At 70.2% G+C, this 225,955-nt stretch carries 203 protein-coding genes, 5 tRNA genes and 2 pseudogenes (1 of these 210 running past the window's edge); 121 read left to right on the plus strand and 89 right to left on the minus strand.

From position 1 onward, the window contains the following. The coding region (locus tag ACZ4EG_RS17615) for an ice-binding family protein (RefSeq protein WP_467791189.1) at window positions 1-819 on the minus strand (819 nt) is incomplete at its 3' end. Between the two features lie 740 nt (window positions 820-1,559). Here ACZ4EG_RS17615 and ACZ4EG_RS17620 point away from each other — a divergent pair. Then, complete coding sequence (locus tag ACZ4EG_RS17620; RefSeq protein ID WP_467791190.1) at window positions 1,560-2,093, plus strand: NUDIX hydrolase; 534 nt, start codon at window positions 1,560-1,562, stop codon at window positions 2,091-2,093. Here the strand turns inward: ACZ4EG_RS17620 and ACZ4EG_RS17625 are convergent. Then, window positions 2,071-3,411, minus strand: coding sequence for a hypothetical protein (locus ACZ4EG_RS17625; RefSeq protein ID WP_467791191.1), 1,341 nt, complete (start codon window positions 3,409-3,411; stop codon window positions 2,071-2,073). The genes ACZ4EG_RS17620 and ACZ4EG_RS17625 overlap by 23 nt on opposite strands. A 124-nt stretch (window positions 3,412-3,535) precedes the next feature. Between ACZ4EG_RS17625 and ACZ4EG_RS17630 the strand changes: the two genes are divergently transcribed. The 5 genes from ACZ4EG_RS17630 (at window position 3,536) to ACZ4EG_RS17650 (ending at window position 7,026) form a co-directional block, all read left to right on the plus strand. Then, complete coding sequence (locus tag ACZ4EG_RS17630) at window positions 3,536-3,766, plus strand: hypothetical protein (RefSeq protein WP_467791192.1); 231 nt, start codon at window positions 3,536-3,538, stop codon at window positions 3,764-3,766. A 253-nt stretch (window positions 3,767-4,019) separates the two neighbouring features. Continuing rightward, on the plus strand, window positions 4,020-4,463 hold the full coding sequence (locus ACZ4EG_RS17635) for a glycine-rich domain-containing protein (protein ID WP_467791193.1): 444 nt from the start codon (window positions 4,020-4,022) through the stop codon (window positions 4,461-4,463). Between the two features lie 70 nt (window positions 4,464-4,533). After that, on the plus strand, window positions 4,534-5,415 hold the full coding sequence (locus tag ACZ4EG_RS17640; protein WP_467791194.1) for a protein kinase domain-containing protein: 882 nt from the start codon (window positions 4,534-4,536) through the stop codon (window positions 5,413-5,415). Window positions 5,416-5,582: 167 nt separating this feature from the next. Next, window positions 5,583-6,449: an amidase domain-containing protein gene (locus ACZ4EG_RS17645; protein WP_467791195.1), complete on the plus strand. Its 867-nt coding sequence runs from the start codon at window positions 5,583-5,585 to the stop codon at window positions 6,447-6,449. A gap of 16 nt (window positions 6,450-6,465) precedes the next feature. Continuing rightward, on the plus strand, window positions 6,466-7,026 hold the full coding sequence (locus tag ACZ4EG_RS17650) for a hypothetical protein (protein ID WP_467791196.1): 561 nt from the start codon (window positions 6,466-6,468) through the stop codon (window positions 7,024-7,026). A gap of 281 nt (window positions 7,027-7,307) precedes the next feature. Here the strand turns inward: ACZ4EG_RS17650 and ACZ4EG_RS17655 are convergent. Continuing rightward, window positions 7,308-7,394: transfer RNA gene (locus ACZ4EG_RS17655), tRNA-Ser, on the minus strand. A gap of 63 nt (window positions 7,395-7,457) precedes the next feature. Then, the gene (locus ACZ4EG_RS17660) at window positions 7,458-8,921 is read right to left on the minus strand and encodes a S1C family serine protease (protein WP_467791197.1); all 1,464 of its coding nucleotides are present in this window, start codon (window positions 8,919-8,921) and stop codon (window positions 7,458-7,460) included. A gap of 288 nt (window positions 8,922-9,209) precedes the next feature. Between ACZ4EG_RS17660 and ACZ4EG_RS17665 the strand changes: the two genes are divergently transcribed. The 3 genes from ACZ4EG_RS17665 to ACZ4EG_RS17675 all read left to right on the plus strand — a co-directional run bounded on the left by ACZ4EG_RS17665 (window position 9,210) and on the right by ACZ4EG_RS17675 (window position 11,983). Further along, window positions 9,210-10,037 carry a glycerophosphodiester phosphodiesterase gene (locus ACZ4EG_RS17665; protein ID WP_453556556.1) on the plus strand — a complete coding sequence of 276 codons (828 nt, stop codon included), beginning with the start codon at window positions 9,210-9,212 and terminating at the stop codon, window positions 10,035-10,037. Between the two features lie 208 nt (window positions 10,038-10,245). Beyond that, window positions 10,246-10,884: an ATP-binding protein gene (locus ACZ4EG_RS17670; RefSeq protein WP_390708559.1), complete on the plus strand. Its 639-nt coding sequence runs from the start codon at window positions 10,246-10,248 to the stop codon at window positions 10,882-10,884. Between the two features lie 133 nt (window positions 10,885-11,017). Continuing rightward, the gene (locus ACZ4EG_RS17675) at window positions 11,018-11,983 is read left to right on the plus strand and encodes a DUF5926 family protein (protein ID WP_453556553.1); all 966 of its coding nucleotides are present in this window, start codon (window positions 11,018-11,020) and stop codon (window positions 11,981-11,983) included. Between the two features lie 244 nt (window positions 11,984-12,227). Here the strand turns inward: ACZ4EG_RS17675 and ACZ4EG_RS17680 are convergent, their stop codons facing one another. Both ACZ4EG_RS17680 and ACZ4EG_RS17685 read right to left on the minus strand, forming a co-directional pair. After that, entirely contained in the window at window positions 12,228-12,782 is a 555-nt protein-coding gene (locus ACZ4EG_RS17680; protein WP_390708412.1) for a hypothetical protein, read from the minus strand. Window positions 12,783-12,838: 56 nt separating this feature from the next. Further along, window positions 12,839-13,504, minus strand: a complete 666-nt coding sequence (locus tag ACZ4EG_RS17685) for a bifunctional DNA primase/polymerase (protein ID WP_453556547.1) — start codon at window positions 13,502-13,504, stop codon at window positions 12,839-12,841. A 612-nt stretch (window positions 13,505-14,116) separates the two neighbouring features. On the opposite strand from ACZ4EG_RS17685, the gene ACZ4EG_RS17690 reads away from it, so the two are divergent. The 4 genes from ACZ4EG_RS17690 to ACZ4EG_RS17705 all read left to right on the plus strand — a co-directional run bounded on the left by ACZ4EG_RS17690 (window position 14,117) and on the right by ACZ4EG_RS17705 (window position 20,291). Next, the gene (locus ACZ4EG_RS17690; protein ID WP_467791198.1) at window positions 14,117-15,526 is read left to right on the plus strand and encodes a PP2C family protein-serine/threonine phosphatase; all 1,410 of its coding nucleotides are present in this window, start codon (window positions 14,117-14,119) and stop codon (window positions 15,524-15,526) included. A gap of 490 nt (window positions 15,527-16,016) precedes the next feature. Then, a complete protein-coding gene (locus tag ACZ4EG_RS17695) occupies window positions 16,017-17,483 on the plus strand; it encodes an aminopeptidase P family protein (RefSeq protein ID WP_467791199.1) in 1,467 nt (488 codons plus the stop codon). Between the two features lie 127 nt (window positions 17,484-17,610). Further along, a complete protein-coding gene (pdxR, locus tag ACZ4EG_RS17700) occupies window positions 17,611-18,987 on the plus strand; it encodes a MocR-like pyridoxine biosynthesis transcription factor PdxR (protein WP_467791200.1) in 1,377 nt (458 codons plus the stop codon). 86 nt (window positions 18,988-19,073) lie between these two features. Beyond that, window positions 19,074-20,291 (plus strand): MFS transporter, encoded by a 1,218-nt coding sequence (locus tag ACZ4EG_RS17705; protein ID WP_467791201.1) that lies wholly within the window; start codon window positions 19,074-19,076, stop codon window positions 20,289-20,291. Here ACZ4EG_RS17705 and ACZ4EG_RS17710 read toward each other — a convergent pair. The 4 genes from ACZ4EG_RS17710 to ACZ4EG_RS17725 form a co-directional block, all read right to left on the minus strand. Next, window positions 20,266-21,099: a triphosphoribosyl-dephospho-CoA synthase gene (locus tag ACZ4EG_RS17710; RefSeq protein WP_467791202.1), complete on the minus strand. Its 834-nt coding sequence runs from the start codon at window positions 21,097-21,099 to the stop codon at window positions 20,266-20,268. The two genes, ACZ4EG_RS17705 and ACZ4EG_RS17710, sit on opposite strands and share 26 nt — an antisense overlap. 6 nt (window positions 21,100-21,105) lie before the next feature. Further along, entirely contained in the window at window positions 21,106-22,068 is a 963-nt protein-coding gene (locus ACZ4EG_RS17715) for an intradiol ring-cleavage dioxygenase (RefSeq protein ID WP_467791203.1), read from the minus strand. Window positions 22,069-22,166: 98 nt separating this feature from the next. After that, entirely contained in the window at window positions 22,167-22,730 is a 564-nt protein-coding gene (locus ACZ4EG_RS17720) for a GNAT family N-acetyltransferase (protein WP_467791204.1), read from the minus strand. Window positions 22,731-22,768: 38 nt separating this feature from the next. Then, complete coding sequence (locus tag ACZ4EG_RS17725; RefSeq protein ID WP_467791205.1) at window positions 22,769-23,215, minus strand: ATP-binding protein; 447 nt, start codon at window positions 23,213-23,215, stop codon at window positions 22,769-22,771. Window positions 23,216-23,437: 222 nt separating this feature from the next. Here ACZ4EG_RS17725 and ACZ4EG_RS17730 point away from each other — a divergent pair, with 222 nt between their 5' ends. The 9 genes from ACZ4EG_RS17730 to ACZ4EG_RS17770 all read left to right on the plus strand — a co-directional run bounded on the left by ACZ4EG_RS17730 (window position 23,438) and on the right by ACZ4EG_RS17770 (window position 33,234). After that, window positions 23,438-24,268: a hypothetical protein gene (locus ACZ4EG_RS17730; RefSeq protein ID WP_467791206.1), complete on the plus strand. Its 831-nt coding sequence runs from the start codon at window positions 23,438-23,440 to the stop codon at window positions 24,266-24,268. A 138-nt stretch (window positions 24,269-24,406) separates the two neighbouring features. Further along, window positions 24,407-25,141: a YcnI family copper-binding membrane protein gene (locus ACZ4EG_RS17735; protein WP_467791207.1), complete on the plus strand. Its 735-nt coding sequence runs from the start codon at window positions 24,407-24,409 to the stop codon at window positions 25,139-25,141. Window positions 25,142-25,235: 94 nt separating this feature from the next. Next, window positions 25,236-25,889: an SCO family protein gene (locus ACZ4EG_RS17740; RefSeq protein WP_467791208.1), complete on the plus strand. Its 654-nt coding sequence runs from the start codon at window positions 25,236-25,238 to the stop codon at window positions 25,887-25,889. After that, the gene (locus ACZ4EG_RS17745) at window positions 25,886-26,338 is read left to right on the plus strand and encodes a copper chaperone PCu(A)C (RefSeq protein ID WP_467791209.1); all 453 of its coding nucleotides are present in this window, start codon (window positions 25,886-25,888) and stop codon (window positions 26,336-26,338) included. Before ACZ4EG_RS17740 ends, ACZ4EG_RS17745 begins: the two co-directional genes overlap by 4 nt. Before the next feature lie 13 nt (window positions 26,339-26,351). After that, window positions 26,352-28,316 carry a copper resistance CopC/CopD family protein gene (locus ACZ4EG_RS17750; RefSeq protein WP_467791210.1) on the plus strand — a complete coding sequence of 655 codons (1,965 nt, stop codon included), beginning with the start codon at window positions 26,352-26,354 and terminating at the stop codon, window positions 28,314-28,316. Between the two features lie 8 nt (window positions 28,317-28,324). Next, window positions 28,325-29,614: an iron uptake transporter deferrochelatase/peroxidase subunit gene (efeB, locus tag ACZ4EG_RS17755; protein WP_467791211.1), complete on the plus strand. Its 1,290-nt coding sequence runs from the start codon at window positions 28,325-28,327 to the stop codon at window positions 29,612-29,614. A 79-nt stretch (window positions 29,615-29,693) separates the two neighbouring features. Further along, complete coding sequence (pheA, locus tag ACZ4EG_RS17760) at window positions 29,694-30,626, plus strand: prephenate dehydratase (RefSeq protein WP_453556507.1); 933 nt, start codon at window positions 29,694-29,696, stop codon at window positions 30,624-30,626. 530 nt (window positions 30,627-31,156) lie between these two features. Next, complete coding sequence (gene serS / locus ACZ4EG_RS17765; protein WP_363299511.1) at window positions 31,157-32,434, plus strand: serine--tRNA ligase; 1,278 nt, start codon at window positions 31,157-31,159, stop codon at window positions 32,432-32,434. Continuing rightward, window positions 32,431-33,234, plus strand: coding sequence for an HAD family hydrolase (locus ACZ4EG_RS17770; protein ID WP_453556501.1), 804 nt, complete (start codon window positions 32,431-32,433; stop codon window positions 33,232-33,234). The genes serS and ACZ4EG_RS17770 overlap by 4 nt, the downstream gene beginning before the upstream one ends. A gap of 253 nt (window positions 33,235-33,487) precedes the next feature. Here the strand turns inward: ACZ4EG_RS17770 and ACZ4EG_RS17775 are convergent. The 6 genes from ACZ4EG_RS17775 to ACZ4EG_RS17800 all read right to left on the minus strand — a co-directional run bounded on the left by ACZ4EG_RS17775 (window position 33,488) and on the right by ACZ4EG_RS17800 (window position 37,675). Next, window positions 33,488-33,574 (minus strand) — tRNA-Ser (locus ACZ4EG_RS17775). Between the two features lie 261 nt (window positions 33,575-33,835). Beyond that, window positions 33,836-34,054, minus strand: coding sequence for an SGM_3592 family protein (locus ACZ4EG_RS17780; protein WP_453556498.1), 219 nt, complete (start codon window positions 34,052-34,054; stop codon window positions 33,836-33,838). 95 nt (window positions 34,055-34,149) lie between these two features. Further along, on the minus strand, window positions 34,150-34,869 hold the full coding sequence (locus ACZ4EG_RS17785) for an ABC transporter permease (protein WP_453556495.1): 720 nt from the start codon (window positions 34,867-34,869) through the stop codon (window positions 34,150-34,152). Between the two features lie 10 nt (window positions 34,870-34,879). Further along, a complete protein-coding gene (locus tag ACZ4EG_RS17790) occupies window positions 34,880-35,791 on the minus strand; it encodes an ABC transporter ATP-binding protein (protein WP_363299507.1) in 912 nt (303 codons plus the stop codon). Then, entirely contained in the window at window positions 35,788-36,696 is a 909-nt protein-coding gene (locus tag ACZ4EG_RS17795; RefSeq protein WP_453556492.1) for an ABC transporter permease subunit, read from the minus strand. Before ACZ4EG_RS17795 ends, ACZ4EG_RS17790 begins: the two co-directional genes overlap by 4 nt. Beyond that, the gene (locus ACZ4EG_RS17800) at window positions 36,686-37,675 is read right to left on the minus strand and encodes an ABC transporter ATP-binding protein (RefSeq protein ID WP_467791374.1); all 990 of its coding nucleotides are present in this window, start codon (window positions 37,673-37,675) and stop codon (window positions 36,686-36,688) included. Before ACZ4EG_RS17800 ends, ACZ4EG_RS17795 begins: the two co-directional genes overlap by 11 nt. A gap of 216 nt (window positions 37,676-37,891) precedes the next feature. On the opposite strand from ACZ4EG_RS17800, the gene ACZ4EG_RS17805 reads away from it, so the two are divergent. The 6 genes from ACZ4EG_RS17805 to ACZ4EG_RS17830 all read left to right on the plus strand — a co-directional run bounded on the left by ACZ4EG_RS17805 (window position 37,892) and on the right by ACZ4EG_RS17830 (window position 44,333). Continuing rightward, window positions 37,892-38,770, plus strand: coding sequence for a M24 family metallopeptidase (locus ACZ4EG_RS17805; RefSeq protein WP_467791212.1), 879 nt, complete (start codon window positions 37,892-37,894; stop codon window positions 38,768-38,770). After that, entirely contained in the window at window positions 38,767-40,524 is a 1,758-nt protein-coding gene (locus tag ACZ4EG_RS17810) for an SDR family oxidoreductase (RefSeq protein ID WP_467791213.1), read from the plus strand. Before ACZ4EG_RS17805 ends, ACZ4EG_RS17810 begins: the two co-directional genes overlap by 4 nt. 165 nt (window positions 40,525-40,689) lie before the next feature. After that, window positions 40,690-41,637 carry a MerR family transcriptional regulator gene (locus tag ACZ4EG_RS17815; protein WP_467791214.1) on the plus strand — a complete coding sequence of 316 codons (948 nt, stop codon included), beginning with the start codon at window positions 40,690-40,692 and terminating at the stop codon, window positions 41,635-41,637. A 136-nt stretch (window positions 41,638-41,773) separates the two neighbouring features. Then, on the plus strand, window positions 41,774-42,322 hold the full coding sequence (locus ACZ4EG_RS17820) for an RNA 2'-phosphotransferase (RefSeq protein WP_453556480.1): 549 nt from the start codon (window positions 41,774-41,776) through the stop codon (window positions 42,320-42,322). A gap of 92 nt (window positions 42,323-42,414) precedes the next feature. Further along, window positions 42,415-43,317: an LLM class flavin-dependent oxidoreductase gene (locus tag ACZ4EG_RS17825; RefSeq protein ID WP_467791215.1), complete on the plus strand. Its 903-nt coding sequence runs from the start codon at window positions 42,415-42,417 to the stop codon at window positions 43,315-43,317. 89 nt (window positions 43,318-43,406) lie between these two features. Continuing rightward, a complete protein-coding gene (locus ACZ4EG_RS17830) occupies window positions 43,407-44,333 on the plus strand; it encodes an HAD-IIB family hydrolase (protein ID WP_467791216.1) in 927 nt (308 codons plus the stop codon). Window positions 44,334-44,404: 71 nt separating this feature from the next. Here ACZ4EG_RS17830 and cydD read toward each other — a convergent pair whose 3' ends face one another. The 3 genes from cydD to ACZ4EG_RS17845 all read right to left on the minus strand — a co-directional run bounded on the left by cydD (window position 44,405) and on the right by ACZ4EG_RS17845 (window position 50,519). Then, window positions 44,405-47,926, minus strand: a complete 3,522-nt coding sequence (gene cydD / locus ACZ4EG_RS17835; protein ID WP_467791217.1) for a thiol reductant ABC exporter subunit CydD — start codon at window positions 47,924-47,926, stop codon at window positions 44,405-44,407. Between the two features lie 61 nt (window positions 47,927-47,987). Further along, window positions 47,988-48,992 carry a cytochrome d ubiquinol oxidase subunit II gene (cydB, locus tag ACZ4EG_RS17840; RefSeq protein WP_390708384.1) on the minus strand — a complete coding sequence of 335 codons (1,005 nt, stop codon included), beginning with the start codon at window positions 48,990-48,992 and terminating at the stop codon, window positions 47,988-47,990. An 18-nt stretch (window positions 48,993-49,010) separates the two neighbouring features. Further along, on the minus strand, window positions 49,011-50,519 hold the full coding sequence (locus ACZ4EG_RS17845; RefSeq protein ID WP_467791218.1) for a cytochrome ubiquinol oxidase subunit I: 1,509 nt from the start codon (window positions 50,517-50,519) through the stop codon (window positions 49,011-49,013). 234 nt (window positions 50,520-50,753) lie between these two features. Between ACZ4EG_RS17845 and ACZ4EG_RS17850 the strand changes: the two are divergent. Next, window positions 50,754-50,957, plus strand: a pseudogene (locus ACZ4EG_RS17850) (cyclophilin-like family protein); the annotation flags it as partial. A 7-nt stretch (window positions 50,958-50,964) separates the two neighbouring features. Here ACZ4EG_RS17850 and hisC read toward each other — a convergent pair. Then, on the minus strand, window positions 50,965-52,044 hold the full coding sequence (hisC, locus tag ACZ4EG_RS17855) for a histidinol-phosphate transaminase (RefSeq protein ID WP_467791219.1): 1,080 nt from the start codon (window positions 52,042-52,044) through the stop codon (window positions 50,965-50,967). A 439-nt stretch (window positions 52,045-52,483) separates the two neighbouring features. Between hisC and ACZ4EG_RS17860 the strand changes: the two genes are divergently transcribed. From ACZ4EG_RS17860 to ACZ4EG_RS17870, 3 genes are all read left to right on the plus strand, one after another. Next, a complete protein-coding gene (locus ACZ4EG_RS17860) occupies window positions 52,484-53,596 on the plus strand; it encodes a LacI family DNA-binding transcriptional regulator (RefSeq protein ID WP_453556462.1) in 1,113 nt (370 codons plus the stop codon). Between the two features lie 430 nt (window positions 53,597-54,026). Further along, window positions 54,027-55,103: a metallophosphoesterase gene (locus ACZ4EG_RS17865; protein WP_467791220.1), complete on the plus strand. Its 1,077-nt coding sequence runs from the start codon at window positions 54,027-54,029 to the stop codon at window positions 55,101-55,103. A gap of 181 nt (window positions 55,104-55,284) precedes the next feature. Then, a complete protein-coding gene (locus ACZ4EG_RS17870; protein ID WP_453556456.1) occupies window positions 55,285-56,154 on the plus strand; it encodes a hypothetical protein in 870 nt (289 codons plus the stop codon). Between the two features lie 61 nt (window positions 56,155-56,215). Here ACZ4EG_RS17870 and thiC read toward each other — a convergent pair whose 3' ends face one another. Continuing rightward, entirely contained in the window at window positions 56,216-58,000 is a 1,785-nt protein-coding gene (thiC, locus tag ACZ4EG_RS17875; protein ID WP_467791221.1) for a phosphomethylpyrimidine synthase ThiC, read from the minus strand. A 244-nt stretch (window positions 58,001-58,244) separates the two neighbouring features. Here thiC and ACZ4EG_RS17880 point away from each other — a divergent pair, with 244 nt between their 5' ends. Continuing rightward, window positions 58,245-59,732, plus strand: coding sequence for a YibE/F family protein (locus tag ACZ4EG_RS17880; protein ID WP_467791222.1), 1,488 nt, complete (start codon window positions 58,245-58,247; stop codon window positions 59,730-59,732). Window positions 59,733-59,845: 113 nt separating this feature from the next. Here the strand turns inward: ACZ4EG_RS17880 and ACZ4EG_RS17885 are convergent, their stop codons facing one another. From ACZ4EG_RS17885 to ACZ4EG_RS17900, 4 genes are all read right to left on the minus strand, one after another. Beyond that, a complete protein-coding gene (locus tag ACZ4EG_RS17885) occupies window positions 59,846-60,283 on the minus strand; it encodes an SsgA family sporulation/cell division regulator (RefSeq protein ID WP_263210561.1) in 438 nt (145 codons plus the stop codon). A 98-nt stretch (window positions 60,284-60,381) separates the two neighbouring features. Further along, window positions 60,382-61,233 carry an IclR family transcriptional regulator gene (locus ACZ4EG_RS17890; protein WP_467791223.1) on the minus strand — a complete coding sequence of 284 codons (852 nt, stop codon included), beginning with the start codon at window positions 61,231-61,233 and terminating at the stop codon, window positions 60,382-60,384. 196 nt (window positions 61,234-61,429) lie between these two features. Continuing rightward, window positions 61,430-61,642 carry a DUF5326 family protein gene (locus tag ACZ4EG_RS17895; RefSeq protein WP_453556445.1) on the minus strand — a complete coding sequence of 71 codons (213 nt, stop codon included), beginning with the start codon at window positions 61,640-61,642 and terminating at the stop codon, window positions 61,430-61,432. 133 nt (window positions 61,643-61,775) lie between these two features. Further along, window positions 61,776-62,093: a cupin domain-containing protein gene (locus ACZ4EG_RS17900; RefSeq protein ID WP_363296105.1), complete on the minus strand. Its 318-nt coding sequence runs from the start codon at window positions 62,091-62,093 to the stop codon at window positions 61,776-61,778. A gap of 59 nt (window positions 62,094-62,152) precedes the next feature. Between ACZ4EG_RS17900 and ACZ4EG_RS17905 the strand changes: the two genes are divergently transcribed. From ACZ4EG_RS17905 to ACZ4EG_RS17930, 6 genes are all read left to right on the plus strand, one after another. Beyond that, window positions 62,153-62,533, plus strand: coding sequence for a phage holin family protein (locus ACZ4EG_RS17905; protein WP_453556442.1), 381 nt, complete (start codon window positions 62,153-62,155; stop codon window positions 62,531-62,533). Window positions 62,534-62,538: 5 nt separating this feature from the next. Continuing rightward, on the plus strand, window positions 62,539-63,030 hold the full coding sequence (locus tag ACZ4EG_RS17910) for a low molecular weight protein-tyrosine-phosphatase (RefSeq protein ID WP_467791224.1): 492 nt from the start codon (window positions 62,539-62,541) through the stop codon (window positions 63,028-63,030). Continuing rightward, the gene (locus ACZ4EG_RS17915) at window positions 63,027-64,175 is read left to right on the plus strand and encodes a cystathionine gamma-lyase (protein ID WP_467791225.1); all 1,149 of its coding nucleotides are present in this window, start codon (window positions 63,027-63,029) and stop codon (window positions 64,173-64,175) included. Before ACZ4EG_RS17910 ends, ACZ4EG_RS17915 begins: the two co-directional genes overlap by 4 nt. Window positions 64,176-64,403: 228 nt before the next feature. Next, the gene (locus ACZ4EG_RS17920) at window positions 64,404-65,309 is read left to right on the plus strand and encodes a LysR family transcriptional regulator (protein WP_467791226.1); all 906 of its coding nucleotides are present in this window, start codon (window positions 64,404-64,406) and stop codon (window positions 65,307-65,309) included. An 88-nt stretch (window positions 65,310-65,397) separates the two neighbouring features. Continuing rightward, window positions 65,398-65,880, plus strand: a complete 483-nt coding sequence (locus ACZ4EG_RS17925; RefSeq protein ID WP_363296110.1) for an NUDIX hydrolase — start codon at window positions 65,398-65,400, stop codon at window positions 65,878-65,880. A 156-nt stretch (window positions 65,881-66,036) separates the two neighbouring features. Beyond that, on the plus strand, window positions 66,037-66,903 hold the full coding sequence (locus ACZ4EG_RS17930) for a GNAT family N-acetyltransferase (protein WP_467791227.1): 867 nt from the start codon (window positions 66,037-66,039) through the stop codon (window positions 66,901-66,903). Window positions 66,904-66,981: 78 nt separating this feature from the next. Here ACZ4EG_RS17930 and ACZ4EG_RS17935 read toward each other — a convergent pair whose 3' ends face one another. Beyond that, the gene (locus tag ACZ4EG_RS17935) at window positions 66,982-67,401 is read right to left on the minus strand and encodes a GlcG/HbpS family heme-binding protein (protein ID WP_390708369.1); all 420 of its coding nucleotides are present in this window, start codon (window positions 67,399-67,401) and stop codon (window positions 66,982-66,984) included. A gap of 53 nt (window positions 67,402-67,454) precedes the next feature. After that, window positions 67,455-68,663, minus strand: coding sequence for an MFS transporter (locus tag ACZ4EG_RS17940; protein WP_467791228.1), 1,209 nt, complete (start codon window positions 68,661-68,663; stop codon window positions 67,455-67,457). A gap of 145 nt (window positions 68,664-68,808) precedes the next feature. Here ACZ4EG_RS17940 and ACZ4EG_RS17945 point away from each other — a divergent pair, with 145 nt between their 5' ends. Together ACZ4EG_RS17945 and ACZ4EG_RS17950 are read left to right on the plus strand one after the other, a co-directional pair. Beyond that, window positions 68,809-69,267, plus strand: coding sequence for a MarR family winged helix-turn-helix transcriptional regulator (locus tag ACZ4EG_RS17945; RefSeq protein WP_390708367.1), 459 nt, complete (start codon window positions 68,809-68,811; stop codon window positions 69,265-69,267). Window positions 69,268-69,276: 9 nt separating this feature from the next. Beyond that, complete coding sequence (locus ACZ4EG_RS17950) at window positions 69,277-69,729, plus strand: GNAT family N-acetyltransferase (RefSeq protein ID WP_390732665.1); 453 nt, start codon at window positions 69,277-69,279, stop codon at window positions 69,727-69,729. A gap of 80 nt (window positions 69,730-69,809) precedes the next feature. Here the strand turns inward: ACZ4EG_RS17950 and ACZ4EG_RS17955 are convergent, their stop codons facing one another. Continuing rightward, window positions 69,810-71,195: a serine hydrolase domain-containing protein gene (locus tag ACZ4EG_RS17955; protein WP_467791229.1), complete on the minus strand. Its 1,386-nt coding sequence runs from the start codon at window positions 71,193-71,195 to the stop codon at window positions 69,810-69,812. 277 nt (window positions 71,196-71,472) lie between these two features. Here ACZ4EG_RS17955 and ACZ4EG_RS17960 point away from each other — a divergent pair, with 277 nt between their 5' ends. Continuing rightward, complete coding sequence (locus ACZ4EG_RS17960; protein ID WP_067385690.1) at window positions 71,473-72,036, plus strand: dihydrofolate reductase family protein; 564 nt, start codon at window positions 71,473-71,475, stop codon at window positions 72,034-72,036. Window positions 72,037-72,060: 24 nt separating this feature from the next. On the opposite strand, the pseudogene ACZ4EG_RS17965 reads toward ACZ4EG_RS17960, so the two are convergent. Together ACZ4EG_RS17965 and dnaB are read right to left on the minus strand one after the other, a co-directional pair. Continuing rightward, window positions 72,061-72,357: pseudogene (locus tag ACZ4EG_RS17965) on the minus strand (TnsA-like heteromeric transposase endonuclease subunit); the annotation flags it as partial. A gap of 235 nt (window positions 72,358-72,592) precedes the next feature. After that, a complete protein-coding gene (gene dnaB / locus ACZ4EG_RS17970; protein WP_453546886.1) occupies window positions 72,593-74,071 on the minus strand; it encodes a replicative DNA helicase in 1,479 nt (492 codons plus the stop codon). 459 nt (window positions 74,072-74,530) lie between these two features. Between dnaB and ACZ4EG_RS17975 the strand changes: the two genes are divergently transcribed. Continuing rightward, entirely contained in the window at window positions 74,531-75,868 is a 1,338-nt protein-coding gene (locus tag ACZ4EG_RS17975) for an MATE family efflux transporter (RefSeq protein WP_467791230.1), read from the plus strand. 113 nt (window positions 75,869-75,981) lie between these two features. Here the strand turns inward: ACZ4EG_RS17975 and rplI are convergent, their stop codons facing one another. From rplI to rpsF, 4 genes are all read right to left on the minus strand, one after another. Then, on the minus strand, window positions 75,982-76,428 hold the full coding sequence (rplI, locus tag ACZ4EG_RS17980; protein WP_263210579.1) for a 50S ribosomal protein L9: 447 nt from the start codon (window positions 76,426-76,428) through the stop codon (window positions 75,982-75,984). Between the two features lie 18 nt (window positions 76,429-76,446). Further along, window positions 76,447-76,683 (minus strand): 30S ribosomal protein S18, encoded by a 237-nt coding sequence (gene rpsR / locus ACZ4EG_RS17985; protein WP_003949403.1) that lies wholly within the window; start codon window positions 76,681-76,683, stop codon window positions 76,447-76,449. 57 nt (window positions 76,684-76,740) lie between these two features. Further along, window positions 76,741-77,328, minus strand: coding sequence for a single-stranded DNA-binding protein (locus ACZ4EG_RS17990; protein ID WP_467791231.1), 588 nt, complete (start codon window positions 77,326-77,328; stop codon window positions 76,741-76,743). 77 nt (window positions 77,329-77,405) lie between these two features. Beyond that, on the minus strand, window positions 77,406-77,696 hold the full coding sequence (gene rpsF / locus ACZ4EG_RS17995) for a 30S ribosomal protein S6 (RefSeq protein ID WP_003956532.1): 291 nt from the start codon (window positions 77,694-77,696) through the stop codon (window positions 77,406-77,408). A 276-nt stretch (window positions 77,697-77,972) separates the two neighbouring features. Here rpsF and ACZ4EG_RS18000 point away from each other — a divergent pair, with 276 nt between their 5' ends. The 3 genes from ACZ4EG_RS18000 to ACZ4EG_RS18010 all read left to right on the plus strand — a co-directional run bounded on the left by ACZ4EG_RS18000 (window position 77,973) and on the right by ACZ4EG_RS18010 (window position 80,690). After that, on the plus strand, window positions 77,973-78,290 hold the full coding sequence (locus ACZ4EG_RS18000) for a hypothetical protein (protein WP_453546894.1): 318 nt from the start codon (window positions 77,973-77,975) through the stop codon (window positions 78,288-78,290). A 181-nt stretch (window positions 78,291-78,471) separates the two neighbouring features. Next, a complete protein-coding gene (femX, locus tag ACZ4EG_RS18005) occupies window positions 78,472-79,593 on the plus strand; it encodes a peptidoglycan bridge formation glycyltransferase FemX (protein ID WP_363296121.1) in 1,122 nt (373 codons plus the stop codon). Between the two features lie 65 nt (window positions 79,594-79,658). Further along, window positions 79,659-80,690: an alanine racemase gene (locus ACZ4EG_RS18010; protein ID WP_453546896.1), complete on the plus strand. Its 1,032-nt coding sequence runs from the start codon at window positions 79,659-79,661 to the stop codon at window positions 80,688-80,690. 100 nt (window positions 80,691-80,790) lie between these two features. Here ACZ4EG_RS18010 and ACZ4EG_RS18015 read toward each other — a convergent pair whose 3' ends face one another. After that, a complete protein-coding gene (locus ACZ4EG_RS18015; RefSeq protein WP_467791232.1) occupies window positions 80,791-82,299 on the minus strand; it encodes a glycosyltransferase family 87 protein in 1,509 nt (502 codons plus the stop codon). A 129-nt stretch (window positions 82,300-82,428) separates the two neighbouring features. Then, a complete protein-coding gene (locus ACZ4EG_RS18020; RefSeq protein ID WP_467791233.1) occupies window positions 82,429-84,681 on the minus strand; it encodes a transglycosylase domain-containing protein in 2,253 nt (750 codons plus the stop codon). Window positions 84,682-85,403: 722 nt separating this feature from the next. Between ACZ4EG_RS18020 and ACZ4EG_RS18025 the strand changes: the two genes are divergently transcribed. The 4 genes from ACZ4EG_RS18025 to ACZ4EG_RS18040 all read left to right on the plus strand — a co-directional run bounded on the left by ACZ4EG_RS18025 (window position 85,404) and on the right by ACZ4EG_RS18040 (window position 89,195). Then, window positions 85,404-86,087: a PadR family transcriptional regulator gene (locus ACZ4EG_RS18025; RefSeq protein WP_453546902.1), complete on the plus strand. Its 684-nt coding sequence runs from the start codon at window positions 85,404-85,406 to the stop codon at window positions 86,085-86,087. A 43-nt stretch (window positions 86,088-86,130) separates the two neighbouring features. Continuing rightward, window positions 86,131-87,213 carry an inositol-3-phosphate synthase gene (locus ACZ4EG_RS18030; RefSeq protein WP_390708355.1) on the plus strand — a complete coding sequence of 361 codons (1,083 nt, stop codon included), beginning with the start codon at window positions 86,131-86,133 and terminating at the stop codon, window positions 87,211-87,213. Window positions 87,214-87,308: 95 nt separating this feature from the next. Next, a complete protein-coding gene (locus tag ACZ4EG_RS18035; protein WP_467791234.1) occupies window positions 87,309-88,571 on the plus strand; it encodes an MFS transporter in 1,263 nt (420 codons plus the stop codon). A gap of 321 nt (window positions 88,572-88,892) precedes the next feature. Further along, window positions 88,893-89,195, plus strand: a complete 303-nt coding sequence (locus ACZ4EG_RS18040) for an LppU/SCO3897 family protein (protein ID WP_467791235.1) — start codon at window positions 88,893-88,895, stop codon at window positions 89,193-89,195. 99 nt (window positions 89,196-89,294) lie between these two features. On the opposite strand, the gene ACZ4EG_RS18045 is transcribed toward ACZ4EG_RS18040, so the two are convergent. Continuing rightward, window positions 89,295-90,737 (minus strand): CCA tRNA nucleotidyltransferase, encoded by a 1,443-nt coding sequence (locus tag ACZ4EG_RS18045; RefSeq protein ID WP_467791236.1) that lies wholly within the window; start codon window positions 90,735-90,737, stop codon window positions 89,295-89,297. Window positions 90,738-90,994: 257 nt separating this feature from the next. On the opposite strand from ACZ4EG_RS18045, the gene ACZ4EG_RS18050 reads away from it, so the two are divergent. From ACZ4EG_RS18050 to trxA, 7 genes are all read left to right on the plus strand, one after another. Next, on the plus strand, window positions 90,995-93,358 hold the full coding sequence (locus ACZ4EG_RS18050) for a DUF6049 family protein (protein ID WP_467791237.1): 2,364 nt from the start codon (window positions 90,995-90,997) through the stop codon (window positions 93,356-93,358). 46 nt (window positions 93,359-93,404) lie between these two features. After that, a complete protein-coding gene (gene murJ / locus ACZ4EG_RS18055) occupies window positions 93,405-95,759 on the plus strand; it encodes a murein biosynthesis integral membrane protein MurJ (protein WP_467791238.1) in 2,355 nt (784 codons plus the stop codon). A gap of 118 nt (window positions 95,760-95,877) precedes the next feature. Continuing rightward, the gene (locus ACZ4EG_RS18060; RefSeq protein ID WP_467791239.1) at window positions 95,878-97,608 is read left to right on the plus strand and encodes a protein kinase family protein; all 1,731 of its coding nucleotides are present in this window, start codon (window positions 95,878-95,880) and stop codon (window positions 97,606-97,608) included. 26 nt (window positions 97,609-97,634) lie between these two features. Beyond that, window positions 97,635-98,360, plus strand: a complete 726-nt coding sequence (sigM, locus tag ACZ4EG_RS18065; protein ID WP_467791240.1) for an RNA polymerase sigma factor SigM — start codon at window positions 97,635-97,637, stop codon at window positions 98,358-98,360. Next, the gene (locus tag ACZ4EG_RS18070) at window positions 98,357-99,265 is read left to right on the plus strand and encodes an anti-sigma factor family protein (protein WP_467791241.1); all 909 of its coding nucleotides are present in this window, start codon (window positions 98,357-98,359) and stop codon (window positions 99,263-99,265) included. Before sigM ends, ACZ4EG_RS18070 begins: the two co-directional genes overlap by 4 nt. Window positions 99,266-99,434: 169 nt before the next feature. Continuing rightward, window positions 99,435-100,403 (plus strand): thioredoxin-disulfide reductase, encoded by a 969-nt coding sequence (gene trxB / locus ACZ4EG_RS18075; protein ID WP_467791242.1) that lies wholly within the window; start codon window positions 99,435-99,437, stop codon window positions 100,401-100,403. A gap of 44 nt (window positions 100,404-100,447) precedes the next feature. After that, on the plus strand, window positions 100,448-100,780 hold the full coding sequence (trxA, locus tag ACZ4EG_RS18080; protein WP_363296136.1) for a thioredoxin: 333 nt from the start codon (window positions 100,448-100,450) through the stop codon (window positions 100,778-100,780). A gap of 94 nt (window positions 100,781-100,874) precedes the next feature. On the opposite strand, the gene ACZ4EG_RS18085 is transcribed toward trxA, so the two are convergent. From ACZ4EG_RS18085 to rpmH, 9 genes are all read right to left on the minus strand, one after another. Continuing rightward, window positions 100,875-101,492, minus strand: coding sequence for a GNAT family N-acetyltransferase (locus tag ACZ4EG_RS18085; protein WP_453546926.1), 618 nt, complete (start codon window positions 101,490-101,492; stop codon window positions 100,875-100,877). Between the two features lie 332 nt (window positions 101,493-101,824). After that, entirely contained in the window at window positions 101,825-102,925 is a 1,101-nt protein-coding gene (locus ACZ4EG_RS18090) for a ParB/RepB/Spo0J family partition protein (RefSeq protein WP_467791243.1), read from the minus strand. Beyond that, complete coding sequence (locus tag ACZ4EG_RS18095; protein WP_363296510.1) at window positions 102,922-103,995, minus strand: ParA family protein; 1,074 nt, start codon at window positions 103,993-103,995, stop codon at window positions 102,922-102,924. Before ACZ4EG_RS18095 ends, ACZ4EG_RS18090 begins: the two co-directional genes overlap by 4 nt. Window positions 103,996-104,260: 265 nt before the next feature. Next, complete coding sequence (gene rsmG, locus ACZ4EG_RS18100) at window positions 104,261-104,977, minus strand: 16S rRNA (guanine(527)-N(7))-methyltransferase RsmG (protein ID WP_390708343.1); 717 nt, start codon at window positions 104,975-104,977, stop codon at window positions 104,261-104,263. A gap of 117 nt (window positions 104,978-105,094) precedes the next feature. Continuing rightward, window positions 105,095-105,607 (minus strand): Jag family protein, encoded by a 513-nt coding sequence (locus ACZ4EG_RS18105; RefSeq protein WP_467791244.1) that lies wholly within the window; start codon window positions 105,605-105,607, stop codon window positions 105,095-105,097. A 15-nt stretch (window positions 105,608-105,622) separates the two neighbouring features. After that, window positions 105,623-106,882, minus strand: coding sequence for a membrane protein insertase YidC (gene yidC, locus ACZ4EG_RS18110; RefSeq protein ID WP_453546932.1), 1,260 nt, complete (start codon window positions 106,880-106,882; stop codon window positions 105,623-105,625). 3 nt (window positions 106,883-106,885) lie between these two features. Next, window positions 106,886-107,251 (minus strand): membrane protein insertion efficiency factor YidD, encoded by a 366-nt coding sequence (gene yidD, locus ACZ4EG_RS18115; RefSeq protein ID WP_263210605.1) that lies wholly within the window; start codon window positions 107,249-107,251, stop codon window positions 106,886-106,888. After that, window positions 107,248-107,619, minus strand: a complete 372-nt coding sequence (gene rnpA / locus ACZ4EG_RS18120; protein WP_363296142.1) for a ribonuclease P protein component — start codon at window positions 107,617-107,619, stop codon at window positions 107,248-107,250. Before rnpA ends, yidD begins: the two co-directional genes overlap by 4 nt. Window positions 107,620-107,640: 21 nt before the next feature. Continuing rightward, complete coding sequence (gene rpmH / locus ACZ4EG_RS18125; RefSeq protein WP_003956500.1) at window positions 107,641-107,778, minus strand: 50S ribosomal protein L34; 138 nt, start codon at window positions 107,776-107,778, stop codon at window positions 107,641-107,643. Window positions 107,779-108,174: 396 nt separating this feature from the next. Between rpmH and dnaA the strand changes: the two genes are divergently transcribed. The 9 genes from dnaA to ACZ4EG_RS18170 all read left to right on the plus strand — a co-directional run bounded on the left by dnaA (window position 108,175) and on the right by ACZ4EG_RS18170 (window position 120,986). Further along, window positions 108,175-110,136: a chromosomal replication initiator protein DnaA gene (gene dnaA, locus ACZ4EG_RS18130; RefSeq protein ID WP_467791245.1), complete on the plus strand. Its 1,962-nt coding sequence runs from the start codon at window positions 108,175-108,177 to the stop codon at window positions 110,134-110,136. Window positions 110,137-110,998: 862 nt separating this feature from the next. Next, window positions 110,999-112,129, plus strand: coding sequence for a DNA polymerase III subunit beta (dnaN, locus tag ACZ4EG_RS18135; RefSeq protein WP_390708339.1), 1,131 nt, complete (start codon window positions 110,999-111,001; stop codon window positions 112,127-112,129). Window positions 112,130-112,292: 163 nt separating this feature from the next. Then, window positions 112,293-113,168: a phosphogluconate dehydrogenase (NAD(+)-dependent, decarboxylating) gene (gnd, locus tag ACZ4EG_RS18140; protein ID WP_467791246.1), complete on the plus strand. Its 876-nt coding sequence runs from the start codon at window positions 112,293-112,295 to the stop codon at window positions 113,166-113,168. 52 nt (window positions 113,169-113,220) lie between these two features. Next, window positions 113,221-114,342 carry a DNA replication/repair protein RecF gene (recF, locus tag ACZ4EG_RS18145; RefSeq protein ID WP_467791247.1) on the plus strand — a complete coding sequence of 374 codons (1,122 nt, stop codon included), beginning with the start codon at window positions 113,221-113,223 and terminating at the stop codon, window positions 114,340-114,342. After that, window positions 114,339-114,881: a DciA family protein gene (locus ACZ4EG_RS18150; RefSeq protein WP_390708336.1), complete on the plus strand. Its 543-nt coding sequence runs from the start codon at window positions 114,339-114,341 to the stop codon at window positions 114,879-114,881. Before recF ends, ACZ4EG_RS18150 begins: the two co-directional genes overlap by 4 nt. Window positions 114,882-115,302: 421 nt before the next feature. Further along, entirely contained in the window at window positions 115,303-117,342 is a 2,040-nt protein-coding gene (gene gyrB, locus ACZ4EG_RS18155) for a DNA topoisomerase (ATP-hydrolyzing) subunit B (RefSeq protein WP_453546940.1), read from the plus strand. A gap of 42 nt (window positions 117,343-117,384) precedes the next feature. Continuing rightward, window positions 117,385-119,979, plus strand: a complete 2,595-nt coding sequence (gene gyrA, locus ACZ4EG_RS18160; protein ID WP_467791248.1) for a DNA gyrase subunit A — start codon at window positions 117,385-117,387, stop codon at window positions 119,977-119,979. A gap of 18 nt (window positions 119,980-119,997) precedes the next feature. Further along, a complete protein-coding gene (locus ACZ4EG_RS18165) occupies window positions 119,998-120,798 on the plus strand; it encodes a DUF3566 domain-containing protein (protein WP_453546944.1) in 801 nt (266 codons plus the stop codon). A 111-nt stretch (window positions 120,799-120,909) separates the two neighbouring features. After that, window positions 120,910-120,986: transfer RNA gene (locus ACZ4EG_RS18170), tRNA-Ile, on the plus strand. A 244-nt stretch (window positions 120,987-121,230) separates the two neighbouring features. Here the strand turns inward: ACZ4EG_RS18170 and ACZ4EG_RS18175 are convergent. Beyond that, window positions 121,231-125,232, minus strand: a complete 4,002-nt coding sequence (locus ACZ4EG_RS18175) for an nSTAND1 domain-containing NTPase (protein ID WP_467791249.1) — start codon at window positions 125,230-125,232, stop codon at window positions 121,231-121,233. 419 nt (window positions 125,233-125,651) lie between these two features. Next, window positions 125,652-126,131 (minus strand): hypothetical protein, encoded by a 480-nt coding sequence (locus tag ACZ4EG_RS18180; RefSeq protein WP_467791250.1) that lies wholly within the window; start codon window positions 126,129-126,131, stop codon window positions 125,652-125,654. Between the two features lie 289 nt (window positions 126,132-126,420). Here ACZ4EG_RS18180 and ACZ4EG_RS18185 point away from each other — a divergent pair, with 289 nt between their 5' ends. Genes ACZ4EG_RS18185 through ACZ4EG_RS18195 form a run of 3 tightly spaced genes read left to right on the plus strand, consistent with a single transcriptional unit; the run spans window position 126,421 to window position 128,782 of the window. After that, the gene (locus ACZ4EG_RS18185) at window positions 126,421-127,632 is read left to right on the plus strand and encodes an amidohydrolase family protein (RefSeq protein ID WP_467791251.1); all 1,212 of its coding nucleotides are present in this window, start codon (window positions 126,421-126,423) and stop codon (window positions 127,630-127,632) included. A gap of 38 nt (window positions 127,633-127,670) precedes the next feature. After that, window positions 127,671-127,865 carry a ferredoxin gene (locus ACZ4EG_RS18190; RefSeq protein ID WP_263210617.1) on the plus strand — a complete coding sequence of 65 codons (195 nt, stop codon included), beginning with the start codon at window positions 127,671-127,673 and terminating at the stop codon, window positions 127,863-127,865. Further along, window positions 127,862-128,782 carry an FkbM family methyltransferase gene (locus tag ACZ4EG_RS18195; protein ID WP_467791252.1) on the plus strand — a complete coding sequence of 307 codons (921 nt, stop codon included), beginning with the start codon at window positions 127,862-127,864 and terminating at the stop codon, window positions 128,780-128,782. Before ACZ4EG_RS18190 ends, ACZ4EG_RS18195 begins: the two co-directional genes overlap by 4 nt. Window positions 128,783-128,876: 94 nt before the next feature. Here ACZ4EG_RS18195 and ACZ4EG_RS18200 read toward each other — a convergent pair whose 3' ends face one another. From ACZ4EG_RS18200 to ACZ4EG_RS18210, 3 genes are all read right to left on the minus strand, one after another. After that, on the minus strand, window positions 128,877-129,632 hold the full coding sequence (locus ACZ4EG_RS18200) for a glycosyltransferase family 2 protein (RefSeq protein WP_467791253.1): 756 nt from the start codon (window positions 129,630-129,632) through the stop codon (window positions 128,877-128,879). Between the two features lie 8 nt (window positions 129,633-129,640). Next, complete coding sequence (locus tag ACZ4EG_RS18205) at window positions 129,641-130,429, minus strand: GntR family transcriptional regulator (protein WP_453546958.1); 789 nt, start codon at window positions 130,427-130,429, stop codon at window positions 129,641-129,643. A 158-nt stretch (window positions 130,430-130,587) separates the two neighbouring features. Further along, entirely contained in the window at window positions 130,588-130,935 is a 348-nt protein-coding gene (locus ACZ4EG_RS18210; RefSeq protein ID WP_467791254.1) for a DUF6344 domain-containing protein, read from the minus strand. Between the two features lie 348 nt (window positions 130,936-131,283). Between ACZ4EG_RS18210 and ACZ4EG_RS18215 the strand changes: the two genes are divergently transcribed. Then, window positions 131,284-131,412, plus strand: coding sequence for a DLW-39 family protein (locus tag ACZ4EG_RS18215; protein ID WP_003999697.1), 129 nt, complete (start codon window positions 131,284-131,286; stop codon window positions 131,410-131,412). Window positions 131,413-131,630: 218 nt separating this feature from the next. Next, window positions 131,631-133,025 carry a hypothetical protein gene (locus ACZ4EG_RS18220; RefSeq protein ID WP_467791255.1) on the plus strand — a complete coding sequence of 465 codons (1,395 nt, stop codon included), beginning with the start codon at window positions 131,631-131,633 and terminating at the stop codon, window positions 133,023-133,025. Here ACZ4EG_RS18220 and ACZ4EG_RS18225 read toward each other — a convergent pair. Both ACZ4EG_RS18225 and ACZ4EG_RS18230 read right to left on the minus strand, forming a co-directional pair. Further along, on the minus strand, window positions 132,989-134,479 hold the full coding sequence (locus ACZ4EG_RS18225; protein WP_467791256.1) for a serine/threonine-protein kinase: 1,491 nt from the start codon (window positions 134,477-134,479) through the stop codon (window positions 132,989-132,991). The two genes, ACZ4EG_RS18220 and ACZ4EG_RS18225, sit on opposite strands and share 37 nt — an antisense overlap. 166 nt (window positions 134,480-134,645) lie before the next feature. Further along, complete coding sequence (locus ACZ4EG_RS18230; RefSeq protein WP_263210626.1) at window positions 134,646-135,194, minus strand: helix-turn-helix domain-containing protein; 549 nt, start codon at window positions 135,192-135,194, stop codon at window positions 134,646-134,648. Between the two features lie 173 nt (window positions 135,195-135,367). On the opposite strand from ACZ4EG_RS18230, the gene ACZ4EG_RS18235 reads away from it, so the two are divergent. Then, window positions 135,368-135,440: transfer RNA gene (locus ACZ4EG_RS18235), tRNA-Ala, on the plus strand. Between the two features lie 154 nt (window positions 135,441-135,594). Here ACZ4EG_RS18235 and ACZ4EG_RS18240 read toward each other — a convergent pair. The 3 genes from ACZ4EG_RS18240 to ACZ4EG_RS18250 form a co-directional block, all read right to left on the minus strand. Next, window positions 135,595-135,999 carry a DUF779 domain-containing protein gene (locus tag ACZ4EG_RS18240; RefSeq protein ID WP_467791257.1) on the minus strand — a complete coding sequence of 135 codons (405 nt, stop codon included), beginning with the start codon at window positions 135,997-135,999 and terminating at the stop codon, window positions 135,595-135,597. Window positions 136,000-136,014: 15 nt separating this feature from the next. Then, a complete protein-coding gene (gene adh / locus ACZ4EG_RS18245) occupies window positions 136,015-137,532 on the minus strand; it encodes an aldehyde dehydrogenase (protein WP_390732688.1) in 1,518 nt (505 codons plus the stop codon). 126 nt (window positions 137,533-137,658) lie between these two features. Then, window positions 137,659-138,900 carry an AfsR/SARP family transcriptional regulator gene (locus ACZ4EG_RS18250; protein WP_467791258.1) on the minus strand — a complete coding sequence of 414 codons (1,242 nt, stop codon included), beginning with the start codon at window positions 138,898-138,900 and terminating at the stop codon, window positions 137,659-137,661. A gap of 225 nt (window positions 138,901-139,125) precedes the next feature. Here ACZ4EG_RS18250 and ACZ4EG_RS18255 point away from each other — a divergent pair, with 225 nt between their 5' ends. Genes ACZ4EG_RS18255 through ACZ4EG_RS18265 form a run of 3 tightly spaced genes read left to right on the plus strand, consistent with a single transcriptional unit; the run spans window position 139,126 to window position 142,443 of the window. Next, window positions 139,126-140,400, plus strand: coding sequence for an iron-containing alcohol dehydrogenase (locus ACZ4EG_RS18255; protein WP_453546971.1), 1,275 nt, complete (start codon window positions 139,126-139,128; stop codon window positions 140,398-140,400). Between the two features lie 10 nt (window positions 140,401-140,410). Beyond that, entirely contained in the window at window positions 140,411-141,781 is a 1,371-nt protein-coding gene (locus ACZ4EG_RS18260) for a MadS family sensor histidine kinase (protein ID WP_467791259.1), read from the plus strand. Next, entirely contained in the window at window positions 141,778-142,443 is a 666-nt protein-coding gene (locus tag ACZ4EG_RS18265; RefSeq protein WP_453546975.1) for a MadR family response regulator transcription factor, read from the plus strand. Before ACZ4EG_RS18260 ends, ACZ4EG_RS18265 begins: the two co-directional genes overlap by 4 nt. A gap of 20 nt (window positions 142,444-142,463) precedes the next feature. Here ACZ4EG_RS18265 and mftM read toward each other — a convergent pair whose 3' ends face one another. The 4 genes from mftM to mdo all read right to left on the minus strand — a co-directional run bounded on the left by mftM (window position 142,464) and on the right by mdo (window position 147,558). Next, the gene (gene mftM / locus ACZ4EG_RS18270) at window positions 142,464-143,390 is read right to left on the minus strand and encodes a mycofactocin oligosaccharide methyltransferase MftM (RefSeq protein ID WP_467791260.1); all 927 of its coding nucleotides are present in this window, start codon (window positions 143,388-143,390) and stop codon (window positions 142,464-142,466) included. Continuing rightward, window positions 143,387-144,922 (minus strand): VWA domain-containing protein, encoded by a 1,536-nt coding sequence (locus tag ACZ4EG_RS18275; protein ID WP_467791261.1) that lies wholly within the window; start codon window positions 144,920-144,922, stop codon window positions 143,387-143,389. Before ACZ4EG_RS18275 ends, mftM begins: the two co-directional genes overlap by 4 nt. 38 nt (window positions 144,923-144,960) lie before the next feature. Beyond that, window positions 144,961-146,157 carry an AAA family ATPase gene (locus tag ACZ4EG_RS18280; protein WP_453546983.1) on the minus strand — a complete coding sequence of 399 codons (1,197 nt, stop codon included), beginning with the start codon at window positions 146,155-146,157 and terminating at the stop codon, window positions 144,961-144,963. A gap of 108 nt (window positions 146,158-146,265) precedes the next feature. Continuing rightward, window positions 146,266-147,558: an NDMA-dependent methanol dehydrogenase gene (gene mdo / locus ACZ4EG_RS18285; protein WP_467791262.1), complete on the minus strand. Its 1,293-nt coding sequence runs from the start codon at window positions 147,556-147,558 to the stop codon at window positions 146,266-146,268. 387 nt (window positions 147,559-147,945) lie between these two features. On the opposite strand from mdo, the gene mftA reads away from it, so the two are divergent. From mftA to ACZ4EG_RS18335, 10 genes are all read left to right on the plus strand, one after another. Then, the gene (gene mftA / locus ACZ4EG_RS18290; protein WP_363296179.1) at window positions 147,946-148,053 is read left to right on the plus strand and encodes a mycofactocin precursor MftA; all 108 of its coding nucleotides are present in this window, start codon (window positions 147,946-147,948) and stop codon (window positions 148,051-148,053) included. A 14-nt stretch (window positions 148,054-148,067) separates the two neighbouring features. Beyond that, window positions 148,068-148,352 carry a mycofactocin biosynthesis chaperone MftB gene (mftB, locus tag ACZ4EG_RS18295; RefSeq protein WP_467791263.1) on the plus strand — a complete coding sequence of 95 codons (285 nt, stop codon included), beginning with the start codon at window positions 148,068-148,070 and terminating at the stop codon, window positions 148,350-148,352. After that, window positions 148,349-149,578 carry a mycofactocin radical SAM maturase gene (gene mftC, locus ACZ4EG_RS18300; RefSeq protein ID WP_467791264.1) on the plus strand — a complete coding sequence of 410 codons (1,230 nt, stop codon included), beginning with the start codon at window positions 148,349-148,351 and terminating at the stop codon, window positions 149,576-149,578. The genes mftB and mftC overlap by 4 nt, the downstream gene beginning before the upstream one ends. Then, the gene (mftD, locus tag ACZ4EG_RS18305) at window positions 149,575-150,747 is read left to right on the plus strand and encodes a pre-mycofactocin synthase MftD (protein ID WP_467791265.1); all 1,173 of its coding nucleotides are present in this window, start codon (window positions 149,575-149,577) and stop codon (window positions 150,745-150,747) included. Before mftC ends, mftD begins: the two co-directional genes overlap by 4 nt. 1 nt (window position 150,748) lies before the next feature. Beyond that, on the plus strand, window positions 150,749-151,522 hold the full coding sequence (gene mftE, locus ACZ4EG_RS18310) for a mycofactocin biosynthesis peptidyl-dipeptidase MftE (RefSeq protein ID WP_467791266.1): 774 nt from the start codon (window positions 150,749-150,751) through the stop codon (window positions 151,520-151,522). Beyond that, a complete protein-coding gene (locus tag ACZ4EG_RS18315) occupies window positions 151,519-152,304 on the plus strand; it encodes a mycofactocin-coupled SDR family oxidoreductase (RefSeq protein WP_467791267.1) in 786 nt (261 codons plus the stop codon). The genes mftE and ACZ4EG_RS18315 overlap by 4 nt, the downstream gene beginning before the upstream one ends. Beyond that, a complete protein-coding gene (gene mftF / locus ACZ4EG_RS18320) occupies window positions 152,301-153,959 on the plus strand; it encodes a mycofactocin biosynthesis glycosyltransferase MftF (protein ID WP_467791268.1) in 1,659 nt (552 codons plus the stop codon). The genes ACZ4EG_RS18315 and mftF overlap by 4 nt, the downstream gene beginning before the upstream one ends. 66 nt (window positions 153,960-154,025) lie before the next feature. Further along, window positions 154,026-155,975 carry an acetate--CoA ligase gene (acs, locus tag ACZ4EG_RS18325; protein WP_467791269.1) on the plus strand — a complete coding sequence of 650 codons (1,950 nt, stop codon included), beginning with the start codon at window positions 154,026-154,028 and terminating at the stop codon, window positions 155,973-155,975. A gap of 7 nt (window positions 155,976-155,982) precedes the next feature. Further along, the gene (locus ACZ4EG_RS18330) at window positions 155,983-156,543 is read left to right on the plus strand and encodes an adenylate kinase (protein ID WP_453547004.1); all 561 of its coding nucleotides are present in this window, start codon (window positions 155,983-155,985) and stop codon (window positions 156,541-156,543) included. A 53-nt stretch (window positions 156,544-156,596) separates the two neighbouring features. Continuing rightward, window positions 156,597-157,652, plus strand: coding sequence for a Ppx/GppA family phosphatase (locus tag ACZ4EG_RS18335; RefSeq protein WP_453547006.1), 1,056 nt, complete (start codon window positions 156,597-156,599; stop codon window positions 157,650-157,652). Between the two features lie 51 nt (window positions 157,653-157,703). On the opposite strand, the gene ACZ4EG_RS18340 is transcribed toward ACZ4EG_RS18335, so the two are convergent. After that, on the minus strand, window positions 157,704-158,396 hold the full coding sequence (locus ACZ4EG_RS18340; RefSeq protein WP_453547009.1) for a DUF5324 family protein: 693 nt from the start codon (window positions 158,394-158,396) through the stop codon (window positions 157,704-157,706). Window positions 158,397-158,729: 333 nt separating this feature from the next. Here ACZ4EG_RS18340 and ACZ4EG_RS18345 point away from each other — a divergent pair, with 333 nt between their 5' ends. Beyond that, window positions 158,730-159,263, plus strand: a complete 534-nt coding sequence (locus ACZ4EG_RS18345; protein ID WP_467791375.1) for a peptidylprolyl isomerase — start codon at window positions 158,730-158,732, stop codon at window positions 159,261-159,263. Window positions 159,264-159,365: 102 nt separating this feature from the next. Next, window positions 159,366-160,253 (plus strand): rhomboid family intramembrane serine protease, encoded by an 888-nt coding sequence (locus tag ACZ4EG_RS18350; protein WP_453547011.1) that lies wholly within the window; start codon window positions 159,366-159,368, stop codon window positions 160,251-160,253. Between the two features lie 259 nt (window positions 160,254-160,512). On the opposite strand, the gene crgA is transcribed toward ACZ4EG_RS18350, so the two are convergent. After that, window positions 160,513-160,767, minus strand: a complete 255-nt coding sequence (gene crgA / locus ACZ4EG_RS18355) for a cell division protein CrgA (protein WP_467791270.1) — start codon at window positions 160,765-160,767, stop codon at window positions 160,513-160,515. A 140-nt stretch (window positions 160,768-160,907) separates the two neighbouring features. On the opposite strand from crgA, the gene ACZ4EG_RS18360 reads away from it, so the two are divergent. The 6 genes from ACZ4EG_RS18360 to ACZ4EG_RS18385 are packed head-to-tail and all read left to right on the plus strand — an operon-like array spanning window position 160,908 to window position 165,063. Continuing rightward, window positions 160,908-161,696 carry a DUF881 domain-containing protein gene (locus tag ACZ4EG_RS18360; RefSeq protein ID WP_467791271.1) on the plus strand — a complete coding sequence of 263 codons (789 nt, stop codon included), beginning with the start codon at window positions 160,908-160,910 and terminating at the stop codon, window positions 161,694-161,696. Between the two features lie 21 nt (window positions 161,697-161,717). After that, window positions 161,718-162,407 (plus strand): class E sortase, encoded by a 690-nt coding sequence (locus tag ACZ4EG_RS18365; protein WP_467791272.1) that lies wholly within the window; start codon window positions 161,718-161,720, stop codon window positions 162,405-162,407. 17 nt (window positions 162,408-162,424) lie between these two features. Further along, window positions 162,425-162,622: a hypothetical protein gene (locus ACZ4EG_RS18370; RefSeq protein ID WP_467791383.1), complete on the plus strand. Its 198-nt coding sequence runs from the start codon at window positions 162,425-162,427 to the stop codon at window positions 162,620-162,622. Beyond that, entirely contained in the window at window positions 162,619-163,257 is a 639-nt protein-coding gene (locus ACZ4EG_RS18375) for an aminodeoxychorismate/anthranilate synthase component II (RefSeq protein WP_467791273.1), read from the plus strand. The genes ACZ4EG_RS18370 and ACZ4EG_RS18375 overlap by 4 nt, the downstream gene beginning before the upstream one ends. Beyond that, entirely contained in the window at window positions 163,254-164,303 is a 1,050-nt protein-coding gene (locus ACZ4EG_RS18380) for a class E sortase (RefSeq protein WP_467791274.1), read from the plus strand. The genes ACZ4EG_RS18375 and ACZ4EG_RS18380 overlap by 4 nt, the downstream gene beginning before the upstream one ends. 13 nt (window positions 164,304-164,316) lie before the next feature. Further along, window positions 164,317-165,063 (plus strand): class E sortase, encoded by a 747-nt coding sequence (locus ACZ4EG_RS18385; protein ID WP_467791275.1) that lies wholly within the window; start codon window positions 164,317-164,319, stop codon window positions 165,061-165,063. A gap of 90 nt (window positions 165,064-165,153) precedes the next feature. Here the strand turns inward: ACZ4EG_RS18385 and pknB are convergent, their stop codons facing one another. The 7 genes from pknB to ACZ4EG_RS18420 form a co-directional block, all read right to left on the minus strand. Continuing rightward, a complete protein-coding gene (pknB, locus tag ACZ4EG_RS18390) occupies window positions 165,154-167,148 on the minus strand; it encodes a Stk1 family PASTA domain-containing Ser/Thr kinase (protein WP_467791276.1) in 1,995 nt (664 codons plus the stop codon). A gap of 177 nt (window positions 167,149-167,325) precedes the next feature. After that, complete coding sequence (locus ACZ4EG_RS18395) at window positions 167,326-168,801, minus strand: peptidoglycan D,D-transpeptidase FtsI family protein (RefSeq protein ID WP_467791277.1); 1,476 nt, start codon at window positions 168,799-168,801, stop codon at window positions 167,326-167,328. Between the two features lie 247 nt (window positions 168,802-169,048). Beyond that, entirely contained in the window at window positions 169,049-169,405 is a 357-nt protein-coding gene (locus tag ACZ4EG_RS18400) for an SH3 domain-containing protein (RefSeq protein ID WP_453547026.1), read from the minus strand. Between the two features lie 109 nt (window positions 169,406-169,514). Further along, window positions 169,515-170,984, minus strand: coding sequence for an FtsW/RodA/SpoVE family cell cycle protein (locus tag ACZ4EG_RS18405; RefSeq protein WP_390732706.1), 1,470 nt, complete (start codon window positions 170,982-170,984; stop codon window positions 169,515-169,517). A gap of 27 nt (window positions 170,985-171,011) precedes the next feature. Further along, window positions 171,012-172,568, minus strand: a complete 1,557-nt coding sequence (locus ACZ4EG_RS18410; RefSeq protein ID WP_467791278.1) for a Stp1/IreP family PP2C-type Ser/Thr phosphatase — start codon at window positions 172,566-172,568, stop codon at window positions 171,012-171,014. Between the two features lie 120 nt (window positions 172,569-172,688). Next, entirely contained in the window at window positions 172,689-173,207 is a 519-nt protein-coding gene (locus ACZ4EG_RS18415; RefSeq protein ID WP_263210673.1) for an FHA domain-containing protein FhaB/FipA, read from the minus strand. Window positions 173,208-173,217: 10 nt separating this feature from the next. After that, window positions 173,218-174,066, minus strand: a complete 849-nt coding sequence (locus ACZ4EG_RS18420) for an FhaA domain-containing protein (RefSeq protein ID WP_467791279.1) — start codon at window positions 174,064-174,066, stop codon at window positions 173,218-173,220. Window positions 174,067-174,429: 363 nt separating this feature from the next. Between ACZ4EG_RS18420 and ACZ4EG_RS18425 the strand changes: the two genes are divergently transcribed. The 4 genes from ACZ4EG_RS18425 to ACZ4EG_RS18440 all read left to right on the plus strand — a co-directional run bounded on the left by ACZ4EG_RS18425 (window position 174,430) and on the right by ACZ4EG_RS18440 (window position 177,510). Next, window positions 174,430-174,513 (plus strand) — tRNA-Leu (locus tag ACZ4EG_RS18425). A 271-nt stretch (window positions 174,514-174,784) separates the two neighbouring features. Then, the gene (locus tag ACZ4EG_RS18430; RefSeq protein WP_467791376.1) at window positions 174,785-176,212 is read left to right on the plus strand and encodes a DUF2252 domain-containing protein; all 1,428 of its coding nucleotides are present in this window, start codon (window positions 174,785-174,787) and stop codon (window positions 176,210-176,212) included. Between the two features lie 96 nt (window positions 176,213-176,308). Beyond that, window positions 176,309-177,121 carry a hypothetical protein gene (locus ACZ4EG_RS18435; RefSeq protein ID WP_453547032.1) on the plus strand — a complete coding sequence of 271 codons (813 nt, stop codon included), beginning with the start codon at window positions 176,309-176,311 and terminating at the stop codon, window positions 177,119-177,121. A gap of 59 nt (window positions 177,122-177,180) precedes the next feature. Continuing rightward, window positions 177,181-177,510 carry a rhodanese-like domain-containing protein gene (locus tag ACZ4EG_RS18440; RefSeq protein WP_467791377.1) on the plus strand — a complete coding sequence of 110 codons (330 nt, stop codon included), beginning with the start codon at window positions 177,181-177,183 and terminating at the stop codon, window positions 177,508-177,510. Between the two features lie 43 nt (window positions 177,511-177,553). Here the strand turns inward: ACZ4EG_RS18440 and ACZ4EG_RS18445 are convergent, their stop codons facing one another. From ACZ4EG_RS18445 to paaA, 6 genes are all read right to left on the minus strand, one after another. Then, on the minus strand, window positions 177,554-178,687 hold the full coding sequence (locus tag ACZ4EG_RS18445; protein ID WP_467791280.1) for an acyl-CoA dehydrogenase family protein: 1,134 nt from the start codon (window positions 178,685-178,687) through the stop codon (window positions 177,554-177,556). A 113-nt stretch (window positions 178,688-178,800) separates the two neighbouring features. Then, window positions 178,801-179,859, minus strand: coding sequence for a 2Fe-2S iron-sulfur cluster-binding protein (locus ACZ4EG_RS18450; RefSeq protein ID WP_467791281.1), 1,059 nt, complete (start codon window positions 179,857-179,859; stop codon window positions 178,801-178,803). Beyond that, entirely contained in the window at window positions 179,859-180,386 is a 528-nt protein-coding gene (paaD, locus tag ACZ4EG_RS18455) for a 1,2-phenylacetyl-CoA epoxidase subunit PaaD (RefSeq protein WP_467791282.1), read from the minus strand. Before paaD ends, ACZ4EG_RS18450 begins: the two co-directional genes overlap by 1 nt. After that, window positions 180,380-181,114, minus strand: coding sequence for a 1,2-phenylacetyl-CoA epoxidase subunit PaaC (gene paaC, locus ACZ4EG_RS18460; protein ID WP_467791283.1), 735 nt, complete (start codon window positions 181,112-181,114; stop codon window positions 180,380-180,382). Before paaC ends, paaD begins: the two co-directional genes overlap by 7 nt. Beyond that, window positions 181,111-181,398, minus strand: coding sequence for a 1,2-phenylacetyl-CoA epoxidase subunit PaaB (gene paaB / locus ACZ4EG_RS18465; protein WP_094218582.1), 288 nt, complete (start codon window positions 181,396-181,398; stop codon window positions 181,111-181,113). Before paaB ends, paaC begins: the two co-directional genes overlap by 4 nt. Beyond that, complete coding sequence (gene paaA / locus ACZ4EG_RS18470; RefSeq protein ID WP_453547042.1) at window positions 181,395-182,417, minus strand: 1,2-phenylacetyl-CoA epoxidase subunit PaaA; 1,023 nt, start codon at window positions 182,415-182,417, stop codon at window positions 181,395-181,397. The genes paaB and paaA overlap by 4 nt, the downstream gene beginning before the upstream one ends. 427 nt (window positions 182,418-182,844) lie before the next feature. Here paaA and ACZ4EG_RS18475 point away from each other — a divergent pair, with 427 nt between their 5' ends. Genes ACZ4EG_RS18475 through ACZ4EG_RS18485 form a run of 3 tightly spaced genes read left to right on the plus strand, consistent with a single transcriptional unit; the run spans window position 182,845 to window position 185,845 of the window. Further along, window positions 182,845-183,888, plus strand: coding sequence for a DUF5819 family protein (locus ACZ4EG_RS18475; RefSeq protein ID WP_467791378.1), 1,044 nt, complete (start codon window positions 182,845-182,847; stop codon window positions 183,886-183,888). Beyond that, the gene (locus ACZ4EG_RS18480) at window positions 183,885-185,093 is read left to right on the plus strand and encodes an HTTM domain-containing protein (protein WP_467791284.1); all 1,209 of its coding nucleotides are present in this window, start codon (window positions 183,885-183,887) and stop codon (window positions 185,091-185,093) included. The genes ACZ4EG_RS18475 and ACZ4EG_RS18480 overlap by 4 nt, the downstream gene beginning before the upstream one ends. Beyond that, window positions 185,090-185,845, plus strand: a complete 756-nt coding sequence (locus ACZ4EG_RS18485; protein WP_467791285.1) for a TrmH family RNA methyltransferase — start codon at window positions 185,090-185,092, stop codon at window positions 185,843-185,845. The genes ACZ4EG_RS18480 and ACZ4EG_RS18485 overlap by 4 nt, the downstream gene beginning before the upstream one ends. A gap of 7 nt (window positions 185,846-185,852) precedes the next feature. Here the strand turns inward: ACZ4EG_RS18485 and paaN are convergent, their stop codons facing one another. Next, complete coding sequence (gene paaN / locus ACZ4EG_RS18490; RefSeq protein ID WP_467791286.1) at window positions 185,853-187,547, minus strand: phenylacetic acid degradation protein PaaN; 1,695 nt, start codon at window positions 187,545-187,547, stop codon at window positions 185,853-185,855. 160 nt (window positions 187,548-187,707) lie between these two features. On the opposite strand from paaN, the gene ACZ4EG_RS18495 reads away from it, so the two are divergent. Both ACZ4EG_RS18495 and ACZ4EG_RS18500 read left to right on the plus strand, forming a co-directional pair. Beyond that, complete coding sequence (locus ACZ4EG_RS18495; protein ID WP_467791287.1) at window positions 187,708-189,222, plus strand: 3-hydroxyacyl-CoA dehydrogenase; 1,515 nt, start codon at window positions 187,708-187,710, stop codon at window positions 189,220-189,222. Then, the gene (locus tag ACZ4EG_RS18500) at window positions 189,219-189,809 is read left to right on the plus strand and encodes a TetR/AcrR family transcriptional regulator (RefSeq protein ID WP_390708276.1); all 591 of its coding nucleotides are present in this window, start codon (window positions 189,219-189,221) and stop codon (window positions 189,807-189,809) included. Before ACZ4EG_RS18495 ends, ACZ4EG_RS18500 begins: the two co-directional genes overlap by 4 nt. A gap of 9 nt (window positions 189,810-189,818) precedes the next feature. On the opposite strand, the gene ACZ4EG_RS18505 is transcribed toward ACZ4EG_RS18500, so the two are convergent. Further along, window positions 189,819-190,319: an Lrp/AsnC family transcriptional regulator gene (locus ACZ4EG_RS18505; RefSeq protein ID WP_453547052.1), complete on the minus strand. Its 501-nt coding sequence runs from the start codon at window positions 190,317-190,319 to the stop codon at window positions 189,819-189,821. A 175-nt stretch (window positions 190,320-190,494) separates the two neighbouring features. On the opposite strand from ACZ4EG_RS18505, the gene pdhA (ACZ4EG_RS18510) reads away from it, so the two are divergent. The 7 genes from pdhA (ACZ4EG_RS18510) to ACZ4EG_RS18540 are packed head-to-tail and all read left to right on the plus strand — an operon-like array spanning window position 190,495 to window position 198,559. Further along, entirely contained in the window at window positions 190,495-191,631 is a 1,137-nt protein-coding gene (pdhA, locus tag ACZ4EG_RS18510) for a pyruvate dehydrogenase (acetyl-transferring) E1 component subunit alpha (protein WP_453547055.1), read from the plus strand. Further along, window positions 191,628-192,632, plus strand: coding sequence for an alpha-ketoacid dehydrogenase subunit beta (locus tag ACZ4EG_RS18515; protein WP_467791288.1), 1,005 nt, complete (start codon window positions 191,628-191,630; stop codon window positions 192,630-192,632). Before pdhA (ACZ4EG_RS18510) ends, ACZ4EG_RS18515 begins: the two co-directional genes overlap by 4 nt. Further along, a complete protein-coding gene (locus ACZ4EG_RS18520) occupies window positions 192,632-194,032 on the plus strand; it encodes a dihydrolipoamide acetyltransferase family protein (RefSeq protein ID WP_467791289.1) in 1,401 nt (466 codons plus the stop codon). Before ACZ4EG_RS18515 ends, ACZ4EG_RS18520 begins: the two co-directional genes overlap by 1 nt. Window positions 194,033-194,092: 60 nt before the next feature. Further along, window positions 194,093-195,067, plus strand: a complete 975-nt coding sequence (locus ACZ4EG_RS18525; RefSeq protein ID WP_467791290.1) for an NTP transferase domain-containing protein — start codon at window positions 194,093-194,095, stop codon at window positions 195,065-195,067. Further along, window positions 195,064-196,437, plus strand: a complete 1,374-nt coding sequence (locus ACZ4EG_RS18530; RefSeq protein ID WP_467791291.1) for a molybdopterin molybdotransferase MoeA — start codon at window positions 195,064-195,066, stop codon at window positions 196,435-196,437. Before ACZ4EG_RS18525 ends, ACZ4EG_RS18530 begins: the two co-directional genes overlap by 4 nt. Continuing rightward, window positions 196,425-197,531 (plus strand): potassium channel family protein, encoded by a 1,107-nt coding sequence (locus tag ACZ4EG_RS18535; protein ID WP_467791292.1) that lies wholly within the window; start codon window positions 196,425-196,427, stop codon window positions 197,529-197,531. Before ACZ4EG_RS18530 ends, ACZ4EG_RS18535 begins: the two co-directional genes overlap by 13 nt. A 47-nt stretch (window positions 197,532-197,578) precedes the next feature. Then, window positions 197,579-198,559: an NAD(P)H-quinone oxidoreductase gene (locus ACZ4EG_RS18540; RefSeq protein ID WP_467791293.1), complete on the plus strand. Its 981-nt coding sequence runs from the start codon at window positions 197,579-197,581 to the stop codon at window positions 198,557-198,559. A gap of 35 nt (window positions 198,560-198,594) precedes the next feature. On the opposite strand, the gene ACZ4EG_RS18545 is transcribed toward ACZ4EG_RS18540, so the two are convergent. Further along, window positions 198,595-199,164: a hypothetical protein gene (locus ACZ4EG_RS18545; protein ID WP_467791294.1), complete on the minus strand. Its 570-nt coding sequence runs from the start codon at window positions 199,162-199,164 to the stop codon at window positions 198,595-198,597. 163 nt (window positions 199,165-199,327) lie between these two features. On the opposite strand from ACZ4EG_RS18545, the gene ACZ4EG_RS18550 reads away from it, so the two are divergent. Further along, window positions 199,328-199,864, plus strand: coding sequence for a bacterial proteasome activator family protein (locus tag ACZ4EG_RS18550; protein WP_453547072.1), 537 nt, complete (start codon window positions 199,328-199,330; stop codon window positions 199,862-199,864). Window positions 199,865-199,951: 87 nt separating this feature from the next. Here ACZ4EG_RS18550 and ACZ4EG_RS18555 read toward each other — a convergent pair whose 3' ends face one another. Continuing rightward, the gene (locus ACZ4EG_RS18555) at window positions 199,952-201,586 is read right to left on the minus strand and encodes a protein kinase domain-containing protein (protein WP_467791295.1); all 1,635 of its coding nucleotides are present in this window, start codon (window positions 201,584-201,586) and stop codon (window positions 199,952-199,954) included. Window positions 201,587-201,929: 343 nt separating this feature from the next. Here ACZ4EG_RS18555 and ACZ4EG_RS18560 point away from each other — a divergent pair, with 343 nt between their 5' ends. Further along, window positions 201,930-203,483: a protein kinase domain-containing protein gene (locus tag ACZ4EG_RS18560; RefSeq protein WP_453547076.1), complete on the plus strand. Its 1,554-nt coding sequence runs from the start codon at window positions 201,930-201,932 to the stop codon at window positions 203,481-203,483. Window positions 203,484-203,575: 92 nt separating this feature from the next. On the opposite strand, the gene ACZ4EG_RS18565 is transcribed toward ACZ4EG_RS18560, so the two are convergent. Beyond that, the gene (locus ACZ4EG_RS18565) at window positions 203,576-204,619 is read right to left on the minus strand and encodes a phosphotransferase (RefSeq protein ID WP_467791296.1); all 1,044 of its coding nucleotides are present in this window, start codon (window positions 204,617-204,619) and stop codon (window positions 203,576-203,578) included. Between the two features lie 492 nt (window positions 204,620-205,111). Here ACZ4EG_RS18565 and pdhA (ACZ4EG_RS18570) point away from each other — a divergent pair, with 492 nt between their 5' ends. From pdhA (ACZ4EG_RS18570) to ACZ4EG_RS18580, 3 genes are read left to right on the plus strand one after another with little or no spacing between them, the layout of a single operon-like run. Beyond that, entirely contained in the window at window positions 205,112-206,302 is a 1,191-nt protein-coding gene (gene pdhA / locus ACZ4EG_RS18570) for a pyruvate dehydrogenase (acetyl-transferring) E1 component subunit alpha (protein ID WP_467791297.1), read from the plus strand. Between the two features lies 1 nt (window position 206,303). Beyond that, window positions 206,304-207,281: an alpha-ketoacid dehydrogenase subunit beta gene (locus ACZ4EG_RS18575; RefSeq protein ID WP_363296231.1), complete on the plus strand. Its 978-nt coding sequence runs from the start codon at window positions 206,304-206,306 to the stop codon at window positions 207,279-207,281. 10 nt (window positions 207,282-207,291) lie between these two features. After that, window positions 207,292-208,698, plus strand: coding sequence for a dihydrolipoamide acetyltransferase family protein (locus ACZ4EG_RS18580; protein WP_467791298.1), 1,407 nt, complete (start codon window positions 207,292-207,294; stop codon window positions 208,696-208,698). A 73-nt stretch (window positions 208,699-208,771) separates the two neighbouring features. On the opposite strand, the gene ACZ4EG_RS18585 is transcribed toward ACZ4EG_RS18580, so the two are convergent. Then, window positions 208,772-209,674, minus strand: a complete 903-nt coding sequence (locus ACZ4EG_RS18585; RefSeq protein ID WP_467791299.1) for a D-alanyl-D-alanine carboxypeptidase family protein — start codon at window positions 209,672-209,674, stop codon at window positions 208,772-208,774. Window positions 209,675-209,864: 190 nt separating this feature from the next. Between ACZ4EG_RS18585 and ACZ4EG_RS18590 the strand changes: the two genes are divergently transcribed. Together ACZ4EG_RS18590 and ACZ4EG_RS18595 are read left to right on the plus strand one after the other, a co-directional pair. Next, on the plus strand, window positions 209,865-210,515 hold the full coding sequence (locus ACZ4EG_RS18590; RefSeq protein WP_453547084.1) for a GntR family transcriptional regulator: 651 nt from the start codon (window positions 209,865-209,867) through the stop codon (window positions 210,513-210,515). After that, the gene (locus ACZ4EG_RS18595; RefSeq protein WP_453547086.1) at window positions 210,512-211,807 is read left to right on the plus strand and encodes an MFS transporter; all 1,296 of its coding nucleotides are present in this window, start codon (window positions 210,512-210,514) and stop codon (window positions 211,805-211,807) included. The genes ACZ4EG_RS18590 and ACZ4EG_RS18595 overlap by 4 nt, the downstream gene beginning before the upstream one ends. A 1-nt stretch (window position 211,808) precedes the next feature. On the opposite strand, the gene ACZ4EG_RS18600 is transcribed toward ACZ4EG_RS18595, so the two are convergent. Continuing rightward, on the minus strand, window positions 211,809-212,600 hold the full coding sequence (locus ACZ4EG_RS18600; RefSeq protein WP_467791300.1) for an SAM-dependent methyltransferase: 792 nt from the start codon (window positions 212,598-212,600) through the stop codon (window positions 211,809-211,811). Between the two features lie 87 nt (window positions 212,601-212,687). Further along, a complete protein-coding gene (locus ACZ4EG_RS18605; RefSeq protein ID WP_467791301.1) occupies window positions 212,688-213,512 on the minus strand; it encodes a maleylpyruvate isomerase family mycothiol-dependent enzyme in 825 nt (274 codons plus the stop codon). Window positions 213,513-213,726: 214 nt separating this feature from the next. Here ACZ4EG_RS18605 and ACZ4EG_RS18610 point away from each other — a divergent pair, with 214 nt between their 5' ends. Then, entirely contained in the window at window positions 213,727-214,527 is an 801-nt protein-coding gene (locus ACZ4EG_RS18610) for a carbon-nitrogen family hydrolase (protein ID WP_467791302.1), read from the plus strand. Between the two features lie 46 nt (window positions 214,528-214,573). Here ACZ4EG_RS18610 and ACZ4EG_RS18615 read toward each other — a convergent pair whose 3' ends face one another. Genes ACZ4EG_RS18615 through ACZ4EG_RS18625 form a run of 3 tightly spaced genes read right to left on the minus strand, consistent with a single transcriptional unit; the run spans window position 214,574 to window position 218,812 of the window. After that, window positions 214,574-217,255 (minus strand): SpoIIE family protein phosphatase, encoded by a 2,682-nt coding sequence (locus ACZ4EG_RS18615; protein ID WP_467791303.1) that lies wholly within the window; start codon window positions 217,253-217,255, stop codon window positions 214,574-214,576. A gap of 43 nt (window positions 217,256-217,298) precedes the next feature. Next, window positions 217,299-217,793 carry an LURP-one-related/scramblase family protein gene (locus ACZ4EG_RS18620; protein WP_467791304.1) on the minus strand — a complete coding sequence of 165 codons (495 nt, stop codon included), beginning with the start codon at window positions 217,791-217,793 and terminating at the stop codon, window positions 217,299-217,301. Between the two features lie 32 nt (window positions 217,794-217,825). Then, window positions 217,826-218,812 carry a helix-turn-helix domain-containing protein gene (locus tag ACZ4EG_RS18625; RefSeq protein WP_453547100.1) on the minus strand — a complete coding sequence of 329 codons (987 nt, stop codon included), beginning with the start codon at window positions 218,810-218,812 and terminating at the stop codon, window positions 217,826-217,828. 52 nt (window positions 218,813-218,864) lie between these two features. Between ACZ4EG_RS18625 and ACZ4EG_RS18630 the strand changes: the two genes are divergently transcribed. The 3 genes from ACZ4EG_RS18630 (at window position 218,865) to ACZ4EG_RS18640 (ending at window position 222,186) form a co-directional block, all read left to right on the plus strand. After that, window positions 218,865-219,260: a cupin domain-containing protein gene (locus ACZ4EG_RS18630; protein WP_453547102.1), complete on the plus strand. Its 396-nt coding sequence runs from the start codon at window positions 218,865-218,867 to the stop codon at window positions 219,258-219,260. 148 nt (window positions 219,261-219,408) lie between these two features. Next, window positions 219,409-220,269: a calcium-binding protein gene (locus ACZ4EG_RS18635; protein WP_467791305.1), complete on the plus strand. Its 861-nt coding sequence runs from the start codon at window positions 219,409-219,411 to the stop codon at window positions 220,267-220,269. Between the two features lie 69 nt (window positions 220,270-220,338). After that, a complete protein-coding gene (locus tag ACZ4EG_RS18640; RefSeq protein ID WP_467791306.1) occupies window positions 220,339-222,186 on the plus strand; it encodes a thioredoxin-like domain-containing protein in 1,848 nt (615 codons plus the stop codon). On the opposite strand, the gene ACZ4EG_RS18645 is transcribed toward ACZ4EG_RS18640, so the two are convergent. The 3 genes from ACZ4EG_RS18645 to ACZ4EG_RS18655 form a co-directional block, all read right to left on the minus strand. Beyond that, window positions 222,174-222,422 carry a DUF6458 family protein gene (locus tag ACZ4EG_RS18645; RefSeq protein WP_467791307.1) on the minus strand — a complete coding sequence of 83 codons (249 nt, stop codon included), beginning with the start codon at window positions 222,420-222,422 and terminating at the stop codon, window positions 222,174-222,176. The two genes, ACZ4EG_RS18640 and ACZ4EG_RS18645, sit on opposite strands and share 13 nt — an antisense overlap. A 90-nt stretch (window positions 222,423-222,512) precedes the next feature. After that, on the minus strand, window positions 222,513-223,811 hold the full coding sequence (locus ACZ4EG_RS18650; protein ID WP_467791308.1) for a M18 family aminopeptidase: 1,299 nt from the start codon (window positions 223,809-223,811) through the stop codon (window positions 222,513-222,515). Window positions 223,812-223,898: 87 nt separating this feature from the next. Next, window positions 223,899-225,725 carry an acyl-CoA dehydrogenase gene (locus ACZ4EG_RS18655; protein ID WP_453547113.1) on the minus strand — a complete coding sequence of 609 codons (1,827 nt, stop codon included), beginning with the start codon at window positions 225,723-225,725 and terminating at the stop codon, window positions 223,899-223,901. Between the two features lie 214 nt (window positions 225,726-225,939). Between ACZ4EG_RS18655 and ACZ4EG_RS18660 the strand changes: the two genes are divergently transcribed. After that, window positions 225,940-225,955, plus strand: partial view of an SseB family protein gene (locus tag ACZ4EG_RS18660; RefSeq protein WP_453547116.1) — the 5' end (the start) only. It continues 455 nt past the right edge of the window; only the first 16 of its 471 coding nucleotides appear in the window; it begins with the start codon at window positions 225,940-225,942; its stop codon lies beyond the right edge, outside the window.

The raw sequence follows: 225,955 nt of genomic DNA on the forward strand, positions 1-225,955 counted from the left end.
AGACCCAGACGGCCCAGCAGGCCCGGACGGCCCAGGAGACCCAGACGGCCCAGCAGGCCCGGACGGCCCAGGAGACCCAGACGGCCCAGCAGGCCCAGAGGGTCCGGGAGGCCCAGAGGGTCCGGGCGGGCCCGTCATACAGACCGCCCTCGTGATCACGTTGCTGTCCAACGTGACCGCACCATTACGCGCCAGCGCCCGACCCTCGACCGCGGCGTTGGTATTCACCGTGACGGACGTCAGGGCCAGGATGTTGCCCTTGAAGAAGGAATTCGTGTCGAGAGTGGCCGAGCTTCCCACCTGCCAGAACACGTTGCAGGCCTGAGCTCCGTTGACCAGCAGGACGTTGCTCGCCGGCGCCGTGATCAGAGTGGAGCCGATCTGGAAGATGAAGACGGCGTTGGGGTCACCCTGGGCGTTGAGAGTGACCGTCCCAGTGAGATTCAGCGACGACGAGGCTTTGTAGACGCCCGGCGTCAGCGTGAGTCCGCCGATGTTGCCCGGGGAGGTCAGGTTGGCGGTCGGTGCTCTGCCGGCCGCATCGTTGTAGGCAATGGTCAGGTCGGACTGGGCCTGAGCGGCGGCAGCATCGGCAACGTGCTGCACTCCGTTCACGATTCCGGGCGGAAAACCCGTCACCGAGGACCCGGGGCTGACTCCCAGGTCGCCATGGATGACCGAGGGGCCCGTATTCGTGACCCCTGAACCGGCCAAGACCGCGTAACTCAAGGCGGTTCCCAACCCCACCGGGGCCTCGGCTGCGCTCGCAAGGTTCGAGATCAAAGTGATCGACATCAGCAGCGCGACCGCAGGCAGCATGACGACAGTCGCTCTGAATCTCAGTTTTCGTCGTCTGCCAGGAGGGGCCGAGGGGGTGGCATCCACTGCCATGGACCAGTCCTTTCTTGTCACCGTTGACCGCAGTCGCCAGGCTTCCGAGCGCCTGAGGCAGCTCGGTCGGGTGGCTGGCGACTGAGCTCACAACACATCTCACATAATCGAGACATTCCGTCACTTACCTGAAGTAATTACCCCTACACGCAAAAGAAGCGCATTGGGGCCGAAAGAGTGTAATGGCGTGGCGGCGGCCCTGCCGACGGAGATGCCCAACGGATTACCCGGACCATCGACTCAGCACGATGTCGACACAACACACCGTCGGCCCTGGGGTCCTGACGATGTGACAGCACCGCTTCATCACGGACTCGTGGGCGTGCGGCTGCCCATGGGCCCAGTGGCGGAAGGTGAGTCCACGGAAAGAGGCGGCGCACCGCGGAGCCCGGGAAGAGACGGGGTGACGCTCTGGCCCCCCATCGAGCCCCTGATCTACGCCGAGCCAGCCATGGGCGCCGGCCCACCGCTCGTCTTCGCCGATGGCCGTGTAGTCGCCAGAACCGCTGACGGTGCGGCCGCGCTTCTCGGTGCGGACTCGCCGCAGGCGAGGCTCCCGCGGCAAGGCACTTGACCTGGCGAGCATTTCGTCACCTTGACGCGAATCTAATGCCCAGCCTCGGCATGGTCTGAGATGCTGGGTCCATCGCGTGAGAGGGGCCGCAAGTATGGAGTGGAAGACCCACGGTGAGCGACAGATCTACACGAACCCCTGGGTGAATCTGTGTCTGGTCGACGTGCAACAGCCCGACGGGCGTAGGTGGGAGTACCACGTCGTCCGGCTTCGGCACCTGGCCGTGGCTGCCGTCGTCAATGACCGTCAAGAGGTTCTGATGATGTGGCGGCACCGCTTCATCACGAACTCCTGGGCCTGGGAGCTGCCCATGGGCCTGGTCGAGGAGGGCGAAACCCCGGAACAGGCGGCGGCCCGCGAAGTCCTGGAAGAGACGGGCTGGAGCCCTGCTTCCATCAAGCCCCTGATCTATGCCGAGCCGGCGAACGGAATCACCGATTCGCAGCACCACGTCTTCCGCGTGGATGGCGCGACGTACGCCGGACCACCCACAGAGAAGAACGAGTCGGACCGCATCGAGTGGATTCCCCTGTCGGAGGTGCGGGGCATGATCGACCGTCAGGAAATCGTGAGCAGTGGATCGCTGGTGGGTCTGCTGTACGTACTCATGGACGAAGCGATCCGCTGACTGGTGGCAGGAGTTCCCGTAGCCGCGCCTCAAAGGCCAGGGCTACGGGCTCCTGCCTGTGTGGTGCCAACTGGTCGTAGAACTCCCTCAGATGGCCCGACACTCGCTCGGAGGCCACTGCCGATGCGGGTTCCAGGGCTCGCGTGGCCGTGTGGCATGCCTGGTCGAGCTTGCCCTGATCCAGCTGCGTCCGCGCCAGCCAGAATGCGTGAAACGCGCGACCTCGCTGGTTGGTGCGGTCCTCCCGCCGCAAAGCATCCGCGATCAAGGGTTCGGCGGTGGCCGCTTCGCCCAGTCGGCCATGGGCGATGCCGGTGTCCACGATGAGCTTCGGCTCGTCGAAGTAGGTCACCCATGACGGGTCTGGGTCACCCGCCCGGATCTGCTCGAAATGGCGGTGTGCTTCGCTGAGGGCCCGGTGAGTGCAGTCCCGATTGCCGAGAGTGGCGTGGGCGAAGGCTTCGCGCATGGACAGCATCGACAGCACGCGTGGGGCGGTCTGCAGGTCTGAGCGGGCCTGGTCCTGGGCGGCGGTCACGAGTGCCAGCGAATCCGCGGGCTTGTCCTGGTAGGTCGCCTGCAAGCTCATACAGGCAAGGACGTTGGCCATGAACTGCCGGTCATCGATTTCCTTGGCCAGTTGCAGGGCTTCGGTGAAGTACGCGCGAGCCTGGTTGTACTGGCGGGCGTCGAAGTAGGTCCAGCCGGTGAGGCGGGCCAACTCGGCCGCGATTCCGTACAGGCCGCGCTGGATGGACAGTGGTCGATTCTCCTTCAGGAGTCCGACGACGTACCGCAGCTGGCCGACGATCGCCGGCCTCAGAGCTTCGCCGCCGTGCTGGTCGTCCCGTCGCCAGTAGTCCTCGATCGAGGAGCGGAAGGCTTCAAGTGTTGCGGGGCTGAGGCTGTTTCGCGTTGCCAAAGCCAGGATGCTGTCTACGTCGGGCCCGGGTAGAGACGCGGGGAACTCCTGTACGAGCTCTGGCACTTGAGGCGCCTCTCGCTCGGTAACGGCGAGAGCCTGAGGCGTCTCCCAGGGGCGGCGGGCAAGCCCAAGCATGTGTCCTGGGATGCGTAAGCCGTCCGCGATGCGCTCGATGACGTCCATGTGGGACAACTGGCGGCGACCAGCGATGACTTCGCCAACTCGGCTAGGCGTTAGGTCGCATCGCCTGGCGATCATCGACGGGTAGATACCTGCCTTGGTCTTCACCAGCCGGAAGACCAGGGCGAAGTCCCGTACCCGACACGCATCGATCATCCCGGGATCGGTGAGCAGCCTGGCAGGCAGTTCCTGCGGCCGGTCGGCGTCGGGCATTGGCAAGCTCCCACACTGCGAGGGCTACGCAACGTCGCTGGTTCTCTACTTACCGCGATGTTACCCAAGTTGGGTAATCAGCCTGACCTTTTGGCGAGGGTCCCCGGATCGCGATCCTCCTTGCATGGCGAGCAATCAGCAGACCAGACCAGGCATCGGTGAACTGGCCAAGGACACCGCTAGTGGACGTATCGGCGTCGTCATGGGTGAGGTCGGCGACCGTGTGCAGATAAGGCCGGTCGGTGGCGGCGTGGAGTGGGATGCCATGCCGGACAACGTGGTGGCGCCGGGTGCGCGGGAGGAACTGAGCGCACGCCTGGCCATCAAGAGCGGCAACCGTCGGGAAGGGCTGTGATGCGCGCCATCGGCCGGTACGCGGGAGTCCTGTTCATCATCATGATCAGCGGGTCGTGCGGCCTGGTGATCGGCATGGCTCTCGGTATCAGCCAGTAGACCGGCCGCCCCGAACGGGTGCCAAGTTCCCCGGCTCCCCCATCCCCGTTCGGGGCCGGCCATCCAAGCCCGCCTCCTGGTCGTCCACGAGCAACGGCTCCGCGACCGATGCGGGCGGCAAGTGCCACGCACCGCCACACACAAGGGGTATTCGCATGACGGCAACAGCGAACGATCAGAAGACCGGTCGCGCGGTGGCTGGTGAGGAGCTGTTCGAGAACCTCGCCCACTTCGTGGTCGTCCACAGCGGGCAATCGCCCGATCGCGCTGAGCGGATCGCGGACCAGGCAGTCGCCTTCGTGGTCACCGCGGCCACCGCGACCGTGCCCATGGTCCCGTCGGACGACGTGGACCTCGGCCTGCACGCGCTCATTCTGCACACGAAGGAGTACGCCGCACTGTGCGAGCGGTACGCGGGCCGCTTCCTGAACCACAACCCGATGCCGGGCGGAGGGGCACGCGACCCGGAGAAGGTTGCCGCCTCGGCCCGGGCCATGAAGGCGGCCAGGTTCATGGTCTTCGACGACCTCTGGACCGTCGACGGCACGAACCTCGCGCAGTGCGACTCGGACTGCGGCCGACCGTACGGTCAGGCGTAGCACACGACAGCAGCGACGCGGCCGGCCTCGTCTCGTGGTCGGCCGCGTTCGCCCGGAAGGAGAAGAGACGTTGTCCGGGTCAACCCCTGAACTGCCGATCGTGGTGCTCGACGCGCTCATGCCCACGGCTCAGCACCTGGTGGTCAACCGTCGGGGCTCCATGGTCTGGGAGGTGGAGAGCCATCGGGGCCACTATGCGGTGAAGCTCGGTTACCCGATCGAGGCCACGGACGGCTGGTCCGCCCAGCCCTGGACCGCGCTCGCGCCTGCGCGCGAGGGTGCCGTGCTGCATCGCCTCGGTTTCCATGATTTCGCGTACGGCGAGTGGGAGCGCGGAACGTGGAACTTCCAGCCGTGGCATGAAGGGCCGGACCTGTACCAGCTGTGGGAGCCCTGCCGTAGGCGTGACTCGACCGTCGAACCGCACATCAGCGTGGCGCTGGACTGCGTCGAGGCGCTGGCCGAACTCCACGCCAAGGACTGGGCTCACGGTGATGTACAGCCCGCCCACTTCATCATCGGACCGGAGCGGACACACCTCATCGATCTCGCCCTGGCCCGGGGCGGACACGTGCCCGAGGGGTACGACTTCCCCTTCCGCGGCTGCCTCGTCCACTACGAGGCGCCGGAGATCGCACGCAGCGTACTCGACACCGGAGAGGCCGAGCCGACGCAGGAAGCCGACATCTACGCACTCGGCGCCTCCCTGCTCATCTCCGCCACGGGCTGGCGCGCGGTTGAGTACCCGGACGACGCTCCGCGCCCCGTCCAGAGAGAGGCCGTGGCGATGGGACGACGTCGGCCCGTGAAGGTACCTGGTGAGCTGGGTGAACTGATCGACGCGATGCTCAGCTACGCCCCTGAGGACCGGCCCACCATCTACGAGGTGGGTAAGACCCTAGCAAGCCCACCTGCGGCTACGAGGCGTCACCCACCTGCTGAGGAGAGGTGACGCCTCAGCCTTTCACCCAGGTGCTCCGGCTCGGCTGCCGCTCGAAACCGGCCAACTGGGAACCTGCGCATCCGTCTCTCCATCCTCATAGTCAACGTGTCCCGAAAGCCGCACCGATCCGACCAACGGGCGGCCGGGACCCATCACAGGGGGAAGGAACCCGACTCTTGCGCAGCAAGCTCGGCCGTACGATCACCGGCGCAGCAGTGCTCGCCCTCACCGCCGCCGGCGCCGTCACAGGAACAGCGCACGCCTCCACAGACGTTCCCGACGCCACTGGAGCCATAACAGAAACAGCGAACGCCTCCATAAGCGCTGCCGACGACGCCTCCACAGACGTTGGCGACAACACCTCCGCAGCGGTTGCCGACTCCGTGTGGACCTCAAGAGGGTGGCCCGCCCCTTCAGCCGATCCGCACCTTCCTGACGCAAACGGCAACATCCCCGCCGACCAGGAGGAGGAGCCGCAGCCGCTCATCAATGAAGGCATCTACGCCCCTGACACCGACCCGGCGTCCACGTCGGCAGAATCGGCAGATTCGGCAGCGGCAGCCGCAGTGATCGACAGCCACGGAACGGCCAACTGGGCGTACAACAACCTGGACACCAGGTGGGAGTACAGGACCGACTGCGCGAACTTCGTCTCGAAGGCTCTGTACCACGGGGGCGGGATGAAGATGCGCCCCGGCGGCCGCAAGGCAGATAACGCTTGGTGGCAGGGTAGGTACGGGTTTGGCAAGAGCTGGAGTTGGACGAGCGCGGACTACCTCCGGCGGCACGTGACCAAGTGGCGGAACGGCGCGATCCAACCGCACGAGTACAACGCCAAGGTGGGGGATCTCGTCTTCTTCAAGTGGAAGAAGGAGAGGGTTTACAACCACGTGGCGATCGTCAACTCCATGGTGCAGGGGCACGCGGGGATCGTGCAGCATGGCCTGAAGAACCAGACCACTCTCAACGAAGTGATCAATCGGTACAGTCACACCTCGAACCCGATCGAGAAGGTCACGATCGTCAGGCCCAAGACCCGCTAATAACAAGGAACGTGAGATGCCCAGGTTGAAGCAGAGCCATGCAGCGGCCGGATGGATGGCAGCAGCAGTGTTGCTGACGTCTGGATGTGCTGTTCTCGACAGCAGCTCTGCTGATGCCAGAGGGCCGGGCGCGTCCTACGAGCAGGCGTACGCCGACCACGAGCCGTTGCACGTGGTCGGCTACCCCTCCACCGGCTCGTTGCTGGTGATGCAAGAGCTCGTGTGGAACATCGCCGACGGCAAGACGGCTGAGCTCCGCAAGCTGGCGACCAGCGACAGCAGCGATGCGGTAGCCCAAAAGACCGCCGAGAACTGGATCAAGGGCTTCGGAGCCGGCGCCCGCGGCAAAGTGACAGGCGATTTCTATGACGACGGTTCAGAACGCCAAGTCGTGGTCCTGTACTTCCATGGCACTCACCAGGTCAAAGAGTTCACCGTTCGGCTCGACGGCGATGCGGGCAAGGAGGACTGGCGGGTTCTGATGAGGTCGACCGATTTCAAGGACGCCACCCAAGCTCCCAGTTGGGCGCCGAAGGAGCCAGGAGGAACCGGCTCCACCATGAAGAACAACAACTGATCGCATGGGCACCCGAGGCCCCCGCCGTCCGGAACGAGCCGGAGGGCGGGGGGCTTTCCCCTTCCCAATTCACGGCGCCCTGCGCCCTCTGGTCCGCAACAGCGCAAACCCTCTGACCATGCGCTGACGTGCTGTTTGTCTCGCAACGCTGGTCCACGCCTGGTCCACCCGCACTGATCCACAACGTGACAGAGCCGGATCAAGGTGAGACAGACCCCATACAGAAGGGGCGCCCCTCATCAAGGGACACCCCTTCTGACCAGCACCTACGCTGGCCTGCGCGGAGGCGGTGGGATTTGAACCCACGGTGACATCGCTGCCACGACGGTTTTCAAGACCGTTCCCTTCGGCCGCTCGGGCACGCCTCCCCGCGTCGGCCGGGATCGGCGACACGGGGACAAGAGTAACCGGTTGGCGCGGGCGCGTGCGGGTCAGTTGTCGCCCGCGCGGGAGCCCAGGGTGAGTTGGACGGTGTGCTCCTGACCACCCCGCTTGTAGGTGATCGTGACCTTGTCGCCGGGCTCATGCGTCCAGATCTCGCCGATCAGGGTCGGGCCGGAGTCGATCACCGAGTCGTCGAGCTTGGTGATGACGTCGCCGGGCTTGAGGCCCGCCTTGTCCGCGGGACCGCCCGACTCGACCGCCGCCGCGCCGCTGGCGCCCGTATCGGTGATCTTCGCGCCCTCCGAGCCCTCCTCCAGGGAGACGGACGCGCCGATCTTCGCGTAGACCGGCTTGCCGGTCTTGATCAGCTGCTGGGCGACGTACTTGGCCTGGTTGATCGGGATGGCGAAGCCGAGGCCGATCGAACCGGACTGGCCGGAGCCGCCCAGACCGCCGCTGCTGCTGGACTGGATCGCGGAGTTGATGCCGATCACCGCGCCGGAGGCATCCAGCAGCGGACCGCCGGAGTTGCCCGGGTTGATCGAGGCGTCGGTCTGCAGGGCGCTCATGTAGGACGCCTTGCTGGTGGCGCTGCCGTCGCTGGAGGCGACCGGGCGGTTCTTGGCACTGATGATGCCGGTCGTCACCGTGTTGGAGAGGCCGAAGGGCGCTCCGATGGCGATCGTCTCGTCGCCGACGGCCACCTTGTCGGAGTCGCCGAGGGCGAGCGGCTTGAGGTCGGACGGGGCGTTCTTGAGCTTGATGACGGCGACGTCGTAGCCCTGGGCGTGGCCGACGACCTCGGCGTCGTACTTCTTGCCGTTGGGGAACGTCGCGGTCAGCTTGCCGCCGTCGACGGCGTCGGCCACCACGTGGTTGTTGGTGACGATGTGGCCCTGGGTGTCGAAGACGAACCCGGTGCCGGTGCCGCCCTCACCGCTGGTGGACTCGGCCTCGATGGTGACCGTGCTCGGCAGGGCCTTGGCGGCGACCGCCGCGATGGTGCCCGGCGAGCGCTTCACCTGCGCGGCGCTGCTGTCCGAGGCGGAGACGGTGGTCGAGCCGGTGTCGTCGTTGTTCCTGGCCAGGGTGTACCCGAGGCCGCCGCCCAGGCCGCCCGCGACCAGCGCGGCCACCAGGACCGCGGCGACCATGCCGCCGCGCCCGTTGCGGGGCTTCGGCGCGGGCTGCTGGTACGACGAGCCCCAGCCGCCGGAACCCGCTCCGGCGCCGCCGTCCGCGTAGGACGGCGATGGGGACGGGGGCGGGGGCGGCCAGGAGCCGTCCGGGGCGGGGCCGGGGCCCTGCGGCCCGTCGGACGGGCCGGCGGGGGCGTGCGCGGCCGGCGCGACGCCCTGCTCCGGGGCGCCCGGAGGCGTCGTCGGGAGTGGAGTGGTGGGTGCGCCCCCGTCGGCTGCGGCTGCCTGCGGGGAAGCAGCGGGAGATGCCACCGGCACGGGAGGTGCGGACGGGGCCGGGGGTACCGCGGTGCCCTCGTTCTCGGTGCTCACAGCTCTTCTCCTAGGTCCACGGCTGTTGTTCTCGGTCGCACTCGGTCACGCTCGTTCACGCTTGTCGACGGTCCGGCGCGATACAGCTGTGCATGTGCTTTTGTCTGTCGTCAGCTTTTCCCACGGGCCGTCAGAGCACCATAAGCGGTGGCTGTGGGTATGGCGTCAACCTTTATATAGGACCTTTACGACAAAAACTCCATTCCATGGCGAGGTCCATGCCGCCGTTCGTCGCACGTACGCGCCCATGGCGCCACGCGTACCCCGCGGTGGTGGCACCATGACGCGGTGACCCACGCACGACAGCACCACATTCAGGTCGTCGCCCACCGAGGAGCCTCCGAGGACGCCCCCGAGCACACCCTCGCCGCCTACCGGAAAGCGATCGAGGACGGTGCCGACGCCCTTGAATGCGACGTCCGGCTGACCGCGGACGGCCACCTCGTCTGCGTCCACGACCGGAGGGTCAACCGGACGTCCAACGGCCGCGGGGCGGTGTCGGCCCTGGAGCTGGCCGAACTCGCCGCCCTGGACTTCGGCTCCTGGAAGAAGCGCGAGGCCTGGCGCGGCCGGGACGAGGAGCCCGACTGGGAGTACCGCCCGGAGGACCACGCGGACACCTCCGTACTCACCCTGGAGCGGCTGCTGGAGCTGGTCGCGGACGCCGGGCGCCGGGTGGAGCTGGCCATCGAGACGAAGCACCCCACGCGCTGGGCGGGACAGGTCGAGGAGCGGCTGCTGCTGCTCCTGAAGCGGTTCGGGCTGGACGCCCCGCCCTCCGCGGCCAAGTCGCCGGTACGGGTCATGAGCTTCTCGGCCCGCTCGCTGCACCGGGTGCGGGCGGCCTCGCCGACCCTTCCGACGGTCTATCTGATGCAGTTCGTCTCACCCCGGCTGCGCGACGGGCGGCTGCCCGCGGGCGTACGGATCGCGGGTCCGTCCATCCGGATCGTGCGCAACCACCCGGCCTACATCGAGCGGCTGAAGCGGGCCGGCCACCAGGTGCACGTGTGGACCGTGAACGAGCCCGAGGACGTCGACCTCTGTGTCGAGCTGGGCATCGACGCCGTCATCACCAACCGCCCGCGCGCGGTGCTGCGCCAGCTCCGCGGCTGATCCACCGCTGACGCACGAGGCGCGCCCGGGCGGTGCGCGGAGGTAAAAGAGCCCTGGTCGAAGTCAAGAGCCCCGTAAGGACCGTTCCGCGACTCTTGACCCGGCCGGTCCGCTGAAGCATCCTCCGTTCTCGGCCACACCAACGAAATCAAGCCACACCATTACAGGGAGTGCACCGGCGCGTTCGCTCCGTGTTCGAACGTTGCGAATGCGTCACCGGACCTGGATTGGCCGGTTTCCGGTACAGGCCAATGGGGCATCCACACCGTGGCGTGGGGCAAAGGAGGTCTCGGGGGTGGCGTTGGTGGTGGCACAGGAGGTGCCCACGTCGTCGAGCATGGCCGTACCCCATGGCCCTGCGGGCGTGGGGGAAGCAAGACACCGGATGCGTGATCAGCTGCGCATGGGTGGCGTATCGGACTCGGTCATCGACGATGCCGTACTGATCCTTTCGGAACTTTTGAGCAATGCGTGCAAACACGGGCGCCCCTTGGGCGACGCCTCGGCCGGGGACGGCGACGTCCGGGCGGCATGGCGCGTGGACCCGCGCGGCCGGCTCGTCGTCGAGGTGACGGACGGCGGCGGCCCCACCCGTCCGGCTCCGGCCACTCCGTCGGTGACCGCGCACGGCGGCCGGGGGCTGAACATCATCACGGCGCTGGCCGACGACTGGGGCGTCAGGGACGACGCCCGGGGCGAGGTCACGGTGTGGGTCGTGGTCCATGAGGACGTGCACGATCCCGACGCGAGACACCGTCGCGACGATTTCGCTACGCGCGTCACGGCTCCCGTGGTCTCCGCGATGCCCGGCCTGGACTTCACGGACGCCTTCGACGACCTGGACTGAAACCGGGACCTGTACTGAACCCGGCGGCGGTTGTCGCCATTCCGGCGCCTTCCCCAGGTCCCCGTCGGTGATGGCGCAAACGGCTAGGCTCCCGCCCGTACGAGACGAGAGCCGTAACCGGGAGACACCCACGATGGCCAAGAAGCGACCCCAGACCAAGGCCAAGCGCCCTCAGCTCACGGACGGTGAGATCCCGGTCGTCGGCGCCCGCGAGCCGTGCCCCTGCGGCAGCGGCCGGCGCTACAAGGCGTGCCACGGCCGGGCCGCCGCGCACGCCGCGACCGAGCTGGTGCACCGCCCCTTCGAAGGCCTGCCGCGCGAGGGCGACTGGGTGGCGCTGCGCGAGCTGGTCCCCGCCGCCACGGTCGAACTGCACCTGAAGGGCGGCCTCCCCGAGGGCGTCCCCTCGGTCACGCTCGCCACGGTGCTGCCGATGGCCTGGCCGGCGCTGCGCCGCGACGACGGCTCGGTCCTGCTGGGCCTGCAGAACGACACGGCGTCCGGTGACATCAGCCGCGATCTGGCCGACACCCTTCAGCGCGCCCTCACCGCCGAACCGGGCACGCCCGTCCAGGGCCGGCGGGCCCCGGCCGAAGGTCCGCGGCTGCAGGACCTGCTCGACCCCGAAGGCGCGTTCGAGCCAGTTGTGCACAGCGGCTTCGAGTTCTGGGTCCCGGACCCGGAGAACGCCACGCCGGAGGTGTCCGCCTCCCTGGAGCGGGCCAACGCCGCGGCCATCCCGACGGCGAAACTGACCGGCGTGGACGCCGCGTACTGGTGCGAGACCCCGGACAAGAACCACCTGCGCTGGGTCATGCCGCATCCTGAGGAGCAGCTTCTGGACGCTCTTGCCCGGCTGCACGCGGCGGGCCGCTCCGGCCTGGGCGAGGGCACCCGGCTGGTCGGTTCCTTCCGTGCCCACGGGCTCACCGTGCCGGTCTGGGACCTGCCGAGCGGTGTCACGGCCGATGACGTGGAGAAGCCGGCCGCCGAGTTCGCCGAGCGCCTCGCCGCCGCCCTGGCCTCGGAGGCCCCGCTCACCCCCGAAGAGCGCCGGGCACGCGGCGGCCTGACCAACCGGCAGGTCACGCTCAGCTGACCCACGGGTCCACCGGGGGCGGCGGCTGACCGACCGGTCAGCCGCTGTCAGGCGGTCACATCAGGTGACTCCTGTCACAACTCCCCGTCGGGACAGGCAAATCGGTGTCCGAATAGCCGAGATCGAATTTGCTAACCGCCGATCTCTTGTTACCGTTCCAATAGCCCGGTTGCTGGTGCATCCCCCGTCGCCAGCAACCGGGCCTTTCCATGCCCGGCGCCGGTGTACGGAACGCAGCTGTCCGTCAACTGCCGTCGGAGGCGGCGTAGTTGCTCCCCGAGCGCAGCAGCAGCGGCCCGCCCGAGCCGCGCTCCGCGAACTCCGCGACGGCCGTGTACGCGTCCAGGCCGCCCCGGGTGTGCTCCCTGGGGGTCTCACAGGTGGCGGGCTCGTCGTCGGCGCCCGCGGCGCAGCGGATCTGCATGGTGCGGTCGCCGGGCCCCATGAGGCTCAGCAGGGAGTCCAGTGCCTTGCCGGTGGCATTGCGGTAGTAGGTGCGCGCCCAGGTGTCCTCGCCCTGGGTCAGGACACAGGTCTGCGCCTCGACACCGTCGGGGGAGGAGACCTCCAGGCCGCAGCGGGTGGCGGTGGCCAGGCCCAGGCCGAGCAGCCGCGGGGAACTGCCGGGGGCGGCGGAGGGGATCTTGGCGTCGTCGTCCGGAGAGGTCCGCACGGTGGCGCGAGCCCCGTCGGCCACCGGCCGCGCGGGGTCGCCCACCTGTCCCGCGGACGCCACGGTCAGCGGCAGTACGACCACGCAGGCCACGACGCCCGCGAGAGCGAGCAGACGAACGTTCATGTACCGGAAGATAACGACCGCGGGCGGGCGGCCTGTCCCGCGCGCGCCCGACACCCCTACAACTCGGGTGCGCTCACACCCGTACGAGTGAGGGCGTCGACCGCCGCGTCCACCACGGCCTCCACATCGGGCACCCAGGGCGAGGCCGAGCCGGGCAGCGGAGCACGCTCCCAGCGGATGGCGCCCAGGCCGGTCTCGGACGGGGGCAGCGCGAGATAACCGCCCTCGCCGTGGAAGCGCAGGGAGCCGGGGACGAAGTCCTTCGCGTACAGCAGCTCGCCCAGCTGTTCCATGGAGTACGGCTTGACGAGCAGCGCCCAGCGCGTGGGCGAGGCGATCACCGGACCCAGGCGCATACCGCGTCGGTCGAGTGCGTCGAGGGCGCGGGAGGCCGCGAGGGCCGGCAGGCTGACCGCGCAGGGGGCCTTGCCGCCGGTGGCGAGGACGATGGGCGCGTTCGGCCGGTTGGTCCACCACCAGCGCACCATGCGCTCGTCGGTGGTGGCCGCGAGGAGGCCGGGGTCGAAGGGGTGCGCGCCGGGCACCGTGCACTCCGGGTCGGGGCATGCGCAGCGCGCCCGCCCCTGCGGGTCCGGAGCCACACCCGGGAGTACGGGCCACTGCCATTCCGTCGCGAAGGTCAGGGCCGACTTGAGCATCTCAGGCCTCCCGTCTTTCCGCTTGGACAGGAGCCTGCGTCGCCTTCCGAGGATCTCGCGCATGAGCGCTCGTTCCTTTCCGTTGCACCGCTGGCAACACCGTGGACCACATCACATCATGTGTCGATCACTTCACTGTGCGTACCTAATGGCGCATCACGCCCCCGCCCAGAGCGAGGGGAACCCCAAGGGGTCGAGCGTTGGCCGCGTTCACGTCCATACTGCGTCTATCAAAAGCACGGCCGCGGCGTGGGGTGGCGAAGTCTGGCGTTTTGCCGTTCCGGGTATTTCTCTCCGCCTCCGCCACGGGAGGATGGGGCACGGTCGTCGGTGGCTAAGACGCCCGGGTCCGCCGCCAGGTTCCGGGCGGGTCCCCAACCACCCCTGGCCTTCTCCGAGTACGTACCCATCTCGACCGTCGTGACGCTCTGTGGAGCAAACCCAGTCGACCGCAATGAACCGATACCCGAGGCAGTTTTAAGCCAACTTTGCTTTTCCGCAAGGGGTCCGGAAGAAACCCACAAGGGGCCCACGGACACCAGGAATCCCGGCAGGACAATGCTGGACATCCCCTCACGAGTGCGTGTACATGTGGAGACACCGCCGGCGGCGCAGAATGACATGGGGGTTTGCGATGCTTTTGAGCAATACGCACCGGTCTGAAGGCCGGACACCATGAACGCCCCTCACCATTCGAAAGTGGCCGGAATCGATTCAACGGTTCCCACGCCCGCACACACTGTCGCGCCCGCACCTCCCGTCCCGGGCACCGCCCCCGTCCCCGCGCCGAACTCCCCCGCGCCGGGCGCCCTTCTCCAGGACCGGCTGGCCGGCTGGGTCTCGGATCTCACGACCCTCCACGAACTCACCGAGCGCCTGGCCCGTACGGACTCACTCGACGGAGCGCTCCAGGAACTGCTGCGCGCCGGAGCCGCCCTCGTGGGCGCCCGGCGCGGTCTCGTCGTACTGGAACCGGCCGACGGCCTCGGCCCCGACACCACCATCGGCCTGGGCCTCGGCCGCGCCGATCTCGGCCACATCGAGACCGTTCCGCGCGGCGCGATGTCGTACGGCGAGCTTCTCGACACGGCCGCCGGACTCCCCGGCGCCGACGGCGAGATCGTCCACCCCGATCTGTTCGCCGAGGACGGCCTCGACCCTCGCCACCGCGAGGTGGCCGCCCGGCTCGGCTACGCCGCCAGCTACGCCCTGCCGCTGTCCACCGAGGCCGCCGGCCGCCTGGGCGCCGCCGTGTGGCTCTACGACGAGCCCGCCGAACCGCACGAGCGCCGGCGCCATCTCGCCGGCCTGTACGTCCGCTACGCCACCGAACACCTGGCCCGGCTGCTGGAGGTCGCGCGCACGCGCGCGTGCCTGGCCACCATCGCCGAGGAACTGCTGCCCTCCCGGCTGCCCCGGGTGGCCGGCGTCCAGCTCGCCGCCCGCCACCGCACCGGCCCGCGCGGCGGCGGCGACTGGTACGACGCGCTGCCGCTGCCCGACGCCGCGCTCGGCCTCGCGGTCGGCTCGGTGACCGGGTCGGGGCCCAGCGCGGTCGCCGCCATGGGCCGGCTGCGGGCGTCCCTGCGGGCGTACGCCGTGATGGAGGGCGAGGACCCGGTCGCGGTCCTGTCCGACCTGGAGCTGCTGCTGCGCCTGACCGAGCCGGCCCGCTCCGCCACCGCCCTGTTCGCCTACTGCGAACCCGCGCTGCGCAAGGTCACCCTGGCCGGCGCCGGCCACAGCCCGCCGCTGCTGATCGGCGAGCGGCGCACCGAGTTCGCGGAGACCTCCGTCTCCGCGCCCCTGGGGATGCTCGCCTGCTGGGAGGCGCCCAGCGTGGAGTTCCAGGCCGAAGCAGGAGAGACGGTTCTGCTCTACACCGACGGGCTGCTGCACCGCACCGGAGACCCCACGGACCGCGCCTTCGCCCGGCTGCACGCGGCAGCCACGAGCGTGCCGCGCGCCCTGCGGCGCGACCCCGGTGCCATCGCCGACCACGTACTGCGCACGGTGCTGCCGGACGGCCTGGACGCGGCAGACAGCAAGGAGGACGTCGTCCTGCTGGCGGCCCGCTTCGACTGAGGGGGCGGAACGGTTCGCTGCGGCTGAAGGGGCGACACGGCTCGCTGCAGCTGAAGGGGCGGAACGGTTCGCTTCGGCCGGGCGGGGCGGCGCATCGCTTGGGCCGAGCGCGGCGGCACGTTACTTCGGCCGAGCAGGGGAACACGTCGCTTCAGCCGGGCGGAGCAGCGCATCGCTTCGGCCGAGCGCGGCAGCACGTCGCTTCGGCCGGGCAGCGCAGCACGACGCTCGGGCAGGGCAGGGCAGCGCATCGCTTGGGCCAGGCGCGGCAGCACGTCGCTTCGGCCGAGCAGGGCAGCGCATCGCTGCGGCCGAGCGCGGCGGCGCATCGCTGCGCCCGGGCGGGCCCCGCGTGGTTCGCATGCGTGGGCATAACAGCTCTTCCCGCCCAGGGCCACCCCGGTACGACCGTACGATGATGGGGGTCCCCCTGCTCGAGCGGAACCGAGATTCGCCGAGGGCTCGGGGGGACCGTGCCGTATCGAGGAGGATGACCGTGGCCGACGAGCTCACTCCGGAGACCCCGGAAACTGAGTCCGAGGAGCCCATCAAGCAGCGGAAGAACGGCCTGTACCCGGGCGTCTCCGACGAGCTCGCCGAGAACATGAAGTCCGGCTGGGCCGACACCGAGCTGCGCGACCTCAAGCCGATCGCGCAGGCCGCGCACACCGCGCGCCGCCGCGCCGACCTGTCCGCCCGCTTCCCGGGTGAGCGCCTGGTGATCCCGGCGGGCAACCTGAAGACCCGCTCGAACGACACCGAGTACGCCTTCCGGTCGTCGGTCGAGTACGCCTACCTCACGGGCAACCAGACCGAGGACGGCGTCCTGGTCCTGGAGCCCACCGCGGACGGCCACGAAGAAACGATCTACCTCCTGCCGCGCTCCGACCGCGAGAACGGCGAGTTCTGGCTCTCCGGCCAAGGCGAGCTGTGGGTCGGCCGCCGGCACTCGCTCACCGAGTCCGAGGCGCTGTACGGCATCCCCGCCGCGGATGTGCGCGAGCTGGCCGGGAAGCTGAAGGAGGCCACCGGCCCGGTCCGCGTGGTGCGCGGCTACGACTCCGCGATCGAGGCGGCCCTCACCGACAAGGTCACCGCCGAGCGCGACGAGGAGCTGCGCGTCTTCCTCTCCGAGGCCCGGCTGACCAAGGACGACTTCGAGATCGGCGAGCTGCAGAAGGCCGTCGACTCGACCGTGCGCGGCTTCGAGGACGTGGTGAAGGTCCTCGACAAGGCCGAGGCCACCTCCGAGCGCTACATCGAGGGCACCTTCTTCCTCCGCGCGCGGGTGGAGGGCAACGACGTCGGCTACGGCTCCATCTGCGCGTCCGGCCCGCACGCCTGCACCCTGCACTGGGTCCGCAACGACGGCCCGGTCCGCTCCGGCGACCTGCTCCTGCTGGACGCGGGCGTGGAGACGCACACCCTGTACACCGCGGACGTCACGCGGACCCTGCCGGTCAACGGCACGTTCAGCGAGATCCAGAAGAAGATCTACGACGCCGTGTACGAGGCGCAGGAGGCCGGTATCGCGGCCGTGAAGCCCGGCGCCAAGTACCGCGACTTCCACGACGCCGCCCAGCGCGTGCTCGCCGAGAAGATCGTCGAGTGGGGCCTGGTCGAGGGCCCGGTCGAGCGCGTCCTGGAGCTCGGCCTGCAGCGCCGCTGGACCCTGCACGGCACCGGGCACATGCTCGGCATGGACGTCCACGACTGCGCCGCCGCGCGGACGGAGACGTACGTCGAGGGCGTGCTCGAACCCGGCATGGTGCTCACGGTCGAGCCCGGCCTGTACTTCCAGGCCGACGACCTGACCGTGCCGGAGGCGTACCGGGGCATCGGCGTCCGCATCGAGGACGACATCCTGGTCACCGAGGACGGCAACCGGAACCTCTCGGACGGCCTGCCGCGCCGGTCCGACGAGGTCGAGGCGTGGATGGCGGCGCTGAAGGGCTGAGCATCGCCGAAGCGCTGACCGCGGGGCTGAGCGAAGCCCTATAGTGCGGATCAACGACTGATACGACACTGATGGCCGGGTACCTGTGCGGTACCCGGCCATTCACGTGCCTAGGGGGAGGCTTCTCGTGGACGACTTCTGGTCCGGTGTCGGCGTGGATCTGCATCTGGAGCCCGATTCGGCGGACGGACGCCGGGTCGGGCTGGAGCGGGCGCTGCGCGACGCCGTGCGCGACGGGCGGCTGGCGCCCGGCACCCGGCTGCCGGCGACCCGGCGGCTCGCGTCCGAGCTCGGGATCTCGCGCGGCACGGCCAAGGCGGCGTACGACCAACTGGTCGCCGAGGGATATCTGACGGCACGGCAGGGCTCGGGCACCCAGGTGGCCTCGCTGCCCTCCGTCGACGCCGGCACGCCGGAGGCTGCCGCACGCGCGCGTGCGCCCCGTTTCGATCTGCGGCCCGGCAGCCCGGACGTCGGGGCGTTCCCGGCGGCGGCCTGGCTGCGGGCGCTGCGCCGCGCCATCGCGACGGCACCCTCACTGGCGTACGACTACGGCGATCCGCGCGGCCGGATCGAACTGCGCACGGCGCTCTCGGGCTACCTGGGGCGGGCACGCGGGGTGATCGCCCCGCCGGAGCGGATCGTGATCACCTCCGGGTACGTGCAGGGCCTCGCGCTCCTCACGCGCGTGCTGGACGGCGCCGCCGTCGCCATGGAGGACCCCGGGCTGCCCTTCCACCGGGAGGTGGTGCGGCGCAACGGCGGCCGGGTGGTGCCCGTACCCGTCGACGAACGCGGGGCCCACGTGCAGGAGCTGGGCGACGCGGCCGCCGTGGTCGTCACGCCCGCCCACCAGTACCCGACCGGCGTGACCCTGCACCCGGAGCGGCGGCGGGCGCTCAGCGACTGGGCACGCGCGCGTGGGGGCCTGATCGTCGAGGACGACTACGACGGGGAGTTCCGCTACGACCGTCAGCCCGTCGGCGCGCTCCAGGGCATGGCGCCGGGCCAGGTGGTGTACCTGGGAACCGCCTCCAAGACCCTGGGCCCCGCGCTGCGGCTGGGCTGGATGGTGCTGCCGCCCCACCTGGCCGACGCGGTCGCGGACGCCAAGCTGCACAGCGACCACCACACCGAGTCCATCGGCCAGTTGGCACTCGCCGAACTCATCGACAGCCACGCCTACGACCGCCACGTGCGCGCGTGCCGCCTCAGATACCGGCGCCGCAGGGACCAGCTCCTGGACCGGCTGGGCCCGCGCCGGAAGGTGCGCGGGATCGCGGCCGGGCTGCACGCCCTGGTGGAGGTCACGGACGAGACGGAGGTGCTCGCGCGCGCGGAGGCGGAGGGGCTCGCACTCGGCCGCCTGGGGGACCACTGGCACACGCCCGCCGCGCCCGGCGAGGAACGGCAGCAGGGCCTGGTCGTCGGGTACGGCACGCCTCGGGAGCGGGTGTATCCGGAGGCGCTGGAGGTGCTGGCGAAGGTGCTGGTCGGGGCGTGAAGTCACCGGCGCCTCGTGAATTGGACCACTGAAGGGCCTTGATATTGGGCCTGTTGACGGGTCCAGCGCGCTTCTAGTGTCATCGTATGACGAACCGTCCGCAGCGCGTCCTGGCACTGGCCCAGTTGACCAACTCCATCGGCGACGGCGCCTACTACGTGACGTCGGCGCTGTACTTCACCCGTGTCGTGGGGCTCGCCCCCGCGCGCGTGGGGCTCGGGCTCACCATCGGCTGGGCGGTCGGCTCGCTGGTGGGGGTGCCGCTGGGGCGGCTCGCGGACCGGCGCGGGGCGCGCGGGACGGCGGTGCTGCTGGCGCCGGCGACAGGGCTGGCGGTGGCGTCCTTCCTCGTCGTGCGCGGCTTCGTGCCGTTCGTCCTCGCCGCCTGCGCCTATGCCGCCGCGCAGTCGGGGCTGGCGGCGGCCCGGCAGGCGCTGCTGGCGGGGCTGGTGCCGGCCGGGGAGCGCACCGGGCTGCTGGCACGGCTGCAGTCGACGCTCAACGCCGGTCTGGCGGTGGGCGCGGGCATTGGCGGGCTCGCGCTGCACGCCGGGACGCGGGCGGCGTATCTGGCGGTGTTCGCGCTGGACACCGTGACGTTTCTGCTGTGCGCGGGGCTGCTGCTGCGGCTGCCCTCCATGGCGCCCGGGGCCCCGCGGAAACGTGACGGCGGCGCCAGGCCGGGGGTGCTGCACGACCGCCCGTACGCCGTCGTCACCCTTCTCAACACGGTCCTGCTGCTGCGGATGCCGCTGCTCAGCCTGGGGCTGCCGCTGTGGATCGCCGAGCGGACGGCCGCGCCCGACTGGCTGGTGTCCGCGCTGTTCGTGCTCAACACGGGGGCCGTCATGGTCTTCCAGGTGCGCATGGCGCGCGGGGTCACCGGCCTCGCGTCGGCCGCGCGGGCGGTGCGGCGCTCGGGCTGGGTGATGCTGGCGGCGTGCGCGGTGTTCGCGCTGACGGCGGGGGCCTCCGCGTGGGTGGCCGTTGTCCTGCTGGTGACCGGGGCGGCGCTCCAGGTGGTGGCCGAGATGGGGCAGTCGGCCGGCTCCTGGCAGCTGTCGTTCGACCTGGCCCCGGCCGACCGCATCGGCGAGTACCAGGGTTTCTTCGGCACCGGCGTCACGGTGGCCCGCACCCTCGGCCCGCTGGTGCTGACCTCCCTGCTGGTGGAGTGGGGCACCCCGGGCTGGCTGCTGCTGGGCGGCGCGACGCTGGCGGCGTCGTACGCGATGGGGCCGGCGACGCGACGGGCCGCCGGCCGTGCCTCCGATGAGATCACGCGGCCCGTGCTCGTGGGCTGACCGGCAGCGAGTCAAGGAACAGCGCCCCCGCGAGCAGCCCCGCGCTGCCGCGGGGGCTCCACGCGCGCGCGTGCAGGTCGGCGTCGAGAGCGGCCAGCGCCGCCGCGCCCGCCTCCGTCGCCGTACCGCCCGCCTCCAGGATGCCGCGGGCGCCCGCCTGGACCTGGCGCAGTCCGAACGGGCCCGCGGTGTGGAGCAGTTCGGTGTCCTGGAGGGTGGACATCACGGTGAGCACGGCGTCGAGGCGGGCCTGTGCCTCGGTGGCACCGGCCGAGCGAGCCGCCGCCAGCGCCTCCAACGCCCGTCGTACGTGCGGGAATCCGGCCCTGGCCTCGCCCCGGGCGCCGGCCGCGCCGTACTTGGCCGAGACGGTGGATCCGCGCGACGGCCGCCGCGGGGCGCCGCGGTCGGTGAACGCGGCGATCCGCCGGGCGTTCGCGGCGACTTCCGAGGCCTTGGCCCCGGGGTCGAGGGCGGCCGCGGCGACCAGCAGGCCGAGCGCCCACAGGGCGCCCCGGTGGCCGTCGCCCGCCAGGGACACCGAGTGTTCGGTGCAGCGCCCGATGGCGCCCAGTTCCGCCCGCAGGGCCTGGGTGGGGCGCCCGGCGCGGCGGGCGGAGGCGGCCATCGCGGCGAGGCCGGGCGCGAGCGCCCTGGCCGACCAGCGCAGGGAACCGTGGTCCCGGCGGGTCGGACGGCCGTCGAGGTCGCGTGGGTCGGGCAGCCCCGGTTTCGGTGACAGTGCCAGCTCAGAGGTGAGCGCGTCCACGGCGGCCCGCGCCAGCGCGTCGTCCTCGCGGCTAGTCATGGCTGCTCATAGCTGCTCATGGCTACGAGACGCGGAGGCCGACGGGGAGGCACTGTCGCTGGGCGGTGCGCCCGTCGGGGCGTCGCCGGGCGCACCGCTCGGGGGTGTGCCTCCGCCCCCGCTGCCCGCGCCGGTGTTCTCGGCGTCGGGGTCGATGCCCAGGGTGAGGAAGCCCTTGTAGCCCTTGGCCGGGTCGCTCTTGTGGACGGCCTTGAGGGTCAGCAGACCGCTGGTGGCGCCGCCGTCGTCGTAGACCATGTCGTCGGCGAGCGTGGTGTAGCTGCCGGAGTGCTTGGAGTAGGGCTCCAGGGCGAAGACCGCCTCGGCGACGTCGTCGTCGAAGAACAGCTGGCCGGTGTGGTCGACCTTGCCGCCCTCGTAGGTGCCGTCCTCCTTCTCGCCGCCCGTGTGCACCTTCACGTGGATGTGGCAGGTACGCGGGGTGTACCAGCCCGGGAAGATCGTCTCGAACTTCACGACCCCGTTGGCGTTGGCGATCTGATAGCCGCGCAGATAGGTGTTGTCGTTCGCGCTGTCGCCCTCCTCGCTCTCGGCCGGGGCCGAGCCGCCCGGGTTGGCCGTGGTGTAGCCGGAGTAGTAACCCCAGGCGTCGCAGTGCCAGATCTCGACGGCGGCGCCGGGGACCGGGGTGCAGCCGTCGGTGGCGTCCACGACGGTCAGGCGCAGCGTCAGCGGTACGCCGCTCTTGCCCTCGGTGATGTCCTTGCGCACCAGGGCACCATCGAGGTAGTAGGGGCCCTCCGTGACGCTCGTCATCAGCTGCATGCAGGTGCCGCCGGTCGACGTCGTCGAGGCCGAGGCCGCGGCGGTCGTCTCGGCGCCCGTGGCCGTGTCGGCGAAGGCCGACTGGTAACCGGCGGCCGCGAAGCCGCCGGCCGCGACCGTGCCCCCGGTCACCGCGAGGGCGCGGCGCCGGGTGAGGGAAGTGTTTCGGTGATTGCCCGTCATGGCCGAGCAAACTAGGAAGGCCGCTTGTCAAGCACATGGGCAAGAGCTTTCAAAGGGCTGTGAAAGCCCGGGAATCCGAGGTCGGCCGGAACACCTCGTCAGATGGCCGGATCCGCATCGTGCAGGATCCGCTGGAAGAGATGACAGTCCCGCCATTCCCCATTGATATGCAAATAACTCGGGGCCATGCCGATCGAATCGAAACCGCATTTCTTCAGGACGCGCTGTGAACCGGTGTTCTCGATAAGCGTGGACGCCTCGATCCGGTGCAGTCCGACCGTGTCCCGCGCGATACGGCACACCCGCTCCACGGCACTGCTGGCCAGCCCCCGGTTCTGCTGGTCGGCGGCGACCCAGTAACCCAGATAGGCGCTGCAGAAGGGTCCCATCGAGATGCCGGACAGCGTGATCGCCCCCACGATCCGCCCGCCGTCCGACTCAAGGACCCAGGGCACCAGACCGCCCTCCGCGAACTGCCGCAGCAGCTCCTCCAGACGCTCCGTCTGACCCTCGAGCGTGAAGAAGGAGTCCGGTCTGCACGGCTCCCACGGTTCGAGATGTTTCCGGTTCTCGACGTATGCGGAACAAAGCGCCGAAGCATCGTCCTGAGCGAGCGGCCGTAGCCGTACTCCCTCGAATATTTCCTCGGTTCCGATATTCATGCGCGCACCCTAGCGCGGCCGTTATGCCTGCGCAGCAGTCATGCCGTAAGCAGGGAAGGATCTTTCTTCCACTTGAGCATCTTGTCGAAGCTCACCACCGTCCCTCCCCGGCCCGGCTTGTCGCCGATGTGGACGTGATCGGCGAGTTCCCTGATCAAGAACAGTCCGCGGCCGTGCTCGGCGTCCACGCGCGGCGGGCGCGGAGCATGGGTGCGGGCGAACCCCGGCCCGGAGTCGGCCACTTCGATGCGGCACTTCTCGCCGTCCAGGTAGGCGGTCACCCGGTACGCCTCCGACGAGCCGCCGCGCGACGCGTCCCCGCCGTGCTCGACGGCGTTCGCGCAGGCCTCGCCGAGGGCGACGGACAGGTCGTAGGACACATCAGGGTCGACGCCCGCGGTCTCCATCGTGCCGAGCAGCAACCGGCGGGCGAGCGGCACGCTCGCGGCCTCGCGGCGCAGATGGAGTGACCACCAGATGCTCATGCTCCAGCCTCCAGGCCGCGGCTCGACATACCGTTACCTATTGCCGCCAATCCCCGGGTGTAAGCACCCCGTCCGCGTGACCCCGCCCATACGGACGATGCGCGCGGGCAGGAATCGGTGTATGAAGGGGCGGCTCACGGCAGAGCGTGATCTTCCGGTCGAACGGAACCTTGTGGACCTGACGTCGGGCAACGGCGAGTCCAGTGCGATGATGAGGCCGCCATGACTGCCCCCCACCAGCGCACGGCGCGCTCCGGAAACCGACTCCGGATCCTGCGGGCCGCGGTGTTCGCCGCGGTCTGTGTCGTGCTGGCCGCGGCCGGGCACACCTTGGCCTCCTGCGCCACCGTTCCGCTGTGGACGCTGGGCGCGGGCTTCCTCGGCGCCCTCGCGCTCGTGGCGCCGCTCGCCGGACGCGAGCGCTCACTGCCGGGAATCGTCGCGCTGCTCGCGCTCGGCCAGACCGTGCTGCACACGCTGTTCGGGCTGGGCCAGCACGGTACAGCGACCATGTCGTCCGGCGCGATGTCGATGGGCTCCATGGCCGGGATGAGCGACGCCACGCTGGTCGAGCGGGCCGCGCGGCTCGTCTGCGGCACGGGCGTCGCGGCGATCACCCCGGCCCACGCCTACCGGATCCTCTCCCAGGCGCACCTGCTCACCGGCTCCGGCACGGACATGAGCGCCATGCACCACGCGGCGGACGCCACCGGCTCCTCGGAGTCGCTGCTGCCGTCCCTGCCGATGCTGCTCGGTCACGTGCTCGCCGCGGTGGCCGTCGGCTGGCTGCTGCGCCGCGGCGACCTGGCCGTGCTGCGTCTGCTGGAGTTGTCGGCGCATGGGGTCGCCGAGGGAGCGCTCGTACGTTCCCTGCGCGGGGCGCTCGCGCTGGTGCGTGCCCTGTGCGCCGGGCTTCCGGCCGCTCCCGAGGCGGGCCCGCGACAGCGGCGCACCGCCGGGGACGAACCACCCGCACCCCACGCCACCGCACTCCAGCACTCGGTGATCCGGCGCGGCCCGCCCGCGGCCGCCGCACTCGTCCTCGCTGCCTGACGCGACGCGACCACATCACACCACTCCACCGGGACCGGGACGGAGGGGCCGGCCGCCGTCGTGCGGCACGCGCGCGTGCACTTCGTGCGCGCCCCCCTTCTTTCACCGGAACTCACACAGAGTGGAGTGCTCCACGCCATGAAGGTTTCTCGTCTCGCCGCCGCCGCTGCCGTCGCGGGCTCGGCCGTCCTCGCCCTCTCCGCGCCCGCCTTCGCGCATGTCTCCGTGCAGCCCGAGGGCACCGCGGCCAAGGGCGGCTACGCGGTCGTCGACTTCAAGGTCCCCAACGAGCGCGACAACGCCTCGACCACCAAGGTCGAGGTCAACTTCCCGGCGGACCACCCGCTGGCCTCCGTGATGCCGCAGCCGGTCGCCGGCTGGACGGCGGAGGTCACCAAGTCCAAGCTGGACAAGCCGCTGGAGATGCACGGCAAGAAGATCGACGAGGCCGTCACCAAGGTCACCTGGACCGCCGGCGGCAAGGGCATCGAACCCGGCTACTTCCAGAAGTTCCCGCTCTCCCTGGGCACCCTGCCCGAGGACACCGACGAACTCGTCTTCAAGGCGGTCCAGACGTACTCCAACAAGGAGGTCGTGCGCTGGATCGAGGTGCAGCAGGACGGTCAGGAGGAACCCGAGAACCCGGCCCCCGTCCTCACCCTGTCCGCCGCATCCGCCGATGAGCACGGGCACGGCTCCACGACCGCCGAGGACGCCTCCGACAAGAAGACCGAGACCGCGGCCGTGGCCGACTCCGGCTCCTCCGGCGGCAGCGACACCACCGCACGCGTACTCGGCGTGGCGGGCATCGTCGTCGGCGCGGCGGGAGTCGCGTACGGCGTGCTCGCCGGGCGCCGGCGGTCCGCCGCCTGAGCCCCGCCGCCCGCACCGCGCACCGGGGGTCGTGCGACTCTTGCGTACGACCCCCCGGTGCGCTCCGGAGCTCTCACATCTGGGACATTTTTCTATGCGCAAGAAGACGTACGCCGCGGCCGCGCTGCTCGCCGCCGCCACCCTGCCCCTCTCCGCCTGCGGCAGCGGTGACGACGGCAAGTCGCCCATCGCCGTGGTCTCCGAGGAGTCCGGCTCGGCCAAGGCCGCCACCCTCCTCGACAAGCCGTTCGAGAAGCCGGACCTGGTCCTCACCGACACACACGGCAAGAAGTACGACCTCCGCAAGGAGACCGAGGGCCGGCCGACGCTGGTCTACTTCGGCTACACGCACTGCCCCGACATCTGCCCGCTGACCATGAACAACGTGGCGGTCGCCAAGAAGTCGCTGTCCAAGGCGGAGCAGGCCGAGCTGCGGGTCGTGTTCGTCACCACCGATCCGGCCCGCGACACGCCGTCCGAGCTCGGCAAGTGGCTCAAGGGCATCGACCCCGAGTTCATCGGCCTGACCGGCGACTTCGCCACCATCCAGGCCGGCGCCCGCTCCCTCGGCATCTCCATCGAGCCGACGAAGAAGGACAAGAACGGCAAGATCGTCTCCGTCCACGGCACCCAGGTCGTCGCCTTCTCGCCGAAGACCGACGGGGGTTACCTCCTCTACGGCGAGGACGCCACCGTCGACGACTACACCAAGGACCTGCCCGAGATCATCAAGGGAGCGAACCCGTGAGGCGTCTCGCCGTACCCGGCGCCGTGCTGGCGGGCGCACTCACCCTCGCGGGCTGCGGCGGATCCGACGACACGGCTGCCGAGCTGTCGGTCGGCGCCTCCTACATGCCCCAGCCGGTCTCCGCCGACATGGCCGCCGGCTTTCTGACGATAACGAACAAGGGCGCCGCGAAGGACGAGCTGACCTCCGTCACCAGCGACGTCGCGGGCCGGGTCACCATGCACGACACCGTGGGCGGCAGCATGCAGGAGGTCACCTCCTTCGCCGTCCCGGCACACGGCCGACTCGTGTTCAGGAGCGGTGGCAACCATCTGATGTTCGAGAAGCTGAACCGCAGGCCGAAGCAGGGCGACACGATCACGCTGAAGCTGAAGTTTGCCAAGTCCGGACCCCTCACCGTCGAGATGCCGGTGAAGTCCGCCACGTACAACCCGTCGACCGGACACTGAGGGAGGGACCACCTTGACCCGGACCGTCGCGCCCCGCCTGCGGACCCTGGTGCTGCTGTTCCTGGCCGTCACCGGCGCGCTCCTCGCCGGGGCCGGTCCGGCCTCCGCGCACGCCGCGCTGACCGGCAGCGACCCCGCGCAGGGGGTGGTGGTCGACAAGGCCCCCGACCAGGTGTCGCTCACCTTCTCGGAGAAGGTGGCGATGAACGACGACTCGTTGCGCGTCCTCGACCCCAAGGGCAAACGGGTGGACGCCGGCAAGCCGTCCAACGTGAGCGGGACGACCTACGCCGTGCAGCTCAAGAGCGGTCTGGGCAACGGCACGTACACCGTCACCTACCAGGTCGTCTCCGCGGACAGCCACCCCGTCGCCGGTGCCTACACCTTCTCCGTCGGCGCCCCTTCCGTGACCACCGTCTCCGTCTCCGACCAGACGGCGGGCGGCGGAGTCGTGGGCTGGCTGTACGGGTTCGGGCGGTACGTGTCGTACGCCGGCTACATCGTGCTGGTGGGCGGCGGCGCCTTCGTGCTCGCCTGCTGGCAGCGCGGCTCCGGGGTGCGGGCCCTGCAGCGGCTCGTCGTCGGCGGCTGGCTCGCGCTCACCTCGGCCACCCTGTGGCTGCTGCTCCTGCGTGGCTCCTACACCACCTCGGGGAAGTTCGGCGATGTCTTCGACCTGAGCCTGCTCGGCCAGGTGCTGCAGACCAAGACCGGCGCCGCACTGGTCTCCCGGCTGCTGCTGCTCGCCGCGGCCGCGCTGTTCATCGCGGTGCTCTTCGGGACCTACGCCCACCCGTCTCCCGCCACCACCCTGAACGACGGCGCTACGCGCCGACCCCCTGATTCAAGGGAGGACGAGGAGAAGCGCGACCTGAGGTTCGGGCTGGCCATCGGCGGGACCGTGGTCGCCGCCGGGCTGGCGGCGAGCTGGGCGATGGCCGAGCACGCCTCGACCGGGCTCCAGCCGGGCATCGCCATGCCCGTCGACGTGCTCCATCTGCTGGCGGTCGCCGCCTGGCTGGGCGGACTCGTCGCCCTGCTCGTCGCGCTCCACCGGACGCCCGCCGACACACCCGTCGAGGCCGCCGCCGTACACCGCTTCTCCCGCCTCGCCTTCGGGTCCGTGGCCGCGCTGGTCGCCACCGGCATCTACCAGTCCTGGCGCCAGCTCGGCTCCTGGTCCGCGTTCACCGACACCCGCTACGGACAGCTGCTGCTCGTCAAGATCGGGCTTGTCCTGCTGCTCGTCGGCATCGCGTGGATCTCGCGGCGCTGGACGGCACGGCTCACGGACACCGCGGCGACCACGGCCACCACGAAGCAGGCCGAGGCGGAGCTGCCCGCCAAGGAGCACGTCACGGCACCGGCCGCGGCCGGTGACTCCCAGCGGGCCGCCCAGCTCTCCCGGCAGCGGGCCGCCGTGGACGCCACCCGGCAGAAGCGACTGCGCGAGGCCGACCCCAACCGCTTCGGCCTGCGCCGCTCGGTGTTCGCGGAGGCGGGCGTGGCGGTCGTCCTGCTCGCCGTCACCACCCTGCTGACCCAGACCGAGCCGGGACGCACCGAGCAGGAGGCCAAGGCGGCCACGTCGGCGTCCTCATCGTCCTCGTCGTCCTCCTCGTCGTCCTCGACCTCCGGGGCGCTGACCCTGGACATGCCGTTCGACACCGGCGGCAAGGACGGCAAGGGCGTCGTACGACTCGACCTCGACCCCGCGCGCGTGGGCGGCAACGAGATGCACGTCTACGTACAGCGGCCCAACGGCCGGGCCTTCGACATCCCCGAGGTGAAGGTCGCCTTCACCCTGGAGGCCAAGAAGATCGGTCCCCTTCCCGTGACCCCCGACCACATCGCCACCGGGCACTGGGCAGCGGACGGGGTGCAGATCCCCATGGCCGGCGAATGGAAGATCGCCGTGACCGTGCGGACCTCCGACATCGACCAGACGTCCGTCTCCAAGAACGCGCAGATCGGCTGAACCGCACCATGACCGACCAGTCCACCTCCTCCGAAGCGCTCGCCCCCGAAGAGGACGTCCCGGAGAACGGCGACCCCCAAGAGGGGATATCGCGGCGGAAGCTGCTCGGCACCGCCGGTGCGAGCGGGCTTGTGCTCGGTTCGGCGGGCGGGGCCGTGGGGTACGCGGCCGCACCCGCCCAGGCCACCCCGCTGACCTCGGTGGGCTCCGGCCGGGCGATGTTTCACGGGAAACATCAGCCCGGCATCACCGAGGGCCTCCAGGCACGGGGCCACCTCGTCGCCTTCGACCTCGCGGCGGGCGCGGGCCGCAAGGAGGCGGCCGCCCTGCTGCGCCGCTGGTCGACGACGGCCGAGCGGCTGATGGCGGGCGAGGCGGCCGCGCACGACGACACGGACGTGGCCCGGGACGCCGGCCCGTCGTCGCTGACGATCACCTTCGGCTTCGGCAACAGCTTCTTCACCAGGACCGGACTGGACAAGCAGCGCCCGGTCTCCCTCGACCCACTGCCCGACTTCTCCTCCGACCACCTGGACAGGGCGCGCAGCAATGGCGACCTGTGGGTGCAGATCGGCGCCGACGACGCCCTGGTCGCCTTCCACGCCCTGCGCGCGATCCAGAAGGAGGCGGGCGGCGCGGCCCGCATCCGCTGGCAGATGAACGGCTTCAACCGCACCCCGGGCGCCACCGCCCACCCGATGACGGCCCGCAATCTGATGGGCCAGATCGACGGCACCCGTAATCCGAAGCCCGCGGACGCCGACTTCGACAAGCGGATCTTCGTCCCGGCGTCCGGCTCCAACGACCCGGCCTGGATGGCGAACGGCTCCTATGCGGTCGTACGCCGTATCCGCATGCTCCTCGACGACTGGGAGAAGCTCTCGGTCAAGGCCCAGGAGGGCGTCATCGGGCGCCGCAAGTCCGACGGGGCGCCGCTGTCCGGGGGCACCGAGACGACCGCGATGGACCTGGAGAAGGCCGACGCCCACGGCAACTACGTCGTTCCGGGCAATGCGCACGCCCGGATCACGCGGCCCGACCAGAACGGGGGCGCGGCCATGCTGCGGCGCCCGTTCTCGTACCACGACGGCTTCGACACGGACGGGGTGCCCGACGCGGGGCTGCTCTTCGTGTGCTGGCAGGCGGATCCGCTGCGTGGCTTCGTACCGGTGCAGCGCAAGCTCGACCGGGGCGACGCGCTGTCGAAGTACATCCGCCACGAGGCGAGCGGTCTGTTCGCCGTGCCGGGCGGGGCGGCGCGCGGAGAGTACGTGGGCCAGCGGCTGCTGGAGGGCTGAGCGCGCCCCGGTTCACTCAGCAGAGGGGCTGTCGTGAGACACGTGAGCCCCGTTTCCCCGAGGCCATTAGGGTGAGGACATGCCAGCGAGCTATGCGTATCTCGGCCCCGAGGGCACCTTCACGGAAGTGGCCCTGCGCACACTTCCGGAGGCGGCGACCCGGGAGCTGATCCCATACGTTTCGGTGCAGTCCGCTCTCGACGCCGTGCGCGCCGGTGACGCCGAGGCCGCGTTCGTGCCGATCGAGAACTCGGTCGAGGGTGGCATCACGACCACCCTCGACGAGCTGGTCGCGGGCGCGCCGCTGATGATCTACCGCGAGGTGCTGCTGTCGATCACCTTCGCGCTGCTGGTCCGGCCCGGCACCAAGCTGTCCGAGATCAAGACGGTCACCGCCCATCCGGCCGCTCAGCCGCAGGTCCGCAACTGGCTCAGGACCAACCTCCCGAACGCCGTCTGGGAGTCGGCCGCCTCGAACGCCGACGGTGCCCGGCTGGTCCAGGAGGGCCGGTACGACGCCGCCTTCGCCGGTGAGTTCGCGGCCGCCCGGTACGGTCTGGTGCCCCTGGAGACCGGGATCCACGACGCGGAGAACGCGCAGACCAGGTTCGTCCTGGTGGGCCGGCCGGCCCGGCCCGCGGCGCCGAGCGGCGCGGACAAGACCTCCGTCGTGCTGTGGCAGCGCGACGACCACCCCGGTGGGCTGCGCGACCTCCTCGGCGAGTTCGGCACCCGGGGCATCAACCTGATGCTGCTGCAGTCCCGGCCCACCGGCGCCGGCATCGGCAACTACTGCTTCTGCATCGACGCCGAGGGCCATATCTCCGACCGCAGGATGGCCGAGGCCCTGATGGGGCTGAAGCGGATCTGTCTGCAGGTGCGGTTCCTCGGCTCTTACCCGCGCGCCGACATCAAGCCCGACGATGTCCGGCCCACGCTGCCGGGAACGTCGGACGAGGAGTTCGTCACGGCGGCGGACTGGGTGGCGCGGTGCCAGGACGGCCGTTTCTAGCCAGTCCTACCTGCATACCTTCGTTGTCCACAGGAGTTATCCACAGGCGCTCTTCTCGACCTGGGGACAAGTCGACAACGAAGTGCCACTCAGTCGACAAATCGCCCTGTGGCTGCCAGATGGGGGCACCGGCGCACAGGTCACCCTTCGTCCACTCGTTTCCTTTGGTTCATCTTTTGGGGCGACCACTTTCCACCCGAAAGTAGGTGTCAGGGCGGTTTGGGTGGGGAATTCTTCGGCCCGTCGAACGCTTCCGGAGTGATCGATTCCGAAATCCACAGACCTTCCGCACAGCCTGTGGATAACTCTTCCCGGAGTGTGGACCCCTGTGGACAACCGGGCTTCCAAATCCCGTTCTCCACAAGGGAATCGAGTCAACACGACGCCTGCCGCTTGCCCCGTCCCAGGGAGTGAGACACTTTTCCTTGACACGCTCGGCAATTCGCTCATAACGGAACGTAAGCCGCGAATCGGAACCCGTTGGAATAGTGATTCGTGAGCGGCAACCTCGCACCGGTAGCCTTGAGCCCGTGATTGACCTTCGCCTGCTCCGTGAGGACCCCGACCGTGTGCGCGCGTCCCAGCGCGCCCGTGGAGAGGACGTCGCGCTCGTCGACGCCCTCCTGTCTGCCGACGAGCGGCGCAGGTCGTCCGGCGTCCGCTTCGACGAACTGCGCGCCGAGCAGAAGCAGCTCGGCAAGCTCATCCCCAAGGCCCCCGCGGACGAGAAGGCCGAGCTGCTCAAGCGTGCCGAGCAGCTCAAGGCCGACGTCAAGGCCGCCGACGCCGAGCGCGACGCGGCCGACGCCGAGACCCAGGAGCTCGTGCTCAGGCTCGGCAACCTCGTCCACCCCGACGTGCCCGTCGGCGGCGAGGAGGACTTCGTCACGCGGGAGACGCACGGCACCATCCGCGACTTCGGCGCCGAGGGCTTCGAGCCCAAGGACCACCTGGAGCTCGGCCAGCTGCTCGGCGCGATCGACGTCGAGCGCGGCGCCAAGGTCTCCGGCTCGCGCTTCTACTTCCTCACCGGTGTCGGCGCCCTGCTGGAGCTGGCCCTGGTGAACGCGGCGATCGCCCAGGCGACAGCCGCGGGCTTCACGCCGATGCTGACCCCGGCCCTCGTCCGCCCCCAGTCCATGGCGGGCACCGGCTTCCTCGGCCAGGCGGCCCAGGACGTCTACCACCTCGACAAGGACGACCTCTACCTGGTCGGCACGTCCGAGGTGCCGCTGGCGGCCTACCACATGGACGAGATCATCGACGCGGACCGCCTCCCGCTGCGCTACGCCGGCTTCTCGCCCTGCTTCCGCCGCGAGGCCGGCTCACACGGCAAGGACACCAAGGGCATCTTCCGCGTCCATCAGTTCGACAAGGTCGAGATGTTCTCCTACGTCACTCCCGAGGAGTCGCAGGAGGAGCACAAGCGCCTGCTGGAGTGGGAGAAGCAGTGGCTGACCTCGCTGGAGCTGCCGTTCCGCGTCATCGACGTCGCCACCGGTGACCTGGGCGCCTCTGCCTCCCGCAAGTTCGACTGCGAGGCGTGGATCCCGACGCAGGGCAAGTACCGCGAGCTGACCTCGACCTCGGACTGCACCGAGTTCCAGTCCCGCCGCCTGTCGATCCGCGTCCGCGAGGGCAAGCAGGTCCGCCCGCTGGCGACGCTGAACGGCACGCTGTGCGCCGTACCGCGCACGATCGTGGCGATCCTGGAGAACCACCAGCAGGCCGACGGCTCCGTCCGCGTCCCCGAGGTGCTGCGCCCGTACCTGGGCGGCCGGGAGGTCCTGGAGCCGGTGGCCAAGTGAGCGGTGGCTTCCCGTACGGGCTGGTCGCCACCGATCTCGACGGAACGCTCCTGCGCTCCGACGAATCGATCTCACAGCGCACCCGTGACGCGCTCGCCGCGGCCACCGCGGCGGGCGCGGCGCACATCGTGGTCACGGGCCGCGGGGTCCCCTGGACCCGGCACATCCTCGACGACCTCGGATACCAGGGCCTCGCCGTCTGCGGACAGGGCGCGCAGGTGTACGACGCCGGCGAGCACCGGCTGCTGACCTCCGTCACCCTGGACCGCCGGCTGGCGGGGGTGGCCCTGGCCAAGATCGAGGCCGAGGTGGGCCCGCTGTTCCTCGCGGCGAGCCGGGACGGCCTCGACGGCGAGGTGCTGGTCGGCCCCGGGTACGCGGTCACCGGAAGGCTCCCGGCGACGCCGTTCACGGACGTGTCCGACCTCTGGGCCGCGCCGCTGAACAAGATCTACATACAGCACCCCACCCTCTCGGACGACGAGCTGGCCGAGGCGTCCCGACGGGCCGCGGGCGGCTTCGTCACGGTCGCCCTGGCGGGCGAGGGCATCGTGGAGCTCCTGCCGCTGGGCCTGTCCAAGGCGACGGGCCTCTCCCTGGCGGCCCGCCGCCTGGGCCTGAAGGCCACCGACACGATCGCCTTCGGCGACATGCCCAACGACATCCCGATGTTCACCTGGTCATCCCGCGGCGTGGCCATGGCCAACGCCCACGAGGAACTGAGGGCAGTGGCGAACGAGGTGACGTCCTCCAACGAAGAGGACGGCATCGCGGTGGTACTGGAGCGACTGCTGGGTTGACGGCAGCCACGGCGGTTCCGACCACCGCTGTGGGCAGTCATTCCGACCGCCGTGGACGATCGTTCTCGACCGCTGTGGGCAGTCGTTCCGCAGGGCGATGGGGGTCCCCGCTCGAGCGAAGCCGAGAGTGGGGCAGGGTGGGCACAGCCTGCAGCACGGGTGCCTTCTTGACGTACCCCAGCCTGCAGCGCCGGGTGCCTTCTTGACGTACCCCAGCCCTGAAATCCGGCCAAGTCCCAGTGACAACGTCTCGCGGAGGATGCACGGATCGAACGTGCGCGGGCCTCTCGACCCGACCATGGCTTAGCAAGCCAGTGCCTTACCACTCGGCCAATCCTCCGGGTGGGCGGCCCACGCGAGAGCGACATCGCGTGCTCGAAGCGGCCGCCCCGGGCAGTCCGCGGCTCCACGGAGAGGTAACGGCTACTCCGGAGTCCGCTGCGAACTGCCCTGTCGGGAGCTGGGCGTACTGCCGTGCATGGGCATCGCCCGGCTCCTCTCCCAGATCGTGACGCCGGGTCCGTCCCGGCGGGTGGGGCACAACCACTCTGCCCCGCCCCCGAGTTGGGCGCCACTGAATTAACCGGTGCGCACCACCGCCCTACCGGCGGCGCCACCTGCGCCGACGTGCCTTGCTGAAGAACCACCCCGCGGGCGGCTCGTCGGAGCGCCACGGCTGCGGCTCCGGCGACTCGGCACGCCAGCGGGCGGCGAGCATCCGGGCACGGGCGGACGGCTCGGACGTCTCCGCGGACCGTATGAAGTCCTCGTCCAGGACGACCCCGTCCCACTCGTCGTACGGAATTGCCTCGTCAGCCATTCCCGTGCCTCCCAGCAGTGCATCCCCCGGATCCAGTGTGGCCGGACGGGGGTGAAACCCCCGTCAAGGCCGATGTGCCTGCTCCTGGCCGGCGCCTACTCCTCGCCCGCCAGCGTCAGCGACCGCAGCTTCTGTCCCGCGTACCAGGTGGCCAGCACGGTGACCGAGACCAGCAGCACCGTGCCGGTCGTCAGGCTGACGTCCGAGGTGACCAGGTCACCGCCGGTGACCTTGTGGGCGACCGCCAGCGCCCACTGCTGGACGCTGAGCGTGCGGGCACCCGAGACGAGGGAGCCGAACAGGGCCTCCCAGACGAGGGCGTAGACGAGCCCGAAGATCACCGCGTGCCGCGACACCGTGCCCAGGAGCAGGAACAGGGCCGCGTAGGCGATGGAGGCGACCAGGGCCGCGACCGTGTAGGCGACGGCGATCTGCTGGCCGTTGCCGTTGAGGATGAAGCCCGCGATCAGGGTCGGCACCGCGGAGAACACCATGGTCACGGCGATCGCCACGATCAGCTTGGTGAAGATGATCGTGGGCCGCTTGATCGGCTTGGACAGCAGATACACCACCGAGCCGTCGTCGATCTCCGGGCCGATCGCACCGGTGCCCGCGATGACGCCGATGATCGGCACCATCGTGGCGAGCGCCAGGCCGCCCAGCAGGTCGGCCGCGGTCTGGTCGTCGGCGCCGGCCAGGCCGCGCACCACCACGGAGATCGCGATCAGCAGCATCGGCAGCGCGCCGAGGATGAGGGCCCGGCGACGGCCGAGCAGGGCCCGGTAGGTGAGCCGGGCGACTGTGGGGTCGTACATCTTCGGCCTCCTACGCCGCGACCAGATACGAGAAGACGGACTCGAGGGACTCGTCGGACGGCGAGACCGTGAGCAGCCGGATGCCGTGGTCCCGGGCGACCTTCGGCAGCAGGGTCGTGAAGCGGCCGAAGTCGACGGCCTGGATACGCAGCGCACCTTCGGTGAGGTCGACCTCGATGCCGGACGTCGACGGGTCGGCGATCAGCGCGGCCGCGAGAGCGCGGTCGTCGCTGGAGCGGACCAGATAGCGGTGCGGGCGGTCGGTCATCAGACGGCGGATCCTGCGGAAGTCGCCGCTGGCCGCGTGCCGTCCCGCGACGACGACCTCGATGTGCCGGGCCAGCTGCTCGACCTCCTCGAGGATGTGGGAGGAGAACAGCACCGTGCGGCCCTCGTCTCCCATCCGCCGGAGCAGGTCCATGAGCTGCATGCGCTGGCGCGGGTCCATGCCGTTGAAGGGCTCGTCGAGCAGCAGCAGCGAGGGGTCGTGGACCAGCGCGGAGGCCATCTTCACGCGCTGCCGCATGCCCTTGGAGTACGTGGCGATCTTCCGGTCCTGTGCGTACTCCATCTCGACCGTGGCCAGGGCCCGTTGGGCGGCCTTGGCACCCAGGCCGTGCAACTCGGCGTTGGCGACGACGAATTCGCGGCCGGTGAGGAAGTCGTACATCGCCTCGCGCTCGGGGACGATGCCGATGTGCTTGTAGATCTGCTCGTTGCGCCACACCGGCTGCCCGTCGAGCGTGACCGAGCCGGTGGAGGGGGCCAGGAAGCCGCCCATCATGTTGATCAGGGTGGACTTTCCGGCGCCGTTGGGGCCGAGCAGGCCGGTGACGCCGGGGCCGATGGTCATGGTGATGTCGTTGACGGCGACCACATTGCCGAACCAGCGGGAGACGTGGTCGATGGAGAGCGTGGTCACAGTCCCACCTTCCGGTAGCGGCGCATCAGGAGGCCGTAGCTGGCGGCGATGAGGCCCAGGACGACGAGGACGTACACCGCGCCCTCCCCGTTGGACGGTCCGGCTCCTCCGGGGAAGGCGGAGGAGGCGCCCAGGAAGGCCGACTGCACCCCGTCGATGAGCGTGACCGGCGAGAAGAGGCCGATCCACGGAACCGCGCCGGTGCTGCCCTGGGCGTCGGCGATGGCCTGGAGGGTGGAGACCGCGCCGTAGGAAATGGTCAGGACGGCGATCACGGCCGCGATGCCGAAGCCGCGGCGCGGGGTCACGGCCGCGATGACCAGGCCGATACCGGCGAAGAGCAGCGAGAGCAGCGTCACGGAGACCAGTCCCTGGCCGAATTCCTTGGTCTGGTGGGCGAAGCCCATCTTGGCCAGCAGCGAGCCCACGTACATCACGAGCAGCGGGGCACCGGTCAGGACGAACATCGCCGAGGCCAGTGCCGCGAACTTGGCGAGGACGTAGTCGGCGGTCTCGATGGGCCGCGAGAAGTACAGCGGTACGGTCTTGAAGCGCAGGTCGCGGGAGACGGACTGGGGCGCCTGCGAGGCGATGTACAGGCTGATGACGGCCTGCATCACGATCGCGTAGCGGGTGTAGGACACCGGCAGTTCGTGCGCCTTGGTGGCGACGGCGACCGCGACCATGATGGCCGCCGGCACGCACATCACCACGAACAGCAGCATCGGCAGCACCTTGGACTTCACCGAGCGGCCGAGGCCGTAGGAGCCGCGCAGGGACTGCGAGTACAGGGACCGGCGGGCGTAGGCGCGGCCCAGTCGGGGGCCGTCGTAGCTGCGGTAGCCGATGTTGTGGATGCGGGTCTGGTCACCCGCCGGTGTCGTCACGGTGGGCTCAACCGCCATGGCCGACCGCCTCCTTCCGCTGTGCCTCGCTCTGCTGTGCGTCGCTGTCCGCGTCGCTCGTGAAGACCTCCGAGATGTGGTGCCTGCGCTGCTCCATGCGCACCAGGCCGAGGCCCAGGTCGGCGACGACGTCGCGCACCAGGTCGTAGGTCTCCTCGCCCGTGGCGGTGAGCAGCAGGATGTGTCCGGCGCCGGGCAGACCGCCGCCCTCGTCGAGGGTGGTCACCCCGCGCGCGTGCAGCGCGTCGCGCACCGCGCGGGTGCCGTCGGGGTGCTCGTCCGTGTCGGTGACCTCGATCGCCAGCGTGGCCGTGGTCTGGGTGAAGTCCCGGGTGGAGCTGGAGCGCAGGAGCTTGCCGCCGTCGATGATGACGACGTGGTCGCAGGTGCGCTCCAGTTCGCCGAGCAGATGCGAGGTGACCAGGACCGAGATGCCGAAGTCGGTGTGGATGCGGCGGATCAGGCCGAGCATCTCGTCGCGGCCCACCGGGTCGAGGCCGTTGGTCGGCTCGTCCAGGAACACCAGCTGCGGGTCGTGGACCAGCGCCTGGGCGAGCTTCACCCGCTGCTTCATGCCGGTCGAGTAGCCGCCGATGGGGCGGTAGCGCTCCTCGTACAGACCGACGTGGCGCAGGGTGTCCGCGGTGCGCTCGCGGGCGGCGGCGGGGGGCAGGCCGGACATGCGGGCCATGTGGACGACGAACTCGGTGGCCGAGACGTCAGGCGGCAGGCAGTCGTGCTCCGGCATGTAGCCGACCCGCTCGCGGATGGCGGCGCCCTTGGTGGCGACGTCGAGGCCGAGCACCTCGGCGCGGCCCTCGGTGGCGGGGGACAGACCCAGCAGGATCTTGATCAGTGTGGACTTGCCGGCTCCATTGGCACCCACGAGCCCCGTCACACCGGGTCCCACGTCCACGGAGAGCCGGTCAAGCGCGGTCACCCGGGGGAACCGCTTGCTCAGGCTTTCGGTCGCGATCACAGTCACGTCGTCGACGGTAGTGACGCGCGCCACGCAAGTCGTCAGACCGCAGAGCCGTCTTGGCGTCAGACTCCAGTCGTACGGGGCCCTAGGGGATGCCCTTCCTGAGAGTTATCCACAGCTCATGATCCGGCCTATTGACGCCGCCTCTAACAACTGTCACATTCACCAGTGTCAAGTTACGGACACGTACCGCAGTCGACGGGACGGGGCGGCATGACGACGGCAGTGAACAGCGAACTCCCCGTGGAGCTGCGGGGATTCAGACGGGTCCAGCGCCTCGCGTACGAGTGCGCCGAGGCGGTGGCGGCACAGCTGGAGCCCGGGGTGACCGAGCGCGAGGCCGCGCGCATGCAGCGCGAGTGGCTGCGCGAGCGGGGCGTGCGGGACTGGTTCCACCTGCCCTTCGCCTGGTTCGGGGACCGGACGGCGTTCGTGAACTTCCGCGTGCCGCTCCAGTTCTTCCCGACCAACCGCCGCCTGGCGCCCGGGATGCCGTTCATCCTGGACATGGCCCCGGTGTACGAGGGATACACGGCGGACATCGGCTACTCGGGCTCGCTCGGCCTCAACCCGGTGCAGGACCGGCTGATGGCCGACCTCAAGGCGCACCGTGAGCTGATCCTGCGCGAGGTGCGCGAGCGGCGCCCGCTGCGCGAGATCTACGAGCACGTGGACCGCCTCATGGTCCGCCAGGGCTACGCGAACCGGCATCGCGCGTACCCCTTCGGGGTGATCGCGCACAAGGTGGACCGGGTGCGGCAGCGCCGCTGGTCGCCGCACCTGTTCGGGTTCGGCACGCAGTCCCTGAAGGGCCTGGCGGCCGACGCGCTGCGCGGCCACCGCGAGGGCTGGTCGCCCCTGTGGTCGCCGTACCGCTTCTCCGACCACCCGCCGCAGCCGGGCCTGTGGGCGGTCGAGCCCCACCTCGGCTTCCGGGGTACGGGCGCGAAGTTCGAGGAGATCCTGGTCGTCACCGACTCCCGGGACCCCGAACAGAGCGCCTTCTGGCTGGACGACGATCTGCCATGGGGGTCCCCCCGCGCGAGGTCGTTCGAGCGTGGGGGAGTGCGGCGCTGGGCGGAGGACGAGTGACGACGCTGAAGGACGCACGGGAGCGCCGGGTGCGGACGGGCGGGGTCGAGCTGTGCGTGGCGGAGCTCGGGGACCCGGCACAGCCGACGGTGGTCCTGGTGCACGGCTACCCGGACAGCAAGGAGGTCTGGTCGGAGGTCGCCGTCCGCCTCGCCGAGCGCTTCCACCTGGTGCTCTACGACGTCCGGGGCCACGGCCGGTCGACGGCACCGAAGCCGCTGCGCGGCGGCTTCACGCTGGCGAAGCTCACCGACGACTTCCTGGCGGTCGTGGACGCGGTCAGCCCGGACCGGCCGGTGCACCTGGTGGGCCACGACTGGGGTTCGGTGCAGTCGTGGGAGTTCGTCACGGTCAAGCGCACCGAGGGGCGCATCGCCTCGTTCACCTCGATGTCCGGCCCGTCCCTCGACCACTTCGGTCACTGGATCAACGCGCGCGTGAAGCGCCCGACACCCCGCCGGGTGGGCCAGCTCCTCGGCCAGGGCGCCAAGTCCTGGTACGTGTACCTCCTGCACACGCCCGTCCTGCCCGAACTGGCCTGGCGCGGCCCCCTCGGCAAACGCTGGCCGAAGATCCTGGAGCGGGTCGAGAAGGTCCCCGGCGGCGACTACCCGACGTCCTCGCTGCCCACGGACGCCGCGAACGGCGCCTGGCTGTACCGGGACAACGTACGCGCCCGCCTGCTCAGGCCACGCCCGGACGCGTACGCCCACGCGCCCGTGCAGCTCATCACACCCCTGGGGGACGCGTTCCTCTCCGAGAAGCTGTACGACGAACTGGAGCGGTGGGCTCCGCAGTCGACCCGGCGGACGCTGCCGGCCAAGCACTGGGTACCGCGCACCCGCCCCGATCAACTGGCCGCATGGATCGATGAATTCGTCACCGGCGTCGAGGGCGGCCGCCCCGAGGCGAAGCCCTCCGGACGCCACTGCGAACGGTTCGGCGGCCGGCTCGTGCTGGTCACCGGCGCCGGCAGCGGCATCGGGCGGGCTACGGCGTTCGCGTTCGCGGAGGCGGGCGCGCGCGTGGTGGCCGTCGACCGGGACGCGGAGTCCGCCGCCCGCACCGCGGAGCTGTCCCGGCTGCTCGGCGCACCCAAGGCCTGGGCGGAGACCGTCGACGTCTCCGACGAACAGGCCATGGAGAAGCTCGCCGAGAAGGTCGCCGACGAGTACGGCGTGGTGGATGTGCTGGTCAACAACGCCGGGATCGGGCTGTCGGGCTCCTTCTTCACCACGACACCGGACGACTGGCGCAAGGTCCTGGACGTCAACCTGTGGGGTGTCATCCACGGCTGCCGTCTCTTCGGCGGACAGATGGCCGAGCGGGGCCAGGGCGGCCACATCGTCAACATCGCGTCGGCCGCCGCGTACCAGCCCTCCAAGGCGCTGCCCGCCTACAGCACCTCCAAGGCGGCCGTCCTGATGCTGTCCGAGTGCCTGCGCGCCGAACTCGCCGGCCAGGACATCGGCGTGACGGCGATCTGCCCCGGCTTCGTCAACACCAACATCACCTCCACCGCACGCTTCACCGGAGTGGACGCGCAGGAGGAACGCCGCCGCCAGAAGCGGACGGCCCGCCTGTACGGGATGCGCAACTACCCACCGGAGAAGGTCGCGGAGGCGATCCTGCGAGCGGTGACCCGCAACGAGGCGGTGGTACCGGTGACCCCGGAGGCCCGTGGCGCACACTTCATGTCCCGTTTCATGCCGGGGGCGTTGAGAGCGATTGCCCGGGTGGAACCAAGGGTGTGAGGGCGGCGCAACCCGCCGAGCCGCGGGCAGTCGTGCCTCCCCAAGCTCTTCGAGCAGGGGGACCCCCAGGCGGCACGGGTGGGCGCAGCGGCACCCCGCAAGCGCCGGGCTGCGCGACCACCCCCGCCCAGCGCCAACCCCGGGCACCCCACCAAGGAACTCCACATGACCGACCCCCCGGCCAACTCCACGTACCGCATCGAAGACCTGGCCCACCACACCGGCACCACGGTGCGAACCATCCGCGCCTACCAGGACCGCGGCCTCCTCCCCCGCCCCGAACGCCGGGGCAGGGCCAACGTCTACTCCGACGTCCACGTCACCCGCCTCCGCCAGATCGCCGACCTCCTCGACCGCGGCTACACCCTGGCCTCCATCAAGGAACTCCTGGAGGCCTGGGACACCGGCCGCGGCCTGGGCGGCGTCCTCGGCCTGGTCACCGAGGTCGAGGGCCCGTGGACCGACGAGGAGCCCTCCTGGGTCTCCCGCGCGGAGCTGGACGCCCGCTTCGGCGGCACCCCCGACGACGACGCCGTGGCCGAGGCGGTCGAACTCGGCGTGCTCGAACCCGTACCCGCAGACCCCGACTCGTTCCTCGTGCCGAGCCCCCAAGAGCTGGCTGTCGCAGTCGAGTTGCACACGGCCGGAGTCCCGCTGTCCGCGATCACCAGCCACCTGCGGGAGTTGAGGGTCCAGGTCGAGCACATAGCCACCCGTTTCCTGGAGTTCACGACCGAGCACGTCTTCGCCCGGTACCTGGACGACCCGCACCGTCTCACCGACGACCGGGCGGCGGAGGCGGCCTCGCTCGTACGACGTCTGCGCCCCCTCGCGCAGCAGACCGTGGACGCCGAACTCGCCCGCGCGATGCGCCTGTTCGCCACCCGTCATCTGCGCCGACAACTGGGCGCGGGAGATCCACGAAAACCGGTCGAGGAGAGCCGTCCCGTACCCATCCCGGCGGACACGATCCAGGCTGTGGAACGGCTGGTTGGTGCCGAACGGGCTGCCGAATTCATCGCGCTGGCAGCCGAACGTGAGGTGCGCGCCCGGCTCTTGGACGACCTGATGACAAGTCACGCCTCCATGAAGGATCTTGACGAAACTCCCTGAATCGCCCACCACTTGTCCACAACTTCGTCAATTCCCCTGTGGATAACAGGACTTGGTTGTGGACCAAACCTCCGAGCGAAAATAACCTGCGTGATCCGCGTCTCTCCCGCACGCTGGTGGAGTGAAGGAAAGAGAGATGGACGAGAGGCGCACCGTGAAGGTGTCGAAGTACCTCTCGAAGCACCTGCGGCACCAGCCCGAACGGATCGGCCTCACGCTCGACGAGGGCGGCTGGGTCGAGATCGACACCCTGATCGCCGCGGCGGCCGCGCACGGATTCCGGTTCAGCCGCGCCGAGCTCGACCATGTGGTGGCCGCCAACGACAAGAAGCGGTTCGCCGTCGAGGGCACTCGGATCCGCGCCAGCCAGGGCCACAGCATCGAGGTCGACCTCGGACTGCCCCCGGCGACCCCGCCGCCGTACCTGTACCACGGGACCGTCGCCCGCAACCTGGAGTCGATCCGCGCGGCGGGGCTCAGACCGATGAACAGGCACGACGTACACCTCTCGGCCGACCGCGAGACCGCGACCCGGGTCGGGGCCCGCCGCGGCCGCCCCGTCGTACTGACCGTCGACGCGGCTGCCATGCACCGCGCCGGCCATGTCTTCCACATCAGCGCGAACGGCGTGTGGCTGACACAGGCCGTACCACCGGAGTACCTCCGCTTCGCCGAGCCGCACTGACCCCCCTTCCGCTCGGCCTCACCCCGTGGCTGAGCGGCCGCATACGGTGACCGTTTCGGCCCTGGTCGTGGGGTCCCCTTAGTCTCGAACGCATGAGTCTGCGTCTGAGCACCGTGATCCTCCCGTACCGTCGCTGGCACGAAGGCGGCCGTTCGGCCTGGACGCGTGCCGAGCAGCTCGGCTTCCACACCGCCTACACCTACGACCACCTGACCTGGCGCAGCTTCCGCGACGGTCCGTGGTTCGGCGCCATACCGACGCTGACCGCCGCCGCGGCCGCCACCGACCACCTCCGCCTGGGCACGCTGGTGACCTCGCCGAACTTCCGGCACCCGGTGACCCTCGCCAAGGAGCTGATCTCGCTCGACGACATCTCCGGCGGCCGGATCACGCTGGGCATCGGCGCGGGCGGCACCGGCTTCGACGCCACGGCGCTCGGCCAGGACCCGTGGAGCCCGCGCGAGCGCGCGGACCGCCTCGCCGAGTTCGTACCGCTGCTGGACCGGCTGCTCACCGAGGACTCGGTGTCGTACGAGGGGGACTTCTACTCGGCGCACGAGGCATACAACATCCCGGGCTGTGTGCAGCGCCCCCGGCTGCCCTTCGCGGTGGCCGCCACCGGCCCCCGCGGGCTGAAGCTCGCCGCGCGGTACGGGCAGGCGTGGGTGACCACCGGCGACCCCAAGCTGTACGAGAACGGCACGCCGGAGGAGTCGGTCCGTGCGCTGCGCGGCCAGACCGAGAAGCTGGCCGACGCCTGCGCCACGCTCGGACGGGACGTGGCCGGCCTCGAGAAGATCCTGCTCACCGGCTTCACCCCGGACCGCGGCCGCCCGCTGGAGTCCCTGGACGCGTTCGTGGACTTCGCGGGCCGGCACCAGGAGCTGGGCTTCACCGAGATCGTGCTCCACTGGCCCATCCCCGACTCGGACTTCGCCGCGGACGAGAAGGTCTTCGAGCAGATCGCCATGGAGGCCCTGGCGCAACTGGACTGACCCGGCCCGGTGCCACCCGGCCACATCGCCGTCGGCCACACGTCATCTGTGTCTCATCTGTGCGGGCTCTCGCACTGCCGTGCTGGCATATGCGCGAGAATGACCCGGTGACCTCAGCCACCGGAACGCCCGAGACCCCGGCCTCCCCCAAACTCTCGACCGCGCTCGAGCAGGCAGGCAGCCCCGTCGTCCCGCCGCGGCTGATCGCCACCGACCTCGACGGCACCCTGCTGCGTGACGACAAGTCGGTGTCCCCGCGTACGGTCGCCGCGCTGGCCGCCGCCGAGGAAGCGGGCATCGAGGTCTTCTTCGTGACCGGCCGCCCGGCCCGCTGGATGGACGTGGTCAGCGACCACGTCCACGGCCACGGCCTGGCGATCTGCGGCAACGGCGCCGCCGTCGTCGACCTGCACGGCGGCCCCGGCACCCACCGGTTCGTGAAGGTGCGCGAACTGGCCCGGCAGAACGCCCTCGACGCCGTACGCCTGCTGCGCGACGCGGCGCCCGGCACGGTGTACGCGGTCGAGCAGACATACGGCTTCCACCAGGAACCGGCCTATCCGAAGCTGCACATGGAGATACCGGACAACCTCGCGCCGGCCGAGGAGCTCCTGGCGTCCGACGGCCCGGGTGCCGCCGAGCCGGTGCTCAAGATCCTCGCCTATCACCCGGATCTCGACCCCGACGCGTTCCTCACCCTCGCCCGCCTCGCCGTCGGCGACCGTGCGAACGTCACCCGCTCCAGCCCCAGCGCCCTGCTGGAGCTCAGCGGCCCCGGCGTCTCCAAGGCCAGCACCCTCGCCCTGTGCTGCGCCGAGCGCGGCATCTCGCACGAGGAGGTCGTCGCCTTCGGGGACATGCCCAACGACGTGGAGATGCTGACCTGGGCGGGTCAGTCGTACGCGATGGGCAACGCGCACCCGGACGTGCTGGCCGCGGCGTCGGGCCGGACGGTCGCCAACAACGAGGACGGCGTGGCCGTCGTCATCGAACAGTTGCTGACGGCCCGGGCGTAGCCTCATCGGGCCGCGGGCGGGCCTGCCCGTACGGCGGGACCGTGTCAGCGCACCCCGCCCGGCAGACCGCCTCAGCGGACTCCCACCGGCAACTCCGCCTCGGCCTCCCGCTCCACCATGGTGCGCAACGGCCCGTCCGCGGCGGCCAGTTCGGCGTACGGTCCGTGCTGCACCACGCGTCCCTCGTCCAGCACGATCACCTCGTCCACCGCGTCGAGTCCGGCGAGACGGTGGGTGATGAGCAGCGTCGTACGACCCTCGGTGGCGGCCAGCAGATCGGCGGTGAGCGCGTCGGCGGTGGGCAGATCCAGGTGCTCGGCAGGCTCGTCGAGCACGAGGACCGGGAAGTCGGCGAGCAGCGCGCGGGCGAGCGCCAGCCGCTGTCGCTGTCCGCCGGACAGCCGCGCGCCGTGCTCGCCGACGAGCGTGTCGAGCCCGTCGGGCAGCCCGTCCGCCCAGTCGAGCAGCCGGGCCCGCGCCAGCGCGTCCCTCAGCTCCGCCTCGGTCGCGTCCTTCTTCGCGAGCAGCAGGTTCTCGCGGACGGAGCTGTCGAAGAGGTGCGCGTCCTGGGCGCACAGTCCGACGAGCCGCCGTACATCGTCGCCGTCCAGCGCGTACGCGTCCACACCGGCCAGCGTGTAGGAGCCCGCGCTCGGGTCGAGGAACCGCAGCAGCACCTGGGCGAGGGTCGTCTTGCCGGACCCGGACGGTCCGACCACGGCGACCCGGCGCCCTTCCTCCAGTGCCAGGTCGAGCCCGGTGAGCGCCTCCCGGTGCTGCCCGGAGTACCTGGCGGCCAGCCCCTTCACCACGACCGGGAACGGTGACGCGGGCGCCTGCCGCGGCCGCTCCGGCTCCCGTACGGGCTCGGGGGCGTCCAGGATCTCGTACACCCGCTCCGCGCTCCGGCGCACCCGCTGCCGGTACCGCACGGCGACCGGCAGTCCGAGGACAGCCTCGAAGGCGGCCAGCGGAATGAGGACGACCACGGCCATCGCCACCCCGTCCAGCCGGCCCCCGGCGACCGCCTGGGCGCCCAGCAGGGCGGTGGCCGCCACGGTCAGGCCGGAGATCAGCGCGGTGAGTCCGTCGCCGAGCGCGGTGGCGGTGGCGGCGCGCGAGGCGATCCGGGTGAGGGTGCCGTCGGCCCGCCGGGCCGCGTCGGTACGGGCGGGCAGCGCGCCGGCGACCGTCAGCTCGGCGGTGCCGGTGAGCAGGTCGGTCACTCGCGTCGCGAGGTCTCCCCGGGCGGGCGCCAGCCGTCGCTCGTCGCGCCGCGCCACGGCGCCGGTCAGCAGCGGTACGCCGATCCCGGCCGCGAGCAGTCCCGCCGCGAGCGCGGCTCCGGCCCCGGGCACCAGCCAGGCGGTGAACGCCACGGACCCGGCGGACACGGCCACCGCGACCCCCGCGGGCAGCAGCCAGCGCAGCCAGTAGTCCTGCAGCGCGTCCACGTCGGCGACGAGCCGGGACAGCAGGTCACCCCTGCGGGCCGTACGGAGCCCGGCGGGCGCCAGCCGCTCCAGCCGCCGGTACACGGCGACCCGGGTGTCGGCCAGCATCCGCAGCACGGCGTCGTGCGACACCAGCCGCTCCGCGTACCGGAACACGGCCCGCCCGATGCCGAAGGCCCGGGTCGCCGTCACGGCCACCATCAGATACAGCACGGGCGGCTGCTGCGAGGCACGCGAGATGAGCCACCCGGAGGTGGCCATCAGCCCGACGGCAGAGCCGAGCGCCAGACTCCCGAGCAGCAGCGCGAGGGCGAGGCGTCCGCGTCGAGGGCCGGCGAGAGCGCGGACACGGGCGAGCACCCGCCCCTTGGGCTTGGTGGGGCCCGCTTCGGGCCCGTCCTCGGCAGGACCGCCGGCCGGCACCGCCTCGACGGAGCGCGCGTCCTGCGACCCGGCAACGGCGGAAGCGGGGGAGGCGGTGGCCGCAGCGGCGGAGAACTCGGCAGCCTCCAGCCGCACCACGCGGTCGGCGACACCGAGCAATGCCGGTCGGTGCACGACCAGCAGGACGGTCCGCCCCACCGCCAGCCGTCGCACCGCCGTCACGACCTCGGACTCGGTCGCCCCGTCGAGCGCGGCCGTCGGCTCGTCCAGCAGGAGTACGGGCCGGTCGGCGAGGAACGCCCGGGCCAGCGCGAGCCGTTGCCGCTGCCCGGCGGAGAGCCCGGCCCCGTCCTCGCCGAGCACGGTGCCGGCCCCCTGGGGCAACGCGTCCACGAACTCCAGGGCTCCCGCGTCGCGCAGCGCCCGCCGTACGGTTTCGTCGTCCGCGTCGGGACGCGCCAGCCGTACGTTCTCCGTTATGGTCCCGGCGTACAGGTGCGGCCGCTGCGGCACCCAGGCGATGCACGAGCGCCACTGGTCCAGGTCGACGTCGGCCAGATCGACTCCCCCGATCCGCACCCGGCCCTCACTGGGCCGTACGAACCCGAGCAGGACGTTCAGCAGCGTCGACTTGCCCGCACCACTCGGCCCGACCAGGGCGACGGTCTCTCCGGGGTCGACGGCGAAGGAGACATCCGTCACGGCATCCATGGACCGCCCGGGATACCGGACCGTCACGCCCTCGAAGGCGAGCGCTCCCGAGGGCACCGGCCCGGTCCCGGACTCGGGCACCGGCGTCTCCAGCACGGCGAAGATCTCCTCGGCGGCGGCAAGTCCCTCCGCCGCCGCGTGGTACTGCGCCCCCACCTGGCGCAGCGGCAGATACGCCTCGGGCGCCAGCACCAGGATGAGCAGCCCGGTGTACAGGTCCATGTCGCCATGGACGAGCCGCATGCCGATCGTCACCGCGACCAGCGCGACCGACAGCGTCGCGAGCAGCTCCAGCGCGAAGGAGGAGAGGAACGCGATCCGCAGGGTCCGCATGGTCGCCTGGCGGTACTCACCGGTGATACGGCGGATGGAGTCGGCCTGCGCCTTGGCACGCCCGAAGACCTTCAGGGTGGGCAGCCCCGCGACGACGTCCAGGAAGTGCCCCGAGAGCCGGGACAGCAGCCGCCACTGACGGTCCATCCGGGACTGGGTGGCCCAGCCGATCAGCGCCATGAAGAGGGGGATGAGCGGCAAAGTGCCGACGATGATCGCCGCCGACATCCAGTCCTCGGTGAGGATCCGCGCCAGCACCGCGGCCGGTACGACCACGGCGAGCCCCAGCTGCGGCAGATAGCGGGAGAAGTAGTCGTCGAGGGCGTCGACACCACGCGTGGCCAGGGTGACCAGGGAACCGGTCCGCTGTCCGCTCAGCCACCCGGGGCCCAGTGCCGCTGCGCGCTCCAGGAGCCGTCCGCGCAGCTCGGACTTGACTGCCGCGCTCGCCCGGTGCGCGGCGAGCTCGGTGAGCCAGGAAACCAGCGCACGGCCGCCGGCGACGGCCACCAACAACACCAGGGCGGCGCGCAGTTCACTCGCCGAACGGCCGTGCTGGAAGGCGCCGACCACCACTTCGGCGATGAGCATGGCCTGGGCGATGACGAGTCCGGCGCCGAGGGCACCCAGGGCGACGACCGCCACCAGGAAAAGTCGCGTGGCGCGGGCGTAACGCAGAAGACGCGGATCGATTGGTTTCACGTGAAACATGCCCTTCGGCCCGAGGAGGGGTGTTTCACGTGAAACGTGGTGAACACCCCTCCTGCCAGACTCAGTGCGCGGGTTCGGCGATGTGCTGCGTGCCGATCCGCTTGCGGAACACCCAGTACGTCCAGCCCTGGTAGAGCAGCACGATCGGCGTGGCGATCCCTGCGCACCAGGTCATGATCTTCAGGGTGTACGGGCTCGACGAGGCGTTGGTGACCGTGAGGCTCCAGTCACCGTTGAGCGAGGACGGCATGACGTTCGGGAAGAGCGACAGGAAGAGCATCGCCACGGCGGCCACGATCGTGACACCGGACAGGGCGAACGACCATCCCTCGCGGCCCGCCTGGTTGGCCACCAGGGCGGCGACCAGTGCGACGACCGCCACGATCATGGCCGCCAGGCTCTTGCCGTCACCGCTGTCGACCTGCGTCCACAGCAGGAAGATCACAGCCAGCACGGCCGTGACGAGGCCGACCCTCAGCGCAAGCTTCCGCGCCCGCTCCCGGATGTCCCCGACCGTCTTGAGCGCGGTGAACACCGCACCGTGGAAGGTGAACAGCGTCAGCGTCACCAGGCCGCCGAGAAGCGCGTACGGATTCAGCAGATCCCACACGCTGCCGACGTACTCGGCATGCTCGTCGATCTTCACGCCCCGCACGATGTTGCCGAAGGCCACACCCCACAGGAGGGCGGGGATCAGCGAGCTCCAGAAGATCGCGTTCTCCCAGTTGCGCTGCCAGTTCTCCTCGGGCCGCTTCGCCCGGTACTCGAAGGCGACACCCCGGACGATCAGACTGACCAGGATGACCAGCAGCGGCAGATAGAAGCCTGAGAAGAGCGTGGCGTACCACTCGGGGAAGGCGGCGAAGGTCGCGCCGCCGGCCGTGAGCAGCCACACCTCGTTACCGTCCCAGACAGGGCCGATGGTGTTGATCAGCACCCGCTTCTCGGCCCGGTTCCGGGCGAGAAGCTTGGTGAGGATGCCGACTCCGAAGTCAAAACCCTCCAGGAAGAAGTAGCCGATCCACAGGACGGCGATCAGGACGAACCAGACGTCGTGAAGTTCCATGACTGCAGCTCCCTCGGCCTAGTACGAGAAGGCCATCGGCTTGTCGGCGTCACGGGCCTCGCCGCCGATCTTCGTGGGCGGGTTGAGGTCGGCCTCGGTGAGCTCGGGCGGGCCGGCCTTGACGTACTTCACCAGCAGCTTGACCTCGACCACGGCGAGGATCGCGTACAGCAGGGTGAAGACGGTCATCGAGGTGAGGACCTCGGCCTGGGAGACGCCGGGGGAGACCGCGTGGCGGGTCTGCAGGACGCCGTAGACGACCCAGGGCTGGCGGCCCATCTCGGTGAAGATCCAGCCCCAGGAGTTGGCGATCAGCGGGAAGGCCAGGGTCCAGATCGCGATGCGCCAGGACCAGGTGGTGAGCTTCGGGCCGAACGCCTTGTTCTTGAACAGGACCAGATGCGGCACTTCGTCTTCGCTCACCCGCAGGTGCTGCGGCAGCATGAACCTCTTCCGGGTCAACCAGAGTCCGGCCAGACCGATGGCGAAGGACGCCATGCCGAAGCCGATCATCCAGCGGAAGGACCAGAAGGTGACGGGGATGTTCGGCCGGTAGTCACCGGGCCCGAACTTCTGCTGCTCGGCCTTGTTGACGTCGTTGATGCCGGGCACATAGGAGTTGAAGTCGTCGTTCGCGAGGAAGGACAGCACGCCCGGCACCTCTATCGCGACCGTGTTGTGGCCCTTCTCCACATCTCCGTACGCGAAGATCGAGAACGGTGCGGAGTCCTGGCCGTCCCACAGGGCCTCGGCGGCGGCCATCTTCATCGGCTGCTGCTTGAACATGACCTTTCCGAGGGTGTCGCCGCTGACCGCGGTGAGCAGACCGGCGATGACCACGGTGATCAGACCGAGCCGCAGCGAGGTCTTCATCTCCGTGATGTGCTTCTTGCGGGACAGGTGGTAGGCGGCGATGCCGACCATGAAGGCGCCGCCGGTCAGGAAGGCCGCGGCGAGCGTGTGGAAAGCCTGGGCCAGCGCGGTGTTCTGGGTCAGGACGTGCCAGAAGTCGGTGAGCTCGGCACGCCCCTTCGCCTGGTTGATCCGGTAGCCGACGGGGTGCTGCATCCATGAGTTGGCCGCGAGGATGAAGTACGCCGACAGGAACGTGCCGATCGAGACCATCCAGATGCAGGCCAGGTGGATCTTCTTGGGCAGCTTGTCCCAGCCGAAGATCCACAGACCTATGAAGGTGGACTCGAAGAAGAAGGCGATCAGGGCCTCGAAGGCGAGCGGTGCGCCGAAGATGTCGCCGACGAAGCGTGAGTAGTCGGACCAGTTCATGCCGAACTGGAACTCCTGCACGATGCCGGTGACGACGCCCATCGCGATATTGATCAGGAAAAGCTTGCCCCAGAACTTGGTCGCTCTGAGGTACTTCTCCTTTTCCGTGCGCACCCACGCCGTCTGCAGGCCGGCCGTAAGGGCCGCCAGCGAGATCGTCAAGGGCACGAACAGGAAGTGGTAGACGGTGGTGATGCCGAACTGCCAACGCGCCAGTGTCTCCGGCGCCAAAGCCAAGTCCACGTCGACAATCTCCTTACATGCCGTGGTCAAGCGGCAGTTTGCCCCTTATGTCACACACAACGGCGGAGCAACCGGGACACGCTTGTGAACGCGTTCACATTCACAAGCAATTATGACGCATGACCGTTCGATGTCGGAGGGGTGGGGGGTCCTAAGTAGAATCCGACGGACCTGGCCGAAAAGGGCCGGTGGGCCCATGGCGCACAGGGGCTTCCCCTGCCCACGGCGACGCCTGGCGTCTCCGTTCCACGTGAAACGGACGCCCACCAGATCGTGGCGCCCGGCACCATCGCGCTCTGGCCGGAGGGCGAGGCTCTCGCCCTCCCCTACGGCCCCACACCGATCTCGCGAGGCGACGAGTGCCGCCTCGCGAGCCCGTGCAACGTCTCGGGCCGCCTCGACGGCGACCCGGGCAGCGTGGCACTCATGGACGAGTAAGGCTTCCTCAGAGCTCCTTGCGGAACGACTCCGCCACCTTCACGAAGATGTCGTTCGCCTCGTGCTCTCCGACCGTCACCCGCACACCCTCGCCGGGGAACGGCCGGACCACGACGCCGTGCTGTTCGCAGGCAGCCGCGAAGGCGGCCGTGTCCTCTCCCAGCCGCAGCCAGACGAAGTTGGCCTGGGTCTCGGGCACCGTCCAGCCCTGGGCGCGCAGCGCGTCGACCACACGCTGACGCTCGCACACCAGCGAACCGACCCGGCCGAGCAGTTCGTCCTCGGCGCGCAGCGAGGCGATCGCCGCCTCCTGCGCAAGCTGGCTCACACCGAACGGCACGGCCGTCTTACGCAGCGCCGCCGCCACCGGCTCATGCGCGATCGCGAACCCTACGCGCAGCCCGGCGAGTCCATAGGCCTTCGAGAAGGTACGCAGAACACAGACGTTCGGCCGGCTGCGGTAGAGCTGCGCGCCGTCCGGCACCTCCGGGTCGCGGATGAACTCCCGGTAGGCCTCGTCCAGCACCACCAGGACATCGCGGGGCACCCGGTCGAGGAACCGCTCCAGCTCGGCCCGCCGTACGACCGTGCCCGTCGGGTTATTGGGGTTGCAGACGAAAATCAGCCGGGTCCGGTCGGTAATCGCGTCCGCCATCGCGTCCAGGTCGTGCACATCGCCCGGCGTGAGCGGCACCCGCACCGATCGCGCACCACTGATCTGCGTGATGATCGGGTAGGCCTCGAAGGACCGCCAGGCGTAGATGACCTCGTCGCCGGGGCCGCTGGTGGCCTGGATCAGCTGCTGGGCGACGCCGACGGAGCCGGTGCCGGTGGCCAGATGGGAGAGCGGGACGTCGAAGCGCTCCGACAGCTCGTCCATCAGCCCGCCGCACGCCATGTCCGGGTAGCGGTTGAAGTTCGCGGCGGCCGCGGTCACCGACTCCATGACCCCGGGCAGCGGAGGGTAGGGGTTCTCGTTGGAGGACAGCTTGTAGGCGACCGGGCCGTCGGCCGCGGCGGGCTTGCCCGGCTTGTAGGTGGGGATACCCTCCAGCTCGGCGCGCAGCTTCGGGCTCGTCTCGCTCACCGCAGTCCTCCTCGCGACCCCCGGCGGACCGTCCGCGCCGCCGGCTTTCAATACTGCTCACCTTATGAGGATTCGGCGCTCCTGCGTACAGGTGAGGAGCGACGGGAAACAGTGAGGCGCAAACCACATCAGCCCCACCCGCATCAGGGGCATCACCGCATGAAGATGTACGAAACGGGGGGCGCGTCGCACATATATCTACGCGCCGGTGGCTCACGCCGTGGCGCGCATCGCTCGTCAAGGTGAGTTGAGACCTCTTCGAAACATCGGGCCCTTGGCAGGCCCATGCGCGCCGACAAGTCACGTCCTGCCATTGGATCGTTCAACTGACTTTCTTTCTAAGGCAGTTGACCCCTTATGACCATGCAGAAACGTGCCTGTCAACGCGTGCATATGCGTCCGCACTACCCCACCGCCTGAGCCCTACTATCGGCTCGCCATGACAGCAGCAGGGAAGCACCAGGTGAGCCGCGCGGAAACCTCACGTCGAGGCAGTCGGCCGGGTCGAGCGGGCATCAGAGACGTCGCCGCCGCCGCCGGGGTCTCCATCACGACCGTGTCCGACGCCCTCAACGGCAAGGGCCGGCTCCCGGACGCCACCCGGCGCCATGTCCGCGAGGTCGCCGACCGGCTGGGGTACCGCCCCTCGGCCGCCGCCCGCACACTCCGTACCGGCAAGTCGGGGCTCATCGGCCTCACCGTGACGACGTACGGGGATGAACCTTTCACCTTCACCGAGTTCGCGTACTTCGCCGAAATGGCCCGCGCCGCGACCTCGGCCGCACTCGCCCGCGGCTACGCCCTGGTGATCCTGCCCGCGACCTCGCGCCACGACGTGTGGTCGAACGTCGCCCTGGACGGCACGGTCGTCATCGACCCCTCCGACCAGGACCCGGTGGTCAGCGAGCTGGTCCGGCAGGGCCTGCCGGTCGTCTCCGACGGCCGCCCGGCCGGTTCGCTCCCGGTCACGGCATGGGTCGACAACGATCACGAGGCCGCCGTACTCGGCATCCTCGACCATCTCGCCGACGCGGGCGCCCGCCGGATCGGTCTGCTCACGGGGACGACGACGGACACGTACACCCATCTGTCGACCACCGCGTATCTGCACTGGTGCGAACGGGTCGGCCAGGACCCGGTGTACGAAGCCTATCCGGCGCACGACCCGTGTGCCGGCGCCGTCGCCGCCGACCGGCTGCTGGCCCGCCCCGACCGCCCCGACGCCGTCTACGGCCTCTTCGACCCCAACGGCACCGACCTGCTGGCCGCCGCCCGCCGCTACGGTCTGCGCGTCCCGGACGATCTGCTGCTGGTGTGCTGCAGCGAGTCCACGGTGTACGCCAACACCGAGCCGCCCATCACCACGCTCTCCCTGAAGCCCCGGCGCATCGGCACGGCCGTGGTCCAGCTCCTCATCGACGCCATCGAGGGAGTCGAGTCGGAGCACCCGGTCGAGCAGGTGATACCGACCGAACTGATCGTGCGCACATCGTCCCAGCGCCGTTCGCCGCGGACGACGGTCAGCCCGCCGCGGGTGCCGGAGGAGAAGTAGTACCACTGGGCCGACGGGCCGGGCTCGTGGAAGCCCGGCCGGACCGTCGGAAGGGGGCAGCGGCACCGGGAGCCGGCGGTCACGAGTGCATCACACCTTCGGGGCCCGGCTCGACAGCCGCCCACAGGAACTCGTCGGCTCGACGGCAGCCGTCGTCCGCATCACAACAGCGGGTCGCCGAGGTGCGACAGCGGGTCGTCAGCCTGACGCCAGGAGGTCGTCCGCTCGGTGCCATGGCAGCCGTCGGAAGGTGAAAGCCCTGCCCAAAAGGGGCGAAAGCCGCGTTGAACTGGAGTCTTGCTCCGATTCACCACCCCTGGGTCATCACATGGCGCGATCCGCATTCCTATGATGGGCCCACGACACCGCGGGCCGCTGCGACCAGGCAGTCCGAACCGGTGCAGATGCGGCGCGATGGTGGAGGGGTCTGATGACTCAGGGGGCCGGTCAGGGACCCGAAGTGGAGCGGACGGCGACGTTGCGCGACTTCCGGGTACCCGGGTACGTCCATGAGACCGGTCCGTATGCCCACAGCACCCACCCCGGCAACACCGTCGCCCCCGTGGACGAGGGCTACCCGGAGGGGTACACACCGACCCAGCGCGACCTGCCCGTCATCAACCGGGGCGACACGCTCCAGGTGCCCGTCGAACCGGCAACCGCACCGGCCCCGCGGCAGACCACCGGCACGGGCCCGCTGTATGTCGTCGGGGACGTGCACGGCTATCTCGACGACCTGATCGCCGCCCTCCGGGAGAAGGGCCTGATCGACTCGGCCGGCCAGTGGTGCGCGGGCACCGCCCGGCTGTGGTTCCTCGGTGACTTCACCGACCGCGGCCCGGACGGCATCGGCGTCATCGACCTGGTGATGCGGCTGTCCGCCGAGGCCGCCGCGGCCGGCGGCTACTGCAAGGCGCTCATGGGCAACCACGAACTCCTGCTGCTCGGCGCCAAGCGGTTCGGCGACACCCCCGTCAACTCCGGCGCGGGCACCGCCACCTTCCAGGCCGCCTGGCTGCTCAACGGCGGCCAGAAGACCGACATGGACCGCCTCCAGGACCACCATCTGCAGTGGATGGCCCGTCTCGACGCCGTCGAGGAGGTCGACGGCTATCTGCTCGTCCACTCCGACACCACCGCCTACCTGGACTACGGCGACTCGATCGAGGCGGTCAACGACACGGTCCGCGAGACGCTCACGCGCAACGACGCGGACGAGTGCTGGGACCTGTTCCGCAAGTTCACCAAGCGCTTCTCCTTCCGCGACGAGGGCGGCGCCGACGCCGTGCGCTCCCTCCTCGATACGTACGGCGGTACGCGCATCGTTCACGGTCACAGCCCCATTCCGTACCTGCTGGGCGAGGTCGGGTCGGAGGACGGCGAGGAGGATGCCGGTCCCGTGGTCGAAGGACCGCACGTCTACGCCGACGGCCTGGCCATCGCCATGGACGGCGGTGTGACCATGGCCGGAAAGCTGCTGGTCCAGCAACTTCCCCTGGATAACTGAGCGTTCCACGGGCAGGCGTCCCCCGACGGCGTACATGCAGGCCAGCACCCAATTTCTGGCAACCCCCTGTCACCGCGTGCCGTCGCGGCTCTACCATCGGCTTATCCGTAGCAGGCTCCCCTCCGTTTCTGCCCGACGGCTCGCCGGCGTGCGAGCCCCAAGCCCTACGGAGCATCGGGGGATGCACATGAATAGCGTTCCGCAGCACCTGCACAGCGAGGACCGCCAGGAATACGAGCGGATCCTCGATGAGGCGCTGCGCTCCGCACCACACCGCCCGGAACTGGCCGCTGTGGGACAGCGGCTGAACACCGAACAGCTGCGCACCATGGCGCTGAACGCCACCACACTCATCACGGCGGCCGCGGCGACCGAGTACCAGCACTATGTGAAGGTCCGCGAGGAACTGCGCCAGCCGGCGCCGTCCACCCCGTCGTCCAGCGGTGAATCCGGCTCCGGTGAGCCGGGCGTCGCGGGCGCGATGGGGCTCGCCACCACCCTCGGCGAGGCCGCCGAGACCACCGGCGCGGGCGCCGTCGCCGTCGTCGCGGTCCTCGCCCCCGTCCTCGCCGGAACCGCCGCGGCGATATTCCTGCTGGTCGGCTACATACTGAAGATGCTGGACCCCGAGCCGGCATTCGCTCAGACCATGCTGACGGCGGGATGGGTGTTCGGCGCCATGACCGCGGCCGCGATCCTCGTCGCCGCGGTCGGGCTGCTGCTCACCGCCCTGCGCAACAGCCCCTCGCTGGACGCCGGAGCCTACGGCGAGGCGAACGGAGAGGTGGCCCGGGCCAGGGAAGCCTGGCGAGAAGCCCTGCTGGAACGCGGCGTCCTCCCCTTCCTGCAGGAAGCCCTCGCCAACCCCGGCACGACCGCACTGCACCGCACGACCCCGCCGGCGCCGACCAGCCGCATGCCGCGCCTCGGTTACGACCGCCCGGGCTTCAGCAGCCCCGACGACGGCGGCACCCCGGGCCCACGCCCGAGCTTCACCAGCCCGGACTACACGAGCCCGGACTTCGGAGGCCCGGAACACCAGCCGGAATAGCCCCGGCTTGCGCCCCCGACGGGGCGCAAGCCGGGCAACCGGCAACGGAGTAACCGCCGGATCAGTCGGCGATCGGCAGATACACCCGATTACCCGCGGCCGCGAACTCCTTCGACTTCTGAGCCATGCCCTCCTCGATCTCCACCCGGCTGCCACCGTGTTCACGGCGGATGTCCTGGGAGATCTTCATCGAGCAGAACTTCGGCCCGCACATCGAGCAGAAGTGAGCGGTCTTGGCCGGCTCCGCCGGCAGGGTCTCGTCGTGGAACTCCCGTGCCGTGTCCGGGTCCAGGGCGAGGTTGAACTGGTCCTCCCACCGGAACTCGAAGCGCGCGTCGGACAGCGCGTCGTCCCACTCCTGCGCACCGGGGTGCCCCTTGGCGAGGTCGGCTGCGTGGGCGGCGATCTTGTAGGTGATGACGCCGGTCTTGACGTCGTCACGGTTGGGCAGGCCCAAGTGCTCCTTGGGCGTGACATAGCAGAGCATGGCCGTGCCCCACCAGGCGATCATCGCGGCACCAATGCCGGAAGTGATGTGGTCGTACGCCGGCGCGACGTCCGTCGTCAGCGGGCCGAGCGTATAGAACGGAGCTTCATCGCAGATCTCCTGCTGAAGGTCGATGTTCTCCTTGATCTTGTGCATCGGGACGTGTCCCGGCCCCTCGATCATGGTCTGAACATCAAAACGCTTGGCGATCCGGTTGAGTTCCCCGAGCGTTCGGAGTTCCGCGAACTGCGCCTCGTCGTTGGCGTCGGCGATCGAGCCCGGCCGAAGGCCGTCGCCCAGCGAGTACGTGACGTCGTAGGCGGCGAGGATCTCGCAGAGTTCCTCGAAGTTCTCGTACAGGAACGACTCCTTGTGGTGCGCGAGGCACCAGGCCGCCATGATCGAGCCGCCGCGCGAGACGATGCCGGTCTTGCGGTTCGCGGTGAGCGGGACATACGGCAGGCGGACGCCCGCGTGGACCGTCATGTAGTCCACGCCCTGCTCGGCCTGCTCGACGACCGTGTCCTTGTAGATCTCCCAGGTCAGCTCCTCGGCCCTGCCGTCGACCTTCTCCAGGGCCTGATAGAGCGGCACCGTGCCGATGGGGACGGGGGAGTTACGCAGCACCCACTCGCGGGTGGTGTGGATGTTGCGGCCCGTGGACAGGTCCATGACCGTGTCGGCGCCCCAGCGGGTCGCCCAGGTCATCTTCTCGACCTCCTCCTCGATGGAGGACGTCACCGCGGAGTTGCCGATATTGGCGTTGACCTTCACCAGGAACCGCTTGCCGATGATCATCGGCTCGATCTCCGGGTGGTTGACGTTGGCGGGCAGCACGGCCCGTCCTGCCGCGATCTCCTCACGGACGACCTCGGGAGCAACGTTCTCCCGGACGGCCACGAACTCCATCTCCGGCGTGATCTCGCCCCGGCGCGCATACGCGAGCTGAGTGACCGCCGTGCCGGCACGGCCGCGGCGCGGCAGACGCGGGCGTCCGGGGAAGACCGCGTCGAGGTTGCGCAGACCGCCGCGGGGAGAAGTGTGCTTGACCCCGTCGTCCTCGGGACGGACGGGACGGCCCGCGTACTCCTCCGTGTCACCACGGGCGATGATCCAGTTCTCCCGCAGCGGCGGTAGGCCCCTGCGGACGTCTGTCTCGACGAGTGGATCGGTGTACGGGCCGGAGGTGTCGTACAGCGTGACCGACTGCCCGTTGGTGAGGTGCACCTGACGAACCGGCACACGTACATCGGAGCGTGAGCCCTCGACATACCCCTTGTGCCAGCCGATGGACTTCCCGGCCTCACCCTGGGCAGGGTTCTGCATGGAGGCAGGCGTGCGTGCGTCCTTGTTGGTCATGAGACCTACTCCCTACGCCGGCATTACCCGGTAACAGGTTCAGCGGTCGACGCAGCAGTTTCCGTCTCAGTCGGCGTTTCATGTGAAACATCACTCTGTTCCACGTGAAACATCGCGAATACGGAGGTCAGCGCCCTCTCAGCCCGGTGCTCCGAGCTCCCGCGTGTGCAAAGGTGCCTCCACGCTAGCGTCAATTCGGCCGCGGTGAACAGAGGGCCCCCACCGTTCTTGCGATGATCTGGCGGTGACCACGACACAGCAGTACCCCTACCCGCCGCCCGAGCCGCCGCGCCGACCCGGCCCCGGACAGCGCGGCGGACACGAGCACGAGGGCCACGGTGCCGGTGACGAGAACCACCACGGACACGGCCATGGACAGACCCCAGGACACGGGCACGGTGCCGGAAACGGCGGCGGCCACGGCCACTCGCACAGCCACAACCATGGCCCCGCCGCGCCCGTCTCCCAGCATCTGCGCAAGGTCATCGCGGCGATCCTGATCCCGTTCACCGCTGCGGTCGTGGTCGGACTCGTCGTGCTCTGGCCGGGTGGAGCCCCGCCGCACCAGCGCACGGGAGTCGGCTTCGACCGGCAGACGCAGCAGGCCACGGTCACCAAGGTCGTCGAGGTGAGCTGCAAGTCGGTGAACGCCTCGGGGCAGACCCCGACGGGTGACACCTCCACCGCCGAGGGCAACTCCGCTCAGCAGGAGGAGAACGGCACCTGCAAGAAGGCGACGATCCAGGTCGACACTGGCAAGGACAAGGGCCGTACCTTCACGGAGATCGTGCAGCCGGACCAGTCACGGCAGTTGCACGAGGGCGAGAAGGTCGTGGTCGCCTACGAGCCCTCGGCGCCCAAGGACCTGCAGTACTCGGTCACCGATGTGAACCGGAAGTTCCCGATGGCGCTGCTCGCCGGCATCTTCGCGCTCGCCGTCGTGGTGGTGGGCCGGTTGCGCGGTGTCATGGCGCTGGTCGCGCTGGCCGTCAGCTTCATGGTGCTGACCCTCTTCATCCTGCCCGCGATTCTGCAGGGCTCGAACCCACTGGTCGTAGCGGTGGTCGGGTCGAGCGCCATCATGCTGATCGCGCTCTATATGTGCCACGGCCTGTCGGCCCGCACCTCGGTCGCGGTGCTCGGCACGCTGGTGTCGCTCCTGCTGATCGGCATCCTGGGCTCGGAGTTCATCGACTGGGCCGCGCTGACGGGCAACACCGACGACAACACCGGTCTGATCCATGGCCTGTATCCGTCGATCGACATGAGCGGTCTGCTGCTGGCCGGCGTCATCATCGGTTCGCTCGGCGTCCTGGACGACGTGACCGTGACCCAGACCTCGGCCGTGTGGGAACTGCACGAGGCCAATCCGACGATGGGCTGGCGCGGGCTGTACCGGGCGGGCATCCGCATCGGCCGTGACCACATCGCATCCGTCGTCAACACGCTCGTACTCGCCTATGCCGGTGCCGCGCTGCCACTGCTGCTGCTCTTCTCGATCGCGCAGAGCAGCGTGACGACCGTCGCCAACAGCGAACTGGTGGCGGAGGAGATAGTGCGCACCCTGGTGGGCTCGATCGGCCTGGTCGCCTCGGTGCCGGTCACCACGGCCCTGGCCGCCCTCGTGGTGTCGGCCGACCGGCCGGGACAGGGGGCGGGGAAGGCGGGGAAACCGGCCGAGGTCCAGTCAGCCGCGACGCGCGGCGGCCGGGGGCGGCGGCGCAAGAGGTGACGCTCCGGCAGAAACGGTGACCTATGAGGAGAACGGGTTCCCTATGAGGAGAAGCGTTACTGCAGCGCTCCGCACGCCACTGTAGGGTGCCTCGCCCTCCATGCCGTAGCGCGTCAGCCTGCGCTCTGCTCCTCGGCCAGGATTCGGTCCAGGGCCTCGTCGAGATGGGCGTCGAAGTCCGCCAGCGCCCCCTCCTGGCCGAGCGGCACCAACTTGTCCGTACGGTCGAGGAAGGCCACCAGCGGCGGTGCCGAGGACCGGAACACCGCCTGGTCGCCACCGACCTGAAGCCGGATCAGCACCTCTCCCAGCACGTCCGTGTCGGCAGGCGCGATGTGCACATCACCGTCCCCGCACGGCCGGCCCACCCCGTCGATCAGCAGCTCGCGCCCGAAGGCCCAGGTCACCGGGGCATCTCCGGGCAGATGGAAGGTCAGCCGCACGGCATAGGGGTCACAGGTCTCGTAACGCAACTCCACCGGAATGCGAAAGGAGAGCTCCTCGGACACGAGAAAACTCATCATGACCTCTGCCTGTACGGACTCGCGCATCGCCTACCCCGTCTTATGACACCGACCGGCCGGATTGATTCCTTTGACTCTGGTCAAATCTTGCAGAAAGTACACGTGAGATCACAAGGAGTGAGTTTTCAGATACTGATAGAGATCGCCAGTGTCCCCAGATGCCGTCCGACCTCGGCCTGCAGTTGCCGGGCCGCGGGCAGCAGCCGGTCCGCCTGGTGGGCGGGCAGGGACAGGGCCATCGTCGCCGCCGTGGTGCCGACCGTGATCGGGATCGCCGCGCAGACCGTCCCCAGCGCGTACTCCTGCCGCTCCGTCACCGGCTCCATCCGGCGCATCCGGTCCAGCCGCCGCAGCAGGCTCTGACCGTCGCGCACTGTGTACGGGGTGAGGGGTTGCACCGGGTAGCGGTCCAGGTGGTCACGGCGCGCGGCCTCGTCCATCTGGGACAGCAGACACTGCCCGATCGCGTGTGCGTGCCCGGTTTCGCGGAAGTCGGCCCACTCCTCGACCGCAGGAGTGCTCGGGGTGTCGGAGACGCACATGACCTCGATCTCGCCGTCCCGGTACATCGCGTAGTACACCGGTACACCGATGGAATCGCGCCATTGCGCGAGCATGGCCGAGACCGCGCTGCGACGTTTCTGCTGCGCCCCGCTGCTGCCCAGCCGCTCGGCCGCCTCACCGAGGAAGAACAGGCCCTTGTCACGGCGCAGATAGCCCTCGTGCACGAGGGTGCGCAACAGGTGGTAGGCCGTCGGGAGCGCCAGGCCGGTCTCGCGGGCCAGTTGCTTGGCGGGAGCGCCGTACTCGTGCTCGGCGACCGTTTCCAGCAACCGCATCGCCCGTTGCACGGATCCGATGAGGGTCGCGGAGTGCGGCTGCTCGGGCACCGCCGCGGAGGTCGGCCGCTGCACAGGGGGTGTGGAGGAGCGCGGCTGTGCGTGCGGTACTGCGGGTGCGGTGTCAGCCGTGGCCAAGGGTCACTCCCGAAGCGCGAGGGTGCAGCCCGTGCGGAGGAACACGGGTGGGGTGTACGCCGCCCGCGGGGCTGGGCCCCGCGTCGAATTCCGGACTTTAACGGCCCGCCACCGCTGTCAGACGGCCTGCCCGGAAAACTTCGCTCGCCCGAGGGAACAGGCGATTCCTGTTACCGCCACCCGTTTCCCACGGCCCTCACCAGTCGCTGCGCGAAGAGGAACCCGACATGAACTTCCGCACGACGTAGATCAGTCCGCCGACCAGAGCGACGAAGATCAGGACCTTGAAGAGCAGGTAGACCACGAATCCGACCACGCTGGCTATCAGCCCGCCGAACACGACCAGGGCGATGACCGGCACCGCGATCCACTTCACCCACCACGGCAGTCCCGCGAAGATCTCTCGCATTGCCCTCGTCCTTTGCAGTCTTGTGCGTTCTCGATGTCCTCACTCGATGCTAGAGCCGCCAGGGGGTCAGGCGGGGGCCTCGCACCCCTTGTCCTCCCCTGACCGTTCCCCTAGGGAACCCTGAGGCGCGGGATCAGGCCTCAGGGGGAGAGAAGATCACCAGGACCCTCAGGTCCTCGCTGATGTGGTGGAACTTGTGGGCCACCCCGGCCGGCACGTACACCACGCTGCCGCGCGCGACCTGGGTCGTCTCCATGCCCACCGTGATCGACGCACGGCCGCTCACGACGAAGTACACCTCGTCCTGGTTGTGGGGCTTCTGAGGGTCGTGCTCGCCCGCGTTGAGGGCGTAGAGACCGACCGACATGTTGCGCTCCCGCAGAAACTGGAGGTAGGCCCCCTCGTTGGCGGCGCGCTCCGCCTCCAGTTCGTCCAGCCGGAATGCCTTCATCGCACTTGTCCGCCCTTGCTCACTGCTCAGATCCGGTCGCGTCTGCCACGATCAGACACATGAAGAATTTCGTAGTCAAGACGATCGCCAACGCCGGGGCCCTGGCGGTCGCCGTGTGGCTGCTCGACAAGATCACTCTGACCGGTGACAGCACGGGCAAGAAGGTCGGCACGCTGATAGTGGTCGCCCTGCTCTTCGGCCTGGTGAACTGGCTCGTCAAGCCGATCGTGAAGATCCTGACCTTCCCCCTGTTCATCCTGACCCTCGGCCTGATCACCCTGGTGGTCAACGCGCTGATGCTGATGCTGACCTCGTGGATGAGCGGCAAGCTCGACCTGAGTTTCCACGTGGACGGCTTCTGGACCGCCGTCGTCGGCGGCCTGATCATCTCCATCGTCTCCTGGGCGCTGAACGTCGTCCTGCCCGACGGCAAGGACTGACCCCGATGGCGTACCGCGTCTGCTTCGTCTGCACCGGCAACATCTGTCGTTCCCCGATGGCCGAATCCGTCTTCCGCGCGCGCGTGGCGGAGGCGGACCTGGCGGACCTGGTCGAGATCGACAGCGCCGGCACCGGCGACTGGCACGAGGGCGACGGCGCGGACCCGCGCACCGTCTCCGTCCTGGAGGAACACGGCTACGACGCCGACCACACGGCCCGCCAGTTCCGGGCCTCGTGGTTCTCACGCCTCGACCTCGTGATCGCCCTCGACGCCGGCCATCTCAAGGCGCTGCGCCGTCTGGCGCCCACGGAGGAGGACGCGCTCAAGGTGCGGCTGCTTCGCTCGTACGACCCCGCCGCAGGCGACGACCTCGATGTGCCGGACCCGTACTACGGCGGTCCGGACGGCTTCGAGGAGTGTCTTGAGATGGTGGAGGCGGCGAGCACGGGTCTGCTCGCCGCGGTACGCGAGCAGGTGGAGGGACGGGCGGCATGAGCGATTCGGCGACGGACGACGGCCGTACGGGGGACGGCACGCGCGCGGTGCGGGCCGGGCTGCCCGAACCGGTCAAGCACGAACCGACCCTGCCCGGCCCGGTCTTCGCCGCGCACTTCCATCTGCCGGGTGAGGTGACGGGCCCGTACGCCTACGGGCGGGACGACAACCCGACGTGGACCCTGCTGGAGCGGGCCATCGGCGAGCTGGAGGCGCCCGGGCAGGACGCCGTCGAGACCCTTGTGTTCGCCTCCGGCATGGCCGCCATCTCCGCCGTGCTGTTCTCCCAGCTGCGCGCCGGGGACGCCGTGGTGCTGCCGAGCGACGGCTACCAGGTGCTGCCCATGGTGCGCGCCCAGCTGGAGGCGTACGGCATCGAGGTACGTACCGCGCCGACCGGTGACGACGCCCAGCTGGAGGTTCTGGACGGGGCGAAGCTGCTGTGGATCGAGTCCCCGTCCAACCCGGGGCTCGATGTGTGCGACATCCGGCGGCTCGCCGAGGCGGCACACGCGCGTGGCGCCCTGGTCGCCGTCGACAACACCCTTGCCACGCCGCTCGGGCAGCGGCCGCTGGAGCTGGGCGCCGACTTCTCCGTGGCGAGCGGCACCAAGCAGCTCACCGGGCACGGGGACATCCTCCTGGGGTATGTCGCCGGCCGCGATGCCGAGGCCATGGCCGCCGTGCGCCGCTGGCGCAAGATCGTCGGGGCGATCGCCGGGCCCATGGAGGCCTGGCTGGCGCACCGCTCCATCGCGACGCTCCAGCTGCGCGCGGACCGGCAGAACGCCACCGCCCTCACGCTCGCGCAGGCCCTGCGCGAGCGGCCCGAGGTGACCGGGCTGCGCTATCCCGGGCTGCCCGACGACCCCTCGTACAAGACCGCCTCGCGGCAGATGCGGCGCTATGGGTGCGTGGTGTCCTTCACGCTGCCCACGCGCGCGCGTGCCGAGCGTTTTCTCCACGCGCTGCGGCTCGTGGACGACGCGACGAGCTTCGGCGGGGTGCGGTCCACCGCCGAGCGGCGGCGGCGCTGGGGCGGGGATCCGGTGCCGGAGGGCTTCATCCGACTGTCCGTCGGTGCCGAGGACGCCGACGATCTGGTGGCGGATGTGCTCCGGGCGCTCGACGCATCGGCGGACTGACCGGACCGGGGACGCCCGCCCGGGGTTCCGGCTACGTACAACGGACGGTCCGAGCCTCCCCCCTCGTGGCTCGGACCGTCCCGGTTCTGCGCGCGAAGAACCGCGCGAACAAGGCTAGTTGACTCTGTGTCAGTGTCCAATCACTGTAGCGACAGAGACCTATCGACTTATTTATAGTTGGGCCCTGCCTGGGGGCCGGAGAAGGGCAGGGAAAGGGGAGGGCGTGCCATGGATCTGGCCTTGCTGCGCACTTTCGTGACCGTGCACCGGGCCGGCTCCTTCACCCGCGCCGCCGCCCTGCTCGGCCTCTCGCAGCCGGCCGTCACCTCACAGATCCGCACCCTGGAAAGACAGCTGGGCCGCCCGCTGTTCCTACGGCAGGCCCGCGGAGTGACTCCGACGACCATCGGCGACGAACTCGCCCACAAGGCCGCGCCGCACCTCGACGCCCTGGTCGAGATCACCGAGACGGGACTCGACGACGAGTCCTCGCTGCGCACCCTGCATCTTGCCGGTCCGCCCGAGTTCACCGCGGAGCGCGCACTGCCCGCCCTCACGGAGCTCACCGGCGAGGACGGCCAGGGTTTCGCGCTGCGCGCCTCCTTCGGGAACGCGGAGGAGACCCTGGAGGGGCTGGCCGCCGGACATCATGATCTGGCCATCAGTACGGCCCGTCCGCGCGGCGCGCTGCTCACGGCGACTGCGCTCTGCGACGAGGAGCACGTACTGGTCGCGGCCTTGCGCTGGGCCGAGCAGATCGGCTCCGGGGTGCTGCGCCGCAAGGGCGCGCCCGCCCTGGAGAACCTGCCCGTCGTCGAGGTGCATGAGTCGCTGCCCTTCGTCTCCCGCTACTGGGCCTCCGTCTTCGACTCGCGCCCGGCCGCCTCGGGCACCGTCATCGTCCCCGATCTGCGTGCTGTCCTCGCATGCGCGATCGCGGGCGCGGGGCTCGCGGTGCTTCCCCGCTATCTGTGCGCCGCCGCTCTCGACCTCGGGGAGGTCGTCGCACTCCACGATCCCGCGGTGCCGCCCCTGCGGACGTACTTCCTGGTGGTACGCACCGGCACACTCGCGATGCCCCATGTCGCGCGGGCGCACGAGTGGCTCCAGCGGGCGGCCACGGACTGGTGCTGAGCGTCTCCGGCGGGCGAATCACGCCATGCGATGGGACGGTGGCAGTTTGTGATGTTTCACGTGGAACCAGCCGGGCCACATTTCCTCCATGACCGTCCGACCCGTGGTCAAGCGCACCGCCCGTGCCGTCCTGCTGGACGGCGACGACCTGATCCTGATCAAGCGCACCAAGCCCGGTGTCGATCCCTACTGGGTCACTCCCGGTGGCGGGGTCGAACCGGAGGACACGACCGTCGTCGATGCCCTGCACCGCGAGGTGTACGAGGAGCTCGGCGCCAAGATCACCGATGTGGTGCCCTGCTTCGTGGACACCGTGGAGCACATCGGTGAGGACGGCGGCGCGACCGGCGTGAAGGTGCAGCACTTCTTCGTCTGCCACCTGGAGTCCATGGACCCGGCCCTGCGCCATGGCCCCGAAGTGGAGGAGCCCGCCGGCGAGTACGAGATCGTCCGCGTGCCGTTCACCCGGGTCGGCATCGCCTCCGTCCATCTCGTCCCGCTGTCGCTACGGCACTATCTGGACGGCAACATCGAGGGCGTACGCGCCATGCACGCCCCCGACCTCGGCTGACCGTGTGCCCCGCATGCCAATCGGGTCCCCGATGTTTCACGTGAAACAACCCTCCTTGTCCACACGTTGTACGGATGGCCACGACGTGGCCAAAAGCACATGCGTCCCCCCGAATCAGGTGGACGTCAGGGGTGCCGGTCGGACAGCCTGACCTGCGTGCCGACTCCTTCCCTCGCCGCTCTGCCCATCCGTCGACTGACGCCTCGCGATCTCGCCGCCTGCGCCGATCTGTCAGAGAACCGGGGGTGGCCCCGCGAGGAACACAAATGGGGATTCCTCCTCACGGCCGGGAAGGGCCACGGCATCGACGACCCCGACGGCGGCCTTCTCGCCGTCTACGTCGTCACGGAGTACGGCCCCCGGGAACGGCCGGATCTTGCCGCCGTCGGCATGGTGCTCGTTGCCGAGAGGCACGCCCGCCAGGGCGTCGGACGCCGGCTGATGCGCCACGTCGTCTCGACGATGGGAACCACACCGCTGACGCTCCATGCGACGCCGTACGGCCGACCGCTCTACGAGGAGCTCGGCTTCAAGGTCACCGGGCGGGCGGAGATGCTCCGGGGGAGCTTCACGCCGGGCGGGCCGGAGCCTCGGGTCGTGACGCGCTCGGCCACCGCCGAGGACCTCGGCTCGATCCTCCGGCTCGACGAGGAGGTGTTCGGCGCCGATCGCACGCACATCATCACGCGCCTGCCCGCCTTCGCCGACCAGCTGCGTGTCGCCGAGGAGAACGGCCGGATCGTCGGATACACGGCCGCCTGGCCCAATATGGACACCCATGTCGTCGGTCCGCTGATCGCCCGCGACACGAAGACCGCGAAGGCTCTGCTCGCCTCACTCGCCGCCCACACGGAGCGTCCGCTCCGCATCGACATCGATGTACGGCACGAGGAATTGGTGGCCTGGGCGCAGGAGCGCGGGCTGAAGTCCGTGTCGTCCAACGCCGTCATGACGTACGGCATCACGGAACTGCCCGGGGACTGGACCCGGCGCTTCGCTCCGGTGACGGTCGCGGCGGGCTGAGCAGCTCTCGTACGTACGGCGAAGGCCGGCTCCCGCCGTGTGGCGGGAGCAGGCCTTGCAGTTGGGTCATGCGCGGGATCAGGCGAGCGTCTCCACGGCGGCGAGAGCGAAGCCGTGGTCCTGCTCCGGCGCACCGCCGCCGACGCCTATCGCACCGATCAGACGGCCGTCGCGGTGGACCGGGATGCCGCCCGCGATGAACAGCAGCGGCCGGTCGAGCGCGGTGGGCAGTGTGTGGAACAGGCCGCCGGGCTGGACGGCGTCGACGAGGTCCGCGGTGGGGGCGTTCAGCTGGAGCGCCGTGTACGCCTTGCGGGTGCTGGTCTCCCCGGAGATCAGCACGGCCCGGTCGTCGCGCCGGAAGGCGAGCAGATGTCCGCCCGCGTCCAGGACGGTGACGCTGACGGTGACTCCTGCTGCCTCCGCCGCGCGGCGGACCTCGGTGATGAGGCTCTCGGCGTCATGAGTGGTGAGCGGGGCGACCGCGGTGGTGCTCATGGGGTGCTTCTCCTTGGGGTACTGCAGGGGTCGGGCTCGGTGAGGGGTGTGGCTCAGTGGTGGACGGCCGTCCGCTGTGCGGCGGGTGCGCCACCCGCCACCACGGCGGAGGGCCCGCTGTCGCGGCGCTCCAGGGCCGCTGAGAGGACGGCCAGGATCAGGGCGGCTGCGGCAAGCGCGGCGCCGACCCAGTTGGGGGCGGTGTATCCGTAGCCCGCGGCGATCACCATGCCGCCGAGCCAGGCGGAGAGCGCGTTGCCGAGGTTGAAGGCGCCGATGTTCACCGCCGAGGCCAGCGTGGGTGCGCCGTGCGCCTGGTCGAGGACGCGCTTCTGCAGCGGCGGGACGGTCGCAAAGCCCAGCGCGCCGATGAGGGCGATGGACACGGCTGCCGCAATCTTGTTGTGCGCGGTGAGCGTGAAGAGTGCGAGCACGACGGCCAGGGCGCCCAGGGAGACGTACAGCATGGGCATCAGCGCGCGGTCGGCGAACCTGCCGCCGACGAGGTTGCCGCCGACCATGCCGAGGCCGAAGAGGACCAGCAGCCAGGTGACGGAGCCGTCGGCGAAGCCGGCGACATGGGTCATCATCGGCGCGATGTAGGTGATGGCCGCGAAGACTCCGCCGAAGCCGAGGACGGTCATCGCCATGGCGAGCAGGACCTGGGCGTTCTTGAACGCGGCCAGTTCGTGGCGCAGGTGCACACCGTCCGGCTTGGGCAGCTCCGGGACCAGCCTGGCGATGCCGGCCAGGCCGACGACGCCGAGGGCGGCGACGATCCCGAAGGTCACGCGCCAGCCGACGTGCTGGCCGACGAGCGTGCCCAGCGGGACGCCGACGACGTTGGCGACCGTCAGGCCGGTGAACATCATCGCGATGGCTCCGGCCTTCTTGTCCGGGGCCACCAGTTCGGCCGCGACGACCGAGCCGATGCCGAAGAAGGCGCCGTGGGCGAGCGAGGCGATCACCCGTCCGATCAGCATGACGGCGAAGGCGGGGGCGAGGGCGGACACCAGGTTTCCGGCGATGAACAGGCCCATCAGCAGCATCAGCATCCGCTTGCGCGAGACCTTGGTGCCGAGCGCGGTCATCAGCGGAGCGCCGATCACCACACCGAGCGCATAGCCCGTGACGAGCAGGCCCGCGGTGGGGATGGAGACGCCGAAGTCACCCGCGACCTCGGGCAGCAGGCCCATGATCACGAACTCGGTCGTTCCGATTCCGAAGGCCCCGATCGCGAGGGCCAGAAGCGCGAGAGGCATGTGGGGGTACACCCTTCCCAGATGATTGCAGGAGCGCTTTGCCTGCGTTCACAATAATTGCAGACGCGGGCTATATGCAAGCGCGGACTGTGGCGGTGTTGTCCTATCCTGGGTTTCAGCCGCTCCGGGACGGAGGAGAACGCCAATGACAGCGACGGACCCCGCGCTCACCGCCCTCGCCCAGGGCTGGTGTGCCCTCTCCCTGCTGCACGGGAGGATCGAGGCGCACATCGAGCGGGCCCTGCAGGCGAAGCACGACCTGAGCGTGCGCGAGTACTCCCTGCTGGACGTGCTCAGCCGGCAGCACGACCGCGAAGGGGGGCATCTGCAGATGAAGCAGGTCGCCGACGCGGTCGTCCTCAGCCAGAGCGCCACCACCCGGCTTGTCACGCGTCTGGAGGACCGTGGCCTGCTTGAGCGCTATCTGTGCCCCACCGACCGCCGTGGCATCTACACGAACGTCACCGAAGCGGGCCTCAAGCTGCTCGAAGAGGCCCGTCCGACCAATGACACCGCCCTGCGCGAGGCCCTGGACGAGGCGGCCGGGAACCCCGAACTCGCGCCGCTGGTACGGGTCGTCGAGTCGTTGAACGTGCCCGCATAGGGTGCGGGCATGGGAGACCTCGAAATACGCCCCGTCGTCGCCGCCGACATCCCGGCCGTCGTCGGCATGCTTGCCGACGACCCACTGGGCGCGCGGCGCGAGTCACCGGACGACCTGGCCCCGTATCTGACCGCGCTGGAGCGGCTCTCCGCCGACCCGAACCAGCGGGTGGTCGTGGCCGTGCGCGAGGGCCGTGTCATCGGCACGCTCCAGCTCACCCTCATTCCCGGGCTGTCCCGGCGCGGTGCCACCCGGTCGATCATCGAGGCCGTTCGCATCCACGCGGACGAGCGCGGCACCGGGCTGGGCACCCAGCTGATCCAGTGGGCGATCGACGAATCCCGTCACCAGGGCTGCCAGTTGGTGCAGCTGACCTCCGACGTCAGCCGCACCGACGCCCACCGCTTCTACGAGCGGCTCGGCTTCACGGCCTCGCATGTGGGCTTCAAGCTCCAGCTCTGACGGACAGCTTCACGCTCCGGCTCTGAAACACAGGAGGCGGCCTGTTTCACGTGAAACGGCCGCCTCCTGTACGGGACCGACTAGCCGATCCCGCGCCACCCCTCCGGATCCACTCCACCGGGCACCGGAGCCCCCTCCTCGTACGGCTGCCGCGTGAACACGAACGATCCGAGGTCGAGATGGCTCACCGCCCCGTCCGGGCGCCGTACGGGCCGCAGAAGCTCTCCGGCGTAGTAGCCCTCCAGGCCCGTCCAAGTACCGTCACCGTTGGGCCGGAAGCGTGACCGGCGGCCGTTGCCGGACAGCGGCCCGAGCGAAATGAGCCCGTCGGCCGTCACCCGCAGGGCGAAGGCCTGCGTGCCCCAGTACCACTGGCCCGCCAGCTCCACCACGGACGCGTCGGCTTCCCTCAGCGGCCGCCACGGCTCCGGGATCCGTGGCTCGGCCTCGGCGACGATGCGGACGAGATCGGCGCCCACCGCGGACAGCACCGGGCCGGAGGTGCAGTTCGCCAGCACCACGGCCGCGACATCGTCAGCCACACTGATGACGAGGTTCGCCAGGAAGCCCGGCAGCGAACCCGAGTGCCCCACCAGCAGCCGCCCGTGGCGGTGCTGGATCTGCAGGCCGAGTCCGTAGGAGGCACCGTCCGCCACGTCCGCGGCCTCGGCCGGTGCGGCCGGCGTGTGCATCTCCCGTACGGACTCCGCGCTCAGCACCCGTTCGTCCCCCGTGGCCAGGAAGGCGGCGAACCGCGCCAGGTCACCGGAGGTGGACCAGAGTTGCCCGGCCGGAGCCATTCTCCCGAGATCCTCGGCGGGCTCTGGAAGCATCACATCGGCCCACGGATGCACGGCCCAGCCACCCGCATGCGGCGCCTGGGGCTGCGCACTTGTCCGGCTCAGGCCCAGAGGTTCGAGGATCTCGCGCCGCAGGACGTCCTCCCAGGGAGCGCACCTCAACTCCTCCACCAGCGCGCCCAGCAGTGTGTAGCCGGGGTTCGAGTAGTGGTGGCGGCGGCCGACGGGGTGCAGGAGGGGCTGCTCGCCGAGCACGTCGGCGAGTTCGGGGCGCAGCGACCCGGGTGTGCGCTCCCACCACGGCCCGGGCGACTCCGCCGCCAGCCCGCCGGTGTGCGCGAGCAGTTCGGCGATGGTGGCCTCCCCCGCGCCGGTGCCCGGCAGATGCTTCTTCAGGGGGTCACCGAGGTCGAGGAGCCCCTCGTCGCGCAACCGCAGCACGAGGACGGCGGTGAAGGTCTTGGTGATCGAGCCGATCCGGTACTGCACGTTCTCGTCCGGGGCGTGCCCGTCCACCGAGGTCCGCGCACCGTGCCACACGGTCCTGCCGTCCCTCACCACAGCCGCCACCAGTGACGGCGCCCGCCCTTCCGCCTGCGCCACGGCGATCCGGTGCAGCAGCGCTCGTCGCGTACCGGGGAGCAGTTCTTCCTGCGATGTCGTCATGAGCCCAGTCCATCGGGTGCGGCGAGGTGCGGCTAGTTCTTTAGGGTCTCGCCGCCGATGACATGTCGATCTTCTGTGACCTGTTGGTTCTCTGTTGTCTCACCGCGATGTCACCCAAGATCAGTCTCAGATCGATGCCATTTCCTCGGCGGAACGATGAGTCTGCGGCTGAGCCACCGAGCACGAAGACTACATGCGAGCTCAGATCGCCCACCGATGAGTTTCCCGCGCCGCGCCGGTCTGTACGCGTGAGACCGACTCACGGAAGGCCGGCGCCATGCGGAAATTGATCTACGGTATGAACCTGACCCTGGACGGCTACATCGCCGCGCCCGGCGACGACATCGGCTGGAGCGTGCCGAGCGACGAGCTGTTCCAGTTTTGGTCCGACCAGTTGCAGGCGACCGACCTGTCGCTGTACGGGCGCAAGCTGTGGCAGACGATGAGCTCCTACTGGCCGACCGGCGACCAGCAGCCCAACGCCACCCCGGCGGAGATCGAGTTCGCGCGCCGCTGGCGGGACATGTCGAAGGTTGTGTTCTCCTCGACGATCGACAAGGTCGACTGGAACACCCGCCTGGTCACCGGCGACGCGGTCGCCGAGATCACCCGGCTCAAGGCCGAGGACGGCGGCCCGATGGACATCGGCGGCGCGACGCTCGCCGGGGCGGCCATGCGGGCCGGGCTGATTGACGAGTACGTGCTGGCCACCGCGCCGGTCCTGGTGGGCGGCGGCACGCCGTTCTTCACCGCGCTGGACAGCTGGGTGAACCTGAACCTGGTGGAGACGCGGACGCTTCCCTGCGGCGTGATCCTGACCAGGTACGAGACGAGGCGCTGAGCGCCCGTCACGCGACTCGACCGCCTGCCGGGTCCACGCGAACGTGAACGCCACCACTGGGGTGGACAGCCGACAGTGCGGCTTCACATCCACCACTACCGGACCCTGCTCAGTGGTGAAGATGTAATCCGGGATGTGCTTGCGGGCCTGCCCCTCCACAACGGCCTTCAGCAGGAAGGGCTGGGCCACGATGCCGCGTACGGACGGATCGAAGTCGGCAAAGAGCAACCGCGACAGTTCCAAGCGCGACTCGTAGATCACGTGGTCGCGCATCGTCGCTGACCAGTAGATACCCGAGTAGTGCTTCTGGCCCTTGTACCAACGGAACGTCCGCTACGGACAAGCCGACTGCAGAAGGTCGACAGGTGCCGTACCCCAGTCCCACGGGCAACGATCCGTACAGCCAAGGGTGTCAGCCAGGCACTGACGGGCAGAGCGGGCCGGAACCCCGCCACCCGAAAGGGTGAGAACCCCGACCAGCGAGTCTCACGAAGACGGCATAAGTGCCGCCGATGTGCCATCGGAGATGAGACCTGAGACCCTACAAGTTCATTTCTCAGGTCTGTGCCATGTCAACGAACCGCGAGTAGTGGCCCTGGAAGGCCACCGTGATCGTCGCGGTCGGACCGTTACGGTGCTTGGCGACGATCAGGTCGGCCTCGCCCGCGCGCGGGGACTCCTTCTCGTACGCGTCCTCGCGGTGCAGCAGGATGACCATGTCGGCGTCCTGCTCGATGGAGCCGGACTCACGCAGGTCGGAGACCATCGGCTTCTTGTCGGTGCGCTGTTCGGGGCCACGGTTCAGCTGGGAGAGCGCGATCACAGGGACCTCCAGCTCCTTGGCGAGGAGCTTGAGGTTACGGGACATGTCCGAGACCTCCTGCTGACGACTCTCGGCCCGTTTGGAGCCACCGGACTGCATCAGCTGGAGGTAGTCGATGACGACGAGCTTGAGGTCGTTGCGCTGCTTCAGACGACGACACTTGGCGCGGATCTCCATCATCGACAGATTCGGGGAGTCGTCGATGTAGAGGGGGGCCGCGGAGACGTCCGGCATACGGCGGGCCAGTCGCGTCCAGTCCTCGTCGGTCATGGTGCCCGAGCGCATGTGGTGCAGGGCGACACGGGCCTCGGCGGACAGCAGACGCATCGCGATCTCGTTGCGGCCCATTTCGAGCGAGAAGATGACGCTCGGCAGATTGTGCTTGATCGAGGCGGCCCGGGCGAAGTCCAGCGCCAGCGTCGACTTACCCATGGCGGGACGCGCGGCGATGACGATCATCTGGCCCGGGTGCAGCCCGTTCGTCAGCGAGTCGAAGTCCGTGAAGCCGGTGGGCACACCGGTCATCTCACCGCTGCGCGAGCCGATGGCCTCGATCTCGTCGAGGGCGCCCTCCATGATGTCGCCGAGGGGCAGGTAGTCCTCGCTGGTGCGCTGCTCGGTGACGGCGTAGATCTCGGCCTGGGCGCGGTTGACGATCTCATCGACGTCGTCGTCGGCCGCGTATCCCATCTGGGTGATCCGGGTGCCGGCCTCAACCAGCCGGCGCAGGACGGCCCGCTCGTGGACGATCTCCGCGTAGTACTCGGCGTTGGCCGCCGTCGGCACGGTCTGGACGAGCGTGTGCAGATACGAGGCGCCGCCGACCTTGTTGATCTCGCCGCGCTTGGTGAGCTCGGCGGCGATCGTGATGGGGTCGGCCGGCTCCCCCTTGGCGTAGACGTCGAGGATCGCGGTGTAGATCGTCTCGTGGGCGGGCTTGTAGAAGTCATGGCCCTTGAGGACCTCGACGACGTCCGCGATGGCGTCCTTGGACAGCAGCATGCCGCCGAGGACGGACTGCTCGGCGTCGAGATCCTGCGGCGGCACCCGCTCGAAGGCCGAACCGCCGCCGTCCCACTCACCATTCTCCCGGCCCCGGTCGTGCTGCTCGTCACGCCTTCGGCCGCCGTCCCCGCGTCGACGGGAGGCGGGCAGACGATCACTGGGACCACTGTCGGCCCACGGGTCGTCCAAGGGCTCGGAAATGCTCACCGAGCCACCTCCTCCCGTCCGCCCAGCGGACCTCGCCGTGCCCCTCATTTCTACGGCACGACACTGACAGTTGAGAGGCCCAACTCCGGTTCCATCGCGTCGGATTTGTGAGGTTTCCGAGGTCGGCGGACGGAGCGGGCGCCGGACCACGTTAGGCCCGTCGGCACCGTCAGCCAATCTGGTTATCCACAGGCCATGTGGACGACGGCCCGGATGCTGTGGAGAAACTGGCAAAACCTGTGCACGACCCGGTGGACAGCCCTGTGAACAAGCCCTCGCTCGCCCCAGGGGAATCACTCTGACCTGCAACGTTGTCGTCCACCGGCTGTGCAGAAGAAAAACTTCCCCAGTCGGATCAAGATCGGTTCGAACGGTGCGCGAGCCTACGCGACGTCAGACGAGAGGTAAGGACTGCAACTCACTTGCACCTCTTACCTGTGGACGATTAGATTAGTGCCCATGCCATTGGCTCCCGCGACCCCCAGGCCCACCCGACGACAGCACGACCGCGAGATCGTCGCGCTGGCCGTCCCGGCCTTCGGCGCACTCGTCGCCGAGCCACTGTTCGTCATGGCCGACAGCGCCATCGTCGGCCATCTCGGCACCGCCCAGCTCGCCGGACTCGGCGTGGCCTCGGCCCTCCTCACGACCGCCGTGAGCGTCTTCGTCTTCCTCGCCTACGCCACCACGGCCGCCGTCGCGCGCCGGGTGGGCGCGGGCGACCTCCAGGCGGCCATACGCCAGGGCATGGACGGCATCTGGCTGGCGCTCCTGCTGGGAGCCGCGGTCATCGCCACCGTCCTGCCCCTGGCCCCCGGTCTCGTGTCCCTCTTCGGCACCTCGCACACCGCCGCTCCCTATGCGACGACCTATCTGCGCATCTCGGCGCTGGGCATCCCGGCGATGCTGGTCGTGCTCGCCGCGACCGGGGTGCTGCGCGGGCTCCAGGACACCCGGACCCCGCTGTACGTCGCCGTCGCGGGCTTCGTCGCCAATGCCGTTCTCAACGTCGGACTCGTCTATGGCGTCGGCCTCGGTATCGCCGGCTCCGCCTGGGGCACCGTCATCGCCCAGTGCGGCATGGCGCTGGTCTATCTCGCCGTGGTGGTCCGGGGCGCCCGTAAGCACGGGGCGTCCCTGCGCCCCGACGCCACGGGCATCAGGACCTCCGCACAGGCCGGCGCCCCCCTCCTTGTCCGGACGTTGTCGCTGCGGGCGATCCTCATGATCGCCACGGCCGTCGCGGCCCGCCTCGGTGACGCCGACATGGCCGCCCACCAGATCATTCTGTCCCTGTGGAGCCTGCTGGCCTTCGCTCTCGACGCCATAGCGATCGCGGGTCAGGCCATCATCGGGCGCTATCTCGGCGCGGACGACGCCCAAGGCGCCCGCGAGGCCTGCCGCCGCATGGTCCAGTGGGGCATCGCCACCGGTGTCGTACTGGGCCTGCTCGTGGTGGCCGCCCGGCCCCTGTTCCTCCCGCTGTTCACCAGCGACTCCGTGGTGAAGGGCGCGGCGCTGCCCGCACTGCTGATGGTGGCCCTCTCCCAGCCCGTCTGCGGGATCGTCTTCGTCCTCGACGGCGTCCTGATGGGCGCCGGGGACGGGCCCTACCTGGCCTGGGCCATGGTGGTGACCTTGGCGGTGTTCACCCCGGTCGCGCTGCTCGTCCCCACCCTGGGCGGTGGCCTCACCGCACTATGGGCCGCCATGACGCTCATGATGACGGTCAGGATGCTCACCCTCTGGCTGCGCGCCCGCTCGGGCCGCTGGATCGTGACGGGTGCGACGCGCTGACCGTTTCACGTGAAACACGCAGCGCCCGGCACGCAGCCGTACCGGCACTGAACGCGAAGAGGGGCCGCCCCGTAGGAGGCGGCCCCTCTCAGCTGCTCAAGCCGAGCGCAGCGTCACGCCGCGACGACCTCGATGCTGACCTTGGCGGCAACCTCGGGGTGCAGACGCACGGACGTCTCGTGGGCGCCCAGGGTCTTGATCGGCGCGCCGAGCTCGATGCGGCGCTTGTCGACCTCGGGACCACCGGAAGCCTTGATCGCGGAAGCGATGTCGGCCGGGGTGACGGAACCGAAGAGACGACCGGCGTCGCCGGAGCGGACGGCCAGGCGGACCTTGACACCTTCGAGCTGGGCCTTCACAGCGTTGGCCTGCTCGATGGTCTGGATCTCGTGGATCTTGCGGGCGCGGCGGATCTGCGCCACGTCCTGCTCGCCACCCTTGGTCCAGCGGATAGCGAACTTCCGCGGGATGAGGTAGTTGCGAGCGTAACCGTCCTTGACGTCGACGACGTCGCCGGCGGCGCCGAGGCCGGAGACCTCGTGGGTGAGGATGATCTTCATGTGTCGGTCACCCTTCCCTTATCGCGCGGTGGACGTGTAGGGCAGCAGCGCCATCTCACGGCTGTTCTTGACGGCCGTGGCGACGTCACGCTGGTGCTGCGTGCAGTTGCCGGTCACGCGGCGGGCACGGATCTTGCCGCGGTCGGAAATGAACTTCCGCAGCATGTTCGTGTCCTTGTAGTCCACGTACGTGACCTTGTCCTTGCAGAAAGCGCAGACCTTCTTCTTCGGCTTGCGCACAGGCGGCTTCGCCATGGTGTTTCTCCTGTGTGATCAAGAAGTTTGGGTACGACCCGCCCTCGGTCCGAAGACCTAGAAGGGGGGCTCGTCCGAGTAGCCGCCGCCACCGCCGCCACCGCCGGAGTTTCCACCCCAGCCGCCGCCACCCTGGTTGCCACCGGCGGGAGCGCCGGTCGCCCACGGGTCGTCGGCAGGAGCGCCGCCGCCCTGCTGGCCGCCACCGGGGCCTCCGCCCCAGCCGCCGCCACCCTGGCCGCCACCGCCGCCGTAACCGCCCTGGCCACCGCGAGCGCCACCGGCGGTCTTGGTGACCTTGGCCGTGGCGTTGCGCAGGCTGGCGCCGACTTCCTCGACGTCCAGCTCGTAGACCGTGCGCTTGACGCCCTCACGGTCCTCGTAGGACCGCTGCTTCAGCCGGCCCTGCACGATGACGCGCATGCCTCGCTGGAGCGATTCGGCGACGTTCTCCGCCGCCTGACGCCAGACCGAGCAGGTCAGAAAGAGGCTTTCGCCGTCCTTCCACTCGTTCGTCTGACGGTCGAAGGTGCGGGGAGTGGACGCGACGCGGAACTTCGCGACCGCCGCACCGGACGGGGTGAAGCGCAGCTCGGGGTCGTCGACAAGATTGCCGACGACCGTGATGACGGTCTCGCCTGCCATGGGGAACCTCTCGGCGGGTTTGCTCTGGCTGCTTGGTTGCTGCTACTCGAATTCCGAGATCAGCTGAGCGGGATGGCTCAGTGGGTCTCGGGGCGGAGGACCTTGGTCCGGAGGACCGACTCGTTCAGGTTCATCTGGCGGTCGAGCTCCTTGACGACCGCAGGCTCGGCCTGCAGGTCGATGACCGAGTAGATGCCCTCGGGCTTCTTCTTGATCTCGTACGCGAGACGACGACGGCCCCAGGTGTCGACCTTCTCCACCTTGCCGTTGCCCTCACGGACGACGGAGAGGAAGTTCTCGATCAGGGGGGCGACAGCGCGCTCCTCCAGATCGGGGTCGAGGATGACCATCACCTCGTAGTGACGCATGTGGAACCCACCTCCTTTGGACTCAGCGGCCACGGTCGTTCCGTGGCAGGAGGGTTGTGATGCGTACGCAACAGTGTCTGTCAGTAAAACAGCCGCCACTGACAATCGGAGGCCCCCGCCGGGAGCCTCCGCGGTGGCCTGGGCAGACACCGGTGCAGACGGTACAGAGTACCCGCACACCGGCTTCCGGTTGAAATCCGGCCGGGGGGACCGCCAATCTGTACACGTCGGGTGTGTATGGCGCTACGATGCGCCGCCTTCCGCAGGAGGTGCCCCATGGCACAACAGGCATTGCGACCCAACACCGCCGGATCCTTCCTCGCGACGGACGGCAGACCTCATCCCCTCCAGGACGCGCTGACCTTGGTGACGCTGGTTCTGGGTGTGACGTCCTTCGTCACGGCGATGTTCGACAACCTCCACCTGATCAGCTCCTGGACGGGCCTGGTGGGGATCTTCACCGGCGCATACGGGCAGTGGATCTCGGAGACCACACGCGAGCGCCTCGGTCTGATCCTGGGTCTCGGTGCCTCGGCCGTCGGTTTCTACCTGGGGATGGCGCACGGCGGACTGTTCGGCGGGCTCAGCGGATGACCGTCCGGACACCGTGCCTCGAACATCCGTAGAACACCGCTGACCGCCTCGGCGCGCGACAGGCCGGGGCGAAGGACCCGTACGCCCAGTCGGGGCGCCCGCAAGGCGCAGTAGGCTTCGGCGCGAGAGCCGGAGCCCCTGTACCTATGGGGAGACACACCAGCCCGAGGAGCGCCCCGACATGAGCCTGACCCTGAGGACCATCAGCCGCGAACAGCATCTGGCATACATCCAGAGCCTGCCGGCGGCGAGCCACATGCAGGTCCCGGCCTGGGCCGATGTCAAGGCGGAGTGGCGGTCCGAGAACCTCGGCTGGTTCGACGACCGCACCGGCGAGATGGTCGGCGCGGGCCTGGTCCTCTACCGCCAGCTGCCCAAGATCAAGCGCTACCTCGCCTACCTTCCCGAGGGCCCGGTCATCAACTGGTTCGCGCCGAATCTGGACGACTGGATCCAGCCGATGCTGGCCCACCTCAAGCAGCAGGGTGCCTTCTCCGTGAAGATGGGCCCGCCGGTGATCATCCGGCGCTGGGAGGCCAACTCCATCAAGCAGGGCATCCAGGACCCGGACGTGAAGCGCCTGCGCGACATCGAGGCCGACTTCATCGAGCCGCGCGCCTTCGAGGTGGCCGACAAGCTGCGCCGTATGGGCTGGCAGCAGGGTGAGGACGGCGGGGCCGGCTTCGGTGACGTCCAGCCGCGTTACGTCTACCAGGTGCCGCTGGCCAACCGCTCCCTGGAAGAGGTCCACAAGAACTTCAACCAGCTGTGGCGCCGCAACATCAAGAAGGCCGAGAAGGCCGGCGTCGAGGTCGTCCAGGGTGGCTACCAGGACCTCGAGGAGTGGCAGCGGCTGTACGAGATCACAGCCGTGCGCGACCACTTCCGGCCCCGCCCGCTGTCGTACTTCCAGCGCATGTGGACGGCCCTCAACAGCGAGGACCCCAACCGCATGCGGCTGTACTTCGCCCGCCACAACGGCGTGAACCTCTCCGCGGCGACCATGCTGATCGTCGGTGGGCACGTCTGGTACTCCTACGGCGCTTCCGACAACATCGGCCGTGAGGTCCGGCCCTCGAACGCGATGCAGTGGCGGATGCTGCGCGACGCCTACGCGCTCGGCGCGACGGTCTACGACCTGCGCGGCATCTCCGACTCGCTGGACGAGACCGACCACCTCTTCGGCCTGATCCAGTTCAAGGTGGGCACCGGCGGGCAGGCCGCCGAGTACCTCGGCGAATGGGACTTCCCGCTGAACAAGCTGCTCCACAAGGCTCTCGACATCTACATGTCGCGTCGCTGATGTCCCGTTCGGTGCTTCCATACCTCTGACACACCACAGCCACGAGAAAGGTTCCAGGTCCGGCCATGGCGCTCACGCTCTACGTCGACACCGCGCGCTGGCGTGCGCACCACAAGCACGTGCAGGAGCAGTTCCCGGGGCTCGTCCCGGTCTGCAAGGGCAACGGCTACGGCTTCGGGCACGAACGCCTGGCCGAGGAGGCCACGCGCCTGGGCTCGGACATCCTCGCCGTCGGCACGACGTACGAGGCCGCGCGCATAAAGGACTGGTTCGGCGGTGACCTACTGGTGCTGACGCCGTACCGGCGGGGCGAGGAGCCCGTGCCGCTGCCCGACCGGGTCATCCGCTCGGTGTCGTCCATCGACGGCGTGTACGGCCTCGTGGGCGCCCGTGTGGTCATCGAGGTGATGTCCTCGATGAAGCGGCACGGCATCAGCGAGCAGGAGCTGCCACAGCTGCACTCCGCCATCGAGAACGTCCGGCTGGAGGGCTTCGCCATCCATCTGCCGCTGGACCGCACCGACGGCTCGGACGCCGTCGAGGAGGTCATCGGCTGGATGGACCGGCTGCGCGCGGCCCGGCTGCCGCTGCACACGATGTTCGTCAGCCACCTCAAGGCCGACGAACTCGCCCGGCTCCAGCAGCAGTTCCCGCAGACCCGCTTCCGCGCCCGGATCGGCACGCGGCTGTGGCTGGGGGACCACGAGGCCACCGAGTACCGCGGTGCGGTCCTGGACGTCACGCGCGTCGCCAAGGGGGACCGGTTCGGCTACCGACAGCAGAAGGTGGCCTCCGACGGCTACCTGGTGGTCGTGGCGGGCGGTACGTCGCACGGGGTGGGCCTGGAGGCCCCGAAGGCGCTGCACGGCGTCATGCCGCGCGCCAAGGGCGTCGCACGGGCCGGCCTGGCGACCGTGAACCGGAACCTTTCTCCGTTCGTCTGGGGCGGCAAGCAGCGCTGGTTCGCCGAGCCGCCGCACATGCAGGTGTCGATCCTGTTCGTGCCGGCGGACGCGCCCGAGCCGAAGGTCGGTGAGGAACTGGTGGCCCATCTGCGGCACACCACCACGCAGTTCGACCGGCTCGTGGACCACTGAGCGGCCCACGAACAGCCGAAAGGCCGTACACGGGAGTTCCGTGTACGGCCTTTTCCGTGCCCGCCGCGCCGTGTGATGCGAGCGTCCGGGACCTGTTCGCTCAGAGCGAACGGCTTGTCGGGGGTTCCGTTTCCGGGCTGCCCCACTCCACCTGAGGAGCGTCGAAATGGGCGGCGTGCCGCGGGGGATGGGCCGCCGGGCCGAGCACGAAGACGTCCGCCGCGCCGTCGAGCACACCGCCCGAGGGGTCGTCGTCACCGGAGCGGCGCACCACGTCCCGCTCCGGCATGAGGATGTCCCGTACGACCACGGCGCACAGGTACAGCGTGCCCAGCAGGTGCACCGCGATCGCCCACTGGTATCCGTGGGTCGGCAGTCCCTTGTGGGCGTCTCCGCTGGTCGTGTACGCCAGGTACATCCAGATCCCGAGGAAGTACGCCACCTCGCACGCCTGCCAGATCAGGAAGTCCCGCCACTTCGGCCGGGCCAGTGCGGCCAGCGGCACCAGCCACAGCACGTACTGCGGCGAGTAGACCTTGTTGGTCAGGATGAAGGCCGCCACGATCAGGAAGGCGAGCTGGGCGAAGCGCGGGCGGCGCGGAGCGGTGAAGGTGAGCACCGCGATTCCCGCGCAGCACAGCAGCATCAGCAGGGTGGCGAGCGTGTTGACCGTGTCGGTGCTGGGCGGGCTGGTCGAGTTCTGGGCCCAGATCAGCCAGAAGGAGCCGAAGTCCACACCCCGCTCCTGGCTGAACGTGTAGAACTTCGACCAGCCCTCGAAGGCGAACGCCATCACCGGAAGGTTCACGGCCAGCCAGGCGACCGTCGCACCGCCCAGGGCCTTGCCGAAGTCCCGCCACTTGCCCGCGCGCCAGCACAGCACGAGCAGCGCGCCGAGCAGCAGGACGGGATAGAGCTTGGCGGCCGTGGCGAGCCCCAGCAGGACGCCGAACGCGAAGGAGCGGCCCCGCGCCCACATCAGCATCGCCGCGGCCGTCAGAGCGACCGCCAGCAGGTCCCAGTTGATGGTGGCGGTGAGCGCGAAGGCAGGCGCCAGGGCGACCAGCAGGCCGTCCCAGGGGCGCCGCGCGTGTGTACGGCTCACACAGACGGCGATGACGGCGGCGCACACCATCAGCATCCCGGCGTTGACGAACCAGTACACCTGCTCCTGGTGCTGGAGGCTGCCGCTGCCGGGGGTGAGCCAGGCGGCCACCTCCATGAACACACCGGTCAGGACCGGGTACTCGAGGTACTCCATGTCGCCCTGGAGCTTGTCGAAGTACGGCACGAGCCCGTCGGCGAAGCCGCGCCCCTGGTAGAGGTGCGGGATGTCCGAGTAGCAGGCATGCGTGTACTGCGAACTGGCGCCGAAGAACCAGGCGCCGTCGTAACAGGGCGCCTTCTGGACCAGGCCGAGGGCGAACACGCCGATCGCCACCAGCACCACGACCCGCACCGGGGTCCACCAGGTCGTTCCGAGCAGGGCGTACCGCCCGATGGGGCCGCCGATCAGCTCACTGCCGGCCGCGGCGATCTCGTCCTCCCTGGTCGGCCGCACCAGATCGGGCTCGTGCACGCTCGTGGGCGTCGTTTCTGCACTGGGCATGGGGCACATCCTGCCGTACGTGTGTAGGAGTACGCCGAAGGCCGCCGTACCTCGTGAGGTACGGCGGCCCGTGTTTCACGTGAAACACCCACGGCGGGCAAAATGATCACCAACCGGTCGGTGCACCGACTAACCTGTCGATCCTCCGAAGAATCCTCCGTTGCCGTTGCCTCTGGTACTGCCGGTACTCGACGTATCCGTGGGAGTCGGCGATGAGGTCACCCCACCGTCTGTGCCACTGGTGGTCCCGCCATTGGTGTTGCCGCAGTTGAACTTGAACCTGCAGGTCTCGGTGGCGGAGGGAGACGGCAAGGTGGCCGTCTCGCTGGGCGTCTCACTCGGGGTTTCGCTCGGGGTCTCGCTCGGGGTGATGGTGGCCGACGGGGTCGGGGAGGGAGCGCCCACCTCGTCCGCGATCTCACCGATCTTGACGGCCTCCGGGAAACCGGGGTCGGACTTCCCCTTCAGCGCGGCCTTCATGTACTCGGTCCACACCGACGTGGGGATGTCACCACCGTGGATGGACGCGACACCGGCCGTGCCGTTCATGGAGAGCAGCTCGTGGTCCTTCGGGTTCTCGCGGAACATGGCGACCGACGTCGACAGCTGCTGGGTGTAGCCGACGAACCAGGCCGACTTGTTGCTGTCGGTGGTACCGGTCTTGCCTGCCGCCGTACGGCCCAGGGCCTTGGCGTTCTGACCCGTACCGTTCTGGATCACGTTCTCGAGGGTGTCCGTGACATTGTTCGCCACGTCCTCGGGGATCGCCGTCGTGCGCTTCGGCTTCGTGAAGCCGAGCTCCTTCCCGTCCTTCTTGACCTTGGTGACCGAGTACGGGTCCGTGTGCGTCCCGGAGGCCGCGAAGGTCGAGTAGGCGTCGGCCATACGGATCGCGCTGGGAGTGGAGGTACCGAGCGCGAAGGACGGGTTGAGCCCGGCGAAGCTCGCGTCCAGGATGCCGGCCTTCTTGGCCACGTCCCTCACGTGCGACATGCCCACGTCCCAGCCGAGCTGCACGAACGGCGTGTTGATGGACTGCTCCATCGCCTTGCGCAGGGTGATGTAGCCCCAGGCGTGGTCGCTCTCGTTGTTCTGGTAGAAGACCGAGTTGTCCTTGTTCAGGACGAACGAGCCGTCCTCGTTCCTGACCTTGAGATGGTCGTCGCCGTTGTACTTGCTCAGCGGCGAGACCCCGGCCCCGTCCGTCTTGTACGTGCCGTACTGCATGGCCGCCGCGAGCACGAACGGCTTCCACGTCGAACCCACGGGGACACCCGAGGTGTCCGCGTTGTTGGTGAAGTGGTTGTTCTCGTAGCCCGCACCGCCGTACAGCGCGACGATCGCGCCGTCATTGGGCACCACCGAGGCCGCGCCGAACTGGACGTACTTGTCCTTCTCGCGCGTCTTCGGGTTCAGGCGCTGCTTCTCGATCTTCTTCACGGCCGCGCTCAGCGCATTGACCTTGGTCTTGTCGAAGGTCGTGTAGATCTGGTAGCCGCCCTGGTCGAACTCCTGCTCAGAGATGTGGGAGTGCGCCAGGACGTACTTCTTCGCCGTGTCGGCCAGGTAGCTGATCTGGCCGGTCATGCCCTTGGTCGCCTTGCGGCCCTGAGGCGTGGGGTACTCCTTGATCGCCTCCTGATACTGCTGGTCCGTGATGCGCTTGTCCTTGTGCATCTCGCCGAGAATCCAGCCCCAGCGTTCCTTGGAGCGCTTGAGGTTGGACTTGGCGTCCGCCGCGGGGTCGATGTCCGAGTTGCCGGCCGGGTCGTAGTACGTCGGGCCCTTGAGCAGCGCCGCGAGGAAGGCGCACTGACTCGGCTTGAGCTTGACCGCGTCCACGCCGTAGTAGGTCTGAGCGGCGGCCTGGATGCCGTAGGCGCCACGGCCGTAGTACGAGGTGTTCAGGTAGCCCTGCAGGATCTGCGGCTTGGTGAGCTTGGTGCCCACCTTGATGGAGATGAACATCTCCTTGAACTTCCGGGACAGCGTCTGGTCCTGGCTCAGGTAGGTGTTCTTGACGAACTGCTGGGTGATCGTCGAGCCACCCTGCGTCTGACCACCGCTGGCCATGTTGGCCAGGGCGCGGGCGATACCCATGGGGTCGACGCCCGAGTCCTGGTAGAAGCTCTTGTTCTCGGCCGAGATCACCGCCCACTGCATGGCCTCGGGGATCTGGTCGATCGTGACGTTCTGCCGGTTCGCGCCCGTGCCGGTGGCGACCATCTGCGAGCCGTCGGCCCAGTAGTAGACGTTGTTCTGGGACTTGGCCGCGTCGTTCTCGTTGGGGATGGAGACCATCGCGTAGCCGACGCCGACCATGGCCACGAGGCTGCCGACGAAGCCGATGAACAGCCCGGTGACGAGCTTCCAGGAAGGCACCCAGCGGTGCCACCCGTCCTTGTCGTAGCGCGGGTAGTCGATGAACCGCTTCTTGGCGGGAGGGGCCGCGCGGCCTCTGCCACGCCCTGGCCCGCCCGGGCCACCACGTCGGCCACCCGGACCCTCGTCGACCGCTCTGCGGCGGCCTCCCGTACTTCTCTGCGCAGCCCGACGGGCCTCGGCACGGCTGCCGTAGGGGCGCTCCTCGGCTCCGGCCCCATAGGCACCGGACCCATAGGAGTCGGAAGGGGACCCGGTTGCGCCTCGCGGTGCCGCACGGCGGCCGGAGGACGAGCCGGACTGGCCGCGTCGGGCCGCGGCACGTCCGCCTCCCTGCGGCGGCGGCGGTTTGCGACGGTGCTCGCTCATCGAACGACTACTCCTCGGGCAGGCGCACCCTTGCGCGCCTGGAAAAGGCGGCTGGTTTCCGGTCCCCCCGAAGTACGGATGTGGTCGGTTTTGCATTCACCCGTACTGCACCGAGGACATGGACGCTCCCCAGACGTCACTTGGTTCCCGGCGGTGTGCATGCCGCACAGACTACGCACCACCAAAACCTGCTTTTACGGATGTTCATCCCAAATCAGGCAACTTGCCTCCTGCGAATCGGTGATGTGATCCCGTTCACCGTCCCCCCTCTTGTCGCATGCGGAAGGCCGTTCTATCGTCGTGATGTATCGAGTCGATACATCAGCGAGAGATAAGGACGAGAGGAGGCGACGATGAGCCGGCGTTCCGGCATCCTCGAGTTCGCCGTACTCGGCCTGCTCCGCGAGTCTCCGATGCACGGCTACGAGCTGCGCAAACGACTCAACACGTCACTGGGTGTGTTCCGTGCGTTCAGCTACGGGACGCTCTATCCCTGCCTCAAGACGCTGGTCGCCAGCGGCTGGTTGATCGAGGAGCCGGGCAGCACCCACGAGGACGCCCTGGCCGCTCCCCTCGCGGGACGCCGCGCCAAGATCGTCTATCGGTTGACGGCGGAAGGTAAGGAGCACTTCGAGGAGCTGCTCTCGCAGACCGGCCCCGACGCGTATGAGGACGAGCACTTCGCCGCCCGGTTCGCCTTCTTCGGGCAGACGTCACGCGACGTGCGCATGCGCGTACTGGAGGGCCGCCGCAGTCGGCTGGAGGAGCGCCTGGAGAAGATGCGCGCCTCGCTGGCCCGTACCCGGGAGCGACTCGACGACTACACGCTTGAGCTCCAGCGCCACGGGATGGAGTCCGTGGAGCGCGAAGTGCGCTGGCTGAACGAGCTCATCGAGAGCGAGCGGGCCGGACGGGACCTCAGGGGTTCCGCGTCCGGGGGGCCCGCTCAGCAGGACACATCATTTGGAGCGACGGGCGGCCTGCCCCGTCCCGGGGACACCCCCGGGACGGATACGCCCGGCGACACCGCCACGTGAAGCCCACTCAGGGCCTCACTCGTACACACAGGGAGCAACCGGAATGGGTTCGGTTCGCGTAGCCATCGTCGGCGTGGGCAACTGCGCCGCGTCGCTGGTGCAGGGAGTCGAGTACTACAAGGACGCCGACCCGGCGTCGAAGGTCCCCGGCCTGATGCACGTGCAGTTCGGCGACTACCACGTCCGTGACGTGGAGTTCGTCGCCGCCTTCGACGTCGACGCGAAGAAGGTCGGCCTCGACCTCGCGGACGCCATCGGCGCCTCCGAGAACAACACCATCAAGATCTGCGACGTGCCCAACACCGGTGTCACCGTCCAGCGCGGCCACACCCTCGACGGTCTCGGCAAGTACTACCGCCTGACCATCGAGGAGTCCGAGGCCGAGCCGGTCGACGTCGTCCAGATCCTGAAGGACAAGCAGGTCGACGTCCTCGTCTGCTACCTGCCCGTCGGTTCCGAGGACGCGGCGAAGTTCTACGCCCAGTGCGCCATCGACGCCAAGGTCGCCTTCGTCAACGCCCTCCCGGTCTTCATCGCCGGCACCAAGGAGTGGGCGGACAAGTTCACCGAGGCGGGCGTCCCGATCGTCGGTGACGACATCAAGTCGCAGGTCGGCGCCACCATCACGCACCGCGTCATGGCGAAGCTGTTCGAGGACCGGGGTGTCATCCTGGACCGCACGATGCAGCTGAACGTCGGCGGCAACATGGACTTCAAGAACATGCTCGAGCGCGAGCGCCTGGAGTCCAAGAAGATCTCCAAGACGCAGGCCGTCACCTCCCAGATCCCCGACCGGGACCTCGGCGAGAAGAACGTCCACATCGGCCCGTCCGACTATGTCGCCTGGCTCGACGACCGCAAGTGGGCGTACGTCCGCCTCGAGGGCCGTGCCTTCGGTGACGTCCCGCTGAACCTGGAGTACAAGCTCGAGGTCTGGGACTCCCCGAACTCCGCGGGTGTCATCATCGACGCCCTGCGTGCCGCGAAGATCGCCAAGGACCGCGGCATCGGCGGCCCGATCCTCTCCGCGTCCTCGTACTTCATGAAGTCCCCGCCGGTCCAGTACTTCGACGACGAGGCCCGCGAGAACGTCGAGAAGTTCATCCGCGGCGACGTCGAGCGCTGAGACGGGCGCTCGTCCGAGAACGCTCCTGCCAGGGCTGTGAGGGTCCCCGGGTTTCCAGCCCCGGGGACCCTCCCGCATGTGTGAGGCTGTGCCCCATGCCCGTCGTTCGCGACCTGCGCGTCCTGCTCCGCTTCCGGAACTTCCGACGCCTGCTCGCCGTACGCCTGCTCTCCCAGGGCGCCGACGGCGTCTATCAGGTCGCGCTCGCCACGTACGTGGTCTTCTCCCCGGAGAAACAGACCTCGGCCACCTCGATCGCCTCGGCGATGGCGGTGCTGCTGCTCCCTTACTCGCTCGTCGGCCCCTTCGCGGGCGTCCTGCTGGACCGCTGGCGACGCCGTCAGGTCTTCGTGTACGGCAACCTGTTGCGCGCCGTGCTGGCGGCGGGCACGGCCGTCCTGATGGTCGTCCAGGTGCCGGACTGGCTGTTCTATGTCTCCGCGCTGTGCGTCACGGCCGTCAACCGCTTCGTTCTCGCCGGACTCTCCGCCTCCCTGCCGCGCGTGGTCGACACCGAGCGCCTGGTGATGGCCAACTCCGTCTCCCCGACCGCCGGAACGCTCGCCGCGACCGCGGGCGGCGGTCTCGCCTTCCTCGTTCGGCTGGTGGTGTCGGACTCGGACGCCGCGGTGGTCCTGCTGGGCGCCACCCTGTATCTGTGCGCGTCCCTCGCCTCGCTGACCATGGCTCCCGGACTGCTCGGTCCCGACCGGAACCATGAACTTCCCCATCTGGGCACGGCGCTTGTGGGCACCGCGCGGGAACTGCTGGCGGCCGTACGGCATCTGGCCGCGCCGCAGCGCCGGGAGGCGGTCTGGGCACTGCTCACGATGACGCTGATGCGGTTCTGCTACGGCGCCCTGCTGGTCATGGTGCTGATGCTGTGCCGGTACGCCCTCTCCTCCACCCCCGAGGGCGGACTCCGCCTGCTGGGGCTCGCGTTGGGGGTGTCCGGCGCCGGCTTCTTCGCGGCGGCCCTGGTGACACCCTGGGCGGCCGGACGGCTCGGTCCCGGTCGTTGGATCGCCGTGTGCGCCGCGACGGCCGCCGTCCTGGAACCGGCTCTCGGTCTGCCCTTCGCCACTGTCCCCATGCTGATCGCGGCCTTCGTTCTGGGGCTGACCACCCAGGGGGCGAAAATCGCCACGGACACGATCGTGCAGTCCTGCGTGGAGGACGGCTTCCGTGGCCGGATCTTCTCCGTTTACGACGTCCTGTTCAACGTCGCCTTCGTCGGCGCCGCCGGCGCAGCGTCCCTGATGCTCCCCCCGGACGGCCGGTCCGCGGTCCTGGTGGTCACGGTCGCCATTATCTACGGGGTGGTTGCTGCGGCTATGGCCCGCTTTGAACGCTGGTAAGTGTCACATCAAAGACACAGACGGGCCCTGGGTTACAGGGTTGTCAGTGGGAACCGCTAACTTACGTGGGTCTTCGCGCCATGCGCACCCATGTTCCAGCCATGCGCACCCACGTTCTAGGGGGACCCCTAAGTGACTACTCCGCCGCCCCAGGGCCAGAACCCATTCGCACAGGGCCAGGCTCCGTACCCGCCTCAGGGCGGCCAACCGCAGCAGGGTCAGGCTCCGTACCCGCCTCAGCCCGGTGCCCCGTACGCTCCGGTTCCGCCGCAGCCCAAGCGCAAGATCGGCTTCCGCACGATCAGGACCATCGTCGTCATCGTGCTCGCACTCGGTGGCGCCATCTACGGCTACATATCCAGCCAGGACGACGCGAACACGGCCAAGGTCGGCGACTGCATGCACCGCGGCAGCACCAACGACACCAACCCGGACCTCGAGGTCGTCGACTGCAAGTCGACGAAGGCTCAGTACGTGGTGCTGGCCAAGGTCAAGGGCAGCTACTTGACCGAGATCTCGGCCTCCACCAAGTGCGAGTCCGCGGCCAAGGACTTCCAGTACACGTACACCGAGAGCGGTGACGGCAGCAACTTCCTGCTCTGCCTGAAGGACTACAAGAAGTAAGGCAGATACATCGAGGGGCGGTGTTTCACGTGAAACACCGCCCCTCGATGTATCTCGGTGGCGGCATGTTTCACGTGAAACATGCCGCCGTTTTCACGCTCAGCCCTGCTCGGCCCACCACTCCTTGAGTGCCGTCACCGCTGTGTCGTGCTCCATCGGACCGTGCTCCAGTCGGAGCTCCAGCATGTGCTTGTAGGCCTTGCCCACCGTCGGGCCCGGTCCGACGCCCAGGATTTCCATGATCTGGTTGCCGTCGAGGTCCGGGCGGATCGCGTCGAGCTCCTCCTGCTCCTGGAGCTGGGCGATGCGCTCCTCCAGGCCGTCGTAGGCCCGGGACAGCGCGGCGGCCTTGCGCTTGTTGCGGGTGGTGCAGTCGGAGCGGGTCAGCTTGTGGAGCCGGTCGAGAAGCGGTCCCGCGTCGCGGACATAGCGGCGGACCGCGGAGTCCGTCCACTCACCGGTGCCATAGCCATGGAAGCGCAGGTGGAGTTCGACCAGACGCGAGACGTCCTTCACCAGCTCGTTGGAGTACTTCAACGCCGTCATGCGCTTCTTGGTCATCTTCGCCCCGACCATCTCGTGGTGATGGAACGAGACCCGGCCGTCCTTCTCGAAGCGGCGGGTGCGCGGCTTGCCGATGTCGTGCAGCAGGGCGGCCAGGCGGAGGGCCAGGTCGGGGCCGGCCTCCTCCAGGGCCATCGCCTGCTCCAGGACGATCAGCGTGTGCTCGTAGACGTCCTTGTGCCGATGGTGCTCGTCACGCTCCAGGCGCAGCGCAGGCAGCTCCGGCAGGACGTGGTCGGCCAGACCGGTGTCGACCAGAAGCGTGAGGCCCTTGCGCGGGTACGCGGACAGGACCAGCTTGTTCAGCTCGTCCCGGACCCGCTCCGCCGACACGATCTCAAGGCGGCCGGCCATGTCCTTCATCGCCGTGACGACCTCGGGGGCGACCTCGAAGTCGAGCTGGGCGGCGAAGCGCGCGGCACGCATCATCCGCAGCGGATCGTCCGAGAAGGAGTCCTCGGGGGTGCCCGGAGTGCGCAGCACCCGTGCCGCGAGGTCCTCCCGCCCGCCGTGCGGGTCGATGAACTCCTTCTCCGGCAGCGCCACGGCCATCGCGTTGACCGTGAAGTCACGCCGGACGAGGTCCTCCTCGATGGAGTCGCCGTACGACACCTCGGGCTTGCGCGAGGTCCGGTCGTACGCCTCCGACCGGTACGTGGTCACCTCGATCTGGTAACCGTCTTTCTGCGCCCCCACCGTGCCGAAGGCGATCCCGACCTCCCATACGGCGTCCGCCCACGGCCGCACGATCTTCAATACGTCCTCGGGGCGGGCATCGGTGGTGAAGTCCAGGTCGTTGCCGAGCCGGCCGAGCAGCGCATCGCGGACCGAGCCGCCGACCAGGGCGAGCGAGAACCCGGCCTCCTGGAAACGGCGGGCCAGGTCGTCGGCGACGGGGGCCACCCGCAGCAGCTCGCTCACCGCGCGCTGCTGCACCTGGTTCAGGGCAGTGGGAGTGTCTTCGTTGGCGTTCGGCACAACAAAAGAGGGTACGTGGCCCGGACGGCCGGAAGCGCCCCCATTAAACGCCCGCGAACATCTGTCGTTATAAGGGTCACAGGCCCCGCTCCCGCTACGTACATCCACTCTCCCCTTTATAAGGGGCATACAGAACATGTCGCCCGAGTCCTCGATCTTGTGGAGCGGACCGCGGCACGTCGCCTCAGCGCACCTCGTTACCATGCGGGGACGCACATTCCGACGACCACTGACGACGACGAGGGACGGGCGAGCGCGTGGCCGAGGCGGCAGACTTCCAGGGGATGAGTCCCTCACCTGCCCGCCGGTGGCTGAGGCGCACCGGGGCACTGCTCGCCGGGGCGCCTCTGCTGGCCGGCCTGCTCCAGCTGCCCGCCGCGACGCCCGCCCGGGCCGCCTCCTCGGACGCGGTCTCCGTCTCACTGGACTCGCTCAGCCCCAGTGCCCCGACGGACGGGGACACGCTGACCGTCTCCGGCACGGTGACGAACAACGGCAAGCAGTCGGTCACCGGCGCCCACGTGGGCCTGCGCGTGGGGCCGGAGCTGACCATCCGCTCGGCCATCGACAGCGCCGCCGACCGGTCCGACAGCCTCCAGACCTCCGCCGGCTCCGAGGTCGGCGGCAAGTACGTCGCGAAGTTCGCCAAGCTCCCCCCGCACGTCGCCCAGCACTTCAGCATCTCCGTACCGGTCGACAAGCTCGGCCTCGGCAAAGACGGTGTCTACGAGCTCGGCGTCTCGCTCTCCGGCCAGACCTCGGCACAGCCCTGGGAGCAGGTGCTCGGCATCCAGCGGACGTTCCTGCCGTGGCAGCCGGACGAGGCCGACACCAAGACGAAGACGACGTTCCTGTGGCCGCTGATCTCCACCGTCCACATGACGGCGAAGACGGGCGCCGGTGAACAGCAGACGCCGGTCTTCCTCAACGACGACCTGGCCAAGGACATCGCGCCGGGCGGCCGCCTGGCCCAGATGCTGGCCCTCGGCAAGGACCTCGACGTCACCTGGGTGATCGACCCCGATCTGCTGGCCTCCGTGGACGCTATGACGCGCAACTACCGGATCCAGGGGGACGACCGCGCCACCACGGCCGGCACGCACCAGGCGGTCGCCAAGCAGTGGCTGGCCGACCTGCAGAAGGCCGTGGCCGACAAGGAGGTCGTCGCGCTGCCCTTCGCGGACCCGGACCTGGCCTCCCTCGCCCACAACGGCACGAGCGTCACCGGCTCGCTCAGCCACTTCAAGGACGCCACGGACGTCGTCACGAACACCGTGGAGCCGATCCTCCATGTGAAGCCGACCACCGACTTCGCGTGGCCCGTGAACGGGGCCGTCGACCCGTCGATCATCAAGGTCGCCACCTCCGCGGGCGCCGACAAGGTGATCGCCCGCAGCGACAGCCTCCAGGAGACCGGCGGCCTGACCTACACGCCGTCCGCGGCCCGCCCGATCGGCGGCGGCACGACGGCGGTGGTCGCGGACTCACGGCTGTCCAGGGCGTTCGAGGGCGATCTGACGAAGGCGGACTCGGCCACGCTCGCCGTCCAGGAGTACCTGGCCCAGAGCCTGGCGCTGAACGTCCAGACGGACCGGCAGCGCAGCATCGTCGTCGCCCCGCAGCGCATGCCGTCCTCCAGCCAGGCGCAGGCGATGGCCCAGGCGATCGGGGCCCTCCAGGAGACGAACTGGGTCCAGACCCAGGACCTCGCCGACGCCGCCAAGGCCAAACCGGACCCGAGCGCCACCACGAGGATCCCGTCGACGTCCGCGTACCCCTCCTCGCTGCGCAAGCAGGAACTGCCACGGTCGGCCTTCGAGCAGATCGCGCGCACACAGGACAAGCTCGACAACTTCCAGGTGATCCTCACCGACCAGTCCCGGGTCGCGACCCCCTTCGGGCGGGCCATAAACCGTGGGATGTCCACGTCGTGGCGAGGCCGGACCGTCGAGTCGGACCGCTTCCGGGCCGGCGTGGAGGCATGGCTCGACGAGCTCACCGACCAGGTCAAGCTGATCGACAAGTCCCCGACCAAGCTCTCCGGCCGCAGCGCCACCATCCCGGTGACCGTGCAGAACAACCTGGTGCAGGGCGTCGACCATCTGGTCCTGCGGCTGACCTCGACCAATCCCACCCGCCTCAAGATCGGCGGCGAGGCGTACCAGGAGCAGCGCGTCGCGGTGTCCGGCGGACACAGCCAGTCCGTGAAGTTCACCACGTCCGCCAACGCCAACGGCCAGGCCACCGTGATCGCCCAGCTGTACACCGAGGACGGCCAGGAGTACGGCAACGAGGTCAGCTTCGATGTGAAGGTCACCGAGGTCACGCCCACCGTGATGCTGGTCATCGGCGGCGGTGTCCTGCTGCTTGTCCTGGCGGGCTTCCGGATGTACACCCAGCGCAAGCGCGCGGCCGCCAAGGAGGCCGAGGAGGACGGCTCCGAGGAGGCGGGGAAGGACACCGACGGTCCCGAGAACCCCGAAGGCCCTGAAGACCGTCTTCAGGAGGAGTCCGACGCCCGCTCCGGGGCAGACGACCCGGAGCAGCCGAGTGACCCGACACCGGACACCGCACCGGAAAGCGCCGACCCGTCCGGGACGGGTGAGAGAGTGGACCGTTGAGCGATGTCGTGGCCGGTGGGCCCGGGGACGATGAGGTGGGGTAACCATGAACGCGCCGTACGAGGGTGACCGTGGCCAGGCCGCGGCCGGCTCGGGCTACCCCGAGCCGCCGCCCGAGCCCGGCCAGGTGCCGCCGCAGCCCGCGGCGGACATGTACCTCCAGGACGCCTACGACCAGGACCCCTACCGGGCACAGGACCTCTCCGCCCAGGACCCGGTCGCCGAGGCGCTCTACGACCGCGCCTCGCACCCCCCGCCGCCCCCGGGCACGTACGAGCCGCAGCAGCCGCTGTACTCCCAGCCGGCCCAGTCCCCGTACGCTCCCGACCCCAACGTGTGGGCCCAGACCCCCGCGCCGGAGCCGGAGCGTCCGGCGCAGTACATGCCGTACGGCGACAACCCCCGCACGACCCAGTTCGTGGGCGTGGACGACCTCGTCACGCACTCCGGCGAGGAGCGCCACGAGCCGGACGCCTTCGCGCATCTCTTCCGGGACCAGCAGCAGGGCGGCGGGCATCCCGCCATGGGGACCCCGGCCGTTCCGGGCCCGGCTGGACCGGGCGTCGGCCCGGGCCCCGTGGGGCAGTACGCGGCGACCCCGCAGCCCGCGGTCCCGCAGCACCCCGCCGCGCCGCAACACCCCGCCGCCCCGTACGCCGCGGCCGCCCACCCCGCCGCGCCTCATGCGGCCGGGGCGCCCGCTCCGGCATCCGCCGGGACCGCCGCTCCCGACGCCGGCTCCGCCTCCGCCGCGCCTGCCGCGAAGAAGGGCGGGCGGGCCTCGGGCCTGCTGAAGTCCAGCGCCGTGATGGCGGCGGGCACGATGGTCTCCCGGCTCACCGGCTTCGTCCGCTCCGCGCTGATCGTCTCCGCGCTGGGCGTCGGCCTGCTCGGCGACACCTTCCAGGTCGCCTACCAGCTGCCGACGATGATCTACATCCTGACCGTCGGCGGCGGCCTCAACTCCGTCTTCGTGCCACAGCTCGTCCGCGCCATGAAGGAGGACGAGGACGGCGGCGAGGCGTACGCCAACCGGCTGCTGACGCTGGTGATGGTGGCGCTGGGCGCCCTCACGGCCCTCGCGATCGTGGCCGCCCCGGTCCTGATCCGGCTGCTGTCCGACTCGGTCGCCAGCGACCCGGCGGCCAACGAGGTCGGCGTCACCTTCGTCCGCTACTTCCTGCCCTCGATCTTCTTCATGGGCATCCACGTGGTGATGGGTCAGATCCTCAACGCCCGTGGGAAGTTCGGCGCGATGATGTGGACCCCGGTCCTCAACAACATCGTCATCATCGTCACGCTCGGCATGTTCATCTGGGTGTACGGCACCGCCGCCAACTCCGGGATGAAGGTCACGAGCATCCCGCCGGAGGGCCAGCGGCTGCTCGGTATCGGCGTGCTGCTCGGCCTCGTCGTCCAGGCCCTGGCGATGATCCCGTACCTGCGGGAGACCGGCTTCCGGCTGCGGCTGCGCTTCGACTGGCGGGGGCACGGCCTCGGCAAGGCGGCCACCCTCGCCAAGTGGACGATCCTGTTCGTCCTCGCCAACCAGGCGGGCGCGCTCGTCGTCTCCCAGCTGTCCACCGCGGCCGGCAAGGCCTCGCCCGTCGACGGCACCGGCTTCGCCGCCTACGCCAACGCACAGCTGATCTGGGGCCTGCCGCAGGCCATCATCACGGTCTCGCTGATGGCCGCCCTGCTGCCGCGCATCTCGCGCTCGGCCTCCGAGGACGACGCGGGCGCGGTCCGCGACGACATCTCGCAGGGTCTGCGTACGACCGCCGTGGCGATCGTGCCCATCGCGTTCGGCTTCCTGGCCCTCGGTATCCCGATGTGCACGCTGATCTTCGGCTCCTCGGGCACCAGCGAGGCCACCAACATGGGCTACATGCTGATGGCCTTCGGCCTCGGCCTGGTCCCGTACTCCGTGCAGTACGTCGTCCTGCGCGCCTTCTACGCCTACGAGGACACCCGCACGCCGTTCTACAACACGGTGATCGTGGCCGCGGTCAACGCGGGAGCCTCGGTGCTCTGTTACTTCCTCCTCCCGGCCCGCTGGGCGGTCATCGGCATGGCCGCCGCCTACGGCCTCGCCTACGCGATCGGCGTAGGGGTTGCCTGGAGGCGGCTGCAGAAGCGGCTGGGCGGCGATCTGGACGGCTCTCGCGTACTGCGGACGTACGCGCGTCTGTGCATCGCCTCGGTACCGGCGGCGCTGCTCAGCGGCGCGGCCTGCTACGGGATCGGACACACTCTCGGCCAGGGCGTCGCCGGCTCGTTCGCCGCACTCCTGGCGGGCGGTGCCGTACTGCTCGGGATCTTTTTCGTCGCGGCCCGGCGCATGCGCATCGAGGAGCTCAACTCCCTCGTCGGCATGGTGCGCGGGCGTCTGGGGCGCTGAAGAGGGGGTACGCGCACAACCATCGTCCGCCGCCGTGTGTCGTGCATAGCGGCGGACTGTGGGCACAATTGGTTTCGGCGTCGGACAGCGTGCAACGGATGGGGAGGCAGGGACGACGGTGGCGGAACGGAGCACGGCTGCCGTCGACGTGGCAGACAACAGCGGTGACGAGCCGCTGACCGCCAAGGCGGACCAGTCCACGGCCGACGGGGTGGCCCAGAACCCGGAGCTGGACACGAACAGCAACGAGGCACAGGGGAGCGGCGGGACCGGTAGTGGTCCCGGGAAGGCGTCACCTTCCGAACTGCACAGCGGTCACAAACTCGCCAGGCGTTACCGCCTGGAGGAGTGCGTCACCCGTTTGGACGGATTCAGCAGCTGGCGAGCGGTCGACGAGAAACTCCGTCGCGCCGTCGGCGTCCATATCCTGCCCGCGAACCACACACGAGCCCGCTCGGTGCTGGCCGCGGCCCGTTCCTCCGCGCTGCTCGGCGATCCCCGCTTCGTCCAAGTCCTGGACGCGGTCGAGGAGAACGACCTCGTCTATGTCGTGCACGAGTGGCTGCCGGACGCCACGGAGCTGGGCACCCTGCTCTTCGCCGGGCCATTGGAGCCGCACGACGCCTACCAGATGGTCAGCCAGGTGTCCTCGGCCATGGCGGCCGCCCACCGCGAGGGCCTCGCCCATCTGCGTCTCAACCCGAACGCCGTGCTGCGCGCCTCCACCGGCCAGTGGCGCATCCGGGGGCTCGCCGTGAACGCCGCGCTGCGCGGCATCAGCTCCGACACCCCGCAGCGTACGGACACCGAGGCGATCGGTGCCCTGCTGTACGCGGCGCTGACCCAGCGGTGGCCGTACGAGAACGACGCATACGGCCTGTCCGGGCTGCCCAAGGACGTCGGCCTCATCGCGCCCGACCAGGTGCGCGCAGGCGTCCACCGGGGTCTGTCCGAGCTCGCCATGCGTGCGCTCGCCAACGACGGTGCCACCGCCTCCCGGCACGAGTCCCCGTGCACCACGCCGGAGGAGCTGGTGAAGGCGATCGGCGAGATGCCCCGCATCCGCCCGCCGGAGCCCGCGTTCACCGCACCGCCCGAGTACCAGCGCACGACGTACCAGCAGGGCACGTACGGCCGCCCGGCCCCGCATCCCGGCGCCGGCCAGCCGCTCACCACGCCGCCGCTCCCGCTCCAGAGCCGCACCGGCAAGGCCCTGAAGTGGGCGGTCTCCGCCCTCCTCATCGCGGCCCTGGGCCTGGGCAGCTGGCAGCTCGCGGACGCCCTCATGGACCAGGGCGGCAAGTCCGAGGACACGCCGAGCTCACAGTCGACGGACGACGGCGACAAGGGCGGGAAGACCACCAAGCCCGCCGCTCCCATAAAGATCCAGAACAGCCGTGAGTTCGTCGCCGACGGCGGCGCCCAGCATCCCAACGACGTTGCCAAGACCTACGACGGCAGCACGTCGACCTTCTGGAGGACGAGGACCTTCACCGGCGGTCCCGAGATCGCGCCCTACAAGCCGGGCGTCGGCATCGTCTACGACCTAGGCTCCGTGAAGGAACTCTCCACGGCCGGCATCGGGCTTCGCTACTCTGGCGATCACACCACGGTCGAGCTGTACGCGGCCGACTCGCTGACGCCGCCGGCGTCGGCACTGGGGTCGATGAACAAGATCGGCAAGGTCACCACGACGGGCAACACCGCTACGGTCAAGGCCGCCAAGGCGGTGAAGACGCGGTACGTACTCGTCTGGCTGACCGCCGTACCGAACTCGGGCCCGGACCCCGAGACGTACGCCGACGCCGGCTTCAAGCAGGCCATCACCGAAGTGAAGTTCACAGGCTGACGTCTCACCGGAGGCGGAGGGGGCAGATGGCGCAAGGCGCCGGATACGACGGAGTGAGCGACCAGGACCTGCTCGCCCGCCATGTGGAAGGCGACCCCGATGCCTTCGGTGAGATCGTGCGGCGGCACCGGGACCGGCTCTGGGCGGTCGCGCTGCGGACGCTGGGGGACCGTGAGGAGGCCGCTGACGCGGTCCAGGACGCCCTGGTGTCCGCCTACCGGGCCGCGCATACCTTCCGGGGCCAGTCGGCCGTCACAACGTGGCTGCACCGAATCACGGTGAACGCCTGCCTGGACCGTGCCCGCAAGGCGGCCTCCCGAAAGACCGCTCCCGTCGACGACACCGAGCGTCTGGAGCAGCTGCTCGAGCCGCACGAATCGGCCTCGGCGCCGGCCGAGCGGAACGACCTGCACCGCCAGCTCCTCGAAGCCCTCGGCACACTTCCCCGTGAGCAGCGTGCGGCCCTCGTCCTGGTGGACATGCAGGGCTACCCCGTGGCGGAGGCGGCCCACATTCTCGATGTGCCGACCGGAACGGTGAAAAGCCGCTGCGCTCGGGGTAGAGCAAGGCTGCTGCCGCTGCTCTCCCACCTCCGGCCGGAAAACGCCGCCGACGGGACAGAGCCGGACCCGGGACGGAACCGGGCGCCGGGGACATCCGTCCCACCGGCAGCGGGACCTCAGAACAGAGGTCCACACACCACGGGGCCGAGCGATTCAGCCGCAGTGAAGGGCGGAGGTGGGCGAGCGTGACTTCCACGACGGACACAACCGGGCACCCGGACGTCGCCGAGATCTCCGACCTCACCGAAGGCCTGCTCCCGCCCACAAGGACCGCGGACGTACGGCGCCATCTGGACGAGTGCGAGCTGTGCACGGACGTCTTCACCTCGCTGGAGGAGATCCGGGGCCTCCTGGGCACGCTGCCGGGCCCGGTGCGGATGCCCGACGACGTCGCCGGGCGTATCGATGCCGCTCTCGCCGCGGAAGCCCTGCTGCAGACCACCACGCCCGAGTCCGCGGACACACCGGTCCTGGTCTCCGCCTCCCCCGCTCTGTCGGACGAGGACGCCGAGTCGCCTGTTTCACGTGAAACATCGACCCCGGCGGACCGACCCGCCGGACGCCCCCACGCGGCGACCGGCCCGGGCCGCAAGAACCGCGGGCGTGGCCGGCGTCGCCGGACGGTCGTCCTGGGAGCCGTCTTCACCGCTGCCCTTCTGGGGGCCGGGTCGCTCTTCCTGGAGTCACTGGGGAATGACCAGCCGACCACCGCGGCGCACGACTCGTTCTCCAGCGGAAGCCTCAAGGGCCAGGTGACGGATCTGCTCACCACGAAGAAGGGCCTGCAGCCGGGCAGCCAAAAGCCCCGGCTGGGTATCGAGTCGGAGACCGACACACCCGGCTCGACCGCCAAGACCCTCATCCAGCCGCAGATCCCGGTTCCCGGCTGCGTGCGGCAGGGCATCAACAACGCCGGCAATGTCCTGGGCGCCCAGAAGGGGACGTACGAGGGGACGGATGCCTACCTCGTCGTCCTGCCCGACGCGGGCGACAACACGCGAGTGACGGCGTACGTCGTCGACGCGACCTGTGTGAGCAAGGAGGCTGCCGCCCCGGGCAAGGTCCTCCTGACGCAGTCCCTCGCGCGTCCCTGAGCAACCGTTCTTCGTCTCGGCCCAGCGTGGCGAATCCCTCCCCGTGTGGCATCCCGTGTGCCCCGACACACCGGGAATGCGGGACCCTTAGGATCCGTTGGGTGGGGTGAGGGTTCCGAAAGGGCTCCCACCGGTCGACTGAGACAGACCAGAGACGAGGAATCAAGCCGTGAGCGACGTCCGTAACGTGATCATCATCGGCTCCGGGCCCGCCGGGTACACGGCGGCGCTCTACACCGCGCGCGCGTCGCTGAAGCCCCTGGTGTTCGAGGGTGCCGTCACCGCGGGCGGTGCGCTGATGAACACCACCGAGGTGGAGAACTTCCCCGGCTTCCGTGACGGGATCATGGGCCCCGACCTCATGGACAACATGCGCGCCCAGGCCGAGCGCTTCGGCGCCGAGCTCGTCCCGGACGACATCGTCTCCGTCGACCTGGCCGGTGAGATCAAGACCGTCACGGACACCGCGGGCACCGTCCACCGGGCCAAGGCCGTCATCGTCACCACCGGCTCCCAGCACCGCAAGCTCGGCCTGCCCAACGAGGACGCCCTTTCCGGCCGTGGTGTCTCCTGGTGTGCCACCTGCGACGGGTTCTTCTTCAAGGACCAGGACATCGCAGTGATCGGCGGTGGTGACACCGCGATGGAGGAGGCCACCTTCCTCTCGCGCTTCGCCAAGTCCGTGACGATCGTCCACCGCCGGGACAGCCTGCGCGCCTCCAAGGCGATGCAGGAGCGTGCCTTCGCCGACCCGAAGATCAAGTTCGCCTGGCACGGCGAGGTCGCCGAGATCCAGGGCGACCAGAAGCTCTCCGGCCTCAAGCTCCGCAACGTCAAGACCGGCGAGCTCTCGGACCTGGCGGTGACGGGTCTGTTCATCGCAATCGGCCACGACCCGCGCACCGAGCTGTTCAAGGGCCAGCTGGACCTCGACGAGGAGGGCTACCTGAAGGTCGACTCGCCCTCCACCCGGACGAACCTGACCGGCGTCTTCGCCGCGGGTGACGTGGTCGACCACACCTACCGTCAGGCGATCACCGCGGCCGGCACCGGCTGCTCCGCCGCTCTCGACGCCGAGCGTTTCCTCGCCGCCCTCGCGGACGGCGAGAAGGCCGAGCCCGAGAAGACCTCCGCCTGATTCCCCTTCCCGCCCCACCGCACGATCAAGTTAAGGAGCCCGCCGTGGCCGGCACCCTGAAGAATGTGACCGACGATTCCTTCGAGCAGGACGTCCTCAAGAGCGACAAGCCCGTCCTGGTGGACTTCTGGGCCGCCTGGTGCGGACCGTGCCGCCAGATCGCGCCGTCCCTGGAGGCGATCGCTGCCGAGCACGGCGACAAGATCGAGATCGTCAAGCTCAACATCGACGAGAACCCGGCTACGGCCGCCAAGTACGGCGTCATGTCGATCCCGACTCTGAACGTCTACCAGAACGGCGAGGTCGCCAAGACGATCGTCGGTGCGAAGCCGAAGGCCGCGATCGTCCGCGACCTTGAGGACTTCATCGCCGAGTAGTCGGCAGGGCCGTCGAGGCGACGGCGGATGTTTCACGTGAAACACGAATGGGCCAACCCGGAAGGGCTGGCCCATTCGGCGTTTCCAGCGGCTCTCAGAGCGGCCGCAGCACGGGTTCCTTCTGTACGGCCCCGAGCAGCCGGTCGATGGCCAGCTCCACGTCTTCCTTCCACGAGAGCGTCGATCGCAGTTCCAGCCGCAGCCGCGGATGGGTGGGGTGCTGCCGGACCGTCTTGAAGCCCACGGCCAGAAGGTGGTCGGCGGGAAGGAGACAGGCCGGCTCTTTCCAGCGGGCGTCACCGAACGCCTCGATCGCCTTGAAGCCACGTCGCAGCAGATCCTTGGCGACCGTCTGGACCATCACTCTGCCGAGCCCCTGCCCCTGATAGCCGGGCAGGATGAAGCCGGTCATCAACTGCACGGCGTCCGGGGAGACAGGGCTCGTGGGGAACGCCGTGGAGCGGGGGACATAGGCGGGCGGAGCGTAGAGCACAAAGCCGACCGGTGCGTCGTCGACGTAGACCACGCGGCCGCAGGACCCCCAGTCCAGCAGGACGGCGGAGATCCAGGCCTCCTTCTCCGGAGCCGGAGTACCTGCCCTTACCGCGGCCTCACCGCTGACGGGGTCCAACTCCCAGAAGACACACGCGCGACAGCGCTGGGGAAGGTCCTGAAGGTTGTCCAGCGTGAGCGGTACGAGCCGACGCCCCATGAAGGCTGTTCCTCGCTTCCTTCGCCCGCGGCATCGCGAGCGGCTGTCAGAGCGCTGCGTTCCCTGAGCAGACTGCCGACGAACCCGCCGACCGCGCCCAAGCCCAGGCCCGCGCTCACCAGTCCGGTACGGCTCATCGTTCGCATGGCCCCCGCCTCCCACTCAGAGGTGCTGCCAGGTGGATGCGCCAAACCCGATCGCATCGTATCCACGATGCGATTGCATCGATACCGCCTGAAAGCAAAGAGCGGACCGTGTTCCGGTACACACCGGACACCATCCGCTCAACTGCCTGAACAAGCGAGCCTCGGCCAAGGAGGACCGCCCGGGGCTCAGTCCTCCGTCTCCTCGGACAGATCGTCCTGGACGCCCCTCTGCAGGACCGGCCCCTCGCCCGGGGCAAGCGTGCCAAGGATCCGCTCAAGGTCTTCCATCGAGGCGAACTCGACAGTGATCTTGCCCTTCTTCTGGCCCAGGTCGACCTTCACCCGCGTCTCGAACCGGTCCGACAGACGCGTGGCGAGCTCGCTCAGCGCCGGGGAGACCAGAGCACCGGCACGCGGTCCCTTGGCGCGCTGTGCCGTCTGGGGCCGCGATCCCATGAGGGTCACGATCTCCTCCACGGCCCGCACCGAGAGCCCCTCGGCCACAATCCGGTGGGCCAGGCGGTCTTGCTCCTCCGAGTCCTCGACGGACAGCAGTGCGCGGGCATGTCCGGCGGAGAGGACTCCGGCGGCGACCCGGCGCTGGACCGCGGGAGAAAGCTTCAGCAGACGCAAGGTGTTGGAGACCTGCGGACGAGAGCGCCCGATCCGGTCCGCCAGCTGGTCGTGCGTGCAGTTGAAGTCCTTCAGCAACTGGTCGTAGGCGGCGGCCTCTTCCAGCGGGTTCAGCTGGGCACGGTGCAGGTTCTCCAGCAGCGCGTCCAGGAGGAGCTTCTCGTCGTCGGTGGCCCGCACGATCGCCGGGATCGCTTCGAGGCCGGCCTCACGGCAGGCCCGCCAGCGCCGCTCACCCATGATGAGTTCATAGCGCGCGGGGCCGAGCTGCCGTACGACGACGGGCTGGAGGAGACCGACCTCCTTGATGGAGGTGACCAGCTCCTGCAGCGCATCCTCGTCGAAGACCTCACGCGGCTGGCGCGGGTTCGGCGTGATGGACTCAAGGGGGATCTCGGCGAAGTGGGCGCCCACGGGAGGCGCGGGCGTCTCCGTGAAGCCGTTCATCGACGGCTCCTCGGTTTCATGTGAAACAGGCGGCAGCGTGGCCACCTTCGCCGCGGCCACCCCACGGTCGCTCGCCAGCACCGGAACCGCTGCGGGGGACGCGGGAACCGCACCACCCAACGCGGTCTGGGCCGGTGTCTTCTCCGTCGGGGCAGCGGGGATCAGTGCGCCGAGCCCACGGCCCAAACCCCTCCGTCGCTCGCTCACTGGATCCCCTCCACCATGCTCGGGTTGTTCTGGGCGCCGATGTGGGCCTGCGTCGGGTCATAGCTGACACCGACACCCTTCAGCGCGATTTCTCGGGCGGCCTCCAGATAGGAGAGGGCACCGCTCGATCCTGGATCGTAGGTCAGCACCGTCTGCCCATAACTGGGCGCCTCGGAGATACGGACCGACCGGGGAATGCTAGTGCGCAGCACCTCGTCACCAAAGTGGCTGCGCACCTCGTCGGCGACCTGGGAGGCAAGACGCGTCCGGCCGTCGTACATGGTGAGCAGGATCGTCGATACATGCAGGGCGGGGTTGAGGTGGCCCCGCACCAGGTCGACGTTGCGCAGCAGCTGCCCCAGCCCCTCCAGCGCGTAGTACTCGCACTGGATCGGGATCAGGACCTCCTGGCCCGCGACCAGAGCATTGACCGTGAGCAGACCGAGAGAGGGCGGGCAGTCGATCAGGATGTAGTCCAGCGGCTGCTCGTATGCCTGGATCGCACGCTGCAGCCTGCTCTCCCGCGCCACGAGGGACACCAGCTCGATCTCCGCACCGGCGAGATCGATCGTGGCGGGGGCACAGAAGAGACCCTCGACGTCCGGGACCGGCTGTACGACATCCGCGAGAGGCTTGCTCTCGACCAGCACGTCATAGATGGAAGGAACATCGGCGTGATGGTCGATCCCCAGAGCCGTGGACGCATTGCCCTGTGGGTCGAGGTCGATCACCAGGACGCGGCTGCCATGCAGGGCCAGCGAAGCGGCAAGATTGACGGTCGTCGTCGTCTTGCCCACACCGCCCTTCTGGTTGGCGACGACGACGACCCGGGTCTGCTCCGGTCGTGGCAGTCCTTCGCCGGCGCGGCCCAAAGCCTCCACCGCCAGCTGGGCAGCACGACCGATCGGAGTGTCGTCCATCGGAGGCGGTGTTTCACGTGAAACATCCGCCCCCATCGACTCGGTACGGGGACCGGGGACCGGATCGGTCATCGGTCCCGCGATGTTGGCGTCGGACCGCAAGGATTCACTCTCCTCGACTTCAGGCTCGCAATGAACAGAGCCTCCCATGTCTTCGGGGTCGCGAACCAGTGAGGCCTGTTGTTCTGTGGAGAAATCCACCTCTGTGGACAACTCCGATGCCTCTCCGAGTGAACCGAGAGGCTTGCGGTCGCGGGGTTCGGCCGCAGCGCGGCCGCGACTGATGATGCCGTGCAACAGTGAGCGACGTTTCACGTGAAACACGATGCACAGCGGCCGCGGCCGGATCCTCACGACACTCCGGCATGCATGGGTCTGGCAGCTTGTGTGGAGTACGTCTCGTCCGCAGGACGGATCAGCGCCGTCGGCGCGCCCGCCCCGTACGGGCAGCCTTCGCCCGCTTCGCCGCGAACCGCACACCGCCGGGGCTCTCCCCGACCTCGACCCGTACGACCGTCGACAGCGGGTCCACAACGCCTTCACCCACGTGGAGCACGGACGTCTCCACCGCCCCGAGCTTGCTCAGCGCGGTGGCCGCGCTCTTGAGCTCCTCCTCGGCGGTGTCCCCCTTCAGGGCGAGCATCTCGCCGTACGGCCGCAGGAGCGGGATGCCCCAGGCGGCCAGCCGGTCCAGCGGAGCCACGGCCCGCGCCGTCACCACATGGACCGGCGGCAGCTTGCCCATGACCTCCTCGGCACGCCCACGCACGACGGTGACGTGATCCAGGCCCAGGAGCTCGACGACCTCGGTGAGGAAGGTCGTACGCCGCAGCAGCGGCTCCAGAAGCGTGATCTTCAGGTCCTCGCGGACGAGCGCCAGGGGAATGCCCGGCAAGCCCGCGCCCGAGCCGACGTCGCACACCGTCACCCCCTCGGGGACGACTTCCGAGAGCACCGCACAGTTCAGCAGGTGGCGCTCCCACAGACGGGGCACTTCCCGCGGGCCGATCAGACCACGCTGCACGCCCGCCTCGGCGAGCAGTTCCGCGTAGCGGACCGCATCGGCGAAGCGATGACCAAACACCTCCCGCGCCTGTTCGGGCGCAGGGGGGAGCTCCGCTGCCTCCGTCACGGGGACCGTCCTTCCGTACAGCGCCGGCGCACCGAGCGCCGACCACCAGAACTACCAGGCTGACAAAGTTCGGCCCCGTCTGCGCAACAGACGGGGCCGGTGGATTGTGGAGACCGATCAGGCGGGCAGCACGACGACGAAACGCTGCGGCTCCTCGCCCTCCGACTCGCTGCGCAGTCCCGCGGCCTTGACCGCGTCGTGCACGACCTTGCGCTCGAACGGGGTCATCGGCTTGAGCTTCACGGGCTCGCCGGAGCTCTTGACCTCGGCGGCGGCCTTGGCACCCAGCTCGGAGAGCTCAGCCCGCTTCTTGGCTCGGTAGCCCGCGATGTCCAGCATCAGCCGGCTGCGGTCCCCGGTCTCCCGGTGCACGGCCAGTCGGGTCAGCTCCTGCAGAGCCTCCAGCACCTCGCCGTCACGGCCGACCAGCTTCTGCAGGTCGCGGCTGCCCGCGTCGCTGATGATCGACACGGAGGCGCGGTCGGCCTCGACGTCCATGTCGATGTCGCCGTCGAGATCGGCGATGTCCAGCAGACCCTCGAGGTAGTCCGCCGCGATCTCGCCCTCCTGCTCCAGGCGGGTCAGGGTGTCTGCACCCTCGGTAGCGGCGGAGGTGGTGCCTTCCGTCACGGGATGGACTCCTTCTTACTTCTTGGACGGGGACTTGGGCCGCTGCGGACCCTTGCGCTGACCGGACTGGGCCTTGCTGCGGTTCCCGGTGCCGGGCTTCGGGTCCTGCTTGGCGGCGGGCTTGGCGTCCTGCGGCTCGTCGGACTTCTCCAGCGAGGTGGTCGGCGTGGGGTCGTCGGCCTGCTTCGGGCCGCCGGACTGCCGCTGCGCCTTCGTCTGGCGCTTGGGCTGCTGGCGCCGGGGAGCGGCGGTCGTGCCGTCCTCGGACACGGTGGCGGCCGGGCTCTCGCTCTTCACCACGGTGCCGTCGGCCTCGGCGGCGAGGCCCGCCTTGCTCAGGGCGTTGATGAACTTGCGCTCGAACTCGTTGCGGTCGCGGCCCTTGGCGACGATCGCCTTGACGATGGTCTTCTCGCTGCGGCGACGGGTCTTGCCGTGGCTCGTCACGTGCTTGGTCAGACGCTCCAGGTAGGCGGCCTGGGCCTTGGAACCCGGGGTCGGGTTGTTGTGGATGACGTACATCTGCTGGCCCATGGTCCACACGTTGGTGGTCAGCCAGTAGACGAGGACACCGACCGGGAAGTTGATGCCGAAGACGGCGAACATGACCGGGAAGACGTACATCAGCATCTTCTGCTGCTGCATGAACGGCGTCTTCACCGTCGTGTCGACGTTCTTCGTCATCAGCTGACGCTGCGTGTAGAACTGCGACGCCGACATCAGGACGATCATGATCGCGGTGACGACCCGGACGTCGGTGATGGAGGCACCGAGCGACTCCACCTTCGCCGCACCGTCCGTGAACTTCGCGGCCAGCGGAGCACCGAAGATGTGCGCCTTCTGCGCGCTCTCCAGGAGGCTCTGGTTGATGACACCGATGGTCTGGCCCGAAGCGATGCCGTTGAGCACGTGGTACAGGGCGAAGAAGAACGGGGACTGCGCCAGGATGGGAAGGCACGAGGAGAGCGGGTTGGTGCCCGACTCCTTGTACAGCTTCATCATCTCTTCGGACTGACGCTGCTTGTCGTTCTTGTAGCGCTCCTGGATCTTCTTCATCTCGGGCTGGAGCGTCTGCATGGCCCGGGTCGCCTTGATCTGCTTGACGAACAGCGGGATCAGGCAGATACGGATCAGAATCACCAGGGACACGATGGACAGGCCCCAGGCCCAGCCGGTGTCAGGACCGAAGATGGCGCCGTACACCGTGTGGAACTGGACGATGACCCAGGAGACGGGTGTCGTGATGAAGCTGAAGAGGCTGGCAATCGTGTCCACTAATCATGCTCCTTGGGCATGGGACGAAGTCTCTGCGGCCGGGCTCGAAGGGGGCTCGGAAGGGAGCTTCCCGTCGATGGCCGGTTCGGCGGCGGAGGGCCCGCCCCTGCGTGCGCGCCAGGCGCCGCGCAGCATTTCGTGCCACCGCGGGCGCTTGCGCGGCGGAACATGGTCCACACCGCCGAGCGACCACGGATTGCACCGGAGGATGCGCCAGGCGGTGAGTGCCGTCCCCTTGATCGCACCGTGCCGGTCGATGGCCGTGTAGCCGTAGTGGGAGCACGACGGGTAGTACTTGCACACCGGGCCGAGCAGCGGACTGATCGTCCATTGGTACAGCTTGATCAGAGCCAGCAGTGGGTACTTCATCGCGCGCCCCCTCCCAGCAGCCGTTGAAGGGCGGCGTCCAGGTCTCGGGCCAGCTGTGCATGGTCTGCGTCACCCGCTCCGGGCAGCGCTCGTACGACTACCAGGCTACCGGGGGGAAACAGGGCGACTCGGTCACGCATCAGATGGCGAAGTCTGCGCTTCACTGTGTTGCGTACGACCGCACCACCCACCGCCTTGCTGACGACGAAACCCGCACGCGTCGGGGGAGCGCTCTCCCCAGGCGCGTGCGGGTCCGTGGCACCGCTACGAAGGTGGACGACGAGAAGCGGGCGTCCAGCCCGACGACCCCGTCGTACCGCGGTCGCGAAGTCCTCGCGCCGCCTCAGCCGGTTCTCGGTGGGCAGCACGACGTCATGACCTGATCGGGATCAGGCGGACAGACGGGCGCGACCCTTGCTACGGCGGGACGCGAGAATCGCGCGGCCGGCACGGGTGCGCATACGCAGCCGGAAGCCGTGGGTCTTCGCGCGACGACGGTTGTTCGGCTGGAAGGTGCGCTTGCTCACTCGGGGGCTCCAGTAAAAATCGGGTGGTTGCGGGGTGCCGTCCTGGCTGTCACCGTGCGCCCACGAGTAGCTCGCGTTACGCCCGAGTGCACCGCTTTCCGATCACCTTCAGTGACCTGTGCCCATCGGAGGCAGGCGGCAGCAGCCATCGACAACTCGACCTGGTTACGGTACGCGGGGCTGCGCCATCCGGTCAAACCAGGGGTCACCGAGAGACACTGTCCACAGGCTGGGGACAACAACTTGAACCGCACGGGCCGCGCTGACTACCGTGACTGAACTCCGATTCGTTCCTTTATCCCCGGCCGAGCGGGTTCCTCCCGCCCGCCCACCCGATCTGCATCCCGACCCGTCCTCGAACCACACGTTCGTGGGACCTGTGAGAGAGCGTGCCCTGTGGCTGACGTACCTGCCGATCTTGCCGCAGTGTGGCCACGAGTACTGGAGCAGCTCCTCGGTGAGGGCCGCGGTCAGGGTGTCGAGGCGAAGGACGAGCACTGGATCCGGCGCTGCCAGCCCCTCGCGCTGGTCGCGGACACCGCCCTGCTCGCCGTACCGAACGAATTCGCGAAGGGCGTACTGGAGGGCCGTCTCGCCCCGATCGTCAGCGAGACCCTGAGCCGCGAGTGCGGCCGCCCGATCCGCATCGCGATCACCGTCGACGACTCCGCGGGCGAGCCCCCGGCCCCGCCGGCGCCCCCCGCCCAGCCGCAGTCCCGCTACGAGGAGCCGGAGCTGTCCAGCGGACAGTACGACGGCTACGGCCGCCACCGCGGCGACCAGCGGCAGGGCGGCGACCAGGCGCCGCGCCCGGACCAGCTGCCGACCGCCCGCCCCGCCTATCCGTCCGAGTACCAGCGCCCCGAGCCCGGCGCCTGGCCGCGCCCCGCCCAGGACGAGTACAGCTGGCAGCAGCCGCGGCTCGGCTTCCCGGAGCGGGACCCCTATGCCTCGCCGTCCCAGGACTCCTACGGTCCGCCGTCACGCGACTCCTACGGCCCGCCGGCGCAGGACTCCTACGGCTCACAGGACGCGTACGGTCCGGGCCAGGACGCCTATGGGCCGGCCAAGGACGCGTACGGCTCGCCGTCCCAGGACTACCGCCCGCAGTCGATGGAGCGTCCTTCCTACGACCAGCAGCGCTCCGACTACGACCCGTCACGCGTCGACTACGACCAGCGCGACGCCGCCCGCCGCGACCTGTCCGAGCCGCCCGGCTCCGGTCAGGCGCACCGCGGCGGTCCGGTCGGCTCCGGGCGGCCGGCGACCGGTGCTCCCGGCCCGCTGGCCGCGCAGCCCGCGCCGGCGACCGGTCCGGGCGAGCCGACCGCACGGCTGAACCCGAAGTACCTCTTCGACACGTTCGTCATCGGCGCCTCGAACCGCTTCGCGCACGCGGCCGCGGTCGCCGTCGCCGAGGCGCCCGCGAAGGCGTACAACCCCCTCTTCATCTACGGGGAGTCGGGACTCGGCAAGACGCACCTGCTGCACGCGATCGGGCACTACGCGCGCAGCCTCTACCCGGGCACGCGCGTGCGCTATGTGAGCTCCGAGGAGTTCACCAACGAGTTCATCAACTCCATCCGCGACGGCAAGGGCGACAGTTTCCGCAAGCGCTACCGCGAGATGGACATCCTGCTCGTCGACGACATCCAGTTCCTGGCGGACAAGGAGTCGACGCAGGAGGAGTTCTTCCACACCTTCAACACGCTCCACAACGCGAACAAGCAGATCGTGCTGTCCTCCGACCGGCCGCCCAAGCAGCTGGTCACGCTGGAGGACCGGCTGCGGAACCGGTTCGAGTGGGGTCTGATCACCGACGTCCAGCCGCCCGAGCTCGAGACGCGCATCGCGATCCTGCGCAAGAAGGCGGTGCAGGAGCAGCTGAACGCCCCGCCGGAGGTGCTGGAGTTCATCGCCTCCCGCATCTCGCGCAACATCCGCGAGCTGGAGGGCGCGCTGATCCGGGTGACCGCGTTCGCGTCGCTCAACCGGCAGCCGGTGGACCTGGGCCTGACGGAGATCGTCCTCAAGGACCTGATCCCGGGCGGCGAGGACTCGGCGCCGGAGATCACGGCAACGGCCATCATGGCGGCGACGGCCGACTACTTCGGCCTCACGGTCGAGGACCTGTGCGGCACCTCTCGCGGGCGCGCCCTGGTGACCGCGCGCCAGATCGCCATGTATCTGTGCCGTGAGCTCACCGACCTGTCGCTGCCGAAGATCGGCGCCCAGTTCGGCGGCCGCGACCACACGACCGTGATGCACGCCGACCGCAAGATCCGCGCGCTGATGGCGGAGCGGCGCTCCATCTACAACCAGGTCACGGAGCTGACCAACCGCATCAAGAACGGCTGACCGCCACGCCCCTCATGCGCTGAAGGCGCCCCCGGGAGGACATCCGGGGGCGCCTTTCGTCGTTCCAGCGCGGCCACGACCGTCACCCGGCAGCAACCCGATGTTCGATTACCAGCCGGGTTACGGCCGCTCTCCACAGATTCGGTGACTTTCTTGCGTCCACATCCTGGGGACTGTGGAGTTGTCCAGATCGTGTCCACAGCGGACCCTGTTGAAAGACCATCAGACCAGGTCACCTGGCTGTGGATTGGTGGACGAAGGATCTCCACAGACTGTGGACGAAGGAAAGATCCACAGGCTGTGCACGAAGTTGTCCACCGGCAGCCCACAGGCTGGGGCCGGTTGTCCCCAGCGATCCCCAGCTTCTCCACATGGCTGTCCACTGTTCGGCAACGCGGCGCACCCGATCACCGCGTCGAGTGAAAGGCGTCACATCAAGGTGCCGGATGGGGGTGTGGGAAACGTGGGTAAATCTGGGGACGCAGCTGGGGAGAACTGCCCTCGGGCTGTGGGCGGTGTGTGCAGAACTTCCTGTTCTCCACAGAGACGCCTGGTTGTCCACTGCCGTCACCCACAGGACCGGTGGACAAAATTTCCGCGCTGAGCTGGGCAAACGTGGTTATCCACCGTATCCACAGGCCCTACTACTACTCCCGACTAGAGAGAGTGCGGAATCCGTTTCGAAGCGGGGCCTGTGCACAACTCGTCGTTTCGAGCCCGGCTGCCCCTCGGCACGACTTGACCCCGACGGGCACCTACTGTCAGTGCCGTGCGTCAGACTGGTCCCCGGTGTTCTTCCCGTCGCAGTGGGCGGTGACACCGAGTCGTAGGGCTCAGTAGCAACAGCAGGAGGCGGCTTACGGTGAAGATCCGGGTGGAACGCGACGTACTCGCGGAGGCAGTGGCCTGGGCGGCACGCAGCCTTCCGGCCCGTCCGCCGGCGCCTGTCCTCGCCGGCCTTCTCCTGAAGGCCGAGGACGGCCAGCTGAGCCTGTCCAGCTTCGACTACGAGGTCTCCGCCCGGGTGTCCGTCGAGGCCGAGGTCGAGGAGGAGGGCACCGTCCTCGTCTCCGGCCGTCTGCTCGCCGACATCTCCCGCGCCCTCCCCAACCGTCCGGTGGAGATTTCCACAGACGGTGTACGGGCGACGGTGGTCTGCGGCTCCTCGCGCTTCACACTCCACACCCTGCCTGTGGAGGAGTACCCGTCCCTGCCCCAGATGCCGAACGCGACGGGCACGGTCCCCGGCGAGGTCTTCGCCTCCGCCGTCCAGCAGGTCGCCATCGCCGCGGGCCGCGACGACACGCTGCCCGTCCTCACCGGTGTGCGCATCGAGATCGAGGGCGACACGGTCACCCTGGCCTCCACCGACCGCTACCGCTTCGCGGTCCGTGAGTTCCTGTGGAAGCCGGAGAACCCGGACGCCTCGGCGGTCGCCCTGGTGCCCGCCAAGACGCTCCTGGACACCGCCAAGGCACTCACCAGCGGCGACAGCGTGATCCTGGCGCTGTCCGGCTCGGGCGCGGGCGAGGGTCTGATCGGCTTCGAGGGCGCCGGACGCCGGACCACCACCCGCCTCCTGGAGGGCGACCTCCCGAAGTACCGCACGCTGTTCCCGACCGAGTTCAACAGCATCGCCGTGATCGAGACCGCCCCCTTCGTGGAGGCCGTCAAGCGCGTCGCCCTGGTCGCCGAGCGCAACACCCCGGTGCGGCTCAGCTTCGAGCAGGGCGTGCTCATCCTGGAGGCCGGCTCCAGCGACGACGCACAGGCTGTGGAAAGGGTCGACGCGCAGCTGGACGGCGACGACATCTCGATCGCCTTCAACCCGACCTTCCTGCTCGACGGTCTGAGCGCCATCGACTCGCCGGTGGCCCAGCTGTCGTTCACGACGTCCACGAAGCCCGCGCTGCTCAGCGGCAAGCCGGCGGTGGACGCCGAGGCGGACGAGGCCTACAAGTACCTGATCATGCCGGTGCGCCTCAGCGGCTGAGCGGGCCGCGTTCCCACCGGTCACCGCCCCGTCGGACGAAGCCGCAGGTGAGGGCATACGTATGAGCGCGTATGCCCACAGATGTGCGTGAGAGTCCGGGTTTAGGCTCGGACGTGGGTACGAAGGTGCCCCACACGTCACACAGCAACCTAAGGATCAACTGATGGACCTCGGTCTCGTCGGCCTCGGCAAGATGGGCGGCAACATGCGCGAGCGGATCCGCCGCGCGGGCCACACCGTCATCGGATACGACCGCAACGCGGACCTCGCGGATGTCCACAGCCTGGAAGAGCTTGTGGGCAAGCTCCCCGGCCCGCGTGTGGTCTGGGTGATGGTCCCCGCCGGCGAGCCCACCCAGAGCACGATCGACCGGCTCGCCGAGCTCCTGGAGCCCGGTGACGTCGTAGTGGACGGCGGCAACTCCCGCTGGACGGACGACGAGCGGCACGCCGAGGAGTTGGCCGCCAAGGGCATCGGCTTCGTCGACTGCGGTGTCTCCGGCGGCGTCTGGGGCCTGGAGAACGGCTATGCGCTGATGTACGGCGGCGACGCCGAGAACGTCGCCAAGGTGCAGCCGGTCTTCGACGCGCTCCGGCCCGAGGGCGACTTCGGCGCGGTGCACGCGGGCAAGGTCGGCGCGGGCCACTTCGCGAAGATGGTCCACAACGGCATCGAGTACGCGATGATGCAGGCCTACGCCGAGGGCTGGGAGCTCCTGGAGAAGGTCGACTCCGTGACCGACGTCCGTGAGGTCTTCCGCTCCTGGCAGGAGGGCACGGTCATCCGCTCGTGGCTGCTGGACCTCGCGGTCAACGCCCTCGACGGGGACGAGCACCTGACCGAGCTGAAGGGTTATGCACAGGACTCCGGCGAGGGCCGGTGGACTGTGGAGGCCGCCATAGACAACGCGGTGCCGCTTCCCGCGATCACCGCCTCGCTGTTCGCGCGGTTCGCCTCCCGCCAGGAGGACTCGCCGCAGATGAAGATGATCGCCGCGCTGCGCAACCAATTCGGCGGCCACGCCGTAGAGAAGAAGTAATCCACAGGGTCGCACCGCGATCCACAACCTTGGGGGAGGTCGGCGAACGACCATGCACGTCACGCATCTGTCGCTGGCCGACTTCCGCTCGTACGCCCGGGTCGAGGTCCCGCTAGACCCGGGCGTCACCGCCTTCGTCGGCCCCAACGGGCAGGGGAAGACGAATCTCGTCGAGGCCATCGGCTATCTCGCCACCCTCGGCAGCCACCGGGTCGCCTCCGACGCCCCCCTGGTCCGTATGGGCGCCGACCGCGCGATCATCCGGGCGCAGGTCAGACAGGGCGAGCGGCAGCAGCTGGTCGAGCTGGAGCTGAACCCGGGCCGGGCCAACCGCGCCCGTATCAACAGGTCCTCGCAGGTCAGGCCGCGTGATGTGCTCGGGATCGTACGGACCGTGCTGTTCGCGCCCGAGGATCTCGCCCTGGTCAAGGGCGACCCCGGTGAGCGGCGGCGCTTCCTCGACGAGCTGATCACCGCCCGCTCCCCGCGCATGGCGGGCGTGCGCTCCGACTACGAGCGGGTCCTCAAGCAGCGCAACACGCTCCTGAAGTCGGCCGCGCTGGCCCGCCGGCACGGCGGCCGTTCCATGGACCTGTCCACGCTCGACGTGTGGGACCAGCACCTGGCGCGCGCGGGCGCCGAGCTGCTCGCCCAGCGCCTCGATCTGATCGCCGCGATCCATCCGCTGACCGACAAGGCGTACGAGCAGCTGGCCCCCGGCGGCGGTCCCGTCGCCCTGGAGTACAAGCCGTCCGCCCCCGGCGAGGCCCACACGCGCGAGGACCTCTGCGCCCAGCTGATGGCGGCCCTGGCCGAGGCCCGCAAGCAGGAGATCGAGCGGGGTGTGACGCTCGTGGGCCCCCACCGTGACGACGTGATCCTCAAACTCGGTCAGCTGCCCGCCAAGGGGTACGCCTCCCACGGCGAGTCCTGGTCCTGTGCGCTGGCGCTGCGCCTGGCGTCGCACGACCTTCTGTGTGCGGAGGGCAATGAGCCGGTGCTGATCCTCGACGACGTGTTCGCCGAGCTGGACGCCCGGCGCCGGGAGCGGCTGGCCGAGCTGGTCGCGCCCGGTGAGCAGGTTCTGGTGACCGCCGCGGTCGACGACGACGTGCCGCACGTCCTGGCGAGGGCGCGGTACACCGTGGCCGAGGGGACGGTGGAGCGCGTATGAGCACCGACGAGCCCACCCCCCAGGGCCGTGGGAAGGCGCCCGAGCCCTCCGGAGTCGACCTGGCGCGCGTGGCGTTGCGCGCCGCCAAGGAGCAGGCACGCGCGCGTGGCGCCGCGGCGCAGGAGAGAAAGCAGGCGCGGCGCGGTGGCCTGCGCTCCGGCGCGCGCGCCGACGGCCGCGACCCCATGGCGCTCGGTGCCGCGATCAACCGGCTGATCAACGAGCGCGGCTGGGAGACCCCGGCCGCGGTGGGCGGGGTCATGGGCCGCTGGCCGCAGATCGTCGGCGAGGACCTGGCCAAGCACTGCGTACCGCAGCGGTACGACGAGGACGAGCGCGTCCTGAGCGTGCAGTGCGACTCCACGGCGTGGGCGACGCAGCTGCGGCTGCTCGCCCCGACGCTGGTCGCCCGGCTCAACGAGGACCTCGGCCACGGCACGGTGAAGCTGATCAAGGTGAACGGCCCCGGCGGTCCCGTGCGCCGCTACGGCTCCTTGCGTGCCCCGGGGAGCACGGGCCCCGGTGACACCTACGGGTGACATACCTCACGTCGCGGTGCCGTGGTGCGGTCCGGTCGTACAGCGGCGCGCCGTCTTGTCGTACAACCGCACGCGGTTGCGAATCCCGACCTGACCCCGGAGTAGCCAAGGGTTGACAGCCGGAAGCGCTGAGTGCCTCCGTGAGCCTCTTGGAGCCCCCTTCCACATATCGGGACCCGGCCGAGACCGGTTCAGGGCGGCACATGGGGACTCAGGTACCGGCAAACCCCCATCACTGTCGGCGCTACCGGTAGACTGGAAGCCAATCCCGCCCCAGTCGTGGGGACGTCCGGGAAAAGCTGAGCAACGCTGATCAAGGCTTACCACCGCAACATGCCGCAGCCGCTCCGGCAACCCTCCCCCAAAGGGGGCGCCCCCAGGAGCCCGGCTCGTGCTGTGCCAGTGCCAGAAAGGGCGCTTCGTGGCCGATTCCGGCAACCCCAACGAGAACATCCCGTCCACCGACGCCGGCGCGAACGGTGAGGTCACCGCCTCGTACGACGCCAGCGCCATCACCGTGCTCGAAGGGCTGGACGCGGTCCGCAAGCGACCCGGTATGTACATCGGCTCCACCGGCGAGCGCGGCCTGCACCACCTGGTGTACGAGGTCGTCGACAACTCGGTCGACGAGGCGCTGGCCGGTCATGCTGACACCATCGACGTGACGATCCTGGCCGACGGCGGTGTGCGCGTCGTCGACAACGGCCGTGGCATCCCGGTGGGCATCGTCCCCTCCGAGGGGAAGCCGGCCCTTGAGGTCGTCCTGACGGTGCTGCACGCGGGCGGCAAGTTCGGCGGCGGCGGCTACGCCGTCTCCGGCGGTCTGCACGGTGTCGGCGTCTCCGTCGTGAACGCCCTGTCCAGCAAGGTGTCGGTGGAGGTCAAGACCGACGGCCACCGCTTCACCCAGGACTACAAGATGGGTGTCCCGACGGCGCCGCTGGCCCAGCACGAGGAGACGGACGAGCACGGCACGGCGGTCACCTTCTGGGCCGACCCGGACATCTTCGAGACCACCGAGTACTCCTTCGAGACGCTCTCGCGGCGCTTCCAGGAGATGGCGTTCCTCAACAAGGGCCTGATCATCAGGCTCACGGACGAGCGCGAGTCGGCGAAGGCCACGGCCGGTGCGGACGAGGCGGGTGCGGACGAGAAGGACGAGGTCAAGACCGTCACGTACCGCTATGAGGGCGGCATCGTCGACTTCGTGAAGTACCTGAACTCCCGCAAGGGCGACGTGGTGCACGCCACCGTCATCGACCTGGAGGCCGAGGACAAGGACAAGAGCCTGTCCCTCGAGGTCGCGATGCAGTGGAACAGCGGCTACAGCGAGGGTGTGTACTCCTTCGCGAACATCATCCACACCCACGAGGGCGGTACGCACGAAGAGGGCTTCCGTGCCGCGCTGACCTCGCTGATCAACAAGTACGCGCGCGACAAGAAGCTGCTGCGCGAGAAGGACGACAACCTCACCGGTGACGACATCCGTGAGGGTCTGACCGCGATCATCTCGGTGAAGCTGAGCGAGCCCCAGTTCGAGGGCCAGACCAAGACCAAGCTGGGCAACACGGAGGCGAAGACCTTCGTCCAGAAGGCGGTCTACGAGCACCTCAACGACTGGCTGGACCGCAACCCGAACGAGGCGGCGGACATCGTCCGCAAGGGCATCCAGGCGGCCACCGCGCGCGTGGCGGCCCGCAAGGCCCGCGACCTCACGCGGCGCAAGGGCCTGCTGGAGTCGGCGTCCCTGCCGGGCAAGCTCTCCGACTGCCAGTCGAACGACCCCACCAAGTGCGAGATCTTCATCGTCGAGGGTGACTCCGCCGGCGGCTCGGCCAAGTCCGGCCGCAACCCGCAGTACCAGGCGATCCTCCCGATCCGCGGCAAGATCCTCAACGTGGAGAAGGCGCGGATCGACAAGATCCTGCAGAACCAGGAGATCCAGGCGCTGATCTCGGCCTTCGGCACGGGTGTGCACGAGGACTTCGACATCGAGAAGCTCCGCTATCACAAGATCATCCTGATGGCGGACGCCGACGTCGACGGCCAGCACATCAACACCCTGCTGCTGACCTTCCTGTTCCGCTTCATGCGGCCGCTGGTCGAGGCCGGGCACGTGTTCCTGTCCCGTCCCCCGCTCTACAAGATCAAGTGGGGCCGGGACGAGGTCGAGTACGCGTACTCCGACCGTGAGCGCGACGCCCTGCTGGAGCTGGGCCGTCAGCGCGGCAAGCGCGTCCGGGAGGACTCGATCCAGCGCTTCAAGGGTCTCGGCGAGATGAACGCCGAGGAGCTGCGCGTGACCACCATGGACATCGAGCACCGCGTCCTCGGCCAGGTCACCCTCGACGACGCCGCCCAGGCCGACGACCTGTTCTCGGTCCTCATGGGCGAGGACGTCGAGGCCCGCCGCGCCTTCATCCAGCGCAACGCCAAGGACGTCCGCTTCCTCGACATCTGAGTCGGTCTCAGCTGACCGCACCAGGAAGGATCTTCACCAGCAATGGCCGACGAGAACACTCCTGTCACCCCTGAAGAGAACGGCGAGGCGGTCGTCCGCGTCGAGCCCGTCGGGCTCGAGACGGAGATGCAGCGCTCGTACCTCGACTACGCGATGTCCGTCATCGTGTCCCGCGCGCTGCCCGACGTCCGTGACGGTCTCAAGCCCGTCCACCGCCGTGTCCTGTACGCCATGTACGACGGGGGCTACCGCCCCGAGCGCGGCTTCTACAAGTGCGCCCGCGTCGTCGGCGACGTCATGGGCAACTACCACCCGCACGGCGACAGCTCCATCTACGACGCGCTGGTCCGCCTCGCCCAGCCGTGGGCGATGCGCATGCCGCTCGTCGACTCCAACGGCAACTTCGGCTCCCCGGGCAACGACCCGGCGGCCGCCATGCGCTACACCGAGTGCAAGATGGCGCCGCTGTCGATGGAGATGGTCCGCGACATCGACGAGGAGACCGTCGACTTCACGGACAACTACGACGGCCGCTCCCAGGAGCCGACCGTCCTGCCCGCCCGCTTCCCGAACCTGCTGATCAACGGCTCGGCCGGGATCGCGGTCGGTATGGCGACCAACATCCCGCCGCACAATCTGCGCGAGGTCGCGGCCGGCGCCCAGTGGTGTCTGGAGAACCCGGAGGCCTCGCACGAGGAGCTGCTGGACGCCCTCGTCGAGCGCATCAAGGGCCCTGACTTCCCGACCGGCGCGCTCGTCGTGGGCCGCAAGGGCATCGAGGAGGCGTACCGTACCGGCCGCGGCTCGATCACCATGCGCGCGGTCGTCGAGGTCGAGGAGATCCAGAACCGCCAGTGCCTGGTGGTGACGGAGCTGCCGTACCAGACCAACCCGGACAACCTGGCGCAGAAGATCGCCGACCTGGTGAAGGACGGGAAGATCGGCGGCATCGCGGACGTACGCGACGAGACATCGAGCCGTACCGGCCAGCGCCTGGTCATCGTGCTGAAGCGCGACGCGGTCGCCAAGGTGGTCCTGAACAACCTGTACAAGCACACCGACCTGCAGACCAACTTCGGCGCCAACATGCTGGCGCTGGTCGACGGGGTCCCGCGCACCCTGTCCCTGGACGCGTTCATCCGCCACTGGGTGACCCACCAGATCGAGGTCGTCGTCCGCCGTACGCGCTTCCGGCTGCGCAAGGCCGAGGAGCGGGCGCACATCCTGCGCGGTCTGCTGAAGGCCCTGGACGCCATCGACGAGGTCATCGCCCTGATCCGGGGCAGTGAGACCGTCGAGGTCGCGCGCACGGGCCTGATGGCCCTCCTGGAGATCGACGAGATCCAGGCGAACGCCATCCTCGAGATGCAGCTGCGCCGACTGGCCGCCCTGGAGCGCCAGAAGATCGTCCAGGAGCACGACGAGCTCCAGGCGAAGATCAGCGAGTACAACCAGATCCTCGCCTCCCCGGTCCGCCAGCGGGGCATCGTCAGCGAGGAGCTGGCCGCGATCGTCGAGAAGTTCGGCGAGGACCGCAAGACCATGCTGGTGCCCTACGACGGTGACATGTCCATCGAGGACCTGATCGCCGAGGAGGACATCGTCGTCACCGTCTCGCGAGGCGGTTACGTCAAGCGGACCAAGACGGACGACTACCGGGCGCAGAAGCGCGGCGGCAAGGGCGTACGCGGCACGAAGCTGAAGGAAGACGACATCGTCGACCACTTCTTCGTCTCGACCACGCACCACTGGCTGCTGTTCTTCACCAACAAGGGCCGGGTGTACCGGGCGAAGGCGTACGAGCTTCCGGACGCCGGCCGTGACGCGCGCGGGCAGCACGTCGCGAACCTGCTGGCCTTCCAGCCGGACGAGGCGATCGCCGAGATCCTCGCGATCCGTGACTACGAGGCGGCCCCGTACCTGGTGCTGGCCACCAAGGCGGGCCTGGTCAAGAAGACCCCGCTGAAGGACTACGACTCCCCGCGTTCGGGTGGTGTGATCGCCATCAACCTGCGGGAGCGGGAGGACGGATCCGACGACGAACTGATCGGGGCCGAGCTCGTTTCGGCCGATGACGATCTGCTGCTGATCAGCAAGAAGGCGCAGTCGATCAGGTTCACCGCTACGGACGAGTCGCTGCGGCCGATGGGCCGTGCCACCTCGGGTGTCAAGGGCATGAGTTTCCGCGAGGGCGATGAACTCTTGTCGATGAATGTTGTTCGACCCGGTACGTTCGTGTTCACTGCCACGGACGGCGGGTACGCGAAGCGGACCGTCGTCGACGAGTACCGCGTCCAGGGTCGCGGCGGCCTCGGCATCAAGGCCGCCAAGATCGTGGAGGACCGTGGATCGCTCGTCGGCGCGCTGGTGGTCGAGGAGACCGACGAGATCCTCGCCATCACGCTGTCCGGCGGTGTGATTCGTACGCGAGTCAACGAGGTCAGGGAGACGGGCCGTGACACCATGGGCGTCCAACTGATCAACCTGGGCAAGCGCGATGCCGTGGTCGGTATCGCTCGAAACGCCGAGGCGGGGCGTGAGGCGGAGGAGGTCGACGGCGAGGATGTCGTGGACGAGACCGCCGAGGGTGCCGCGGCGACCGGCACGGACGAGGGTGAGGCGCCCTCGGCCGAGTAGCACGAGGAGTGAGTCAGCGTGAGCGGAGCCACGGGCGCCGGTCCGGTCGGTAGCTCGACCGGGACCTCTGCCGGTAAGCACAACGACGGCGGCGGCCGTGGCTCCGCCACGAACGCGGGAACCCCGACGGACCCGCACACGACCAATCTCAAGCCGGTCAAGTCCTCCGGGACCGACTCGCACTCGCCCGACACTCATGGATCCCAGGGGGGAACTGTGACGGACACCCGAGGCCCGCAGACCCAGCAGTACGCGGCTGGAGCGGGCCCGGCCGCTCCGGGCGCCCAGCCCCCGGCCGCCGCCCCCGAGGCGCAGGCCGCTTCGCCGCTGCCCGGCGAGCGCCGGCAGCAGCAGCCCTCCGGGCCTTACCATCCGCCGCAGGCCTACCCGGCGCAGGCTCCGGCAGGTGCCGTACGCCGGGCGCGCACCGGCGCGCGCACCACGCCCCGCACCCGTAAGGCGCGGCTGCGCGTGGCCAAGGCCGACCCGTGGTCGGTGATGAAGGTCAGCTTCCTGCTCTCCATCGCGCTGGGCATCTGCACGATCGTCGCGTCCGCCGTGCTGTGGATGGTCATGAACGCGATGGGCGTGTTCTCGACGGTCGGCGGCACCATCTCGGAGGCGACCGGCTCGAACGAGGCCAACGGCTTCGACCTGCAGGCCTTCCTGTCCCTCCCGCACGTCCTGATGTTCGCGACGATCATCGCGGTGATCGATGTCGTCCTCGCGACGGCCCTGGCCACCCTCGGCGCGTTCATCTACAACCTCTCCGCGGGCTTCGTCGGCGGTGTCGAACTGACGCTGGCCGAGGACGAGTGACCGGCGTACGAACGTTCGCTGACGGTCCTCCGACAACCGATTTTGGGACTGCCCCGGTCGTGCGCTAATCTTCAGGAGTCAGCGCGCGGGACACACACCGCAGAGCGCGGCGGGGCTATAGCTCAGTTGGTTAGAGCGCATCCCTGATAAGGATGAGGCCACAGGTTCAAATCCTGTTAGCCCCACCAGCATGAAGACCCCCGGTCCAGCAGGGCCGGGGGTCTTTGCGTGTTGCGGCATCTCGGGTTCCAGGGTCGCGGCAATGCCCGACGGCGCACGAAAACGCCCGACCGCTGGCGACGGGGGATGCACCAGCGATCGGGCTGTGGCCAACAGTAACAAGGCTGTCGGCGCCGTGGGAGCCGACTGCTCGGCTGTACCGAGCAGTTGTGATCGGGATCACGCAAGCGCTGTCTGAAACGGTCGGTGACGTCACCGGTCGCAGGGGGGCTCGTACGAGAGCCGGGGCAGGTACTCGTGCCACTTGTCCGGGGTCAGAACGCCCCGGGTGATCGAGCAGATGTGGCCGATCGCCTCGTCCACGTCCAGCTTCCACAGCCGCACGGTGTCGGCGCCGCTCGACACCCCGAGCATGTGGCTGTTGGGGCTGAACGACAGGAAGTTGCCCGTCTTGGCGTTGGGGCTCATCGACTGGCCGATGGCGGAGGCCGAGGAGGGGCGGGCGACGTTCCACAGCCGTACCGTGTCGTCGTTGCCGCCGCTCGCCAGCGTGCGGCCGTCCTGGCTGAACGTCAGCGACACGACCGCCTCGGTGTGGCCGCTGAGGACGGGGCCGAGGACGGTGGCGTGGCGCGGGTCGGCGACGTTCCACAGCCGGACCGTGCCGTCGTCGCTGCCGCTGGCCAGCGTGTGGCCGTCGGGGCTGTAGGCGAGCGCGTTGACCGGTCCCAGGTGCTCCTTGAGGGGAGCGCCCAGGACGGAGGCGTGACGCGGGTCGGTCACGTTCCACAGGCGGACCGTCGTGTCGGCGCTGCCGCTGGCGAGGGTGCGGCCGTCCGGGCTGAAGACGAGGGTGTTGACGTATCCGGTGTGGCCGGTGAGGAGCTTGCCCAGGCGCCTCGGGCGGGCCGGGTCGGTGATGTCCAGCAGTTGGATGGTCCGGTCGTCGTAGTCGGCGGCCAGGGTGTGGCCGTCGGGGCTGATGGCCAGGGCGTCGGCGCCCGCGAACCGGGTCCGCAGCGCGAGGGGCCGGCCGTGGGCGACGGGACGGCCGGGGTCGGCGACGTTCCACAGCTGCACCGTGTTGCTGGTCCCGGTCAGCACGGCGAGCGTGCGGCCGTCGGGCGAGAACACCAGCGACCGCAGGTCCCGCTCCCCGGTCGTGAAGGGCTCGCTCAGCAGGACGGGCCGGTCGGGGGTCTGCACGTTCCACAGCCGTACCCGCCCGTCGCGTGCGGCCGTGGCGAGCACCCGCCCGTCCGGGCGGTACGCCCCGATCCGGCCGATCATGTCCGAGGCCGGGATCGACCACAGCCGCACCTTGTTGTCGCCGCTGCCGGTGGCCAGGGTCCGCCCGTCGGGGCTGAAGCCCACGGCGTACATCTCGCCGCTGCTGCCCGCGAGGGGCTCGCCGACCTGGGACGGATAAGCCGGATTGCGGACGTTCCACAGGCTCGCCGTGCTGTCGGCGCTGCCGGCGGCGAGCATGGTGCCGTCCGGGCTGAAGGCCACCGACCAGATGGGACCGGTGTGGCCGGTGAGCGGCGCGCCGAGCTGTCGCGCACGGCGCGGCGAGCTCACGTTCCACAGCCGGATGGTGTCGTCCGCGCTGCCGGAGGCGAGGGTGCGGCCGTCGGGGCTGAAGGCCACCGAGTGCACCGTGGAGGTGTGGCCGGTGAGCGGGGTGCCGATCGGCGCCGGACGGCGTGGGTCGGCGGTGTTCCACAGCAGGATCGTGTTGTCGTCGCCCCCGGCCGCCAGGGTGCGGCCGTCCGGGCTGAAGGCCACGGAGCGCACGGCGCCGGTGTGGCCGGTCAGGGTGGAGAGCGCGGCCGGCCGGGCCGGGGCGTGTACGTCCCACAGGCGCACGGTGCGGTCTTCGTCGGCGGAGGCCAGGGTGCGGCCGTCCGGGCTGAAGGCGAGCAGGTAGATCGTGCCGCCGTGGCCGGTCAGGGGCTTGCCGAGGGCGCGCGGACGAGCGGGGTCCCGTACGTCCCACAGCCGGACCGTCCCGTCGTCGGAGGCGCTGGCGAGGGTGTGGCCGTCGGGGCTGAAGACCGCGGTGCTCACCCAGCTCGTGTGGCCGGTGAGGGGCTTGCCGAGGGGCTTGGGCCGGGTCGGGTCGGTCACGTCCCACAGCCGGACGGTCCGGTCGTAGCTGGCGGTGGCCAGGACATGGCCGTTCGGGCTGAACGTGGTGAGGTAGACGGCGCCGGTGTGGCCCAGGAGCGGGGTGGCCAGCGGGGCATTGACGATCGAGATCAGCCGGCTGTTCGTGCCCTCGTCGTCCGGCCGCAGACCGTGCGCCACCAGGTCGAGCTGGGCGGACAGCGACGGGTCCGTGTACTGGACGCGGTCGGCCTCGGCGACCACCTGCTGGAACACCGCGTCGTCGCGCTGCTGGCGGGCGACCACCGCCGAGCCGACGGCGAGCAAGGCCAGTACGACCAGGGCGGACACCGCGGCACGGCTGATCCACACCGTGCGCCTGCGCAGCCGGACCGAAGCCTCCAGGAACTCCACCGCGCTCCTGGTGAGGACGGTGTCACCGGCGGATTTCACCCAGTTGTGGGCCTGCTCCAGCCGGGAACCCCGGTAGAGCAGCGACGCGTCGCGCTCGGAGCCCTCCCAGGACCGGCCGTCCTCCTCCAGCCGCTGGCGCAGCAGATTGCCGCCCCGGTCCTCGTCGATCCAGTCGCGCAGCCGGGGCCAGGCGTGGAGCAGCGCCTCATGGGTGATCTCGACGGTCTCCGCGTCCAGGGTCACCAGCCGGGCACGCACCAGTGCCTCCAGCGACTCCTCCGTCTTGCCGGGGTCCGTCGACTCCTGGGCCAGCTGGCGCCGAGTGCCCCGACGACGGGTGGCCTGGGTGTCCTCGCTCAGCCGGACCAGCCTGAGCAGGAGCAGTCGCGCGGCTGTGCGGGCCGCCGGGTCGAGGCCGGACCAGGCCCGCTCGGCGGTCGCCGCCACCGCCCCCTGGATTCCGCCCGCCGCGCGGTAACCGGCCAGCGTCAGCCGGCCCGCCTTGCGCCGCTGCCAGGTGGCGAGCAGGGCGTGGGACAGGAGCGGCAGCACGCCGGCGTCGTGCGCCCCGCGGGGTCCGTCGGCGCTCACCTCCCGGACGATCAGCTCCGCGAGCCCCGGTTCGAGTTCCACGCCGACGGCCTTGGCCGGACCCGTCACCGCCTCGCGCAGCTCCGCCGTGGTCAGCGGGCCGAGGACCATGTGCCGGTGCTGCAGCGCGTCGGCGAGCTCGGGGTGGCGCAGGCACTGGTCGTAGAAGTCGGCGCGTATGCCCAGGACCACGAGCACGGGGGCCGGGTCGTCAGGGCGGTCGGGTGAGCAGGCGGTGTGCAGCAGCCGGACGAAGGCGCGCCTGCTCGTCTCGTCGGGGCAGAGGGTGAACGCCTCTTCGAACTGGTCCACGATGACGACCGGACGGGCGGCCCCGGGCGCCTCGCGCCGCGCCCATGCCGTCACGGCCTCCCGCACCGCCCGCCCGAACTCCGGGGTGCCGGGTTCTTCCTTCGAGGAGAGGACCTTCTCCAGTTCAGGGATGTGGCGGACCAGTTCCGCGACCGGGTCGGCGCCGGGCACGAGCTGCAGGACGCCCCGGGCCGGGCCGTCCCCGTCGTCCGCCGCGCCGCTCTGCAGCGCGGGCACCAGGCCGGCGTTCAGCAGGGAGGACTTACCCGCGCCCGAGGCGCCGACGAGCACGACCAGGCCGCCGGTCCGCTCGGCGGCGCGGAGCTGGGCCACCAGCGCGTCCGTGCTGCGCTCGCGGCCGAAGAACCACCGGGCGTCCTGCCTGCGGTACGAGGCGAGCCCCCGGTACGGGCACACACCGGGGACGGCCGGGGCGTCGGCCGGAGCCTGTTCCTCCTCCTCGGCGGATCCGGCGGGCCGGTCGCCCACCGGGTCGGCCACCGCGCGCTCCCACAGACGCTGCCACTGGGCCAGGTCGTACAGGCCCGCGGAGACCGGAGTGGGCTGCGAGCGCCGTGCCTGGGGGATCAGTACGTGCAGCACCGTGGCGAGGGCGGCGAACTGGGCCGGTACGTTCTTCGCCCGCCGCCAGTCGCTGATCCGCTGGGCGGACACCCGTACCGGACGCCCTCGTTCGTCGACCCGGTGAAGCCGGTCGACCGCTTCGGCCACGCGTTTGAGGGGAGGGTTTCCCGCCTCCTTGTACAGCAGCGCGAGACGTTCCGCGAAGGCTGTGCGTGCCCCTGAGTCGGAACCCAAGGTCTCCACCCCTTACTTCCCCGCTAACTTCCCCGCGCCTGGGCATCCGGACCGGAAAACCCACTTTATACGGCTGACCTGCGAGGAAGCCGGTGTCCGGACGCCGGAACCTCCTCGGCGGGGGCCTCAACTGGCAGGATTTCGCCGTAGTGGCGGGTCCCACGGACGCCGCCCGGACAGGCCACCTGCTCAGCGTTCGAAGAGACAGCTCACGACGCCGCATGTTCTCGGTCACCTTCCGCCGGATTCACCGGTCGGCGGCGTCGCTCTCGTCGTACGAGCTTGAAGGACCCGTGCAGACAGTCCCTCGTGGGCTGCGTCCCGCCGACCTCGGGTCCGGCCTGCTCCGCGTCGTTCGGCGCCGGTCCCCACGTGGGGAGGGACCGGAGCCGAACGACGCGGCACCACAGAGGTCCCGGCGGCTCCCGCTAGCGGATCCAGCCCGCGGCACGAGCGGCGGTGACCGCGTGTCCCTCCGCGTCGTCGGCCGCCTCGTTCAGGGACGGGTCCCTTCCCGCCGCCGTCCCGCCGGCCGCGACCGCGGCGGCCCGGGAGGCGGCCAGGGCCGCGTTCAGCGCCTCGACTGCTTCGGGGGTGTCGTCGTGCGACTGGGCGACCTGGGCGGCCAGCGCCGCGGCGGCCGCGGCATTCCGGGCGCACCGGGCGTCCGCCGCCGGGTCGGGTGCCCTCCCGGTGAGCGCGGAGATCGACTCCGCGGACAGGCGCAGGGCGTTGGCGGCCCGTCCGACGGGGCTCCTCGGCACGATCTCGGCCGCGTCCTGCTCGATTCCGGCGTGCCGGCACAGGGCCGCGGCACGGTCGTACGCGCTCTGCGCGCGGGCGGAGTGCAGTTTCCTGAGGGCCTCCTGTGCGTCCTGTGCGTCCTGTGCGTCTCGCGGTTCAGCCATCCCTGCCTCCTCGTTCGCCGGTGTGACGCCTGACGCTGCTCGGCGGCGCGGGCAGGGTGCCACGACGGAGGCGAAGAGACCAGAAGCGCGGGCGTCAGGCCTCGGGGGACGGGTGGCGTCTGAAAGATCGTCGGGCCAGCTGCTTTGCTCCATCGGATGGTTGGTCACATGGGTGGTCACCGCACCGAGCAGCAGAGCGTCCACGCTCCCCTTGCCCGTCAAGTGAGTCGGCCCTAACCTACTTCTGACGGTCCGTCAGATACCGCATCGGTCAGTGAGAGGCGAGGCCATGGTCACCAGCGCCGGCGAAACCAGTGAGCTGCCGAAGGTCATCAGCGTGGACGATCATGTGATCGAGCCCGCGCACCTCTTCGAGACGTGGCTCCCGAGCAAGTACCGCGACAAGGGGCCGAAGCCGTTCACCGCGGGCATCGGCGAGCTCCAGTACATCGGCGGCAAGTACCGGTTCACCACCGACCCCGACGGCCAGATCACCGACTGGTGGGAGTACGAAGGCGGCCTCTTCCCGTACAAGCGCATCATCGCGGCCGTCGGCTTCTCCCGGGACGAGATGACGCTCGACGGCATCACCCGCGAGCAGATGCGCCGCGGCTGCTGGGACCCCAAGGCCCGGCTGGAGGACATGGACCTCAACCATGTCGAGGCCTCCCTCTGTTTCCCGACCTTCCCGCGCTTTTGCGGGCAGACCTTCGCCGAGGCCGAGGACAAGGAGGTCGCCCTCGCCTGTGTGCGCGCCTACAACGACTGGATGGTCGAGGAGTGGTGCGGTGACAGCGGCGGGCGCCTGATCCCGCTGTGTCTCATCCCGCTGTGGGACGTCCAGCTCGCAGTCGCCGAGATCCGGCGCAACGCCGCCCGTGGCGTACGGGCCGTGACCTTCAGCGAGATCCCCACCTATCTGGGCCTGCCCTCGATCCACTCCGGCTACTGGGACCCGTTCTTCGCGGCGTGCGAGGAGACGGGCACCGTGGTCAACATGCACATCGGGTCCTCGTCGCAGATGCCGGCCGCGTCGCCGGACGCTCCCCCCGCGGTCCAGGCCTCGCTGAGCTTCAACAACGCCATGGCGTCGATGATGGACTTCCTCTTCTCCGGGGTCCTGGTCAGGTTCCCGCGGCTGAAACTCGCTTACAGCGAAGGGCAGATGGGCTGGATCCCGTACGCCCTGGAACGCGCCGACGACGTGTGGGAGGAACACCGGGCCTGGGGCGGGGTCAAGGACCTGATTCCGGAGCCGCCGTCGACGTACTACTACCGGCAGATCTTCTGCTGCTTCTTCCGTGACCGGCACGGCATCGAGGCGATCGAGACCGTGGGCGTGGACAACGCGACCTTCGAGACCGACTATCCGCACGTCGACTCGACCTGGCCGGACACCAAGCGGGTGGCCCAGGAGCATGTGGGCGGCCTGCCCGCCGACGTGGCCTACAAGCTGCTGCGCGGCAACGCGATCCGGATGCTGGAGCTGCCTTTCGCGTAGGCCGCGTAGGAGGGGGCACCGCTGGGAAGGGACCCCGCATGAAGGTCTCCATCGACGCCGGCCTCTGTTACGGTTCCGCGGAGTGCGCCCACCGCGCGCCGGCCGTGTTCGCCTTCGAGGACGGGTACGGCGTGGTCCGGCCCGGCCATGAGGACGCCGGCGACGACGGACTCGTACAGGAAGCCGCCGAGCGGTGCCCCTCCCAGGCCATAAGGATCAGCGAGAACGCATGAGCAGTGCCCTTTCCGAGGCCATGGTCACCCTCGGCCGACGCTATGTGCGCGACGCCCCGGGCACCCTCGGCAAAGCGCTGCTGGCCGGGCGCTACCTGAATCCGTATCTGCGCGACCACCCACGGCGGCGGGTGGTCGAGACCCGCTCCGGCGCCCGGTTCGCGGTCGACACCCAGGACCTCATCCAGCGCTATCTGTATCTCTTCGGGGCGTGGGAGCCGCACATGACGCGCTGGCTCCAGGGCCGGCTGCGGCAGGGTGACGTCCTGGTCGACGTCGGAGCGAACGTCGGCTATCTCAGCCTGGTGGCGGCCCGCCTGGTCGGGAACACGGGCCGGGTGGTCGCCGTCGAGGCGTCACCCGCCTTCCACCGCAGGCTGCTGCGGAACATCGAGCTGAACCGGTGCGGCACCGTCCGCGCGGTCAACGCCGCCGTCTCGGACAAGCGCGAGACGCTGACCTTCGTCCTGGCCAGCTCGCACAACATGGGCGCCAACAGCATCGTTCCCTACGACGGCCCCGCCGAGTCGAGCTTCGAGGCGCAGGCGTGCCCGCTGCCCGAACTCCTGGAGCCGGAGGAGATCGCCCGGGCCCGCGTCATCAAGATCGACGTCGAGGGCGCGGAGGGCGCCGTCGTCCAGGGCCTGGCCCCGATCCTCGACCGGCTGCGTTCCGACGCGGAGATCGCCGTCGAAGTCACTCCGGAGCGCATGGCCCGGCTCGGCTACTCGGTCGACGACCTGCTGGAGACCATGCGCAAGGCCGGGTTCCATACGTATCGCCTGCTCAACGACTATGCGCCGGAGAGTTATCCGGCGGCCCTGAGTCGGCCGGTGGCCCCGGTGCGATGGCGGGGAGCGGTCGTGGGCGAGAGCGAGCTGGTGTTCTCGCGCGTCGACGCCGAGACACTCGGGTGACGCGACCTCGGCGAGTGTCCCGACCGCCGCGACTCTTCCCGCCGACGGATCTGATGGATCTGATGGATCCGGCGGATCCGGCGGATCCGGCGGTTCACGTCGGCGGATAGCGCCAGTCGACCTCCGCCAGCGCCCGCGCCCTCGTCTCGACGACCGCCATGCGCGCCTCGCGTTCCACCGGATCGACGTGGGAGGCCTGTCCGGTCGCCTGCCCCTCCCACTTCCGGTAGAGCAGTCCCACCTCCGCCGAGAACCAGCCACGGCTCACGGCGTTCAGCGCGAGCAGCAGACCGGTGTCCTCGGATGCCGGGAGGGCCATCCAGCCGCCGACCGCGAGCAGCAGACCGCGGCGGACGAAGAGCGTCGCGGGGTGGACCTGGGCGCGGAAGCCGTTGGCCTTCCAGAAGTCGAGCACGGCGCCGCGCTCGACGGGGCCCTCGTCCGGGTCGCCCGGGAAGCCGGCGGTCGAGCCGTCGGGCAGCAGGTCCAGGACCCGGGAAGTGGCCCACCCGATGGTGTGGTCGGCCTCCAGAACGGCCAGGTCACGGGCGAGTGCGCCCGGCGTGAGCTGGTCGTCGGCGTCCAGGGTCCTGACGTACTCGCCGTCCGCGTGCGCCAGGGCGATGGTGCGGGCGACGCCGGGACCGCCGGGCCGGCCCTGCCGGAAGGTCACCCGCACGTCGTCGGGGACGTACGGACGGACCTCGTCCGTCCTTCCGTCCTCCTGGACGACCCAGTGCCACTCCCAGCCGTCCGGGAGCCGTTGTTCGCAAAGGGACTTGTGCGCCTCCGGAAGGAACCGGGCCGAGGGGGCGTGCACAGCGGTGACGATGATGACGCGCCGGCTCACGGCGGCACTCACCACCTTTCCAGGGACGTGGTGAAGAGCAGTTCCGTGCGGTCGCCCGGCAGCGTGACGACGGAGACGTCCACCACGCGGCCGTCGATGTCGTACGAGGTCTTCCTGAGGACGATCACCGATGTGCCCGCCGGGAGCTCCAGCGCCTTCGCCTCCTCCGGCGTCGGGGGGCGGGCGGTGAAGCGTTCCTCGACGCGGTCCACCTCGATGCCGACGGTGTACAGCTGGTGCTGTGTGCCGCCGGGCCAGGGCTCCTTGGTCTCGTCCAGCAGGTCGGGGTTGGCCGCGATCAGGTCGCGGACGAGATAGGAGGTGACGAGGTTGAAGGGTGCGGTCTCGGCCGCGCACCGCGTCCTGTACGTGCGTTCGAGCAGCGTCGTGCCCACCGGTACCCCGAAGGCGTCCGCCAGTTCGTCGGGTGCCTCGAACTCGCGGTATTTCGCGTAGAAGACGAGGTCGTCGAGGCGCAGACCGGTGTCGTGCTCCGTGGCTCCGGTCTCGGCCCGGGTGGCCTCGGGCTCCCGTGCGCGGTTCTTCTCCCACTGGTGCCGCCCGTTGTCGCGGACCGCGAGCGTACGGGGGCGCCTGACGAAGTTGCCGCGGCCGTGCTGCTTGTCGATCAGGCCTTCCTCGCTGAGCAGCCGCAAGGCGTTCTGCACGGTCGGCACGCTCCGGCCGTAGTGCTCGGCCAGGGCGGCCTCGGACGGCAGCCGGTCGCCGGGCTTGCGCAGGCGCTCCCGGATGGACCGGCGTATGTCGTCGGCGATCTCCTCGTAGGCCTTGGGCATGGATTCAGTCTAGCGACTCCTAAAGAGGTCTTGACGAGTTGATGAGTCCGGCCGTTTTGGGCGCGACGAGGACCCCCGGCCCGTGGAGGCCGAGGGTCCTGCCTGTTCAGTACGCAAGCTCGCCGTCACATCTGTCCTGCTCGTGCCAACCGTGTCTGTCAGCAGGCGAGGGGTGCTGTGCGTTCGCCCAGGTCCTCCGGTTCGTCCGCTTCCGTCGTGTCGTCGAGGGGGCGGTGGCGGCAGCTGGGGGATTTGCCGTGGGCCTCCGCGTGGATCCGTTGTTTCATCGTGGGGGGCAGGGCCCTGACGTTAGGTCGGGACCCGGTGGGGGACCAGGACCAGCGGGACATCGACGGCAACGTCGGATGCGCCTCGCTGTTGCGCGGGGTCTCGGTCTGCGGTACCGCCGCGGCGGTGGTCGCCGAGACGAGTCCGAGCGCCGTGAACAGCGCGAGGAAGGCGGTGACAATGGTGGTCCACAGCTTCAGGACCTTGTTCCGGGCCATGGCCCCTCACTTTCGGGTCGGGCGATTTGCGTACTTTCCTCATGATGTGTATGGGGGTCGCGAAGTGGTGGACCTCCGCCCGTGGCGCGTCGATGTTCTGATGAACACCACCCGGATGGAGGCACGGGCGCCGGAAATGTTCCGGAACAGGGTGAGAGAGCCCGAAGAGCGAGCAAAGTGACCGTCCGTGGGGGTGTGATCACCCTCCGATCGGAGCGGCGCGATCCTCACCCATTGCCCTGTCGCGGGCGGGAGTTGGCGTCCGACGCAGGTCACCGATCGATATCGGTCGGTGTGTATAGTCGGGCGGCAGAGGTCCCCTACGTCAAGGAAAGACGAGGTCGCGCGGTGAAGAAGCTTCTCCTGGTCGCACTGGCCGCCATCGGCGGGCTCCTCGTGTACCGCCAGATCCAGGCGGATCGCGCCGAGCAGGATCTGTGGACGGAGGCGACTGACTCCGTGCCCACGGGTTCGTGAGTACCGATACCGGAATCTGATCAGACCCCGGCCGCCCTCGCGGTCGGGGTTTTGTGTTGCCGGGGGCGCCGCAGGCGGCGGGGCAAGGGCTCCGAGACGGCGCTTTTCGGACGCTCGTCCGGATTTCGCGGATGGCGCGGGCACGAGCGGGGCAGGATGGCCACGGTCCGGCACGACTCGGTCACGACGGCCGGTGTACGACGACGAGGGGGCGCGTGATGATGCGGCGTACGGCGTGGCGGTGGACGGGAGGACACCGGAGCCTCCGTCGTCCCCGTCGTCCACGTTGTCCGCGCTCTGCCGCTGTGCGGGCCGTCGTCGCGGGCGCGGTGCTGTGCGCGGTGGGGCTGCTGCCGAGCGGGAGCGCCGTGGCGGCCGGTGCGCCGGACGGCAGCGCCTATGACTTCGCCCCGGGCGACCGTGGCGTCGCCGGAGCGAAAAGCACCACGGGCGCCGTAGCGCTGGAGCCGGGCCGGACGTACCGCAGCTCCATCGCCCAGGGCGCCAAGCTCTCCTACCGCCTCGAACTCGACGCCACGACGACCGCGTACGTCCCCGTCACCCTCGTACCCCCCGCGAACGCCACCGTCACCGCCTCCGACGGCATCAGGGTGTCGCTGCAGGACGCCGACGGCACCCCCTGTTCCTATACGTCCGCCCGCTTCGGCGGCGGACTGAGCCCCCGTCCCGTCACGGCGCTCGGGGTGCGCGAGAGCGGCAAGACGCTCTGCCAGGGGGCCGGCACCTACTACCTGCTCGTCGAGCGGCTCGACGCCACCGGATCCGGGAACACCGTCTCGCCCGGCGCCTGGGACCTGGAACTCGCCCCCGTCACGGAACCCCGCCTGGAGCAGGCCGGGGCCACGACAGCGCCCGAGGTCTGGAACTCCGCCTCCCCCGAAGCCCTCGCCGGCGAGCCCAGGAGCCGCGGCGGCGGAGCGGGCTTCGCGACGGCACGGGGGCTGGAACAGGGCGTGTGGCGGACCGGCATCGAGCCGGGACAGACCCTCTTCTACAAGGTGCCGGTCGACTGGGGCCAGCAGCTCTACGCCACCGCCGAACTGGGCAGTTCGAGCAGCGACGGCTATGTCAACGGCGCCCTCGACCTCGCGGCGCACAACCCCGTCCGCGGCCGCGTCGACGACGTGGCCCGTGGTTACACCGGAAGCCAGACGACGGCCACCATCGCCCCCCTGCCCCCCGTCGAGTACCGCAACCGGTACGCCGTCGCCGAAGACGTGCGCGGCATGCGCTTCGCCGGCTTCTACTACCTCGTCGTCCATCTCAGCGCCAAGACGGCCGACACGTTCGGCAAGGGACCCTACGGGCTGACGCTGCGCGTGCGCGTCAGCGGCACCGCGCACCCCGGACCGGGATACGCGGGACAGCCCGCGCAGCACAAGCTCTTCGAAGTCACCCGGCAGGACCGCCGGGCGGCGGCGGCCGGGGCCGCGGGGGAAACCGGTGGCGGTGACCCGGCGATGAGGGCGGTCGCGGTCGCCGGCCTCGGCACGGGCACCGCGCTGCTGGTCCTGCTCGGGGTGTGGACGGTGGTGGCCCGGCGGCGGGCCGGGGCTCAGATACGGGTCAGCGCCCAGAAGCCCACGGCGTAGCAGGCCAGCGCGAGCAGCAGGATCGGGACCGCCGCCTTCGCCGGGGGACCGGGGCGGCGCGCGCGGCGCGCCCGGCGTCTGGAGCGCCGCGGCTCAGTCTCCGGCGCGGGCGGCGGGAACCGCGGCTCCTGGGCGGTGTACGAAGCGGTGGAGGCGTCGACTCGCTGCTGCGTCACCGGGGTCAGGACCTGGGTGGGGTTCCACGGTTCATGCGGCTGGAACGGCTGGAACGGCGGGAGCGGCTGCTGGTACGGCTGCTGTTGCGGCTGGAACCCCTGGGGAGTGTGCGCGGTGTACGTCGGCTGGGCGGGCGTTTCCGGCGGCTCCTCCGGCTGGGCCGTATGGGGCGGCGGCAGATGGAAGCTGCCGGTGTCCGACATGGTGGAGGGCTGCGAGCCGGTCGCCCGGCGCGGATCGGCGGGTACGGCGGTGTTGCCGGTGCCGGCAGTGCCGGCGGCGTCGGCGGCGGGTGTGGCCGCGCCGGAGGCCGGATTCGACGGCCGGGAGCCCGTGTCCCCCGCTCCGCCGGCCTGAGCGCCCGTGTCCACACCTCCGTCCACGCCCGGAGCCCGCTCCAGGGGCCCGTCGGGCGCGAAGCCCGGTGGGAGCGGCCCGAGTTGGTCGAAGATCTCGATCCACTCGTCGTCGGGTCCCGGCTCCGGCAGCAGCTCCCTGGCGGAGGCGAGGGCCTTGCGCGCACCCGTCGCCGTTCGGAAGCGGGCCTGTGGATCGGGCTGGATCAGCGTGGCCACGACCTGCCAGAGCGGATCCGGGATGCCCTTGGGCGCACCCGGTGTGCCGTGCTCGGCGAAGTACTGGACGAGTGCCTTGGCGTCAGGCTTGGCACCCTCCAGCAGATACAGTGCGACCAGGCCCACCGCGAACAGGTCGGACGGGAAGTCCGGTTCCGCGCCCATCATTTGCTCGGGCGCGAGGTAGCCGGGCGTCCCCACCACGAGGTTGGTCTCCGTCAGACGGGGTTCGCCCAGCCGCATCGCGATCCCGAAGTCGGACAGCCGTAGCCGCGGGCGTCCGGTGCCGGTCGCTTCGAGCAGGATGTTGGCGGGCTTGATGTCACGGTGCACCACGCCTTCCCCGTGCACCGCGGCGAGCCCGGACAGGAGCTGGTCGAGCAGCGTGCAGACGAACACCGGCGGCAGCGGGCCGTAGTCCCCGACCAGATGGACCAGCGAACCTCCGGCGACCAGGTCCATGGTGAACAGGACCTGGTCGTCGTCGGCGGCCCAGCTGGCCGGTGCGAGCACATGCGGATGGTCGATCCGCAGGGCCTGCTCCCGCACGAAGCGCAGGAGCGAGTGGGCGTCGCGCTGCTGCAGCACCTTGGCGGCCACATAGCGCCGGCGGCGGTGGTCCCAGGCGCGCCACACGGCGCCGACTCCTCCGCGACCGATCGGGTCGACCAGTTCGTACCGGCCGGCGAAGACCTCACCCATGGCTGCCCGTCGCTCCTCCCCCTGCGGTTGCCACCTGCTTCCCCCGTACTTCCCCCGTACTTCCCTCGTGCTTCCCCCGTGATGAGTGATACGACCCCCCCCCGCGCCCCGAGTCGTTCCCCGACCCCGATCCGCCGGACCCCCTCCGGTGGACCGGGCCGTGGGATCAGCTCTGGTGGGACTGGTAGTGCGCGACCGCGTCGGAGGTGCGGCCCGCGCCGTACACCCGGAGGAACTCTGCCAGTTCCGGGTGGGTCGGGGCGAGGGTGTCGGCGGCCTCGATGATGTCCCCCGCGGCGGCCACCGAACGCAGCAGTGACTGGATCTCCCGCACCACCCGCTTGACCGTGGGCGCACCCGAACTGGTCGTCGGCTGCGAGGTGTTGCTGAGCACGGAGCCCCCCTGCGACTTCTTGATCTCGTCCATGCGGTCCGTCGCCTCGGCCGCGCTCACGCTGCCGTCCGCGACCTGCGCCGCCAGGTCCTGCAGCAGCTGCACCCGCTGGACCACCGCGGGATTGCCGATCTTCGCGCGCTGGCCGCTCATCAGCTGTGACAGCATCGGCGCGGAGAGTCCCAGCACCGCCGCGAGACGAGCCTGGTTGAGGCCAAGATCGTCGATGAGCTTACGGAAGAGCGCCCCCAACGGCTCCCCGTACCAGTTCCGCTGCAGCTCCCGCGCTCTTGCGGTGGCTTCCTGCTGTGCGGCGTCCATTGCGTCTCCCCATCGCTTCCCCAGAACGTGGTTCGCTGTAGCGAACCACGACGAGCATCTTACGGAGAGTGGTCGTCCACGGGGACCCCCAAGTTTTTTGCGAGATACCGGGGGTGACCCGGTACTCTGGTCTGCGGCGCCCACCGGAGTGATCCGGCGGCTGCTTTTTGCACGGGGCCTTAGCTCAGTTGGTAGAGCGCTGTCTTTGCATGGCAGATGTCAGGGGTTCGACTCCCCTAGGCTCCACTTCTTCAGACCCCTCCGACCAGCGGGAACGCGGTTGGAGGGGTCTTTTTGTCCCGGGTTTCCGTGCTGAAGGACGTCTCGGCCGGTATGGGCGCGGGGCCGGACACCAGGTGTCCGGCCCCGCTGTCACCACCGCCCGCGCCGGCCCGCCGGGTCACCCCGTCGGGTCCGCCCCGGTCGGCAGGGGCGGTTCGGCCGCGACGCGCCGCCACTCCTCGTCGGTGAGGACCCGGGACCGGAGCAGGAAGCGCACGCCCTCGGGGGCTTCGAGGGAGAAGCCGCTGCCCCGGCCGGGGACCACGTCGACGGTGAGGCGGGTGTGCCGCCAGTACGCGTACTGGCCGGCGCTCATCCAGAACGGGGTGTCCCCGGCGACCCGGCCCAGCAGGACATCCGCGGCGCCGACCCGGAACTCGCCGCGCGGGTAGCACATGGGCGCGCTGCCGTCGCAGCAGCCGCCGGACTGGTGGAACATCAGCGGACCGTGACGTGCCATCAGCTGCCGTACCAAGTTCTCGGCGGCGACGGTCAGTTCGACTCGCGTCGCCCGCTCGCTCATCGTGAAACCCCCGGCCTAGAAGAAGCCGAGCTTCTGCTCCGAGTAGCTGACCAGGAGGTTCTTCGTCTGCTGGTAGTGGTCGAGCATCATCTTGTGGGTCTCGCGGCCGATGCCGGAACCCTTGTAGCCGCCGAAGGCCGCGTGGGCCGGGTAGGCGTGGTAGCAGTTGGTCCACACACGGCCGGCCTTGATCTCGCGGCCCAGGCGGTAGGCGAGGTTGCCGTTGCGGGACCAGACGCCGGCGCCGAGGCCGTACAGGGTGTCGTTGGCGATCTTGAGGGCCTCTTCGGGGGAGTCGAAGGTGGTGACCGAGACGACCGGGCCGAAGATCTCCTCCTGGAAGATCCGCATGTCGTTGGTGCCCTTGAAGACGGTCGGCTCGATGTAGTAGCCGCCTTCCAGGCCGTCGACGGTGCGGGCCCTGCCGCCGGTGAGGAGTTCGGCGCCCTCCTGCTTGCCGATGTCGATGTAGGAGAGGATCTTCTCGAACTGGTCGTTGCTGGCCTGCGCGCCGATCATCGTCTCGGGGTCGAGCGGGCTGCCGCCCTTGATGGCCTTGGTGCGTTCCAGGACGCGGGCCATGAACTCGTCGTAGATGGAGGAGGCGATCAGGGCCCGGGAGGGACAGGTGCACACCTCGCCCTGGTTGACCGCGAACATCACGAAGCCCTCGACGGCCTTGTCCAGATAGGCGTCGTCGGCGGCCATGACGTCGGACAGGAAGATGTTCGGGCTCTTGCCCCCCAGCTCCAGGGTGACCGGGATGATGTTCTCGGACGCGTACTGCATGATCAGCCGGCCGGTCGTGGTCTCGCCGGTGAAGGCGATCTTGGCGATGCGCGGGCTGGAGGCGAGCGGCTTGCCGGCCTCGACGCCGAAGCCGTTGACCACGTTGAGCACGCCCGGCGGAAGCAGGTCGGCGATCAGCTCGATGACCTTCAGCAGGCTGACCGGGGTCTGCTCGGCGGGCTTGATGACCACGCAGTTGCCCGCCGCCAGAGCCGGGGCGAGCTTCCACGCGGCCATCAGGATCGGGAAGTTCCACGGGATGATCTGGCCGACCACGCCCAGCGGCTCGTGGAAGTGGTAGGCGACGGTGTCCTCGTCGATCTCGCCGACGGTGCCTTCCTGGCTGCGGACCACGCCCGCGAAGTAGCGGAAGTGGTCGACGGCGAGCGGGATGTCGACGTTCAGGGTCTCCCGGACGGGCTTGCCGTTCTCCCAGGTCTCGGCGACGGCGATCTTCTCCAGGCTCTCCTCGATACGGTCTGCGATCCTGTTGAGGAGGTTCGCCCGCTCGGCGGTGGAGGTCCGGCCCCAACGGTCGGCGGCGGCGTGGGCGGCGTCCAGCGCGAGCTCGACGTCGGCGGCGGAGGAGCGGGCGACCTCGCAGAAGACCTTGCCGTCCACCGGCGAGAGGTTGTCGAAGTAGCGGCCCTCGACGGGGGCGACCCAGTCACCGCCGATGAAGTTGTCATAGCGGCGGGCGAAGTCGACGATGCTGCCTTCTGTTCCTGGCTGCGCGTACACCATGGCGGCTCTCCTCGGGGGATGGTGAGGGCTGTACGACGGCCCGTGCCGCCGTGCCGCCGCTCACTGTGAGCCCCGGAGGTTGGCGCGAGGTTGGCGTACCGGACGCCGGGAGCGAGGCGGTGGATGTCAGTCGCGCAGCGCCGTGCTCAGCCGTCCCGCCGCGACCGCGCGGCGCGCATCGCCCTGGTCGAGCAGGCGCAGCGCGTGCTCGTGCACCTCCGCGTCGTACGGGGCGCGCTCGCCGTAGCGCAGGGCGTGCTCCGGGCGGGTGCTCGCCAGCACGGCCTCGCGGACGGCCACCTCCAGGTACGTACGCCACTGCTCGATGCCCGGCGCCGCCGAACGGGGCAGCAGCGGGCCGCGGTACAGCCGCAGGGCGGTCTCCGCGTCACCGTTCTCCAGGGCTCGCAGCACGTCCACGGCGTCGCAGGACACGGGGGTGGTCAGGGCGTAGCGGCGGGTGGCGATGCCGCCCGAGAGGGCCCGGCGCAGGTGGGAGATCTCCGCCTTGAACGTGGAAGCCGTGACGGCCCGGTCGCCGTACAGGGCCTCGCGCAGCCGCTCCGGTGAGAAGCCGTCCGGTTCGAGGGCGAGCAGGGTCAGGATCTCCAGCTGCCGGGGGCGCAGCGCGAGGGGCCGCTCCTCGCGGACGGCCTGGTCGGTCCCCAGGCAGGTCAGACGCACCTGGCCGGGGTTGTCGCGGGTCTGGCGGGGCAGCTCGGTGCGGAGCCGGGCCTCGATGACGGACACCAGCGAGCGCACCGTGGACATGGCCAGCGGGTTCGACCGGTCCCAGGTGGTGGACATGTCCAGGACGCCCAGGACGCGGCCGTCGGGGCCGTGGACGGGGGCGCAGTAGCAGACCCACCCGTGCAGTGCCGTCACCAGGTGCTCGGCGGAGAAGACGGAGCTGGGGCGGCCGGTGCGCAGGGCGAGGGAGAGGGCGTTGGTCCCCATGGCCTGCTCGTCCCACCGTCCGCCGGGCGCGAAGTTGACGCGCTCGGCCCGGCGGGTCATGGTCCGGCCGCCGCAGGTCCACAGGATGGTCCCGGACTCGTCGGTGACCGCGGTGACGAATCCGGCGTCGTCGGCGATGTTGCGCAGCTCGTCGGCGAGGTCGTCGACCGGCCGGCGCAGCGGCGAGTCGGTCCAGCGGTGGTGCACCGTGCCGCCCTCGGTGACCGGGGCGCTGTCCCGGCCGGGGTCCACACTGCTGAGCGAGCGCGCCCAGGACTCGGTCACCTCGTGGCGCAACGCGTCGGCGCCACCGCCCGCCGCCGGCCCGGTGGTCTTCAGCCGCGGCACCAGACGGAACCACTCGCCCTCCAGCGTGGCCTTGCGGCGCCGGAGGTCACTGCGCTGTGACATCTGCATTTCCCCTGCCGTCGAACGGGGACATTCGGCTATTGTCCGCGGGAACTTCACCGGCACACCTGACCTGTCGGGCCGTTTTCCCCGTCCGATCGGACAGGTGCCCCACCCGGACCGGCATGCCTAGCTTGGTCTTCGGTCTGTACAAAGTTTTATCGGCCAATCGGGCGGTAAAATCAAGGTTGCGTTCGCGTTGCGGGCCTCGTGCCCCTGGGAGGTCGCATGACGCTCATGTCCGGCGCCGTGATGACCGGTGGCAGCGATCCGAGCGCGGACTGGAGCCGCGACGAGTGCCAGTGCGAGCTGCTGGGGCCGCAGGAGACGAGCAGCGACGCCGTGCGCCGGTCGGCCCGGCTGACCAAGTTCCACGTGCCCGAGGTCGTGTTCGGGCCCGGTTCGCTGACCGAGCTGGGGCACTGTGCGCTGCGCCTCGGCGGCCGTCGCCCGTTCCTGGTCACCGACCCCGGACTGCTGGAGGCGGGCTGGACGGACGAGGCGGTCGGCCATCTCAGGCGGGTCGGCCTGCGTCCCGTCGTATGGCACGACGTCACCCCCAATCCCAAGGACCACGAGATCCAGGCCGCCTTCGAGAGGTACGCGGAGAGCGGTTGCGACGTGATCGTCGGGGTGGGCGGCGGCTCGGTCATCGACGCCGCCAAGGGCGTGGCGATCCTGTCCGGCAACGGCGGACACATTCTCGACTACGAGGGTGTGGACCAGGTCGTGCAGCCCATCCCGCCCACCGTGATGGTGCCGTCCACGTCGGGCACCGGGGCGGACGTCTCGCAGTTCGCCATCGTCACCGACACCACCCAGCACATCAAGATCAGCATCGTCAGCCGCACGCTGGTCCCGGACATCTCGGTGATCGACCCGCGCCTGCTGACCACCATGCCGGACTGGCTGAACGCCGCGACCGGGCTGGACGCCCTGACCCACGCCGTCGAGGCGTTCGTGTCCCGGGCCCACAACCCGCTGACCGACATCCACGCGCTGCATGCGGTGGAGCTGATCACCGGCAATCTGGTACGGACCCAGGTGCAGCCGAAGAACTTCGGTGCCCGGCTCGCCATGGCCCAGGCCGCCCTGGAGGCGGGCATGGCCTTCACCAACGCGATCCTCGGCGCGACGCACGCCATGAGCCACCAGGTCGGCGGACTGCTGGACGCGCCGCACGGCGTGGTCAACGGTGTCCTGCTGCCGCATGTCATCCGGTTCAACGCCGCGGCGTGGCCGGAGCGGTTCGTCGCGCTCGGCGCGGCGGCCGGCCTGCCGACCGACGGCGTTCCGCCGCACGAGGTGGCCGAGCGGCTCGCGGATCTGGTGCGCGCGCTCGCGGACGACCTCGGTGTCCCGAAGAGCCTGACGAGCCTGGGGGTCACGGAACGCGACGTGCCCGTGCTGGCCCGCACCACGCTGAGGGACGCCTGCATGGCCACCAACCCCCGGGACGTCGACGTGCGGGACGTCGAGCGGCTGTTCCGCGAAGCCCTGTGAGGCGATCCCGGTGAGCGTGCCAGAACGGTCCCCCCAGACCGCCGACCTGGGCGTCCTCACCGGGCTGCGGTCCGGCAAGCGGTCGTACTACCCGGCGTACGTGCGCTCCGCCGAGCGGCTGGAGCGCACGGTGGAGGCACTCGACGGGATCTCCCGAGCCCTGGTGCGCACCGCCGAGGGCCCGCGCGCCCTGGTCGAGGCGGTCGTCCGGACGGCGGCGGAGCATCTGCAGGCCCGCTGGCTGCTGCTGGCCGTGGCGGACGGAGCGCTGCGCGCGGCCCGGCCGCGCTTCCTGCTGTACGCCGACGACCTGCTGATCGACGACGAGAGCAGGGTGCCCGCCGAGGTACGGGAACATCTGGCGCTGCTGCGCAGCCACCCCTGGGAGGCCGGCACGCCGGACCGCGGCCGGGACTGGGTGCGCGCGCCGATGACCCTCGACGACGAGCCGGTCGGCGGGATCGCGGCGGCGCCCGGCCCCGGTGTCGAGGTCGCCGACACCGACCTGGCGATCCTGCGGGTCCTGGCCAACCAGGCCGCCGTGGCGCTGCACCACACCTTCCTCTTCCACGCGGCGACCACCCTGCGCGGCCGGGCCGAGGAACTGTCCGAGGCGGCCGAGCGGCAGGCCCGCGACCTGGCCGCGCGCAGCGCCGAGCTGGCCGAGACGCAGGCACGGCTGCTGGAGGCGCTGCAACGGCAGGCACTGGACGACGAACGGCGCCGTATCGCGCGCGAACTGCACGACAGCGTCTCCCAGTACGTGCTCAGCGCGGGCATGACCGTCGAGGTGTGCCGGGCGGAGCTGGAGGCGCTCGGCGGACCGGCCGCGGACATCGCCGAACGGCTGGCCGGGGCCAAGGACCTCAACCGGCAGGCCGTGGAGCGGCTGCGGGCCGCGATCTACGCCCTCCAGCACACGTCGCAGGAGCCCGCGGGGCCGCTGCCGGTGATGCTGGAGCGGCTGTCCACGGTGCACCTGACCACGGACCTCGATGTACGGGTACAGGTGACGGGCAGCCCGGTGCCGCTGCCGCCCGAGGCCGACCAGTCGATCCTCCGGCTGGCCGGCGAGGCCCTGTTCAACTCCGCCACGCATGGCAAGGCGGGTCGGGCACTGGTCCGGCTGCGGTATCTGCCCGAGGCCGTCGTGCTGACGGTGTCCGACGACGGCTGTGGCGATCCGGCCCAGCTGCGCCGCGCGCTGCGGCTGTCCAGGGCCACCGATCTGGGCGGCCGGCACCGCGGCCTGGCGAACATGGTCACCCGGGCGGAGGAGTTCGGCGGCCGGCTGTCCATCCGCCGGTCGGGCATGGGCGGCGTCCTGCTGCGGGTCGGCATCCCGCTGCCGGTGAAGCACTGTTCAGGAGGCAGGCGATGACCACTCAGCAGTCGGCCGCGGCGCCCGCGCAGGCCCAGCGGATCGTCCTGGTCGACGACCACGCGATCGTCCGGCACGGCCTCAGGTCGATCCTGGAACGCGAGAGCGACCTGGAGGTGGTGGGCGAGGCGAGCACGGCCGCCGAGGCCGCCGCCGTCGTGGAGCGGACCAGCCCGTCGATCGTGCTGCTCGACCTGAAGCTGTCCACGGCAGCCGACACCGAGGGCCTGGACCTGTGCGCCCGGCTGACCCAGCGGTACCCGGATCTGGCGGTGCTGGTGCTCACCACCTTCCTCGACGACTCCCTGGTGGTGCAGGCGATCCAGCACGGTGCGCGCGGTTATGTCGTCAAGGACGTCGACACCACCGAGCTGCTGCGGTCCATTCGCGCGGTCGCCCGCAACGAGAGCGCCTTCGACTCGCATGCCGCCGCGGCGATGGTGCGGTCGATGCGCGTGCAGCCCGACCGGCCGAAGTTCACCGACCGCGAGCTCAAGGTGCTCCGGCTGCTCGCCCGCGGACTGAGCAACCGGGAGATCGGCGCCGAGCTGTACATCTCGGAGACCACGGTGAAGTTCCACGTCCGCAACATCATGCGGAAGACGGAGGCCGGAAGCCGGGCCGAAGTCGTGTACGAGGCAAGCAAACTGGGCGTGATCTGAGAACGGAAAAGGGAGCGGGGTCAGCTCGCGTCGAGGACCAGCCAGCCGCCGTGGTGCGAGGTGACGGAGAAGCGGTGGCCGGTGCGGCGGCCCAGGGCGGTGAGCCCGGCCGGGTCGAAACACCGCACGTGCCCGTAGGCGGCGGTGGGTTCGTCCTCGTACGGCACGGCCACCACCACTCGTTGCCGGGCCAGCCTCAGTGCCTCCCGTACGACGGTGTCGCCGTGCCCGGGATCGAGGTGCTCCAGGACGTGGATGACCGTGACGGTGTCCACCGAGCGGTCCGGCCGGGGGACCTGTGCCGCGTCGCAGGCCAGGGTGTCCAGCGCGAGGCCGCGTGCCCCCGTCACGGCGGCCAGCAGGCGCATGGTGCCGCGGGAGAGATCCGAGGCGATCACCGCGTACCCCTCCCGCTCGGCGAGCAGCAGGGGCAGGAAGCCGAAGCAGGAGCCCATGTCCAGTACCGTGCCCGGGGCCACCAGGTCCAGGGTGCGGCGGTAGACGGGGGCGAACCCGGCGATCGACGAGTGACCGGCTGGATTCGACGCCCGCCAGTACTCCCGGATGCGGGCCAGTGTGTTGTCGTAGAACGTGGTCCAGGCGGGCAGCGCCTCGTCCACGCAGGAGCGCACCACCCCGGTGAAGACCCGCTCGAAGATGTCGCTGCCGGACAGCCAGCCGGGGGCGAACAGCTCCTCGGCGAGCAGGCCGGCCAGATCGTTGTCCAGTTGCCCGGGGCGCAGCGAGTGACCCAGCTCGACCCGGCGGCCCCGGCGGCGCAGGCTGAAGTGCTCGGTACGGACGATGGGCCGGGGGGCGGCGTCGTCGAGGCGAGGGCTGTCGCGGATCACACGGACCAGGTGGTCGGCGTACGCGCCGGACGGGCACGGAGCCAAGGGGTCGATGCGGCGCGCGGCGATCGCGCTGCGCAGGCTGGGCACGCTCATCGTCCGGTCACCTCCGTGGCCATGCGGTGGGCGGTGCGTTCGAGACCGGCGAGGTCGGCGACCACCTGGACGCGGTCGCAGTACTCGGCGTAGCGAGGCAGGTCGCAGGAGCCGAGGCCCCAGGAGAACCGGGGTTCCGGGGTCAGCCAGATCGTCTCGCGCACCCTGCGGGTGATCTCCTCGAAGGCGGGCAGCCCAGGGGGGTTGCCGTTGCCGCGTCCGTCGCCCAGGACCAGCAGGGTGGTACGGCGGTTCAGGGCGGGGGCGTGCTCGGCGAGCAGCAGCTCGAACGTCCGGCCGTAGTCGGAGTTCGCGTCCACGTCGAGCAGGCCGCCGGCCGGGAGGCCGTCGAAGACCAGGCCCAGTGCCCGCTCCAGGGGGTGCTCGGTGAACAGCTCGGTGATCTCGGTCGGTTCGTCCACGAAGGCGAAGGAGCGGACCTGTCCGAAGAGGGACTGCAGCCCGTGCACCAGGTGCAGGGTGAATCGGGCGGTGGCCCGCACGGACAGGGAGACATCGGTCAGGATCACCAGGCGGGGGCGGTCCTCGGCGCGGGTGACGGTGACCGGGCGGAACGGCACTCCGTCGTAGCGCATGTTGCGGCGCATGGTGCGGCCCGGATGCACGCGCCCGCGTGGCGTGGTGCGCTTCCGGCTGGTGAGGGCGCCGTGCAGGGAGCGGCCGATGCGGCGCAACGCCTCCTCCAGCTGGGCGCGTTCGTGCTCGTCGACCGTTTCCGCACGGGCACGTTCGGCGAGCCGCGCCGATTCCACGGCCACCGACTGGAGTTCGGCGAGGCGGTCCAGGTGGCGCTTGAGCAGTGCGGGCAGGTTGTCGATGACGCCTGCCGGCCCTCGTCGAAGCGCGCCGGCTCCGGGGTCGTCGGGGTCGTCGGAGGCGTCGTCGGCGAGCCGGCCGAGCAGGGCGTCCTGCTGGGCCACGGTCAGTGTCGTGTCGATCGGATGTCCGGCCGCCGCCGCGAGCTGCCCGGGGATGCCGGCGCCGTGCAGCCGCTCGGTCTCCAGCTGGACGGCGGGGCCGCTCGTGCGGTCGGCGGCGCCGTCCTTGGACAGCACGATCTCGTCGGTCATCGAGGCCAGGTCGAGCCTGTTGGCCTCCTGGTGCAGGTTGTACCGCTGGGCCAGGTCCTGCTGGTCGAAGTAGTCGCGGATGTCGGCCGGCTTGCCGTGGCTGTGGCCCTGCTGCGGGGTCTCGGACGGCTCGTCGGAGACGGTGTACGACTCCAGTTCGCCGGAGTCGGTCAGGTCGTCGTGTTCATGGCTGTGACCGTGCCCGCCGGAGTCCTGGTGGACCGGGCGGAGCGAGAAGAACGCGGCGAACAGCTCGTCGAACAGCTCGTCGTCGCGGCGGTCCTTCACCAGCGTCAGGCGCAGGGCCTCGCGCAGTGTCCCGCGCCCGCCCAGCACGCCCGGCTGGGCGGCGGCGCGCATGGCGTCCATGGCCTCCGACACGGACACGCGCAGCCCGAACAGCCGTAGAACGCGGACGAATCGGTGCACTCCGGCTTCCATTGCGGCCTCCCGTGTCCTGTTGGTCCTGTCGTGGCGGGTCAGACCGCGCGGCGGCGGGCGATGGCGGCGAAGGCGCGGGCGCCCTGGCCGGCGCCGGGTGCGGTGCGGCGCGTCGGGCCGGGGCCGGGTGCGCCGTAGTAGCCGTCGTCGTGGCGGCCCTGCTGGTCCATGGCCGCACGGATAGCCCGCCCGTCCACCTCGTGATCGTGATCGTGATCGTGATCGTGGTCGTGGTGGTGTCCGTTGTGATGGTGGTGGCCGTGCCCGTCGTGGTGGTGGCCCGGCTCGGGCAGGGTGCGGTTGGGGTCGACGAGGCGGGGCAGGACGTCCAGGGCGCGGCCGAGGTCGCGTTCGTACTTGAGGACCACGTTGGCGGTGTCGGCGAGCACCTCGGGATCCAGCTCCTCGACGCCCAGCACGGCGAGGGTGCGGGCCCAGTCGACCGTCTCGGAGATGCTGGGGTTCTTGCGCAGCCGCAGCTCGCGCAGGCCCCGTACCACCTCGACCAGATGACGGGCGGTGGCCTCGGACAGCCCGGTGTCCTTGGCGCGCAGGATCTCCAGCTCTCGCTCGGCGTCCGGGTGGTCGAGGAAGAGGTGCAGACAGCGGCGCTTGAGCGCGGCCGACAGATCACGGGTGTTGTTCGAGGTCAGGACGACGTACGGCGGGACCTTCGCGGTGTACGTGCCGATCTCGGGGACCGACACCTGGTACTCGGCCAGGCACTCCAGGAGTACGGCCTCCAGCGCCTCGTCGGCCCGGTCGACCTCGTCGATCAGCAGCACCGCCGGCTCCTCGCCGCGGACCGCCTCCAGCAGGGGGCGCGGGGCGAGGAACCGGTCGGAGAAGAACACGCTGTCCTGTTCCTCGATCCGCCGGACGGCCGAGGCCAGATCGGGCGCGTCGGCGGTCAGGTCGCCGATCTTGTCCCGGAGCATCTGGGTGTACAGCAGCTGCTTGCCGTAGTCCCACTCGTACAGGGCGCGGCTCTCGTCCTGGCCCTCGTAGCACTGCAGACGCAGCAGCCGGCGGCCGGTGGCGGCGGCCAGCGCCTTGGCCAGCTCGGTCTTGCCGACGCCGGCCGGGCCCTCCAGGAGTACCGGCTTGTCGAGTCTGGTCAGCAGGAACACGGTCGTGGCGAGCCGGCGGTCGGCGATGTAGCCGTGGGCGGCAAAGCGTTCGGTGATGTCCTCGACCGAGGCGAACTCGGCGGGGCGGGCGGGGGTTGCGGGCACGGGTCCTCCATGAGGTGCTGTTCGGCCGGGGAGGGGCGACGGGGCGGGGGACGGCGAGGGTGGTCCGTACCCCGCCCCGGTCCGGAAGGGCTCGGTGGAAGCGGTTCTTCAGCCGAGCAGGTCGTCCAGGTCGCCGTTCATGCAGTGGTCGACGACCGGCCGGACGGTGTCGAACGTGCACTCCTTGGCGTTGCCCGGGGTGCAGGCGTCGCCGAGGACGTGGTTCGTGATGCGGTCGACGTCGGCGGCGTCGCCCTTGATCACCTTGGCCTGCTCGTAGTACTTGGTCGGGCCCTGGCCCAGCCGGTTCTTGGAGTACGTGTCCTGCTGGACGTCCGTGAACTTCTCCGGGATGCCGACGTCGCGCAGCAGCCGGATGCCCGCGGCGAGCGCGGCGTCGGCGGCCTGGACCTTGGTCATGCCGTGCGTGTCCACACCCATCGCCTCGGCGATGTCCGCGAACCGCTCGTACTGCGCCGGCATGTTGAACGCCCACACGCGGGGCAGCGCGATGGCGTTGTTCAGCCCGTGGTGGGTGTCGTAGCACGCGCTGACCGCGTGCGAGATGGAGTGGATGATGCCCAGTCCGCCGGAGTTGAACGCCTGCGCCGCGATGTACTGCGCGTACATCATGCCCTCGCGCCCGGCCAGGTCCGTGCCGTTCCACACCGCCTGCCGCAGATGACGGGCCGTGAGCCGGATGGCGTGCAGCGCGTTGCCCAGCGAGGGCGGGAAGTTGAGCCGGGAGACGTACGGCTCGGAGGCGTGCGCGAGGACGTCGAAGCCGCACTGCGCGGTGTAGTCGAGCGGGCAGTCGTAGTACAGGGTCGGGTCGTCGATGGCGAGCGAGGCGACCGAGGCGTCGTCGAAGGCGACGTACTTGTGCGGGTTGTCCGGATCGGTGGTGGTGTCGGTGATGACGTACGCCCAGGAGGTCTCCGAGCCCGTGCCGGCCGTCGTCGAGACCGCGATGTGCGGCGGGTTCTTCGGGTTCTCGGACTTGTTGAAGCCCTCGAAGTCGTTGACGTTGCGGCCGTCGTGGGCGACGGAGATGCGGGCTCCCTTGCACGCGTCGTGCGACGAGCCGCCGCCGATCGACACGAACGAGTCGCACTTGTTCTCCTGGTACAGCGCCACGGCGTCCATGACGTTGTAGTCCTTGGGGTTCGACTCGACCTTGTCGTACACCACGACCTCCAGGCCGTGGTACTTCAGCGACTCGACGATCTTGTGCACGGTGTCGCTGCCGCGCAGCCCCGTGGTCATCACCAGCGTGCGCCTGAATCCGAGCTTCTTGGCCTCCGGGCCGATCAGCTCATGGGCTCCCGGGCCCATCAACGCCCGCGGGAAGGGATGGAATTCCTTGATCGGGAACGGCTTGAGAAGTTCTTCGACCTTCATGATCGCGACTGTCCTCTCCGCGCGGTGGGGCCGCGCGTGCTGCGTCGACTGCTCCCAGGGCCCGCCGGCGGGCAGAGGTCCGGGTGGAGCACGGACGTGCCGAACGAATGCGGCGTGCATCACCCTCCGGGACCGCGCGGCGGTGCGACACCGGCCGCTCGGACGGCAGGCGGGCGCGGACGGAGGGGATGTGCCCCGTCCGATCGGACGGGGTGAGCACCGCTGACCTGCGGCGCAGCGGGCCCACCTGTCCGACCGGACAGGGTGAGGGCGGCCGAAAGCAGGGCGAGACGCGAAGAGGACCGGCCTAGCGTCGGATACGGCCGGTCACCGCGTGACGGCACCGGCGCACATTCCCGACTCCCCTTTTGCTTCAGGAGGTTAGCCATGGACGAGGACCAGATCCGCGCCGAGCAGGAGACGGCCGTGGACGACGTGGTCGAGGAGATCCTCGTCGAGGAGGTCTCCATCGACGGCATGTGCGGCGTCTACTGAGCCGGCCGGCCGTCATGCCGTCCCCCTTCGACGCGGACCGGCCCTACCGGCTGAACCCCTGCGTCGCGCTGCGCCCCGAGTCGTTCGGGGCGCTCGCCTACCACTTCGGCAACCGTCGGCTGTCGTTCCTGAAGGCGCCCGAACTGGTCGAGCTGGTACGGGGGCTGGGCCGTCACACCAGCGTCCGGGAGGCGCTCGCCGGTGTGCCCGAGCGGCGCCGGGACGCCTTCCGGCGCGCGCTGGCCTCGCTGGCCGCCGCCGACATGATCATCCCCACCGAAGCGGAGCCGCAGCCGTGACCGTCACCCGAGAATCGTCCGCCCCGGTCCCCGCCCTCGTCGAGCAGTTCAAGGGCGGGCTGCACGCCCCCATCTGCCTGACCTGGGAGTGGACGTACGCGTGCAACCTCTCCTGTGTGCACTGCCTGTCCTCCTCCGGACGGCGCGACCCGGCGGAGCTGTCCACGGACGAGATCAAGTCCGTGATCGACGAGCTCCGGCGCATGCAGGTCTTCTACGTCAACGTCGGCGGCGGCGAGCCGACCGTCCGCCCCGACTTCTGGGAGCTGCTGGACTACGCGATCGCGCACCAGGTGGGGGTGAAGTTCTCCACCAACGGGCTGCGGCTGACCCCGGACCGGGCCCGCCGCCTCGCGGCCACCGACTATGTCGACGTCCAGATCTCCCTCGACGGCGCCACCCGCGAGATCAACGACGCGGTGCGCGGCCGGGGTTCGTACGACATGGCCGTGCGGGCGATGGAGAACCTCGCCGCGGCCGGCTTCCGGGACTTCAAGATCTCTGTGGTGATGACCCGTCAGAACATCCCGCAGCTGGACGACTTCGCGTCCCTGGCCGACCGGTACGGCGCCCAGCTGCGCATCACCCGGCTGCGGCCGTCGGGGCGGGGCGCCGAGGTCTGGGACGAGCTGCACCCCACCGCGGAGCAGCAGCGCGAGCTGTACGCCTGGCTGGTCGGCCACGGCGAGAAGGTGCTCACCGGTGACTCCTTCTTCCACCTCAACGCGCTCGGCTCGCAGCCCCTGCCCGGGCTGAACCTGTGCGGTGCCGGGCGCGTGGTCTGCCTGATCGACCCGGTGGGTGATGTGTACGCCTGCCCGTTCGCCATCCACGACGCCTTCAAGGCGGGCAACGTGCGTGCGCCGGGCGGCTTCGAGCGGGTGTGGCGCGACTCCGCGCTCTTCGCCGACCTGCGCCGGCCGGCCTCCGGCGGCGCCTGCTCGGTCTGTCCGGCGTACGACGCCTGCCAGGGCGGCTGCATGGCCGCGAAGTTCTTCACGGGCCTGCCGCTGGACGGCCCGGACCCGGAGTGCGTCATGGGCCACGGCGCCACGGCCCTCACGGCCAACGACCGCACCGCGCTTCCGCTCCAGGGCAACGACCACTCCCACCGCACCGTGCCCCTGGGCATGCCCGCCGTCCGGACCCGGCGGCCGGACCGCTTCTGCGACGAGAGCCCGCTGGCCGGCGCCGACGCCGTACATCACACGAAGGGAACGTCATGAGCAAGTGGATCGAGACGGTCGCCGAGGCCCAGCGGCTGGCGAGGAAGCGGCTGCCGAAGTCCGTCTACAGCGCACTGCTCGCCGGCTCCGAGAAGGGCGTCTCCTACGACGACAACACCACCGCCTTCGCCCAGCTGGGCTTCGCCCCGCACGTGGCCGGACTGTCGGCCAAGCGCGATCTGGCGACGACCGTCATGGGACAGCAGATCGCCCTTCCGGTGATCATCTCCCCGACCGGTGTGCAGGCCGTACACCCGGACGGAGAGGTGGCCGTCGCCCGCGCCGCGGCGGCGCGCGGCACCGCGATCGGGCTCAGCTCCTTCGCCAGCAAGCCGCTGCCCGACGTCGTGGCGGCCAATCCGCAGACGTTCTTCCAGATGTACTGGATGGGCTCCAAGGACGAGATGGCGCGGCGGATCGAGTACGCCCGCGAGGCGGGTGCCAAGGGGCTCATCGCCACCCTCGACTGGTCCTTCTCCTACGGCCGCGACTGGGGCAGCCCGAAGATCCCCGAGCGGCTGAACCTGAAGGCCATGGCGCAGTTCGCACCGGAGACGCTGGCCCGTCCGCGCTGGCTGTGGGACTTCGTGAAGTCCCGCAGTCTGCCGGACCTGACGACCCCCAACCTCGCCGAGTCAGGTCAGGACGCGCCCACGTTCTTCGGCGCCTACGGCGCGTGGCTGCAGACCCCGCCGCCCTCCTGGGACGACGTGCGCTGGCTGCGCGAGCAGTGGGACGGGCCGTTCCTGCTCAAGGGTGTCTGCCGGGTGGACGACGCCCTGCGCGCCGTCGACGCGGGCGTCACCGCGATCTCCGTGTCCAACCACGGCGGCAACAACCTCGACGCCACCCCGGCACCGATCCGCGCCCTGCCCGCCGTCGCGGACGCGGTCGGCCACCAGGTCGAACTGCTGCTGGACGGCGGTGTCCGGCGCGGCAGCGACGTGGTCAAGGCGCTGGCACTGGGCGCCAGGGCCGTGCTGATCGGCCGCGCCTACCTGTGGGGCCTGGCGGCGGGCGGCCAGAGCGGCGTGGAGAACGTCCTCGACATCCTCAGCCGCGGCATCGACTCCGCCCTGCTCGGCCTCGGATGCTCGTCCGTCCACGAACTGACCCCCGACGACCTGGTGATCCCGCCCGGGTTCACCCGCACCCTCGGCGCGGTCTGAGATGGCCGCGGGCCCTGCGCGCCTCACGGATCTGGCCTGGCCGGACCTCATGGCCCGCCGCCCCCTGGTGCTGCTGCCCCTCGGCTCCTGCGAGCAGCACGGCCCCCACCTCCCCCTCGACACCGACACGGCGGTGGCCGGCGCCGTCGCCGAGCGGGCCGCCGCCCGGCTCGGCGCGGAGGTGGACGTGCTGGTCGCGCCCGCCCAGCCCTACGGGGCCAGCGGCGAGCACGAGGGCTTCCCCGGCACGGTGTCCATCGGCCACGACGCGCTGCGCCTGCTGGTCACCGAGACGGGCCGCTCCCTGCTGCGCTGGGCGGGGCGCCTGCTGGTGGTCAACGGACACGGCGGGAACGTGGTGAGCCTGGTCGAAGCGGTGACCGGTCTGCGCGGCGAGAGCCGCGACGCGGCCTGGTGGCCGTGTCTGCCGCAGGGGCCTGCGGCAGACACAGACGCCCATGCGGGCCGCACCGAGACCTCGCTGATGCTGTCGCTGCGGCCTGCCGCCGTCCGCGGGGAGCGGGCCGCGGCCGGACCCACCGACCCCGTCCATCTGCTGATGGACCGCCTGGTCGCCGAGTCCGTTCGCGGGGTCAGCCCCTCCGGCGTCCTCGGCGACCCGGCCGGAGCCTGCGCGAGCGAGGGCGAACGGCTCCTCGACCGCATGGCGGACCGCCTCGCCGCCGACATCCGCGCCTGGGGGGTCTCCGCGCGGGGCAGGCTCGGCCTGCCCGATCGGCAGCCGGTCACCGCCCGAACGGGGGAGGGGCGGTGACCGGCCACCGGGTCGCCGTCGTCACCGGCGCCGCACGGGGCATCGGCGCCGCGACCGTACGCCGACTGGCCCGCGAGGGATGGGCCGTCGTCGCCGTCGACCGGTGCGCGGACGATCCCGACGTGCCCTACCCGCTCGCCGACCCGGAACAGCTGGACCGCCTGGCCCATGGGTTCCCCCTGGTGCGCACGGTCAGGGCGGACGTCCGCGACGCGGCCGCGCTGCAGGCCGCCGTGGAGCAGGCCGAGCGCGTGTTCGGCGGGCTCGACGCCGCCGTGGCCGCCGCGGCGGTCATGCTCGGCGGCGGCCCGGTGTGGGAGCAGACCGACGCGCAGTGGCGGACGCTGCTCGACGTGGACGTGATGGGCGTGGCCAACCTCGCCCGTGCCGCCGTACCCGCGCTGCTGCGCGGGCCGCAGCCCCGCACCGGCCGGTTCGTCGCCCTTGCCTCGGCCGCCGCGCACCGGGGGCTGTGGGGCCTGGGCGCCTACTGCGCGGCCAAGCACGCCGTGGTCGGCCTGGTCCGCGGCCTCGCCTGCGATCTGCGGGACACCGGGGTCAACGCGGTCGCCGTGTCACCGGGTTCCACACGCACGGACATGCTGCGGGCCACGGCCGACCTCTACGAACTGCCCGACGTCGACAAGCTCGCCGAGCAGCAGCTGTCCGGGCGGCCCCTGGAGCCGGAGGAGGTGGCCGCGGTGGTGGCCTGGGCCTGCTCGGCCGACTCCTTCGCCGTCACCGGCTCCGTACTTCACGCGGACGGAGGGTTCACGACATGACACGGTTCCTGCGGGACGCGAACACGTCCCGGTCCGGACGGTACGGGGGCACGGCCCGGCTCGTCGCGCGTGCGGGCGCCTTCCTGTTCAGCGGGCGCGCGGGCGGGTCCCTGCTCGCTGGGCACGCGGGGACACCCGAGTGGTCCGAGCCGCTGCCGTCCCCGCCGCGGGACCGGCTGCCCGACGGGTTCGCGGTCGAACTCGCCGCCGACACGCACCGCTCCCGCGACGGTCACTTGATGCTCGGCGGCTCCCCGCCGAGGCTGCTGCGGCTCGGGGCCGCCGCCGTCCGGCTGCTGGCGGACGGCGGGTTCGGGGTGACGGACGCCGCGAGCGCCGCGCTCGCCCGCCGGCTCCTGGACGCGGGCGTCGCCCACCCCCGCCCCCCACTGCCCCCGGTCCGCGACACCACCCTTGCCGTCCCGATCCGCGACCGGGCCGACCAACTCGACGGACTGCTGACCGCGTTGCGCGCCGACCCGTCCACCTCCACCCTGCCCGTCCTGGTCGTGGACGACGGCTCCCGGGACCCGGACGCCCTCGCCCGCGTGGCCCGGCGGCATGGCGCCCGGCTGCTCGTGCACCCGTGCAACCTCGGCCCGGCCGCCGCACGCAACACCGCACTGCGCCACGCCGAGACGGCGTACGTGGCGTTCTGCGACTCCGACGTCGTACCCGAACCGGGCTGGCTCGCCCCCCTGCTGGCCCACTTCGGCGACCCGGCGGTGGCTCTCGTCGCCCCCCGGATCGTCGCCCTGCCGGTGCCCGCGCCACGGCGGCTCGACCGCTACGAGCAGATCCGGTCGCCGCTGGACATGGGGTCGCGGGAGGGGCCGGTCGTGCCGGTGTCGATGCTCGGCTATGTCCCCAGCGCGACCATCGTGGTCCGCCGGTCCGCCGTCGGCGCCGGGTTCGCCCCCGGCATGCGGGTCGGGGAGGACGTGGACCTGTGCATGCGGCTGCACCAGGCGGGCTGGCGGCTGCGCTACGTCCCCGACGTGCGCGTGGGCCACCGGCACCGCACCGACCTGCGCGGCTGGCTCGCCCAGCGGGCCGGATACGGCATCGGCGCCGCCGACCTGGCCCTGCGTCACCCCGGCCGGGTGCCGCCGCTGTACGCCGCCCCCTGGTCGCTCGCCGCCTGCGCCCTGCTGCTGCGCGGCAGGCCGGTACCCGCGGCCACCGCGCTGGCGCTGACCGCGCTGACCGCCGTGAAGGTGGCCCGGCGCATGCCAGACGCCGACCAGCCCGCCCGGGCCGGTGCCCTGCTGTCGCTGGCCGCGCTCGGCGGTACCGCCCAGCAACTGCTGCGCTGTGCCACCCGGCACCACTGGCCCCTCGCCGTGGCAGCCGCCGCCGTCAGCCGCCGGGCACGCTACGGCCTCGCTGCCGCCGCCCTCGCCGAGGGGCTGGCCGACCGCCACCGTTCCCGCTCCTCGCTGGGCCCGCTCACGCACACGGCGATCCGCCGCCTGGACGACCTGGCCTATGGCTGGGGCGTGTGGCAGGGCGCGCTGCGCCGTCGTACCGCCGCGCCGCTGCTGCCCCGCCTCGCCCTGCCCCTGCGCGGCACGGCCGCGAAGCGCCCCTGGGAGCCCCGCTCCCTCGCGCCAACCTCGCACCAACCCGCCACGGCCACCGTGGAGACCTGGTGACGGACGGGTCGCCCGGCCTCCCGAGACCCGCCCGTCACCCCCACCCACACCTCTGGAGGAACCAGCATGACGCCGCGCTCCCAACTCCGCCCCGCACCCGGCAGCCCGCTCGCCGGAGCGGCCGAGGAGGTGTCCCGGCTGTACGAGGAGGCGGCCACCGACCGCCTGGCGTTCTGGGCGCGGCAGGCGGAACACCTGCACTGGGAGACCGGCTGGTCCGCCGTCCTGGACCGGACGGACGCGCCGTTCGCCCGCTGGTTCACCGGCGGGAGGCTGAACGTCGCGTACAACTGCGTCGACCGCCACGTCGAGGCCGGTCACGGCGACCGGGTCGCCTTCCACTGGGAGGGCGAGCCGGGCGACACCCGGACCATCACCTACGCCGAGCTGCGGCGCGAGGTGTGCAGGACGGCCAACGCCCTGCTCTCGCTGGGCCTTTCGGCCGGGGACCGGGTCGCCATCCAGCTGCCGATGATCCCCGAGGCGGTGTTCGCCATGCTGGCGTGCGCCCGGCTCGGGCTGCCGCACAGTGTGGTCTTCGGCGGGTTCTCGCCGGCCGCTCTCCAGTCGCGCATCGAGGACGCCGAGGCCCGCCTCCTGATCACGTCGGACGGCCAGTACCGCCGGGGCCGGGCCGAGCCGATGAAGGCGAACACCGACGAGGCCACCCGGCACGCACCGAGCGTCGAACACGTCCTGGTGGTCCGGCGCACCGGAACCGACGTGCCCTGGACCGAGGGCCGCGACCTGTGGTGGCACGACCTGGTCGGCGTCCAGCCGGACGAGCACCGGCCGGAGTCCTTCGACGCCGAGCACCCGCTGTTCATCCTCTACACCTCCGGTACGACCGGAAGGCCGAAGGGCATCCTGCACACCTCCGGCGGCTACCTCACCCAGGCCGCGTACACCCACCGCACCGCCTTCGGCCTCGACGCGGACAGCGACGTCTACTGGTGCACCGCCGACATCGGCTGGATCACCGGGCACTCCTACATCGTGTACGGACCGCTCGCCAACGGCGCCACCTCGGTGATGTACGAGGGCACGCCCAACACCCCGCACGAGGGGCGGCACTTCGAGATCATCGAGAGGTACGGGGTGTCGGTCTACTACACCGCCCCCACCGTCATCCGCACCTTCATGAAATGGGGCGAGCAACTCCCGGCCCGCTACGACCTGTCGTCGATCCGCGTGCTCGGCAGCGTCGGCGAGCCGATCAACCCGGAGGCGTGGCGCTGGTACCGCACGCACATCGGCGCCGACCGGGCGCCGGTCGTGGACACCTGGTGGCAGACCGAGACCGGCGCGGTCATGATCGCCCCCCTGCCCGGAGCGGCCCCCGCCAAGCCGGGCTCCGCGCAGAGACCGGTGCCGGGCATCTCGGCCAAGGTGGTCGACGACCGGGGCGAGGAGGTCGGCAGGGGCGAGAGCGGCTACCTGGTGCTCGACGAGCCCTGGCCGGCCATGCTGCGCGGCATCTGGGGCGACGACGAGCGGTACCGGGAGACGTACTGGGCCCGGTTCGCCGGACAGGGCCACTACTTCGCCGGCGACGGTGCCCGCTACGACGAGGACGGCGACATCTGGCTGCTGGGCCGGGTCGACGACGTCATGAACGTCTCGGGGCATCGCATTTCCACCGCCGAGGTCGAGTCGGCGCTCGTCTCGCACCCCGCGGTCGCCGAGGCCGCGGTGGTGGGGGCGGCGGACGCGACGACGGGGCAGGCGATCGTCGCGTTCGTGATCCTGCGCGGAGGCACGGTCCGGTCCGAGGGGTCCGAAGAAGACGTCACCCCGGCCCTGCGCGAGCACGTGGCCCGGGAGATCGGCCCCATCGCCAAGCCCCGCCAGATCATCGTGGTCCCCGAGCTGCCCAAGACCCGGTCCGGGAAGATCATGCGGCGGCTGCTGCGCGATGTCGCGGAGAACCGCGAGGTCGGCGACGTCACGACGCTCGCCGACGCCTCCGTGATGGACCTCATCGACGCACACCGACGTACTCACTGGAAGGCGTGACCCCCTGATGCGACTCGTCCTCATCGGCCCTCCCGGAGCGGGCAAGGGCACCCAGGCCGCCCTGCTCGGCCGGCGGTTCGGCATCCCGCACATCTCCACCGGGGACCTGTTCCGGGAGAACGTCGGCCGCGGGACACCACTCGGGCAGGAGGCCCGGCGATACCTCGACGCGGGCGAGCTCGTGCCCGACCACGTCACCGGCGCGATGGTCCGCCGTCGTCTGGAGGAACCGGACGCCCGGCGCGGCTTCCTCCTCGACGGCTTTCCCCGCACCGTCGAGCAGGCGCACGCGCTCACCACCGTCCTGGCCGCGACCGGAGCGGTCCTGGACGCCGTGGTCGAGTTCGACGCCCCCGAGCACGTCGTGGTGGAACGCCTGCGCGGCCGTGGCCGGTCCGACGACACCGAGGAGGTCATCCGGCACCGCCAGCAGGTCTACCGGCGGCAGACGGCCCCGCTCCTCGCCCATTACGCGGACATCGTGCTGACCGTGCGCGCCGTCGGAGCCGTCGAGGAGATCAACGACCGGGCACTGGAGGCGCTCGCGGACTTGCCTCAAGCGGCGTGAGCGGTTCCCCTTCCCGATGGGGTCGTGGCCGATGAGCTGGGTAATCGAAGGTCATGCGGGTGAGCGTGGTGGACGCGGGATCCAATACGGTCCGACTGGTGGTGGCCGACGCGGAGGGTGGTGTTCCGCTGCCGGTCCACACCGTCAAATGGCGACTGCGCCTGTCCGAACAGGTCGAGCCCGACGGGACGATCGGTGAGGAGGCGGTGGCGCGGCTGGTGAAGGCCGTCGCCGCGGCGGGCGGTGCGGCTGAGCGGTGGCGGGCGGCGGGCCCGCTGGCGTTCGCGACCACGGTCGTGCGCAACGCCCCCAACCGTCAGGAGGTACTGGACCGGGTGCGGTCGGAGACGGGCATCCGGATGTGCACCCTGCCGGGGGAGACGGAGGCGCGGCTGACGTTCCTGGCGGCCCGCCGCTGGATGGGCTGGCAGGCCGGCCCCCTCGCGCTCCTCGACATCGGGGGCGGCTCGCTGGAGGTGGCCTTCGGGCGCGGCCGCCTGCCCGACTTCGCCGCCTCCCTCCCGCTCGGCGCGAACCGGCTGACCCGGGAGTTCCTCGGCGCCCAGGACCCGCCCACCCAGGCCGAGTTGAAGGCGTTACGGCGCAGGGTGCGCCATGAGCTGCGGGATGTCGCGGCGCGGGTCCGCTGGGAAGGCCCGCGCACCGCCGCCGTCACCTCCCGCACCTTTCAGCAGCTGGCCCGGCTGTGCGGTACCGCCCCCGGACGCCATGGCCCCTTCGTCCATCGCGACATGCTCCGCGGCGACCTGCGCCGGGCCATCGGCGCGCTCGCCGCCCTCCCCGCGGCCGAACGCGCCCAGTTACCCGGGATCTCCGCGCCCCGCGCCGCCCAGAGCCTGGCCGGAGCCCTCGTCGGGCACACCGCCATGGAGCTGATGGGCCTGCGCAGGGTCGCCGTCTGCCCCTGGGCCATCCGTGAAGGAGTCCTGCTCCGCTATATCGAGGACGGCGCCGATTGGTGGGCGGACGTCACCAGCGACATCGGCACCGATGCTGCCCTCGGGCCGTCCACCGCACTTCGTATCGCCACCCCGCTTGCCCGGGCGGATGTTCCACGTGAAACATCGCCGTGGGGCACAAGACCCTGAAGTCTTCTGCCCCACGGCGATGTTCGCGACAACGGATGTCGGCGGCGTAGGTCAGTGGCGGTGCTTGTCGTCCTTCGCCGCCTGCTCCTCGGCCTCCTTGGCCTGCACATCGGGGTCGAGACTGCCGTCCACCGACGACAGACGGCCGGACTCGGGCACCTCCGTGGCGGCGGGCGGTTCCACCAGCCAGTCGGGGTTGGTCTGCTTGTCCCACCACTTCCAGGCGACGAAGGCACTGGCCGCCACGGCGCCCAGCACGACCAGCACCTTGGCGACACGGCCAGCCTTCTCCCGCCGCTCGTGCCTGCGGACCAGCTTCTGGATCTCCTCCGGTGAGACCTGACCGCGCAGCGCGGCCAGCGCGGCGACACCCCGCGCGGTGGCCTCGTCACGCATCGGCCCCGCCGCCGCGACGGCCTGCTCGATCCTCGGCCGCGAATAGTCGGCGGCCTGCCGGGCAGCCTTGCGGGTGAGGACGGCCGCGTCGTGCGCGGCTTGGTCGACCTTCGGCGGCACATGGGCCAGGGCCTGTTCCAGGCGCGGTGCGAGATGGGCGTCGTACTGGACGCGGGCCTGCTCGGCGGCCTGGGACACCACGGGCGCAAGCCGCACGCGCGCCTCCTGCGCGTAGTACGAGGCACGCTCCTTGGCCGTGTCGGCGTAGGGCGCCACCACTTCCGCGGCGTGCAGCACGCTGTCCTTCGCCGAGCCGGTCGCGGCGCGCACGCTGTCAATGCGGGTCACGGCTTCCTCCTCCTCGGTGGCGTACGGTATTTCGACTTTCCACACTTTTACGGATCATGCCTGTCAAGCATCTGCGCGGCACGCGAGGGAGGGCATATGGGTGCTGATGCACTCGATCAAGCGCAAGCGAGAATGAATGACGAATTCTGGACAACAGGAGCTTGTCGTCGACAATGCCACGGATCGCCGCCGTGCGCTCCCGCCCAGCGGGGACTGAACCTGTTTTCCGCAAGCGATTCGCGCGGATGAGCGTGCATCGACCTCGGCCGGGCGACGCCATGGCCCGGCCGTGCAAGGATCGTGGGATCACAGGAAGACAACGGAAGGCAGATCGTGGCCGAGCAGCTCTACGCCACCCTGAAGACCAACCACGGCGACATCGAGATCCGGCTGTTCCCGAACCACGCGCCGAAGACGGTCGGGAACTTCGTCGAGCTCGCCCAGGGTGAGCGCGAGTGGACCCACCCCGAGACCGGCGTGAAGAGCACGGACCGGCTCTACGACGGCACGATCTTCCACCGGGTGATCAGCGGCTTCATGATCCAGGGCGGTGACCCGCTCGGCACCGGCATCGGCGGTCCCGGCTACAAGTTCGAGGACGAGTTCCACCCCGACCTCTCCTTCAACAAGCCCTATCTGCTCGCCATGGCCAACGCCGGCCCGGCCACCAACGGCTCGCAGTTCTTCATCACCGTCGGCCCGACCACATGGCTGAACCGCAAGCACACCATCTTCGGCGAGGTCGCCGACCCGGCCGGCCAGAAGGTCGTCGACGCCATCGCCAACGTGCCCACCACGCGTCCCAACGACCGGCCGGTCAACGACGTCGTCATCGAGTCGGTCGTCGTCGAGAAGCGCGAGGGCTGAGCCGAGCGGCTCGCCCATTTCTCCTGGAGGGAACCAAACGCCCCGCTCGTCCGTAAGGATGAGCGGGGCGGTGTCATTGCCCACCACGACCGAGGGGATCTCATGGACCAGGCTGCAGACAGCGCGCAGGACGCCCAGCGCGTGCCGGTGTGCTATCGGCACCCGGACCGCGAGACCGGCGTCCACTGCACCCGGTGCGAGCGTCCGATCTGCCCCGAGTGCATGGTCAGCGCGTCCGTGGGCTTCCAGTGCCCCGAATGCGTCCGCACCGGCTCGGGCACGGGGCACTCCCCGGCCGCGTCCCGGCCCCGGACGGTCGCGGGAGGCACGGTCAGTGCCGACCCACGGCTGGTCACCAAGGTGCTGATCGGCCTCAACCTGGCCTTCTTCCTGGTCCAGCTCGCCGTGGGCGACCGCTTCACCGACCGGTTCGACCTGATCGGCCAGGCCTACGTCCCGCTTCTCGGCTCGATCCAGGGCATTGCGCACGGCCAGGTGTACCGGCTGCTGACCGCGATGTTCCTGCACGCCAGCTTCATCCACATCCTGTTCAACATGCTCAGCCTGTGGTGGATCGGCGGCCCCCTGGAAGCGGCCCTCGGCCGGGCCCGGTACCTCGCGCTGTACTTCGTCTCGGGACTGGCCGGCAGCGCCCTCAGCTATCTGCTGGCCGCACCCAACCAGCCCTCGCTGGGCGCCTCCGGAGCGATCTTCGGCCTCTTCGGCGCGACGGCCGTCCTGATGCGGCGGCTCAACTACGACATGCGCCCGGTCATCGCCCTGCTGGTGATCAACCTCATCTTCACCTTCAGCTGGAGCGGCATCGCCTGGCAGGCCCATATCGGCGGCCTGGTCGCGGGCCTCGTGTGCGGCTACGCCATGGTCCATGCCCCGCGCCGGCACCGGAACCTGATCCAGTACGGCACCTGTGCGCTGTTCCTGGTCGCGGTCGTGGTCCTGACGCTGCTCAGGACCGCACAGCTCACCTGATACCGAACCGTTGTCCACAGCGTGTGGCGGATCTTGTGCACGCTGTGCGGGAACAGCTGTGCCCCCTGCCGCTCAGGTGTGTTTTCCCAGGTCGGACAGGGGGCGAACAAGCTTGCGGTCGCCGGTAGGCCAGTCACACCGGCGTCAACACTCGATGAGTTATCCACAGATCGTCGTTCTTTTTCCCCACTGTGGAAAACAGCTGTGGATAACTCAGCGGATAGCCCTGGGCAGAGCTGTGTTCACCGGGAGGTGGCCGCTAATTCCACTGCGTGGAGACGCCGAATCCCGCCGCGATGAAGCCGAAGCCGACCACGATGTTCCAGTTGTCGAGCTTGTCGATCGGCAGCGAACCGTCGGTCACATAGAACACGACGATCCAGGCCAGGCCGATGAGGAACATCGCCAGCATGACCGGCGCGACCCAGGCGCGGTTGTTCAGCTTGAGGGCTGTCGCCTGCTTCGCGGGCGGCGGCGTGTAATCGGCCTTCTTGCGGATACGTGACTTCGGCACGAGGGTCTCTCCTGTCGATGCGCTGCGTGGCCGCGCAGGTAGCTGGGTCGGTCCGGGGCAGCGTACAAGGGGACACTTAGCGCTCCCCCGGGCGTCAGTTAGCGTAGTGCTTCCGCGGCGCCGAAGGAGATAAGGGTACGTTGAGCAATTCTGCCGACTCCCCCGGGACGGGATCAACGGGTTCCGGCCCTGCTCCTGCATCCCGTGTCCGGCCGGTGCGGATCCTCACCGCGGCCGTGTTCGCCCTCGCCGGGCTCATTTTCTTCACCAGTTTCAACACGGCCAAGGGCACCGACATCCGTACGGACGCCTCCATGCTGAAGCTCTCCGACCTGATCCAGGAACGCAGCCACAAGAACAAGGGGCTGGACGAGTCCAACGCGACCCTGCGCGACAGCGTGGAGTCGCTGGCCCAGGGCGACGACGGCTCCACGGACGCCGAGGACCGCAAGCTCGCGGCGCTGGAGAAGAACGCCGGCACCCAGAAGCTGACCGGCAAGGCGATCACGGTCACGCTCAACGACGCCCCGCCGAACGCCACCGCCAAGCTCCCCGGCTACCCCGAGCCACAGCCCGACTACCTGGTCATCCACCAGCAGGACCTGCAGGCGGTGGTCAACGCCCTCTGGAAGGGCGGTGCCCAGGGGATCAAGGTCATGGACCAGCGGCTGATCTCCACCAGCGCGGTGCGCTGCGTGGGCAACACGCTGATCCTCCAGGGCCGCGTCTACTCACCGCCGTACAAGATCACCGCGGTCGGAGACCCGGACAAGCTGCAGAAGGCGCTTGCGGCGAGCCCGGCGATCCAGAACTACATGGTGTACGTCAACGTCTACGGCCTCGGCTGGAAAGTCGCCGAGGACGGGACGGTGACTCTTCCCGGCTACTCGGGCACAGTGGATCTGCACTACGCGAAGCCCGTGCAGTAGCCGTCCGTCCAGGAGCCGCCGGTGCGCGTGATCGTCAGGTCCGTCAGCGAGCTCTGCATCACCGTCGGCGCGCTGATCGTGCTGTTCGTCGTCTATGTGCTGTTCTGGACCGGCGTGAAGGCCGACAGCGTCATGGACGACCAGATCCACCAGTTACAGCGGGAGTGGTCGAAAGGGGCGGCCGAGCACCCGACGGCAGGCCCCGGAGCCTCTTCGAGCCCGGCCAGGCCCGCGGCGTACCACTACGGCAAGCCCTTCGCGATCATGTACATCCCGCGGCTCGGTTTCACGTGGAACAAACCTGTGCTGGAGGGCACCGGCACGGACGTGCTGAAGAAGGGCCTCGCCCACTACGCCCGCACCGCCCGGCTGGGCCAGGAGGGCAACTTCGCGGTCGCCGGTCACCGGCGTACCTACGGTGATCCGTTCAAGGACTTTCCCGAGCTGCGCCCGGGGGATGCGGTCGTACTGACGAACGGGACGACCTGGTTCACGTATCGGATCGACAAAGGCCCTTACAAAACAGTTCCGACGGACGTTGAAGTGATCGACCCTGTGCCACGTAAGTCGGGGTATACGCGTCCAGGCCGCTATCTCACACTGACCACGTGCGATCCGGAATGGGGGCACAGTCACAGGCTGATCGTCTGGGCGCACCTGGACTCCACACAGCCTGTGGAGGCAGGCAAACCGAAGGCTCTGCGCCGTTAGTCTGGTGGCTGTACGGCGTGAGTCAGGTGCCGTGGCGCGACGGAAGGGACGGCATGTACGGCTGGATCTGGCGGCATCTGCCGGGCAATGCGTGGGTGAGGGCGCTGATCTCACTCGTGCTGGTCCTGGTCATGGTCTATGTCCTGTTCCAGTACGTCTTCCCGTGGGCCGAACCGCTGCTGCCCTTCAACGATGTGACGGTGGACAACCAGTGAGTGCGCGGATTCTCGTCGTCGACAACTACGACAGCTTCGTCTTCAACCTGGTCCAGTACCTGTACCAGCTGGGCGCCGAGTGCGAGGTGCTGCGCAACGACGAGGTGTCGACGGCGCACGCCCAGGACGGCTTCGACGGCGTGCTGCTGTCGCCGGGCCCCGGCACCCCGGAGCACGCCGGCGTCTGCGTGGACATGGTCCGCCACTGCGCGGCCACCGGGGTGCCCGTCTTCGGCGTCTGCCTCGGCATGCAGTCGATGCAGGTGGCGTACGGCGGTGTGGTGAACCGCGCGCCGGAGCTGCTGCACGGGAAGACCTCCCTGGTCGAGCACGAGGGCCGGGGCGTCTTCGCCGGACTGCCGTCGCCCTTCACGGCGACCCGCTACCACTCGCTGGCCGCCGAGCCGGCCACGGTTCCCGCGGAGCTGGAGGTCACGGCCCGTACCCACGACGGGATCATCATGGGCCTGAGACACCGTGAACTCCCGGTCGAGGGCGTGCAGTTCCACCCCGAGTCGGTGCTGACCGAGCACGGGCACCGGATGCTGGCGAACTGGCTGGTGGAGTGCGGGGACCAGGGCGCGGTGGCGAGGTCGGCGGGGCTCGCCCCGGTGGTGGGCAGGGCCACGGCGTGACCGCGCTGCGCCCGGAGCGCGAGACCGATGCCTCGTACGGGGATCAGTCGTACGGGGCTTCCGGAGCGCTCGGGGACCAGTACGGGCAGGGGGGCTACGGAGAGCCGTATCTGCCTCCCGTCGACGAGGAGACGGTGGCGCTGCGCCTGCCGGATCCGCCGCCGGGGGCCGGGAGCAGCGCCACATACGCCTCTGGCGCCTCATCGGCCACCGGAACCCCGGTGGGCGGCCGGGCGGCCCGCAGAAAGGCCGCCAAGCGGCGTGGCGGGCGTCATGGCGGCGCGGCGAGGGCGCCGGAGCCGCGGAGGGCGGAGAGCAGGGCCGGGGCGCCGCTCTCCCGAGTGGAGGCCCGGCGCCAGGCGCGGGCGCGCAAGCCGGGCGCGGCCGTCGTCGCGAGCCGGGCGATAGGCGAGGTGTTCATCACCACCGGCGTGCTGATGCTGCTGTTCGTCACCTACCAGCTGTGGTGGACGAACGTCCGGGCCCATGCGCAGGCGGGCAAGGAGACGAGCAACCTGCAGAACGAATGGGCGAGCGGAAAGCGGGAACCGGGCACGTTCGAGCCGGGGCAGGGTTTCGCCATCCTGCACATTCCCAAGCTGGACGTGGTGGCGCCGATAGCGGAGGGCATCAGCAACAAGAGGGTGCTCGACAAGGGCATGGTGGGGCACTACGGCGAGAGCCCGCTGAAGACCGCGATGCCGAGCGCGAAGACCGGCAACTTCGGGCTGGCGGCACACCGCAACACGCACGGCGAACCGTTCCGGTACATCAACAGGCTCCAGCCGGGCGACGACGTCGTGGTCGAGACCCAGGACACGTACTACGTCTACAAGATGACGTCGATGCTGCCGGTGACGGCGCCCAACAACACGAGCGTGCTGGACCCGATCCCCAGGGGGTCCGGCTTCACCCGGCCGGGCCGCTACATCACCCTCACCACGTGTACGCCGGAGTTCACCAGCAAGTACCGGCTGATCGTCTGGGGCAAGATGGTCGAGGAACGGCCGCGCAGCAAGGGCAAGCCGGATGCGCTCGTCGAGTAAGGGCAGATGAACAGTGGCAGCGACCGCCGACGACACCGAAGAGCAGACGGACACGCCGGAGGCGGCGCCGGTACGGCGGCGCCGGGGCACCGGCCGTATCGCCACGGCGGTCAGCGTCTTCGGTGAACTTCTCATCACGTCGGGCCTGGTGCTCGGCCTGTTCGTCGTCTACTCCCTGTGGTGGACGAACGTCGTCGCCGACCGACAGGCGAACCAGCGCGGTGACAAGGTCCGCGACAGCTGGGCCCACGACACCGGCCCCGGCGCGCTGGACACGAAGGACGGCATCGGCTTCCTGCACGTGCCGTCGATGCACAACGGCGAGGTCCTGGTCGAGAAGGGCACGTCGACGAAGGTCCTGAACGACGGTGTGGCCGGCTACTACACGGACCCGGTGAAGGCGACCCTCCCCATGTCCGGCAAGAAGGGCAACTTCGCCCTCGCCGCCCACCGCGACGGCCACGGCGCCAAGTTCCACAACATCGACAAGGTGGAGAAGGGCGACCCGATCGTCTTCGAGACCAAGGACAAGTGGTACGTCTACAAGGTCTACGCCGTGCTCGACGAGACCTCGAAGTTCAACGTCAAGGTCCTCGCCCCGGTCCCGAAGGAATCCGGCAGGAAGAAGCCGGGCCACTACATCACCCTGACGACGTGCACGCCGGTCTACACGAGCCGGTACCGCTATGTGGTGTGGGGCGAACTGGTCCGCGTGGACAAGGTGGACAGCAAGCGGACACCGCCGGAAGAGCTGCGCTGACCGATCGAGCTGCGGTGATGTGACAAAGCGGAGCCCCGGCACTCCCGTGTGAGGAGTGCCGGGGCTCTGTCTGTCGTGGCGGCGGCCCGGTCAGCCGCTGGTGCCGCCGAAGAGGGTGGCACCGCCGTCGTTGCCACCGTTGTTACCGTTGCCGAAGCCCACGGTCGTCAGGGTGATCGTGGTGCTGTTCGGGTCGGCCGCGCTGCCCGCGCCCGGGTCCTGCTGGCTGACGAACGCGTTGTCGTCCTGCGAGCTGCCGGCGGCGAACTGGATGTTGTTGAAGCCGTTCTGCTGCAGGATCTTCTTGGCGTTCTTCACGGTCTGACCGACGACGTTCGGCACCTGCGTCTGCTGCTGCTGGGCCTTGCCGACCTGGATCTGCACCGTGGAGTTCTTGTCGACCTGCTGACCGGCCTGCGGGTTGGTCGAGATGACCTTGCCCACCTGGTTCGGGTCGCTGGTGTCCACCTCGACGCAGTTGCCCGTCAGGTTGTTGGCCGTCATCTGGGCCTTGGCGGCGTCACAGGTCTGGCCGGTGACGTCCGGGACGGTCGACTTCTGCGCGGCCTTGGCGATCGTGAGGGTGATCGTGGAGCCCTTTTGGATCTGCTTGCCGTCGACCGGGTTCTGTTCGAGGACCGTGCCCGGGTCTTCCGTGGACTCCCGGGTCTCGGTCTCGACCTTGAACTTGTAGTCGTCGCCCTCAAGCTTCGACTTGGCCTCGTCGAGGCTGAGCCCGATCACGCTGGGCACGGTGACCTTCGGTGCGCCCGTCGAGACCACCAGATTGACGGTGGAGCCCTTCTTGACCTTCGTGTCGGCAACCGGGTCCTGCGAGCAGACGTTGCCCTTGGTCTGGTTGTCGCAGGGCTTCTTGCTGATCGACACTTCCAGACCGACGTTGTCGGCCATCTTTCTGGCGGTGTCGGCGGGCTGGCCGACGAAGTTCGGCGCCGGGATCTTGCCGTCGCCCCCGGTGTTGCCGCTGAAGGCGTACTTCCCGATCAGGATCGCGCCGACCAGGACCAGGATGCCCGCCACGATGAGGAGAATCGTGGAGGTGTTGTTCTTCTTCGGCTGGCGGCGGCGGTCGGGGCGGTCGTCGTAGCCGTAGCCGCCGTCGTCCGGGTTCATCGGCGGCAGCATCGACGTGGCGCCGGCGTCCGCGCGCAGGGCCGTCGTCGGCTGGTCGTCGGGGTAGCCGCCGTAGCCGACCGAGCCCATGGCCGCCGTGGCCGCCACCGGCTGGCCGTCGAGGCAGGCCTCGATGTCGGCGCGCATCTCGTCGGCGGACTGGTAGCGGTAGTTCGGGTCCTTGACCAGCGCCTTCAGGACGATGGCGTCCATCTCGGGCGTGATCTCGGGGTCGAAGACGCTCGGGGGCTGCGGTTCCTCGCGGACATGCTGGTAGGCGACCGCGACCGGGGAGTCCCCGACGAACGGCGGCCGTACCGTCAGCAGCTCGTAGAGCAGGCAGCCCGTCGAGTAGAGGTCCGAGCGCGCGTCGACCTGCTCGCCCTTCGCCTGCTCCGGGGAGAGGTACTGGGCGGTGCCGATGACGGCCGCCGTCTGCGTCATCGTCATGCCGGAGTCGCCCATGGCGCGGGCGATGCCGAAGTCCATGACCTTGACCTGGCCGTTGCGCGTCAGCATGACGTTCGCCGGCTTGATGTCGCGGTGGACGATGCCGCTGCGGTGGGCGTACTCCAGGCCTTGGAGGATGCCGATGGTCATCTCCATCGCACGCTCGGGCAGGAGCTTGCGACCGCTGTGCAGCAGCTCACGAAGCGTGGACCCGTCGACGTACTCCATCACGATGTACGGGATCGAGACCCCGTCGATGTAGTCCTCGCCCGTGTCGTAGACCGCCACGATCGCGGGATGGTTGAGCGAGGCGGCCGACTGGGCCTCCCGGCGGAAGCGGGCCTGGAAGGAAGGATCACGCGCGAGGTCCGCGCGCAGCGTCTTCACCGCCACGGTGCGGCCGAGGCGGGTGTCATGCGCGAGGTAGACCTCCGCCATGCCACCGCGGCCGAGCACCTGGCCCAGCTCGTACCGGCCGCCGAGGCGACGCGGCTCTTCCATAGCTACCTACCAGCCCTCTCCGTCGGGTCTCGGCCGCGCACGTCCGTGTGCGGCCGGAGGCTGCCGTCCGGGCCTACCGTACCCGGCTGGCGCTGTGTGACCTGGCCAAGCCCGTCACCCGATACAGGACCGGTATCGCAACGTGCACCGATGTGAAGGGGACGTGAGCGGGGTCACTCACTTCTTGGAGTCGATGACCGCCTCCATCACGCTCTTGGCGATCGGCGCCGCGAGGCCGCCGCCGGAGATGTCGTCGCGGTTGGCGTTGTCGTCCTCGATCACGACGGCCACGGCGACCGGCGAGCTGCCGTCGCTGAGCTTGGCATACGAGATGAACCAGGCGTAGGGGTTCTCGCTGTTCTCCACGCCGTGCTGGGCGGTACCGGTCTTGCCGCCCACGGTGACGCCGCCGATCTGCGCGTTCCTGCCGGTGCCGTCCTTGACGACCGTTTCCATCATCGACTGCAGGATCTGCGCGTTCTTCGCCGACAGCGGCTCGCTGAGCTGCTGCGGCTCGGTGGTGGCCACGGTGTCCAGGTTCGAGGACTGGAGCTTGTCGACCATGTACGGCTTCATGAGCTTGCCGCCGTTGGCGACGGCCGAGGCGACCATGGCCATCTGCAGCGGGGTCGCGGCGGTGTTGTACTGGCCGATCGAGGACAGCGCGGTCTGCGACTGGTTCATGTTGTCGGAGAACACGGAGGCGCTGGAGCGGGTCGGGACGAACTGCTCCTCGTCGAAGCCGAACTTCTTCGCCTCCGCCAGCATCTTGTCGTTGCCGAGGTTCGCACCGATCTTGCCGAAGACGGTGTTGCAGGAGTACTGCAGCGCGACGCGCATGGTCGCGTTCTTGCAGGGGATGTTGCCCTCGTTCTTCAGCTCGGTGGTGGTGCCCGGCATGGTCCACGGCAGCGGCGACTTGGTGTTCGTGTCGGCGTCCGGGTACAGGTTGTTCTCCAGCGCGGCCGCGGCCGTGACCACCTTGAAGGTGGAGCCCGGCGGGTAGGTCTCGCGCAGTGCCCGGTTCAGCATCGGGTCGGCGGGGTTGTACTTCTTCTGGAGCTTCTTCCAGGCATCGGCGTCGCTGTTCCGGTCACCCGCGAAGATCGAGGGGTCGTACGACGGGTACGACGCCAGCGCCAGGATCTTGCCGGTGGACGGCTCCAGGGCGACCACCGCGCCCTTGCCGCCCTGCTTCGCCAGGCCGCTGAACGCAGCCTTCTGCGCGGCCCCGTTCAGCGTGGTCACGACATTGCCGCCCTGCTGCGGCTTGCCCGTGATCATGTCGAGGGTCTTGCGGAAGAAGAGCCGGTCGTCGTTGCCGGTGAGGATGCCGTCCTCGATCTTCTCCAGGAAGCTGCCGTCGAAGGCCTGCGAGGAGTAGCCGGTGATCGGGGCCCACATGGCCCCGTTCTTGTAGGTGCGCTTGTACTTGTAGTCGCCGCTCTTGGTCTCGACCGAGCCGGTTATCGGGTTGCCGTCGACGATGATGTCGCCGCGCGGGTACGCGTACCGCTCGATGGCCACACGGCGGTTCTTCGGGTCGGTGCGCAGTTTGTCGGCCTGGACGTACTGAAGCCAGTTGTCACGGATCAGCAGCGCCAGGACCAGGAGTCCGCAGAAGATCGCGATTCGGCGCAGTGGCTTGTTCACGTCCGGCCTTTCCACAAGCTAACAGGTGCGCCTGTTTGCTTCAGTCTCTCGGTGTCGCTGGTGCTGGCGCTCATCCTTGGCCGCCCACAGTCTAGAGGCAGTGACTGTGCCTCCAGGCGGGGCAGTCGACAACGACTGATCAATAGACGTACTGGAGGGGCGGAGGGTTCCAGTAAAAGCGGACGGCTTCCGTCCTGGCGAGTGCCGGGACCGGAAGCCGTCCGTCAGAGGTGTGCCGAGGGGCAGGTCAGCACTTCGGCGGGGTGTTGCCGCCGGCCACCCGGAAGTAGTGCGCGGAGGTGTAGCCCCAGACGTTCTTGCTGGAGTTGACGTTCTTCACGTAGTACCAGGTGGTGTTGCCGTACACGCCCTCGCCCTGGACCTGGCACTTCACCGCGGCGCCGTCACCGAGGTAGCCCCGGTCGACGATCGCGGTGCCCGTGCTCGGGCCCTTGCGGATCTTCACGTCGTCGGTGGTCCAGTTGCCCCCGTAGAGCGGAGCGGCCTGGGCGCTCGACGCGCTGGTGACGGTGAACAGTGCGGCGCCGAGCGCGGCGGCCGCCCCCACCGCGATGCGCTTGCCGCGCGAATCCATGCGAAGCATGAAATTCCCCCTATGTGTTTCGTTTTCCCGTGATCACGGGTCACAGCTGGTCGGCTGCGACTTTAGTGGGCGGCACGGGCGAAAACGATCTTCATTGAGGTGATCACGATCACCCGGTGGGGCCGGCGCTTCCGGGGCGCACGATCTGGGTCATCTCGGAGTCGGGATTGGCGACGGGGGTGGGCGCCGGGCGGCGGGCCGTGTCGCTGATGCGGATCAGGATGCCGATCAGCGCCCAGTTGGCCAGCACGGACGAACCGCCGGAGGCCAGGAACGGCATGGTCATACCGGTGAGCGGGATGAGGCCCATCACACCGCCGGCCACCACGAACACCTGGAGGGCGAAGGCGCCGGACAGGCCGACGGCGAGCAGCTTGCCGAACGGGTCGCGGGCGGCGAGGGCGGTGCGCACACCGCGTTCCACGATCAGGCCGTAGACCAGCAGGATCGCCATGATGCCGGCCAGGCCCAGCTCCTCGCCGAAGGTGGCGAGGATGAAGTCGGAGTTGGCGGCGAACCGGATGAGCTCGGAGTGGCCCTGGCCCCAGCCGGTGCCGAGTGTGCCGCCGGAGCCGAAGGCCCACAGGGCCTGCTGCAGTTGGTCGGAGTGGGCGATGCCGTCATGGGTCACGATGCGGCTGAGCTCGTACTCGCGCATCGGGTTGAGCCAGGCCTGGACACGCGTCTGGATGTGGGGCTCGAAGCTCGCCACGCCGACGGCGCCGACCGCGGACATCAGCAGACCGAAGACGATCCAGCTGGTCCGCTCGGTGGCGACGTACAGCATGACGACGAACATGCCGAAGAACAGGAGCGAGGTACCGAGGTCGGTCTCGAAGACCAGGATGAGGATCGACATCGCCCAGACGACGAGGATCGGGCCGAGGTCGCGGCCGCGCGGCAGGTAGAGGCCCATGAAGCGGCGGCTGGCGAGGGCCAGGGCGTCGCGCTTCACCATCAGGTAGCCGGCGAAGAAGACGGCGAGGATGATCTTCGCGAACTCGCCGGGCTGCAGCGTGCCCAGGCCGGGGACCCTGATCCAGATCTTGGCGCCGTAGAGGCCGGCCCCGAGGCCGGGTACCAGAGGCAGGAGGAGCAGGATCAGGGCGCCGAACATGGAGATGTACGTGTAGCGCTGCAGGACACGGTGGTCCTTCAGGAAGATCAGCACGACGACGAACAGGGCGATGCCCAGCGCGGTGTACAACAGCTGGCGGGGCGCCGCGCTACCGGTCTGGCCGATCGCCCGCAGCAGCTTGGACTGGTCGAGCCGCCAGATGGCGACCAGTCCGAGCCCGTTCAGCAGCGTGGCCAGCGGCAGCAGCAGCGGGTCGGCGTACGGGGCGAACTTCCGCACACCGAGGTGGGCGACGCCGGCCAGCAGGCCGAGGCCGAGCCCGTAGCCCAGCAGGCCGGTGGGCACCTGGTCATTGATGGCCAGGCCCACGTTGGCGTATGCGAACACCGGGATGACCACGGCGAACACCAGCAGCGCCAGCTCGGTGTTGCGCCGGCTCGGTGCGCCGATGGCGCCGATCGTGGACGTGTGGTGCGTCGAACTGTTGGAAGTACTGCTCATCGTGTGACGGGGCCTCTCACGGCTTGCCTACTGCTTACCGCACAGCGAGACGACCTTCTGCTCATCCTCCGAGAGCGTGGGCCCGGGGCTGGGAGTCGCGGTCGCGGACGGGGTCGAGGACGGAGACTTCGAAGGGGACGTCGAAGACGGTGCCGAGTTCGACGGGTTGGGTGTCGGTGAGGCCTTGGACGTGAGGGAGGTACGCGTGGTTCCCGTGGTGCCCCCGGCCTCGCCCTGGCCCGTCTTGGCGTTCTTCTCGCTCTCGGCGGCCGTGCGCTCGGCCTCCTTCTTGCAGGCGGAGGCCTGCACGGACAGCTCCTGGACCTTCGACTGGGCCTTGACGAGGTCACCCTGCGGGATCGTGTTCTTGACCTGCTTCTGCTGGTAGGGCGGCAGGTACTTGAGTTCGATCTCGGGGTGGTCCTTCTCGACCTTCGACAGCGACACCCAGGCCAGGTCCTGGTTGATGCCGCGGTACAGCGCGACGTGCTCGCCCTTCGCGCCGACGTAGTACTGCGTCTGCGTCCAGCGGTAGCCGCCGTAGAGACCGCCGCCGATGACCGCGAGGGCGAGACCGCCGTAGAGGGATCTCTTCAGCCACCTGCGGCCCTTGCGCGGCTTGATGAAGTCGTCGTCCGAGTAGTCGCCGAAACTGCCCTCCGGCACGTAGCCGGTGGTGTCGCCGGAGCCGGGCGGGCCGAACTCGCCGCCGCCCTGGCCGTGCCCCTGGCGGCCGAGGTGGGAGGCGCGGCCGGCCGGGGTCTGCATGATGCCGTTGTCGTGCAGGTGGTGCTGGTTCTCGGCGACCGCGCCGACCACCACCGGGGTGTCGGACAGCTGGCCGGCGAGGGTGTCACCGGTGTCCAGGTCGAGGACGTCGGCGACGATGACGGTGATGTTGTCCGGGCCGCCGCCGCGCAGCGCGAGCTGGATCAGCTCCTGCACGGTCTCCTGCGGGCCCTGGTAGCTGGCGAGGGTCTCCTCCATCGTCTGGTGGGAGACGACGCCGGAGAGGCCGTCGGAGCAGATCAGATAGCGGTCGCCGGCGCGGACCTCGCGGATCGACAGGTCGGGCTCGACATGGTCGCCGCTGCCCAGTGCCCGCATCAGGAGGGACCGCTGCGGGTGCGTGGTCGCCTCCTCCTCGGTGATCCGGCCCTCGTCGACGAGGCGCTGCACCCAGGTGTGGTCCTGGGTGATCTGCGTGAGCACACCGTCACGCAGCAGATAGGCGCGGGAGTCGCCGACGTGGACGAGGCCGAGCCGCTGCCCGGTCCAGAGCAGGGCGGTGAGCGTGGTGCCCATGCCCTCCAGCTGGGGGTCCTCCTCGACCATGGCGCGCAGCTGGTCGTTGGCGCGCTGCACGGCGGCGCCGAGGGAGGTGAGGATGTCGGAGCCGGGCACGTCGTCGTCGAGCGTGACCAGCGTCGAGATCACCTCGGAGGAGGCGACCTCACCGGCGGCCTGGCCGCCCATGCCGTCGGCGATGGCGAGCAGGCGGGGACCGGCGTAACCGGAGTCCTCGTTGCCCTCCCGGATCATGCCTTTGTGCGATCCGGCGGCGAAGCGCAGTGACAGACTCATGCGCACCTCGCCCGTCGGCTCCGGGTACATCCGCACGGTGCCCACCCTCCGGTCGGGAGCGCGCCGACGGCGGGTTTGCGGTCCGCCGTTGCGTGCTCGCTCCGCTCGCTCATTGTCGTACTACTTCCGCAGCTCGATGACGGTCTTGCCGATGCGGATCGGCGCGCCCAGCGGGATCGGTGTGGGGGTCGTCAGCCGGGACCGGTCCAGGTATGTGCCGTTGGTGGAGCCGAGGTCCTCGACGATCCACTGACCGTCGCGGTCCGGGTAGATCCTGGCATGGCGGCTGGAGGCGTAGTCGTCGTCCAGCACGATGGTGGAGTCGTGTGCGCGGCCCAGGGTAATGGTCTGGCCCTGGAGCGCCACCGTCGTGCCCGTGAGGGTGCCCTCGGAGACGACCAGCTTGGTGGGGGCGTTGCGGCGCTGACGGCCGCCGGCCTGCTGGCCGCGCTGCTGCGGGGGCGCGGCCTGCTGCTGCCGTGCGGCCTGCTGCGGCCGTGCCGCCTCCCTGCGCGACCCGCGCTGGGTGACGCGCGTACCGAACAGGTCGCTGCGGATGACCTGCACGGCCACGATCACGAACAGCCACAGTACGGCCAGGAAACCCAGCCGCATGACCGTGAGGGTCAGCTCTGACATTGCCCCCGCTTCACCCTTCGGCTTGCCGGTAAATGATGGTGGTGCTGCCCACGACGATCCGCGAGCCGTCGCGGAGCGTAGCGCGGGTGGTGTGCTGCCCGTCCACCACGATGCCGTTGGTGGACCCGAGATCCTGGATCGTCGAGGGCGTTCCGGTCCGGATCTCACAGTGCCGGCGGGAGACGCCGGGGTCGTCGATCCGCACGTCGGCTTCGGTGCTGCGGCCCAGCACCAGCGTCGGGCGGGAGATCTGATGGCGGGCGCCGTTGATCTCGATCCAGTAGCGGGTGCGGCCGCCGCTCGCGTGGGCGGCCGGGGGCCGCTGGGCGGCGGGCTGCGGGTATCCGTAGCCGCCGGGCCGGCCGCCGGGCGGCGGCGCGGACGGCATGGGCGGGGCTCCCGCGGGCGCGGCGGGCGGCGGGTAGCCGTAGCCGCCCGGGGCGCCCTGGCCGGGCCGGCCGGCCGGCGGGGCCTGCTGGCTGCTGGAGGAGGCGAGCGTACGGCTGCGTACCCGGTACAGACCGGTGTCCAGGTCGTTCGCCTTCTCCAGGTTGACCTTGATCGGCCCCATGAAGGTGTAGCGCTGCTGCTTCGCGTAGTCACGCACCATTCCGGCGAGCTCGTCCCCGAGCTGGCCGGAGTAGGGGCTGAGGCGCTCGTGGTCCGGCGCGCTCAGCTCCACGATGAAGTCGTTGGGTACGACGGTCCGGTCGCGGTTCCAGATGGTCGCGTTGTTGTCGCACTCCCGCTGGAGCGCTCCGGCGATCTCGACGGGCTGGACCTCGGACTTGAACACCTTGGCGAAGGTGCCGTTGACCAGACCTTCGAGACGCTGCTCGAACTTCTTCAGGACTCCCATGGGGCACCTCCTCCGTCGCTGCTTCCCTACTGCCTTGCCTGGTACTGCTTACTGATCGTATCCACGCGCCCGGCAAACAGCCGGTTCCCCGCGTGGGCCCCCTTCGAACTCTCTCTGTCAAGGATCGTAGAGGCGGGCCACGACCAGTGTCCCGCACCTGACTGTGGACCCGGTCCGCCTCCAGGGGAGATGACGGGGACCGGTACGAGGTTGATACGTGAACCGGTACTGCCTGATACCTGGTCCAGGGTGCCCGTCCCGGGCCGAAACAAGGGATGTGAACCCCCCCTGTCCGACGTGCTAATGTTCTGGATGTCGGAAGGGGCCGCCCCGAAAGGGACGGAGACGGAAGACACACCCAATGCGCGGGTGGCGGAATAGGCAGACGCGCTGGATTCAGGTTCCAGTGCCCGCAAGGGCGTGGGGGTTCAACTCCCCCCTCGCGCACAGTGGCAAGGGCCCATCGTGATCACGGTGGGTCCTTTGTCGTGTTTGCGGGGTATTTCACAGTGTGATGAGTCTCTCAGGTCCGTGGGGGTCTGCGGACAACTCGCCCGCGGGGTCCGGTCCTTCGTCATCGCCGGGTCGCCGGGGGCTCGGGATTTCCACAGGCGCGGAGTTGTCCACAGGGCCTGACGCGTTTCGGCCACCGGTTGTACGGTCTGCACGAGTTGATGTTCGGGCGAGTACGTGTGTGGACGCGGGGGAGGCGGTCGTGGTGACCGAGGCCGGAGCGGCAGTGGGGGAGTCGGCGCGGGCGGCGGGACGGCTGCCCCGGGTGCGTGGATTCGCCCGGTGGCCGTCGCAGGGTTCGCCCAAGGAGCAGGGCAAGGCGCTGCGCACGAGCGTTCCGCGCCGCACGCACAGCGCCCTGGACCTGGACGGCTTGCGGCCCGACGCGGTGAGCGCGGTCGAGGAGTCCAACCGGGGCCGCATCCCCGGGCTCACGCCGATACGGGTGGGCAGGATGGCCGCGACCCCCTTCGCCTTCCTGCGCGGCTCGGCCGGCCTCATGGCGTACGACCTCGCGCGCACCCCCATGACCCGGATAGGCACCCAGATCTGCGGCGACGCGCACGCGGCCAACTTCGGTCTGTACGGCGACGCCCGCGGCGGCCTGGTCATCGATCTGAACGACTTCGACGAGACCGTGCACGGCCCCTGGGAGTGGGACCTCAAGCGGCTCGCCGCCTCGCTGGTGCTGGCCGGCCGGGAGGCGGGTGCCGACGAGGACATGTGCCGCAAGGCGGCGGGCGACGCGGTGGGGGCGTACCGGCGCACCATGCGGCTGCTCGCCAAGCTGTCGGTGCTGGACGCGTGGAACGCCATCGCGGACGAGGAGCTCGTCTCGTACACCGACGCCCATGACCTGCTCGGGACGCTGGAGCGGGTCTCGGAGAAGGCGCGGGCCAACACCAGCGGGCGGTTCGCGGCGAAGTCGACCGAGGCCGCCGAGGACGGGGGCCGCCGTTTCGTCGACGCCCCGCCGGTGCTGCGGCGCGTGGAGGACGCGGAGGCGGCGGCGGTGGCCGCGTCCCTGGAGCCTTATGTGGAGACGCTCTCGGAGGACCGGCTGCCGCTCCTGGCCCGGCACGCGGTGCACGACGTGGCGTTCCGGGTGGTCGGCACGGGCAGCGTGGGCACCCGCTCGTATGTCGTCCTGCTCCTGGACCACCGCGGTGAACCGCTGGTCCTCCAGGTGAAGGAGGCCCGTCCGTCGACGCTGGTTCCGCATCTGGCGACGGCCGGCTTCGACGCGGCGCCCGTCGGCCACGAGGGCCGCCGGGTGGTGCTGGGCCAGAAGCGCATGCAGGTGGTCAGCGACATCCTGCTGGGCTGGACGACGGTCGACGGCCGGCCCTTCCAGGTCCGGCAGTTCCGCAACCGCAAGGGCAGCGTCGACCCGGCGGCCCTGTCCGCCGACCAGATGGACGACTACGGCCGGATGACCGGCGCCCTGCTGGCCCGCGCCCACGCCCACAGCGCCGACCCCCGGCTGATCGCCGGATACTGCGGCAAGAACGAGGAACTCGACGAGGCCATGGCCGCGTTCTCGATCGCCTATGCCGACCGCACGGAGGCGGACCACGCGGACCTGGTGACGGCGGTGCGGTCGGGGCGGATCGCGGCCGAGATGGGGGTGTGACGGCTCCGGGGAGCGAAGGGCCGGACGCGCGGTGAGGCAGGGCGAACCGGGCGGCGCCGGGGGTGACGGGTTTCGGCCGTGGCCTACGCTGGTCGGGTGACGACCCCGGAAGCTGATCAGTCCCAGGCACCGCGGCCCGAGGAACGGCTGGAGCGGGCCGTGCGGGCCGCCGAGCAGGCCTTGATCGACTATGAGATCGCGGTGGAGACCTTCCGCGTCGAGGTCGAGAACTTCTCCCGGCTGCACGACCAGAAGCTCGGTCCGATGTACACCCGGCTGGAGGAGCTGGACGCCCGGATCGCCGAGGCCAAGGCCGCCCGCACCGGCGACCCGGAGGACATCCGGCTTGCCGAGGAGGCCCGGGCCCGGGTCATGCCGATCCCCGGCGTCGAGGAACTGCTGAACGGCTGGATGGACGGCTACGGCCTGTTCCCGGAGGCCTCGGCGATGCTCACGGACCAGGCGGTACGGCCTCCGGAGCGGGTGCGCCCGAGCGAGGAGGCCCGCAAGCTCTACCGCGAGCTGGCCCGCAAGGCCCACCCCGACCTGGCGCAGGAGGAGGACGAGCGCACACGGCGCGAGGAGTTCATCACCCGCGTCAACGCCGCTTACGCCCGCGGCGACGAGGCGCTGCTGCGCGAGCTGGCCGAGGAGTGGGCCGCGGGACCGGTCCCCGCCGAGCCGGGCCCGAGCCGCAGCGAGGAGCTCTACGCCCGCCTCGAATGGCTGGCTCAGCGCAAGGAACTCCTCACCCTGATCGCCCGGGAACTGGAGGACACCGCGATCGCGGCGATGCTCCGCCTGGCCCCGGACGACCCCGACGCCCTCCTGGACGAGATCGCCGAGAAGCTCCGCGCCGATGTGGCGGAGCGGGAGGCGGAGCTGGCGGGACTGCTGGGGCAGGAGTAGCGCGGCCCGACCACGGTGTGCGTTCGGGTAGCGTCGGACGCATGAGTTTCGCAGCGCGTGTGCCCACGGTCGGGGTCGTGGACCTCAAGGACGGCGACTTCCTGCTGGACGTCCGCGAGGACGACGAGTGGCGGGCCGGCCATGCCGAGGGGGCGCTGCACATCCCCATCAGTGAGTTCGTGGCCCGCTACGGCGAGCTGACCGAGGCGGCTCCGCAGGACGGCCGGGTCCATGTGATCTGCCGGTCCGGCGGCCGCTCGGCCCAGGTCACGATGTATCTGGTCCAGCAGGGCATCGACGCCGTGAACGTCGACGGCGGCATGCAGGTCTGGCAGGCGGCCGGCCGCCCGGTCGTCACCGACGAGGGCCAGCCGGGCTTCGTCCTCTAGATCACAGATCCTCTGGGTAGATCACAGACCCCCGGGGCGTCGGTCAGCCCAGGGGGTGCGCCGCCAGCAGGTCGCCCAGGGCCTCCTCGTGCGCCGCGGCAGGGCCGAGCGCCAGCTCCAGGTGCTTGGCCCAGGCGTGGTAGCGGTGCAGGGCGTATTCGGTGTCGGCGCCGAAGCCGCCGTGCAGGTGCTGAGCGGTCTGCACCACCCGTCGTACGCCCTCCGCGGCCCAGATCTTGGCCACGGCGACGTCCGCGGAGGCGGGCAGCACGCCCGGCGCCCCCGACCCGATCCGCCAGGCGGCCTGCCACAGGGTGGCCTCCATGGCGCGCAGATCGATGTAGCGGTCGGCGGCCTGGACGGCGACGGCCTGGAAGGTCGCGATCGGGTGCCCGAACTGCTCCCGCTTGCCGGTGTACTCGCTGGTCATCCTCAGCACCCGCTCGCCCAGCCCGAGCGCCAGCGCGCACGTCCCCGTGACCAGCAGCTCCCGCAGCCACTCCCACGCCCCGTCGGCCTCGACGACGTCCCGGGCGGCGATCCGCGCGGACTCCAGGCGCAGTTCGCCGAGCCGCTCCCCGCTGGTGGAGACCTGCTCGGCGAGGGCGACGCCGGCGTGATCGCGGGGCACCAGAGCGAGGACGGTGCGGTCGGCGTCGGTGTGTGCGGGTACGACGACGAAGTCGGCGTCGTACGCCCATGGCACGGCTGTCTGCACCCCGTCCAGCACCCACAGGTCACCGTCGCGCCGTGCGGTCACGGCGAGTTCGGCCGGGTCGTGGCCGGTGCGGCCGTTCGCGGCGACGGTCAGCACCAGCTCACCGCGCCCGGCACGGGGCAGCAGTCCGGCCGCCAATTCCTTGCCGCCGTAGGCCTGTACGGCGGCGGCGGCCGCGCTGCTCTCCAGCAGCGGCACCCGCCCGAGCACCTTCCCGGACTCCCGCAGCACCAGGCACAGCGCGATGGCGTCCAGGCCCGCCCCGCCGTACTCCGCGTCGAACAGCAGGCTCAGCAGGTCCGCGTCGGCGAGCCTGGCCCACAGCGCCCGGTCGAAGCCCTCGGCCACGGCACCGGTGGTGAGCGCCGGGCTCGGCACCGCGTCCGGCGCCACCCCGGCGAACACTCCCCGGGCCGCCTCGGCCGCCGCCAACTGCTCCTCGGTGAAGGTGAAGTCCACGGTCCTGTCCTCCCGGCGGATCCGTTGATCTGACGGTCCGTCAAGATAGAACAGGTTCTAGAAGAAGGGAACGGTGAGGGAGGCAGGGGACCGGCGGGGGCGCCGGTCCGGCCTCAGCGGTCGAAGTCCAGCTCCACCTTCTCCGTCACCGGATGCGACTGGCAGGCCAGCACATACCCCGCCTCCGTCTCCTCCGCCTCCAGCGCGAAATTGCGGTCCATGCGCACCTCGCCCGAGACCAGGAAGGCCCGGCACGTCCCGCACACCCCGCCCTTGCAGGCATAGGGGGCATCGGGCCGGTTGCGCAGCACCGTTTCCAGGAGCGACTCGCCGTCGTGCACCGGCCAGGTCCCGCCGCGCCCGTCGAGCCGGGCGGTCACGGTGCTGTGCGCGGGGGCCGAAGCGGTCGTCGCGGGGGCCGCACCGGCGTCCACGTGGAAGATCTCCTCGTGGATCCGGGCCCGGTCCACACCGAGCTCCCGCAGCGCCCGTTCCGCGCCCTGCACCAGCCCGAACGGCCCGCACAGGAACCACCCCGCCACACCGTCCACCGGCAGCAGCGCGGGCAGCAGGCCGGTCAGCCGCTCCTGGTCGAGACGCCCGGACGGCAGGCCGGCCTGCTGCTCCTCCCGGGAGAGCACCGTCACCAGCTGCAGCCGCTCGGGGTAGCGGTCCTTCAGGTCGGCGACCTCCTCCAGGAACATCGTGGAGGCGGCCGTCCGGTCGCTGCGTATCAGGCAGAACCGGGCCGAGGGCTCGCGCGCGAGCAGCGTCGAGGCGATCGACAGCACCGGGGTGATGCCGCTGCCGCCGACGATCGCGGCGTACAGACCGGGCGTGGGCTCCAGCGTGAAGCGTCCGGCCGGGGTCATCACCTCCAGCTCGTCCCCGACGTTCACCTCCTTCAGCGCGTACGTCGAGAAGGCGCCGCCGTCGACCAGCCGCACCCCGACCCGCAGGGTGCTCGGGCCTTCGTCGCCGGGGGCCGGGGAGCAGATCGAGTAGGTCCGCCGGATCTCCGTGCCGTCGACGACCCGGCGCAGGGCGAGGTGCTGGCCCGGCGCGTGCCGGTACTGCTCGCGCAGCTCCGGCGGGACGGTGAGGGTCAGCGCCACGGAGTCGTCGGTGAGCCGGTCGACCGCGGCCACTGGGAGCGGGTGGAAGCGGGCCATCACAACTCCTTGAAGTGGTCGAACGGTTCGCGGCAGTCGCGGCAGCGCCGCAGTGCCTTGCACGCGGTGGAGGAGAACCGGCTGAGCAGCTCGGTGTCGGCGGATCCGCAGTGCGGACAGCGGACGGGGTCGGACGCGTCGGCCACGGTGCGGGTCGGGCCGAGTGCGAGCGCGACCGGTCCGGCCTCGCGCCGCTCGCGCGGGGGAGCTATGCCGAACTCCCGCAGCTTGCGCCGCCCTTCGTCCGAGATGTCGTCCGTCGACCAGGCGGGCGACAGCACGGTGCGGACGGTGACCTCCCGCATGCCGTGCTCGCGCAGCACCCGCTCGATGTCCAGGGACATCGCCTCGACGGCCGGGCAGCCGGTGTAGGTCGGGGTCAGCTCGACCTCCACCGCGCCGGTGTCGCGCAGGTGCACCGCGCGCACCACACCCAGCTCCTGAAGGGTGAGTACGGGCAGTTCGGGGTCGGGCACCGAACCGGCGAGCTCCAGGAGTTCCGCCTCCAGCGCGGTCGTCGTCACCATGACGCCCCCGGGTGGCTGCGGTGCAGATGCTGCATCTCGGCGAGCATCCGCCCGAAGGGTTCGGTGTGCAGGCCCTGACGGCCGGCGCCCGCCGACCACGCCCCGGTCCGCGGCCCCTCGGGCACGGCCAGGGTGGCCCTGCCGAGCACGGCGCGGACGCACTCCAGCCAGGCGGCCTCCATACCCGCCCAGTCGGCGTCCAGGCCCTCCACCGGCTGGAACATCTCGCCGGTGAAGCGCCACAGAGCGTCGCACGCCAGCCGCATCCGCTCATGGCTGACGTCCGTGCCGTCACCGAGCCGCAGCGTCCACTGCTCGGCGTGGTCGCGGTGGTAGGCGACCTCCTTGACGGCCTTGGCGGCGAGCGGCGCGAACGGGCCGTCGCCCGCTGCCAGTTGGGCGTAGAGCAGCTGCTGGTAGGTGGAGAAGTACAGCTGCCGGACGATCGTGTGCGCGAAGTCGCCGTTGGGCTGCTCGACCAGCTGGACGTTGCGGAAGGCGCGCTCCTCGCGCAGATACGCGAGTTCGTCCTCGTCGCCCACCATGGACAGCAGCACCCGGGCCTGGCCGAGCAGGTCCAGCGCGATGTTGGCGAGGGCGACCTCCTCCTCCAGGGCGGGGGCGTGGCCCGCCCACTCCCCCAGCCGGTGCGAGAGCACCAGGGCGTCGTCGCCCAGGGCCAGGGCGGCGGACCGCGCGGGCACGGGGGTCTCGGGTGCCGGGGTCACAGGTGCTTCACCCCTTCCGGGATCTCGTAGAAGGTCGGGTGCCGGTAGGGCTTGTCGGCGGCCGGCTCGAAGAAGGGGTCCTTCTCGTCCGGTGAGGACGCGGTGATCGCGGCGGCCGGGACGACCCAGATCGAGACGCCCTCGCCGCGCCGGGTGTACAGGTCACGGGCGTTGCGCAGGGCGAGCTCGGCGTCCGGCGCGTGCAGGCTGCCGGCGTGGGTGTGGGACAGGCCGCGGCGCGAGCGCACGAAGACCTCCCACAGCGGCCAGTCGGTGTTGGTCATGCCTGCGCTCCTCCAGTCCCGCCGGGCCGTGTCCCCGCGGTGTGCTTGGCCGCGTGGACCGCGGCCGCCTCCCTTACCCATGCGCCCTCGTCGTGTGCCCGCCGGCGCTGGGTGATGCGCTGTTCGTTGCACGGGCCGTTGCCCTTGAGGACCTCCCAGAACTCCGACCAGTCGATCGCGCCGAAGTCGTGGCGCCCGTGCTCCTCGTTCCACCGCAGGTCCGGGTCGGGGAGCGTGAGGCCCAGCGACTCGGCCTGGGGGACGCAGATGTCCACGAACCGCTGGCGCAGCTCGTCGTTCGAATGGCGCTTGATCTTCCAGGCCATCGACTGCGCGGAGTGCTGGGACTCGTCGTCGGGCGGGCCGAACATCATCAGGGACGGCCACCACCAGCGGTCCACCGCGTCCTGCGCCATCGCGTGCTGCTCCGGCGTGCCCCGGCTCAGGGCGAGCAGCAGCTCGTAGCCCTGACGCTGGTGGAAGGACTCCTCCTTGCAGACGCGGACCATCGCGCGCGCGTAGGGGCCGTACGAGCAGCGGCACAGGGGCACCTGGTTGGTGATCGCGGCGCCGTCCACCAGCCAGCCGATCGCTCCGACGTCCGCCCAGGTCAGGGTGGGGTAGTTGAAGATCGAGGAGTACTTCTGGCGGCCGCTGTGCAGCTTGTCGAGGAGTTCCTCGCGGCTGGTGCCGAGGGTCTCCGCGGCGCTGTAGAGATACAGGCCGTGGCCCGCCTCGTCCTGGACCTTGGCCATGAGGATGGCCTTGCGGCGCAGCGAGGGCGCGCGCGTGATCCAGTTGGCCTCCGGCTGCATGCCGATGATCTCGGAGTGGGCGTGCTGGGCGATCTGCCGGATCAGCGTCGCGCGGTAGGCATCGGGCATCCAGTCCCGGGGCTCGATGCGCTCGTCCGCGGCCACGGCGGCGTCGAACGTGCGCTCGAACGCCGCCGTGTCGACGCTGTCCTGGGCGCCGGACGCCGGTGAACGCGACGTGCTCTGCGCGGCTGCTGTGGCCATGCGGTCCCCCTGATCTCGGGCTCTGACTGAGTGCTCTCCCGACCGATCGTTCGGTCCGTGCTGTTCAATGGTGAAGCGAGCGCCGTGAGGTGTCAACCGCTGTGGACAACCGCCCCGGCAGCCCTGTGGACAACTTGCGGTCCTGCTGTGGAGGCGGCGTGCGGCGGGACGTACGACCATCTGCGACCTGCTGTGATGGCTGCGGCGGACCATCCATGGCGGGCGCGGGTGCGGGGACCGGGCCGGCGCTGGAGTGGTGCGGGAGTGGCGACGGCCACGTGCTCGGGTGCCTTTACGGGGCTGTGCCCGGCGGGTGGGGCTGAGTACCGTTCCGTGCGAACGCCGAGGAGCGGTGTTCGTGGACCATGCGGCGCCCTGCTGGGACAGGGCGGCCGGACGACTGAGCGGGATCGGGGAACGGGGCGGAATGGACGCGTACGACGGAGACTCGAAGGCCCCGCACGGGCCGGACGGGTCGCGCGGGGCGCGTCGACCCGGGACGTCCGACGCCGCCGGGGAGGCCCGTGAGGACGGCGAGCCTCTGGAGACCGGCGAGGCCGGTAGGGCCAATGATGCTGGTGGGGCTCATGAGGCTGCTGTCGACGAGGCCGATGGTGCCGACGAGCCCCGGCGGTCCGACGGCCCCGGCCCCTCCGACTCGCCCGAAGCCCCCGGCCCCCACTTCCCGGCCCCGTCCATAGCCACTGACTCCCGGCCCCAGGCCGAGACCGCACCCCCGGACCCCCGCCCCCCGGCCATGGCCCCAGCCCCACCCGTCGACCCCGTCCCTCTGATCTCCGTCGCCCCCACCCCCGCACCACCCCGCTCCGGAGTCGCCGCCCTCTCTCCCCGCTATCAGATCGGCGCGGCCCTCGCGCTCGCGGTCGTCGCGGTGGTCGCCTGCGTGCACCTCGGGATGGTGTTTCTGCACGTCGCGCCGGCGAACACGGCGACCAAGCAGCACGGCAAGGCGATCGACGAGTGGATCTACCCGGAGTTCGAGCAGAACTGGAAGCTGTTCGCGCCGAACCCGCTGCAGCAGGACATCGCGGTCCAGGTGCGGGCCCAGGTCGTCCTGTCCGACGGCAGCATGACGACCACCGGCTGGTACGACCTGTCCGCGCTGGACGGCGCGGACATCAGGGGGAATCCGCTGCCCAGCCACACCGAGCAGAACGAGCTGCGCCGGGCGTGGGACTTCTTCACCGCCACGCACGACGCCTCGAACCGGCCGGTGGGCCTGCGGGGGTCGCTCTCCGAGCAGTACCTGCGCCGGATCGTGGTGATGCGGCTCTACCGGGAGGACCCGGCGAGCCGGGAGGGCACCGTGCAGAGCGTGCAGGTCCGCTCGGAGACCACCAATGTGCCTCCGCCCGAGTGGAGCCATGAGCAGGTCTCCGACAAGCCGGTGTACCGCGTGCTGCCGTGGTGGACGGTCACGGACGCCGAGGCCGCCAGGGGTGTGAAGTGAACCGTCTCTTCGTGTGCGTCTCCCGCGGCATCGCCCGGGTCACCGAATCCGCCCTCGGTCCCCATCAGAGCGCCGTGATCCGCATCGGCTTCGCGGGGACCTGGCTGCTGTTCCTGCTGCGCGAGTTCCCCCACCGTCAGGAGCTCTACGGCCCCGACGGACCATGGAGCTGGGACCTCGCCCAGCAGCTGACGAGGGACAACCACGCCTTCACCGCCCTGATGTGGTCCGACGGGCAGGCCTGGTTCGAGACCTTCTATCTGCTGGCCGTCGTGTCGAGCGCCCTGCTGCTCATGGGCTGGCGCACCCGCACGATGTCCGTGCTGTTCATGCTCGGCGTGCTCTCGCTGCAGAACCGCAGCGTCTTCATGGGCGACGGCGGCGACAACGTGCTGCACCTGATGTCCATCTACCTGGTGTTCACGCGCTGCGGCCAGGTGTGGTCCCTGGACGCGCGCCGGGCGGTGCGCATGGAAGCGGCACGCGCGCGTGGGGAGCGGGTCACCGATCGGGTGGGACCGGTCATGTGGGTGGTGCTCGGGCTGGCGCTGAGCGGGGTGACCCTGGCGGGCCGCCTCGGCGGCGACCGGCTGGTGCCCGCGCTCCTGTGGACGGCGTGGGCGGCGCTCGGCCTGTGGTGGCTGGTCGGCCGCCTCACCAGGCAGGACGAGCCCCGGATCCTGCTGGACGTGATCGCCAACGTCCTCCACAACGCCGCCCTGTTCGTGATCATGGCCGAGGCATGTCTGATCTATGCGACGGCCGGCTGGTACAAGATCCAGGGCTCGCGCTGGCAGGACGGCACCGCGGTCTACTACCCGCTCCACCTCGACTACTTCTCGCCCTGGCCGTCCCTCGCCGACCTGCTGTCCTCCAGCGGCACGATGGTGATGCTGGTGACGTACGGGACGGTGATCGTGCAGGTCGCCTTCCCGTTCACGCTGTTCAACCGGCGGGTCAAGAACGTCCTGCTGGCCGTGATGATGACCGAGCACGCCGTGATCGCCGTCGTCCTCGGGCTGCCGTTCTTCTCGCTGGCGATGATCGCCACGGACGCCGTCTTCCTGCCGACGACCTTCCTGCGCCGGCTCGGCGACTGGGCGGCACGCGCGCGTGGGCGAGTGCTCGCCCGCGGGGGCCCCGCGGTGCCGAGGCCTCGCGCCCCGGAGGACGGGGAGCGTCCCCGCGTAGGCTTCACGGCATGACCGACGCTGTGACCCGCTGGCGCGAGCGCGCCGGTTCCGCCGTGCTGCTCGACGGCTTCCACGCCCTCAAGCACGCGGTGCGCTTCGGAGCCGAGGTCCCGGTGGCGGTCACCACGGACCGGCGTGCGGCGCTCGCCCTCGCCGACGACCTGGCCCCGGACGTGCGGGACACGCTGGACGCGCTGCTGACCGAGGTGCCGGAGCAGACGTACGCCTCGTTCGTGCCGCGACCGCATCCCACCGGCGTGGCCGCCCTGGCCGTACGGCCGTCGCGCGAGGACAATCTGCGGGCGCTCGCCCGGATGCCGCGCACCGCGCCCGTCGTGGTCCTCGATGATCCGCGCAACCTGGGCAACGCCGGGGCCGTGATCCGGCTGGCCGCCGGCTTCGGGGCGACCGGGGTCGTCACCACCGGCACGCTGGATCCCTGGCACCCCACCGTGGTGCGCGGCGGGGCGGGGCTGCACTTCGCGACCGCGGTGGAGCGCCTGACGGTGCAAGAACTGCCGGCCGGGCCGTTGTTCGCGCTCGACCCGGAGGGCGAGGACATCCGGGGCGTGAAGCTGCCGGACGACGCCGTGCTCGCCTTCGGCTCCGAGCGCAGCGGTCTGTCCGCCGAACTGCGCGCGCGGACCGACCACTTGGTGGCGCTGCCGATGCGCCCCCAGGTCTCCAGCTACAACCTCGCGACCAGTGTGGCCATGACGCTGTACCACTGGAGCGCCACCGGGGGCGCAGCCCTCGACTCCTAGACGCCGCTCAGGACTCCCGGCGGACCTCGACGACCCGGAAGCGGTTCGCCACGAACGCGCCGTCGCAGAGCGCCGCGTTGGCCGCCGGGTTGCCGCCCGAGCCGTGGAAGTCGGAGAAGGCAGCGGTCTGGTTGACGTACACCCCGCCGGTGAGGTTGAGCGACAGTTGGGCGGCCTCTTCCAGGCAGACCTCCTCGATCGCCCGCTCGACGTCCTCGTCGGTCGTGTACGCGCCGACGGTCATCGCGCCCTTCTCACGGATGGTCCGCCGCAGCAGTTCCACGGCGTCGGCCGCCGAGTCGACCGCGACGGCGAAGGAGACGGGGCCGAAGCACTCGCTCATGTAGGCGGCCTCGTCGTCCGGCTTGGCGCCGTCCAGCTTCACGACGACCGGCGTGCGGACCACCGCTCCCGGGAACTCCGGGTTGGCGATCTCGCGGGAGGCGAGGGCCACCTCGCCCAGGCCCGCCGCGGCCTCCAGGCGGGCCTTCACGTCCGGGTTGACGATCGCGCCGAGCAGGGCGTTGGCGCGCGCGTCGTCGCCGAGCAGGCCGTCGACCGCACGGGCGAGGTCGGCAACGACCTCGTCGAAGGTCTTGGGACCCTCGTCGGTGCGGATGCCGTCGCGGGGGATCAGCAGGTTCTGCGGGGTGGTGCACATCTGGCCGCTGTACAGGGACAGCGAGAAGGCCAGGTTGGACAGCATGCCCTTGTAGTTGCCGGCCGACTCCACGATCACCGTGTTGACGCCGGCCTTCTCCGTGTAGACCTGCGCCTGGCGGGCGCTGGCCTCCAGCCAGTCGCCGAACGCCGTCGAGCCGGTGTAGTCGATGATCCTGATCTCGGGGCGGACCGCGAGCGCCTTGGCGATGCCCTCGCCGGGCCGCTCGGCGGTCAGCGCGACCAGGTTCGGGTCGAAGCCCGCCTCGGCGAGCACGTCGCGGGCGATCCGCACGGTCAGCGCGAGCGGCAGCACCGCGCGCGGGTGCGGCTTGACCAGGACCGCGTTGCCGGTGGCGAGGGAGGCGAACAGGCCCGGGTAGCCGTTCCACGTCGGGAAGGTGTTGCAGCCGATGACCAGCGCGATGCCGCGCGGCACCGGTGTGAACTGCTTGGTCAGCGCGAGCGGGTCGCGCTTGCCCTGGGGCTTGGTCCACTCGGCGGTGTCGGGCGTGCGGACCTGCTCCACGTACGCGTACGCCACCGCCTCCAGGCCGCGGTCCTGCGCGTGCGGGCCGCCCGCCTGGAACGCCATCATGAACGCCTGGCCGCTGGTGTGCATGACCGCGTGCGCGAACTGGTGCGTGCGGTCGCTGATCCGCTTGAGGATCTCCAGACAGACCACCGCACGCACTTCCGCGCCCGCGTCCCGCCATGCGCGCTGTCCGGCCTTCATGGCGGGCAGCAGCGTGTCGAGGTCGGCCCGCGGGTAGGTCACGCCCAGCTCGATGCCGTACGGCGACACCTCGCCGCCCACCCAGTCGTCGATGCCGGGCTGGTCGGTCAGGTCGAGGCGGTTGCCCAGGAGGGCCTCGAAGGCGGCCTTGCCGGCCTCCGCGTCCAGACTGCCGTGCTCGCCGTACGCCTTCGGGTGCTCGGGGTGCGGGGACCAGTACGCGCGCGTGCGGACGGCCTCCAGCGCCTGGTCGAGAGTCGGCCGGTGCTTGGCGATCAACTCGTGCGCGGTCAGTTCGGAGGCCATGCGGGACCAACTCCTCGTCTCAAGAGCTCCTCGTCGAGCTCATGACCTGTACGGAAACAGAGGCGGGAACAGGCGGACAGAGTTAGAGTAACCGAACGATCGGTCGGGACAAGGGGGCCTGCCGCATCTGTGGAAAACCCCGTGCGGGAGGATCGCGCACATGACAGCACTGGACCTCAGCAGCCCCGTGGCCGTCGTGGGCACCGGCACCATGGGCCAGGGCATCGCCCAGGTCGCGCTGGTCGCGGGCCACCCCGTGCGCCTGTACGACGCCCTCCCCGGGCGGGCCCGGGACGCGGCCGAAGCGATCGGCGCCCGCCTCGACCGGCTCGTCGAGAAGGACCGGCTCGCCGCCGCCGACCGCGACGCGGCCCGAGCGCGCCTGCTGCCCGCGGAGGGGCTGGCCGAACTCGCGGACTGCGCGCTGGTCGTGGAGGCCGTCCTGGAGCGGCTGGACGTCAAGCAGGAGCTCTTCCGCGCGCTGGAGGACATCGTCGCGGACGACTGTCTGCTCGCCACCAACACCTCGTCCCTGTCGGTGACGGCCATCGGCGGCGCCCTGCGCAACGCGTCCCGCTTCGTGGGCCTGCACTTCTTCAACCCGGCCCCGCTGCTGCCGCTGGTCGAGGTCGTCTCCGGGTTCTCCACCGACGTCACGTCGGCCACGCGCGCGTACGAGACCGCCCGCGCCTGGGGCAAGACGCCGGTGGCCTGCGCCGACACCCCCGGCTTCATCGTCAACCGACTCGCCCGGCCCTTCTACGCCGAGGCCTTCGCCGTCTACGAGTCCCAGGCCGCCGACCCGGCCACCATCGACGCGGTGCTGCGCGAGTCCGGCGGCTTCCGGATGGGCGCCTTCGAGCTGACCGACCTGATCGGGCAGGACGTCAACGAGTCCGTCACGCACTCCGTGTGGCAGTCCTTCTTCCAGGACGTCCGCTTCACACCGTCCCTGGCCCAGCGGCGCCTGGTCGAGTCCGGCCGGCTGGGCCGCAAGTCCGGGCACGGCTGGTACGACTACGCCGACGACGCCGAGCGCTCCGAGCCGCAGACCGCCGACAGGGCGACGCCGCCCGCCTACGTCGTCGCCGAGGGCGGCCTGGGCCCGGCGGCCGAACTGCTGACCCTGACCCGCGAGGCGGGCATCCCGGTCCGCGAGGAGGAAGAGGACCACGGCACCCGGCTGGTGCTGCCCAGCGGCGGCACGCTGGCGCTGGCCGACGGGCAGACCTCCGTCGAGTTCCGCGACGTCGTCTACTTCGACCTGGCGCTCGACTACCGCAGGGCCACCCGCATCGCCCTGTCCGCCTCGAAGGACACCGCGCCGCAGACCCTGTCCGAGGCCATCGGCCTCTTCCAGGCGCTCGGCAAGGACGTCAGCGTCATCGGCGACGTCCCCGGCATGATCGTCGCCCGCACGGTCGCCCGGATCATCGACCTGGCGCACGACGCCGTCGCCAAGGGCGTGGCCACCGAGGAGGACATCGACACCGCGATGCGCCTCGGCGTCAGCTACCCGCTCGGCCCCTTCGAGTGGAGCCGCAGGCTCGGCCGCGACTTCGCCTACGACCTCCTGGACGACCTGCACCTGCGCGACCCGTCCGGACGCTACGCGCCGTCCCTCGCGCTCTACCGCCACGCGTACGCCACCGAGAAGCGGGAGGGCACCCCATGACCACCGCCAAGCGCGACACCTACACCCCCGAGTCGCTGCTCTCCGTCGCCGTCCGGGTCTTCAACGAGCGTGGCTACGACGGCACCTCCATGGAGCACCTGTCCAAGGCGGCCGGCATCTCCAAGTCGTCGATCTACCACCATGTCGCCGGCAAGGAGGAACTGCTGCGCCGCGCCGTCAGCCGGGCGCTGGAGGGGCTCTTCGGGATCCTCGACGAGGAGCACGCGCGCGTGGGGCGCCCCGCCGACCGCCTGGAGTACGTCGTGAGGCGCATGGTCGAGGTGCTCATAGCCGAGCTGCCCTATGTGACGCTGCTGCTGCGCGTGCGCGGCAACACCGACACCGAGCGGTGGGCCCTGGAGCGCCGGCGCGACTTCGACCACCGGGTCGCCGAGCTGCTGAAGGCGGCGGCGGCCGACGGGGACGTCCGCGGTGACGTGGAGGTGCGCCTCGCCACCCGGCTGGTGTTCGGGATGATCAACTCGGTGGCCGAGTGGTACCGGCCGGACGGGCGGGGCGCCAGCGACCGGGAAGTGGCCGACGCCGTGGTGCAGCTGGCCTTCGGAGGCCTGCGCCGGGCCGGATGAGCCGGCAGGTCAGCCCTCGGGCTCCAGGTCCTCCTCCTCGAACACCAGCAGGGTCCGTGTGCTGAGCACCTCCGGGATCGCCTGGAGCCGGGTGAGGACAAGCTCGCGCAGCGCCCTGTTGTCCGGCGTGTGCACCAGCAGCAGCACGTCGAAGTCGCCGCCCACCAGCGCGATGTGGGAGGCGCCCGGCAGCTGTCTGAGGTGCTCGCGCACCGTGCGCCAGGTGTTCTGCACGATCTTCAGAGTGATGTACGCCGATGTGCCCTGCCCCGCGCGCTCATGGTCGACGCGGGCGCGGAAACCGCGGATGACACCGTCCTCGACGAGACGGTTGATGCGGGCGTAGGCATTGGCGCGGGAGACGTGGACGCGCTCGGCGACGGACCGTATCGACGCACGGCCGTCCGCCTGGAGGATCTGCAGGATGTCCCGATCAATGGCGTCGAGCGGGCGCGGGGGCGGCAGGACGACGCCGGCTTCCGGGCCCTCGGCCATTTGTTCAGATGCCATGTCCCCCCGCCTTCCCGCCGTGGACGTACTGCGTTCATTCCAGGTTGTGGAGAACCGTTTGTCCACAGCCTGGAGGCGCCTGTAGCCAAAATGTGCCGACGACCGAACAATCGGTAGGTGAGGCGAGTCACAGGGGACGCGCCTCCCGTAGCCACTCCCACGAGGAGGTGCCGTCATGACGGTCATGGAGCAGCGGGGCGCGTACCGGCCTTCGCCGCCGCCCGCCTGGCAGCCCCGTATGGACCCCGCGCCACTGCTGCCCGACGCCGAGCCGTACCGCGTCCTCGGCACCGAGGCTGCGGCGAAGGCCGACCCGGAGCTGCTGCGCCGGCTGTACGCCCAGCTGGTGCGCGGCCGTCGTTACAACGCGCAGGCCACCGCCCTGACCAAGCAGGGCCGCCTCGCCGTCTACCCCTCCAGCACCGGCCAGGAGGCCTGCGAGGTCGCCGCCGCGCTGGCCCTCCAGGAGCAGGACTGGCTCTTCCCGAGCTACCGCGACACGCTCGCGGCCGTCGCTCGCGGAGTCGACCCCGTCGAGGCACTCACCCTGCTGCGCGGCGACTGGCACACCGGCTACGACCCGCACACGCACCGCGTCGCCCCCCTGTGCACCCCCCTCGCCACCCAGCTGCCGCACGCCGTGGGCCTTGCCCACGCCGCCCGTCTCAAGGGCGACGACGTGGTCGCGCTCGCCCTGGTCGGCGACGGCGGCACCAGCGAGGGCGACTTCCACGAGGCGCTGAACTTCGCCGCCGTCTGGCAGGCGCCGGTCGTCTTCCTGGTCCAGAACAACGGCTTCGCGATCTCCGTCCCGCTCGCCAAGCAGACCGCCGCCCCCTCCCTGGCCCACAAGGCCGTCGGGTACGGCATGCCGGGCCGCCTGGTCGACGGCAACGACGCCGCGGCCGTGCACGAGGTGCTCAGCGACGCCGTACGGCACGCGCGCGCGGGCGGCGGCCCGACCCTCATCGAGGCGGTGACGTACCGCATCGACGCCCACACCAACGCCGACGACGCGACCCGCTACCGCGGTGACGCCGAGGTCGAGGCCTGGCGCGAACACGACCCGATCCAGCTGCTGGAGCGGGAGCTGACCGCCCGCGGGCTGCTCGACGAGGACGGCATGCGGGCCGCGCGCGAGGACGCCGAGGCGATGGCCGCCGACCTGCGCGAGCGCATGAACCGGGATCCGCGGCTCGACCCCATGGACCTGTTCGACCACGTGTACGCCGAGCCCACCCCGCAACTGCGGGAGCAGCGCGCTCTGCTGGCGGCCGAGCTCGCGGCCGAGCAGGAAGGCGGTCACCGATGACCACCGTCGCCGTCAAGCCCGCCACGATGGCGCAGGCCCTCACGCGCGCGATGCGCGACGCGATGGCCGCCGACCCCACCGTGCACGTCATGGGCGAGGACGTCGGCACGCTCGGCGGTGTCTTCCGGGTCACAGACGGGCTCGCCAAGGAGTTCGGCGAGGACCGCTGCACGGACACCCCGCTCGCCGAGGCGGGCATTCTCGGCACGGCCGTCGGCATGGCCATGTACGGACTGCGCCCGGTCGTGGAGATGCAGTTCGACGCCTTCGCCTACCCGGCGTTCGAGCAGCTCGTCAGCCATGTCGCCCGCATGCGCAACCGCACGCGCGGCACCATGCCGCTGCCGATCACCATCCGCATCCCCTACGGCGGCGGCATCGGCGGCGTCGAGCACCACAGCGACTCCTCCGAGGCGTACTACATGGCCACTTCGGGCCTCCATGTCGTCACGCCCGCGACCGTCGCCGACGCCTACGGACTGCTGCGCGCAGCCATCGCCTCCGACGATCCGGTCGTCTTCCTGGAGCCCAAGCGGCTCTACTGGTCGAAGGACACCTGGAACCCGGAGCACCCGACAGCCGTTGAACCGATCGGCCGTGCCGTGGTGCGGCGCGCGGGCCGCAGCGCCACGCTGCTCACGTACGGCCCGTCCGTCCCCGTCTGCCTCGAAGCCGCCGAGGCGGCCCAGGCGGAGGGCTGGGACCTCGAAGTCGTCGACCTGCGCTCCCTGGTGCCGTTCGACGACGAGACGGTCTGCGCCTCGGTGCGCCGCACCGGACGCGCGGTCGTCGTGCACGAGTCGGGCGGATTCGGCGGACCCGGCGGCGAGATCGCGGCCCGGGTCACGGAGCGCTGCTTCCACCACCTGGAGGCGCCGGTGCTGCGTGTGGCCGGGTTCGACATCCCCTACCCGCCGCCGATGCTGGAGCGGCACCACCTGCCCGGCGTCGACCGGATCCTGGACGCCGTGGCGCGTCTGCAGTGGGAGGCCGAGGGCTGATGGCACAGGTGCTGGAGTTCAGGCTCCCCGATCTCGGGGAGGGGCTCACCGAGGCGGAGATCGTCCGCTGGCTGGTGCAGGTCGGCGACGTCGTCGCCGTCGACCAGCCGGTCGTCGAGGTCGAGACGGCCAAGGCGATGGTCGAGGTCCCCTGCCCGTACGGCGGCGTGGTCACCGCCCGCTTCGGCGAGGAGGGCACGGAACTTCCCGTGGGCGCACCGCTGCTGACGGTGGCCGTCGGATCGGCCGCCCCCGCCGGTGAGACCGAGGGTTCGGGCAATGTGCTGGTCGGATACGGCACGTCGGAGGCGCCGGCGCGGCGCCGCAGGGTGCGTCCGGCACCGGTCCCGTCCGTCACGCGCAACGGTGCGAGCGGCGCCCCGGGCGCAGCGTCCGACGCGGCGGTGTCGAGCGGTACGACCGCAGCGAACGACACGACCGCAGCGAACGACACGACCGCAGCGGTCGGTACGACCGCCGGGCACGCGGGCACCGCGTACGCCGGCGGCCCTGTTCCCGTGATCTCCCCGCTCGTCCGCCGGCTCGCTCGTGAGAACGGTCTCGACCTGCGGCAGCTCGTGGGTTCCGGCCCCGAGGGGCTGATCCTTCGGGCGGACGTCGAGGGCGCGCTCAGGGCCAGGACCGCGCACGCCGTCCCCGCGGCCCAGCCCGCGTCGGCCGTCCCCGCGGCCTCCTCGGCGCCGAGCGCCGCAGGCATCCGCATCCCCCTCAAGGGCATCCGCGGCGCGGTCGCCGACAAGCTCTCCCGCAGTCGTCGGGAGATCCCGGACGCCACCTGCTGGGTGGACGCGGACGCCACGGAGCTCATGCGCGCGCGGACGGCCATGAACGCGGCCGGAGGACCGAAGATCTCCCTCCTCGCGCTCCTCGCCCGGATCTGCACCGCCGCTCTCGCCCGGTTCCCCGAGCTCAACTCCACGGTGGACCTGGAGGCCCGCGAGATCGTCCGGCTGGACCAGGTGCACATCGGGTTCGCCGCGCAGACCGAGCGCGGGCTCGTCGTGCCCGTCGTACGGGACGCGCACGCGCGGGACGCGGAGGGGCTGACCGCAGAGTTCGCGCGGCTGACCGAGGCCGCGCGGGCCGGGACGCTGACACCCGGGGAACTCACCGGTGGGACCTTCACGTTGAACAACTACGGGGTGTTCGGCGTCGACGGCTCCACACCGATCATCAACCACCCCGAGGCGGCCATGCTCGGCGTCGGCCGCATCGTCCCCAAGCCCTGGGTGCACAAGGGCGAGCTCGCCGTGCGGCAGGTCGTCCAGCTCTCGCTCACCTTCGACCACCGGGTGTGCGACGGCGGCACGGCGGGCGGCTTCCTGAGGTACGTGGCGGACTGTGTGGAACGGCCGGCGGTGCTCCTGCGCACCCTGTGACCGGATCCCTGTGATCGGGGAGGCATTCCCTGTGATCAGGGAGGCACGCATACTCGGAGGGTGACCGCCTCCGAGCCCGCCGCCCCCGGCCCCGACGTGCCGTACGACGGCGTGCCCGCATACGCCGATGTGCCCGACGACGCCGCGTCGTACGCCGATGTGCCCTACGACGCCGTCGTGCTCGCCGGTGGTGCCGCCCGGCGCCTCGGCGGGGTGGACAAACCCGCCGTGCGGGTCGGCGGGCGCCCGCTGCTCGACCGGGTGCTCGCGGCCTGCGCCGGAGCGCGTACGACCGTCGTGGTGGCCGAACCGCGGCCGACCGCCCGTCCGGTGCGGTGGGCCCGAGAGGAGCCGCCCGGCGGCGGACCGGTCGCCGCGCTCGACGCCGGGCTCCGGCGGACCGCGATCCAGGATGTCCCCGCCGAGTTCACCGTGGTGTTCTCCGCCGACCTGCCCTTCCTCGAAGAGGCCACGGTGCGCCGGCTGGTGACGGCCCTGCGCACCAGGGGCGCCGAGGGCGCGTTGCTCATCGACGCGGACGGCCGCGACCAGCCGCTCGTCGCCGCGTACCGTACGGCCGCCCTGCGCCGTGAGCTCGCGGCGCTCGCGGACCGGCACGGCGGCCTCGTCGGGCTGCCCCTGCGCCGGCTGACCGGCGCGCTCGACCTCACCCGTGTCCCGGACCCGCTCGCGTCCTTCGACTGCGACACCTGGGACGACATAGCCACCGCCAGAGCACGCATCAGGGAGCATGGGTACGTGTTGGATGAATGGATCTCCGCAGTCAAGGACGAACTGGGCATCGACCTGGACGTCGACACCGGCGTCCTGCTCGACCTCGCGCGCGACGCCGCCCACGGAGTGGCCCGCCCCGCAGCCCCGCTGACCACCTTCCTCGTCGGCTATGCGGCCGCGCAGGGCAAGGGCGGCCCCGAGGCGGTCGCAGAGGCCGCCCGCAAGGCGACGGCTCTGGCGCTGCGCTGGGAGGAAGAGAACGGCTCCCCGCAGCCCGCCCCGGGCCCGGACGCCGGATGACCACCCACGGCAGCCGGGCCGGCGCACACACCGAGGACACCGACGACCTCGACGTCGAGGAGGCGCTCGCCCTCGTGAGGAAACCCAAGGAAGACCGCGGTCCCGCCCAGGGCGGCCACGTACCCGTGCCCGCGTTCGACGCCGGGCGCGCCTCGGACGACGCTCACCACAAGGCCACCCCCTGGCCCAGGGCCCGCGAGATCGCCGCCCGTGCCGCCCGCTCCGGCGCCCGCCGCGCCCCGGTCTCCGTGCCGCTCGGCGACGCCCTCGGCCTGGCCCTGGCCGCCCCGCTCGACGCGCTCACCGACCTCCCCTCCTTCGACACCTCCGCGATGGACGGCTGGGCGGTCGCCGGACCCGGCCCCTGGGCCGTACGGGAGATGGGCGTTCTGGCCGGGCACGCGCAGCCGGAGCCGCTGACGGACGGGGAGGCGGTACGGATCGCGACCGGTGCCCGTGTCCCGCCCGACACCACGGCCGTCCTGCGCAGCGAGCACGGCCGCATCGACGCCAAGGGCCGTCTGCACCCCACCCGGGAAGTGGGCCACGGCCAGGACATCCGCCCCCGTGGCCAGGAGTGCCGCAGCGGCGACCAGTTGCTGCCCGTCGGCACCCTCGTCACCCCGGCGGTGCTGGGCCTCGCCGCGGCCGCCGGATACGACATCGTCACCGTGATCCCCCGCCCCCGTGCCGAAGTGCTCGTCCTGGGCGACGAGTTGCTCACCGAAGGGCTCCCGCGCGAGGGGCTCATCCGTGACGCGCTCGGCCCGATGCTGCCGTCCTGGCTGCGCGCGTTCGGCGCCGACGTCACCTCGGTACGCCGGATCGGTGACGACGCCGAGGCCCTGCACAAGGCCATCACCTCCTCCGACGCCGACCTCGTCGTCACCACCGGCGGCACCGCGTCCGGCCCCGTCGACCACGTCCATCCCACCCTGCGGCGCATCGGCGCCGAACTGCTCGTCGACGGCGTCAAGGTGCGCCCCGGCCACCCCATGCTGCTGGCCCGCACCAAGGAGAACCAGCACCTCGTCGGCCTGCCCGGGAACCCCCTCGCGGCCGTCTCCGGCCTGCTCACGCTCGCCGAACCCCTGCTGCGGACCCTCGCCGCCCACCCGGCCCCCGAGCCCTACACGCTGCCGCTGCGGGAGACGGTGCACGGGCATCCGTACGACACCCGGCTCATCCCCGTGGTGTTGCGCGGCGACGGTGCCGCGCCGGTGCACTACAACGGCCCGGCGATGCTGCGCGGCATCGCCGCCGCCGACGCGCTCGCGGTCGTACCACCTGGTGGCGCCAAGCAGGGGCAGGAGACGGAACTCCTCGACCTGCCCTGGGCGAGCGCCGGAATCGGGGTGTGTTTCACGTGAAACTTCCGGGTCATGACGCCATAGCCCGCCAGGCGGGCGAACAACTGGTGACCCATCAGGTGAAGCTCCCGAAGAAAGTGGTGGAGCGCCCGATCCGCCAGGTCGCCAAACGACTGGCGATGGCCCTGCTGGTACTGGTCGCGACTGCGTTGATCGTCTATGCCGACCGTGACGGCTACAACGACAACTCCGATGGCTCCGTCGATCTCCTCGACGCGTTCTACTACGCGACGGTCACCCTCTCCACCACCGGATACGGCGACATCACGCCGGTCGGCGACGGTGCCCGGCTCACCAACATCTTCGTCATCACGCCCCTGCGTGCGCTGTTCCTGATCATTCTCGTCGGCACCACGCTGGAGGTGCTCACCGAGCGCACCCGTGAGGAATGGCGCCTGAATCGCTGGAGGTCCACCTTGCGCGACCACACCGTCGTCATCGGCTTCGGCACGAAGGGGCGGTCGGCGATCCAGACCGTGCTGGCGACGGGGCTGCGGAAGGACCAGGTCGTCGTGATCGACCCCAGCAGCACGGTGATCGACGCCGCGACGGCCGACGGCTATGCGGGTGTCATGGGCGACGCGACACGCAGCGAGGTGCTGAAGCGGGCCGAGGTGCACAAGGCCCGGCAGATCATCGTCGCGCCGCAGCGCGACGACACGGCCGTCCTGGTCACCCTCACCGCCCGGCAGCTCAACCGCAGCGCCAAGATCGTGGCGGCGGTGCGCGAGGAGGAGAACGCGCCGCTGCTCAAGCAGTCGGGCGCGGACGCCGTCATCACCAGCGCCAGCGCGGCCGGCCGGCTGCTCGGCCTGTCCGTGCTCAGCCCCGCCGCCGGCATGGTGATGGAGGATCTGATCCAGCAGGGCAGTGGCCTCGACCTCGTCGAACGCCCGGTGGTCAAGGCCGAGGTGGGCCGGGGGCCGCGGGACATGGACGACCTGGTGGTGAGCGTCGTGCGCGGGCACCGGGTGCTCGGTTACGACGACCCGTCCATCGGTACCCTCCAGTTGACGGACCGTCTGATCACGATCGTCCGTGTGACACCGGGTGCGCAGGTCACCCCGGACCTGCGGCCGTTGCCACGGGACTGAGCGGGCCTCACCCGAAGGCCACCGCGGTCAGGGGTAGCGTCGGCGTCATGCATGCGATCACGATTCCCGAACCTGGTGGGCCCGAGGCGCTGGTGTGGGACGAGGTCCCCGATCCGGTGCCCGGCGAGGGCGAGGTGTTGGTCGAGGTGGTGGCCGGCGCCGTCAACCGGGCCGACATCCTGCAGCGGCAGGGCTTCTACAACCCGCCTCCCGGCGCGTCCCCCTATCCCGGCCTGGAGTGCTCCGGCAGGATCGCCGCGCTCGGTCCCGGGGCCTCCGGCTGGGCCGTCGGCGACGAGGTGTGCGCGCTGCTCTCGGGCGGCGGCTATGCGGAGAAGGTCGTCGTCCCGGTCGGGCAGTTGCTGCCGGTCCCCAAGGGCATCGACCTCACGCAGGCCGCTGCGCTGCCCGAGGTGGTCTGCACGGTCTGGTCGAACGTCTTCATGGTCGCCCATCTGCGCCCCGGTGAGACGCTGCTCGTGCACGGCGGCTCCAGCGGCATCGGCACGATGGCCATCCAGCTCGCCAAGGCGGTCGGGGCGAAGGTCGCGGTCACGGCCGGTACCAAGGAGAAGCTCGAACGCTGCGCCGAGCTGGGTGCCGACGTGCTGATCAACTACCGGGAGCAGGACTTCGTCGCCGAGATGGAGCGGGCCACGGACGGTGCGGGCGCCGACGTCATCCTCGACAACATGGGCGCCAAGTATCTGGACCGCAATGTCCGGGCCCTCGCCGTCAACGGCCGTCTCGCGATCATCGGCCTGCAGGGCGGCGCCAAGGGCGAGCTGAACATCGGCGCGCTCCTGAACAAGCGGGCCGCGATCAGCGCGACCTCGCTGCGGGCCCGACCGCTCGCCGAGAAGGCGGCCATCGTCGCGGCCGTGCGCGAGCATGTGTGGCCCCTGATCGCCGCCGGTCACATCCGCCCGGTCGTGGACCGCGAGCTGCCGATGTCCGAGGCCGCCGAGGCTCACCGGGTGGTGGAGGCGAGCGGCCACGTCGGCAAGGTCCTGCTGATCGCGCGGTAGCGCCCGGCGTCCCGGCGCGGCCGGCAGGGCGGGTCTCAGCCCCTGCGTACCCGTAGGGCGACGAACGCCAGGCCCAGCCCCAGCCCGATGAGGACCAGGCCGCTGCCCAGCGGCAGGATCTGCAGAACGGGCTCGGCGGTGGACTCGCCCCCGTGGGCGCCGTTCTGTTCCGCGGGCCGTACCGGGGGCGCGGAGGGAACCAGCCCGGCCTCCTGGGGCGACGCGGAGGACGCCGTGCTCGGGGTCGCGAGGGCGCTGGCGTCGCCGTCCTCGCCGGGATCGTCCGCTTCCTCCTGGGACTCGGTCTCGTCGCCCTCGACCTCCGCGGCGGGCTCCTCCGGCCGCCCCGGCCGCTCGTGCCCCTCACCGGCCCGGCTCCCGGCCCGGGACGGCTCGGGCGAGGCCGCGGCCGAAGCGGAGGCGGTGGGGCCGGAGCCGGCGGCCGAGGCCGACACGGACCCGGAGGCGGCGACCGTGGGGGCGGGCGAGCCCGGGGGCGAGGACTCGGCGCCGTACGAGGGCACGGCGCCGCACGGAACGGCCACCGTACCGAGGACGAACGGCAGCCCCGCGGCTCGGAGAGTGAAACGCAGCCATGGAGTCACAGCGGTGACCTCCTGGAACCCAATCGCCAAGATCGACAGAAATAAGCCTCACATTTATGAAGCATCCCGGCATTCCGGATTCCGCCGACGGGTCTAAACGGTGGATCAGGCCCCACGGGGGGCACCACGGTGATGAGGTGTAGGGGTGCGAGAGAATGGCGGCATGGAGATGCCGAGGAACGAAAGGTCGCCGGAGAATCCCCAGATCCTGGTCCTGGGCCAGGACGGGATGGCGCTCGGTGGCACAGGAGGCGAGGACTCCCGCGAGACGCCGGTGACGGATCAGGTGGAGCAGCCGGCCAAGGTCATGCGGATCGGCAGCATGATCAAGCAGCTGCTGGAGGAGGTGCGTGCCGCTCCGCTGGACGAGGCGAGCCGGGCCCGGCTCAAGGAGATCCACCGCAGCTCGGTGAAGGAGCTGGAGGACGGGCTCGCCCCGGAACTCGTGGAGGAGCTGGAGCGGATCTCGCTGCCGTTCATGGACGACGTGACGCCGAGCGACGCCGAGCTGCGCATCGCGCAGGCTCAGCTGGTCGGCTGGCTGGAGGGGCTCTTCCACGGGATCCAGACGACGCTGTTCGCCCAGCAGATGGCCGCCAGGGCCCAGCTGGAGCAGATGCGCCGCGCCCTCCCGCCGGGCGCGAGCCACGACGGCGACGACCCGCGCGCGGGCGGCCGCACGGGCGGCCCGTACCTGTAGCCCGTACCCGCGAGAGCCCGGCAACCGGCCCGTACACAAGAGGGCCCGGCAAAGGATGCCGGGCCCTCTCTCATGCGCTCGTCGGGCTCAGCCGGTCGGCGGGTTGCCCGTGGAGACGTAGACCTGGATCTCGACGTTCTTCGGGTCGACGTCCGAGTCGGGGGCGGGGAGCTGGTTGATGACCGTGCCATCGCCGTACGTGTTCTCGTCGACCGGCACCGTCTTCACGGTCCAGCCCGCGGCCTGTGCGCAGGCCTTGACCGACTTGATGTACTTGAAGCGGAAGTCGGGGAGCTGGATCTTCTTGGGGTCGTTGTACGACTCCTGCGGCTCCGTGCACTCTGTGGTCTCGATCGTGCGCGACGTGTCCGGCCCGCGGTAGCCCGCCGCGTGGGGCGCCGGGGAGGACGCGCTCGCGCTGCTGCCGCCGCCCCCAGTGTTGTCGTCGCTGCCGTTGTTCAGGACCAGCGCCACGATCAGGCCGACGACCGCGACCAGGGACACCGCGATCGAGCCGATGATCACCGGCTTGTTGCTCTTGGAGCCGCCGGGGGACTGGACCGAGGTCTGGGGCGAGATGGTGTAGGGCGGCGGGGTCGACGGGGCCTGCTGCCCGTACCCGACCGGGGCAGGGGTCTGGTAGCCGCCCTGCTGCGGGTAGCCGTACGCCGGGGACGGTGTCGGGGTGCCGTACGGGTTCGGGGCCGGGGTCGGCTGGTACGGCGTCTGTACGGGACCGGTGGGCGCCGGGGTCGCCTGGTCGACCGGCGGGAACACCGCGGAGCCGACGCCGGCGCCGCTCTGCGCGGGCGTGCCCGGCACGATGCTCGGCGGGGTCGCCTGGACGGAGGCGGCGACGCGCAGGCACTCGTCGCGCATGGTCTCGGCGGACGGGAAACGCTCGTTCGGGTTCTTCTTCAGCGCGCGGGCGACCAGCGCGTCCACGGCCGGCGGCAGCGCGCGGTTGATCGACGAAGGAGCCACCGGCTCCTCCTGCACATGCGCGTAGGCGATGGCCAGCGGGGAGTCCGCGTCGAACGGCAGCCGCCCGGTGACCAGCTGGAACAGCATGATGCCGACCGAGTAGAGGTCGGAGCGGGCGTCCACGCCCCGGCCGAGGGCCTGCTCGGGCGAGAGGTACTGCGGGGTGCCGACGACCATGCCGGTCTGCGTCATGGAGGTGACACCGGACTGCATGGCGCGGGCGATGCCGAAGTCCATCACCTTGACGACGCCGCGCTTGGTCGTCATCACGTTGCCGGGCTTGATGTCGCGGTGGACCAGCCCCATCTCGTGGCTGATCTCCAGGGCCGCCAGCACATCGGCGGTGATCTTCAGCGCCTTGTCGACGGGCATGGCGCCCTGCTGCCGGACGTCCTCGTCGAGGACCGAGCCCAGCGGGCGGCCCTCGATGTACTCCATCACGATGTACGGAGTGGTCATCCCGTCCAGGTCGTCCTCGCCGGTGTCGAAGACGGAGACGATATTGGTGTGCGTGAGCTTCGCCACGGCCTGGGCCTCGCGGCGGAACCGCTCACGGAAGGCCTGCTCACGGCCCAGCTCGGTGTGCAGTGTCTTGATCGCGACTTGGCGGTCGAGCACCGCGTCGTACGCCAGGTGAACCGAGGCCATGCCGCCCTCGCCGAGCAAGTCGCGCAGTTGGTAGCGGCCGCCGGCGAGCGCCCGCCCCGCATACCGGCCGTGTGCGCCGTCCTGGCTCATCTTTCCCTGTCCCCCACTAGGCTCTCAGGCGCCGTCGTTGACCGGTTGTTGTTGATCGAATGTGTCATTCCCGGCCAAGTCTGCCCGAGGGCACTGACACGTCAAGCGCGGTGCCCGTTCCGTGACCGTACGCGAAAGAAGCGTCGCGGAAGCGTTACAGCGGCCGTACGCGCACTCCACAGAATTTGCACGACAGCGCGTGCTACGGGTTTGATGACCGGCCGGTCCGGGGCCGGTCCCTGTGCCCAACGCGGACCGGCGGCTTGCCCGGAGGCTGTAGCGTGGCCGACGGAGACCGTAACAACACCGCGCGCACCGCGGGCAGAAACGACGGCGAGGACTGATGGCACAGACGCAGCGCGCCCAGGGCCCGTCCGACCCCGAGGCGTCCGGCGGCGGCATGTCAGACGCGCCGGAGATGTGGGGCAACGGAGGGCTCGTCGGCGACGGCCGGTACCGGCTGACCCATCGGCTCGGCCGGGGTGGCATGGCGGAGGTGTTCGCGGCCGAGGACGTACGCCTCGGGCGCACGGTCGCGGTCAAGCTGCTGCGCGCCGACCTCGCCGAGGACCCGACCTCCAAGGCCCGCTTCACGCGCGAGGCCCAGTCGGTGGCCGGTCTCAACCACCACGCGATCGTCGCCGTGTACGACTCCGGTGAGGACTTCGTGGGCGGCCAGTCGGTGCCGTACATCGTGATGGAGCTGGTCGAGGGTCGCACCATCCGCGATCTGCTGATCAACGCCGAGGCGCCGGGCCCCGAGCAGGCCCTGATCATCGTCTCCGGTGTCCTGGAGGCGCTGGCCTACTCGCACCAGCACGGCATCGTGCACCGCGACATCAAGCCGGCCAACGTCATCATCACCACCAACGGTGCCGTCAAGGTGATGGACTTCGGCATCGCCCGCGCGCTGCACGGCGCGTCCACGACGATGACGCAGACCGGCATGGTCATGGGCACGCCCCAGTACCTGTCGCCGGAGCAGGCGCTCGGCAAGGCCGTCGACCACCGCTCCGACCTGTACGCGGTGGGCTGCCTGCTGTACGAACTGCTCGCGCTGCGGCCCCCGTTCACGGGCGAGACCCCGCTGTCGGTGGTCTACCAGCACGTGCAGGACATCCCCAAGCCTCCCTCCGAGGTCTCCGAGTCCGTTCCGCCGGAGCTCGACGGCCTGGTCATGCGCTCGCTCGCCAAGGAGCCGGACGACCGCTTCCAGACGGCCGAGGAGATGCGCGGCCTGGTCCAGTACGGCCTGCAGATGCTGTACGACCACGGCGGCCACACCGGCACCTGGAACACCGGGCCGGTGACGATGCACGACGGCCGGCACACCCCGGCCGGAGGCTTCGCCGGCACGACCGCCATGCCGCACCCGGCGCACGCCTCAGGCACCACCCAGATCCCGCAGCCGATCCTGCCCGCCGGGTACGGAAGCGGCGACGACGGCGGCTTCGAGGCGTACGGCAACAAGGGCGGCGGCCGCGGCAAGCTGTGGATCCTCGCCGTCCTCGCGGTGATCGCCATCGTGGCGGGGGTGGCGCTGGCGCTGAAGAACACCGGCAACGGCACCGGTGGCAGCGGCACCACGCAGTCACCCACCACCTCGCAGACCACGAAGCACGAGAAGGCCACCCAGAGCCCGACCGACGAGGCGACGGACCAGCCCACGGACGAGGCCACGGGCGACACCACGGACCCGGGCACCGGTTCCGACTACACGCCCTCGTACACCCCGTCGTACACCCCGTCCGAGAGCCCGACCAGCGAACCGACCGACGAGCCGACCGACCCGACGCCCTCGGACGAGCCGACGGATCCTGGGACCCCGTCGCAGCCGCAGTCCTCGGACCCGGCGACGGACCCGACGGGCAACCCGGGCGCCACGGGCGGGCCTTGAAGGGCACCGGCTGAAACGCCGGCCTTCTGACACGACCGCCACGCGCGCGTGAGAGCCGATCGATGCCTCACGCGCGCGTGCTGCTCGAGGGCTCATTCCACGAACGCGTCGCACACGGCGTCGTACTCCCGCGTCCACCACACCGCGAGCGCCGACGCGGCCGGGAACTGGGGGTCCGCGCGGGTGTCGCCGCGCTCGTAGTGCCAGCGCAGCATCCAGAAGTCGTTGAGCCGCTCCCACCACACGCGGTGCACGGCCGCCGCCAGCTCCGAGGGCGTGGCCCCGGCCGCGCGCCGGTACGCGCGCGCGTACTCCCGCACCTTCGGCAGGTCGAGCGCGCCGGCGGGCCGTACGAAGAAGATCGCGGCGGCCCGTACGGCCTCCTCCGCGCGGGGCTGCACACCGAGCCGGTCCCAGTCGACGATCGCGGCGGGCGCGTCACCCTTGTAGAGCAGGTTGAAGGGGTGGAAGTCCCCGTGCACCCAGCCCACGGAGCCGCCGCGCGGGGGGCGCCGGTCCGCGTGCTGTTCGAGGAGTGCGCGGCGTTCGAGCAGCCGGTGCCGGGCCAGTTCGTCGAAGGCGTCGGCCGGGCGGTGGCGGCTGACGTGGGCGAGCAGTTCGTCGATGAGGGCGAAGGTGTCGGCGGGGTCGGCGCTCTTCACGGGGTGCGGGCCGGCGGCCGGGCGCGTGCGCCCCTTGGGCGGCATCACCCGCTCCAGGGCGGCGTGCACGGCTCCCAGCAGCGCCCCGAGCCGCACGCACTGTCCGGGCGTGAGCTGGCCCCCGTGGCGGTGCCTGCCGTCGATCCAGGGGTGCAGGGCGTAGGCGTGGCCGCCGACGACCGCGACGGTGCGCCCGTCGCGGCCGGGGAGCGGCGGGGCGACGGGGACGCCCAGGTCGGCCAGGCGCTGGGTGGCGCGGTGCCGGCGCTCGATGGCGGCCGGATCGGCGGTGTCGGGGTCGAAGTGGTGCTTGAGGAAGTAGCGGCCGCGGGTGGTGCACAGCCGGTAGCCACGGTTGAGCAGACCCTGCTCGACGGGCTCGCAGGCGAGGGCGGAACCGGCGGCGTACAGACGGAGCAGGGCGCCCAGAGGGGGCGCAAGGGGTACTAGGGGTGGTACACATGAGCGCGGCACGCGCCAGATGTTAGGGCACCCGCGGAGGCGGTGAGCTGGGGCTTGTCACAGGCAGTCGCATTCGTTCACGGTCAGTGCTCGAAGTGTCGCCGACTCTGCCGTTTGCGTGAAATAAGCCGATACAGCCCCTTTTCTGTGCCAGGTCGGTTTCGGACGTCGACTCTTCCCGTGGCCGGGGTGTGCGGGATAACGTGCCGTTGCTCCGGCCTCCTGCAAGGCTGTGACCAGCGACCTTCCCGTCCGCGCCGATTTTACTTGGAAATCCAAGCAAAATCGCAGGTCAGGAGGGGTTTCACAGAAATGTGGAGCACTGGGTAACGTGACGTTTGCAGGGCGCTCGCCGGGGCACCTGTCACGCCTGTTCCCGGCCGAGCGGCACCCACCCCGTGCACGGGTTTCGGAACAGGTGAGCCGCTCTCCCGAGCTCAAAAGAGCAAGGGGGACCCCCAGCTCACCGGCAACCCCGGGGGCCGGATCGACGGAGGAGCACACGTGACCGTGGACAGCAGTGCCGCGAGCAAGCCGCGACGCAGCACCGCAGGCAAGGCCGGCACCACCGGCACCAAGCGCACCACCCGCAGCACTGCGCAGAAGAGCTCCGAACCCGAGCTCGTGCAGCTGCTGACGCCGGAGGGCAAGCGGGTCAAGAACGCCGAGTACGACGGATACGTCGCCGGCATCACCCCGGACGAGCTGCGCGGCCTGTACCGCGACATGGTGCTCACCCGCCGCTTCGACGCCGAGGCCACCTCCCTGCAGCGCCAGGGCGAGCTGGGCCTGTGGGCCTCGCTGCTCGGCCAGGAGGCCGCCCAGATCGGCTCCGGCCGGGCCCTGCGCGACGACGACTACGTCTTCCCGACCTACCGCGAGCACGGCGTGGCCTGGTGCCGCGGGGTCGACCCGACCAACCTGCTCGGCATGTTCCGCGGTGTGAACCACGGCGGCTGGGACCCGAACAGCAACAACTTCCACCTCTACACGATCGTCATCGGCTCCCAGGCGCTGCACGCCACGGGCTACGCGATGGGCATCACCAAGGACGGTGCGGACTCGGCGGTCATCGCCTACTTCGGCGACGGCGCCTCCAGCCAGGGCGACGTGTCCGAGGCCTTCAACTTCGCCGCGGTCTACAACGCTCCCGTCGTGTTCTTCTGCCAGAACAACCAGTGGGCCATCTCCGAGCCGACCGAGAAGCAGACCCGGGTGCCGCTCTACCAGCGCGCGCAGGGCTTCGGCTTCCCGGGCGTGCGGGTCGACGGCAACGACGTGCTGGCCTGCCTCGCGGCCACCCAGTGGGCGCTGGAGCGCGCCCGCGCCGGTGAGGGCCCGACGCTGATCGAGGCGTACACGTACCGCATGGGCGCCCACACCACCTCGGACGACCCCACCCGCTACCGCCACGACGACGAGCGGGCGTCCTGGGAGGCGAAGGACCCGATCCTGCGCCTTCGCCGGTTCCTGGAGTCCGCAAACCACGCGGACGAGGGATTCTTCGCGGAACTCGAAGCGGAGAGCGAAGCGTTGGGCAAACGAGTACGCGAAGTGGTCCGATCCATGCCGGACCCGGACGACTTCGCCATGTTCGAGAACGTGTACGCGGACGGGCACGCGCTCGTCGACGAGGAGCGAGCCCAGTTCGCCGCCTACCAGGCGTCGTTCGCGGACGCAGAGGGGGGCAACTGACATGGCCGAGAAGATGGCGCTCGCCAAGGCGATCAACGAATCCCTGCGCAAGGCCCTGGAGTCCGACCCCAAGGTCCTCGTCATGGGTGAGGACGTCGGCAAGCTCGGCGGAGTCTTCCGTGTGACGGACGGACTGCAGAAGGACTTCGGCGAGAGCCGGGTCATCGACACCCCGCTCGCCGAGTCCGGCATCGTCGGCACCGCGATCGGCCTGGCCCTGCGCGGCTACCGCCCGGTCGTGGAGATCCAGTTCGACGGCTTCGTCTTCCCGGCGTACGACCAGATCGTCACCCAGCTCGCGAAGATGCACGCCCGCTCCCTGGGCAAGGTCAAGATGCCGGTCGTCATCCGCATCCCCTACGGCGGTGGCATCGGCGCGGTCGAGCACCACTCCGAGTCCCCCGAGGCCCTGTTCGCGCACGTGGCGGGCCTGAAGATCGTCAGCCCCTCCAACGCGTCGGACGCCTACTGGATGATGCAGCAGGCCATCCAGAGCGACGACCCGGTGATCTACTTCGAGCCCAAGCGGCGCTACTGGGACAAGGCCGAGGTCAGCACCGAGGCCATCCCGGGTCCGCTGCACAAGGCCCGCGTCGCCCGCGAGGGCACCGACCTGACCCTCGTCGCCTACGGCCCGATGGTGAAGCTCTGCCAGGAGGCCGCCGACGCGGCCGCCGAGGAGGGCAAGTCCCTGGAGGTCGTGGACCTGCGCTCGGTCTCCCCGCTCGACTTCGACACCGTCCAGGCCTCGGTCGAGAAGACCCGCCGCCTGGTCGTGGTCCACGAGGCGCCGGTGTTCTTCGGCTCGGGCGCGGAGATCGCCGCCCGGATCACGGAGCGCTGCTTCTACCACCTGGAGGCCCCTGTGCTCCGGGTGGGCGGCTACCACGCCCCGTATCCGCCGGCGCGCCTGGAGGAGTCGTATCTTCCGGACCTGGACCGGGTGCTCGACGCCGTCGACCGTGCCCTGGCGTACTGAGGAGAGGGTCGTGACGACGATGACGGAAGCGTCCGTACGCGAGTTCAAGATGCCCGACGTGGGCGAGGGGCTCACCGAGGCCGAGATCCTCAAGTGGTATGTGCAGCCGGGCGACAAGGTGACCGACGGCCAGGTGGTGTGCGAGGTCGAGACCGCGAAGGCGGCCGTCGAACTCCCCATCCCCTACGACGGCGTGGTCCGCGAACTGCACTTCCCCGAGGGCACCACGGTGGACGTGGGCACGGCGATCATCGCGGTGGACGTCGCGGGCGGGGCCCCCGCCGAGGCGCCCGCACCGGCTCTGGCCGTGCAGCCCGAGGAGGAGCAGAAGCCGGAGGGCCGCCAGCCGGTGCTGGTCGGCTACGGCGTCGCCGCCTCCTCGACCAAGCGCCGCCCGCGCAAGGGCACCGAGGCCACGGCCCCGGCGGCCGCGCAGGCGGTCCAGACCGAGCTGAACGGCCACGGTCCCGCTCCCGCCGTCGCCCAGCCGCGCCCGCTGGCCAAGCCCCCGGTGCGCAAGCTGGCGAAGGACCTCGGCGTCGACCTGGCCACGGTGGTCCCGTCGGGCCCCGACGGCATCATCACGCGCGAGGACGTGCACGCGGCGGTGTCGGCGGTCACGGCGGTCGCGCCCGCGGCTGTCGAGCCCGTGGTGACGGCACCCGCCGCCGTGACGCCTCCGGCGCCGGCCGTGACGTACGACGGCGCGCGCGAGACCCGTGTCCCGGTCAAGGGCGTCCGCAAGGCGACCGCGCAGGCCATGGTCGGCTCGGCGTTCACGGCGCCGCACGTCACGGAGTTCGTGACGGTGGACGTGACGCGCACGATGCGGCTCGTCGAGGAGATCAAGCGGGCCCCCGAGAAATACGAGATGCAGGGCCTGCGGGTCAACCCGCTGCTGCTGGTCGCCAAGGCCCTGCTGGTCGCCATCAAGCGCCACCCGGACGTCAACGCGTCCTGGGACGAGGCGAACCAGGAGATCGTGCTCAAGCACTACGTCAACCTGGGCATCGCCGCCGCCACCCCGCGTGGCCTGATCGTCCCGAACATCAAGGACGCGCACGCCAAGACGCTGCCGCAGCTCGCGGAGGCCCTCGGCGAGCTGGTCGCGACGGCGCGGGAGGGCAGGACGTCCCCCGCCGCGATGCAGGGCGGCACGGTGACGATCACCAACGTCGGCGTCTTCGGCGTCGACACCGGCACGCCGATCCTGAACTCCGGCGAGTCCGCGATCCTCGCGGTCGGCGCGATCAAGCTCCAGCCGTGGGTCCACAAGGGCAAGGTGAAGCCGCGTCAGGTCACCACCCTGGCGCTGAGCTTCGACCACCGGCTGGTGGACGGCGAGCTGGGCTCCAAGGTGCTGGCCGACGTGGCGGCGATCCTGGAGCAGCCGAAGCGGCTGATCACCTGGGCGTAACCGCCGGCAAACGCAGAAACGCAGAACGGGCCCGTCGTGACGACGACGGGCCCGTTCGCGGTGCCGGTGGGCGTCAGCCCAGCTTGGCGTAGCCGTAGTTGACGAGCTTCTTCACGTCCGACGTGCGGTCGGCCGCCGAGGGGGCGGTCATGACGGCGCCCATGACCGACTTGCCGTTCAGCGTGGCGGCGAAGACGAGGCAGTAGTGGGCTTCGGTGCCCGATCCGGTCTTGATGCCGAGCACGCCGTTCCAGCCGAGCAGGGTGTTGGTGTTGGTCCACGTGCCCATCGTGCGCGTGGCGCCGGAGCTCGTGATCGTCTTCGCCGTGTACGACTTGGTCTTCACGACGGTCTTGAACGTGGTGCTCTTCATCGCGCTGCGGGCGAGCAGCGTCAGGTCCTTCGCCGAGGAGTAGTTGGAGCCGTTGCTGATGCCGTCGAACGAGTCGAAGTGCGTGTTCGTCATGCCGAGGTTCTTGGCCGTCGTGTTCATCTTCGAGATGAACGACTTCACGCGCGCGCTGACCGACGTACCGGAGCCGTACTTGTCGGCGAGGGCCATCGCGGCGTCGCAGCCGGACGGCAGCATCATCCCGTACAGCAGTTGACGGACGGTGACCTTGTCACCGACGATCAGGTGGGCCGACGAAGGGTAGCCCTTGGAGACCATGTAGTCACTGATCGCCTTCTTGATCGTGACCTTGGCGTCAAGGTTCAGGTTCGACTGCGAGAGCACCACCTTGGCGGTCATGATCTTCGTGGTGGAGGCGGTGAGCCGGTGGGTGTTCTCGTACTTCTTGAACAGGGTCGCGCCGGTGGCGCTGTTCATCAGGTACCCGCTCTTGGCGGTGATGGTGGGCGTGGTGACGGCCTGCGCCGGTGCCGCGGTGATGGCTCCGGTGGCGAGCACTGCGCCGGTCGTCACGGCGACGGCTACGGCTCTGCGGAGGCGGATGCCCTTAATGCCGGTAATCAAGTCAAATACCCCGAATGGTGTCGAATGCCCCAGTGGTGCGGCCGAGTTGAGTTGGCAAGTGGAGTGGGGCCGCACGTGTGTGACACGTAAGTAGCACAGAAGGTTGTGTTGTCCCTGAGGGAATTTTTCGGCCCGTCCGCATGATGGACCGCCACCCCCCATGCGTGCGTGTTGTATCTATCCTGTGGGCATGAGTCTGGCCGTCAAGCAGCCCCCCGCCGCCGACCGCGTCTACAGCCATGTCAAGCAGGGTGTCTTGGACCGCCGTTACGAGGGCGGCACGCTGCTCACCGAGGGCGAGCTGGCCGAGGCCGTCGGTGTCTCGCGCACACCGGTGCGCGAGGCGCTGCTGCGGCTCGAGGTGGAAGGACTCATCAAGCTCTACCCGAAGAAGGGCGCCCTGGTGCTGCCCGTCTCCGCGCAGGAGATCGCGGACGTCGTGGAGACCCGGCTGCTGGTGGAGGAGCACGCGGCCCGCAAGGCCGTTCCCACACCGGCGGGTCTGATCGAGCGTCTGGAGGAGCTGCTCGCCCGGCAGAAGGAGCAGGCCGCCGCCGGTGATCTGGCCGCCGCCGCGGTCACCGACCGCTGTTTCCACGCCGAGATCGTGCGCAGCGGCGGCAACGAGATCCTCTCCCGGCTCTACGACCAGCTCCGTGACCGCCAGCTGCGCATGGGCGTCGCCGTCATGCACTCCCACCCCGACCGGATCGCCAAGACGCTCATGGAGCACGAGGAGATCCTCGACGCGCTGCGCTCCGGTGACGCGGAGGGGGCCGTCGGGATCGTGCACCGGCACGTGAGCTGGTTCTCACACCTCGCACGGGGTGAGGTGCGATGAGGAACGCCACCCTTCCGGGTGACCCTCCGGGCGGCCGCCGCGCCGTCGCCGTCTGGGGCATCGGCGTCTCGGTCTACTTCGTCGCCGTCATCTTCCGGACGTCCCTGGGGGTCGCCGGACTGGACGCGGCCGACCGCTTCCAGGTCAACGCCTCGGCCCTGTCCACGTTCTCGATCCTCCAGCTCCTGGTCTACGCCGGCATGCAGATACCCGTGGGCCTGCTCGTCGACCGGCTGGGCACCAAGAAGGTGCTGAGCATCGGGGCCGTGCTCTTCACCGCGGGACAGCTGGGCTTCGCCTTCTCACCGTCGTACGGCATGGCCCTCGCCTCGCGCGCGCTGCTCGGCTGCGGTGACGCGATGACGTTCATCAGCGTGCTGCGCCTGGGCACCCGCTGGTTCCCGGTGCGGCGCGGGCCGCTGGTCGCGCAGCTCGCGGGACTGGTCGGCATGGCGGGCAACCTGGTCTCCACCCTGCTGCTGGCCCGGCTGCTGCACGGCATCGGCTGGACCCCGGCGTTCGCGGGCAGCGCGCTGGCGGGCGCGGTCGTCCTCGTCCTCGTTCTGCTCTTCCTGAAGGACCACCCCGAGGGCCACGAGCCCGAGCCCTTCCCGCACCGGGGCGCGGCCTACGTACGCCGGCAGATCGCCGCGTCCTGGCGGGAGCCGGGCACCCGCCTGGGCCTGTGGGTGCACTTCACCACCCAGTTCCCGGCGATGGTGTTCCTGCTGCTGTGGGGCCTTCCGTTCCTGGTCCAGGCCCAGGGACTGAGCCGCGCCACCGCGGGCGGACTGCTGACCCTGGTCGTCCTGTCGAACATGGTGGTCGGCCTGGTCTACGGCCAGATCGTGGCCCGGCACCACGCGGCGCGGCTGCCGCTTGCCCTGGGCACGGTCGCGGCGACCGCCGTCGTATGGGCCGCGACCCTGCTCTATCCGGCCGACCGGGCGCCGATGTGGCTCCTCGTCGTGCTGTGCTCGGTGCTGGGCGCGTGCGGTCCCGCGTCGATGATCGGCTTCGACTTCGCCCGGCCTGCCAACCCGCCCGAGCGACAGGGCACCGCGTCCGGGATCACCAACATGGGTGGTTTCGTCGCCTCGATGACGACCCTGTTCGCGATCGGCGTCCTGCTGGACGCCACCGGCGACAACTACAGCGTGGCCTTTTCGGCGGTGTTCGTCCTGCAGGCGCTGGGCGTGAGTCAGATCCTGCGGCTGCGCAGCCGGGCGGTGCGGCGGGAGCGGGAACGGCTGGTCGCCAGCCGGGTGGAGACGGTGCACGTCCCCGCGTGAGTCAGCCGGCCGCGGCGACCGGTACGAGGGTGAGATAGACGATGCCCAGGATGCCGCGGTAGGTGAGCCACCGGGCCCGGTGCCGGTCGAGGTCCGCGCGCGTCTCGGCCGCCCGGGGATGGTCCGGATGCCCGGCGAGCCACACCTCGGTGTCCGCCTGGTACGCCGACTCGAACTCCTCCCACTCGTCCAGGCTCGCGGTCTCCATCCACTCGGCTCGGAACCCCGCCTCTACCGCGAGGCCGACGAGCCGGGCCGGGTCGTAGTGCTGGCCCGCCTCGGCCCCGGGCCACATGCCCGCCAGCTCGGCCGGCGTCGGCGGCCGCTCCCAGAAGCCCTCGCCGAGCACCACACGCCCGCCGTCGGAGACCAGCCGCCGCAGCTCGCGCAGGGCCTCCAGGGTGTGCCCGGGGGGCTCGGCGGCGCTCAGGGCATGGCTGGCCCCGAGACACAGCACCAGGTCGGCGGGCCCGCGCTTCGTCCCCTCGGCGGACTCCTCGACGAACTCCACCCGGTCCGCGAGCCCCCGCGCCCCGGCGCTCTGCCGGCCCCGCTCCAGATCCTCGCCGCGCACATCGATCCCGGTCCCACGGGCGTCCGGTACGGCGTCCAGGACGCGGAGCATCAACTCGCCCCAGCCGCAGCCCACGTCGAGCACGCTGCCGGGCCGCAGCCGCGCGAGACGGCCGACCAGCGCGGCCGCGCGGGCCTCGGAGAGCGGGCCGTGGAAGGTCAGCCGGGTCAGGCGGGGCGGTCGGTCGTCGGTCCGGGGCGTGGCCACTGTGTCCGTCATGGCGGGCACGCTAGTTACCGGCAGCGGACCGGCGACACCGAATTATCCGACCGCGGACGGCCGTACCGGTCGACCGCGCGGGCGGCCCTACTGCGTGACCGTGAAGTTCCGCAGGACGGCCGCCGTCAGCTCCGGGTCGCCCTCCGTCTTCACCCGCTCGCCCGCGGCATCCGGTGTCAGACGGCCGCAGGCCAGCCGGACATAGGTCTCCCAGTCCAGGGTGAAGGAGGCGGCGGGGCCGAGTGCGGGGGCCGTCTCCAGGGTGCCGCGGCCCTGGATGTCGACGCGGATGGTGCGCAGGAACTCCACGGGCCCGTACACGTCGAAGACGATCGCCGAACTGCGCGGGGCGTTCGCCCGGTCGGCGACGACGCGGGGCAGCTCGGCGAGCAGCACGTCACGGGTGATGTGCGCGCCCGGGGAGTCGAGGTTGCCCGGCTGCCCCAGGGCCGTGCGCAGATCCTGCTCATGGACCCACACGTCGAAGGCGCGGTTGCGCATGGCCTCCTCAAGTGTGATCTCGGTGCCGAGCGGGCCGCGCACCTTGTGGCCGGGCTCGCGCGACTCGTTCCGCAGCTGGCGGTTGCGGCGGATGATCGTGTACTCCAGCTCGGAGGTCATCTCCGGGGCCGTGTGATGGCGGCGGACGTCGACCTGCATTTCCATGTACCGCTGGTGTTCGTTCGTCACATGGAACAGGTCGCGCGGCAGCGCGTGGATGGGGCGCGGGTCGCCGAGCAGTTCACAGTCCATGCCGATGACATGGGAGACGATGTCGCGGACCGACCATCCGGGGCATGGGGTCCGCCGGTTCCATTCACCCTCGACAAGAGGCTGCACCAGCTCGGATATCGCATCGATGGAGTGGGTCCAGGCGTCGGCGTAGGGCTGGAGGGTGGGATGCAGACTCACGGAACGGGACCCCTCGGCGGTCGGTACACGGGCAGGTTGGGCGGCGGTGCCAGGGACGTGCCTGTCGGCGGGTGTCTTGGAACTCCCCCAGGCTCTCGGCTTTGCTCGAACAGGGGGGACCCCCAAGTTACGCTGCTGTGAGGCACCCCGGCAGTGCTTTCGTGTGACGATCGTAGGCCCGTGTGGACGGCTCGAATGCCAGGACGGTGGTAGTGTGCGCGCCTCGCTGATCCAGATCGCCGTAGATGAGGGCGAATCGGTCGAATCCCGTCGGCGGCGGGTCGCCGCGCTGGTACGGGACCAGGCCGACTCCGATCTCGTCGTGCTGCCCGAGCTGTGGACGACGGGCGCCTTCGCGTACGAGGAGTTCGCTCGCGAGGCCGAGCCGCTCGAAGGCCCGACGTACGAGGTGATGGCGAAGGCCGCGAGCGAGGCGGGTGTCTGGCTGCACGCGGGCTCGATCCCGGAGCGCGACCCCGACGGCCCCCTCTACAACACGTCCCTGGTCTTCTCCCCCTCCGGTGATCTGGTCGCGGCCTACCGCAAGATCCACCGCTTCGGCTTCGACAAGGGCGAGGCCGTCCTGATGGGCGCGGGGCAGGATCTGGTGACGATCCGTCTGCCCGGGACCACCCTTGGCGTGGCCACCTGTTACGACCTCCGTTTCCCCGAACTCTTCCGCGGGCTCGTCGACGCCGGCGCCGAGACGCTGGTGATCCCGGCGGGCTGGCCCGAGCGCCGGCGCGCGCACTGGACGCTGCTGGCCAGGGCGCGGGCGGTCGAGAACCAGGCGTTCGTGCTCGCGTGTGGAACGTCCGGGACCCACGGACGGGTTCCGCAGGCGGGTCACTCGATCGTGGTCGATCCCTGGGGCGACGTGCTGGCGGAGGCGGGAGCCGAGGAGCAGGTGCTCACCGTGGAGTTCGACCCGGGACGGGTGGCGACGATCCGGGAGCAGTTCCCGGCGCTCAAGGACCGGGTGCTGGGGCTGGCGCCCCCGCGCCGCGGCCTCTAGAGCGCGTAGGGAGCGCGTAGGGAGAGGCCGCGGCGGGCGGCGGCTCCTACGTCTCGTCCCGCCCGGCCGGCAGCGGCTGTTCCGCCCAGACGACCTTGCCCTCGGCCGTGTAACGGGTGCCCCAGCGTTCGGCGAACTGGGCCACCAGGAACAGGCCCCGTCCGTCCTCGTCCGTGGTGGACGCGCGGCGCAGATGCGGGGCCGTGCTGCTGCCGTCGGCGACCTCGCAGATCAGGGAGCGGTCGCGGATCAGACGGACGCGGATGGGGCCGTCGGCGTGCCGGATGGCGTTGGTGACCAGCTCGCTGAGGATCAGTTCGGTCGTGAAGGCGGACTCCGCGAGGCCCCAGGCCGCCAGCGTCCGGGCGGCCGAGGCACGGACCCGGCCGACGGCCGACGGTTCGGACGGCACGTCCCAGGCCGCCGTGCTGTCGGCGGCGAGCATCCGCGTACGGGCGACGACCAGGGCCACGTCGTCGCGCGGCCGCTCGGGCACCATGGCCTTCAGCACCGCCCGGCAGGTCGCCTCCGGTGTCCGGCCGGGCTGGGCCAGCGTCTGCCGCAGCAGCTCAAGACCCTCGTCGATGTCACGGTCGTGGTCCTCGACCAGCCCGTCCGTGTACAGCACCAGCGCGCTGCCCTCGGGAAGCTTCAGCCCGGTCATCTCGAACGGGAGGCGGCTGCCCAGGCCCAGCGGAGGCCCGCCGGGGACGTCGAGGAACTCCACGCTGCCGTCGGGACTGACGACGGCGGGCTGGAGATGCCCGGCGCGCGACAGGACGCACTGGCCGGAGCCGGGGTCGTAGACGGCGTACAGACAGGTGGCTCCGGTGACCGGCGGGCCCTCGTCGCCGGCGGCCCCGTCCTCGTCCTGGTCGATACGGGTCACCAGCTCGTCCAGGTGTCCCAGGAGCTCGTCGGGCGGGACGTCCAGGGTGGAGAAGTTGTGCACGGCGGTCCGCAGCCGGCCCATCGTGGCGGCCGCGTGCAGACCGTGGCCGACGACGTCCCCGACGACGAGCGCCACCCGGGCGCCGGGCAGCGGGATGACGTCGAACCAGTCCCCGCCGACCCCGCCCTGGGAGGCCTGCGCGGGCAGATAGCCGTAGGCCACGTCGAGGGCGCTCTGGTCGGGCAGGGCCCGGGGCAGCAGGCTGCGCTGCAGCGTGACGGCCATGGCGTGTTCGCGCGTGTAGCGGCGGGCGTTGTCGATGCTGACGGCGGCGCGCGCCACCAGCTCCTCGGCGAGGGAGACGTCGTCCTGTTCGAAGGACTTGCGCGGGCCGTACCGCCAGAAGGTGGCCACGCCCATGATGACGCCGCGGGCGCGCAGCGGAGCGGCGATCATCGAGTGGATCCCGAACTCCACGAGCCTCTGGGCCCGCTCCGGGTCCTGTGCCTGCCACCCGGAGAACGCGGCCAGGTCCGCCTCCAGCACGGCCACGCCGGTGCCGAAGCCGTTGGCCTGCGGGGTGGCCGGGACGAAGCGGATCAGCCGGCCGGCGCCGTAGAGCGGGCTGTCCTCCCGCACACCGCGGAACGCGACGCGCCGCATGTCCGGGGAACCGTCCCCGGGCTCCCCGCCGCGCAGGACGGGATCGGCCAGGTCGATGGTGACGAAGTCGGCGAACCGGGGTACCACGACGTCCGCCAGTTCCTGGGCGGTGCGGGTCACGTCGAGGCGGGTGCCGACCTCCAGCCCGGCGTCGTACAGCAGTTTGAGGCGCTCCTGGGCCTGGTCCGCCCGGCCGCTGAGGGCCTGCAGCTCGGTGGTGTCCCGCAGGGTCGCGACGCTGCCCGGCGGTCCGCCCTCACGGTCGGTCGGCCGCTGGTTGACGGCCAGCAACCGGCCGCGGGCCAGGTGCACCTCGTCGGTGGCGTCCCGTCCGGAGGTGAACAGCCGGGCCATGTCGCCGCCGATGTCCAGGTCGAGGGCCGGGCGTCCCTCCGCGTCCGCGGGCAGCCCGAGCAGCCGGCGCGCCTCGTCGTTGGCCAGCGCAAGCCTGCCCTCGCCGTCCAGGATCAGCACGCCCTCCCGCACGGAGTGCAGGACGGCGTCGTGATGTTCGTACATCCGGGTCATCTCGGCGGGCTCCAGACCGTGGGTCTGGTTGCGCAGCCGCCTGCTGACCAGGGCGGTGCCGGCGGTGGCGACGGCGAAAGCGACGGCGGCCGCGCCGATGAACACGGGCAGCTGGCGCGCGACGACCCCCGTCACCGCGGAGAGCCTGACCCCGGCGGCGACGAGACCGACGACCTTGCCGTGGGCGTCCTTCACGGGGACGACGGCGCGCACCGAGGGGCCCTGCGTGCCCGTGTAGGTCTCCCGGACGGTCCCGCCCTTCGCGGCGGGGCCGATCGTGCCGACGTAGTGCTTGCCGATCTGGCCGGGGTCGGGGTGCGTGTAGCGGACGCCGTTCTTGCTCATGGCCACGACGAAGTCGACATCGGATGCCTTCCGTGCCGCCTCGGCGCGCGGCTCCAGCACCGCGCTCGGGTCCGGACCCTGCATCGCCGCCGCGATGCCCGGCGAGTGCGCGAAGGTCTGGGCGACCGCGAGCGAGCGGTTGCGGGCCTCTCGTCCGCTGTCAGACCGCACCTGCAGCAGGACGGCGGCCACCGCGGCGACGACGAGGAGCACCACGATCGCCGCCTGAAGGACGAAGACCTGCTGGGCGACGGTGCGTGCGCTCAGCACCGAACGCAGGCGGCCGGGAAATCCCGCCATGCCTCTTTTCTAACACCGTTCCGCGGACCGGACACCGCGGCCGTCAGTCCGCCGCCCGCTCCTTCTCCGCGAGGTGGATCACGCACACGGCCACCGCGATCAGCAGCGCCGGGTCCGCGTCGTCCCGTACGACGTCGACGCCGTATGTCTCCCGGACGTGCAGCCAACGCCGGGAGATCACCGCGAGCAGCTCGCCGTCGTACTCGATGGCGAACTCACGGTCGAGGATCTTGCCGCTGACGTCCAGTTCCGTGCCGTCGGCCAGGGACACGCGGTAGTGGTTGCGAAGAAGGGAGAGCCGCTTGCGCCGAATGGTCGCCAGCGGCTCGCCGGCGCGCTGGACGAGCATGGTGTCGCGCAGCGAGAACACCTTCCGATGGATGTCGATCAGGACGCGCCCGTGCGTGTCCTTCAGCTCGAAGGTGTCGCGCAGCCGCATGGCCTTGCCGTCGACGAGGAAGACCTTGTCGCCGTGCTCGTCCTCGATCCAGTAGTCGTCACCGATGCCCAGGAGCCGGTCGCGTACGAGGAGTCTCATACGGTGACCGGTTCCCGGGAGCGGGCCGGTCATCACGGACGGGACCCGAAACGGCGGCGGTAGGCCGACGGGCTCAACCCCGTCTCGCGCCGCAGGCGTGCTCGCAGGTTGGCCGCCGTGCCGAGGCCGCTGCGGGACGCGACCACGTCCAGTCGTTCCTCTCCCCGCTCGATCAGACGGCAGGCCAGCGCGACGCGCTCCCCGGTCAGCCAGGCCAGCGGGGTGGTGCCCAGCTGGGTGCGGAAGCGGCGGTGGAGCGTGGCGGGGGAGAGCGCCGCGCGGGCCGCCAGGTCCGCCACCGTCAGTGGCTCGGCCAGCCGCTCCAGTGCCCAGGCCAGCAGCGGGCCGAGCGACGCGTCGGGGACCGCGGGGACCGGGCGCTCCACGAACTGTTGCTGGCCGCCGTCCCGGTGGGAGGCGAAGACGAGGCGCCGGGAGACCGCGTTGGCGATCTCGGCGCCGTGGTCCCGGCGCCAGATGTGCAGCCCCAGGTCGAGCGCGGCGGCGCTGCCCGCGGCGGTCAGGAGGTCGCCCTCGTCCACGAAGAGCACGTCCGGCTCCAGCCGTACCTTCGGGTGCAGCTTCCGGAAGGAGTCGGCCCACAGCCAGTGGGTGGTGGCCCGTCGGCCGTCGAGCAGCCCCGCCTCGGCGAGCGCGAAGCTGCCCGTGCAGAAGCTGACGACACGGGCGCCCCGGGCGTGTGTGCGCCGGATCGCGTCCAGGACCTCGGGCCCGCGCGGTACGACGTTGTCCGGGCGGCCGGGCACGACCAGGGTGTCCGCCTCGTCCACCGCCTCCAGGCCGGGCACCGCCGTCAGAGTGAAGAAGCCGTGGTTCATCCGCACGTCGGGCGTCGGCGCGCACAGCGTCACCTCGTACAGCGGCCGGGGCAGTCCCAGCTCGGGGCGTGGCAGCCCGAACAGTTCGGTGGCGACACCGACCTCGAACGGGTTCGTGCCCCCGTCGACGATCACGGCGACCCGATGGGGCCGCACCGGCTGAGAGGATCCTTGCGGCATATGCGATTTCTAGCACTCGTGCGACCGTGACGGCACCCCGCACGATGAGCCCATGGCATCCCACGAACCGGTCTCCCTGGCAGCGGCCCTCGCCTCCTTCGCCGAGCGGTGGAGCCCCCGCATCGTCACCACCGTCAACGACTACGACGTACGCGTGGCGAAGGTCGAGGGCGAGCACGTCTGGCACGTACACGATCACACCGACGAGTTCTTCCTGGTCCTCGGCGGCGAGCTGCACATCGCGCTCAGGGAACCGGCCGGCGAGCGCACGGTCGTCCTCCCCAGGGGCTCGGTGTTCACCGTCCCGCGCGGCACCGAGCACAAGCCCTCCGCCCCCGGGCCCGCCGAGATCCTGGTCTTCGAGCCCACCGGCACCCTCTCGGTGGGCGACCGGCACGACGAGGTCCCCGGGCACGTGGACGCGACCACCGGACACGCCCTGTCCTGACCGGGTCGCGGAATTCTCCGGGACGGGGGGTGTCCCGCAGTTGAACTTCCGGTGCGTGCAAGGAAGTTGCCCAACCTGACGCATCGGCCCCGAGTCGAACGCTGCGTAAGTCGCCAAGATTCCGCACGTTCCTCCCGGAGGTTCCGCCATGCCCTCTCGTCCCGCCCGCCGCAGGCCGACACGCGTCGTCCCGGCACTGACGCTGGCCCTCGGCGCCGCCCTGGCCGTCCCGTTCGCCCTGACCGGCCCGGCCGACGCCGCGACGGCGCCCGCCACCGCCTCGGTCAACCAGTACGACTGGCAGCTCACCTACAAGGCCGCCGCCGGCCAGACCAACAAGGCCACCGTCACCGCCGCGCTCACCGCGGACCGCACGGGCATCACCTACGTGATCGACGACGTGGTCCCGATCAGCGCGGGCCACGACTGCGCGTACCCCGACAGCGCGGACCACACCAAGGTCTCCTGCACCGTCACCAACGTGGACAGCCAGGACCCGTACGCCGCCCTGGTCATGAACCTCGGCGACGCCAACGACACGGTCGCGTACAAGAACTCCACCGACCAGATCTACTACTACGCCGAGATCTCCCTGGGCGCCGGCAACGACCGGCTGACCGACTCCGGCCGCCTCGACGGCGCCTACGTCTCGGGCGACGCGGGCAACGACACCATCACGGTGGGCGCCGAGGGCCTGGCCTGGGGCGGTGACGGCAAGGACACGATCTACGCGAGCGGCGGCGACAACATCGTGCAGGGCGGCAAGGGCGACGACGAACTGTACGGCGGCGCCGGCGCCCAGTACCTGTCCGGCGACGACGGCAACGACAAGCTCTACGGCGGCACCGGAAACGACAGCCTGTACGGCGGCAAGGGCAACGACGTCCTGTACGGAAACAGCGGAAACGACAAGCTCTACGGCAACAGCGGCAACGACAAGCTGTACGGCGGCCCCGGCCGGGACACGCTGTCCGGCGGGCCCGGCAGGAACGTGGTCCACCAGGACTGACGAGGCCGCGGTGGGGGCTGGGTGCGGACGGATGTCACGGCGTGCCGCGCGAATGGCACCCTTGGACGCATGACCGATTCCGCACCCCGTCGTGCCCGTGTCCGTGCCCCCGAACTGATCGGCAAGGGCGGCTGGCTGAACACGGGAGACAGGCAGTACACCCTCGCCGACCTGCGAGGACGCATCGTCGTCCTGGATTTTTGGACGTTCTGCTGCATCAACTGTCTGCACGTCCTCGACGAACTGCGCGAACTTGAGGAGAAGCACCGGGACACGGTCGTGATCATCGGCGTGCACTCGCCGAAGTTCGTGCACGAGGCCGAGCATCAGGCGGTCGTGGACGCGGTGGAGCGGTACGGCGTCGAGCATCCGGTGCTCGACGACCCCGAGCTCGCCACCTGGAAGCAGTACGCCGTGCGTGCCTGGCCGACGCTCGTCGTGATCGACCCCGAGGGGTACGTCGTCGCGCAGCACGCCGGTGAGGGGCATGCGCACGCCATCGAGCGGCTGGTGGAGGAGCTGGAGGCCGAGCACGGGGCGAAGGGGACGCTGCGGCGCGGGGACGGGCCGTACGTGGCGCCGGAGCCGGAGCCGACCGTGCTGCGCTTCCCCGGCAAGGCGCTGCTGCTGCCGTCCGGGAACTTCCTGGTCAGCGACACCACCCGGCATCAGCTGGTGGAGCTGGAGGCGGACGGGGAGACGGTCGTGCGGCGGATCGGCTCCGGTGCGCGCGGCTTCGTGGACGGTGCGGCGGGGACGGCCTCCTTCAGCGAGCCGCAGGGCCTCGCCCTCTTCGAGGACGGGGCGTCCGTGGTCGTCGCGGACACCGTCAACCACGCCCTGCGGCGACTGGACCTCGGCACGGGCCAGGTGACCACGCTCGCGGGCACCGGCCGGCAGTGGTGGCAGGGGTCGCCGACCTTCGGACCGGCCCGTGAGATCGACCTCTCCTCCCCCTGGGACGTGGCCGTCTTCGACGGCAGGGTGTGGATCGCCATGGCCGGTGTGCACCAGCTGTGGGCGTACGACCCGGTCGAGAACACCGTGGCGGTGGCGGCGGGGACCACCAACGAGGGGCTGGTCGACGGACCGGTCACGGAGGCCTGGTTCGCCCAGCCCTCCGGTCTCGCGGCGAGTGCCGACCGGCTCTGGCTGGCCGACTCCGAGACCTCCGCGCTGCGCTGGGTGGACCTCGACGGTCGGGTCCACACCGCCGTCGGCACCGGGCTGTTCGACTTCGGCCACCGTGACGGCGCCGCCGAACAGGCGCTGCTTCAGCATCCGTTGGGGGTGACGGCGCTGCCCGACGGTTCCGTGGCCGTCGCCGACACCTACAACCACGCCCTGCGCCGCTACGACCCCGCGACCGGCGAAGTGACCACCCTGGCCACCGACTTGAGGGAGCCGAGCGATGCCGTCCTCGTCGGCGACGACATCGTGGTTGTCGAGTCGGCCCGCCACCGTCTGACCCGGCTGCGGCTCCCGGAGGAGGCGGTGCGGGTGGCGGCCGTCGCCCACCGCACCCAGCGCGCGGCGACCGAAGTCGCCCCGGGCAGGCTGCGGTTGGACGTGATCTTCCAGGCCCCGGCCGGCCAGAAGCTGGACACCCGGTACGGCCCCTCGACCCGCCTCCTGGTCTCCTCCACCCCGTCCGGGCTGCTGCTGAAGGGCGAGGGCGCGGACACCGACCTCTCCCGCACCCTGGAGCTCGATCCGGCGGTGGCGGAGGGAGTCCTGCACGTCTCGGCGATGGCGGCATCGTGCGACGACGACCCTTCCAACGAGTACCCCGCCTGCCATGTCCACCAGCAGGACTGGGGCGTACCGGTCCGCCTCACCGAGGGCGGTGCGGACCGCCTTCCCCTGGTCCTCGCGGGAATGGACGACGCGGGGACGGACGACGCTCAGATGCCGTAGCCGTCGCCGTAGCCGTCACGGTGGTGGTGCCGCTCCTCCTCGACGACCGACGCCGGGGGCGGCACCACGATCCTCCTGCGCCGGGCGATGCTGGTGAACGTGGTGACCCCGATCAGTCCGACGGCCATCAGGATGAGTCCGACCAGGTCGAGGTCGACCCCCTTCATGTGCCAGTCGGTCGCGAACGTGAGGATCGCGCCCGCGGCGATGAGGATGATGCATCCGCCTAGGCCCATGGGTGTCTCCTCCCCTTGCGATCCGGTGGTTCCGGTCGGGGGTCGGGTACCCGGGACCCCGGTGCTCATGCCCGGGGTGCAGGGGCGGGCCTACTGCTGCAGGAACGCCACCAGCGCGTTCGCCAGCAGGAACGGGTCGTCCGCGCCGCACAGTTCGCGGGCGCTGTGCATCGACAGGATCGCCGCGCCGATGTCGACGGTCCGGATGCCGTGGCGGGCCGCGGTGATCGGGCCGATGGTGGTGCCGCAGGGCATGGCGTTGTTGGAGACGAAGGTCTGGAAGGGGACGCCCGCCCGCTCGCAGGCGGCGGCGAAGACCGCGCGGCCCGAACCGTCCGTGGCGTAGCGGTTGTTGACGTTCACCTTCAGGATCGGTCCGCCGTTGACCCGCGGGCGGTGCGTCGGGTCGTGCCGCTCCGCGTAGTTGGGGTGGACCGCGTGGCCCGTGTCGGAGGACAGACAGACGGTGCCGGCGAAGGAGCGAGCCCGGTCCTCGTACGACCCGCCGCGCGCGAACACCGAACGCTCCAGGACGTTGCCCAGCAGCGGCCCGTCCGCGCCGGTGTCCGACTGCGAGCCGTTCTCCTCGTGGTCGAAGGCGGCCAGCACGGGGATGTGGGGGAGGGCCCGCTCGGAGCAGGCCACGGCCGCCAGGGCCGCCGCGCCCGCGTGCACCGACAGCAGGTTGTCCATCCGGGGACCGGCGACCAGCTCCTTGTCGCGGCCCAGGTAGGCGGCCGGCTCCACGGAGTGCGTCATGAGGTCCCAGCCGGCCACGTCGCCCGCAGGCAGTCCGCACTCCTCTTCGAGGAAGGCGATCAGGTCGCCGTCGCGCACATCGCCGCTCAGGCCCCAGACCGGCTGCAGATGCCGCTGCTTGTCGAGCTTGAGCCCCTCGGTCGACACCGACCGGTCCAGGTGGATGGCCAGCTGGGGCACCCGCAGCAGGGGCCGGTCCACGTTCACCAGGCGGGTCGAGCCGTCCCGCAGGGTGAGCCGCCCGGCCAGGCCCAGGTCCCGGTCGAGCCAGGAGTTGAGCAGCGGTCCGCCGTAGATCTCCACGGCGACCTGGCGCCAGCCGTGCGCCCCGCTGTCCGGCTGCGGCTTGACCCGCAGGTTCGGCGAGTCGGTGTGCGCGCCGACGATCCGGAACGGCGTGTGGGGCGCGGCGCCCTCGGGGACGTACCAGGCCACGATCGCGCCGCCGCGCAGCACGAACCTGCCGCCGCTCGTCCCGTCCCACGCGTCCGTCTCCACGACCTGCCGGAAGCCGGCCTTCTCCAGCCGCTCGGCGGTGTTCGCCACGGCGTGGTAGGGCGACGGGCTCGCCGCGAGGAAGGACATGAGGTCATCGGTGTGGCCGCGGTCGAAGCGGGCTGGTTCGCTCATGGGGTTCACCTTAACGACGGGCGAGGGCCCGCTCCCCCTTACCGGGAACGGGCCCACGCAGGAAACCTGTGGCAGTGGCGGCCGGGACTAGAAGGCCGCCTCGTCCAGCTCCATGAGGTCCAGGTCGACGCCCTCGGACACCTTGCGGGCCAGGGTGACGCCGGGCAGGACGTTGGCCGCGAAGAACTTCGCCGCCGCGATCTTGCCGGTGTAGAACGCCTTGTCCTTGGCGGAGGCCGTCTCCAGCTTCTCGGCGGCGACCGCGGCACCCTTCAGCAGCAGGTAGCCGACGACCACGTCACCGGAGGCCAGCAGCAGGCGGGTGGTGTTCAGGCCCACCTTGTAGATGTTCTTGACGTCCTGCTCGGTGGCCGCGAGGTCGGTCAGCATCACGCCGACGATGGCCTCCAGCTCGACGGCCGCCTTCGCGAGGTGCTCGCGGGCGCCGGCCAGCTCCTCGCCGCCGGTGCCGAGAGCCAGGAACTTCTTGATGTCCTCCGCGAGAGAGTTCAGCGCGGCGCCCTGGTTGCGGACGATCTTCCGGAAGAAGTAGTCCTGGCCCTGGATCGCGGTCGTGCCCTCGTAGAGGGTGTCGATCTTGGCGTCGCGGATGTACTGCTCGATCGGGTACTCCTGCAGGAAGCCGGAGCCGCCGAAGGTCTGCAGCGACTGGGCGAGCTGCTCGTAGCCCTTCTCGGAGCCGTAGCCCTTGACGATCGGCAGGAGCAGGTCGTTGAGCGCGTGCTCGGCCTTGGAGTCCTCGCCGTTCGCCTCCTTGACCGCGATGGCGTCCTGGACGGAGGCGGTGTAGAGGACGAGGGCGCGCATGCCCTCCGCGTACGCCTTCTGTGTCATCAGCGAGCGGCGCACGTCGGGGTGGTGCGTGATGGTGACCTTGGGCGCGGCCTTGTCCATGAAGTTGGCCAGGTCGGGACCCTGGACGCGCTCCTTGGCGTACTCAAGGGCGTTGAGGTAGCCGGTGGACAGCGTGGAGATCGCCTTCGTGCCGACCATCATGCGGGCGAACTCGATGATGCGGAACATCTGGCGGATGCCGTCGTGCTTGTCGCCGATCAGCCAGCCCTTGGCCGGGTGACGGTCGCCGAAGGTCATCTCGCAGGTGTTGGAGGCCTTCAGGCCCATCTTGTGCTCGACGTTGGTGGCGTAGACGCCGTTGCGCTCGCCCAGCTCGCCGGTCTCGAAGTCGAACAGGTACTTCGGGACGAGGAAGAGGGACAGGCCCTTGGTGCCGGGGCCGGCGCCCTCGGGGCGGGCGAGGACGTAGTGGAGGATGTTCTCCTCCATGTCGTGCTCACCGGACGTGATGAAGCGCTTGACGCCCTCGATGTGCCAGGAGCCGTCCTCCTGCTGGATCGCCTTGGTGCGGCCGGCGCCGACGTCGGAGCCCGCGTCGGGCTCGGTGAGCACCATGGTCGAACCCCAGGTCCGCTCCACGGCGATCTGCGCGATCTTCTTCTGTACGTCGTTGCCCTCGTCGTAGAGGATGCCGGCGAACGCCGGGCCGGAGGAGTACATCCACACGGCCGGGTTCGAGCCGAGGATCAGCTCTGCGTACGCCCAGATCAGGGACGGGGGAGCCGTCGTGCCGCCGATGCCCTCGGGCAGACCCAGGCGCCAGTACTCGGAGTCCATGAAGGCCTTGTAGCTCTTCTTGAAGGACGCCGGGACGGGCGCGGTGTTGGTCTCCGGGTCGAAGACCGGCGGGTTGCGGTCCGCGTCCGTGAAGGACGCGGCCAGCTCGTTCTCCGCGAGGCGCGTCAGCTCCTCCAGGACGCTCTTGGCGGTGTCCGTGTCCATCTCACCGAACGGGCCGGTGCCGTACAGCTTGTCGCGCCCGAGTACTTCGAACAGGTTGAACTCGATGTCGCGTAGGTTCGACTTGTAGTGCCCCATGGGTGACGGCTCCGTATCGGACTCGGCGAGGCACTGTCTCCTCGCAACTGGTTCACGTACCAACAAGTAGCTACGATGATGCTACCCGTCGGTAATAAGAAGCAACCCCTGCCCGTCCAAGTGTGAGAAGGGTCTACATAAGAACGCTGGGGAACGGCTCAAGAAGGCTTGACGGGCCTTCGGCGACCCCGGTGGGGTCGGTAGGCTAACGCCCATGTACGGCTACGACC

It is taken from the genome of Streptomyces sp. NPDC025638 (genome assembly GCF_055558775.1).

Excerpts from the sequence above, each read along its gene's own strand:
- ACZ4EG_RS17620 (WP_467791190.1), top strand. The coding sequence starts at position 1,560 with ATGGAGTGGAAGACCCACGGTGAGCGACAGATCTACACGAACCCCTGG.
- ACZ4EG_RS17625 (WP_467791191.1), bottom strand. The coding sequence starts at position 3,411 with ATGCCCGACGCCGACCGGCCGCAGGAACTGCCTGCCAGGCTGCTCACC.
- ACZ4EG_RS17630 (WP_467791192.1), top strand. The coding sequence starts at position 3,536 with ATGGCGAGCAATCAGCAGACCAGACCAGGCATCGGTGAACTGGCCAAG.
- ACZ4EG_RS17635 (WP_467791193.1), top strand. The coding sequence starts at position 4,020 with ATGACGGCAACAGCGAACGATCAGAAGACCGGTCGCGCGGTGGCTGGT.
- ACZ4EG_RS17650 (WP_467791196.1), top strand. The coding sequence starts at position 6,466 with ATGCCCAGGTTGAAGCAGAGCCATGCAGCGGCCGGATGGATGGCAGCA.
- ACZ4EG_RS17670 (WP_390708559.1), top strand. The coding sequence starts at position 10,246 with ATGCGTCACCGGACCTGGATTGGCCGGTTTCCGGTACAGGCCAATGGG.
- ACZ4EG_RS17675 (WP_453556553.1), top strand. The coding sequence starts at position 11,018 with ATGGCCAAGAAGCGACCCCAGACCAAGGCCAAGCGCCCTCAGCTCACG.
- ACZ4EG_RS17680 (WP_390708412.1), bottom strand. The coding sequence starts at position 12,782 with ATGAACGTTCGTCTGCTCGCTCTCGCGGGCGTCGTGGCCTGCGTGGTC.
- ACZ4EG_RS17685 (WP_453556547.1), bottom strand. The coding sequence starts at position 13,504 with ATGCGCGAGATCCTCGGAAGGCGACGCAGGCTCCTGTCCAAGCGGAAA.
- ACZ4EG_RS17690 (WP_467791198.1), top strand. The coding sequence starts at position 14,117 with ATGAACGCCCCTCACCATTCGAAAGTGGCCGGAATCGATTCAACGGTT.
- ACZ4EG_RS17695 (WP_467791199.1), top strand. The coding sequence starts at position 16,017 with ATGACCGTGGCCGACGAGCTCACTCCGGAGACCCCGGAAACTGAGTCC.
- ACZ4EG_RS17705 (WP_467791201.1), top strand. The coding sequence starts at position 19,074 with ATGACGAACCGTCCGCAGCGCGTCCTGGCACTGGCCCAGTTGACCAAC.
- ACZ4EG_RS17710 (WP_467791202.1), bottom strand. The coding sequence starts at position 21,099 with ATGACTAGCCGCGAGGACGACGCGCTGGCGCGGGCCGCCGTGGACGCG.
- ACZ4EG_RS17715 (WP_467791203.1), bottom strand. The coding sequence starts at position 22,068 with ATGACGGGCAATCACCGAAACACTTCCCTCACCCGGCGCCGCGCCCTC.
- ACZ4EG_RS17720 (WP_467791204.1), bottom strand. The coding sequence starts at position 22,730 with ATGAATATCGGAACCGAGGAAATATTCGAGGGAGTACGGCTACGGCCG.
- ACZ4EG_RS17725 (WP_467791205.1), bottom strand. The coding sequence starts at position 23,215 with ATGAGCATCTGGTGGTCACTCCATCTGCGCCGCGAGGCCGCGAGCGTG.
- ACZ4EG_RS17730 (WP_467791206.1), top strand. The coding sequence starts at position 23,438 with ATGACTGCCCCCCACCAGCGCACGGCGCGCTCCGGAAACCGACTCCGG.
- ACZ4EG_RS17735 (WP_467791207.1), top strand. The coding sequence starts at position 24,407 with ATGAAGGTTTCTCGTCTCGCCGCCGCCGCTGCCGTCGCGGGCTCGGCC.
- ACZ4EG_RS17740 (WP_467791208.1), top strand. The coding sequence starts at position 25,236 with ATGCGCAAGAAGACGTACGCCGCGGCCGCGCTGCTCGCCGCCGCCACC.
- efeB (WP_467791211.1), top strand. The coding sequence starts at position 28,325 with ATGACCGACCAGTCCACCTCCTCCGAAGCGCTCGCCCCCGAAGAGGAC.
- pheA (WP_453556507.1), top strand. The coding sequence starts at position 29,694 with ATGCCAGCGAGCTATGCGTATCTCGGCCCCGAGGGCACCTTCACGGAA.
- ACZ4EG_RS17780 (WP_453556498.1), bottom strand. The coding sequence starts at position 34,054 with ATGGCTGACGAGGCAATTCCGTACGACGAGTGGGACGGGGTCGTCCTG.
- ACZ4EG_RS17785 (WP_453556495.1), bottom strand. The coding sequence starts at position 34,869 with ATGTACGACCCCACAGTCGCCCGGCTCACCTACCGGGCCCTGCTCGGC.
- ACZ4EG_RS17795 (WP_453556492.1), bottom strand. The coding sequence starts at position 36,696 with ATGGCGGTTGAGCCCACCGTGACGACACCGGCGGGTGACCAGACCCGC.
- ACZ4EG_RS17805 (WP_467791212.1), top strand. The coding sequence starts at position 37,892 with ATGACGACGGCAGTGAACAGCGAACTCCCCGTGGAGCTGCGGGGATTC.
- ACZ4EG_RS17815 (WP_467791214.1), top strand. The coding sequence starts at position 40,690 with ATGACCGACCCCCCGGCCAACTCCACGTACCGCATCGAAGACCTGGCC.
- ACZ4EG_RS17820 (WP_453556480.1), top strand. The coding sequence starts at position 41,774 with ATGGACGAGAGGCGCACCGTGAAGGTGTCGAAGTACCTCTCGAAGCAC.
- ACZ4EG_RS17825 (WP_467791215.1), top strand. The coding sequence starts at position 42,415 with ATGAGTCTGCGTCTGAGCACCGTGATCCTCCCGTACCGTCGCTGGCAC.
- ACZ4EG_RS17830 (WP_467791216.1), top strand. The coding sequence starts at position 43,407 with ATGCGCGAGAATGACCCGGTGACCTCAGCCACCGGAACGCCCGAGACC.
- cydD (WP_467791217.1), bottom strand. The coding sequence starts at position 47,926 with ATGTTTCACGTGAAACCAATCGATCCGCGTCTTCTGCGTTACGCCCGC.
- cydB (WP_390708384.1), bottom strand. The coding sequence starts at position 48,992 with ATGGAACTTCACGACGTCTGGTTCGTCCTGATCGCCGTCCTGTGGATC.
- ACZ4EG_RS17860 (WP_453556462.1), top strand. The coding sequence starts at position 52,484 with ATGACAGCAGCAGGGAAGCACCAGGTGAGCCGCGCGGAAACCTCACGT.
- ACZ4EG_RS17865 (WP_467791220.1), top strand. The coding sequence starts at position 54,027 with ATGACTCAGGGGGCCGGTCAGGGACCCGAAGTGGAGCGGACGGCGACG.
- ACZ4EG_RS17870 (WP_453556456.1), top strand. The coding sequence starts at position 55,285 with ATGCACATGAATAGCGTTCCGCAGCACCTGCACAGCGAGGACCGCCAG.
- thiC (WP_467791221.1), bottom strand. The coding sequence starts at position 58,000 with ATGACCAACAAGGACGCACGCACGCCTGCCTCCATGCAGAACCCTGCC.
- ACZ4EG_RS17885 (WP_263210561.1), bottom strand. The coding sequence starts at position 60,283 with ATGCGCGAGTCCGTACAGGCAGAGGTCATGATGAGTTTTCTCGTGTCC.
- ACZ4EG_RS17895 (WP_453556445.1), bottom strand. The coding sequence starts at position 61,642 with ATGCGAGAGATCTTCGCGGGACTGCCGTGGTGGGTGAAGTGGATCGCG.
- ACZ4EG_RS17900 (WP_363296105.1), bottom strand. The coding sequence starts at position 62,093 with ATGAAGGCATTCCGGCTGGACGAACTGGAGGCGGAGCGCGCCGCCAAC.
- ACZ4EG_RS17905 (WP_453556442.1), top strand. The coding sequence starts at position 62,153 with ATGAAGAATTTCGTAGTCAAGACGATCGCCAACGCCGGGGCCCTGGCG.
- ACZ4EG_RS17910 (WP_467791224.1), top strand. The coding sequence starts at position 62,539 with ATGGCGTACCGCGTCTGCTTCGTCTGCACCGGCAACATCTGTCGTTCC.
- ACZ4EG_RS17915 (WP_467791225.1), top strand. The coding sequence starts at position 63,027 with ATGAGCGATTCGGCGACGGACGACGGCCGTACGGGGGACGGCACGCGC.
- ACZ4EG_RS17920 (WP_467791226.1), top strand. The coding sequence starts at position 64,404 with ATGGATCTGGCCTTGCTGCGCACTTTCGTGACCGTGCACCGGGCCGGC.
- ACZ4EG_RS17925 (WP_363296110.1), top strand. The coding sequence starts at position 65,398 with ATGACCGTCCGACCCGTGGTCAAGCGCACCGCCCGTGCCGTCCTGCTG.
- ACZ4EG_RS17935 (WP_390708369.1), bottom strand. The coding sequence starts at position 67,401 with ATGAGCACCACCGCGGTCGCCCCGCTCACCACTCATGACGCCGAGAGC.
- ACZ4EG_RS17940 (WP_467791228.1), bottom strand. The coding sequence starts at position 68,663 with ATGCCTCTCGCGCTTCTGGCCCTCGCGATCGGGGCCTTCGGAATCGGA.
- ACZ4EG_RS17945 (WP_390708367.1), top strand. The coding sequence starts at position 68,809 with ATGACAGCGACGGACCCCGCGCTCACCGCCCTCGCCCAGGGCTGGTGT.
- ACZ4EG_RS17950 (WP_390732665.1), top strand. The coding sequence starts at position 69,277 with ATGGGAGACCTCGAAATACGCCCCGTCGTCGCCGCCGACATCCCGGCC.
- ACZ4EG_RS17955 (WP_467791229.1), bottom strand. The coding sequence starts at position 71,195 with ATGACGACATCGCAGGAAGAACTGCTCCCCGGTACGCGACGAGCGCTG.
- ACZ4EG_RS17960 (WP_067385690.1), top strand. The coding sequence starts at position 71,473 with ATGCGGAAATTGATCTACGGTATGAACCTGACCCTGGACGGCTACATC.
- ACZ4EG_RS17975 (WP_467791230.1), top strand. The coding sequence starts at position 74,531 with ATGCCATTGGCTCCCGCGACCCCCAGGCCCACCCGACGACAGCACGAC.
- rplI (WP_263210579.1), bottom strand. The coding sequence starts at position 76,428 with ATGAAGATCATCCTCACCCACGAGGTCTCCGGCCTCGGCGCCGCCGGC.
- rpsR (WP_003949403.1), bottom strand. The coding sequence starts at position 76,683 with ATGGCGAAGCCGCCTGTGCGCAAGCCGAAGAAGAAGGTCTGCGCTTTC.
- ACZ4EG_RS17990 (WP_467791231.1), bottom strand. The coding sequence starts at position 77,328 with ATGGCAGGCGAGACCGTCATCACGGTCGTCGGCAATCTTGTCGACGAC.
- rpsF (WP_003956532.1), bottom strand. The coding sequence starts at position 77,696 with ATGCGTCACTACGAGGTGATGGTCATCCTCGACCCCGATCTGGAGGAG.
- ACZ4EG_RS18000 (WP_453546894.1), top strand. The coding sequence starts at position 77,973 with ATGGCACAACAGGCATTGCGACCCAACACCGCCGGATCCTTCCTCGCG.
- femX (WP_363296121.1), top strand. The coding sequence starts at position 78,472 with ATGAGCCTGACCCTGAGGACCATCAGCCGCGAACAGCATCTGGCATAC.
- ACZ4EG_RS18010 (WP_453546896.1), top strand. The coding sequence starts at position 79,659 with ATGGCGCTCACGCTCTACGTCGACACCGCGCGCTGGCGTGCGCACCAC.
- ACZ4EG_RS18015 (WP_467791232.1), bottom strand. The coding sequence starts at position 82,299 with ATGCCCAGTGCAGAAACGACGCCCACGAGCGTGCACGAGCCCGATCTG.
- ACZ4EG_RS18025 (WP_453546902.1), top strand. The coding sequence starts at position 85,404 with ATGAGCCGGCGTTCCGGCATCCTCGAGTTCGCCGTACTCGGCCTGCTC.
- ACZ4EG_RS18030 (WP_390708355.1), top strand. The coding sequence starts at position 86,131 with ATGGGTTCGGTTCGCGTAGCCATCGTCGGCGTGGGCAACTGCGCCGCG.
- ACZ4EG_RS18035 (WP_467791234.1), top strand. The coding sequence starts at position 87,309 with ATGCCCGTCGTTCGCGACCTGCGCGTCCTGCTCCGCTTCCGGAACTTC.
- murJ (WP_467791238.1), top strand. The coding sequence starts at position 93,405 with ATGAACGCGCCGTACGAGGGTGACCGTGGCCAGGCCGCGGCCGGCTCG.
- sigM (WP_467791240.1), top strand. The coding sequence starts at position 97,635 with ATGGCGCAAGGCGCCGGATACGACGGAGTGAGCGACCAGGACCTGCTC.
- ACZ4EG_RS18085 (WP_453546926.1), bottom strand. The coding sequence starts at position 101,492 with ATGGGGCGTCGGCTCGTACCGCTCACGCTGGACAACCTTCAGGACCTT.
- ACZ4EG_RS18095 (WP_363296510.1), bottom strand. The coding sequence starts at position 103,995 with ATGGGAGGCTCTGTTCATTGCGAGCCTGAAGTCGAGGAGAGTGAATCC.
- yidD (WP_263210605.1), bottom strand. The coding sequence starts at position 107,251 with ATGAAGTACCCACTGCTGGCTCTGATCAAGCTGTACCAATGGACGATC.
- gnd (WP_467791246.1), top strand. The coding sequence starts at position 112,293 with ATGGACCTCGGTCTCGTCGGCCTCGGCAAGATGGGCGGCAACATGCGC.
- recF (WP_467791247.1), top strand. The coding sequence starts at position 113,221 with ATGCACGTCACGCATCTGTCGCTGGCCGACTTCCGCTCGTACGCCCGG.
- ACZ4EG_RS18150 (WP_390708336.1), top strand. The coding sequence starts at position 114,339 with ATGAGCACCGACGAGCCCACCCCCCAGGGCCGTGGGAAGGCGCCCGAG.
- gyrA (WP_467791248.1), top strand. The coding sequence starts at position 117,385 with ATGGCCGACGAGAACACTCCTGTCACCCCTGAAGAGAACGGCGAGGCG.
- ACZ4EG_RS18180 (WP_467791250.1), bottom strand. The coding sequence starts at position 126,131 with ATGGCTGAACCGCGAGACGCACAGGACGCACAGGACGCACAGGAGGCC.
- ACZ4EG_RS18185 (WP_467791251.1), top strand. The coding sequence starts at position 126,421 with ATGGTCACCAGCGCCGGCGAAACCAGTGAGCTGCCGAAGGTCATCAGC.
- ACZ4EG_RS18190 (WP_263210617.1), top strand. The coding sequence starts at position 127,671 with ATGAAGGTCTCCATCGACGCCGGCCTCTGTTACGGTTCCGCGGAGTGC.
- ACZ4EG_RS18195 (WP_467791252.1), top strand. The coding sequence starts at position 127,862 with ATGAGCAGTGCCCTTTCCGAGGCCATGGTCACCCTCGGCCGACGCTAT.
- ACZ4EG_RS18205 (WP_453546958.1), bottom strand. The coding sequence starts at position 130,429 with ATGCCCAAGGCCTACGAGGAGATCGCCGACGACATACGCCGGTCCATC.
- ACZ4EG_RS18210 (WP_467791254.1), bottom strand. The coding sequence starts at position 130,935 with ATGGCCCGGAACAAGGTCCTGAAGCTGTGGACCACCATTGTCACCGCC.
- ACZ4EG_RS18220 (WP_467791255.1), top strand. The coding sequence starts at position 131,631 with ATGATGCGGCGTACGGCGTGGCGGTGGACGGGAGGACACCGGAGCCTC.
- ACZ4EG_RS18225 (WP_467791256.1), bottom strand. The coding sequence starts at position 134,479 with ATGGGTGAGGTCTTCGCCGGCCGGTACGAACTGGTCGACCCGATCGGT.
- ACZ4EG_RS18230 (WP_263210626.1), bottom strand. The coding sequence starts at position 135,194 with ATGGACGCCGCACAGCAGGAAGCCACCGCAAGAGCGCGGGAGCTGCAG.
- ACZ4EG_RS18240 (WP_467791257.1), bottom strand. The coding sequence starts at position 135,999 with ATGAGCGAGCGGGCGACGCGAGTCGAACTGACCGTCGCCGCCGAGAAC.
- adh (WP_390732688.1), bottom strand. The coding sequence starts at position 137,532 with ATGGTGTACGCGCAGCCAGGAACAGAAGGCAGCATCGTCGACTTCGCC.
- ACZ4EG_RS18250 (WP_467791258.1), bottom strand. The coding sequence starts at position 138,900 with ATGTCACAGCGCAGTGACCTCCGGCGCCGCAAGGCCACGCTGGAGGGC.
- ACZ4EG_RS18255 (WP_453546971.1), top strand. The coding sequence starts at position 139,126 with ATGACGCTCATGTCCGGCGCCGTGATGACCGGTGGCAGCGATCCGAGC.
- ACZ4EG_RS18265 (WP_453546975.1), top strand. The coding sequence starts at position 141,778 with ATGACCACTCAGCAGTCGGCCGCGGCGCCCGCGCAGGCCCAGCGGATC.
- mftM (WP_467791260.1), bottom strand. The coding sequence starts at position 143,390 with ATGAGCGTGCCCAGCCTGCGCAGCGCGATCGCCGCGCGCCGCATCGAC.
- ACZ4EG_RS18275 (WP_467791261.1), bottom strand. The coding sequence starts at position 144,922 with ATGGAAGCCGGAGTGCACCGATTCGTCCGCGTTCTACGGCTGTTCGGG.
- mdo (WP_467791262.1), bottom strand. The coding sequence starts at position 147,558 with ATGAAGGTCGAAGAACTTCTCAAGCCGTTCCCGATCAAGGAATTCCAT.
- mftA (WP_363296179.1), top strand. The coding sequence starts at position 147,946 with ATGGACGAGGACCAGATCCGCGCCGAGCAGGAGACGGCCGTGGACGAC.
- mftB (WP_467791263.1), top strand. The coding sequence starts at position 148,068 with ATGCCGTCCCCCTTCGACGCGGACCGGCCCTACCGGCTGAACCCCTGC.
- mftD (WP_467791265.1), top strand. The coding sequence starts at position 149,575 with ATGAGCAAGTGGATCGAGACGGTCGCCGAGGCCCAGCGGCTGGCGAGG.
- mftE (WP_467791266.1), top strand. The coding sequence starts at position 150,749 with ATGGCCGCGGGCCCTGCGCGCCTCACGGATCTGGCCTGGCCGGACCTC.
- mftF (WP_467791268.1), top strand. The coding sequence starts at position 152,301 with ATGACACGGTTCCTGCGGGACGCGAACACGTCCCGGTCCGGACGGTAC.
- acs (WP_467791269.1), top strand. The coding sequence starts at position 154,026 with ATGACGCCGCGCTCCCAACTCCGCCCCGCACCCGGCAGCCCGCTCGCC.
- ACZ4EG_RS18330 (WP_453547004.1), top strand. The coding sequence starts at position 155,983 with ATGCGACTCGTCCTCATCGGCCCTCCCGGAGCGGGCAAGGGCACCCAG.
- ACZ4EG_RS18335 (WP_453547006.1), top strand. The coding sequence starts at position 156,597 with ATGCGGGTGAGCGTGGTGGACGCGGGATCCAATACGGTCCGACTGGTG.
- ACZ4EG_RS18350 (WP_453547011.1), top strand. The coding sequence starts at position 159,366 with ATGGACCAGGCTGCAGACAGCGCGCAGGACGCCCAGCGCGTGCCGGTG.
- pknB (WP_467791276.1), bottom strand. The coding sequence starts at position 167,148 with ATGGAAGAGCCGCGTCGCCTCGGCGGCCGGTACGAGCTGGGCCAGGTG.
- ACZ4EG_RS18400 (WP_453547026.1), bottom strand. The coding sequence starts at position 169,405 with ATGCTTCGCATGGATTCGCGCGGCAAGCGCATCGCGGTGGGGGCGGCC.
- ACZ4EG_RS18405 (WP_390732706.1), bottom strand. The coding sequence starts at position 170,984 with ATGAGCAGTACTTCCAACAGTTCGACGCACCACACGTCCACGATCGGC.
- ACZ4EG_RS18410 (WP_467791278.1), bottom strand. The coding sequence starts at position 172,568 with ATGAGTCTGTCACTGCGCTTCGCCGCCGGATCGCACAAAGGCATGATC.
- ACZ4EG_RS18415 (WP_263210673.1), bottom strand. The coding sequence starts at position 173,207 with ATGTCAGAGCTGACCCTCACGGTCATGCGGCTGGGTTTCCTGGCCGTA.
- ACZ4EG_RS18420 (WP_467791279.1), bottom strand. The coding sequence starts at position 174,066 with ATGGGAGTCCTGAAGAAGTTCGAGCAGCGTCTCGAAGGTCTGGTCAAC.
- ACZ4EG_RS18450 (WP_467791281.1), bottom strand. The coding sequence starts at position 179,859 with ATGGCCCGCTTCCACCCGCTCCCAGTGGCCGCGGTCGACCGGCTCACC.
- paaD (WP_467791282.1), bottom strand. The coding sequence starts at position 180,386 with ATGGTGACGACGACCGCGCTGGAGGCGGAACTCCTGGAGCTCGCCGGT.
- paaB (WP_094218582.1), bottom strand. The coding sequence starts at position 181,398 with ATGACCAACACCGACTGGCCGCTGTGGGAGGTCTTCGTGCGCTCGCGC.
- paaA (WP_453547042.1), bottom strand. The coding sequence starts at position 182,417 with ATGGCCACAGCAGCCGCGCAGAGCACGTCGCGTTCACCGGCGTCCGGC.
- ACZ4EG_RS18475 (WP_467791378.1), top strand. The coding sequence starts at position 182,845 with ATGGACGCGTACGACGGAGACTCGAAGGCCCCGCACGGGCCGGACGGG.
- ACZ4EG_RS18485 (WP_467791285.1), top strand. The coding sequence starts at position 185,090 with ATGACCGACGCTGTGACCCGCTGGCGCGAGCGCGCCGGTTCCGCCGTG.
- paaN (WP_467791286.1), bottom strand. The coding sequence starts at position 187,547 with ATGGCCTCCGAACTGACCGCGCACGAGTTGATCGCCAAGCACCGGCCG.
- ACZ4EG_RS18495 (WP_467791287.1), top strand. The coding sequence starts at position 187,708 with ATGACAGCACTGGACCTCAGCAGCCCCGTGGCCGTCGTGGGCACCGGC.
- ACZ4EG_RS18500 (WP_390708276.1), top strand. The coding sequence starts at position 189,219 with ATGACCACCGCCAAGCGCGACACCTACACCCCCGAGTCGCTGCTCTCC.
- ACZ4EG_RS18505 (WP_453547052.1), bottom strand. The coding sequence starts at position 190,319 with ATGGCATCTGAACAAATGGCCGAGGGCCCGGAAGCCGGCGTCGTCCTG.
- pdhA (WP_453547055.1), top strand. The coding sequence starts at position 190,495 with ATGACGGTCATGGAGCAGCGGGGCGCGTACCGGCCTTCGCCGCCGCCC.
- ACZ4EG_RS18515 (WP_467791288.1), top strand. The coding sequence starts at position 191,628 with ATGACCACCGTCGCCGTCAAGCCCGCCACGATGGCGCAGGCCCTCACG.
- ACZ4EG_RS18520 (WP_467791289.1), top strand. The coding sequence starts at position 192,632 with ATGGCACAGGTGCTGGAGTTCAGGCTCCCCGATCTCGGGGAGGGGCTC.
- ACZ4EG_RS18530 (WP_467791291.1), top strand. The coding sequence starts at position 195,064 with ATGACCACCCACGGCAGCCGGGCCGGCGCACACACCGAGGACACCGAC.
- ACZ4EG_RS18540 (WP_467791293.1), top strand. The coding sequence starts at position 197,579 with ATGCATGCGATCACGATTCCCGAACCTGGTGGGCCCGAGGCGCTGGTG.
- ACZ4EG_RS18550 (WP_453547072.1), top strand. The coding sequence starts at position 199,328 with ATGGAGATGCCGAGGAACGAAAGGTCGCCGGAGAATCCCCAGATCCTG.
- ACZ4EG_RS18555 (WP_467791295.1), bottom strand. The coding sequence starts at position 201,586 with ATGAGCCAGGACGGCGCACACGGCCGGTATGCGGGGCGGGCGCTCGCC.
- ACZ4EG_RS18560 (WP_453547076.1), top strand. The coding sequence starts at position 201,930 with ATGGCACAGACGCAGCGCGCCCAGGGCCCGTCCGACCCCGAGGCGTCC.
- ACZ4EG_RS18575 (WP_363296231.1), top strand. The coding sequence starts at position 206,304 with ATGGCCGAGAAGATGGCGCTCGCCAAGGCGATCAACGAATCCCTGCGC.
- ACZ4EG_RS18590 (WP_453547084.1), top strand. The coding sequence starts at position 209,865 with ATGAGTCTGGCCGTCAAGCAGCCCCCCGCCGCCGACCGCGTCTACAGC.
- ACZ4EG_RS18595 (WP_453547086.1), top strand. The coding sequence starts at position 210,512 with ATGAGGAACGCCACCCTTCCGGGTGACCCTCCGGGCGGCCGCCGCGCC.
- ACZ4EG_RS18600 (WP_467791300.1), bottom strand. The coding sequence starts at position 212,600 with ATGACGGACACAGTGGCCACGCCCCGGACCGACGACCGACCGCCCCGC.
- ACZ4EG_RS18615 (WP_467791303.1), bottom strand. The coding sequence starts at position 217,255 with ATGGCGGGATTTCCCGGCCGCCTGCGTTCGGTGCTGAGCGCACGCACC.
- ACZ4EG_RS18620 (WP_467791304.1), bottom strand. The coding sequence starts at position 217,793 with ATGAGACTCCTCGTACGCGACCGGCTCCTGGGCATCGGTGACGACTAC.
- ACZ4EG_RS18625 (WP_453547100.1), bottom strand. The coding sequence starts at position 218,812 with ATGCCGCAAGGATCCTCTCAGCCGGTGCGGCCCCATCGGGTCGCCGTG.
- ACZ4EG_RS18630 (WP_453547102.1), top strand. The coding sequence starts at position 218,865 with ATGGCATCCCACGAACCGGTCTCCCTGGCAGCGGCCCTCGCCTCCTTC.
- ACZ4EG_RS18635 (WP_467791305.1), top strand. The coding sequence starts at position 219,409 with ATGCCCTCTCGTCCCGCCCGCCGCAGGCCGACACGCGTCGTCCCGGCA.
- ACZ4EG_RS18640 (WP_467791306.1), top strand. The coding sequence starts at position 220,339 with ATGACCGATTCCGCACCCCGTCGTGCCCGTGTCCGTGCCCCCGAACTG.
- ACZ4EG_RS18645 (WP_467791307.1), bottom strand. The coding sequence starts at position 222,422 with ATGGGCCTAGGCGGATGCATCATCCTCATCGCCGCGGGCGCGATCCTC.
- ACZ4EG_RS18650 (WP_467791308.1), bottom strand. The coding sequence starts at position 223,811 with ATGAGCGAACCAGCCCGCTTCGACCGCGGCCACACCGATGACCTCATG.
- ACZ4EG_RS18655 (WP_453547113.1), bottom strand. The coding sequence starts at position 225,725 with ATGGGGCACTACAAGTCGAACCTACGCGACATCGAGTTCAACCTGTTC.